208 protein-coding genes, 5 tRNA genes and 2 pseudogenes (1 of these 215 running past the window's edge) are annotated in these 230,152 nt (G+C 55.3%); 142 read left to right on the top strand and 73 right to left on the bottom strand.

From position 1 onward, the window contains the following. Window positions 1–671, bottom strand: the 5' portion of a protein-coding gene (locus tag AACY09_RS02140) for a LysR family transcriptional regulator (RefSeq protein WP_339485785.1). Its footprint begins 223 nt before the window's first position; only the first 671 of its 894 coding nucleotides appear in the window; its start codon is at window positions 669–671; the stop codon falls past the left edge of the window. Between the two features lie 133 nt (window positions 672–804). Between AACY09_RS02140 and leuC the strand changes: the two genes are divergently transcribed. The 19 genes from leuC to AACY09_RS02045 all read left to right on the top strand — a co-directional run bounded on the left by leuC (window position 805) and on the right by AACY09_RS02045 (window position 19,709). Further along, window positions 805–2,232, top strand: a complete 1,428-nt coding sequence (gene leuC / locus AACY09_RS02135; RefSeq protein ID WP_339485784.1) for a 3-isopropylmalate dehydratase large subunit — start codon at window positions 805–807, stop codon at window positions 2,230–2,232. 10 nt (window positions 2,233–2,242) lie between these two features. Then, on the top strand, window positions 2,243–2,890 hold the full coding sequence (gene leuD, locus AACY09_RS02130) for a 3-isopropylmalate dehydratase small subunit (RefSeq protein WP_339485782.1): 648 nt from the start codon (window positions 2,243–2,245) through the stop codon (window positions 2,888–2,890). Between the two features lie 62 nt (window positions 2,891–2,952). Next, window positions 2,953–3,711 (top strand): class I SAM-dependent methyltransferase, encoded by a 759-nt coding sequence (locus AACY09_RS02125; protein WP_339485780.1) that lies wholly within the window; start codon window positions 2,953–2,955, stop codon window positions 3,709–3,711. A 102-nt stretch (window positions 3,712–3,813) separates the two neighbouring features. Next, window positions 3,814–4,896: a 3-isopropylmalate dehydrogenase gene (leuB, locus tag AACY09_RS02120; protein WP_339485779.1), complete on the top strand. Its 1,083-nt coding sequence runs from the start codon at window positions 3,814–3,816 to the stop codon at window positions 4,894–4,896. A gap of 52 nt (window positions 4,897–4,948) precedes the next feature. Then, window positions 4,949–6,061: an aspartate-semialdehyde dehydrogenase gene (gene asd / locus AACY09_RS02115; protein ID WP_339485777.1), complete on the top strand. Its 1,113-nt coding sequence runs from the start codon at window positions 4,949–4,951 to the stop codon at window positions 6,059–6,061. A 158-nt stretch (window positions 6,062–6,219) separates the two neighbouring features. Then, window positions 6,220–7,230, top strand: a complete 1,011-nt coding sequence (locus AACY09_RS02110) for an aspartate-semialdehyde dehydrogenase (protein WP_339485776.1) — start codon at window positions 6,220–6,222, stop codon at window positions 7,228–7,230. Window positions 7,231–7,384: 154 nt separating this feature from the next. Then, entirely contained in the window at window positions 7,385–10,258 is a 2,874-nt protein-coding gene (locus AACY09_RS02105; RefSeq protein WP_339485774.1) for a FimV/HubP family polar landmark protein, read from the top strand. 3 nt (window positions 10,259–10,261) lie between these two features. Continuing rightward, complete coding sequence (truA, locus tag AACY09_RS02100) at window positions 10,262–11,128, top strand: tRNA pseudouridine(38-40) synthase TruA (protein ID WP_339485773.1); 867 nt, start codon at window positions 10,262–10,264, stop codon at window positions 11,126–11,128. A gap of 132 nt (window positions 11,129–11,260) precedes the next feature. Beyond that, the gene (locus AACY09_RS02095) at window positions 11,261–11,881 is read left to right on the top strand and encodes a phosphoribosylanthranilate isomerase (protein ID WP_339485771.1); all 621 of its coding nucleotides are present in this window, start codon (window positions 11,261–11,263) and stop codon (window positions 11,879–11,881) included. Window positions 11,882–11,996: 115 nt separating this feature from the next. After that, a complete protein-coding gene (accD, locus tag AACY09_RS02090) occupies window positions 11,997–12,896 on the top strand; it encodes an acetyl-CoA carboxylase, carboxyltransferase subunit beta (protein ID WP_339485769.1) in 900 nt (299 codons plus the stop codon). Beyond that, complete coding sequence (gene folC, locus AACY09_RS02085) at window positions 12,893–14,200, top strand: bifunctional tetrahydrofolate synthase/dihydrofolate synthase (RefSeq protein ID WP_339485768.1); 1,308 nt, start codon at window positions 12,893–12,895, stop codon at window positions 14,198–14,200. Before accD ends, folC begins: the two co-directional genes overlap by 4 nt. Further along, complete coding sequence (locus AACY09_RS02080; protein ID WP_339485766.1) at window positions 14,184–14,828, top strand: SPOR domain-containing protein; 645 nt, start codon at window positions 14,184–14,186, stop codon at window positions 14,826–14,828. Before folC ends, AACY09_RS02080 begins: the two co-directional genes overlap by 17 nt. A 67-nt stretch (window positions 14,829–14,895) precedes the next feature. Then, window positions 14,896–15,441: a CvpA family protein gene (locus AACY09_RS02075; RefSeq protein WP_339485765.1), complete on the top strand. Its 546-nt coding sequence runs from the start codon at window positions 14,896–14,898 to the stop codon at window positions 15,439–15,441. 60 nt (window positions 15,442–15,501) lie between these two features. Next, window positions 15,502–17,007, top strand: coding sequence for an amidophosphoribosyltransferase (purF, locus tag AACY09_RS02070; protein ID WP_339485764.1), 1,506 nt, complete (start codon window positions 15,502–15,504; stop codon window positions 17,005–17,007). A gap of 48 nt (window positions 17,008–17,055) precedes the next feature. Continuing rightward, window positions 17,056–18,267, top strand: coding sequence for an O-succinylhomoserine sulfhydrylase (locus tag AACY09_RS02065; RefSeq protein WP_339485763.1), 1,212 nt, complete (start codon window positions 17,056–17,058; stop codon window positions 18,265–18,267). Then, on the top strand, window positions 18,264–19,055 hold the full coding sequence (locus tag AACY09_RS02060; RefSeq protein WP_339485762.1) for an SDR family oxidoreductase: 792 nt from the start codon (window positions 18,264–18,266) through the stop codon (window positions 19,053–19,055). The genes AACY09_RS02065 and AACY09_RS02060 overlap by 4 nt, the downstream gene beginning before the upstream one ends. A 288-nt stretch (window positions 19,056–19,343) precedes the next feature. Beyond that, window positions 19,344–19,419: transfer RNA gene (locus tag AACY09_RS02055), tRNA-Val, on the top strand. A 34-nt stretch (window positions 19,420–19,453) separates the two neighbouring features. Continuing rightward, a tRNA-Asp gene (locus tag AACY09_RS02050) sits at window positions 19,454–19,530 on the top strand. Window positions 19,531–19,632: 102 nt separating this feature from the next. Beyond that, a tRNA-Asp gene (locus tag AACY09_RS02045) sits at window positions 19,633–19,709 on the top strand. A gap of 263 nt (window positions 19,710–19,972) precedes the next feature. On the opposite strand, the gene AACY09_RS02040 is transcribed toward AACY09_RS02045, so the two are convergent. Together AACY09_RS02040 and AACY09_RS02035 are read right to left on the bottom strand one after the other, a co-directional pair. Beyond that, complete coding sequence (locus tag AACY09_RS02040) at window positions 19,973–21,016, bottom strand: AraC family transcriptional regulator (protein WP_339485761.1); 1,044 nt, start codon at window positions 21,014–21,016, stop codon at window positions 19,973–19,975. Next, on the bottom strand, window positions 21,007–22,140 hold the full coding sequence (locus tag AACY09_RS02035; RefSeq protein WP_339485760.1) for a carbon-nitrogen hydrolase family protein: 1,134 nt from the start codon (window positions 22,138–22,140) through the stop codon (window positions 21,007–21,009). The genes AACY09_RS02040 and AACY09_RS02035 overlap by 10 nt, the downstream gene beginning before the upstream one ends. 267 nt (window positions 22,141–22,407) lie before the next feature. Here AACY09_RS02035 and AACY09_RS02030 point away from each other — a divergent pair, with 267 nt between their 5' ends. The 5 genes from AACY09_RS02030 (at window position 22,408) to AACY09_RS02010 (ending at window position 28,810) form a co-directional block, all read left to right on the top strand. After that, window positions 22,408–24,441, top strand: a complete 2,034-nt coding sequence (locus AACY09_RS02030) for an NADPH-dependent 2,4-dienoyl-CoA reductase (RefSeq protein WP_339485759.1) — start codon at window positions 22,408–22,410, stop codon at window positions 24,439–24,441. A gap of 27 nt (window positions 24,442–24,468) precedes the next feature. Continuing rightward, on the top strand, window positions 24,469–24,882 hold the full coding sequence (locus AACY09_RS02025; RefSeq protein WP_339485758.1) for a nuclear transport factor 2 family protein: 414 nt from the start codon (window positions 24,469–24,471) through the stop codon (window positions 24,880–24,882). Between the two features lie 347 nt (window positions 24,883–25,229). Next, a complete protein-coding gene (locus AACY09_RS02020; RefSeq protein ID WP_339485757.1) occupies window positions 25,230–26,600 on the top strand; it encodes a chromosome partitioning protein ParA in 1,371 nt (456 codons plus the stop codon). A 6-nt stretch (window positions 26,601–26,606) separates the two neighbouring features. Continuing rightward, complete coding sequence (locus AACY09_RS02015) at window positions 26,607–27,530, top strand: 1-aminocyclopropane-1-carboxylate deaminase/D-cysteine desulfhydrase (RefSeq protein WP_445323758.1); 924 nt, start codon at window positions 26,607–26,609, stop codon at window positions 27,528–27,530. A gap of 80 nt (window positions 27,531–27,610) precedes the next feature. After that, window positions 27,611–28,810: a lytic murein transglycosylase gene (locus AACY09_RS02010; RefSeq protein WP_339485755.1), complete on the top strand. Its 1,200-nt coding sequence runs from the start codon at window positions 27,611–27,613 to the stop codon at window positions 28,808–28,810. 131 nt (window positions 28,811–28,941) lie between these two features. On the opposite strand, the gene AACY09_RS02005 is transcribed toward AACY09_RS02010, so the two are convergent. Next, a complete protein-coding gene (locus AACY09_RS02005) occupies window positions 28,942–29,901 on the bottom strand; it encodes a DUF1853 family protein (RefSeq protein WP_339485754.1) in 960 nt (319 codons plus the stop codon). 208 nt (window positions 29,902–30,109) lie between these two features. On the opposite strand from AACY09_RS02005, the gene AACY09_RS02000 reads away from it, so the two are divergent. The 10 genes from AACY09_RS02000 (at window position 30,110) to AACY09_RS01955 (ending at window position 44,449) form a co-directional block, all read left to right on the top strand. Continuing rightward, entirely contained in the window at window positions 30,110–31,000 is an 891-nt protein-coding gene (locus AACY09_RS02000; protein WP_339485753.1) for an NAD(+) kinase, read from the top strand. Continuing rightward, complete coding sequence (locus tag AACY09_RS01995) at window positions 31,001–31,975, top strand: metallophosphoesterase (RefSeq protein WP_339485752.1); 975 nt, start codon at window positions 31,001–31,003, stop codon at window positions 31,973–31,975. After that, complete coding sequence (locus AACY09_RS01990; RefSeq protein WP_339485751.1) at window positions 31,972–32,838, top strand: rhomboid family intramembrane serine protease; 867 nt, start codon at window positions 31,972–31,974, stop codon at window positions 32,836–32,838. The genes AACY09_RS01995 and AACY09_RS01990 overlap by 4 nt, the downstream gene beginning before the upstream one ends. Window positions 32,839–32,926: 88 nt before the next feature. After that, window positions 32,927–33,190 (top strand): YeaC family protein, encoded by a 264-nt coding sequence (locus AACY09_RS01985; protein WP_339485750.1) that lies wholly within the window; start codon window positions 32,927–32,929, stop codon window positions 33,188–33,190. A 20-nt stretch (window positions 33,191–33,210) separates the two neighbouring features. Next, entirely contained in the window at window positions 33,211–34,041 is an 831-nt protein-coding gene (locus AACY09_RS01980) for a DUF2797 domain-containing protein (RefSeq protein WP_339485749.1), read from the top strand. A 96-nt stretch (window positions 34,042–34,137) separates the two neighbouring features. Next, the gene (pepN, locus tag AACY09_RS01975; protein ID WP_339485748.1) at window positions 34,138–36,798 is read left to right on the top strand and encodes an aminopeptidase N; all 2,661 of its coding nucleotides are present in this window, start codon (window positions 34,138–34,140) and stop codon (window positions 36,796–36,798) included. A 533-nt stretch (window positions 36,799–37,331) separates the two neighbouring features. Further along, window positions 37,332–39,293: a DUF1302 domain-containing protein gene (locus tag AACY09_RS01970; RefSeq protein ID WP_339485747.1), complete on the top strand. Its 1,962-nt coding sequence runs from the start codon at window positions 37,332–37,334 to the stop codon at window positions 39,291–39,293. 110 nt (window positions 39,294–39,403) lie between these two features. Then, entirely contained in the window at window positions 39,404–40,774 is a 1,371-nt protein-coding gene (locus tag AACY09_RS01965) for a DUF1329 domain-containing protein (RefSeq protein ID WP_339485746.1), read from the top strand. A 207-nt stretch (window positions 40,775–40,981) separates the two neighbouring features. Continuing rightward, complete coding sequence (locus tag AACY09_RS01960) at window positions 40,982–42,070, top strand: WD40/YVTN/BNR-like repeat-containing protein (protein ID WP_445323757.1); 1,089 nt, start codon at window positions 40,982–40,984, stop codon at window positions 42,068–42,070. Window positions 42,071–42,088: 18 nt separating this feature from the next. Next, complete coding sequence (locus AACY09_RS01955) at window positions 42,089–44,449, top strand: efflux RND transporter permease subunit (RefSeq protein WP_339485745.1); 2,361 nt, start codon at window positions 42,089–42,091, stop codon at window positions 44,447–44,449. Window positions 44,450–44,699: 250 nt separating this feature from the next. Here the strand turns inward: AACY09_RS01955 and AACY09_RS01950 are convergent, their stop codons facing one another. From AACY09_RS01950 to AACY09_RS01920, 7 genes are all read right to left on the bottom strand, one after another. Further along, on the bottom strand, window positions 44,700–45,233 hold the full coding sequence (locus tag AACY09_RS01950) for a DUF2780 domain-containing protein (RefSeq protein ID WP_339485744.1): 534 nt from the start codon (window positions 45,231–45,233) through the stop codon (window positions 44,700–44,702). Between the two features lie 119 nt (window positions 45,234–45,352). Beyond that, window positions 45,353–46,996 (bottom strand): BatD family protein, encoded by a 1,644-nt coding sequence (locus tag AACY09_RS01945; RefSeq protein WP_339485743.1) that lies wholly within the window; start codon window positions 46,994–46,996, stop codon window positions 45,353–45,355. Then, window positions 46,993–48,810 carry a VWA domain-containing protein gene (locus AACY09_RS01940; RefSeq protein WP_339485742.1) on the bottom strand — a complete coding sequence of 606 codons (1,818 nt, stop codon included), beginning with the start codon at window positions 48,808–48,810 and terminating at the stop codon, window positions 46,993–46,995. The genes AACY09_RS01945 and AACY09_RS01940 overlap by 4 nt, the downstream gene beginning before the upstream one ends. Then, entirely contained in the window at window positions 48,807–49,835 is a 1,029-nt protein-coding gene (locus tag AACY09_RS01935; protein WP_339485741.1) for a vWA domain-containing protein, read from the bottom strand. Before AACY09_RS01935 ends, AACY09_RS01940 begins: the two co-directional genes overlap by 4 nt. Next, complete coding sequence (locus AACY09_RS01930; protein WP_339485740.1) at window positions 49,828–50,322, bottom strand: DUF4381 domain-containing protein; 495 nt, start codon at window positions 50,320–50,322, stop codon at window positions 49,828–49,830. Before AACY09_RS01930 ends, AACY09_RS01935 begins: the two co-directional genes overlap by 8 nt. Then, window positions 50,319–51,260 carry a DUF58 domain-containing protein gene (locus AACY09_RS01925; RefSeq protein ID WP_339485739.1) on the bottom strand — a complete coding sequence of 314 codons (942 nt, stop codon included), beginning with the start codon at window positions 51,258–51,260 and terminating at the stop codon, window positions 50,319–50,321. Before AACY09_RS01925 ends, AACY09_RS01930 begins: the two co-directional genes overlap by 4 nt. 4 nt (window positions 51,261–51,264) lie before the next feature. Next, complete coding sequence (locus AACY09_RS01920) at window positions 51,265–52,251, bottom strand: AAA family ATPase (protein WP_339485738.1); 987 nt, start codon at window positions 52,249–52,251, stop codon at window positions 51,265–51,267. 738 nt (window positions 52,252–52,989) lie between these two features. On the opposite strand from AACY09_RS01920, the gene AACY09_RS01915 reads away from it, so the two are divergent. Continuing rightward, window positions 52,990–57,840: an NAD-glutamate dehydrogenase gene (locus tag AACY09_RS01915; protein ID WP_339485737.1), complete on the top strand. Its 4,851-nt coding sequence runs from the start codon at window positions 52,990–52,992 to the stop codon at window positions 57,838–57,840. Window positions 57,841–57,903: 63 nt separating this feature from the next. Here AACY09_RS01915 and AACY09_RS01910 read toward each other — a convergent pair whose 3' ends face one another. Continuing rightward, the gene (locus tag AACY09_RS01910; protein ID WP_339487052.1) at window positions 57,904–58,194 is read right to left on the bottom strand and encodes a hypothetical protein; all 291 of its coding nucleotides are present in this window, start codon (window positions 58,192–58,194) and stop codon (window positions 57,904–57,906) included. A 40-nt stretch (window positions 58,195–58,234) separates the two neighbouring features. After that, window positions 58,235–59,113 carry a DUF6685 family protein gene (locus AACY09_RS01905; protein WP_339485736.1) on the bottom strand — a complete coding sequence of 293 codons (879 nt, stop codon included), beginning with the start codon at window positions 59,111–59,113 and terminating at the stop codon, window positions 58,235–58,237. A 148-nt stretch (window positions 59,114–59,261) separates the two neighbouring features. On the opposite strand from AACY09_RS01905, the gene AACY09_RS01900 reads away from it, so the two are divergent. Both AACY09_RS01900 and AACY09_RS01895 read left to right on the top strand, forming a co-directional pair. Continuing rightward, on the top strand, window positions 59,262–59,483 hold the full coding sequence (locus AACY09_RS01900; protein ID WP_339485735.1) for a DUF2835 domain-containing protein: 222 nt from the start codon (window positions 59,262–59,264) through the stop codon (window positions 59,481–59,483). A 135-nt stretch (window positions 59,484–59,618) separates the two neighbouring features. Continuing rightward, entirely contained in the window at window positions 59,619–60,641 is a 1,023-nt protein-coding gene (locus AACY09_RS01895) for a quinone-dependent dihydroorotate dehydrogenase (RefSeq protein ID WP_339485734.1), read from the top strand. A gap of 96 nt (window positions 60,642–60,737) precedes the next feature. Here the strand turns inward: AACY09_RS01895 and rmf are convergent, their stop codons facing one another. Continuing rightward, window positions 60,738–60,953 carry a ribosome modulation factor gene (gene rmf / locus AACY09_RS01890; RefSeq protein WP_339485733.1) on the bottom strand — a complete coding sequence of 72 codons (216 nt, stop codon included), beginning with the start codon at window positions 60,951–60,953 and terminating at the stop codon, window positions 60,738–60,740. Between the two features lie 428 nt (window positions 60,954–61,381). Between rmf and rlmKL the strand changes: the two genes are divergently transcribed. After that, window positions 61,382–63,637 (top strand): bifunctional 23S rRNA (guanine(2069)-N(7))-methyltransferase RlmK/23S rRNA (guanine(2445)-N(2))-methyltransferase RlmL, encoded by a 2,256-nt coding sequence (rlmKL, locus tag AACY09_RS01885; protein WP_339485732.1) that lies wholly within the window; start codon window positions 61,382–61,384, stop codon window positions 63,635–63,637. An 80-nt stretch (window positions 63,638–63,717) separates the two neighbouring features. On the opposite strand, the gene dacB is transcribed toward rlmKL, so the two are convergent. Beyond that, window positions 63,718–65,160, bottom strand: coding sequence for a D-alanyl-D-alanine carboxypeptidase/D-alanyl-D-alanine endopeptidase (gene dacB, locus AACY09_RS01880; RefSeq protein ID WP_339485731.1), 1,443 nt, complete (start codon window positions 65,158–65,160; stop codon window positions 63,718–63,720). Between the two features lie 233 nt (window positions 65,161–65,393). Here dacB and AACY09_RS01875 point away from each other — a divergent pair, with 233 nt between their 5' ends. Then, entirely contained in the window at window positions 65,394–65,735 is a 342-nt protein-coding gene (locus AACY09_RS01875) for a YggL family protein (protein ID WP_339485729.1), read from the top strand. A 95-nt stretch (window positions 65,736–65,830) separates the two neighbouring features. Here AACY09_RS01875 and AACY09_RS01870 read toward each other — a convergent pair whose 3' ends face one another. The 7 genes from AACY09_RS01870 to AACY09_RS01840 form a co-directional block, all read right to left on the bottom strand. Further along, the gene (locus AACY09_RS01870; RefSeq protein WP_339485728.1) at window positions 65,831–68,788 is read right to left on the bottom strand and encodes an HD domain-containing phosphohydrolase; all 2,958 of its coding nucleotides are present in this window, start codon (window positions 68,786–68,788) and stop codon (window positions 65,831–65,833) included. A gap of 96 nt (window positions 68,789–68,884) precedes the next feature. Continuing rightward, entirely contained in the window at window positions 68,885–69,937 is a 1,053-nt protein-coding gene (locus AACY09_RS01865; protein ID WP_339485726.1) for an FUSC family protein, read from the bottom strand. A gap of 3 nt (window positions 69,938–69,940) precedes the next feature. Then, window positions 69,941–71,272, bottom strand: a complete 1,332-nt coding sequence (locus tag AACY09_RS01860; protein ID WP_339485725.1) for a deoxyguanosinetriphosphate triphosphohydrolase — start codon at window positions 71,270–71,272, stop codon at window positions 69,941–69,943. Window positions 71,273–71,371: 99 nt separating this feature from the next. Next, window positions 71,372–72,532, bottom strand: a complete 1,161-nt coding sequence (locus AACY09_RS01855; protein ID WP_339485724.1) for an EAL domain-containing protein — start codon at window positions 72,530–72,532, stop codon at window positions 71,372–71,374. Between the two features lie 149 nt (window positions 72,533–72,681). Next, window positions 72,682–73,011, bottom strand: coding sequence for a hypothetical protein (locus AACY09_RS01850; protein WP_339485723.1), 330 nt, complete (start codon window positions 73,009–73,011; stop codon window positions 72,682–72,684). Beyond that, window positions 73,008–73,382, bottom strand: coding sequence for a phage holin family protein (locus AACY09_RS01845; RefSeq protein ID WP_339485722.1), 375 nt, complete (start codon window positions 73,380–73,382; stop codon window positions 73,008–73,010). The genes AACY09_RS01850 and AACY09_RS01845 overlap by 4 nt, the downstream gene beginning before the upstream one ends. A gap of 16 nt (window positions 73,383–73,398) precedes the next feature. Further along, on the bottom strand, window positions 73,399–73,716 hold the full coding sequence (locus AACY09_RS01840; protein WP_339485721.1) for a DUF883 family protein: 318 nt from the start codon (window positions 73,714–73,716) through the stop codon (window positions 73,399–73,401). A 370-nt stretch (window positions 73,717–74,086) separates the two neighbouring features. Between AACY09_RS01840 and AACY09_RS01835 the strand changes: the two genes are divergently transcribed. After that, entirely contained in the window at window positions 74,087–75,295 is a 1,209-nt protein-coding gene (locus tag AACY09_RS01835; protein WP_339485720.1) for an ammonium transporter, read from the top strand. A gap of 60 nt (window positions 75,296–75,355) precedes the next feature. Here the strand turns inward: AACY09_RS01835 and AACY09_RS01830 are convergent, their stop codons facing one another. Next, entirely contained in the window at window positions 75,356–76,624 is a 1,269-nt protein-coding gene (locus tag AACY09_RS01830) for an OprD family porin (RefSeq protein WP_339485719.1), read from the bottom strand. 342 nt (window positions 76,625–76,966) lie between these two features. Here AACY09_RS01830 and AACY09_RS01825 point away from each other — a divergent pair, with 342 nt between their 5' ends. Next, window positions 76,967–77,203, top strand: coding sequence for a glutaredoxin family protein (locus AACY09_RS01825; RefSeq protein ID WP_339485717.1), 237 nt, complete (start codon window positions 76,967–76,969; stop codon window positions 77,201–77,203). 40 nt (window positions 77,204–77,243) lie between these two features. Then, window positions 77,244–78,128 carry a chemotaxis protein CheV gene (locus tag AACY09_RS01820; protein ID WP_339485715.1) on the top strand — a complete coding sequence of 295 codons (885 nt, stop codon included), beginning with the start codon at window positions 77,244–77,246 and terminating at the stop codon, window positions 78,126–78,128. 48 nt (window positions 78,129–78,176) lie between these two features. On the opposite strand, the gene AACY09_RS01815 is transcribed toward AACY09_RS01820, so the two are convergent. Together AACY09_RS01815 and mobA are read right to left on the bottom strand one after the other, a co-directional pair. Next, entirely contained in the window at window positions 78,177–78,398 is a 222-nt protein-coding gene (locus AACY09_RS01815) for a YgdI/YgdR family lipoprotein (RefSeq protein WP_339485713.1), read from the bottom strand. Window positions 78,399–78,465: 67 nt separating this feature from the next. Continuing rightward, window positions 78,466–79,068, bottom strand: a complete 603-nt coding sequence (gene mobA, locus AACY09_RS01810) for a molybdenum cofactor guanylyltransferase MobA (protein ID WP_339485711.1) — start codon at window positions 79,066–79,068, stop codon at window positions 78,466–78,468. Window positions 79,069–79,136: 68 nt separating this feature from the next. Between mobA and moaB the strand changes: the two genes are divergently transcribed. Together moaB and AACY09_RS01800 are read left to right on the top strand one after the other, a co-directional pair. Then, entirely contained in the window at window positions 79,137–79,676 is a 540-nt protein-coding gene (moaB, locus tag AACY09_RS01805; protein ID WP_339485710.1) for a molybdenum cofactor biosynthesis protein B, read from the top strand. Continuing rightward, entirely contained in the window at window positions 79,673–80,887 is a 1,215-nt protein-coding gene (locus AACY09_RS01800; protein ID WP_339485708.1) for a molybdopterin molybdotransferase MoeA, read from the top strand. Before moaB ends, AACY09_RS01800 begins: the two co-directional genes overlap by 4 nt. Before the next feature lie 33 nt (window positions 80,888–80,920). Here AACY09_RS01800 and gliR read toward each other — a convergent pair whose 3' ends face one another. Both gliR and AACY09_RS01790 read right to left on the bottom strand, forming a co-directional pair. Further along, window positions 80,921–81,946 (bottom strand): AraC family transcriptional regulator GliR, encoded by a 1,026-nt coding sequence (gene gliR, locus AACY09_RS01795; RefSeq protein WP_339485707.1) that lies wholly within the window; start codon window positions 81,944–81,946, stop codon window positions 80,921–80,923. A gap of 127 nt (window positions 81,947–82,073) precedes the next feature. Then, window positions 82,074–82,772, bottom strand: coding sequence for a pirin family protein (locus tag AACY09_RS01790; RefSeq protein ID WP_339485706.1), 699 nt, complete (start codon window positions 82,770–82,772; stop codon window positions 82,074–82,076). Between the two features lie 283 nt (window positions 82,773–83,055). Between AACY09_RS01790 and yegS the strand changes: the two genes are divergently transcribed. Together yegS and AACY09_RS01780 are read left to right on the top strand one after the other, a co-directional pair. Then, on the top strand, window positions 83,056–83,952 hold the full coding sequence (gene yegS, locus AACY09_RS01785) for a lipid kinase YegS (protein ID WP_339485705.1): 897 nt from the start codon (window positions 83,056–83,058) through the stop codon (window positions 83,950–83,952). 94 nt (window positions 83,953–84,046) lie between these two features. After that, window positions 84,047–84,973, top strand: a complete 927-nt coding sequence (locus AACY09_RS01780; protein ID WP_339485704.1) for a chemotaxis protein CheV — start codon at window positions 84,047–84,049, stop codon at window positions 84,971–84,973. Between the two features lie 29 nt (window positions 84,974–85,002). On the opposite strand, the gene AACY09_RS01775 is transcribed toward AACY09_RS01780, so the two are convergent. Further along, the gene (locus tag AACY09_RS01775; protein WP_339487051.1) at window positions 85,003–85,422 is read right to left on the bottom strand and encodes a DUF1499 domain-containing protein; all 420 of its coding nucleotides are present in this window, start codon (window positions 85,420–85,422) and stop codon (window positions 85,003–85,005) included. A gap of 64 nt (window positions 85,423–85,486) precedes the next feature. Between AACY09_RS01775 and AACY09_RS01770 the strand changes: the two genes are divergently transcribed. Further along, window positions 85,487–86,293, top strand: a complete 807-nt coding sequence (locus AACY09_RS01770) for an MOSC domain-containing protein (protein ID WP_339485703.1) — start codon at window positions 85,487–85,489, stop codon at window positions 86,291–86,293. Window positions 86,294–86,397: 104 nt separating this feature from the next. Here the strand turns inward: AACY09_RS01770 and AACY09_RS01765 are convergent, their stop codons facing one another. Continuing rightward, window positions 86,398–88,326 carry a transglycosylase SLT domain-containing protein gene (locus tag AACY09_RS01765; RefSeq protein WP_339485702.1) on the bottom strand — a complete coding sequence of 643 codons (1,929 nt, stop codon included), beginning with the start codon at window positions 88,324–88,326 and terminating at the stop codon, window positions 86,398–86,400. Between the two features lie 309 nt (window positions 88,327–88,635). Between AACY09_RS01765 and AACY09_RS01760 the strand changes: the two genes are divergently transcribed. Continuing rightward, window positions 88,636–90,558 (top strand): ATP-binding cassette domain-containing protein, encoded by a 1,923-nt coding sequence (locus AACY09_RS01760; RefSeq protein WP_339485700.1) that lies wholly within the window; start codon window positions 88,636–88,638, stop codon window positions 90,556–90,558. Between the two features lie 108 nt (window positions 90,559–90,666). Further along, window positions 90,667–91,353 carry a DUF6901 family protein gene (locus tag AACY09_RS01755; protein ID WP_339485699.1) on the top strand — a complete coding sequence of 229 codons (687 nt, stop codon included), beginning with the start codon at window positions 90,667–90,669 and terminating at the stop codon, window positions 91,351–91,353. 60 nt (window positions 91,354–91,413) lie between these two features. On the opposite strand, the gene AACY09_RS01750 is transcribed toward AACY09_RS01755, so the two are convergent. Continuing rightward, complete coding sequence (locus AACY09_RS01750; protein WP_339485698.1) at window positions 91,414–91,854, bottom strand: universal stress protein; 441 nt, start codon at window positions 91,852–91,854, stop codon at window positions 91,414–91,416. 88 nt (window positions 91,855–91,942) lie between these two features. Here AACY09_RS01750 and AACY09_RS01745 point away from each other — a divergent pair, with 88 nt between their 5' ends. Continuing rightward, window positions 91,943–92,380, top strand: coding sequence for a hypothetical protein (locus AACY09_RS01745; protein WP_339485696.1), 438 nt, complete (start codon window positions 91,943–91,945; stop codon window positions 92,378–92,380). Window positions 92,381–92,582: 202 nt separating this feature from the next. Here the strand turns inward: AACY09_RS01745 and AACY09_RS01740 are convergent, their stop codons facing one another. After that, on the bottom strand, window positions 92,583–93,404 hold the full coding sequence (locus tag AACY09_RS01740; protein WP_339485694.1) for a hypothetical protein: 822 nt from the start codon (window positions 93,402–93,404) through the stop codon (window positions 92,583–92,585). Window positions 93,405–93,870: 466 nt separating this feature from the next. Here AACY09_RS01740 and fadB point away from each other — a divergent pair, with 466 nt between their 5' ends. The 6 genes from fadB (at window position 93,871) to AACY09_RS01710 (ending at window position 101,226) form a co-directional block, all read left to right on the top strand. Further along, window positions 93,871–96,018, top strand: a complete 2,148-nt coding sequence (gene fadB, locus AACY09_RS01735; protein WP_339485693.1) for a fatty acid oxidation complex subunit alpha FadB — start codon at window positions 93,871–93,873, stop codon at window positions 96,016–96,018. A gap of 29 nt (window positions 96,019–96,047) precedes the next feature. Continuing rightward, on the top strand, window positions 96,048–97,223 hold the full coding sequence (fadA, locus tag AACY09_RS01730; RefSeq protein ID WP_339485692.1) for an acetyl-CoA C-acyltransferase FadA: 1,176 nt from the start codon (window positions 96,048–96,050) through the stop codon (window positions 97,221–97,223). 80 nt (window positions 97,224–97,303) lie between these two features. Beyond that, on the top strand, window positions 97,304–97,540 hold the full coding sequence (locus AACY09_RS01725; RefSeq protein ID WP_339485691.1) for a DUF1653 domain-containing protein: 237 nt from the start codon (window positions 97,304–97,306) through the stop codon (window positions 97,538–97,540). Between the two features lie 115 nt (window positions 97,541–97,655). Further along, window positions 97,656–100,268: a type I DNA topoisomerase gene (gene topA / locus AACY09_RS01720; protein ID WP_339485689.1), complete on the top strand. Its 2,613-nt coding sequence runs from the start codon at window positions 97,656–97,658 to the stop codon at window positions 100,266–100,268. A gap of 128 nt (window positions 100,269–100,396) precedes the next feature. Further along, window positions 100,397–100,915 carry a DUF6586 family protein gene (locus AACY09_RS01715; RefSeq protein WP_339485688.1) on the top strand — a complete coding sequence of 173 codons (519 nt, stop codon included), beginning with the start codon at window positions 100,397–100,399 and terminating at the stop codon, window positions 100,913–100,915. A 77-nt stretch (window positions 100,916–100,992) separates the two neighbouring features. Continuing rightward, window positions 100,993–101,226 carry a hypothetical protein gene (locus AACY09_RS01710; protein ID WP_087517423.1) on the top strand — a complete coding sequence of 78 codons (234 nt, stop codon included), beginning with the start codon at window positions 100,993–100,995 and terminating at the stop codon, window positions 101,224–101,226. Between the two features lie 140 nt (window positions 101,227–101,366). On the opposite strand, the gene sulA is transcribed toward AACY09_RS01710, so the two are convergent. Beyond that, window positions 101,367–101,840 (bottom strand): SOS-induced cell division inhibitor SulA, encoded by a 474-nt coding sequence (gene sulA, locus AACY09_RS01705; protein ID WP_339485687.1) that lies wholly within the window; start codon window positions 101,838–101,840, stop codon window positions 101,367–101,369. Window positions 101,841–101,850: 10 nt separating this feature from the next. Then, window positions 101,851–102,459, bottom strand: coding sequence for a transcriptional repressor LexA (lexA, locus tag AACY09_RS01700; protein ID WP_339485686.1), 609 nt, complete (start codon window positions 102,457–102,459; stop codon window positions 101,851–101,853). Between the two features lie 247 nt (window positions 102,460–102,706). Between lexA and AACY09_RS01695 the strand changes: the two genes are divergently transcribed. Genes AACY09_RS01695 through AACY09_RS01680 form a run of 4 tightly spaced genes read left to right on the top strand, consistent with a single transcriptional unit; the run spans window position 102,707 to window position 105,754 of the window. Next, window positions 102,707–103,414, top strand: coding sequence for a TetR/AcrR family transcriptional regulator (locus tag AACY09_RS01695; RefSeq protein ID WP_339485685.1), 708 nt, complete (start codon window positions 102,707–102,709; stop codon window positions 103,412–103,414). Window positions 103,415–103,461: 47 nt separating this feature from the next. Then, window positions 103,462–103,986, top strand: a complete 525-nt coding sequence (locus AACY09_RS01690) for a L,D-transpeptidase (protein ID WP_339485684.1) — start codon at window positions 103,462–103,464, stop codon at window positions 103,984–103,986. 36 nt (window positions 103,987–104,022) lie between these two features. Next, window positions 104,023–105,006, top strand: a complete 984-nt coding sequence (gene nagZ, locus AACY09_RS01685; RefSeq protein WP_339487050.1) for a beta-N-acetylhexosaminidase — start codon at window positions 104,023–104,025, stop codon at window positions 105,004–105,006. A 10-nt stretch (window positions 105,007–105,016) separates the two neighbouring features. Further along, a complete protein-coding gene (locus AACY09_RS01680; protein ID WP_339485683.1) occupies window positions 105,017–105,754 on the top strand; it encodes an S-methyl-5'-thioinosine phosphorylase in 738 nt (245 codons plus the stop codon). Between the two features lie 162 nt (window positions 105,755–105,916). On the opposite strand, the gene AACY09_RS01675 is transcribed toward AACY09_RS01680, so the two are convergent. Together AACY09_RS01675 and mfd are read right to left on the bottom strand one after the other, a co-directional pair. Then, window positions 105,917–106,444 (bottom strand): CsiV family protein, encoded by a 528-nt coding sequence (locus AACY09_RS01675; protein ID WP_339487049.1) that lies wholly within the window; start codon window positions 106,442–106,444, stop codon window positions 105,917–105,919. Between the two features lie 17 nt (window positions 106,445–106,461). Further along, the gene (mfd, locus tag AACY09_RS01670; protein WP_339485681.1) at window positions 106,462–109,899 is read right to left on the bottom strand and encodes a transcription-repair coupling factor; all 3,438 of its coding nucleotides are present in this window, start codon (window positions 109,897–109,899) and stop codon (window positions 106,462–106,464) included. A 132-nt stretch (window positions 109,900–110,031) separates the two neighbouring features. Here mfd and AACY09_RS01665 point away from each other — a divergent pair, with 132 nt between their 5' ends. The 10 genes from AACY09_RS01665 to sthA all read left to right on the top strand — a co-directional run bounded on the left by AACY09_RS01665 (window position 110,032) and on the right by sthA (window position 120,516). Continuing rightward, window positions 110,032–111,498 (top strand): glyceraldehyde-3-phosphate dehydrogenase, encoded by a 1,467-nt coding sequence (locus AACY09_RS01665; RefSeq protein ID WP_339485680.1) that lies wholly within the window; start codon window positions 110,032–110,034, stop codon window positions 111,496–111,498. Between the two features lie 424 nt (window positions 111,499–111,922). Further along, complete coding sequence (locus AACY09_RS01660; protein WP_339485679.1) at window positions 111,923–113,260, top strand: Na(+)-translocating NADH-quinone reductase subunit A; 1,338 nt, start codon at window positions 111,923–111,925, stop codon at window positions 113,258–113,260. Between the two features lie 2 nt (window positions 113,261–113,262). Then, complete coding sequence (locus AACY09_RS01655; protein WP_339485678.1) at window positions 113,263–114,474, top strand: NADH:ubiquinone reductase (Na(+)-transporting) subunit B; 1,212 nt, start codon at window positions 113,263–113,265, stop codon at window positions 114,472–114,474. Next, complete coding sequence (locus AACY09_RS01650; protein ID WP_339485677.1) at window positions 114,467–115,255, top strand: Na(+)-translocating NADH-quinone reductase subunit C; 789 nt, start codon at window positions 114,467–114,469, stop codon at window positions 115,253–115,255. The genes AACY09_RS01655 and AACY09_RS01650 overlap by 8 nt, the downstream gene beginning before the upstream one ends. After that, window positions 115,252–115,926 carry an NADH:ubiquinone reductase (Na(+)-transporting) subunit D gene (locus tag AACY09_RS01645; protein WP_339485676.1) on the top strand — a complete coding sequence of 225 codons (675 nt, stop codon included), beginning with the start codon at window positions 115,252–115,254 and terminating at the stop codon, window positions 115,924–115,926. The genes AACY09_RS01650 and AACY09_RS01645 overlap by 4 nt, the downstream gene beginning before the upstream one ends. Then, window positions 115,926–116,534 carry an NADH:ubiquinone reductase (Na(+)-transporting) subunit E gene (nqrE, locus tag AACY09_RS01640; RefSeq protein WP_339485674.1) on the top strand — a complete coding sequence of 203 codons (609 nt, stop codon included), beginning with the start codon at window positions 115,926–115,928 and terminating at the stop codon, window positions 116,532–116,534. The genes AACY09_RS01645 and nqrE overlap by 1 nt, the downstream gene beginning before the upstream one ends. Before the next feature lie 15 nt (window positions 116,535–116,549). After that, on the top strand, window positions 116,550–117,773 hold the full coding sequence (gene nqrF, locus AACY09_RS01635) for an NADH:ubiquinone reductase (Na(+)-transporting) subunit F (protein ID WP_339485672.1): 1,224 nt from the start codon (window positions 116,550–116,552) through the stop codon (window positions 117,771–117,773). Window positions 117,774–117,775: 2 nt separating this feature from the next. Beyond that, window positions 117,776–118,801, top strand: coding sequence for an FAD:protein FMN transferase (locus tag AACY09_RS01630; protein ID WP_339485671.1), 1,026 nt, complete (start codon window positions 117,776–117,778; stop codon window positions 118,799–118,801). Further along, complete coding sequence (gene nqrM, locus AACY09_RS01625; RefSeq protein ID WP_339485670.1) at window positions 118,798–119,025, top strand: (Na+)-NQR maturation NqrM; 228 nt, start codon at window positions 118,798–118,800, stop codon at window positions 119,023–119,025. Before AACY09_RS01630 ends, nqrM begins: the two co-directional genes overlap by 4 nt. Window positions 119,026–119,121: 96 nt before the next feature. Next, window positions 119,122–120,516, top strand: a complete 1,395-nt coding sequence (gene sthA, locus AACY09_RS01620) for a Si-specific NAD(P)(+) transhydrogenase (RefSeq protein WP_339485669.1) — start codon at window positions 119,122–119,124, stop codon at window positions 120,514–120,516. Between the two features lie 145 nt (window positions 120,517–120,661). On the opposite strand, the gene AACY09_RS01615 is transcribed toward sthA, so the two are convergent. Further along, entirely contained in the window at window positions 120,662–122,257 is a 1,596-nt protein-coding gene (locus tag AACY09_RS01615; protein ID WP_339485667.1) for a GMC family oxidoreductase, read from the bottom strand. Between the two features lie 129 nt (window positions 122,258–122,386). On the opposite strand from AACY09_RS01615, the gene AACY09_RS01610 reads away from it, so the two are divergent. Continuing rightward, window positions 122,387–123,394 carry an AraC family transcriptional regulator gene (locus AACY09_RS01610; RefSeq protein WP_339485666.1) on the top strand — a complete coding sequence of 336 codons (1,008 nt, stop codon included), beginning with the start codon at window positions 122,387–122,389 and terminating at the stop codon, window positions 123,392–123,394. A 28-nt stretch (window positions 123,395–123,422) separates the two neighbouring features. Here the strand turns inward: AACY09_RS01610 and AACY09_RS01605 are convergent, their stop codons facing one another. Then, entirely contained in the window at window positions 123,423–124,088 is a 666-nt protein-coding gene (locus AACY09_RS01605) for a DUF3313 domain-containing protein (protein WP_339485665.1), read from the bottom strand. Window positions 124,089–124,507: 419 nt separating this feature from the next. Here AACY09_RS01605 and AACY09_RS01600 point away from each other — a divergent pair, with 419 nt between their 5' ends. The 19 genes and pseudogenes from AACY09_RS01600 (at window position 124,508) to argR (ending at window position 144,973) form a co-directional block, all read left to right on the top strand. Then, window positions 124,508–125,458, top strand: coding sequence for a GlxA family transcriptional regulator (locus AACY09_RS01600; protein ID WP_339487048.1), 951 nt, complete (start codon window positions 124,508–124,510; stop codon window positions 125,456–125,458). Window positions 125,459–125,618: 160 nt separating this feature from the next. After that, the gene (locus tag AACY09_RS01595; RefSeq protein ID WP_339485664.1) at window positions 125,619–127,109 is read left to right on the top strand and encodes an ATP-binding protein; all 1,491 of its coding nucleotides are present in this window, start codon (window positions 125,619–125,621) and stop codon (window positions 127,107–127,109) included. 335 nt (window positions 127,110–127,444) lie between these two features. Continuing rightward, window positions 127,445–128,269 (top strand): alpha/beta fold hydrolase, encoded by an 825-nt coding sequence (locus AACY09_RS01590; protein ID WP_339485663.1) that lies wholly within the window; start codon window positions 127,445–127,447, stop codon window positions 128,267–128,269. 48 nt (window positions 128,270–128,317) lie between these two features. Next, on the top strand, window positions 128,318–128,728 hold the full coding sequence (locus tag AACY09_RS01585) for a DoxX family protein (protein ID WP_339485662.1): 411 nt from the start codon (window positions 128,318–128,320) through the stop codon (window positions 128,726–128,728). Window positions 128,729–128,753: 25 nt separating this feature from the next. After that, window positions 128,754–129,293: an antibiotic biosynthesis monooxygenase gene (locus AACY09_RS01580; protein ID WP_339485660.1), complete on the top strand. Its 540-nt coding sequence runs from the start codon at window positions 128,754–128,756 to the stop codon at window positions 129,291–129,293. A gap of 76 nt (window positions 129,294–129,369) precedes the next feature. Then, window positions 129,370–131,208, top strand: coding sequence for an amidohydrolase (locus tag AACY09_RS01575; protein WP_339485658.1), 1,839 nt, complete (start codon window positions 129,370–129,372; stop codon window positions 131,206–131,208). After that, window positions 131,198–132,799, top strand: coding sequence for an MFS transporter (locus tag AACY09_RS01570; protein ID WP_339485657.1), 1,602 nt, complete (start codon window positions 131,198–131,200; stop codon window positions 132,797–132,799). Before AACY09_RS01575 ends, AACY09_RS01570 begins: the two co-directional genes overlap by 11 nt. A gap of 84 nt (window positions 132,800–132,883) precedes the next feature. Continuing rightward, the gene (ycaC, locus tag AACY09_RS01565) at window positions 132,884–133,510 is read left to right on the top strand and encodes an isochorismate family cysteine hydrolase YcaC (RefSeq protein ID WP_339485656.1); all 627 of its coding nucleotides are present in this window, start codon (window positions 132,884–132,886) and stop codon (window positions 133,508–133,510) included. Between the two features lie 61 nt (window positions 133,511–133,571). Next, complete coding sequence (locus AACY09_RS01560; protein ID WP_339485655.1) at window positions 133,572–134,483, top strand: LysR family transcriptional regulator; 912 nt, start codon at window positions 133,572–133,574, stop codon at window positions 134,481–134,483. A gap of 104 nt (window positions 134,484–134,587) precedes the next feature. Then, entirely contained in the window at window positions 134,588–135,469 is an 882-nt protein-coding gene (locus AACY09_RS01555) for a DMT family transporter (RefSeq protein WP_339485654.1), read from the top strand. A 129-nt stretch (window positions 135,470–135,598) separates the two neighbouring features. Then, window positions 135,599–136,369: pseudogene (locus AACY09_RS21975) on the top strand (PAS domain-containing protein); the annotation flags it as partial. Next, complete coding sequence (locus tag AACY09_RS21970) at window positions 136,370–136,915, top strand: methyl-accepting chemotaxis protein (RefSeq protein WP_445323781.1); 546 nt, start codon at window positions 136,370–136,372, stop codon at window positions 136,913–136,915. 260 nt (window positions 136,916–137,175) lie between these two features. Further along, the gene (gene acs / locus AACY09_RS01545) at window positions 137,176–139,137 is read left to right on the top strand and encodes an acetate--CoA ligase (RefSeq protein WP_339485652.1); all 1,962 of its coding nucleotides are present in this window, start codon (window positions 137,176–137,178) and stop codon (window positions 139,135–139,137) included. Between the two features lie 526 nt (window positions 139,138–139,663). Beyond that, complete coding sequence (locus tag AACY09_RS01540) at window positions 139,664–140,443, top strand: ABC transporter substrate-binding protein (protein WP_339485651.1); 780 nt, start codon at window positions 139,664–139,666, stop codon at window positions 140,441–140,443. Between the two features lie 151 nt (window positions 140,444–140,594). Continuing rightward, window positions 140,595–141,284 carry an ABC transporter permease gene (locus AACY09_RS01535; RefSeq protein WP_339485650.1) on the top strand — a complete coding sequence of 230 codons (690 nt, stop codon included), beginning with the start codon at window positions 140,595–140,597 and terminating at the stop codon, window positions 141,282–141,284. Window positions 141,285–141,300: 16 nt separating this feature from the next. Further along, window positions 141,301–141,999: an ABC transporter permease gene (locus AACY09_RS01530; RefSeq protein WP_339485649.1), complete on the top strand. Its 699-nt coding sequence runs from the start codon at window positions 141,301–141,303 to the stop codon at window positions 141,997–141,999. Window positions 142,000–142,009: 10 nt separating this feature from the next. Then, window positions 142,010–143,122, top strand: a complete 1,113-nt coding sequence (locus tag AACY09_RS01525) for a succinylglutamate desuccinylase/aspartoacylase family protein (RefSeq protein WP_339485648.1) — start codon at window positions 142,010–142,012, stop codon at window positions 143,120–143,122. A 26-nt stretch (window positions 143,123–143,148) separates the two neighbouring features. Then, the gene (locus AACY09_RS01520) at window positions 143,149–143,913 is read left to right on the top strand and encodes an ABC transporter ATP-binding protein (RefSeq protein WP_339485647.1); all 765 of its coding nucleotides are present in this window, start codon (window positions 143,149–143,151) and stop codon (window positions 143,911–143,913) included. A 70-nt stretch (window positions 143,914–143,983) separates the two neighbouring features. Further along, window positions 143,984–144,973 (top strand): transcriptional regulator ArgR, encoded by a 990-nt coding sequence (gene argR, locus AACY09_RS01515; RefSeq protein WP_339485646.1) that lies wholly within the window; start codon window positions 143,984–143,986, stop codon window positions 144,971–144,973. Between the two features lie 38 nt (window positions 144,974–145,011). Here the strand turns inward: argR and AACY09_RS01510 are convergent, their stop codons facing one another. Beyond that, window positions 145,012–145,551 carry a DUF1523 family protein gene (locus AACY09_RS01510; protein WP_339485645.1) on the bottom strand — a complete coding sequence of 180 codons (540 nt, stop codon included), beginning with the start codon at window positions 145,549–145,551 and terminating at the stop codon, window positions 145,012–145,014. A gap of 626 nt (window positions 145,552–146,177) precedes the next feature. Between AACY09_RS01510 and AACY09_RS01505 the strand changes: the two genes are divergently transcribed. The 13 genes from AACY09_RS01505 to AACY09_RS01445 all read left to right on the top strand — a co-directional run bounded on the left by AACY09_RS01505 (window position 146,178) and on the right by AACY09_RS01445 (window position 157,724). Next, on the top strand, window positions 146,178–147,191 hold the full coding sequence (locus AACY09_RS01505; RefSeq protein ID WP_339485644.1) for an ATP-grasp domain-containing protein: 1,014 nt from the start codon (window positions 146,178–146,180) through the stop codon (window positions 147,189–147,191). Window positions 147,192–147,263: 72 nt separating this feature from the next. Then, the gene (locus AACY09_RS01500) at window positions 147,264–148,403 is read left to right on the top strand and encodes a trypsin-like peptidase domain-containing protein (RefSeq protein WP_339485643.1); all 1,140 of its coding nucleotides are present in this window, start codon (window positions 147,264–147,266) and stop codon (window positions 148,401–148,403) included. Window positions 148,404–148,474: 71 nt separating this feature from the next. Beyond that, complete coding sequence (locus AACY09_RS01495; RefSeq protein WP_339485642.1) at window positions 148,475–149,602, top strand: phosphoribosyltransferase domain-containing protein; 1,128 nt, start codon at window positions 148,475–148,477, stop codon at window positions 149,600–149,602. Next, window positions 149,592–150,344: a trehalose phosphatase gene (locus AACY09_RS01490; RefSeq protein ID WP_339485640.1), complete on the top strand. Its 753-nt coding sequence runs from the start codon at window positions 149,592–149,594 to the stop codon at window positions 150,342–150,344. The genes AACY09_RS01495 and AACY09_RS01490 overlap by 11 nt, the downstream gene beginning before the upstream one ends. Next, complete coding sequence (locus AACY09_RS01485; RefSeq protein ID WP_339485639.1) at window positions 150,341–151,435, top strand: cysteine protease StiP domain-containing protein; 1,095 nt, start codon at window positions 150,341–150,343, stop codon at window positions 151,433–151,435. The genes AACY09_RS01490 and AACY09_RS01485 overlap by 4 nt, the downstream gene beginning before the upstream one ends. Then, window positions 151,435–152,385: an HpcH/HpaI aldolase/citrate lyase family protein gene (locus AACY09_RS01480; protein ID WP_339485638.1), complete on the top strand. Its 951-nt coding sequence runs from the start codon at window positions 151,435–151,437 to the stop codon at window positions 152,383–152,385. Before AACY09_RS01485 ends, AACY09_RS01480 begins: the two co-directional genes overlap by 1 nt. Continuing rightward, window positions 152,385–153,119 carry an HAD family hydrolase gene (locus AACY09_RS01475; RefSeq protein WP_339485637.1) on the top strand — a complete coding sequence of 245 codons (735 nt, stop codon included), beginning with the start codon at window positions 152,385–152,387 and terminating at the stop codon, window positions 153,117–153,119. The genes AACY09_RS01480 and AACY09_RS01475 overlap by 1 nt, the downstream gene beginning before the upstream one ends. A gap of 2 nt (window positions 153,120–153,121) precedes the next feature. Further along, entirely contained in the window at window positions 153,122–153,706 is a 585-nt protein-coding gene (locus tag AACY09_RS01470; RefSeq protein WP_339485636.1) for a TerD family protein, read from the top strand. Next, complete coding sequence (locus tag AACY09_RS01465) at window positions 153,706–154,908, top strand: TerD family protein (protein WP_339485635.1); 1,203 nt, start codon at window positions 153,706–153,708, stop codon at window positions 154,906–154,908. The genes AACY09_RS01470 and AACY09_RS01465 overlap by 1 nt, the downstream gene beginning before the upstream one ends. 46 nt (window positions 154,909–154,954) lie before the next feature. Continuing rightward, window positions 154,955–155,404, top strand: coding sequence for a tellurite resistance TerB family protein (locus AACY09_RS01460; protein ID WP_339485634.1), 450 nt, complete (start codon window positions 154,955–154,957; stop codon window positions 155,402–155,404). Between the two features lie 45 nt (window positions 155,405–155,449). Then, complete coding sequence (locus AACY09_RS01455) at window positions 155,450–156,448, top strand: TerC/Alx family metal homeostasis membrane protein (protein ID WP_339487047.1); 999 nt, start codon at window positions 155,450–155,452, stop codon at window positions 156,446–156,448. 37 nt (window positions 156,449–156,485) lie between these two features. Beyond that, window positions 156,486–157,061, top strand: coding sequence for a TerD family protein (locus AACY09_RS01450; protein WP_339485633.1), 576 nt, complete (start codon window positions 156,486–156,488; stop codon window positions 157,059–157,061). An 84-nt stretch (window positions 157,062–157,145) separates the two neighbouring features. After that, window positions 157,146–157,724 carry a TerD family protein gene (locus AACY09_RS01445; protein WP_339485632.1) on the top strand — a complete coding sequence of 193 codons (579 nt, stop codon included), beginning with the start codon at window positions 157,146–157,148 and terminating at the stop codon, window positions 157,722–157,724. A 113-nt stretch (window positions 157,725–157,837) separates the two neighbouring features. On the opposite strand, the gene AACY09_RS01440 is transcribed toward AACY09_RS01445, so the two are convergent. The 7 genes from AACY09_RS01440 to gcl all read right to left on the bottom strand — a co-directional run bounded on the left by AACY09_RS01440 (window position 157,838) and on the right by gcl (window position 166,422). After that, the gene (locus tag AACY09_RS01440) at window positions 157,838–158,695 is read right to left on the bottom strand and encodes an ion transporter (RefSeq protein WP_339485631.1); all 858 of its coding nucleotides are present in this window, start codon (window positions 158,693–158,695) and stop codon (window positions 157,838–157,840) included. A gap of 130 nt (window positions 158,696–158,825) precedes the next feature. Beyond that, window positions 158,826–159,746: an urea transporter gene (locus tag AACY09_RS01435; RefSeq protein WP_339485630.1), complete on the bottom strand. Its 921-nt coding sequence runs from the start codon at window positions 159,744–159,746 to the stop codon at window positions 158,826–158,828. Between the two features lie 156 nt (window positions 159,747–159,902). After that, window positions 159,903–161,318: a pyruvate kinase gene (pyk, locus tag AACY09_RS01430; RefSeq protein ID WP_339485629.1), complete on the bottom strand. Its 1,416-nt coding sequence runs from the start codon at window positions 161,316–161,318 to the stop codon at window positions 159,903–159,905. Continuing rightward, entirely contained in the window at window positions 161,318–162,589 is a 1,272-nt protein-coding gene (locus AACY09_RS01425) for a glycerate kinase type-2 family protein (protein ID WP_339485628.1), read from the bottom strand. The genes pyk and AACY09_RS01425 overlap by 1 nt, the downstream gene beginning before the upstream one ends. A gap of 322 nt (window positions 162,590–162,911) precedes the next feature. Further along, complete coding sequence (locus AACY09_RS01420; protein WP_339485627.1) at window positions 162,912–163,802, bottom strand: 2-hydroxy-3-oxopropionate reductase; 891 nt, start codon at window positions 163,800–163,802, stop codon at window positions 162,912–162,914. An 11-nt stretch (window positions 163,803–163,813) separates the two neighbouring features. Continuing rightward, window positions 163,814–164,596, bottom strand: a complete 783-nt coding sequence (gene hyi, locus AACY09_RS01415) for a hydroxypyruvate isomerase (protein ID WP_339485626.1) — start codon at window positions 164,594–164,596, stop codon at window positions 163,814–163,816. Between the two features lie 50 nt (window positions 164,597–164,646). Then, window positions 164,647–166,422 carry a glyoxylate carboligase gene (gene gcl / locus AACY09_RS01410; protein ID WP_339485625.1) on the bottom strand — a complete coding sequence of 592 codons (1,776 nt, stop codon included), beginning with the start codon at window positions 166,420–166,422 and terminating at the stop codon, window positions 164,647–164,649. 321 nt (window positions 166,423–166,743) lie between these two features. Between gcl and AACY09_RS01405 the strand changes: the two genes are divergently transcribed. Then, the gene (locus tag AACY09_RS01405; protein ID WP_339485624.1) at window positions 166,744–167,184 is read left to right on the top strand and encodes a GlcG/HbpS family heme-binding protein; all 441 of its coding nucleotides are present in this window, start codon (window positions 166,744–166,746) and stop codon (window positions 167,182–167,184) included. Between the two features lie 86 nt (window positions 167,185–167,270). Here AACY09_RS01405 and AACY09_RS01400 read toward each other — a convergent pair whose 3' ends face one another. Continuing rightward, window positions 167,271–168,227 carry a LysR family transcriptional regulator gene (locus AACY09_RS01400; RefSeq protein ID WP_339487046.1) on the bottom strand — a complete coding sequence of 319 codons (957 nt, stop codon included), beginning with the start codon at window positions 168,225–168,227 and terminating at the stop codon, window positions 167,271–167,273. 167 nt (window positions 168,228–168,394) lie between these two features. Here AACY09_RS01400 and AACY09_RS01395 point away from each other — a divergent pair, with 167 nt between their 5' ends. Continuing rightward, on the top strand, window positions 168,395–169,150 hold the full coding sequence (locus AACY09_RS01395) for a sulfite exporter TauE/SafE family protein (RefSeq protein ID WP_339485623.1): 756 nt from the start codon (window positions 168,395–168,397) through the stop codon (window positions 169,148–169,150). Here AACY09_RS01395 and AACY09_RS01390 read toward each other — a convergent pair. After that, a complete protein-coding gene (locus tag AACY09_RS01390; protein WP_339485622.1) occupies window positions 169,140–169,994 on the bottom strand; it encodes a LysR substrate-binding domain-containing protein in 855 nt (284 codons plus the stop codon). The genes AACY09_RS01395 and AACY09_RS01390 overlap by 11 nt on opposite strands. A 96-nt stretch (window positions 169,995–170,090) precedes the next feature. Between AACY09_RS01390 and AACY09_RS01385 the strand changes: the two genes are divergently transcribed. From AACY09_RS01385 to queF, 4 genes are all read left to right on the top strand, one after another. Continuing rightward, window positions 170,091–170,333 carry a DUF1127 domain-containing protein gene (locus tag AACY09_RS01385; RefSeq protein WP_339485621.1) on the top strand — a complete coding sequence of 81 codons (243 nt, stop codon included), beginning with the start codon at window positions 170,091–170,093 and terminating at the stop codon, window positions 170,331–170,333. A 105-nt stretch (window positions 170,334–170,438) separates the two neighbouring features. Beyond that, complete coding sequence (locus AACY09_RS01380; RefSeq protein ID WP_339485619.1) at window positions 170,439–171,683, top strand: winged helix-turn-helix domain-containing protein; 1,245 nt, start codon at window positions 170,439–170,441, stop codon at window positions 171,681–171,683. A gap of 66 nt (window positions 171,684–171,749) precedes the next feature. After that, complete coding sequence (pyrF, locus tag AACY09_RS01375) at window positions 171,750–172,448, top strand: orotidine-5'-phosphate decarboxylase (protein ID WP_339485618.1); 699 nt, start codon at window positions 171,750–171,752, stop codon at window positions 172,446–172,448. A gap of 28 nt (window positions 172,449–172,476) precedes the next feature. After that, a complete protein-coding gene (gene queF, locus AACY09_RS01370) occupies window positions 172,477–173,307 on the top strand; it encodes an NADPH-dependent 7-cyano-7-deazaguanine reductase QueF (protein ID WP_339485617.1) in 831 nt (276 codons plus the stop codon). 222 nt (window positions 173,308–173,529) lie between these two features. On the opposite strand, the gene AACY09_RS01365 is transcribed toward queF, so the two are convergent. The 4 genes from AACY09_RS01365 to AACY09_RS01350 form a co-directional block, all read right to left on the bottom strand. After that, on the bottom strand, window positions 173,530–173,796 hold the full coding sequence (locus tag AACY09_RS01365; protein ID WP_339485616.1) for a DUF4404 family protein: 267 nt from the start codon (window positions 173,794–173,796) through the stop codon (window positions 173,530–173,532). Between the two features lie 160 nt (window positions 173,797–173,956). After that, window positions 173,957–174,511: a phosphonate degradation HD-domain oxygenase gene (locus AACY09_RS01360; protein WP_445323756.1), complete on the bottom strand. Its 555-nt coding sequence runs from the start codon at window positions 174,509–174,511 to the stop codon at window positions 173,957–173,959. After that, entirely contained in the window at window positions 174,508–175,125 is a 618-nt protein-coding gene (locus AACY09_RS01355) for an HAD family phosphatase (protein WP_339485615.1), read from the bottom strand. Before AACY09_RS01355 ends, AACY09_RS01360 begins: the two co-directional genes overlap by 4 nt. A 104-nt stretch (window positions 175,126–175,229) precedes the next feature. Beyond that, complete coding sequence (locus AACY09_RS01350; protein ID WP_339485613.1) at window positions 175,230–175,646, bottom strand: acyl-CoA thioesterase; 417 nt, start codon at window positions 175,644–175,646, stop codon at window positions 175,230–175,232. A 104-nt stretch (window positions 175,647–175,750) separates the two neighbouring features. On the opposite strand from AACY09_RS01350, the gene AACY09_RS01345 reads away from it, so the two are divergent. Next, window positions 175,751–176,455 carry an MlaA family lipoprotein gene (locus tag AACY09_RS01345; RefSeq protein WP_339485612.1) on the top strand — a complete coding sequence of 235 codons (705 nt, stop codon included), beginning with the start codon at window positions 175,751–175,753 and terminating at the stop codon, window positions 176,453–176,455. A gap of 80 nt (window positions 176,456–176,535) precedes the next feature. Here AACY09_RS01345 and AACY09_RS01340 read toward each other — a convergent pair whose 3' ends face one another. Beyond that, window positions 176,536–176,835, bottom strand: a complete 300-nt coding sequence (locus AACY09_RS01340; protein WP_339485610.1) for a PilZ domain-containing protein — start codon at window positions 176,833–176,835, stop codon at window positions 176,536–176,538. A gap of 212 nt (window positions 176,836–177,047) precedes the next feature. On the opposite strand from AACY09_RS01340, the gene rssB reads away from it, so the two are divergent. Both rssB and rssC read left to right on the top strand, forming a co-directional pair. Then, window positions 177,048–178,211 (top strand): two-component system response regulator RssB, encoded by a 1,164-nt coding sequence (gene rssB, locus AACY09_RS01335; protein ID WP_339485608.1) that lies wholly within the window; start codon window positions 177,048–177,050, stop codon window positions 178,209–178,211. A gap of 8 nt (window positions 178,212–178,219) precedes the next feature. Continuing rightward, the gene (gene rssC, locus AACY09_RS01330) at window positions 178,220–178,702 is read left to right on the top strand and encodes an anti-sigma factor antagonist RssC (RefSeq protein ID WP_339487044.1); all 483 of its coding nucleotides are present in this window, start codon (window positions 178,220–178,222) and stop codon (window positions 178,700–178,702) included. A gap of 97 nt (window positions 178,703–178,799) precedes the next feature. Here the strand turns inward: rssC and tal are convergent, their stop codons facing one another. The 4 genes from tal to AACY09_RS01305 form a co-directional block, all read right to left on the bottom strand. Beyond that, window positions 178,800–179,720 carry a transaldolase gene (tal, locus tag AACY09_RS01325; RefSeq protein ID WP_339485607.1) on the bottom strand — a complete coding sequence of 307 codons (921 nt, stop codon included), beginning with the start codon at window positions 179,718–179,720 and terminating at the stop codon, window positions 178,800–178,802. Window positions 179,721–179,774: 54 nt separating this feature from the next. Further along, window positions 179,775–180,788 carry a tRNA dihydrouridine(20/20a) synthase DusA gene (dusA, locus tag AACY09_RS01320; RefSeq protein ID WP_339485605.1) on the bottom strand — a complete coding sequence of 338 codons (1,014 nt, stop codon included), beginning with the start codon at window positions 180,786–180,788 and terminating at the stop codon, window positions 179,775–179,777. Window positions 180,789–181,305: 517 nt separating this feature from the next. Next, complete coding sequence (locus tag AACY09_RS01315; RefSeq protein WP_339485604.1) at window positions 181,306–183,690, bottom strand: arylsulfatase; 2,385 nt, start codon at window positions 183,688–183,690, stop codon at window positions 181,306–181,308. 585 nt (window positions 183,691–184,275) lie between these two features. After that, a complete protein-coding gene (locus tag AACY09_RS01305; protein ID WP_339485602.1) occupies window positions 184,276–185,904 on the bottom strand; it encodes a twin-arginine translocation signal domain-containing protein in 1,629 nt (542 codons plus the stop codon). 189 nt (window positions 185,905–186,093) lie between these two features. Here AACY09_RS01305 and AACY09_RS01300 point away from each other — a divergent pair, with 189 nt between their 5' ends. Then, window positions 186,094–186,561, top strand: coding sequence for a PACE efflux transporter (locus AACY09_RS01300; RefSeq protein ID WP_339485600.1), 468 nt, complete (start codon window positions 186,094–186,096; stop codon window positions 186,559–186,561). A gap of 81 nt (window positions 186,562–186,642) precedes the next feature. Here AACY09_RS01300 and AACY09_RS01295 read toward each other — a convergent pair whose 3' ends face one another. The 3 genes from AACY09_RS01295 to AACY09_RS01285 form a co-directional block, all read right to left on the bottom strand. Beyond that, window positions 186,643–187,941, bottom strand: a complete 1,299-nt coding sequence (locus AACY09_RS01295) for a sensor histidine kinase (protein WP_339485598.1) — start codon at window positions 187,939–187,941, stop codon at window positions 186,643–186,645. Between the two features lie 212 nt (window positions 187,942–188,153). Continuing rightward, on the bottom strand, window positions 188,154–188,405 hold the full coding sequence (locus tag AACY09_RS01290; RefSeq protein WP_339485597.1) for a CsbD family protein: 252 nt from the start codon (window positions 188,403–188,405) through the stop codon (window positions 188,154–188,156). 146 nt (window positions 188,406–188,551) lie between these two features. Then, window positions 188,552–190,048, bottom strand: coding sequence for a helix-turn-helix transcriptional regulator (locus AACY09_RS01285; protein ID WP_339485596.1), 1,497 nt, complete (start codon window positions 190,046–190,048; stop codon window positions 188,552–188,554). A 195-nt stretch (window positions 190,049–190,243) separates the two neighbouring features. Between AACY09_RS01285 and AACY09_RS01280 the strand changes: the two genes are divergently transcribed. After that, window positions 190,244–191,212 carry a hypothetical protein gene (locus AACY09_RS01280; protein WP_339485595.1) on the top strand — a complete coding sequence of 323 codons (969 nt, stop codon included), beginning with the start codon at window positions 190,244–190,246 and terminating at the stop codon, window positions 191,210–191,212. Between the two features lie 53 nt (window positions 191,213–191,265). Here AACY09_RS01280 and AACY09_RS01275 read toward each other — a convergent pair whose 3' ends face one another. Further along, a complete protein-coding gene (locus AACY09_RS01275) occupies window positions 191,266–191,871 on the bottom strand; it encodes a TetR/AcrR family transcriptional regulator (protein WP_339485594.1) in 606 nt (201 codons plus the stop codon). A gap of 113 nt (window positions 191,872–191,984) precedes the next feature. On the opposite strand from AACY09_RS01275, the gene AACY09_RS01270 reads away from it, so the two are divergent. Together AACY09_RS01270 and AACY09_RS01265 are read left to right on the top strand one after the other, a co-directional pair. Then, window positions 191,985–192,989, top strand: coding sequence for an NAD(P)-dependent oxidoreductase (locus AACY09_RS01270; protein WP_339485593.1), 1,005 nt, complete (start codon window positions 191,985–191,987; stop codon window positions 192,987–192,989). A 395-nt stretch (window positions 192,990–193,384) separates the two neighbouring features. After that, window positions 193,385–195,574, top strand: a complete 2,190-nt coding sequence (locus AACY09_RS01265; protein WP_339485592.1) for a putative bifunctional diguanylate cyclase/phosphodiesterase — start codon at window positions 193,385–193,387, stop codon at window positions 195,572–195,574. Between the two features lie 95 nt (window positions 195,575–195,669). Here the strand turns inward: AACY09_RS01265 and AACY09_RS01260 are convergent, their stop codons facing one another. Continuing rightward, window positions 195,670–196,356, bottom strand: coding sequence for a tRNA (adenine(22)-N(1))-methyltransferase (locus tag AACY09_RS01260; protein WP_339485591.1), 687 nt, complete (start codon window positions 196,354–196,356; stop codon window positions 195,670–195,672). A 228-nt stretch (window positions 196,357–196,584) separates the two neighbouring features. On the opposite strand from AACY09_RS01260, the gene AACY09_RS01255 reads away from it, so the two are divergent. Next, the gene (locus AACY09_RS01255) at window positions 196,585–197,019 is read left to right on the top strand and encodes a LexA family protein (protein ID WP_339485590.1); all 435 of its coding nucleotides are present in this window, start codon (window positions 196,585–196,587) and stop codon (window positions 197,017–197,019) included. Beyond that, window positions 197,012–198,283 carry a translesion error-prone DNA polymerase V subunit UmuC gene (gene umuC / locus AACY09_RS01250; RefSeq protein WP_339485589.1) on the top strand — a complete coding sequence of 424 codons (1,272 nt, stop codon included), beginning with the start codon at window positions 197,012–197,014 and terminating at the stop codon, window positions 198,281–198,283. Before AACY09_RS01255 ends, umuC begins: the two co-directional genes overlap by 8 nt. A 145-nt stretch (window positions 198,284–198,428) precedes the next feature. On the opposite strand, the gene AACY09_RS01245 is transcribed toward umuC, so the two are convergent. After that, entirely contained in the window at window positions 198,429–199,463 is a 1,035-nt protein-coding gene (locus AACY09_RS01245) for an MBL fold metallo-hydrolase (RefSeq protein WP_339485588.1), read from the bottom strand. A gap of 137 nt (window positions 199,464–199,600) precedes the next feature. Between AACY09_RS01245 and AACY09_RS01240 the strand changes: the two genes are divergently transcribed. After that, window positions 199,601–200,212, top strand: a complete 612-nt coding sequence (locus AACY09_RS01240) for a TetR/AcrR family transcriptional regulator (RefSeq protein WP_339485587.1) — start codon at window positions 199,601–199,603, stop codon at window positions 200,210–200,212. Between the two features lie 74 nt (window positions 200,213–200,286). On the opposite strand, the gene AACY09_RS01235 is transcribed toward AACY09_RS01240, so the two are convergent. After that, a complete protein-coding gene (locus AACY09_RS01235; RefSeq protein WP_339485586.1) occupies window positions 200,287–200,862 on the bottom strand; it encodes a winged helix-turn-helix transcriptional regulator in 576 nt (191 codons plus the stop codon). A gap of 45 nt (window positions 200,863–200,907) precedes the next feature. On the opposite strand from AACY09_RS01235, the gene AACY09_RS01230 reads away from it, so the two are divergent. Next, window positions 200,908–201,276: a hypothetical protein gene (locus tag AACY09_RS01230; RefSeq protein ID WP_339485585.1), complete on the top strand. Its 369-nt coding sequence runs from the start codon at window positions 200,908–200,910 to the stop codon at window positions 201,274–201,276. A gap of 116 nt (window positions 201,277–201,392) precedes the next feature. Here the strand turns inward: AACY09_RS01230 and AACY09_RS01225 are convergent, their stop codons facing one another. The 3 genes from AACY09_RS01225 to AACY09_RS01215 all read right to left on the bottom strand — a co-directional run bounded on the left by AACY09_RS01225 (window position 201,393) and on the right by AACY09_RS01215 (window position 204,113). After that, window positions 201,393–202,361, bottom strand: a complete 969-nt coding sequence (locus AACY09_RS01225) for a TAXI family TRAP transporter solute-binding subunit (RefSeq protein ID WP_339485584.1) — start codon at window positions 202,359–202,361, stop codon at window positions 201,393–201,395. 113 nt (window positions 202,362–202,474) lie between these two features. After that, entirely contained in the window at window positions 202,475–202,831 is a 357-nt protein-coding gene (locus tag AACY09_RS01220) for a RidA family protein (RefSeq protein WP_339485583.1), read from the bottom strand. A 28-nt stretch (window positions 202,832–202,859) separates the two neighbouring features. Then, window positions 202,860–204,113, bottom strand: coding sequence for a D-amino acid dehydrogenase (locus AACY09_RS01215; protein ID WP_339485582.1), 1,254 nt, complete (start codon window positions 204,111–204,113; stop codon window positions 202,860–202,862). Window positions 204,114–204,234: 121 nt separating this feature from the next. On the opposite strand from AACY09_RS01215, the gene AACY09_RS01210 reads away from it, so the two are divergent. The 3 genes from AACY09_RS01210 to AACY09_RS01200 all read left to right on the top strand — a co-directional run bounded on the left by AACY09_RS01210 (window position 204,235) and on the right by AACY09_RS01200 (window position 206,676). After that, window positions 204,235–205,146, top strand: coding sequence for a LysR family transcriptional regulator (locus tag AACY09_RS01210; protein WP_339485581.1), 912 nt, complete (start codon window positions 204,235–204,237; stop codon window positions 205,144–205,146). Between the two features lie 172 nt (window positions 205,147–205,318). Next, on the top strand, window positions 205,319–205,720 hold the full coding sequence (locus AACY09_RS01205) for a PA2779 family protein (RefSeq protein ID WP_339485580.1): 402 nt from the start codon (window positions 205,319–205,321) through the stop codon (window positions 205,718–205,720). After that, entirely contained in the window at window positions 205,705–206,676 is a 972-nt protein-coding gene (locus AACY09_RS01200) for a PA2778 family cysteine peptidase (RefSeq protein ID WP_445323755.1), read from the top strand. The genes AACY09_RS01205 and AACY09_RS01200 overlap by 16 nt, the downstream gene beginning before the upstream one ends. A gap of 66 nt (window positions 206,677–206,742) precedes the next feature. Here the strand turns inward: AACY09_RS01200 and AACY09_RS01195 are convergent, their stop codons facing one another. Beyond that, on the bottom strand, window positions 206,743–208,026 hold the full coding sequence (locus AACY09_RS01195; protein WP_339485578.1) for an NAD(P)/FAD-dependent oxidoreductase: 1,284 nt from the start codon (window positions 208,024–208,026) through the stop codon (window positions 206,743–206,745). A 184-nt stretch (window positions 208,027–208,210) separates the two neighbouring features. On the opposite strand from AACY09_RS01195, the gene AACY09_RS01190 reads away from it, so the two are divergent. The 3 genes from AACY09_RS01190 (at window position 208,211) to AACY09_RS01180 (ending at window position 209,405) form a co-directional block, all read left to right on the top strand. After that, window positions 208,211–208,287 (top strand) — tRNA-Val (locus AACY09_RS01190). A 450-nt stretch (window positions 208,288–208,737) separates the two neighbouring features. Continuing rightward, window positions 208,738–209,043 carry a type II toxin-antitoxin system RelE/ParE family toxin gene (locus AACY09_RS01185; protein ID WP_339485577.1) on the top strand — a complete coding sequence of 102 codons (306 nt, stop codon included), beginning with the start codon at window positions 208,738–208,740 and terminating at the stop codon, window positions 209,041–209,043. Further along, window positions 209,040–209,405: an addiction module antidote protein gene (locus AACY09_RS01180; protein ID WP_339485575.1), complete on the top strand. Its 366-nt coding sequence runs from the start codon at window positions 209,040–209,042 to the stop codon at window positions 209,403–209,405. The genes AACY09_RS01185 and AACY09_RS01180 overlap by 4 nt, the downstream gene beginning before the upstream one ends. Window positions 209,406–209,465: 60 nt before the next feature. Here the strand turns inward: AACY09_RS01180 and AACY09_RS01175 are convergent, their stop codons facing one another. Further along, window positions 209,466–209,639, bottom strand: coding sequence for a type II toxin-antitoxin system HicB family antitoxin (locus AACY09_RS01175; protein ID WP_339485573.1), 174 nt, complete (start codon window positions 209,637–209,639; stop codon window positions 209,466–209,468). A 461-nt stretch (window positions 209,640–210,100) separates the two neighbouring features. Between AACY09_RS01175 and thrS the strand changes: the two genes are divergently transcribed. The 9 genes from thrS (at window position 210,101) to AACY09_RS01130 (ending at window position 217,854) form a co-directional block, all read left to right on the top strand. Then, on the top strand, window positions 210,101–212,023 hold the full coding sequence (thrS, locus tag AACY09_RS01170; RefSeq protein WP_339485572.1) for a threonine--tRNA ligase: 1,923 nt from the start codon (window positions 210,101–210,103) through the stop codon (window positions 212,021–212,023). Beyond that, window positions 212,023–212,574 (top strand): translation initiation factor IF-3, encoded by a 552-nt coding sequence (gene infC / locus AACY09_RS01165; protein ID WP_177408727.1) that lies wholly within the window; start codon window positions 212,023–212,025, stop codon window positions 212,572–212,574. The genes thrS and infC overlap by 1 nt, the downstream gene beginning before the upstream one ends. 60 nt (window positions 212,575–212,634) lie before the next feature. Beyond that, window positions 212,635–212,829 carry a 50S ribosomal protein L35 gene (gene rpmI, locus AACY09_RS01160; RefSeq protein WP_087517320.1) on the top strand — a complete coding sequence of 65 codons (195 nt, stop codon included), beginning with the start codon at window positions 212,635–212,637 and terminating at the stop codon, window positions 212,827–212,829. 25 nt (window positions 212,830–212,854) lie between these two features. After that, a complete protein-coding gene (rplT, locus tag AACY09_RS01155; protein ID WP_010489095.1) occupies window positions 212,855–213,211 on the top strand; it encodes a 50S ribosomal protein L20 in 357 nt (118 codons plus the stop codon). Window positions 213,212–213,445: 234 nt separating this feature from the next. Next, window positions 213,446–214,462: a phenylalanine--tRNA ligase subunit alpha gene (gene pheS / locus AACY09_RS01150; protein ID WP_339485571.1), complete on the top strand. Its 1,017-nt coding sequence runs from the start codon at window positions 213,446–213,448 to the stop codon at window positions 214,460–214,462. A gap of 202 nt (window positions 214,463–214,664) precedes the next feature. Then, window positions 214,665–217,043, top strand: a complete 2,379-nt coding sequence (gene pheT, locus AACY09_RS01145) for a phenylalanine--tRNA ligase subunit beta (protein WP_339485570.1) — start codon at window positions 214,665–214,667, stop codon at window positions 217,041–217,043. Between the two features lie 3 nt (window positions 217,044–217,046). Then, window positions 217,047–217,349 carry an integration host factor subunit alpha gene (gene ihfA, locus AACY09_RS01140; protein ID WP_339485569.1) on the top strand — a complete coding sequence of 101 codons (303 nt, stop codon included), beginning with the start codon at window positions 217,047–217,049 and terminating at the stop codon, window positions 217,347–217,349. Next, the gene (locus AACY09_RS01135; protein WP_087517316.1) at window positions 217,330–217,686 is read left to right on the top strand and encodes a MerR family transcriptional regulator; all 357 of its coding nucleotides are present in this window, start codon (window positions 217,330–217,332) and stop codon (window positions 217,684–217,686) included. Before ihfA ends, AACY09_RS01135 begins: the two co-directional genes overlap by 20 nt. A gap of 91 nt (window positions 217,687–217,777) precedes the next feature. Then, window positions 217,778–217,854: transfer RNA gene (locus AACY09_RS01130), tRNA-Pro, on the top strand. 76 nt (window positions 217,855–217,930) lie between these two features. Here the strand turns inward: AACY09_RS01130 and AACY09_RS01125 are convergent. Next, window positions 217,931–218,085 (bottom strand): annotated as a pseudogene (locus tag AACY09_RS01125) (integrase); the annotation flags it as partial. A gap of 222 nt (window positions 218,086–218,307) precedes the next feature. Here AACY09_RS01125 and AACY09_RS01120 point away from each other — a divergent pair. The 5 genes from AACY09_RS01120 to AACY09_RS01100 all read left to right on the top strand — a co-directional run bounded on the left by AACY09_RS01120 (window position 218,308) and on the right by AACY09_RS01100 (window position 224,592). Continuing rightward, window positions 218,308–219,309, top strand: a complete 1,002-nt coding sequence (locus AACY09_RS01120) for an NAD(P)-dependent oxidoreductase (RefSeq protein WP_339485568.1) — start codon at window positions 218,308–218,310, stop codon at window positions 219,307–219,309. A gap of 392 nt (window positions 219,310–219,701) precedes the next feature. Next, window positions 219,702–221,045: a PQQ-dependent sugar dehydrogenase gene (locus AACY09_RS01115; protein ID WP_339485566.1), complete on the top strand. Its 1,344-nt coding sequence runs from the start codon at window positions 219,702–219,704 to the stop codon at window positions 221,043–221,045. A gap of 375 nt (window positions 221,046–221,420) precedes the next feature. Then, window positions 221,421–222,290, top strand: coding sequence for an AraC family transcriptional regulator (locus AACY09_RS01110; RefSeq protein WP_339485565.1), 870 nt, complete (start codon window positions 221,421–221,423; stop codon window positions 222,288–222,290). 191 nt (window positions 222,291–222,481) lie between these two features. Beyond that, window positions 222,482–223,738 (top strand): condensation domain-containing protein, encoded by a 1,257-nt coding sequence (locus AACY09_RS01105; protein WP_339485564.1) that lies wholly within the window; start codon window positions 222,482–222,484, stop codon window positions 223,736–223,738. Window positions 223,739–223,782: 44 nt separating this feature from the next. Then, entirely contained in the window at window positions 223,783–224,592 is an 810-nt protein-coding gene (locus tag AACY09_RS01100) for an FkbM family methyltransferase (RefSeq protein ID WP_339485563.1), read from the top strand. A 109-nt stretch (window positions 224,593–224,701) separates the two neighbouring features. On the opposite strand, the gene AACY09_RS01095 is transcribed toward AACY09_RS01100, so the two are convergent. Further along, window positions 224,702–225,745, bottom strand: coding sequence for a HAMP domain-containing sensor histidine kinase (locus AACY09_RS01095; protein ID WP_339485562.1), 1,044 nt, complete (start codon window positions 225,743–225,745; stop codon window positions 224,702–224,704). Between the two features lie 517 nt (window positions 225,746–226,262). On the opposite strand from AACY09_RS01095, the gene AACY09_RS01090 reads away from it, so the two are divergent. Beyond that, window positions 226,263–226,526, top strand: a complete 264-nt coding sequence (locus AACY09_RS01090; RefSeq protein ID WP_339485561.1) for a DUF2790 domain-containing protein — start codon at window positions 226,263–226,265, stop codon at window positions 226,524–226,526. Window positions 226,527–226,574: 48 nt separating this feature from the next. Beyond that, a complete protein-coding gene (locus tag AACY09_RS01085; RefSeq protein WP_339485560.1) occupies window positions 226,575–226,850 on the top strand; it encodes a hypothetical protein in 276 nt (91 codons plus the stop codon). 202 nt (window positions 226,851–227,052) lie between these two features. On the opposite strand, the gene poxB is transcribed toward AACY09_RS01085, so the two are convergent. From poxB to AACY09_RS01070, 3 genes are all read right to left on the bottom strand, one after another. Beyond that, window positions 227,053–228,792, bottom strand: a complete 1,740-nt coding sequence (poxB, locus tag AACY09_RS01080; RefSeq protein ID WP_339487043.1) for a ubiquinone-dependent pyruvate dehydrogenase — start codon at window positions 228,790–228,792, stop codon at window positions 227,053–227,055. 62 nt (window positions 228,793–228,854) lie between these two features. Next, entirely contained in the window at window positions 228,855–229,238 is a 384-nt protein-coding gene (locus tag AACY09_RS01075; RefSeq protein ID WP_339485559.1) for a Rid family detoxifying hydrolase, read from the bottom strand. Between the two features lie 30 nt (window positions 229,239–229,268). Next, the gene (locus tag AACY09_RS01070; RefSeq protein ID WP_339485558.1) at window positions 229,269–229,925 is read right to left on the bottom strand and encodes a cytochrome P460 family protein; all 657 of its coding nucleotides are present in this window, start codon (window positions 229,923–229,925) and stop codon (window positions 229,269–229,271) included. Window positions 229,926–230,152: the final 227 nt, after the last annotated feature.

Genomic DNA, 230,152 nt, shown 5'->3' with positions numbered 1-230,152 from the left:
TAGTTGGTGCTCATGGCGATGTTTGGGGTTAAGCCCTGCGCCTCGAATAGGCGCTGAACAATGTGATGGGTAAAGGTGTTGCCGCCCGGGAATACAGCGGGCTGGTGGGCGATATCGGCGAGGCTGACGCCGGGGTAGTGGGCCAGTGGGTGCTCGGGGGCGACCACGAAATCCAGCGGGTCATCCCAAACGGCCATCGCGCTCACCGGCTCGCGGGTTTCGGGTGCGAGGGTGATAACGGCCAACTCGGCGCGGCCATGCAGGACTTCTTCATAGGCCACTTCAGAGTCGAGAAACTGAATGTCCAAGGCCACTTGAGGATGGCTGCGGGTGAAGGCGCGTAATAAAGGTGGCAAGCGGTGCAGGCCGATATGATGGCTGGTGGCCAAGGTCAGCCTGCCGCTGATTTCACCGCTTAAATTGGTCAGGGCGCGGCGGGTGTCATCCAGCACATTGAGAATCTGGTAGGCACGGGGCAGCAGTGCGCGTCCCGCTTCAGTCAGGCTGACTTCGCGACCCAGGCGATCAAACAGACGCACATTCAATTGTTGTTCAAGGCTGGCGATGCGTTTGCTCACCGCCGGTTGAGTCAGGTGCAGGCGTTCGGCGGCGTCAGAGAAGCTTCCCACCTCGGCAATCGCAATAAAGGCGTTCAGGGTTGCCAGATCCATGTTCGTATTCCTAATAGTTATCTAATAGATGAAAAATATGAATTTGAGTAATTTAAAGCAAACCCATAAAATTGCCACATAAGCTAAAGGGATACTCCTTGAGCACAGAAAAATGTTGATGAGGAAAACGCTGATGGCCGGCAAAACGCTTTACGACAAACTCTGGGAAATGCACGAGGTCAAGCGCCGTGACGATGGTTCGTCGCTGATCTATATCGACCGGCATATCCTCCACGAAGTGACCTCGCCGCAGGCATTCGAGGGTTTGCGTCTGGCCCAGCGTAAGCCGTGGCGTATCGACGCTAACATCGCCACCCCGGACCATAACGTACCGACCACCAAGGCCGAACGCCAAGGCGGTTTGGAAGCGATCAGCGATGAAGTGTCACGTATTCAGGTGCAAACCCTGGACGAGAACTGCGACGCTTTCGGCATCCTTGAATTCAAGATGAACGATATCCGCCAAGGTATCGTGCATGTGGTTGGCCCGGAGCAGGGCGCAACCTTGCCAGGCATGACCGTTGTTTGTGGCGACTCGCACACCTCGACGCACGGTGCCTTCGGCGCCTTGGCACACGGCATCGGCACCTCCGAGGTCGAGCATGTGCTCGCCACACAGTGCCTGGTCGCGAAAAAAATGAAGAACATGCAGGTCCGTGTTGAAGGCAAGTTGCCATTTGGTGTGACCGCCAAAGACATCGTCCTGGCGGTAATCGGCAAGATCGGCACCGCTGGCGGTAATGGTCACGCCCTTGAATTTGCCGGCAGTGCGATCCGTGATTTGTCCCTCGAAGGGCGCATGACCATCTGCAACATGTCGATCGAGGCCGGTGCGCGCGTGGGTATGGTCGCGGTCGATGAGAAGACCATCGAATACGTGGCTGACCGTCCATTCTCGCCAAAGGGTGAGCAATGGAATCAAGCTGTGGCGCAGTGGCGCGGTCTGGTGTCCGATGCCGATGCTCACTTCGATACCGTGATTGAGTTGCGCGCTGAAGATATCAAGCCGCAAGTCAGTTGGGGTACTTCACCTGAAATGGTCCTGGCAGTTGATCAAAAGGTCCCGGATCCAGCGGCTGAGGCAGATTTGGTTAAGCGCGACTCCATTACCCGCGCCTTGAAATACATGGGCTTGAAGGCTAATCAGGCGATTACCGATATCCAGCTCGATCGCGTGTTTATTGGCTCGTGCACCAACTCACGGATTGAAGATTTGCGCGCTGCGGCTGAAGTGGCCAAAGGTCGCAAAGTTGCTGCAACTATCAAGCAAGCCATGGTTGTGCCGGGTTCAGGCCTGGTTAAGCAGCAGGCCGAAAAAGAAGGTTTGGATAAGATTTTCATTGAAGCCGGGTTTGAGTGGCGTGAGCCTGGCTGCTCGATGTGTCTGGCGATGAACCCCGACAAGCTCGGCAGCGGTGAACATTGCGCCTCAACGTCAAACCGTAACTTCGAAGGCCGTCAGGGCGCGGGGGGCCGTACTCACCTGGTGAGCCCGGCAATGGCTGCAGCGGCAGCTGTGACTGGCACTTTTATTGATGTTCGTGAATTGATTCAGGCCTGAGGAGACCACTATGCGAGCTTTTACCCAACACACCGGTCTCGTTGCGCCGTTGGATCGTGCCAACGTCGACACTGATCAGATCATCCCGAAGCAGTTCTTGAAATCAATCAAGCGCACCGGCTTTGGTCCGAACCTGTTTGATGAATGGCGCTATCTGGATGTCGGGCAGCCGAACCAGGACAGCAGCAAGCGTCCTGTGAATCAGGAGTTTGTGCTCAATTTTCCACGCTATCAGGGTGCGAGTGTACTACTGGCGCGTGAAAACTTTGGCTGCGGCTCAAGCCGTGAGCACGCACCTTGGGCGCTGGAAGAGTACGGGTTTCGCACCATCTTGGCCTCAAGCTTTGCTGACATCTTTTACAACAACAGCTTCAAGAACGGCTTGCTGCCGATCATTCTGGCTGAAAGCGAAATGGATGAACTGTTTGAACAAGCCGAAGCGACTGAAGGCTACCAACTGACAGTTGATCTTGATGCGCAGCGAGTGACCCGTCCAGACGGCAAGCAGTACAGCTTCGAAGTGGATGCATTCCGCAAGCACTGCCTGCTCAATGGTTTGGACGATATCGGCTTGACCTTGCAGGACAGCGATGCAATCAGCACCTTTGAGGTGGCTTACCAGGCCAAGCAGCCGTGGTTGTTTGGCGCAATCAAATGATGCGCTGCGGATGAAGGGCGACTGAGTCGGCCTTCTCGGCGTTCCAAACGCAGGAGGGCGTCATGAGTGATCACAACCAAGTAGTTGAGCGCCAATTTGGCGAACAGGCCAATGCTTATCTGAGCAGCGCGGTGCACGCCCAAGGGGCGGAGTTCGCGCTACTGCGTGAGCGTGTTGCGGCCGTGCCGGGCGCGCGGGTGCTCGACTTGGGTTGCGGTGCCGGTCATGTCAGCTTTCAGGTGGCGCCGCTTGCCGGTGAGGTGGTGGCGTATGACTTGTCGCAGCAGATGCTGGATGTGGTAGCTTCAGCCGCCGCGCAAAGAGGTCTGACAAATGTACAGACTGAGTGCGGCAAGGCGGAACGCTTGCCTTTTGCCGATGAGCAGTTTGATTTTGTCTTCAGCCGCTATTCGGCGCACCACTGGCACGATGTGGGCCAAGCCTTGCGTGAAGTGCGCCGAGTCCTGAAGCCGGGCGGGGTGGCAGCGTTTATCGATGTTGCTGCGCCAGAGTTACCATTGCTCGACAGCCACTTGCAGGCGGTTGAGTTGCTGCGTGATACCAGCCATGTGCGCGATTATTCGCCATCGCAATGGTCGCGGCTGGTCGGTGAGGCCGGTTTGGTACAAACCCAATGCAGCCGTCAGCGGCTGCGTTTGGAGTTCACCAGCTGGGTCGAGCGCATGCGCACCCCAGAGGTGTTTCGCCAGGCGATACGGGCTTTGCAACTGGCGGTGGGTGAAGAGGTTCGCGGGTATTTTGAGGTTGCTGACGATGGCTCATTCAGCACCGATGTATTGGTGCTTTGGGTTGAGCGCTAAGGAAGCCATGAAAAACGACTGCGCGACCCTTTTCCAAGGCCCCCTGAATAGATTCGCTTTAAAAAATTTGCCGGCGCACTCAGCGCCGTTTGAGAGGAAAGCATGAGCAAACAGATTCTGGTTCTTCCTGGTGACGGTATCGGCCCGGAAATTATGGCCGAGGCAGTCAAGGTGCTGGAACTGGCAAATGACAAGTTCCAGCTGGGTCTTGAGCTTAGCCACGATGTAATCGGCGGCGCTGCCATCGACAAACACGGCGTGCCCCTGGCCGATGCAACTCTGGAGCGCGCGCGCAATGCCGATGCTGTGTTGCTTGGCGCCGTTGGTGGTCCTAAATGGGACAAGATCGAGCGTGACATTCGTCCTGAGCGCGGCTTGCTGAAGATTCGCGCCCAGCTGGGTCTGTTTGCTAACCTGCGTCCGGCTATTTTGTATCCGCAACTGGCCGATGCGTCATCGCTTAAACCCGAAGTGGTTGCCGGTCTGGATATCCTTATCGTGCGTGAGCTGACTGGCGGTATCTACTTTGGCGCGCCACGGGGCACACGCGAGCTGGAAAATGGCGAGCGCCAGGCCTATGACACGCTGCCCTACAGCGAGAGTGAAATCCGCCGTATCGCCCGTGTTGGTTTTGATATGGCTCGGGTACGCGACAAAAAGCTGTGCTCGGTAGACAAAGCCAACGTGCTCGCGTCTAGCCAGCTGTGGCGCGAGGTGGTTGAGGAAGTCGCTAAAGACTACCCCGACATCGAGCTGTCGCACATGTATGTGGATAACGCTGCAATGCAGTTGGTGCGTGCGCCCAAGCAGTTCGACGTTATGGTGACCGACAATATGTTCGGCGACATTCTGTCGGATGAGGCTTCGATGCTCACCGGTTCTATCGGTATGCTGCCGTCGGCTTCGCTGGATGCCAACAACAAGGGCATGTACGAGCCGTGCCACGGCTCTGCACCGGATATCGCCGGTCAAGGCATTGCCAACCCGTTGGCGACCATCTTGTCGGTATCGATGATGCTGCGTTACAGCTTCAGTCAGGCTGATGCGGCCACGGCCATCGAGAAAGCCGTGAGCAATGTGCTTGACCAAGGCTTGCGTACCGGCGACATCCATTCAGCGGGCACCACTAAAGTGGGGACAGCAGCAATGGGTGATGCGGTCGTCGAGGCGTTGCGTAGTCTGTAATCTTTCGCGCGGCTGAAGCGCTTCAGTCGCGATCTATATAGGTGTAGTGGTTATGAAACGTGTAGGTCTTATCGGCTGGCGTGGCATGGTTGGTTCCGTGCTGATGCAGCGCATGCTTGAAGAACAGGATTTCGATTTGATCGAGCCGGTCTTCTTCACCACCTCCAATGTCGGTGGCCAAGGCCCGGCAGTGGGCAAAGATATTGCCCCACTGAAGGACGCCTACAATATCGATGAGCTGAAAGGGTTGGATGTCATTCTGACCTGTCAGGGTGGCGACTACACCAATGATGTATTCCCGAAGCTGCGCGAAGCGGGCTGGCAGGGTTACTGGATCGACGCTGCATCCTCCCTGCGGATGGCCGATGACGCAGTGATTGTGCTGGATCCGGTTAACCGCAAGGTGATCGATCAGCAACTTGACGCTGGCACCAAGAATTACATTGGCGGCAACTGCACAGTCAGTTTGATGCTGATGGGCTTGGGCGGTCTGTTCGAAGCTGGTTTGGTTGAGTGGGCGAGCGCCATGACTTATCAGGCGGCGAGCGGAGCGGGCGCGCAGAACATGCGTGAATTGATCAAGCAGATGGGCACCATTAACAGCTCTGTGGCTGAGCAACTGGCTGATCCGGCAAGCGCGATCCTTGATATCGACCGTCGTGTGGCTGAGAGCATGCGCGGCGAAGGCTTCCCCGTGGATAACTTCGGCGTGCCATTGGCGGGTAGCCTGATTCCTTATATCGACAAGGAACTGCCTAACGGCCAGAGCCGCGAAGAGTGGAAGGCGCAGGCTGAAACCAACAAGATTCTGGGTCGCTTCAAGAGCGCCATTCCGGTAGACGGTATCTGCGTGCGTATTGGTGCGATGCGGTGCCATAGCCAGGCGCTGACCATAAAGCTGAACAAAGATGTGCCAATCTCGGACATCGAAGGTTTGATCAGCCAGCACAACCCTTGGGTCAAGCTGGTGCCGAACCATCGTGAGCAAAGTATCACTGACCTAAGTCCAACTGCCGTGACGGGTACTTTGAGTGTGCCAGTGGGGCGTCTGCGTAAACTCAATATGGGTTCGCAGTATCTGGGTGCATTCACAGTGGGCGACCAACTGTTGTGGGGCGCGGCTGAGCCGCTGCGACGCATGCTGCGGATTCTGTTGGAGCGTTAGTCGTCTGCGCGTTTTGCGCAAGGCGAATGAGGTGGCAAAAAGCGAGTTCAGGCAGTTACCGTATCAACGGTGGCTGCCGGCTCGCTTTTTTGCATTTGCCGCATTGATCCTGGCCGTTTCGCGCTACAGTGTGAGTCCACATTGCCAAGAGTTCCTGTATGACCGCTAGCTATGATGTCGCAGTAATTGGAGCCACCGGTAGCGTGGGCGAGGCACTGGTGCAGGTATTGGAGGAGCGCAGGTTTCCGCTCGGGACCTTGCACGCCTTGGCGGGTGCTGAATCGGTTGGGCAAACCGTCAGCTATAAAGGGCGGAATGTGCGCGTGCGCGAGATGCAAACATTCGACTTCAGCAGCGTACAGTTGGTGTTTTTTGCTGCGGGGCAGGAGGCCACCGCTGCCTACATCGATCAAGCCCGTGCCGCCGGCTGTATGATTATTGATCTGGCGGGCGGTTTACCCTCAGACCAGGCGCCGCGGGTAGTCCCTGAAGTCAATTCACAGGTGTTGGAAAACCTCAGTGCACCTTATGTGCTGACCAGTCCGTCATCTATCAGCGTGGCATTGGGCTGCGTGCTGGCGGCGTTGGCGAAAACCATTGCTGTGGAGCGGATTAATCTGACGGCCTGTCTGGCGGTTTCAAGCCGAGGCCGAGAGGGCGTTCGTGAATTGGCCCGCCAAACCGCTGAATTGCTCAACGGTCGAGCGTTCGAGCCGCAGCTGTTTGGCCGGCAAATGGCTTTCAATATGCTGGCTGAGGTGGAGGCGTCTGATGGGCAAGGCCATGGTGCGCTGGAGAAACGTGTAGCCAATGAGCTAAAGGAATTGCTCGCGCAGCCGACGCTTAAGGCATCAATAAACTGCATACAGGCACCGGTTTTTTTCGGCGATAGCCTCAGCGTTTCACTGCAAACCACTAAAACGCTTGATATTGCTAAAGTTTGTGATGTTTTACAGCATGCTCCGGCGCTGGAATGTGTAGAGTTCGAGGATTATCCGACGGTTGTCGGTGATGCGGTTGGCCAAGATCTGATTTACGTCGGTCGCGTTCGCGCAGGTATTGATGACCCTGCAGAACTCAATTTGTGGATTGCGTCTGATAATGTGAGGAAAGGCGCAGCCATAAATGCTGTGCAGTTAGCTGAGTTATTGATAAAACACTATCTGTAAAAGATACTTAGCCGGTGATTTAAAGAATTTTTCGAGCTTGGCACTACGGGTTCAGGGTGTATCTGATTGGGGAATCGCTTTTAGCGAATACAGGCAGACACACACTGGGCCGTTTTCTACGCCGAGATAAAAGAAAAAAACAAGGGATTAAAATATGCTTCGGGTTCGCAAACTGGTGCTGGCAATGGCAGCTGCTTCGGCGCTGTCCTCCGGTATGGCGCACGCGCTGGGACTGGGTGAAGTCACTCTCAAGTCCTCGTTGAATCAACCGCTGGAGGCAGAAATTGAGTTGGTTGAAGCCAGAGATCTGGCCCCCAACGAAGTATTGCCGAGCCTGGCGACCCCGGAAGAATTCAATAAGGCAGGGGTTGAACGTCAGTTCTTTCTGACTGACCTTAAATTTACCCCGGTGATCAAGCCGAACGGTAAAAGCGTCATTCGCATCACGTCTACCAAGGCGGTGCGTGAACCCTACCTGAACTTCCTGGTTGAAGTGCTCTGGCCGAATGGCCGTTTGTTGCGTGAATACACGGTATTGCTTGATCCGCCACTGTATTCGCCCCAGGCCGCTGCTGCACCACGTGCCGCTGTGACGGCGCCGATTGCGCGCACCACCGTTGCGCCAAGCCCGCGTCCGGCTGCGCGCCCAGCTGCTCCAGCGCCGCGCCCTGCAACCAATGCGTCAGCCCCGACCACTGCGCCAAGCACGCCGGGCGGTAACCAGTACCGCACGCAAAAAGATGACAACCTGTGGGAAGTTGCTCAGCGCTCGCGCCAGAACGGCAGCATCCAGCAGGCAATGCTGGCCATTCAGGATCTCAATCCGGATGCCTTTATTGATGGCAACATCAATCGCATGAAGCGTGGTGAAGTGCTGCGTCTGCCTGATCAAGCCGACATCAATAAGCGTTCTCAAGCCGAGGCTGTTGCTCAGGTGAATGAGCAAAACGCTGCATGGCGCGAAGGGCGCAGTGCGCCAGCGGGTGCGCGTCAGTTGGATGCAACCAAGCGTGAAGTTGCCGGTGCTGCGCCTGCGCAGGCCAAGAAAGAAGACAAGCTCAAGCTGGTCTCAGCCGAAGCGGGTAAGGCAACTGCAGGCAGTGATAAAGGTCAGGCCGATAGCGAAGCGATCAGCAACAAGCTGGCTGTAACGCAAGAAAGTCTCGACTCGACACGCCGTGCCAATGACGAGCTGTCCGGGCGGATGACTGACCTGCAAGGCCAAGTCGATAAGTTGCAGCGCCTGATCAAGCTCAAGGATGATCAGCTTGCCAAGTTGCAGGCAGACCTTGCGCGCCAAGGTGCTGCTGGGGCTACCACTCCAGAGGCGACTGCAGATTCAGCGCCTGCCACAGAAGTGCCTGCCACACAGCCGGCAGCTCCGGCTGCAGATGCTGCACCTACCGCCGATGCGTCTGTAGATGGATCATCTGCCACCGGTGCACCTGCTGGCGCAGTGCCTGGCGAAGAAGCTCCAGCCACAACTGAAGCGCCTGACTTCAACTACAGCGAAGAGCCTGCGGTAACGCCTGAAGCCCCTGCTCCAGCTGAAACCGTTGCTCCAGCACCTGCTCCTGCGTCGGAGTCAGAGCCAGCTAAACCGGCGGCTCCAGCTGCTCAGCCAGCCCCAGCCCCAACGTCGATGGTCGACGATCTGTTAGCCAATCCAATGCTGCTGGGGATTGTCGCGGCAGGTGGCCTGCTGGCGCTGTTGGTGCTGCTGATGATCATTTCGCGACGTAAAGCGCAGAAAGAAGCTGAGTCAGCCGATGACAGCTTCGACCCCGAGGATGATTCGGGCGCTGCGTCTGCACTCCCGGATGACAGCTTTGCCGGTCTCGAAGATGATTTGGACCTGGATAACGATGGCGCTGACTTCGCAAACGAGCAGCGTACAACGCCGCAAACCGCAGATGTGCTGGGCGAAGCGGATATTTACATTGCTTACGGGCGCTTTAATCAAGCGGCCGAATTGCTGCAGAACGCCATCAACGACGAGCCAGAGCGTAGCGATCTGCAGCTCAAGTTGATGGAAGTCTATGCCGAGATGGGGGATCGCGAGGGTTACGCGCGCCAGCAAGACGAACTCCGCGAGATGGGTGGGGCCGCTCAAGAAGTTGCCCAGCTCAATGCTAAATACCCGGCGATGGCAGGACTGGTCGGTGGTGTTGCCTTGGCGGGGGCCGCTGAGAATGAGCTCGACAGCTTCAGCCTTGATGACCTGACCATGGATGATATCGATGCAGCTGCAGAGCCGGTTAATCCGCCTGTTGCTGCTGAAAGCGATGACTCTTTTGACCTGAGCCAGGATGACCTTGAGTCTGAACTGGACAGCCAGTTGCAGTCCACACCAAGCGCAGATCTCGACAGTTTTGATCTGGATGCCGAGCTTGAACAGGCGGCTAATGCCCCTGTCGCAGATAAAGACGATGATCTGGGTTTTGAGCTGAGCCTTGATGATGAAGTGGCTAAAAGCGATGAGCTTGCCGATTTCAACTTTGATCTGGACAGCACACCGGCGAGCGAATCACCGAGCACCACCCCGGCTGATGATGACTTCCTGCTGAGCTTGGATGACGACCTGTCATTTGCCGCTGATCCTGCGCCTGAAACGCCTGCGAAAGCAGAGTCGGATGACAGCTTTGATTTGTCTGAAGATTTTGATCTGTCGTTGAGTGATGAGCCGGATGTTGCTTCACAGGAAAAACCTGATAACTTTGCCGCCAAGTTGGATGAAGTTTCGGCTGAGCTTGATCAACTGAGTGACAGCCTTGAGCAGCAAAAAACCGCTGATGAGCTGGATATGCCTGAGTTCACCGAGGCATCATCGGTTGCTGCATTTGAAGACGAAGATGATTTCGACTTCCTGTCTGGAACTGATGAGACTGCGACCAAGCTGGATCTGGCTCGGGCTTACATTGATATGGGTGACTCCGAGGGTGCACGCGACATCCTTGATGAAGTAGTTGCTGAAGGTAATGACGATCAACAGAAAGAAGCCAAAGAGTTGATCGATAAACTGGTTTGATAAATGTCTGATGCTCCATCTACAACGGCGGCCGAAAGGGCCGCCGTTGGCGTTTTCAAAATAGCCCTTGGGGTTGAATACAAAGGCTCCCGTTATCGTGGCTTCCAACGCCAGAAGGCGGGTGTGCCCACCGTTCAGGAGTCGCTTGAAAAGGCTATTTCGAAAGTAGCGGGCGGTGTGCCAATCACCCTCAGTTGTGCCGGGCGTACCGATGCATTGGTGCATGCGAGTGCGCAGGTGGTGCATTTCACCACTGCAGTCGAGCGCAGCATGCATGCCTGGGTGATGGGCACCAATATGAATTTACCCGGCGATATCAGTATTACGTGGGCGAAGAGCATGCCGGCGCACTTTGATGCGCGCTTTTGTGCGCAAGCCCGGCGCTACCGCTATGTGATCTATAACGACCAGATTCGCCCTGCGCACATGGCTGAAGAGGTCACGTGGAATCACCGTCCGTTGGATGTTGAGCGAATGCGGGCTGCGGCCGAACATTTTGTCGGCACTCACGACTTCAGTGCATTTCGTGCGCGCCAGTGTCAGGCCAAGTCACCGATCAAGACCGTGCATCATTTGCAACTGCTTGAGCATGGGCGTTTTATAGTGCTGGATATTCGCGCTAATGCCTTTTTGCATCACATGGTGCGTAATATCGCGGGTGTGCTGATGACTATTGGCGCCGGTGAGCGTCCGGTGGAATGGGCCAAAGAGGTCTTGGATACGGGCGTTCGGCGTACCGGCGGGGTTACTGCGCACCCGTATGGTCTGTATCTGGTTCAGGTCGATTACCCGACGGAGTTCGATCTGCCGACCCGTTATCTGGGCCCGCACTTTTTATCCGGCCTGCCAGATGTCATGGCTGAAAACTAAGCGGCGCGACAAGGGTCGCGGCCATTATCGCTGCTTGGGTCAAGGCTGTTTATGATGCACGGGGAGCAGGCGGCGCGTTAAGCTGTCCAATTGGATTATTCTTGAGCATGTTTGGATAAAGGAAATCAGTCGTTGTCAGTCGTTCGAAGCAAAATTTGCGGAATTACCCGACTTGAAGATGCTCGCGCTGCGATAGCGGCGGGGGCCGATGCGATTGGTTTTGTGTTTTACCCGAAAAGCCCCCGGGCCGTGACCATCGAGCAGGCGCAGGCGATTTTGGCCAGCTTGCCGCCCTTTGTCACCACTGTTGGCCTGTTTGTCGATATGCCCCGTGAAGCATTGGTGCAACTGCTTGAACAGGTGCCGCTGGACCTGCTGCAGTTTCATGGCGACGAGACGCCTGAGCAATGCGAGGGGTTTGGTCGGCCTTATATCAAAGCGTTGCGGGTTAAGCCGGGTGTTGATGTCGCTCATCAGATTGCAGCCTTTGCCTCGGCCAGCGGCATCTTGCTTGATACCTTTGTTGCAGGTGTTCCCGGCGGAACAGGGGAGGCCTTTGACTGGTCATTGGTGCCCCAAGGCCTGGAAATGCCGATTATTCTGGCAGGCGGGCTTACGCCTGATAATGTGCAGGCGGCAATTATGCAGGTTAAGCCCTACGCCGTTGATGTCAGTGGCGGGGTAGAGGCGAGTAAGGGTCTCAAGGATTCGAGTAAGGTCCAGGCCTTTATTAAAGCGGTGCGTAACAGTTGATGTGACGGTTTATCGAGCTTGGCCGTCCATAAACCTATTGCACCTGTGCAGACGCTATTTGTTTGAATATGCAGCGCACTGACATATTCAGAACCACAGCTTGGGAGAAAAGAGCATGAGTAACTGGTTGGTAGATAAGCTGATTCCGTCGATCATGCGTTCTGAGGCTGCCAAGAGCTCAGTACCAGAAGGCCTGTGGCATAAATGCCCGTCATGCGATGCGGTTCTTTATAAGCCAGAGCTCGAGAAGACGCTGGATGTATGCATCAAGTGCAACCACCATATGCGCATCGATGCACGTACCCGTCTGGATATCTTTCTGGATAAAGAAGGCCGTGAAGAAATCGGTGCTGATCTTGAGCCGGTTGATCGCCTGAAGTTCCGCGACAGCAAAAAGTACAAAGACCGTATCGTGGGTGCGCAGAAGCAAACCGGCGAAAAAGATGCACTGGTTGCCATTAGCGGTACGCTCGAAGGTATGCCAATTGCGACTTGTGCCTTTGAGTTTTCCTTTATGGGCGGTTCAATGGGTGCTGTTGTGGGTGAGCGCTTCGTTCGCGCAGCCAATGTGGCTTTGGAAAAACGCTGCCCCTTGGTGTGTTTCTCTGCCTCCGGCGGCGCGCGCATGCAGGAAGCGTTGATCTCGTTGATGCAGATGGCTAAAACCTCGGCGGTGCTGGCGCGCATGCGTGAAGAGGGTCTGCCGTTTATCTCTGTGCTTACCGACCCGGTTTACGGTGGTGTATCCGCGAGTCTGGCAATGCTGGGCGATGTGATTGTTGCTGAACCTAAAGCGTTGATCGGTTTTGCGGGGCCGCGGGTGATCGAGCAAACCGTGCGCGAAAAACTGCCGGAAGGCTTCCAGCGCAGCGAGTTCTTGATTGAGCACGGCGCCATCGACATGATCATTTCGCGCAGCGAATTGCGTCCTCGTCTGGCCCGCCTGCTTGCGCAAATGCAGCACCTGCCTACGCCATCTCGCACCACCGCACCGGTTGAGACGGCCTCTGCATGAGCCAACGCTCTTTAGCTGATTGGTTGGCGTATCTGGAGCAGTTGCATCCAAGCGCCATAGATATGGGCTTAGAGCGCTCTCGCCAAGTCGCACAGCGCATGGGGCTGGTCCAGCTGGCCCCGTTGACCATCACTGTCACAGGCACCAATGGCAAAGGCTCGACCTGCGCCTTTATTGCTGCCCTGCTTGAGCAGCAAGGCTTGAGGGTTGGGGTTTACAGCTCTCCGCATCTGCTGCGTTATAACGAGCGGGTGCAAATCGCCGGTAAAGAAGCCAGTGATGAACTGCTTTGTGAGGCATTTGCCGCCGTTGAGGCGGCGCGCGGCGATATTTCCCTGACCTACTTCGAAATGGGCACGCTTGCCGCATTTTGGCTGTTCAAGCGCCAGCAACTCGATGCTGTGGTGCTTGAAGTCGGCCTGGGTGGGCGTCTGGATGCGGTTAATCTGCTTGATGCCGATATCGCCCTGGTTACCAGCATTGGGGTTGATCACAGCGATTGGCTGGGCGACACCCGCGAGTCTGTGTCCTTCGAAAAAGCGGGTATCTATCGCGCTGGCAAGCCTGCCTTGTGCGGGGATGCAAATCCTCCGCAGCCATTGCTAGACCATGTTGCTGAACTTGAAGCGCCGTTTTTTCTGCGCGGACGTGACTACGACCTGCGCATAAATGAGCGGGATTGGGCATGGCGTGGGGTCGATGGCCAAGGCGCTGCCTTGGAACTTATCGACCTGCCATTACTCGATTTACCCATGGAAAATGCCGCGTTGGCACTGCAAGCCTATGCATTGACAGGACTTGCATGGCAACCTAGACAGATTGAGCGTGCATTGTCGGGCACTCGCGTAACGGGGCGACTTGATCGTCGTGTGATCCATTGGCAAGGAAAGCCCCTGACGTTATTGCTCGATGTTGGGCATAATCCCCATGCAGCAGAGTATTTGGCGCGACGTTTGGCAGCGAAACCGGTCGTGGGTAAGCGTTCTGCGGTCTTTGCTTTGCTGGCCGATAAAGACCTTGCTGGTGTGGTATCGCCATTACTGGCCCATATTGCGCACTGGGCTGTGGCACCATTGCCGACAAGTCGCACGCGACCTGCAGCAGAACTTGCCGAGTACCTAGTGGCAAATGCGGCACCGGTAGCGGTTTTTGATGATGTGCGTTGTGCATTGGAGGCACAATGCGCTAAAGCCTCGGCGGGAGATGAAATTCTTTTGTTCGGGTCGTTTTATTGTGTGGCCGAGGCCTTGGAATGGCTGGCGGGCCATGCCATTGGAGTAGGTCAGGATGGCTTTGCTGGATAAAAACTTGCTGCAACGTATTGTTGGCGCCTTGGTGTTGTTGGCCTTGGCGATTATTTTTATCCCTATGCTGTTATCCCGGCAGGATGAAACCCAGCGGGTTGTGGTTGATGCGCCAAGCATGCCGCAAGCCCCGGTGATGCCTGAAATCGAAATGCAACCGGTTGCCGTGCCGAAGCCGCAGGTTATCGAAGAGCCGTCTGAACAAGCCGATCAAGGCCCTGATCCTATCGCCGATATTATCGAGCAAAATAGTGATGAGCCGGTCAATCCGGTGCCCGCGACGCCATCCCCAGAGGCGCGTGAGCAGGCCAAAGTCGAGGCTGCGACCCGTGCTGAGCAATCGGTGGCAGAAGCTGAGAAGCCTGTGAGTCGCCTGGATGCCAATAGCCTGCCGGTGAGCTGGTCGGTGCAGTTGGCCAGTTTGTCCAATCGCGCTAGCGCAGAAACCTTGCAAAAGACCCTGCGAGCTCAGGGCTATAACGCCTATATCCGTACCTTTGAAGGCATGAATCGAGTCTTTGTTGGTCCTCTGGTTGAGCGTGCCGAAGCGGATCGCCTGCGTGATCAGTTGAACCGCAAGCAGAAACTGAACGGATTTGTTGTTCGTTTTAAACCAGAAAGCAGTTGATCGACTGCTTACTCAGAGCGCTCTGCTCTGTTAAAATACAGCGCCATTTCTGTCGGTAGCCTGAATCGTGGTATTTACCTGGGTCGATTGGGCCATTATCGCCGTTATCGGCGTATCAAGTTTGATCAGTTTGAGCCGCGGCTTCGTCAAAGAAGCCTTGTCGTTGCTTACCTGGATCATTGCGGGTGCTGTTGCCTGGATGTTTGGTGGCGCACTCTCTCATCATCTCGAAGGCTTTATTCAAACACCGTCGGCTCGAGTCATCGCCGCGTGTGCGTTGCTGTTCATTGCCACGCTGATGGTCGGTGCGCTGGTTAATTATCTGCTTGGGGAATTGATCCGCGTGACCGGGTTGTCCGGTACCGATCGTTTCCTCGGCATGGTCTTTGGCGCGGCGCGGGGCGGTTTGCTGGTGGTGCTGCTGGTCGGCTTGGTTAGCTTGGCGCCAGTACAGGAAGATCCGTGGTGGCAGCAGTCGACGCTGGTGCCGCATTTTTTATTGGTGGCTGACTGGTCGAAAAACCTGATTTTAGGGATGTCCAGTGAGTGGCTTGCAAGTGGCATCAGTGCTCCGGCTGAGCTGCCGTTTAAACAGGTTCTCACACAGCCCTAATCGGGGCAGTATTGAGTACATTGCGATTTAGTCTGTTTCTCAAAGTAGGGGTTGCGCCACATGTGCGGCATTGTCGGTATCGTCGGTAAATCGAACGTCAATCAGGCGCTGTATGACGGTTTGACCGTTCTCCAGCACCGCGGCCAGGATGCTGCCGGTATTGTGACCAGTCACGATGGTCGCCTGTTCCTGCGCAAGGACAACGGTCTGGTGCGTGATGTGTTCCAACAGCGCCATATGCAGCGTCTGGTTGGTCACATGGGCATTGGCCATGTGCGCTATCCAACGGCTGGCAGCTCAAGCTCGGCTGAAGCACAACCGTTCTACGTCAACTCGCCGTATGGCATCACCTTGGCGCACAACGGTAACCTGACTAACGTTGAACAACTGGCCAAGGAGATTTACGAATCTGACCTGCGCCACGTCAACACCAACTCGGACTCTGAAGTGCTGCTCAACGTGTTCGCGCACGAACTGGCGCAGCGTGGCAAGTTGCAGCCGACTGAAGAAGATGTGTTTGCCGCAGTCAGCCAGGTACACGAGCGTTGCGTTGGTGGTTACGCGGTGGTGGCAATGATCACCGGTTACGGCATCGTCGGTTTCCGCGACCCGCACGGCATTCGCCCGATTGTCTTTGGGCAGCGCCACACCGATGAAGGTGTTGAGTACATGATCGCGTCGGAAAGCGTCTCCCTGGATGTGCTGGGTTTCACCCTGATCCGCGATCTGGCGCCAGGCGAAGCGGTCTACATCACTGAAGACGGCAAGCTGTTTACCCGTCAGTGTGCGACCAACCCACAGTACGCACCCTGCATCTTCGAACACGTCTACCTGGCGCGTCCTGACTCGATCATGGACGGCGTTTCGGTCTATAAAGCCCGTCTGCGCATGGGTGAGAAGCTGGCCGAGAAAATCGTCCGCGAGCGTCCTGATCACGATATCGATGTGGTTATTCCGATCCCCGATACCAGTCGCACCGCTGCGTTGGAATTGGCCAACCATCTGGGTGTGAAGTTCCGCGAAGGCTTTGTCAAGAACCGCTATATCGGTCGTACCTTCATCATGCCGGGGCAAGCGGCGCGCAAGAAATCAGTGCGCCAGAAACTCAACGCCATCGAGCTTGAGTTCCGCGGCAAGAACGTGATGCTGGTTGATGATTCGATTGTGCGGGGCACCACCTGCAAGCAGATCATTCAAATGGCGCGTGAGGCGGGGGCGAAGAATGTTTACTTCTGTTCTGCCGCGCCTGCCGTGCGTTATCCGAATGTCTACGGCATCGACATGCCAAGCGCTCACGAGTTGATCGCACACAATCGCAGCACCGAACAGGTGGCCGAGTTGATTGGTGCCGACTGGTTGATCTATCAAGACCTTGAGGACTTGATCGATGCGGTGGGTGGCGGCAAGATCAAGATCGATAAGTTTGACTGCGCGGTGTTCAATGGTGAGTACGTCACCGGCGATGTCGATGAGTTCTACTTGAACAAGATCGAGCAAGCGCGTAACGACTCGAATAAGGTCGCATCGCAAGCGGTCAGTGCGATTATTGGCCTTTACAACGATTGATACCTTGGGGCCGCTTATGCGGCCCCATTGCTTTGAAGAGGGAATGAGATGTCTCAAGATTGGGATGCCGGCCGCCTGGATAGCGACTTGGAAGGTGTTGGCCTTGAAACCCTGGCCGTTCGTGCCGGTCAACACCGTTCGCCGGAGGCAGAGCACAGCGAGGCGTTGTACCTGACCTCCAGCTATGTGTTCCGCACTGCGGCGGATGCCGCGGCGCGTTTTGCTGGTGAAGTGCCGGGCAATGTCTATTCGCGTTACACCAACCCCACTGTGCGAGCGTTCGAAGAGCGTATTGCGGCCATGGAAGGGGCTGAACAAGCCGTCGCAACCTCGACCGGGATGTCAGCCATTCTGTCGATCGTCATGAGCCTGTGCTCGGGCGGTGACCATGTGCTGGTTTCACGCAGTGTCTTCGGCTCAACCATCAGCTTGTTCGAGAAGTACCTCAAGCGTTTTGGGGTTGAAGTCGACTATGTGCCCCTGTCTGATCTGAATGCTTGGTCTGGGGCCTTCAAGCCGAACACTAAATTGCTGTTTGTTGAGTCGCCGTCCAATCCCTTGGCTGAGTTGGTTGATATCGCCGCATTGGCTGAAATCGCCCACAGCAAAGGCGCATTGCTCGCAGTCGATAACTGTTTCTGCACCCCGGCGCTGCAGCAGCCGCTGAAGCTGGGTGCCGACATAATCATGCATTCTGCGACCAAGTACATTGATGGCCAAGGGCGCAGCATGGGCGGTGTGGTTGCCGGTCGTAGCGAACTGATGAAAGAGGTTGTCGGCTTCTTGCGCACAGCGGGCCCAACCCTGAGTCCATTCAATGCCTGGATCTTCCTTAAAGGTCTGGAAACACTCAGTGTGCGTATGCAGGCGCATTGTGCCCGTGCTCAGCAACTGGCGCAGTGGCTGGAACAGCAGCCTGGCATTGAGCGGGTGTATTACGCGGGTTTGCCGAGCCACCCTCAGCATGAGTTGGCCAAGCGGCAACAGAGTGCCTTCGGGGCGGTGGTGAGCTTTGAGGTTGCGGGTGGTAAAGAGGCTGCATGGCGCTTTATTGATGCCACGCGGGTGATTTCGATCACCACTAATTTGGGTGATACCAAAACCACTATCGCCCACCCGGCAACCACCTCCCATGGTCGCTTGTCGCCACAAGAGCGTGCCAATGCAGGGATCGGCGACAACCTGATTCGTGTGGCGGTCGGTCTTGAAGATGTGTCGGATCTGCAAGCGGATCTGGCCCGTGGTCTGGCAGCGCTTTGAGCGATCACGCCGAAGCCGACTGGCAGCTTGATGTCGGCGCTCCGACCACTGGCAAGGTAGCGCTGGTGACCGGGGCCGCACGCGGCATTGGCTTGGGGATCAGCGCTTGGTTGATCGCTGAAGGTTGGCAGGTGGTGCTGGCCGATGTTGACCGAGCACGTGGCGCCAAGGTCGCAAAGGCCTTGGGCGAAAATGCCTGGTTCGTGGCCATGGATGTCGCCGATGAAGAACAAGTGACACTGGGTGTTGCCCAAGTGCTGGGTCAGTTTGGCCGGCTTGATGCGCTGGTTTGCAATGCGGCAATCTCTGAGCCACACAGTCTTGATCTTGAGAGCCTCAGTCTGTCGCGTTGGAACAAAACCCTGGCAATCAATTTGACTGGCCCCATGCTGCTCGCCAAGCACTGTGTGCCGTATTTGCGCGCACACCGTGGTGCCATCGTCAACCTGACCTCGACCCGCGCCCATCAGTCCGAGGCCTGCACCGAAGCGTATGCCGCGAGCAAAGGCGGTCTATTGGCCCTGACGCACTCGCTGGCGATTAGTCTTGGGCCTGATGTGCGGGTTAATGCCGTGAGTCCTGGCTGGATCGATACCCGCGACCTCAGTGAGCAGCGCGCCGAGCCATTATCGGCGACCGACCATGGTCAGCATCCAGTGGGGCGTGTGGGCACAGTGCAAGACGTTGCGGCGATGGTGGCGTGGTTGCTGTCGAGTCGTGCCGGCTTTGTCACTGGGCAGGAATTTACCGTCGACGGCGGCATGACTAAAAAGATGATCTACCAATAGACCATTGGCCAGCCTGTGCCCGTCAGGGTGGATGACGATTTTTTCCTCCGTCACTTGCAATGCGGACAGTGCAATCGTTAAGCAATGCTTTGCTCGACTCGCTTCGCGGCTATGCGGTTTTTATCCGACTGTGGAGGGCGATTCTGTATCGGCTTGATCAGCAAATGATCAGCCGCTAATCAGCTGCTTTCGGAATTCGATTTATTTGCCCTGTTTTGAGAAAAACTTTAAGCAGGGTATTGACTTAGGTGCGCCCCCCGCGTAAATTTCGCGTCCTCGCAAAGGCAAGGGTGATTAGCTCAGCTGGGAGAGCATCTGCCTTACAAGCAGAGGGTCGGCGGTTCGATCCCGTCATCACCCACCACTTTGTGAGTTTGAACCTAGGTTCAGAAAAATGCGCAGCGGTAGTTCAGTTGGTTAGAATACCGGCCTGTCACGCCGGGGGTCGCGGGTTCGAGTCCCGTCCGCTGCGCCATATTTTCCATGACGAGTTTACTCGGCATGAGGTAAGCACAAGCCAACTTGGTTGTACTGCCAGATGAAGTAACGTGTTTTAGGGTGCAAGCCCAACGAACATGCAGCGGTAGTTCAGTTGGTTAGAATACCGGCCTGTCACGCCGGGGGTCGCGGGTTCGAGTCCCGTCCGCTGCGCCAAATACGAAACCCTCAGATAGCAATATCTGAGGGTTTTTTATTGCCCGCAATTTGCTGTCATTCAAGTGTCATCCTGGCTTTTTAAACTGCGCCTACGCGGTCTCGCGTCGATGAGTAAAGACAAAGGTGATGCTATGGACGACTATCAAGACGAGTTGCTTGAAGCCCACGCCGGTGAGTTGGATGTGCCGGAACTGACTGAAGACGCCACAGAGTTGTAGGTCGGTCTTCAAGCGGCGCTGCAAGTGGCCGCAAAATGCTCGTTAGAGCGACAGGCGCTGTGTTCGGCGAAACTCGCCAGGGGTTTGCCGGTTCCAGCGCTTAAAGGCGCGCTGAAAGGCCTCGGCAGACGCAAAGCCGAGCAAGTAGGCAATCTCCCCGAATGCCAATTCAGTGTCGCGAATATAAGCCACTGCCAGCTCATGGCGGGTCTCATTGAGAATGGCGCGAAACTGAGTACCTTCCTCGGCCAGTTTGCGGCGCAGGGTCCAAGTGGGCATCTGTAGGCGTGTGGCCACCTCCTGTAAGTCGGGCTCGCGACCGTGGAGTAATGGCCCTAGTAATTGAATGATGCGCTCCCGCAGGCTGCGCGTGCGGGTCAATTGCTCCAGTTCGCGCTCACACAGCTCCAATAAGTGCAGCCAAGTGCTTGAGCAGTGTTGCGGATTGCGCAGGTTCAGCACGGCTTGGCCCAGACGTAATTGATTATGCTCGGCTGCAAAGTCAACGGTGCACGCCAGCGCAGGCTCATACTCATCGCTGTAACTGGGCGCAGGGAACTCAATGTGCGCGCGCTCAGGGATGATCAACTGCTGTGCAACCTGTCCCAGTTGCTGGGTCCAGCCTGCGAGGACTGAGTCGATAACAAAGCGGTTGTAGGCGTTGTATGGACTGATCGAGTAAAAACGCAGCCAAGCCCCTTGGTTGTCTTCTGCAAAGTTGGCCTGGCCACGATAATTCGAGGCGTACAGCGGTTCGAAGCGAATCAGGCTGCGTGCAGCTTCCCGCACTGTCGGCGCCTGGGCTGCGGTGACGCCGGCAAGCCCAAGCTGGCTCAGGCGGCTGAGTTTGCCCATGGTCAGACCTAAGCCCGGTTGACGACTTTGTTCAATAGCGGCGTGACCCAGGCGCATATACCGCGGAATCGACAGGCGTGCGCGAGGGGTCGCCAGGCGAGCGGGATCAAGGCCATAGCGCTCAAGCAGGTCCAGCGGGTTTTGCCCATAGCTGCGCAAGGCCTCGGCCAAGCTGTCGACAAAGCCAACAGATAGGTCGCCGAGGCGGATGCGCGGGCTTTTTACAGCCATAGATTAACGAGGTGAGCGCCGCGCTTGTCGCCTGCAATTGCGTGGTTGTGGCCGTCGCTGACTACGCTGCGGCCATCAATGCCCATGCGCCAAAGTTGACCGCGCATAAACACCATGGCGCCAGCATGGGCGCCACTGTCCTGCAAGTGGTTGGGTATTGCCAGCTGCTGCCAGGCTTCACCTTCACTGACACTGTCGTCGGCCAAGGTCTGACTCTCGGGCTTGGCGGCGTGCTTGTAGCCTTTCCACGGTTTGTTCCATTGGGTTTTGCCTTTGACGAAACCGGGCACTGCCAGCAGCTCGGTACCCAGTTTGGCCAGTGCTGCGTAACTGGTGGGATACCAACTGTCGGTGCCGATTAATACGGCGAGTCGCCCGGCAGGGGTGTCGAAGGTGTGCAATTGTTCAAGCGGGGCGGCGGCGATGATGCTGCGCTCGCGACTGGACGGGTAGACCTTGCGCTGTGGCTGGCCGATGGTTTTACCGTCGGCGCCATAGACCACGCTGATGTTGTACAGCGGGCCATCGCCGATGCGCAGGGCGCCATCTTCGTTGCGCGGTTCTGGCAGAACGATGGAGCCCGCCACCAGGGTGATGCCAAAATCTTTGGCCAGACCGCTGAACAGCGTCTGGTAATCAGCCGCCATTTGCTCGGCCTTCAGGCGAAACAAGGCATCGCTGAAGTCTTTATTGCTCGGGGTGCCGAGCAGGGCTTGTGGTACGCCAAGCGGATGACTGGCAGCCAGCCATTTGATCGCTTCTTGCAGGCTGTCACTTTTATAGAATTCCGGTTTCTCGCCCGCCGCGACCAGCCAGGTGCCAATGTGCTCGGGGAGGATGGCAATGGTTTTGGCATTTATGAGGCCTTCACTGCGCGCTTTCTCAAGGTAGGCTGCAAGTTTAAGGTGCAGGGCCTCGCGGCTCTGATAATCACTGGCAAACAACAGCGGCTGAATGCCCAGCAGGTTACCGCGTTCAGCCGGCTGACCCTGGTTAACACTGATTTCACTGCTGAGGTCGGTCAGGATGATGCCGACATCCGGGCGTTGTTGCGCCCAGTAGACATAGCCACCGGCGCTGCCAAGGACAAGGATAAAGATGCTGATGGTAATAAATAGGCGCATGGTCGTTCAGCGTTGAGGGTTCGCTGCTCAGGGTAGGTGAGCCTATGGCTGTTGCCAAGAGGGCGCTGCACATTTGGATCAATAAGTTGTTAGTTAGGGTCATTGAGCTGTGCGCTTGGGCTATTTATCGTGGTCTGCATACCGATTGCGATTCAAATGCAGACGGCTAACGGCGCGCATCTACAGGTTGTTGTGCGCTGTTGGGCCGTCCACAACCTTGTAAATCGCGACATACCGTGAATGTTAATGCTTGATGTGGAGACCTCCATGACCGCTCAGTACCCGAATCTGCTAGCCCCGTTGGACCTTGGCTTTACCACCCTGAAGAATCGTACGCTGATGGGCTCGATGCACACCGGTTTGGAAGAAAAACCGGGTGGCTTTGAGCGTATGGCCGCTTATTTCGCAGAGCGTGCCCGGGGCGGCGTTGGCTTGATGGTAACGGGCGGCATTGGCCCAAATGCTGAGGGCGGGGTTTACTCTGGCGCCGCTAAGCTGACCACCGTCGAAGAGGCTGAGCAGCACAAGATCGTGACTCGGGCCGTGCATGAGGCGGACGGTAAGATCTGTATGCAGATTCTCCACGCCGGTCGTTATGCATACAGTCCTAAATCTGTTGCTCCGAGTGCCATTCAGGCGCCGATCAACCCGTTCAAGCCGACCGAGTTGGATGAAGAGGGCATCGAAAAGCAGATTCAGGACTTCGTAACCTGCTCAAGCCTGGCGCAACAGGCCGAGTATGACGGTGTTGAGATCATGGGTTCGGAAGGTTATTTCATTAACCAGTTTCTCGCCGCGCACACCAATCAGCGTACCGACCGTTGGGGTGGCAGCTACGAGAACCGCATGCGCTTAGCGGTAGAAATCGTCAGTCGCGTACGTCAGGCCGTGGGCCCTAACTTCATTATTATTTACCGCCTCTCGATGCTCGATCTGGTTGAGGGCGGCAGCACATGGGATGAAATTGTGCAGTTGGCCAAGGCCATCGAAAAGGCCGGCGCGACCCTGATCAACACCGGGATCGGCTGGCACGAAGCGCGGATTCCAACCATTGCAACCAAGGTTCCGCGTGCGGCGTTCACCAAAGTCACGGCCAAGCTGCGCGGTTCGGTGTCGATTCCATTGATCACCACCAACCGAATCAACACCCCTGAAATAGCTGAGCAAGTGTTGGCTGAGGGTGATGCCGACATGGTGTCGATGGCGCGTCCATTCCTGGCCGACCCGGATTTTGTAAATAAGGCAGCGCAAGGTCGCGCGGACGAGATCAATACCTGCATTGGCTGTAATCAGGCCTGTCTGGACCACACCTTTGGTGGCAAGTTGACCACCTGCTTGGTGAATCCTCGTGCTTGCCATGAAACCGAATTGAATTACATCGCCACCACTGCGGTTAAGAAGATCGCTGTGGTCGGCGCCGGTCCTGCGGGTCTGGCGGCGGCAACCGTTGCTGCCGAGCGGGGTCATCAGGTCACCTTGTTTGATAGCGCTGCAGAGATTGGCGGCCAATTCAACGTTGCCAAGCGGGTTCCGGGTAAAGAGGAGTTCTTCGAAACCCTGCGTTACTTCAAGCGCAAGCTGGAAACCACCGGGGTTAATCTGCAGCTCAACACCCGGGTCAATGTCGATGAGTTGGTGGCGGGTGGTTTCGATGAAGTGATTCTGGCAACCGGCATTGCGCCGCGCACGCCGGAGATTCCGGGGATTGATAACCCTAAAGTGATCAATTATCTCGACGCTATCTTGCAGCGCAAAGCCGTGGGCGAGAACGTCGCGGTGATTGGCGCAGGCGGTATTGGCTTTGACGTTTCGGAGTTCATCACCCACGCCGGTACGGCCACCAGCCTGGACCGTGATGCATTCTGGAAAGAGTGGGGCATTGATGGTCAGCTGGAAGCGCGTGGCGGTGTAGCCGGTATTGAGGCGCAGCCCCACGCCCCTGCGCGTCAGGTGTTTCTGTTGCAGCGCAAAAAGACCAAGGTCGGCGACGGTTTGGGCAAGACCACCGGTTGGATTCACCGTGCAGGCTTGAAAAACAAGCAGGTGCAGATGCTTAACAATGTGCAGTACCTGAAGGTTGACGATGCAGGTCTGCATATCAGCATTGCCGACGCTGAGGCGCAGGTGTTGCCAGTCGATACCATCATCGTTTGTGCCGGTCAGGATCCACTGCGTGAGCTGCAAGACGGCTTGCTGGCGGCGGGTCAGAGTGTGCATTTGATTGGCGGGGCGGATGTCGCCGTTGAGTTGGATGCCAAGCGGGCCATTAATCAGGGGTCGCGATTGGCGGCTGAGATTTAATCCATCAATCCACAGTGAGGTGCAGTGATGACGCTGTTAGCTGTTAAGCCAGATATTGTCCCGGCCATGGAGCAATGGCATGCAATGATTGCCAGTAAAGACCTCAGTGGTTTGCCTGGACTGCTGCACCCTGATGCTGTCTTTCGCTCGCCCATGGCCTTCAAGCCCTATGCGGGGGCGGGAATGGTTGCGTTGATCCTCAACACGGTAATCCAGGTGTTCGAGGATTTTACCTATCACCGCGAACTGGTCTCGCCAGACGGGCTCAATGTGGTGCTGGAGTTCAGTGCCAAAGTGGCAGATCGCGAGCTGAAGGGAATCGACATGGTGCGCTTTAACGAGCAGGGCCAGATTGTTGAGTTTGAGGTCATGATTCGACCCATGAGTGGCCTGCAAGCGCTGGGCGATGAAATGGGCAAGCGCCTGCGCGGCGCGGTCTAGTCGGCAGCACTGTTTAAGTCAGGTCGCGGCTTGGTTGCAGCAAGTCGCGGCGTTGCGACTGACATAAAATGTCTCATGCTGACAGTTTGTACCAATCCCATCACACTTTTGCTGTGCAGTTGGGTCGTCTTGCCACTGGGGCAAGGCGACTGCCAACCCAGTCACAATGCTGCACTTCGCTTTTCCCCTAGACTTGCTCAAACGGTCGTCATGCGCCTGACTGCTGGTGCGCGTCTATTAATGACCTGTAATTTCAGGCGTTATCGTCGCGCCAGAGCGCCTGACTGCTATGCGTTACAGGTGCCTGGGCGTAATGGACACCGTCAATCCAGTTTTGAGGGAATCGGATGAGCATGCAGAACAAGCCGCAGATGGTTGATGCCGTAATGTTCTTCAGTGAGCACGGTGGCGTCTGCAAGCAAATGTTCTTCACTGAGTTTGAAGCCCTGCTTGATGGCATGGTCAATATGCCTGAGTTCGCGGATCAGCAAGTACGCGCGGCCTACGTGATGATCAATCCACGATTGATGATCCGCTCAGTGGTGTTTTTCTACCTCGACTTCGATGAAAAGGGCGCGCCAGATAACGGCTGGAATATTCCGCTGCAGCATTTGGCAGAGAAGTCGGGACGCGGCCCTGACATGGGGGCAGGTCCAATTCGCCTGGCCTGTCGCAGCCAGTGCCCGGTTTCATGGCACCAAATGCATCTATGGGATCCTAACTTGGCGCCGGGTCAGAATGACTTGGTCATATTGCGCGACACTGTAAAAGCCAATCATCTGGGGTTGCTGATTGAAGATGAAAGTGGGCAGTCGGTGGCGCCTGAACGTTTGCACATGGTTTCAGATGATAAGTGGTACTCGGCTGATCCCGCGGCTGAAGATGCGGAAAAAGTCGCCGAAAAACTCAACCAAGAGCAACGCCTGAAAGCCGCGCAGTTGATCAAGCAGCAGCGCTTGCGCATTGGCAGCTTGAGTCTTCAACACGAAGAAGAATTGGCCAAGCTAAAACTGGCCAGCGCACAACAGAGCCAGCTTCTCGAGGCGAAGATCGAGCTTGTTCAGAAGTCTCTGGTTCAGCAGCAGGCACTGAATGCGGACCTGAAGAAACAGTTGGCAGAGCAGGCCGCCAGTTTTCAGTCGTCGCGAGAAAAGATGACTGAGCAGCTGCGCACCTTGCAAACTAATGGGCGCAGCGAGATTGACCTTATACGCAGTCAGTTTGACGATGAAATGCAGGCGAAAATTGCCTCGGCCGTGGTTGAGTACAAAGAACAGATTGCCATTCGTGATGTTGAGTTGGCATATCGTCAAGAACTCGACGGCAAGCTGCAACAAGAGGTTGAGCGCCTGAGCAGTGAGCGCGAGCAATTGGCCGGGCAAAGTGGTGACCAGATTCTTGAGCGTTTATCTAACCTGGGTATGGTTTTTGTGGTCTATCATCCTGGGGCAGGGCATTTGACCATCGCCCTGCAAGATATTGCCCGCTATCAGGAAAACCCCCTTGCCTATGCCGCATCCAAATGCTTTGTCTCTGAGGAGCAGTACGCTCAGTGGTTGGCCCACTACCAGCAACCCATCTGTGAAGCGTTATTGGCCAATGGCCAGCGCTGTGCGATCCGTATTGATCGCGTCGATGCACCGAGCCGTTTCAAACTTAATGATTCCAATTGCTGTGCTCGGCACAAGGATGCTGCCCGCTTACGCACCGTGGGTTGATTGGCGGTGAACTTCACCGACTGGACGCCAACCGCGCCTTTGCAATTGTTAAACCTGTATTGGTTAACCAATTCGGGGGTTGAGGTGGCGATCCTGCGCCTCGACCTGATTGATCAGCAGGTCAGCGGCAATAAGTGGTTTAAGTTAGCCCCACACATCAAGGCCGCAGTCGAGCAAGGTGCGCAAGGTCTTATCAGTTTGGGCGGTGCTCATTCTAATCATCTGCATGCCCTGGCCGCTGCGGGCCATCGCTTCGGCTTTCAAACCGTTGGTTTGATGCGTGGCAACCCGCAGGTGACCCCGACCACCCGTGAGCTTGAGCGGTTTGGCATGCATTTGCACTGGCTGGGATACGGTGGCTACCGGGCCCGCAACCTGCCGGGTTTCTGGTCATCATGGCGGCTGCAGTACCCAGAGCTGCAGCCAGTGCCTGAAGGGGGCGGTGGCTTGTTGGGCGCTCGGGGTTGCCAGTCGTTGGTGGAGATGGTTCGCGGTCAACTTAAGCAGCTCGACTGGCCGGACTACCACGCTTGGTGGTTGGCGGTGGGCACTGGCACAACCCTGGCCGGTTTGGTTTTAGGTGAGGCCGGTGATCACCCGGTCTACGGTGCCTTAGCCGTTCCACCACGGCATGGCGCAGAGCAGCAAATCACCAGCCTGCTGAGTGAAGCGCAGCAGGGCGATGAGGGCTATCGACTGCTGGATGCAGCGCGGGGTGGTTTTGCCAAAATGGATACGCCGCTACTGGATTTTATGCAGGCCTGTGAAACCGAGGCAGACATGCAGTTTGAACCGCTATACACGGCCAAGGCGTTGCTGGCCTTGCGCGATCAAATCCAGCAGGGCGCATTTCCACCTGGGACCCGGCTCATATTCGTCCATACAGGTGGTCTGCAAGGTCGTGCTTCGGCTCTGGCTAAAAGCGGTTGATGGAACTGCTGCGACTATCGCGTCTCTGATCGTTACACTGTCTGCAATTGTGGGGCGGTTCAAGTATCAGGGATTATGCGATGAATAAAATTATCACCGGTATCGGCGCCGTGTTGCTCAGTGCAGGCGTCTTGGCAACTCAGGCGCAGGCGGCATCATTTCAGCAGTGCCTTGGCGGCTTGCGTGAGAAAGCTGCAGCCAAGGGTGTCTCTGGCGCCACCTTCGAACGCTACACTCAGGCCTTGGAGCCTGATATGAGCGTGCTTGAGTTGCTCGATTCTCAGCCAGAATTCAGCACGCCGATCTGGGACTATCTGGCGGCGTTGGTCGATCAGCAACGTGTTGACGACGGCCGCAAAATGCTCAAGGAGCACGCCGACACCCTGGCCAAAGTATCGCGTACCTATGGTGTTGATCCGGCCACTGTGGTGGCGGTCTGGGGTGTCGAGAGTGATTACGGCAAAACCTTTGGCAAACGCCCGTTGCTGACTTCCCTAGGCACCTTGTCGTGTTACGGCCGGCGCCAAGGTTTTTTCCAGGGTGAATTTTTTGCCACCCTGAAATTGCTGCAATCCGGCGATATCCAGGCGCAGGAGCTGAATGGCTCGTGGGCGGGGGCCTTTGGTCATACCCAGTTTATGCCGTCGACCTATCAGCGGATTGCTGTGGATGGCGATGGTGACGGTCGTCGTGATCTGGTGGCGAGTATCCCCGATGCACTGGCTTCAACCGCAAACTACCTCAAGCGCTCCGGCTGGCGCACCGGTCAACCTTGGGGCTATGAGGTCAAGCTGCCCGCTGGATTCAAGACCTCGGACACCGGGCGCAAAAGCAAGCGTCCACTGAAAGACTGGGTTGCACGGGGCGTGGTTAAGGTCGATGGTTCGGCAATCACCCCAAGCGACACGCCCGCCGGTATTTTGTTGCCCGCTGGCGCGAAAGGCCCGGCGTTTATCGTGATGCGCAATTTCGATGCGATCTACTCATACAACGCGGCGGAGAGCTATGCGCTGGCCATTGCGCATTTGTCTGATCGCCTGCGTGGCGGTGGCGAAATCGTCGCGCCTTGGCCGACAGATGACCCGGGACTTAGCCGCATCGAGCGCAAACAACTGCAAGAGCTGTTGCTTGCTCGCGGTTATGACATTGGCGAGGCGGATGGTTTGATCGGCACCAATACCCGCAAAGCCATTGTTGAAGAACAGAAGCGTCTGGGCTTGCAGCCTTATGATGGCCGTGCAGGCAAGAAAATCCTCAAGGCAATGCGCGCCGGTGGTTGACGTTCCGGAGGGTGGTCGATGCTCTTTTCGGCCACCATTTTTACGGCCATAAACCTCTGTGAAGCTTCCACTGCTCGGTGGCCAAGCTGCGCGTTGACATACCCTACGAATTTGCGGGGTAAAGGAGCCGCTTATCGATAAGGCCTGAGGGTTTCTGGCCAGGAGTCACTGACCAGAAACACCCGCTGCTGTTCGAGCCAATATCCATCGGGACCTTGTTCTAGGCGGACCAATAATTGCGCATTGGTGTTGGCTTCTAGCGTGGCAAACCAGATGTGCAGTTGCTCATTGGGCCAGTGATTGGCTTGGCTGATTCGCGCAGGTGCGAGCCAGTCATGGCGTGGCAATATCTGCCAACTGGCTCCCGGGTAATCGGCCAATAGTTTAGGCCAGTCGTGCTGATGCACCCAGTTGCCGCGCAAGTGCTCAGGGTGCGCGCCCGCAGGCGGCAAGCACCCCATTGGCCATGGGTAAAATAAATAGCCGGCAACCCACATTGAGGCCTGTATCGCCTGACTGTCTATCCCTGCCTGTGCAAGGGTGCTCAGAGCCTGTTCAGTCTTCGACAGCGGCAGTTGATGGTCGGTGATATGGCTGAGTTTTAAATCCAGCCGGTCACGGCTACCCGGGCCGAGCCAATGTTGGTTGGCGGTTCCACTTGAGGATTGTTCGCCCAGGTAAAGCTTGATAGCCAGTTCAAGGTGATGCAGGCCTTCATCATCGTGCAGAATTAAATCCAGCTCACCCAGGGTATGGCCTTCACGGCGGATCGGCAGGTTGGCGGCAAGAATCTCTACGTCGGGGGCTGCATTCAGTGCGAATTGCCATAGCCGCTCGTAATAAAGGCCCAGCCGGCGCACCGAGCGTTTGGCCAGCCACTGGGTCAGGCTGGAGCAGTCGCTGTCCAGTTGCAAAAGCCAATCGGCCAGCAATTGCGGTTCACGGCTCCATCGACTTGCAGCCAAGGGGGGCCGTTGGCGCGTGGGCGTCTCGCTCAGAAGCGGTGGGGCAATGAGTACCCATGCCAAATCGCGCACAGCTGGTTGAAGCAAGCGGGCGGGGAGGTCATTGATTGCGCGAAACGGATTCATGCCACGAGCATAGCGCTATTTACCGGCTAGCAGGCAAGGGCCGTAACCTGTTAACCGCTTGTAATTGGCGCAAATGCACCCATATACAGAATTTGGTCCTGGGGTTTGACTGTCACTCGGTTAACGCTGTTTGGCGGCTCAAGTTTGCTGCGCTTGCAGGCTTTCGACCATAATCAAACTCTCTGACGATTCAGCCTGCGGGAGCACCATGGAGCAATTTCGGAATATCGGCATCATTGGTCGCCTCGGCAGTACTCAGGTGCTCGACACTATTCGGCGGCTGAAAAAATTTCTGCTCGACCGCCATGCCCACGTAATTCTCGAAGACGCCATTGCTGAAGTCTTGCCCGGTCACGGCCTGCAGACCTCTTCGCGGAAAAATCTTGGGGAAATCTGCGACTTGGTCATTGTTGTCGGCGGTGATGGCAGCTTGCTGGGCGCTGCGCGGGCCTTGGCCCGTCACAAGATTCCGGTGCTTGGGGTCAACCGTGGCAGCTTGGGCTTTCTAACGGATATCCGCCCGGATGAGCTTGAAGTCAAAGTCGCTGAAGTGCTGGACGGTAACTACTTGACTGAAAATCGGTTTTTGCTCGAAACCGAAGTAAGGCGCAATGCCGAGGCCATAGGTCAGGGTGATGCGCTCAATGATGTGGTGCTGCATCCGGGTAAGTCGACGCGGATGATTGAGTTCGAGCTGTTTATCGACGGCCAGTTTGTCTGCAGTCAGAAAGCGGATGGCTTGATTGTCTCGACGCCGACCGGTTCCACCGCATATGCACTCTCTGCTGGGGGGCCGATTATGCATCCCAAGCTGGATGCCATCGTTATTGTGCCGATGTACCCCCACACCTTGTCCAGCCGGCCAATAGTGGTTGATGGCAACAGTGAGCTGAAAATTGTCGTGTCCAAAGACCTGCAAATTTATCCGCAGGTGTCGTGTGACGGACAAAATCACTTCACCTGTGCGCCTGGCGATACGGTGACTATTCGCAAAAAGCCGCAAAAGCTGTGTCTGATTCACCCGCTCGATCACAATTATTACGAGGTCTGCCGTACCAAGTTAGGCTGGGGCAGCCGTCTTGGTGGTGGAGGCGAGTAAATGCGCCTGGACCCTGAGCGAAGTTACGACCTGATCGGTGATATCCACGGCTGTGCCCGCACGCTTGCACGGTTGTTGGAAAAGTTGGGTTATCACCAGAAGCGTGGCGTCTGGCAGCACCCTACGCGCATGGCGATTTTTCTCGGCGATATTGTTGACCGTGGCCCGCGAATACGCGAAGCGGTGAATCTTGTGCGCGCCATGGTCGATGCCGATGCTGCCGTGTGCATCATGGGTAATCATGAGTTTAATGCGCTCGCCTGGACTACGCCGGCGAAGCCGGGCAGTGGTCGCCAGTTTGTCCGCGAACACAATGCCCGGCACGGGCGGATGATCCAGGAAACCCTGGAACAGTACGCTGCGTACCCAGACGAGTGGCGTGAAACACTTGAATGGTTCTACCAGCTACCGCTATTTATTGACGCGGGGCGCTTTCGTGCAGTTCACGCCTGTTGGGATGACGACTTAATTATCCCTTTGCGCGCACAGTTCCCGGATGGGCGGATCACCCCGGCGTTTGTCAAGGCGGCTGCAGAGCACGGCAGTTTTGCCAATACCGCGTTCAATCGCTTGCTGCGCGGTACAGATATGCGCTTGCCCCACGGTATTACGCTGACCAGTGATGACGGGTTCACGCGCTCGTTTTTCCGTACCAAATTCTGGGAAGAAAACCCGCAAACCTACGGTGATATTGTTTTTCAGCCGGATGCCTTGCCTGAATTGGCGGCGCAAACCCCGTTGTCTGAAATGCAAAAAAACGAGCTGCTCAGGTATGGCGCTGATCAGCCGCTATTGTTTGTCGGTCATTACTGGCGTAGCGGTAAACCTGCACCTATTCGGGCTAATTTGGCTTGCCTGGACTACAGCGCTGTGATGTATGGCCGCTTGGTCGCTTATCGCCTTGATCAGGAGCATCGCTTGGATTCGAATAAATTTGTCTGGGTTGAAGTTGAAAACCCCGAGGCGCCGAAATGAGTCCTGTAGCGGTTTTACGCTTGCCAACCCACACCAATCTCAGTGGCTTTATTGCGTTGTTGCAGCGCTTGAAGGTGCCGCACCGGGTTAGCGAAGAAGCCGGTCAACAAGTCCTTTGGGTGCCCGGTGAGTCCTTGGCCGAGCAGGTGCGCGAGCTTTATAGCCGCTATCCCCATGGGAATGACGAGGTCGTGCTGGAAACTGCAGCTGTGCAAACCCAGACACGGCCGGGGTTTCTTCAGCAGATTAAAAACAACCCATTCACCAGCGCTGTTTTGCTGCTGACCTTTATTGTCGCGGCAATCACCTTGCTCGGAGACAATTTCTCGGCGATTCGCTGGCTCAGCTTTGTCGATTTCAAGATACAGGGCGACTACATCTACTTCAGTTCTGCCGAGCAAACCCTGCAGGGAGGCCAATGGTGGCGGTTAATCACGCCCATGCTGATTCACTTTGGTTTTTTGCATCTGGCGATGAACAGCCTGTGGTATTGGGAGCTTGGCAGGCGCATCGAGTCCTATCAGGGCGCGATTGCCTTGCTCGGCTTAACACTGGTCTTCAGTCTGGCCTCTAACGTCGCCCAATACAGTTTCGCCGGGCCGTCACTGTTTGGCGGCTTGTCCGGCGTGCTTTACGGTTTGCTTGGCCATTGCTGGATCTATCAGCGGCTGGCGCCTAACCCGGCCTACCGTTTGCCGCCTGGCGTACTGGTTATGATGCTGGTCTGGTTGTTGGTGTGCATGACTGGTGTATTTGAATTGCTGCAATTTGGCTCAATCGCCAATGCCGCGCATGTGGGCGGTTTGGTTGCAGGTTGCCTGACTGGGTTGTGTGGTGGTTTGTGGCAGCGCGCCCGCCGCTAAGGAGCGTCTGAAAATTACCGCGCGCGCACCTTTTTCAGAGGCGCTCTGACAGCCTGTTAATATAGTGAATTATTTTTGGAGGCGGGTTATGTCGTCTTTTTTGCAAACGATTGAAAATATCACCCCCGAAATCTACCAAAGCCTGAAATTGGCCGTAGAGATCGGTAAGTGGCCAGATGGCCGCAAGCTGACTCAAGAGCAAAAAGAGTTGAGCTTGCAGGCGTTGATTGCCTGGGAAATTAAAAATCTACCGGAAGACCAGCGCATCGGTTACATGGGGCCACAAGAGTGCGCCTCCAAGTCTGAGCCGGTGCCGAACTTGCTGTTTAAGTCTTCCGATACAGTGCACTGATTTGAGAATGGCGGTTGTTGATGAATGAGTTGGGGCGCGGTGCGCTGAGCAAAATGTCGGCGCGGTTGGAAAGCCCGGTGGAGTATTCGTTTCGTCTGGATGATCAGCAGGTCGCGGTTAATCCGCTGATCGGCAAGACCCTGCGCCTGGAGTTTCTCGGGGCGATCCATTGCAGTCATTGCGGGCGTAAAACCAAAACCAGTTTCAGCCAAGGCTATTGTTATCCGTGCATGCAGAAGCTCGCCCAGTGCGATATCTGCATCATGAGCCCGGAGCGTTGCCACTATGATGCCGGTACTTGCCGTGACCCGAGCTGGGGCGAGCAGTTCTGCATGACCGATCATGTGGTGTATCTGGCCAATTCGTCAGGGGTTAAGGTGGGGATTACTCGCGCCACTCAAGTGCCAACCCGCTGGATTGATCAGGGGGCAACTCAGGCTTTACCGATCATGCGGGTTGCCACGCGTCAGCAGTCAGGTTTTGTCGAAGACCTATTGCGCAGCCAGGTTGCTGATAAAACCAACTGGCGCGCGCTGCTCAAGGGCGATGCGGTGCCGGTTGATCTCGATGCGATTCGCGCTGAAATCTTTGCTGCCTGCGCGCAAGGCATGCAGCAATTGCAACAACGCTTTGGTATTCAGGCCATTCAGCCATTGGGTGATGCGCAGGTGCAGCAAATTGCTTATCCGATTGAGGCATATCCGCCCAAAATTACCAGTTTCAATCTGGATAAAAATCCAGTTGCAGAAGGTACTCTGACCGGCATCAAGGGCCAGTATCTGCTGTTTGATACCGGTGTAATCAATATCCGCAAGTACACGGCTTATCAGTTGGCGATAAGCAGTAGCTGAGTCTGAAGTCGATTCAAACCGTGCCGGGCTGGCTGAATTCTCGCCGGTCTGGGCACACTTAATTCTTTGCAAGCGGCTCAATCAAGAGAGGCGACCATGCGCACCGAACAACCGAAGATGATCTACCTGAAAGACTACAAGGCGCCGGATTATTTAATCGATGAAACGCACCTGACCTTCGAGCTGTTTGAAGACCACAGCCTGGTCCATGCGCAATTGATCATGCGCCGAAATCCGGCGTTAAGCGCTGACCTGCCAGCCCTGGAACTGGATGGCCAAGACCTGGAGCTGGTCTCGGTTGCACTCAATGATCGCCCGCTATCAGCCGCCGATTATCAATTGACCGATGTGTCGCTGACCCTGCAGCCAGACAGCGCCAGTTTTGTCATCGACACCACGGTGAAAATTCACCCTGAAAGCAATACCGCATTGGAAGGCCTGTACAAATCCAGTGGCATGTTCTGCACCCAATGCGAGGCGGAGGGTTTCCGCAAGATCACATATTACCTCGACCGCCCTGATGTGATGAGTAAATTCACCACCACCCTGAGCGCACAGCAGCATGATTATCCCGTGCTGCTTTCCAACGGCAATCCAATTGCCAGCGGCAGCGAGGAAGACGGTCGTCACTGGGCAACCTGGGAAGATCCATTTATGAAGCCGGCGTATCTGTTTGCGTTGGTTGCCGGTGACCTGTGGTGCATCGAAGACACCTTCACCACCATGAGCCAGCGTGAAGTGGCGCTGCGCATCTATGTCGAACCCGAGAATGTCGACAAATGCCAGCACGCCATGGATAGCCTGAAGAAATCCATGCGCTGGGACGAAGAGACCTATGGTCGTGAGTATGACCTGGACATCTTTATGATTGTCGCGGTTAACGACTTCAATATGGGTGCCATGGAAAACAAGGGCCTGAACATCTTCAACTCCAGTGCCGTGCTAGCGCGCGCAGAAACCGCAACCGATGCTGCGCACCAACGGGTTGAAGCGATTGTTGCACACGAATATTTCCACAACTGGTCGGGCAACCGGGTGACGTGCCGCGATTGGTTCCAGTTGTCGTTGAAAGAAGGCTTCACCGTATTCCGCGATTCACAGTTCAGTGCCGATATGAACTCGGCCACGGTCAAGCGTATTGAAGATGTGGCCTATCTACGCACTCATCAGTTTGCCGAAGATGCGGGGCCGCTGGCGCATTCGGTGCGACCGGACAGCTTTATTGAAATTTCCAACTTCTACACCTTGACGGTTTACGAAAAGGGTTCGGAAGTGGTGCGCATGATTCGCACCCTGCTCGGCGCCGAAAATTTCCGCAAAGGCAGTGACCTCTACTTTGAACGTCACGATGGTCAAGCCGTAACCTGTGATGACTTTATCAAGGCCATGGAAGATGCCAGTGGTGTTGATCTCACTCAGTTCAAACGCTGGTACAGCCAGGCAGGCACGCCACGTTTGGCGGTTAGCGAGTCGTATGATGCCGCCAATCAGCGCTATAGCCTGACCTTTAGGCAAAGTTGCCCGGCAACCCCAGGGCAGACTGAAAAGCTGCCATTCGTGATTCCAGTTGAACTGGGCCTGCTCGGTGCTGAAGGCCAGCCATTGGCATTGCAGCTTGAAGGCGAGCAGGGCGCAGGGGACTCAAACAGCCGGGTCTTCTCGATTGATCAAGCCGAGCAGACGCTGAGCTTAATCAATGTTGCTGAGCAGCCATTGCCTTCGCTGCTGCGCGGGTTTTCCGCGCCGGTCAAGCTGAGCTTTCCTTATAGCCGTGATCAACTGATGTTTTTGATGCAGCACGACAGTGATGGTTTCAATCGCTGGGAGGCCGGTCAACAATTGTCGGTACAGGTGCTCCAAGAGCTGATCGGCCAACATCAGCGCGGTGAAGCGCTAGTGATGGATCAGCGCCTAGTCAGCGCCCTGCGCACCGTGCTCGAAGATAACCAGTTGGATCAAGCTATGGTTGCAGAAATGCTTTCGCTGCCGGGCGAGGCCTACCTGACCGAGATTAGTGAAGTCGCCGATGTCGAGGCGATTCATGAGGCCCGTGAATTCGCCCGCAAGCAGCTTGCCGAAGCGCTGCACGATGCCCTTTGGACACGCTATCAAGCCAATCGCGAGATTTCACGCGGTAGTGAATACAGTGCCGAAGCCGAGCACTTTGCCCGCCGCAGCCTGCAGAATATTGCGTTGTCTTATCTGATGCTCAATGCCACAGCAGAAGTTGTCGCGGCCTGTATGGATCAGTTTGAAAACAGCGACAACATGACGGAGCAATTGACCGCGCTGGCTGTGCTGGTCAACTCTCCATTCAACGATGAACGTAGCAAGGTATTGGCAAGCTTTGCTGAGCACTTCAAAGACAATGCCTTGGTCATGGATCAGTGGTTCAGCGTGCAGGCGGCCAGTGGTTTGCCGGGCGGTCTGGAGCGGGTGAAAGCGCTGATGGAGCATCCGGCGTTCACCTTGAAAAACCCGAACAAGATTCGCGCCTTGATCGGTGCATTTGCCGGGCAGAATCTGATCAACTTTCACCAGGCAGATGGCAGCGGTTATCGCTTCCTGGCTGATCAGGTCATCACCCTCAATGCGCTTAATCCGCAAATAGCCTCGCGTTTGTTGGCACCCCTGACGCGCTGGCGCAAATATGCCCCTGCACGTCAGGCGCAAATGAAGGCTGAGCTTGAGCGTATTGTCGCCTCGGGCCAACTCTCGAGTGACGTGTATGAGGTGGTCAGCAAGAGCCTTGCATAACGTCTGTAAAACGCCGATCTAGAGCAATTCTAATTGGCTGTCCAAGGGCATGACACCCGCTCGCTTAGAAGTGTTACCGGCGCAAGCTGGTAACACTTTTTTGTTACTCTAAGGAATGAAAACTCAATCCCTTAGACTTAAAGGCTCAAACAGCCCTGAGCCTGAGCTTTATAACTCCCTCCTGATTTTTTAAAGAAATACGTCTATTCCGGGGCTTCAATGACTCTGCGAGCCAAATTGTAGGACAGAACTAAAGTTTGGCGACTGCAATTTGACGGTTCATTAAATGGCTATAGAGTCACAAATCGAAACGCGAGCAAAAGTGCTTTTAAATAATACGACTGTTTGAATTGGCATCATGGTTGCACTGGCAATAAATATTTAGCTTCGCAATGGAACTTTTTCAGCGTTGCGGGCATGAAAAGTTGGGGCGTTGGGTTTTTCCGGTTTAGTAAAAGGCCGTCAACCGTACGGCTATTCCGCGCTCGGCACCGGGCGCAATAAAAACAATGATCTGCCAGGAGTTATTTTCGATGGATATCAAGTCTCGCCATCCACGGGTGTGCTTTGCGCCAGTAAAGGCTGGTTTTGCCTTTGCTGGGATTTTACCGCTGCTCGTGGCTGCTCAAGCGCAGGCCGTTGAATTCAGCTTTGCCGATAACGAAATCAATGGTTCCATCGACACCACTGTGTCCTATGGTCAGTTGTGGCGTGTTCAGGGGCAGGATAAAAACAACGACGATATCAACGGCAACGATGGTAACCGTAACTTCGACACCGGCCTGGTTTCGGAAGTGTACAAGGCGACTTCGGACCTCGGCGCTACCTACAAAAACTATGGTTTGTTCGTCCGTGGCACAGCGTTCTATGACACGCAGATCATGGATAAGCGCAATGATTTCTATGATGCCAGTGGTCCTGCGCAGCCTAGCCAGAACTTTCCGCGTGACGACAGCTTTACCTATGAAACCCGGCACAAAGCCGGTCGTGATGCACAAATTCTCGATGCTTATGTGTATGGCGATTGGGATGTAGCCGATATGCCGGTAACCGCGCGTCTGGGTAAGCAGGTGTTCAACTGGGGTGAAGGCTTGTTTTATCGCGGTGGTATCAACACCACCAACCCGGTCGATGCGGCCAAGTTCCGCTTGCCAGGTGCCGAGCTGAAAGAAGTGCTGGTGCCGGTCGAGGCGCTTAACTTCAGCGTTGGCCTGACGGACAACCTGTCGCTGGAGTCGTTCTACCAGTTCAACTGGAAAGAAACCGCGATCGATCCCGCGGGCACTTTTTACTCCGAGACAGACCTGTTCGCCGATGGCGGCAATACCGCTTACAGCACTCAGTCAGCCCTGGCACCGGTGCGCGGTCTCTATCAGCAGCTAAGCGCGGGCAATTTCGCCGGCCTGCAGGGTAACGACTATTTCGACGAGAATGGCGTAATTAAAGTGGCCAACATTGGCTCTGACATCAATGCCAAGAACGACGGGCAGTTTGGTGCCGCGCTGCGTTACATCGCAGAAGACCTGAACAGCACTGAATTTGGTTTCTACTTCGTTAACTATCACTCCAAAGAGCCGCTGATCAATGCTGACCTGAACAGCACCTACGCGGGTCTGGATATCGACCAACTGGCTGGCCTCGGTGGTTTCGCCAGCTACGACGACCTGCAAGCGGCTGCTGCCACGGGTAATGCCGGGGCCGGGCAAATTCTTGGTTTGGTCAATGGCGCCGCGGCGGTCGATGTGGCCAATCAGGTGAATGCACGTCGTGAGTTTGTTGAAGACATCCGCATGTACGGCTTGAGCTTTAACACCACGGTTGGCCTGGCTTCGGTGTTCGGTGAACTGTCTTACCGACCAAACCTGCCAATCGGCATTTCCACCACTAACGACCTGCTCGGTGATTTGCTGCTGCAAGCAGCGCCATTGGCCGGTGGCGACAAGATTAATATCGCCGGCCAGCAAGTCGGCCTCGAGGATGAGATCCACAACTACGAGCGGGTTGAAGCCTTCAACACCTCGTTGGGGACCATCTACAACTTTGGTCCTTCACTGGGTTTTGACTCACTCTTTGGTGTGGCCGAACTGGCCTCCGAGCACTTGCGCGGCAGTGACCTGCAATACACGGCGCGTGACGGCTCAACCCGCTATTACTCGGGTCGCGGTAACAGCGCTTATATCGATGACAATGACCGTAATGATCAGGTCAACAAGAACGCCTACGGTTATACCCTGGTTCTTTCCGGTACCTGGAACGATGTCTACGCCGGGGTCAACCTGTCGCCATATGCAGTCTACCGGGATGATTTCGAAGGTAACTCATACCAGACCGGCAACTTCATTGAAGGTCGCAAGGCCTACACCCTGGGCGTCAAAGCCAACTACTTGAACAGTCTCGAAGCGGAGCTGGCGTACACCGAGTTCTATGGTGCAGGCGGTAACAACTCTTCACGTGACCGCGACAACATTGGCCTCAACGTCAAGTACTCGTTCTGATACTTGAGCCTGTTACCGCCAGTGCACAGTGAGCGCACGGTAACAGGCCGCTACATAACCGAACTGAGCGCCAAAGAGCGTTCAGTCAAGACTTACCATGGAGAGATATGATGCTGAAGAAGCACACATTGATCGGTGCAGCCATTGCACTGGTGCTGTTCACCGGTAGCACATTGGCAGCCGTTTCCGCTGAGGATGCTGCCAAGCTGGGCACCACGCTGACCCCATTCGGCGCTGAAAAAGCGGGCAACGCTGCGGGAACAATTCCCGCCTGGACCGGTGGTATCACCAAGGCACCGGCCGACTATAAAACCCCGGGCCAACACCACCCAGATCCATTTGCAGCCGACAAGCCGCTGTTTACTATTACCAAGGCTAATCTGGATCAGTACAAAGCCAACCTGACCCCGGGTCAGATAGCCCTGTTTAACGCCTACCCCGATACCTACCAGATGCCGGTTTACCAGACACGGCGCTCGGGCTCTGCGCCGCAGTGGGTGTATGACAACACACGCAAGAATGCGACCACGGCCAAGCTGCTCGATGGTGGCAACGGTTTCTCTGATGCCTTTGGCGGTATCCCGTTTCCAATTCCGCAAAATGGAGTTGAGGCGCTGTGGAACCACATCGCCCGCTATCGCGGCACCTACATCGTGCGTCGTGCTTCGGAAGTTGCAGTGCAGCGCAACGGTAGCTACTCACTGGTGACTTCGCAGCAAGAGGCGCTATTCAAGTACTACGACCCTAAAGGCTCGTTCGCGGACCTGAACAACATCATGTTCTATTACCTGTCATTCACCAAAAGCCCTGCGCGTTTGGCGGGTGGTGCGGTACTGGTTCACGAAACTCTCGATCAGGTTAAGGAACAGCGTCAAGCATGGGGTTACAACGCCGGTCAGCGCCGTGTGCGCCGGGCGCCAAACCTGGCGTATGACACGCCAATCGCTGCGGCTGATGGTTTGCGTACCGCCGATGACACCGATATGTTCAACGGTGCCCCTGATCGCTACGAGTGGAAGTTGCTGGGTAAAAAGGAAATCTATATTCCTTACAACAACTACAAAATCACCAGCCCAGAGGTGAAATACGATGACCTGCTCAAAGTAGGCCACCTCAACCCGGTATACACACGCAACGAGTTGCACCGTGTCTGGGTTGTCGAAGGCACGCTCAAGAGCAGCGCGCGACACATCTACTCCAAGCGTACCTTGTACCTTGATGAAGACAGCTGGCAAGCCGCTGTGGTTGATCAATACGACGGTCGCGGCGAGTTGTGGCGCGTATCGATTGCTTACCTGAAAAACTTCTACGAGCTGCCAACTACCTGGTCGGCACTGGATGTATTCCACGACCTGCAGGCGCGTCGTTACTACGTGCAGAACCTGGACAACGAAGAGTCGAGCACGATCGACTTCAGTCAGCCAATTCCAGACGACGGTTATTTCAAGCCAGCCGCCTTGCGCCGTCGCGGCACGCGTTGATAATGCTGTAGTGAAACGCAAAAGCCGCTACCTTGTAGCGGCTTTTGTCTATTGGCGAAACGAATGAAGCGTCAATCACGCGGGTTTGCTTTAACAAAACATAACGTCATGCTGATTGTCAGCGCCTGCTAAAGCTAAGTAGCATAGGCCAACTGCTATAGGTCACTGCTATAGGCAGGAACTATAAAAATAAAAGGGGGAAGGTTTATGAGTGAGCCCGTCATGCGGCGCACCTTGTCCGGTGGTTTTGCGAGGTCTAGTCGCACACCGGTGTCGCGCATTAATTCGCCGCTGGGCAAAGCGCTCTCGCTGTGCAGTCTGCTATCTGTCCTAGCCTTGGCGATTGCGCCACTGACTGTCCAAGCTGTTGAGCCCGCCAGCCTCTCTTCAATTGAATCACCTCGGGCAAAAAGCTCGCTGTTGCTCGATATCACCGTAGCCGGTAAGCGGCTGGTTACTGTCGGCGACCGCGGCCACATTCTTTATTCCGATGACAAGGGTTCAACCTGGACGCAGGCCAAAGTGCCTACGCGCCAGCTGCTCACGGCTGTTTATTTTGTCGATGACAAGCATGGCTGGGCTGTGGGCCACGATGCGCAAATCCTGGCAACCACCGACGGCGGACAGACCTGGGTTAAGCAATTCGACGACCTGACACGCGAAGCACCCTTGCTGGATATCTGGTTTAAGGACGCGCAAACAGGCTTTGCAGTTGGTGCCTATGGCGCCTTGTTGAGCACCACCGATGGTGGCGCTCACTGGGAAGACGTTAGCGACAGAATGGACAACGAGGATGGTTATCACCTCAACGCAATCATTGCGGTTAAAGACTCTGGCTTGTTTGTAGTGGGTGAGCAGGGCGCGATGTTCCGTTCGCTCGACTGGGGGCAGACCTGGGAGACGCTCGAAAGCCCGTATGATGGCTCGTTGTTCGGCGCTGTGGCGACTAAAGAGCCCGCGACGCTGCTGGTTTACGGGCTGCGCGGTCACTTATTCCGCTCCGCTGATTTTGGCGCCACTTGGCAACAAATCGAGATCAACACCCCCAACAACGGCCCTTTGGAGTTCGGTTTGGCTGACGGCGAGTTATTGGCCGACGGTTCGATTGTAGTGGTTGGACACGGCGGAACAGTGCTGAAAAGTACCGATGATGGCCGCAGTTTTAGTCTGGTAAATCGCGCTGACCGGGTTTCATTGAGCAGCGCAGCAACTACGGATAACGGCAAGCTGATTCTGGTCGGGCAGGGCGGTGTTCACGTCGCTTCGCCAACAGGCGCCGATCTGGGCCAACAATAATAAGCCGGGAGTGTTTGCATGAGTAAGCATCAACAAAAACCTGCGTCTTTTCTCGAGCGGTTAATTTTTAATAATCGCCCAGCCGTTATCGTGCTGTGCGTTTTGATCAGTGCCTTTTTGTTTTACCAGGCTGCGCAGGTTCGTCCGCAAACCAGCTTTGAGAAAATGATTCCACTGGGTCACCCTTATATCCAGAAGATGCTTGAGCATCGCAATGATCTTGCCAACCTCGGCAACACCGTGCGTATCTCGGTTGAAGCAGTTGATGGCGACATCTTCAGCAAAGAATATATGGAGACACTGCGCCAGATTAACGATGAGGTGTTCTACATCTCGGGCGTTGATCGTTCTGGTCTCAAGTCGCTGTGGAGTCCAAGCGTTCGCTGGACCGAAGTGACGGAGCAGGGCTTTAGCGGCGGTGAAGTGATTCCGCAAACCTACGACGGCTCGCCCGCCAGTCTCGAAGACTTGCGCGATAACGTGCTTAAGTCCGGGCAGATTGGTCGTCTGGTCGGGAATAACTTCAAGTCCAGCATCATTGATGTTCCGTTGCTGGAGTCGTACCCAGACCCGCAAGATCAAGGCAAACAACTGCCGCTGGATTACCAGAAGTTCTCCCACGAACTGGAAGAAAAGATTCGCGACAAGTACCAGGCGCAAAACCCCAATGTGAAAATTCACATTATTGGTTTCGCCAAGAAAGTCGGCGATTTGATTGATGGCTTGCTGGGTGTAGCCCTGTTCTTCGCGGTCGCGATCGGCATCACCTTCGTCTTGCTGCTGTGGTTCACCCGTTGCTTTAAAAGCGCTTTGGCTGTGGTCTGTACCACGCTGATCGCGGTGATCTGGCAACTTGGCTTGCTGAAAACCCTGGGTTTTGGGCTCGATCCCTACTCAATGCTGGTGCCGTTCTTGGTGTTCGCCATCGGTATTTCCCACGGCGTGCAGAAGATCAACGGCATTGCCATTGCTTCGGGTGAGGCAACTGATTCGCTGTCCGCTGCGCGTATGGCATTCCGTCAGTTGTTTATTCCGGGCCTGGTCGCGCTGTTGTCTGACGCCGTCGGTTTTGTCACCTTGCTGCTGATTGATATTGGAGTTATCCGCGAGTTGGCCATCGGCGCATCCATGGGTGTGGCGGTGATCATTCTGACGAATCTGATCCTGCTGCCAGTGATGATCTCGTATATCGGTATCAGCAAGAAGGCCGTGCAGATCAGCCGCGAGGATGCGGTGCGTGATCATCCGTTCTGGCGCTTGGTCTCCAACTTCGCTCATCCAGTGGTTGCACCTATTTCAGTGGTAGTTGCCATAGTTGCTCTGGCGGGTGGTGTTTGGTACGGCCAGAACCTGAAGATTGGTGACCTTGACCAAGGCGCGCCTGAGCTGCGACCTGACTCACGCTATAACCTGGATAACGACTTTGTCATCCGCAATTACTCAACCAGCTCCGATGTTCTGGTGATTATGGTCAAGACAGCGCCCGAAGGCTGTTCGACCTATCAGACGCTTTCGGCGATGGATCAGTTGTCCTGGACCATGGAGAACACTCCGGGCGTGCAGTCGGCCATTTCCATGGTCACTGTCTCGCGTCAGGTGATCAAGGGTATGAACGAAGGGAGCCTCAAGTGGGAAACCCTGTCACGTAACCAGGACGTGCTGAATAACTCGATCGCCCGCGCCGATGGCCTGTACAACGCCGACTGCTCTGTGGCGCCGTTGTTGGTGTTCCTCAATGACCACAAGGCCGAAACCCTCAATCGTGTGGTGGGTGTAGCTGAAGGCTTCATCAAGGACAACAACAAGGATGGCCTCGAGTTTATCCTGGCGGCGGGTAACGCTGGCATTGAAGCGGCAACCAACGAGGTGATTGATCAATCCGAAACCACCATGCTGCTGGCGGTTTATGCAGCCGTTGGCTTGATGTGCCTGATCACTTTCCGCTCGCTTGCTGCGACGCTGTGCGTGATGCTGCCACTGGTACTGACTTCGGTGTTGGGTAACGCCTTGATGGCCTATATGGGCATTGGGGTCAAAGTGGCTACCTTGCCGGTAATCGCCTTGGGCGTGGGTATTGGTGTGGACTATGGTATCTATATTTACAGTCGATTGGAGACATACCTGCGTCAAGGGTTGTCACTGCAGGAGGCGTACTTCGAGACGCTGAAGTCGACGGGTAAAGCCGTGCTGTTCACTGGCGTGTGTCTGGCCATTGGTGTCGCGACCTGGATCTTCTCGGCGATCAAGTTCCAGGCGGATATGGGGTTGATGCTGACCTTTATGTTCCTCTGGAATATGTTCGGCGCGATTTGGTTGCTGCCCGCTTTGGCTCGCTTCCTGATCAATCCAGAGAAGCTGCGCAACAAGGCGAACGCCTAACGCTTAACGCACGCTGGCGAATACCCAGCGTTGCAAGCACAAAAAACGCGACCCTAGGGTCGCGTTTTTTTATTGTTGTTGCGTACAGATTGGTTGCCAATCAATAGCCCGCGTAGGGTGTGTCAACGCGAAGCTTGGCCACCAGGGTGGTGCAGATTTGGAGGGTTGTGCTGGCGAAAATGGTGGCTGAATAAAGCGTCAACCACAAAAGCGTCGACTACAGAAGCGTCACCCCCCAGAGAAAAAGACGCTATACGCCCCAAAGGCTGGTCAGCGAACTCATCAATGGCTGGCTGAGGCCTTGCTTGCCCAGGTAGTCGAGCAGGGTTGGCGCGAACTTGTTGAGGGTTTCTGCGTTCATGCCCAGGTTGCTGAAGGCATTGGTGACATCACCCATGTCCTTGGTGTTGTTCAACAGCGAACTGATGCTGGTCGAGTCCGAGCCTGAACCTTTGCCCAATAAGGTGCTGGCCTGGTCGAGCAGGGCGCTGTTCTGGGTCAGTTGTTCAAGGCCCGGAACCGACTTGGTCAGCTCCGAATACTGGCTCGGGTCCAGATTGTTTTTTGCCAGGCCGAGCAGGGCAGCAGTACCACCAGTGGCTTGCGGCTGAGTGACTCCAAGCTGGCTGGACAGAGCGCTGAGCATTTGTCCGGTCTCGCCAGTGGCTTGAGAGTTTCCGGCGGCGCCAGAAACGCTGTTAACCGCATCGCCAAAGTTGAAGGCGAACGCTGGAGCGGCCGCAAGCGTCAGGCTAAGCAGTAATAACTTGGAAGGTTTCAACATGGGGATCGTTCCTCTAATGATTGACATGCCATGGTTTGGACTGCAGGCAGGCCAAGGTATCTATTGCTACGAGTAGACTCGCTTAGCCCTTGCAGGTTCCTCGCGGAAGAAGGGCTATTTCAGCGTGGATAAAGTGCAGGTAAGGCAGTGTTTTCTGCGTTTATTGCCACCTCGTCCGGTGCCAGAGCGGGTAAGGAGCGTACCGCTTGCCACAGGGCTTCGCCTTGCCATTGTTGGGCCGTCTCGCTGTAGAGTGCGCCATTGAGGTTATGCAGCTCCGCAGAAAGTGGCTCATAACGGGCGGCCATGTCGGCCAGGGTTTCCGGCTGCTGGCGCGCCCAGGCATCGAGCGCGGCGCGGCTGGCTTGGGTGTCATTGGCGTTGCAGGCGCGCTTGATGTCATCGAGCAAGGTGCGCGGGCTTGGCCCATTTGGGCTAACCCGTGTGATTGCAGGTTGGCGGCGTGCATGCCACCACAACGCCCAGCCAATAAATGTGGTCAGGCTCAGTAGAAAGCAAGCCAGTTGCCAAGGCCAAACAGGCTGCCCGGTTGTCGCCGAAGCCGGCAAAGCCGCTTCCGGCACAGGGTCGACGCTGATCTCGCTATTGGCCGCAATATCCAAAGTGCGTGCTGGCACGCTGGTGCGTTCGAGTTGGTCTTTTTCGGTGTTCCACCACACCACTTCAACCGGCGGCAGCTCAACCTTGCCCGTCTGCTTGGCGACTAAGGCTTCGCGCTCCTCGCGGCTGCCTATAACGCCATGATCGTTGGTTTCGTTACTCAGTTGTGGTTGATCGGGGTAGCGCTTCAACCCCGCGGACTGCGTTTGTGGCAGCGCGGGGAGCTGTGCGCTGGATAAACCTTCGGCTTTAACCAGCAAGGTACGGGTCAGGGAGTCACCGACTTTGGCCTTTTCTGGTTCAGGTGACCAAGACTCTGCCAGGCTCAATGCGCTGGCCGGCAACCAAGGCGCATCGCTGGGGTAACTGGCTGGTTTGGCTTTGACCGTGAGGGGGATAACCGATGACTTAACCCGTGCGACCTTGCCCGGGCGCGGCCCAAACGGATTGAACTCATTCGGATTGGACTGGCCAACCGTGGTCGCAGAAAAGGTCTGTGCCGGAATATTCAGGGTACCGCTTTTTTGCGGGAAAATAGCGTAGCGCAGTTCAATCACACCGTGACGCACACCATTGATTTGCTTCTCGTAGGTGCGCGGCTTACCCAGTTGTTCAACCCGGGCATCGGGGATGTCCAGCGCCGTTAAGCTGCTGTCATCGTAGAGCGAGACGGAGTGGTAGATACGCAGGGTGAGTATGGCCTGAGCTTGTACATAGACACTGTCTTTATCAAGGCTGGCGTCGATAAATACCGGTGCCATTTTACCCTTTTGGGTGGTCGCAGAGGCCTCCTGTACGTGCAGGGTGATTGGTTCGGTGGTTTTATCATCAAGGGTAATGGGCGGGATAACCACATAGCCGCTGTGTTTTGGTGAAATGGTCACAATCCAGCGGGTGGTGGCATGGGATGCGCCATCAATACTGGTCAGGCGGTTAACCTGACGCGTGCCGTACACATCAAATAACTCGTTAAGCGGGCTCAGATCGGGCTTGCCAAACAATGTGGTGTCATCTGACTCCAGCGACAGCTCAACCATTTCTCCGCTATCAATCTGGCTGCGATCTACGCTAGCCGTAAAGCTCTCGGCCTGGGCATTAAAAGCCAGCAGGCAGAGGAGAAAAGTGCAAAACAGGCGTTTCATCGTTTAGTTTCCTGACGCTGTTGCTGTTCGTACCAAAATTTGCGGCGCAGTAATTCACCGGGGTCATCGGGGATCTGTCGCAACCATTGTTCCATCGCTTGGCGGCGCTCGGCATCCATTGGGCTGCTAGCTTCGTCAGTTGCTTTGCCTTGAGCCTGTTTGTCGGATGCTGGGTCAGCGCTTTTTGCCGCGGATGAGTCCTGCTTTTCCTGCTTGCCGGCTTTTTCGGACTTGGCTTTGTCAGCCGCTTGTTGCTTGGCTTTATCGGCTTCAGCGTCCTTGGGTTTTGAGTTTTGTTGCGTCGAATCCTTGGCTTGCTGACTGGAATCTTGTTGCTGGCCAGGCTGTTGGTTCTGGTTCTGGTTCTGGTTCTGGTTCTGTTGATTTTGCTTCTGGTCTTGATTCTGATCTTGGTTTTCTGGGTTATCTTGCTGCTGCTGTTTTTGCTCGAGCATTTGTTCGATCAGCGCTTTGTTTTTCGCTGCCTGGGGCATCTCAGGTTGCAACTCAAGGGCCTGATTGTAGGCTTCGACCGCTGCTTCTAATTCATTACTGCGGGCCAGCGCATTGCCACGGTTGTAATGCGCAGCAGCGGTGTCGCTGGTGGCAAAACGCTCGGCAGCCGCGGGGTAATTGCCTGCCTGATAAAGCGCTTGAGCCTGCCATTGCGGATCAGTGAAGTGCTTTGCCGCCTCTTCTGGCTGTTTCTGTTGCAGCAGTTGCTGGCCTTGTTGGTCTGGGCGCAGCCATAGATCATCAAATGAAAACGCATAGCTCGGCTGGGGTATGAACATCAGCAACAAGGGCAGGCACATTAGCCAGCCACGGCGTCCGGCAAAAGCGGCGAGCAGCAGCAGGGGTAACAGCAGCCAGTGACCTTGGTCGGCCCAGACCTGTAAGCGCGTATGCTGGCCGTTGTCACGCATCTGCTCAGGATCGTCAAGCAAGCCAAGGCGATCAATGTCTTTATCACTGATGCTGCTCAGTTGGTAGCTGGCACCGACTTTATGGGCAAATTGACTGAGGCCTTGAGTGTCTAGGCGCGGTATCTGAATAGCCCCTTGAGCGTCTTTGAGAAAGCTACCGTCTTCCTGAGTGATCGGCGCACCTTGGCGGGTACCAACGCCGAGGATGTTCAAGTGGCTGTTGGAGCCGCGCAGGGCGCTGCTGATGCCGTCCTGTTCCTGGCTGCTTAAACCACTGGTAATCAGCAATAGCCGGCCGTGGCCCTGACCGCCTTGCTTGAGCAAGTCGAGGGCTTTGCCTACCGCCAAGTCGGCGCGGTGACCTGGCTCAGGCATGATCGATGGTTTGAGGGCCTCAAGCAGGTTGCGCGAAGTGGCCAGATCGTCCGACAGTGGCACCACAGTGTGCGCGCTGCCAGCATAAACCACGATAGCGGTCTGCGCGTCGCGGCGCGCTTCGAGCAGGTCGATAATTTTGCGCTTGGCGTGTTCAAGCCGATCGGGTGATAGGTCGGCGGCGAGCATCTGCGGCGACAGCTCCAGCATGACCACCAGCGGGTCAGCCGGTTTCAGGGTGTTCTGTTCAACCTGCTGCCAACTCGGGGCGACCAGCGCAATCAAGGCTAATAACCACGCGCATGCGAGTAGCACCCATGGCAACCTGCTGCGACGGCCATCGCCGCCACTGAGTAATGCGGCATGGAAAGCGGGTGGCAGGATTTTTTGCCAGCTACCGGCGCGTTTCTCTCGGTTCCAAAGGAGCCAGAGCAATGCGCATAGCAAGGGGGCCAGTAACAACCAGTAGGGCCTTAGCCAGTGGGGCCAACCCTGCTGCAGTAGCTCCATCATAGTGGCCTCCGCCCTAGACTCTGTAGCACGCGAGTGCTGCTTTGCCGTAGTTGTGGCCAGACCTCGCGAAGCACCAGCAGCAGACTAATCAGCATCGCCAAACCCAGGGGCCAGACATACAGTGCTTTGGCTGGGCGAGCCAAGGTAGGCTTCTGTTCCACGGGCTCCAGCTTGTCGAGGGTGGCCTCGATGCTTTGCAATTCATCCGCGTCGCGGGCGCGGAAATACTCACCCCCTGTCAGCTCGGCAATGTGTTGCAGGGTCGGCTCATCCAGGTCCAGTCCGGGGTTGAAGCCCAGCATGCTCAAGACGCCACTCTGTGGGTCAGCGCCAATGCCGATGGGGTAAATGGTCACGCCTTCCTCGGCGGCGAGTCGCGCCGCCTGCACAGGTTCAATTTCTCCGCCGGTGTTGGCGCCGTCGGTAACTAGAACCAATACACGGCTATTGGCTGGACGTTCGCGCAGGCGTTTTACTGCCAGGCCAATGGCATCACCGATGGCGGTGTTTTTACCGGCAATGCCGATGACCGCTTCATCAAGCCAGGTGTGTACGGTATGCCGATCAAAGGTTAAGGGTGCTTGCAAATAGGCTTGGCTGCCGAACAGGATCAAGCCGACGCGATCGCCCACACGACCGTCGATAAACTCACCCATCAAATGTTTGACCAGTGTCAGGCGGCTTACATCATTGCCGTCCATCTGCATGTCGGCGTACTCCATGGAACCGGAGATATCCACGGCGACCAGCAGATCGCGGCCACTGGCGGGTAATGGCAGAGGCTCACCAACCCATTCCGGGCGCGCCGCAGCGCTCAGCAGGCAAATCCATAACAGGGCGAAGGGCGCTTGTTGGCGCCATTTAGACAAGTTAGCCCGCGCCTTGCGGCCGCTAAGGCCTTCAAGTTCGCTCAGGTAACTGATGTTCAGCGCTGCTTCACCGCTGTCTGCAGCTGGTAAAAGTGCGCGCAGTACCCATGGCAGAGGTGCCAGCAGGAAAATCCAGGCCCAGGTGAACTCAAACATGCTTACGAATCCAGATATCAACGGCGTTGCTAAGGCCTTCAATAGCTTTGTCGTCGAGTAAGCAGTTGGGCTTGTAGTTGCCCTCGACCAGAATCATCCAGCGGGTTAAACCGGCAGCCGGGCAGCGGTTATCGAGAAACGCCAGCCACTCACGTCCACTGAGTACATGGCTGTTGCTGTCAGGGTAGCGGTGGCGACACAGGCGCTTGAGCAAGGCATTGAGTTGCTGTAGCCAAGGCCCTGCAGGTACGCCGTAATAGGGTTTTTGCAGATGAGCGAGCTCAGCTAGCGCTGCGGCACGGGCAGGGTCCAAGGATGCATCTGTGCCGGTTTTTTTGACTTTAGGCACCCGTCGTTTATATGCCCGTATCGCCCAGACAACGGCTGCCAGAACGAGCAGTAACAGCAGCCACCAGCCCGGTGCAGGCGGCCACCAGCTAATGGCTGGTGGTGCAATCAAGGGTTCGAGTTGATCCAGCGGATTCATGACTGCTTCCTGCCGCGCTGGCCGTGAAGATGGTCGCGGAGTTGGTCAATCATTTCGCGCTCGGTATTAAGGGGCAGTAAAGGCACGCCCAGTTTCTGTGAAAGCCGCAGCCAGCGTGCAGTCCGGGATTCACTTTGCGTCTGGTAAGCCTTGCGCATTTCGGCATTATGACTATCGAGCTCTAACTGGGCTCCGCGTTGGGCGAAGCGCAAGCGGCCGGCGTCTGGCAACTGTTGATCCAGAGGGTCAGAGATCGGCAGCAAGAGAATTTCGCAGTGGCGGGCGAGCAGGCTGAGTTGCTGTTCGCTGGCGTCATTCAAGGTGCGCTCGTCGCAAATCACCACGACCAGACTGCCCGGGCGCAGGACTTCACGGGCGCGGCGCAAGGCCAGGCCAAAGGCATCACGATTGCTTTGTATATCACCGGGCAACGCTTGATTGGCTCGGGCCAGACGACTGAGTAATTGCAGCAGGCTTTGTTTGCTGCGCCGCGGTTTGATTTCATGATGCTCGTTGTTACCAAACACCAGACCGCCAACTCGGTCGTTGTGGCCCAGCGCTGCCCAGCCGATCAAGCTGGCCACCTGTGCGGCCAGTACTGATTTGAAGATGAGTTTGGAGCTGAAAAACAAGCGCTGGCTTTGTTCGACCAGAATGTAGATTGGCCGCTCGCGCTCTTCATGGAACATTTTGGTGTGTGGTTCTTGGGTGCGAGCCGTCACCCGCCAGTCAATGGTGCGCACATCATCACCGGCCTGATAAACCCGAACCTGATCGAAATCGACACCGCGCCCACGCAGTTTTGAGTGGTGCAAGCCAATCAGCGGGCTGCGCCTGGAGGCCGACGAGAACAGCTGCACTTCATGCACACGGTGGCGTATTTCGATCAATTCGGCGAGGTCAACGCGAATGCCAGGTTGGCTGGAGAGTTCGTGCATGGGGTCAGGCGACTGCCACTACATCGAGAATGCGCTGGATCACGCGATCCTGATCAATGCCACTCGCTTCGGCCTCAAACGACAAAATGATGCGGTGGCGCAATACATCAAACAGCACTGCTTGCACATCCTCTGGGCTGACAAAGTCGCGACCGGCAAGCCAGGCGTGCGCACGGGCGCAGCGATCAAGCGAGATGGTGCCGCGCGGACTGGCGCCGTAAGCAATCCATTCGGCCAGCTCTGCGTCGAATTTGCCCGGTGTGCGTGAAGCCATTACCAACTGCACCAGGTATTCCTCTACCGCCTCAGCCATATACAGGCCGAGAATTTCAGTACGGGCGGCAAAGATCGCCTGCTGGCTGACGCGGTGCTCAGGCTTGGCCTCACCGTTCAGGGCTTCGCCGCGGGCCTGCTGGAGAATCTTGCGTTCAACGGCGGCATCTGGAAAACCAATTTTCACGTGCATCAAAAAGCGATCGAGCTGAGCTTCAGGCAGCGGGTATGTGCCTTCTTGCTCGATCGGATTCTGCGTCGCCATCACCAGGAACAGCGGTGACAGGTCATAGGTGCTGCGGCCAACGCTTACCTGGCGCTCAGCCATTGCTTCAAGCAATGCTGACTGGACCTTGGCAGGCGCCCGGTTGATTTCGTCTGCCAATACCAGGTTGTGGAAAATCGGTCCTTGCTGAAAGACAAAGCTGCCAGTTTCGGGGCGATAGATTTCGGTGCCGGTGATATCAGCAGGGAGTAGGTCCGGGGTGAATTGAATACGATGGAATTCAGCTTCGATGCCTTCAGCCAGCTCTTTGATGGCTTTGGTCTTGGCCAGGCCCGGCGCGCCCTCAACCAGCATGTGGCCATCGGCGAGGAGTGCGATCAGTAGCCGCTCGACAAGTTTTTCCTGGCCGAGGATCTGGCTTGAAAGGAAGTGTCGCAGTTCATTCAGTGCAGCCCGGTGATTCGGGCCATTCGAGGTTTCTGAGTTTTCCAAAATACCAATCCTGTACCAATTAAGGTGTTAAAGCTGAGGTGTTACAGCTTGCTCAACCCACTACACGTAAAACGTTTTGGTATGAATCATGACCCTTTGCATGCGCGCCAACAGCGACATGATCGCATAAGAATACTCAGTGACAGCGGCTGATTTTGAGCGATTCAAGCCGTTACTGGAAGTAAGTCTTGCCCCTCGCCTGAATATGGCGTCGCCGGGAGAAAAAACCAAGCCAGGGGCCACATAATAACGACGCCGCAGCTTGCCGCGCTGGCTGGCGCAAAGCGGGTGCCAAAGTTTTACTCCCTAGTTCAGTCTGGGTGTAGTGACATTTCGCCGCATTTGTTCCCCTGGCGTGCCTGGCTGCACATATGCAGTGACAAAGTTAGGCTTCGCCCACGCCGATACTAAACTTAGCACCCAGAGTGTGAAATCGATGTAAATCACTGGCAGATGAAGGCTTATAAGCATCGCGGATGCCCGTTGTATGGGAAACGGCGCAGGCTTAGTGAAAGAAAATGTCGCAGCCTAGCAAGCGCTTGACGGCACTCCATCGGTAAGCTGCTCTGGTAAATGTGACCCGCTAGTCTCGAAAGGCGCCAGATATAAAGGGGTGCCACCGTAATGCAACAGGCACTTCGTAGACTAACGTTACTTCTTTAGGGCACTCGAGCTAGGGCACTAAACCTTTTTGACACTGCCTTAGTCATTCTACAAGTCAAACGGAGCATACAAGCCATGGCGTTCTTTACGGCGGCCAGCAAAGCCGACTTTCAGCATCAACTGCAAGCGGCGTTGGCTCAGCACGTTGGTGAACAGGGGCTATCACAAATGGCCTTGTTCGCTGAGCAATTTTTCGGAATTATCGCACTTGATGAGCTGATCCAGCGTCGATTGTCTGACCTGGTTGGCTGCACATTGTCGTCCTGGCGATTGCTTGAACGTTTTGACCCTAGCGAGCCACAGGTTCGCGTATTTAACCCCGATTACGAAAAGCACGGCTGGCAGTCGACCCATACTGCGGTAGAAATTCTGCACGCTGATATTCCGTTTCTGGTTGATTCGGTACGCATGGAGTTCAACCGCCGCGGTTACAACATCCATACCTTGCAGAACAGCGTGCTCAATGTTCGCCGCAACAAGAAGGGCGAACTGCTGGAAATTCTGCCGAAGGGCTCGACCGGTTCGGATGTGACCCGAGAAGCCCTGATGTTCCTGGAGATTGACCGCTGCGCCAATAATGCAGAAATGCAGGCGCTGGCCAAATCGTTGCACGAAGTATTTGCCGAAGTCCGCGCCAGTGTTGACGACTTCTTGCCGATGAAAGCCAAGGCTGAAGAGCTGTTGGGGTGGTTGAGCAAAACCAAGCTTAAGGTCGAGCCAACCGAGCTTGAAGAAATCAAAGTCTTTATGCGCTGGCTGCTCGACAACAATTTCACCTTCCTCGGCTATGAGGAATTCACCGTTGCCGATGTGTCGGGCGGTGGTCAGATTGTTTATGACGAGAAGTCGCTCCTGGGCTTGTCCAAAGGACTGCGTACCGGCCTGAAAAGCCAGGAACTGCACATTGAAGAAGAGGCCGTGAGTTACCTGCGCGAGCCCAAGCTTTTGTCCTTCGCCAAGGCTGCAGTGCCAAGCCGTGTGCACCGGCCGGCCTATCCGGATTTTGTCTCTATTCGTGAGCTGGACAGCAAGGGCAATGTGGTAAAAGAGTATCGCTTTATGGGCCTGTACACCTCGGCGGTGTACTCCGAGAGCGTGTGGGAAATTCCCTATATTCGCCGCAAAATTACCGAGATTGAGCAGCGCTCAGGCTTCGACAGCAAAGCTCACTTGGGCAAAGAGCTGGCGCAGGTCCTGGAAGTCTTGCCTCGTGATGATCTGTTCCAGACGCCGGTTGACGAACTGTTCAGCACCGCGATGTCGATTGTGCAGATTCAAGAGCGCAACAAGATTCGCGTGTTCTTGCGCCGTGATCCCTATGGCCGTTTTTGCTACTGCCTGGCCTATGTACCGCGTGATGTTTACTCGACTGAAACACGGCTGAAGATTCAGCACGTGTTGATGGAGCGCCTTAACGCCACTGACTGCGAATTCTGGACCTTTTTCTCAGAGTCCGTATTGGCGCGCGTGCAGTTTATTTTGCGGGTTGATCCGAAGAACAAATCGACCATTGACCCGGTTCGTCTTGAGCAAGAAGTAATCCAAGCCTGCCGTTCGTGGAAAGACGATTACGCCAGCTTGATGATTGAGACCCTCGGAGAGGCGCAAGGCACCAACGTGCTGGCTGAATTCCCCAAAGGGTTCCCGGCCGGATATCGCGAACGCTTTGCACCGCATTCTGCCGTCGTCGATATGCAGCATCTGCTTAGCCTGAGCGCTGAGCGGCCATTGGTTATGAGCTTCTACCAGCCTTTGGCGCAGGGCGACAATCTGTTGCACTGCAAGCTCTACCACGCGGACACGCCGCTGCCTTTGTCTGATGTACTGCCGGTTTTGGAAAATCTTGGCCTGCGAGTGCTCGGTGAGTTCCCGTATCGCTTGTTCCAGCACGACGGCAAGGAGTACTGGATTCATGACTTTGCCTTTACCTATGCCGAAGGTCTTGCCGTTGATATCCAGCAACTCAACGACACCCTGCAAGATGCATTCGTTAACATCGTCAGTGGCAATGCCGAGAATGACGCCTTCAACCGTCTGGTGCTAACGGCAGCGATGCCATGGCGCGAAGTAGCGTTGCTGCGAGCCTATGCCCGCTACCAAAAGCAGATTCGCCTTGGCTTCTCGCTCAGCTATGTAGCGGCCACACTGGTGAATCACGCGGATATCGCTAAAGAACTGGTGCGCCTGTTCAGGACGCGTTTTTACCTTGCCCGCAAGCTCACCGCTGAAGACCTTGAAGACAAGCAGCAGAAGCTGGAGCAAGCGATCCTGGGTGCGTTGGACAATGTTGCGGTGCTTAACGAAGACCGTATCCTGCGCCGCTACCTTGATTTGATCAAAGCAACAATGCGGACCAACTTCTACCAGGCTGATGCCAACGGCCAGAACAAGTCCTACTTTAGCTTCAAGCTCAACCCGCGGGCTGTTCCTGAGTTTCCAAAGCCCGTGCCAATGTTTGAAGTATTCGTCTACTCGCCACGGGTTGAAGGCGTGCACCTGCGCGGCGGCAAAGTCGCCCGGGGTGGCTTGCGCTGGTCGGATCGCGAAGAAGACTACCGCACCGAAGTGCTGGGCCTGGTAAAGGCGCAGCAGGTAAAAAATGCGGTTATCGTTCCGGTGGGCGCCAAAGGGGGCTTCGTTCCACGTCGCCTGCCGATCAATGGCACCCGCGATGAGATTCAGGCCGAAGGCATCGCCTGCTACCGTATCTTTATCAGCGGTTTGTTGGATATCACCGACAATCTTGCTGATGGCGCTGTTGTGCCGCCAGCCAACGTTGTTCGCCATGATGAAGATGATCCTTACTTGGTGGTTGCCGCGGACAAAGGCACAGCGACCTTCTCTGACATCGCCAACGGTATTGCGGCCGAGTACGACTTCTGGCTGGGCGACGCCTTTGCCTCGGGCGGCTCCGCCGGTTATGACCACAAAGGTATGGGCATCACTGCCAAAGGCGCGTGGGTATCAGTGCAGCGTCACTTCAGTGAGCGCGGCATCGATGTTCAGACCGATCCCACGACGGTAATCGGTATCGGTGATATGGCGGGTGACGTATTCGGTAACGGTATGTTGCTCTCGGATAAATTGCAGGTGGTGGCGGCATTCAACCACTTGCACATCTTTATCGACCCGAACCCGGATGCTGCAAAAAGCTTCCTGGAGCGTCGACGCATGTTCGACCTGCCACGTTCAAGCTGGACCGATTACGACACCTCGCTGATTTCTCCAGGAGGTGGCATCTTCCTGCGCAGTGCCAAGAGCATTGCCATTAGCCCGGAGATGCAAGAGCGTTTCGACATCAGTGCCGACAAGCTGGCCCCGACTGAGCTGCTCAATGCGCTGCTCAAGGCACCGGTCGATTTGATCTGGAACGGTGGGATCGGCACTTACGTTAAATCGAGCAAGGAGAGCCACGCTGACGTTGGCGATAAAGCCAATGACGTATTGCGGGTTGATGGTCGTGACCTGCGTGCCTTGGTCGTGGGCGAGGGCGGTAACCTCGGTATGACCCAGTTGGGGCGTGTCGAATACGGCCTGCATGGCGGCTCAAGTAATACTGACTTCATTGATAACGCTGGTGGTGTGGATTGCTCCGACCATGAAGTGAATATCAAGATCTTGCTCAATGAAACCGTGACAGCAGGCGACATGACGGGCAAGCAACGCAACAAGTTGCTGGCCGAAATGACCGACGCTGTAGGTGCGCTGGTGCTGGGCAATAACTACAAGCAGACACAGGCATTGTCTGTGGCTGTGCGCCGTGCTCGCGAGAACGTCGGCGAGTACAAGCGCCTGATGCTGGTGCTTGAAGCGGCAGGCAAGCTCGATCGCGCACTGGAGTTCTTACCCTCCGATGATGAACTCAATGAGCGCACGGCCAACGGTCTGGGGCTGACGCGTCCTGAGTTATCGGTATTGATCTCATACAGCAAGATTGACTTGAATGAGTCATTGCTACTGTCACGCGTGCCTGATGATGAGTACCTGGCCCGTGAAATGGAAAGTGCTTTCCCGGCGTTGTTGGCCGACAAGTTTGGTGAGTCGATGCGTCGTCATCGGCTTAAGCGGGAAATTGTCAGCACCCAGATTGCCAATGACTTGGTCAATCACATGGGCATCACCTTTGTTCAGCGCATGAAAGACTCCACCGGCATGAGCTCGGCCAATGTGGCTGGCGCCTACGTGATAGTGCGTGACGTCTTCCACCTGCCGCGCTGGTGGAAACAGATCGAGGCACTGGATCACAAAGTGCCGGCTGAACTGCAGTTGCAGATGATGGATGAGCTGATGCGTCTGGGGCGTCGTGCAACGCGCTGGTTCTTGCGCAGCCGTCGCAATGACCAAGATGCAGCACGGGATGTTGCCCACTTTGCTCCACGTGTAGAAGCCTTGGCGCTGAGTCTGGATGACTTGCTCGAAGGCCCAGCACGGGAACAGTGGCTGGCGCGCTTCCAGGCTTATGTCGAGGCCGGCGTTCCAGAAGTGTTGGCGCGAGTGGTTGCAGGCACTAGCCAGCTCTACACCTTGTTGCCGATCATCGAGGCTTCGGATGTGACCGGGCAAGACCCGGCGCGGGTTGCCGAAGCGTATTTCGCGATTGGGGATAGCTTGGAGCTTTCCTGGTATTTGCAGCAGATCAACGGCTTGCCGGTTGAAAACAACTGGCAAGGACTGGCCCGCGAAGCCTTCCGTGATGATCTCGATTGGCAGCAGCGTGCGATCACCGTCTCGGTACTGCAAATGACCGACGCGCCAGCTGATATCGAGGCACGCGTGCAGGTCTGGATAGAAGAGCATCGGCGCATGGTCGAGCGCTGGAAGTTCATGTTGGCCGAACTGCGTGCTGCGACAACCACCGATTACGCCATGTATGCAGTGGCTAACCGCGAGTTGATGGACCTGGCGCAAACCAGTAACTCCAACTAAGGCTTGCAGCCGTGATTAAAAACCCCGCCTAGTGCGGGGTTTTTTATTAGCTGGCGCTTGAATCTACGGCGTTGCCGCGGCTTGGCAGACGCCGTTAGCGCCTTTTTTTCCGGTATAGCTGATATCAACGCTGCCATCAGGATTCTGCGATATGGAAATCGTAACGCCCGCGCCTTTAGCTTCTGAGTAGTTGTCAATGAATGTTTTTAGCGCAGCTTCTTTGCCATTGATGTAAACCGGGCCGCCTGGATCGGCATGCACTGCAATTGCGCCGGGGCAGCTGGCGTTGAACCCGGGAGTTGCAGCGTGCGCCGTCGCCGAGAAGATCAACGCGGCAAACATGGCTAAGGGCATTCTCATGAGCATACCTGCATTATGGGGGTAGAGAGCGAGCTTATGCGGCTGAGCTTAGTGTGCCCAGGTACGCGGCGACGTTGGGTGCGCCGGCGATCAGCAGGCCTTCGCCGAGGGCTGTGGCCTCAGGGGACTGCTTGGGCAGCAGGAGAATCTCGGTCGCTCCAGAGTGGCCACTGAAGGCGAGCCGCGAATAAGGAACTTCGAGCAACAGCGCCATGAAGCCTGCATCACTCCACGCGGCAGCTGGCATTGCCAACGCATGGTAGTGCTGGTCGAGTTCGCTGACACCTTCACGGCTGAGCCGATAGCGGGATATCTCCGCCGGCAGGCTGACTTCCAGTTCACGGCGTCTGGCATACACAATTGCGCTGGCAAAGGCATCGCCATGGGTGTCGTCGGCCCAGAATATGCGGTCACCCTGCCAACTGGCTTGCTGCAGTTTGACCGCCTCGCCAGCGAGAAAGCGGGGCAAGGCCAGGCTGATGGTTTTAACGAAGTCTTTGTAGCTGATGATCCGCGCCTGACGGCAGTAATCCGTGGCGGCCAACTGCTCGAAACTGCTTAGCAGCGCGTGCTTTGGCGGGCAGATGGCAAGGCCATCAACCCGGCGCAAGTCAAATGCGCTCAGGGATTGCTGTTCAGCCTTAACCACCTTGAGCAGCATTGATCGGGCATGGGCTTTGTCTTCCTGCACGGGGCCGGACAGGGCGCTTCGTGGTAGATCAAGCAGATAGTGCCAAGGAATACCCTGCGCCCAGCTAATGCTGTTCTCACGCTTGGGAATATCATTAAACGGAAGCTTTAACCCACTGGCGCGCTCAAGAATTTGGCGCTGACCACGGCCGATCAAGCCCAATCGCTGAGCGAGGGCTGTGAAACGCGAGCTGATCGTGCTGTTTGGGTCGTGCGGGCTCATAGCCAATTACATACTCTGTGTGCGCCAGAGCCAGTGTGGCAGACTGGCAAGCATGCTGCACAGGGGTTGCAGCCGAAAATTTTGGCTTTTATCTGCTGCCTGGGTGCGCTTAGTGGTGCAGGTGTCAAAACCATCAGAAGGAGCCTCCGTGCCTAGTCTGTTATTGGATATCACGCTGTCCAGCCAATCACTGCAGCTGTATTACCAAGGTGATGCAAGTCGTCTTGTATTGACCAGCCGCGAGGGGCAGCGGGTAAACCTGCCGATTCATCATTTACGCCCGTTTGTGACGCATCAGGGAGTCAATGGGGTATTTGAAATCGAATTCAATGAACTCGGCAAGTTGCTCAGTTTACGTCGTTTGGGCTGATACACCCAGTTTTGCAGAGGCTGCTTGCAGTTTTCATCGCGCGTCCATGGCAATAGGTTTTTGGGTCGCTAGCTGTGCTTGGGGCCTGTATAATCACCGCCTTTCAAACTCTGACCTATCGAGCTGAGCCTGCCCATGTATAACTTGGCCCGCGAGCTGCTGTTTAAGCTTTCCGCTGAAACCTCCCACGAACTGTCCATTGACCTGATCGGCTCAGGTGGCCGCTTGGGCCTCAATGGCCTGCTGACCAAGGCGCCAACCAGCCTGCCGGTCAATGTGATGGGGCTGCAGTTTGCTAACCCGGTAGGGCTCGCCGCGGGTCTGGATAAAAATGGCGATGCCATTGATGGTTTCGCTCAGCTTGGCTTTGGTTTTGTCGAGATCGGAACAGTAACGCCGCGTGCGCAGCCGGGTAACCCGAAGCCGCGCCTGTTTCGTCTGCCTGAGGCTGAGGGCATTATCAATCGCATGGGGTTCAACAATCACGGCGTGGATCACTTGCTGGCCCGCGTGCAAGCGGCCAAGTCCCGAGGGGTCTTGGGCATTAATATTGGCAAGAACTTTGATACCCCGGTTGAGCGCGCTGTTGATGACTATCTGATCTGCCTGGACAAGGTCTATCGCCACGCCAGTTACGTCACGGTCAATGTCAGCTCACCCAACACCCCTGGGCTGCGCAGTCTACAATTTGGTGATTCGCTCAAGCAGTTGCTTGAAGCGCTGCGTCAGCGTCAGGAAGAATTGACCCAAGTCCATGGCAAGCGTGTACCGCTGGCAATTAAAATTGCGCCAGACATGACTGACGAAGAAACCACGGGTGTGGCCAGGGCATTGGTTGAAACCGGAATGGACGCAGTCATCGCGACTAACACCACGCTCTCGCGCGAAGGCGTTAAAGGGCTTGAACATGCTGATGAGATGGGCGGCTTGTCGGGCGCGCCGGTGCGCGAGCAAAGCACGCATATCGTCAAGGTGTTAGCCAGCGAGTTGGCTGGGCGTCTTCCTATTATCGCGGTGGGTGGCATCACGGAAGGCAAGCATGCAGCTGAGAAAATCGCTGCGGGTGCCAGCTTGGTACAGATTTACTCCGGTTTTATTTATAAAGGCCCGGCGCTGATTCGTGAAGCGGTGGATGCAATTGCAGGGTTGGCGAAATAAAGCTGAGGCATTTAAAAGGGCTCCTTGAAGGAGCCCCTTGGGCTAAGCCCGCCGCCCGAGTAGGGCGTGCTTGATTGAGTCGGTTATGTCCTGGAATTAACCAACCGCATGAAGTTCGTTGAGGCGGTGGATACCGGCAGTACCTGTGAAACCGTCCCAGTTATCTCCGCGACCCTCTCGCCAGCCGTTTAACCAAGCTTGGCGAACTGATGCAAGGGTGAATGGACAGAGCTCCCGTGATTTACCATGAATACCGTATTGATAGCCGCGTAAAAAAGCTTTTTCTAAAGGATCACGCTTAAGTCTTCTCATAGGGTGTTGCCCTCACTTGTTGACTGTTATGTCCTGAAGATCTCATGGTGAGATCAGGCAGAAATGGTCTGCCGATGGAGTCCGCTGCCGGCGTCGCGAGCCTCCTGTGTTGTCGCCATTGCGGCGATAACCTAGGTAGATTTCTAACCAATGCGTGAAGCCCTGTGAATGATCGTTTTGTCATAAGGGCGTAACAGTTTTGATGCTATGGCCATAAGGCTCATTGGCTATCGCATTTGCGTGCTGACTCAGCATAGGCCGGACGGGGCTTTGATGATGCTTTACTGGTAATTTGCCATCGCGAACTAATCGCGATTGCACTTGTTATTTATTCCGACGAAGGGTCGCGCTGAGACCTTTTGTCACTTATTTTGGTTGTGCATCTTTCAGGTGCCTGCCACTTACGGCGTTAGCCACTGGAAATTCTCATGTCGGATCGTTACGAACTCTTCCTTACGTGCCCAAAAGGTCTTGAAGGGTTGCTCCTTGAAGAGGCCGCTACACTGGGTCTCGAAGAGGCGCGTGAACACACTTCCGCGGTGCGCGGTTTTGCCCATATGGAGACGGCATACCGCCTGTGTCTGTGGTCTCGGTTGGCCAACCGGGTGCTGCTGGTACTCAAGCGTTTTCCAGTGAAAGATGCCGAAAGCATGTATGAAGGCGTGCTGGAAGTGGACTGGTACGAGCACATGGAGCCCAACGGCAGCTTGGCCGTCGAGTTCAGTGGCAACGGTTCGGGAATTGATAACACCCACTTCGGCGCGCTGAAGGTCAAGGATGCGATCGTCGATAAGTTGCGCCAGAAGGATGGTACGCGGCCATCGGTGGATAAGCTCAATCCGGATTTGCGAATCCACCTGCGTCTTGATCGCGGTGAGGCAATTCTCTCCCTTGATCTGTCGGGTCATAGCTTGCACCAGCGCGGCTATCGCCTGCAGCAAGGTGCGGCACCACTCAAGGAAAACCTTGCCGCTGCGGTATTGATTCGCGCTGGCTGGCCACGCATTGCCGCTGAAGGCGGTGCATTGGCTGACCCCATGTGCGGGGTGGGCACTTTCTTGGTTGAAGCGGCCATGATGGCGGCTGACGTGGCACCGAACCTGACGCGTGAACAGTGGGGTTTCAGCCAGTGGCTGGGCCATGTTCCGGCAATCTGGAAGAAGTTGCAGGCTGAGGCACAGGAGCGTGCAGACATCGGCATGGCCAAGCCACCACTGTGGATTCGCGGCTACGAAGCGGACCCGCGCCTGATTCAGCCGGCCAAGAACAACATCGACCGTGCTGGCATGAGCCATTGGATCAAGGTTTATCAAGGCGAAGTGGCGACATTTGAGCCGCGTCCGGATCAGAATCAAAAAGGTTTGGTTATCTGCAACCCTCCCTACGGTGAGCGTCTGGGTGATGAAGCCAGCCTGTTGTACCTCTATCAGAACCTGGGTGAGCGTTTGCGCCAAGCCTGTATGGGCTGGGAAGCCGCGGTATTCACCGGCGCGCCAGATCTTGGCAAGCGCATGGGGATCCGCAGCCACAAGCAATATGCTTTCTGGAACGGCGCCTTGCCCTGCAAGTTGCTGTTGATCAAGGTTCAGCCTGAGCAGTTCGTGACCGGCGAGCGCCGCACGCCTGAGCAGCGTGAACGTGAGCGTGAGCAGAATGAGTTGGACGCCAGCGCCGCTCCGGTGGTCGCGGCCAAGTCAGCCAAGTCGGCAGCGCCTGCACCGGCGCCCGTTGAGCAAGCCCGTTTAAGCGAAGGCGGGCAGATGTTTGCCAATCGCCTGCAAAAGAACCTCAAGCAGCTGAGCAAGTGGGCGCGCAAGGAGGGCATCCAATGCTACCGTTTGTATGACGCTGACATGCCTGAGTACGCGCTGGCCATCGATCTCTACGGTGACTGGGTGCACGTGCAGGAATATGCTGCACCGCGCTCAATCGATCCTGAGAAGGCTCAGGCGCGACTGTTTGATGCGCTGGCCGCGATCCCGCAGGCGTTGAACGTCGACAAGAGCAAAGTGGTGATCAAGCGCCGCGAGCGTCAGAGCGGCGCCAAGCAGTATCAGCGCCAAAGTGCTCAAGGTCAGTTTATGGAAGTGAGCGAGGGCGACGTCAAGTTGTTGGTAAACCTCACGGATTACCTCGACACCGGCCTGTTCCTCGATCACCGGCCACTGCGTTTGCGTATTCAGCGTGAGGCGGCAGGTAAGCGTTTCCTGAACCTGTATTGCTACACCGCAACGGCTTCAGTGCATGCGGCCAAAGGGGGGGCGCGCAGCACCACTAGCGTTGACTTGTCGAAGACCTACCTGGATTGGGCGCGGCGTAATCTGTCGCTCAACGGCTTCTCCGACAAGAACAAACTGGAGCAGGGCGATGTGATGGCCTGGCTGGAAGAGGACCGTAATGAATACGAACTGATCTTCATTGATCCGCCGACGTTCTCCAACTCCAAGCGGATGGAGGGCATCTTTGATATTCAGCGTGACCACGTGGCCTTGCTCGATTTGGCCATGGCGCGTCTGGCCAGCGGCGGCGTGCTGTATTTTTCCAACAACTTCCGCAAGTTCATCCTCGATGAAACGCTGAGTGCGCGCTACAACGTCGAAGAAATCACGGCTTCGACCCTGGATCCGGATTTTGCCCGCAACAGCAAGATCCACCGTGCCTGGCGCATCACTGCACGCGGTTAAGCGCTTAGCTGCCTAAGTCGATAAAACCAAAAAGGCCACGCTAAGCGTGGCCTTTTTGTTGTCGACGGTTGGGGTTCTGCCTAGCGCCCCGGTTGCTTTTGCAGCTCAAGCAATACGCGGTCGAGCACGGATGAGGCGCCCCAGGGCTTTGGATCATTGATGATCGCCACCACTGCCCAGGTTTTACCCTTGTTGTCGCGGCTGAAACCGGCAATCGCACGCACGTTGTTCAAGGTGCCTGTCTTGATGTGCGCCTGCCCGGCCATAGGCGTGTTACGCAAGCGTTTGCGCATGGTCCCGTCAGTGCCCGCCAGTGGCATCGAGCTGATGAACTCTGCGGCGTAAGGGCTATTCCAGGCGGCTTGCAAGATGGTCGCCATTTCCCGGGCGCTAACGCGTTCAGCCCGTGACAAGCCAGAACCATTCTCCATCACCAACTGCGAGGCGGTAATGCCTTTGCGGGCGAGCCAGGCGCGGATTACCCGTTGAGCGGCTTTGGCATCGTCAGGGTCCGCACTGGTGCGGAACTTGGCGCCAATACTCAGGAACAACTGGCGAGCCATGGTGTTGTTACTGTACTTGTTGATGTCGCGAATAATCTCCGCAAGATCAGGTGAATAGGCTCGGCTGAGCAAGCGGGCCTTGCTCGGCACCGGTCCTTGACGGTCGGTGCCATCAATGCTGCCACCCAGTTCCTTCCACAAGGCCCGCACTGTGCCAGCGGCATAATTGGGTTGGTCAAGTAGCGAGATATAGCTTTGAGTGGTGCAGCCGTCTGCCAGCTTGCCGGTCGCGGATACGGTAAACCCGGTGGCCGTTGGGGTCGGTGTAAAGTGAATGCCATCACGCCAGGATGGGCACTTGCCGGATTTAAGCGCGGTGACGCGGTTGTCTACACGCACATTGGCAATGGGCGGCTCAGTGGTGATCTGCACGCGGCCACTCTCTGAGTGGGCGATAAAGCGCAGTGCCTTGAAGTTGATGAGCAGGGCGTCAGGGGCCACCAAGTACGGCTTGTAGCTGTTGCCGGAGTCATCATTGAACTGCGGCAGTTGCGGCTGAATAAAATAGCTTCGATCAAGCACCAGGTCGCCGGTGATGCGCGTAACGCCGTTGGCCTTAAGGTCACGCAGAAGTAGCCATAGCTTCTCCATGTTCATCTTCGGGTCGCCGCCGCCTTTAAAATATAAGTTGCCCTTGAGAACGCCATTGCTCAAGGTGCCGTCGGTGTAAAAGCTCGTCGCCCATTGGTAATTGGGGCCGAGTAATTCAAGCGCAGCAAAGGTGGTGATCAGCTTCATGGTGGAGGCTGGATTGACCGAAACATCGGCATTGTAATAGGTGGTATTGCCTGGGCCGTTTAGCGGAATCGTGACTAAAGAAAGAGATTTTGTGCTGACTTTGTTGGTTTTGAGTGCCTGTTCAACCTTGGTCGGAATCGTGGCGTTGACGGCAGCATAAAGCGGTAAAGAAAGGGGTAGTAACAAACTGACAATGGCTAACTGGCGCAGTTGTTTAATCATGATTTACGCCCCCTGGGCGTAGCTTGAAGAGGTGGCTTGAACGCGACGGTGCATGTTTCATGCGTGACACATTATGCCGCATGCCCGGGTTTATGCGAAATATGTGATGGGTTAAGCAACTGAATTGATTGTTTTAGGGTAAGGAACTAATACTAGCTGCGCTGCAGAGTTTCGGGCATAAATGCACTGAAACTGCTAAAGTGCGCGGCGATATCACTTTTGAGGATTGTTTCATGGCTACTAATCGTTCACGCCGCCTGCGCAAAAAACTCTGCGTAGATGAATTTCAGGAGCTGGGTTTTGAGCTGAACCTGAACTTAAAAGACGATTTGACCGAAGACGTCATTGACGCTTTCCTCGATCAGTTTTTGAACCAGGCAATGGAAGCCAATGGTCTTGGTTATGTTGGTGGCGATGACTACGGTCTGGTCTGCCTTGACGAGCGTGGCTCGGTCAGCGAAGAGCAGCGCGCCAAGGTTGAAGCCTGGTTGAAAGGCCGCGATGAACTGACTGACTTCACTGTCAGCCCGTTGCTCGACGTTTGGTACCCGGAAACCCCAATCAACAAGGCTTAATGCCATTTTATTGGCCGCGCGCAATGTGTGGCCAGTTGTTGATTGCGGCAGGCATCGGCTAGACGGCTCCCAAGCCATCTAGCCGGAGCACCTCACTAACTTGTAATTCCGGCTTTAATCAGTAGTTGTACTTCATCCACTTCATCGATTTGCTCCGGTTGCATAAAGCGCCCGGCGTAGCGTCGGTATACTTTGCTGTGGATAAACAGACCAAACAGGTCTGGGTCAATGTGCGCGCCTTTGCACATTCCGGCCATGATGCCCATCGCTTCAGACAGTGTTTTGCCTTTCTTGTACGGGCGGTCGACTGCGGTCAGTGCTTCAAAAATATCGGCAATCGCCATCATTCTTGCCGGCAGGCTCATTTCTTCGCGTCGTAAACGTTTTGGATAGCCGCTGCCGTCCATTTTTTCGTGATGGCCACCGGCGATTTCCGCGACGTTTTTCAAGTGCGAAGGGAAGGGCAAGTGATCAAGCATGAGGATGGTTTGAACGATATGGTGGTTGATGATGTAGCGTTCTTCGGCGGTCAAGGTGCCCCGGGTAATACTCAGGTTGTGCAGCTCACCTCGGTTGAATTTGTAGGACGGCACCTCCAGTTTGAAGCCCCAGCGATTGTCTGGTGCAATCAACTCATTGGCCGGACGCTCAATCAAGTGCTGGGGTTGATCTGCAAGCAAGCTTTCCAATGCCGGCAACTCGGCCGCGGGGTGGGCTTGCATGCGCTTGGCTTCTTCCCATGACAGGCCGATACGGTTATCCAGGGTACGCAACCATTGACGGCTCCCAATGCGCTGCAAGCGCTCAATGTCGGCCTCTGCCATGGCTTCGCCGCCTAGGTTGGTGCGAGCAACAAAGGCGAACTCATCATCGAGTTCAGCGAGCAATTGTTCGCGCTTGGCTATTAGCGCTTCATCGTCGCCGCCCTGTGCGCGTGCTTGCCAGTAAGCTACCCAGGCATCGCGTTTAAGCACCTCGAAGCGTGTGCGGATTTCATGGATACGGTCGTACAAGGTTTCCAGTTTGGTGGCCTTATCAACCACGTATTCGGGGGTCGTGACCTTGCCGCAGTCATGCAGCCAGGCGGCAATGTGCAGGGCTTCCCATTCATCTTCAGTGGGTTGGTAATCGCGAAAGGCGGGAGCTTGGCTTTTGGCCGCGGCCTTAGCCAGCATCAGGGTGATCTCTGGTACACGCTGGCAGTGCCCGCCGGTGTACGGGCTCTTGGCGTCGATCGCCCCGGCGATCAGTTGAATAAAGGAATCGAGTAACTGCTTTTGTCGGTTCAACAAGCGCTGGCTTTCAATGCACAGCGCCGCGACGCCCGACACGGCTTCGACGAACGCCACTCGGGCGGGGCTTTGGAACGGCACATCGGCTTCGGTGCCTGTGTCTCTGTGCAGCAACACCAGAACACCGACAGTGTCGCCCTGGCGGTTGTGCAGGCCTGTAGCAACGATGTGCGCGCGCGGTGAGTTCATTGCATGCAGCAGGTTTTGGTAATCTCCGGCCTGATCGAAGCCGATTGAGGCAATGCTGCTACTGCCGCCTTTGACTGGCTGTTTGAGCCATGCGGGCATCTCTGCATCGTCGATGGCATAGCTATTGACCTGCAGATCTTCAAGGGTCACGGCTGGGCCATCCAGGTACAGGCCTTTGGCCTCGAGGCGTTTTCCGTCGGCGTCGCTGAGGTAGATCAGGCCCGCGTGGGCCTGGCTGATGCCGGCGGTTTCTTCAAGCACCCGTTCGAGGAGCGCGTCAAAACGAGTTTCAGCAGAAAGGCTCGCGGTAATCTCAAGGAAGCTGAAAATGGTTTCCTTCATCCGGGTCATGGCCACTGCAAGTAGCTCGATCTCAAGTACTGGCGAGCCGCTGCTGGCCGGATGCTTGAAGTCGAAACGGCGGATGGCTTCTGCGTCACTGACCAATCCACGCAGGGGTTTGACCAACAGACGCGACAGTGCCCAGCCGAGCGGAATGCACAGTAATAAAATGCCGAGGGTGATGACTGCGCTGATCCAGCGCATCCGATAGGCATCTGCGAGCAACTCGTCTTCGGGTGCCAGAATGGCCAGGCGCAGCCCCTTGGGTCCTCCCATATTCAGTTTCATCTGCGAAACCAACCAGCCTCGGTCATTGAGGTCGACGGTGCCTTGGAGAGCGCCCGCTGGATCTTTTTGGGTGAGGCTTGCCAGCGCTGGGCTGAGGTCTGCAACTTGGGTAAGGTGGACCTTGCCACTACCGGAAATTAGCTTCGTCGAGTCAGGGTAGGCGATCGCGGAACCGTCAGGACTGTATAAAACAACCTCGGTTGACGGGGTGATTTTGTGCTTGGCGAGGGTCTTCGACAGGTCGTCCAGGGTGATGTCTGCGCCCAGTACGCTGCGCTGCATGCTGAAGCGGGAAACGGTTGTGCCGACATCACCTGTGGAAAAAAACACATAAGGCGCGGTGGTATAGAGCCCGTTGCTGTTCATCGCCTCAAGGAACCAGGGGCGGGTTCGAGCGTCGTAGGACTCGTCAGGGATATCGCGAGCGCCGAGAAAATTCAGCTTGGCGTCAAAGTACAGGTGCTCGGCGTGGGTCGCTTCGCCTTTGTTGCGTTCAATGCTCCAAACCTGAAATGCAGCATTGTCCGGACTGTTGAATATTTTCTTAAGCGCTTCATTGCGCAACGGGCGCACCATAAAGAAGTCGCCGTCGGTATACCCCAAATACAATGAGGCCAGCTTGGGGTGATCGTTCAGGGCTTGGGCAAATACCGGTAGCATTGACAGGCGCTTGTCACGCGTCTCGCCCATGTTGCGCTCATCAAGTGCAAGCAGATTGAGCAGGTTATCGATAGGGACGTAGGTTTCTTTGAGGTCACGATCAACTTGGTCGCTAATGCGCTCGAATACTTGGATGCTGCTTGAAAGAATTATGCGGCTGGTCTGTTGATAGTTGAAAATGCCGAGCACAACGCCCGTGCTAAGCAGCAATAAGGTAAATAAAAGACTGATATGAACGTGAAGCGGAAATCGTCGATTCCCGGTTATCTCACTGATTGTCATGCAGACTTGCTCCCTAAACTGCAGTGATGGCAGATTGAAAGCATAGTGAACAATGGGCTATGTGCTAATAGATTTTGTAGTTAATTATCAACGGCTTCACAAATGTGCAGACGCTTTGTTTCTTAGCTTGCCGACGCCTTGGTTCAAGCTGTAAATCAAGATGGCTACAGCCAAGGAAATGGCTACTCCAAACAGGCTATTGAACAGCCGTTGCGGGGCAAGTTGCCAATCGAGTGAAAGGCTTTCTACGAGCACCATAAAGCAGACCAGGAGTTGCAGCACATAGAACCCATAATGATGGGCCTGGAACGTGCGGCAGAAAACAATCAGCGACAGTGTCGCGGCGACCATTATCACCGGGTCCTGTAGGCTGTAGCCGACTGCAATCATGATTGCAGCGAGGCTCAGGCTGACCAAGTGTGGCACCAACAAACGCTTCAGGCTGCTCGACAACTCAAGGGGCAAGGTGCCGATCACTATCATGGTTAACCAGTAGCCGTGCGGCAGATTTTCCAAGCTGACCAGCCAGCCAGCGAGGCCAAATGCAAGGGTGCAGCGCAGCGCATGTTGGCGCCAGCGTTGTTCGGGCAGGCGCTTGGCGTAACGTTTTAGAACTTTGAAAATACTCACCAGGCGTGGTACCTGCGGCCACATCCGTAATCCATGTACGCCACGCAGACCAAACGCCAGGAGGGTGACCCACAGCCCGCCCAAGATAAACAACATGGCGATTGCATAAGGGTTACTGAGGTGACTGCCAGCCGTTTCACCTTGGCCCAGACACATACACACGGCCAAGCCCGCTCCCAGCTTTCCAGCTTCGGCACCAAAGCGCTGGAGCCACGCCAAGATAAAACCAAATGCGGCAAAGATCGCAAAGCTCAGGCCCGGATAAGCCGCCGCCCAAAACCCCCAGCCTGCGCAGAGTGCGCCAAGGAAAATAATCAACAGCATGCGCAACATGCCCAAACGATGCAGAGGGTTGATTTGCGCAGCCTGAAAAGCGCCAGCGGAGGCCCACAAAAAACCGGGATGAGCGCTAAACAACCCCAATAACAGAGGCAACGCACAGCCAATTCCCGCGATTATCGCAGGCCCTATGGTGGGTGGCCCTGTTAGCCTCAGGGCTGATCTGTGTTTATTTGCCATGGGTTACACCGGACTTGATCGCCCCGTCATCTCACGTGCCATTTCAGTAGCATAGCTGTCTGTCATGCCGCCGATAAAGTCGATCATGCGTAAAAACGATAGGTAAAGGGGACCATGTGGGTCAGGTGCGTTGTTGCCAAGCAAATCGAGGATTCGGCGATGCTTGAATGAAGGCGTGCGTCCGCCATGTTGTTCCAAGGCTGCACCGCAAAAGGCATTCAGCAGGATTTCCAAGGTGGTGTAAGCGCCGATTTCATGCAGTGTCTTACGTTTGTCCTGAAAGATCTTCTCGCGCGCCATGTTTTTTGCGCTCTGAACGCAACGCTTTGCCGGACCGTGCATATGTTCGACCAGATCACCCTGCAATGTGCCTGCCAGTAGGGCGTCGTGTTGCTCAACAAAGGCATGGGCTGCGGCGTTGGTCAGGTGTTCGATGGCTTTGCCGCGCAAGATTGCCAGCTTTCGCCGGCGTGAATCCTTTGGACCTAGTTGGCGATATGTCTGGGGCAAGTCATCGCCGACCAGGTCGAGTAACACCGCTTCGACCTCGCTGTACTCAAGCAGCTCCATTTCCAGGCCATCTTCAAGGTCGATCAAGCCATAGCAGATGTCATCGGCCGCTTCCATCAGGTACACCAATGGATGGCGCGCCCAGCGTTGTTCGTCGAGTTGGGGCAGGCCGAGCTTGCCGGCGATCTGCTCAAGCAGCGGGAGCTCGCTTTGGTAGCAACCGAACTTGTGCTTCTTGTAGCCTTGGGCTTCGGCGTGGCGCGCTGTCCACGGATACTTCAGGTAAGTGCCCAGAGTGGCGTAGGTCAGGCGGGTGCCGCCGTCGAACTGGTGGTATTCGAGTTGGGTGAGTACGCGGAAGCCTTGGGCATTGCCTTCAAAGCTAAGAAAGTCATTGCGTTCGACCTCGTTCATTGGGTCGAGCCAGCCGCGCCCTGCTGCTTGTTGGAACCAATGACGAATGGCGTCTTCACCTGAGTGGCCAAAGGGCGGATTGCCAATGTCGTGAGCCAGGCAGGCGGATTGCACCACCATGCCTAAATCACTGGGCTCGCACCAGTCGGGGAGCCTGTCGCGGATCATCTCCGCCACCCTCATTCCCAGCGAACGGCCAACACAGCTGACTTCCAGTGAATGGGTCAGACGTGTGTGAATATGGTCATTGCTCGATACTGGATGAACTTGGGTTTTGCGACCTAGGCGGCGGAACGCGCCTGAGAAAATAATCCGATCGTGATCTTTATGGAACGGGCTGCGGCCAAGCTCTTCAGCGCTGTGGGAGGGTTTGCCCAGTCGTTCGCGGTTTAACAGTGTCTGCCAGTCCAAGGCTGCTCCTCGCCGTTACGTGGCTAATAACCCTAGCTTCAGGGTTAGGGCGTCTGCCTGCAAGGGGTTAAGCAGAGAAAGTCATCAATGGCTGTAGATTTAAAAGCCTGCGGCATCGATGTCGACCAGTATGAGTACGTTGTTGTCTATAAACTTGCCTGCCGTTAAGCAGTATTGGTTGCTGGTCGCGTCGCGGTAGGTTGATGAAACAATCAGACGTCGTTCATCCCAGCCTTCGGCCAACAGTTGATAGAAATAAGGGCGCCATGACCAGTTGTGGCCAATATAACGGTTATCGGTATGCCAACCGGCGCCTCGCCATTCATGATTGGGTGAACGTTGAGTGCCTTGGTTGTCGCAAATAAACACGCGTAATAGCCATGGGTAGGCATCCGGAATCGGCAACTGCCCAGCACTCGCACCCTTGTTCGCCCATTCGTTGAGTTCTGCCATTAACAGCGAAAGTTGTTCGCGCAGGCGCATGAGTTGAGCGCGCTCAAGGAGTTTTTGTTTGACGTAGTGATTACGCAGCAGCGCAAAACGTTCGACAAATGCGTCGGTGGCGAAGAACGCTTCTTCGGGTTTGGCAAATAGAAAGCCTTGGACATAGCGAGCTCCACACTCCAGAGCGAAGTTCAGTTCGGCCTCGGTCTCCACCCCTTCAGCGATAATCCAGCACCCGGTGCGCTCTGCCATTTGCGCCAACGCTTTAACAATTTGTTCGCTTGGGCCGCCGCGCGCCGCCGCCTTGAACAAGCGCATATCCAGCTTGAGAATATCGGGTTGCAATGCCAGCACCCGATCAAGTTGTGAGTAACCGGCGCCAAAATCATCAATCGCCACTCTTGCTCCCGCTTCCCGGTAAGCGGCCACCACCGCTGGCAGGCGTTGACTGGCGCCGCCTTGTTCGGTGATTTCAAACACCACACGTTCTGCCGCAATACCGCTCAGTTGCAATTGCTTCAGGCTGGGCAGGGGTTGATCCACACGCAAACGGCTTACCCAGCGCGGCGAAATATTAAGGCTCAAGAACCAGTCTGCAGGCGCTTGGTGAAAACGCTGCAGGGCCTGCTGGCGAATGGTGCGATCAAGTCTGCGCAATCCGGGTAAAGGGGTTTTGGGATTGCTGAAGAGGGGGCCGGCCGAGTGCAATTGACCTTTGCTGTCACGCAGTCGTGCAAGTGCCTCAACACCTGCGATCTGTCCGGTGGCAGTATCGATAAAGGGTTGAAACACAACCGTTGGCTGACCGTCGAGCACGCAAGCATCCTTAGTTAAGAGTCTTGACATCAATGCCGCAAACGCTTGGCTGATAACGCGGCTCGCAGGAGTTAAAGCAAGAACGTGGCCAAGATATCTGTCCCAAACAATAAAGCTTGGTCGCAGGTTGTCAGAACTTGATGTGGTGCCTAAGGCTTGCTCATAGGGGGTTGAGCAGGGGGTGGGTTTCGGCGTAGCAACGGCAGAGCGATCAGTGCAATTTTGACCCAGCGGTGCCAACTGGTTTTTTTCAGGCCCAGGCCCGCAAGCAGCAACGCGCCGCCTGTTAACCACATTGATGTGCCGCCTGCGCTTATCTGGCTACCAAAGCTCTTGGCTTTACGCAGTGGCTCCAGCATAACCAGAGTTTCGTGACGTATTTCCTGGCGATGCATTTCCAGGCGCATGCGGAGCATGGCTTTGCGCAGTTCACGCCGTGACGGGTTTACCGGCAGTTGGGGTAGTTCGGACTGGCTCATGGCAACAGTTGCTCACGATCACGGACAAGCTCATCAAGACTTGCACTAAAAGGAATCGGCGCATTGCGCAGGTAATTGATCAAGGTCACCAAGCTGACAATGAGCGCCAACGAATAAAATACACACAGGCCGATGATGACGGGAATGCGGTAATCATCCCAAAAGCAGATTAACAGGGCTGCTGATAAGCCGATTACCAACAGCAAGCCAAAAACCAAGCTCAAGCTTGTCAGCAGCAGCAGATGAACTGCATGAGATTGCTGCTCCTTGAGTTCCTCGGCGAACAAGGCAACGTGGCCATGCAAGAGCCCCATAAGGGCTCCGGCAAGTCTGCGAGGTGAGGGGGTATTTCCCTGGATTTTGGCTTCCATGTTGTGTTGGCGTCCGTTAGCGTTTGGTGATCAACATACCCAACAGCATACCAACACCTGCGGCAATGCTAATAGATTGCCATGGGTGGGTTTGAACATACCCTTCTGTCGCATCGACGGCTGCCTTGCCGCGCTCAATTACAGCTTCTTCAGCTGAAACCAAAGTCGAGCGTGCACGGTTGAGGCTGTTACGAATCTGATCACGCAGTTCTTCACCTTGGTCACCGGCAAGGCCGGCAGATTGCTGAAGCAGTGACTCGGTATCACGCACCAATGCCTGGAATTCGCTAAGCAGTTCATCTTGATTCGATGCGGTGGTTTTTTTACGTGCCATTTCAACTCTCCTTGATGTTTAGAACGTCTATGTACTTCGAGTGGCGTTTGTTAGAAGGGTTCAATCTGATATCACCGCACTGCGCTGCAATTTGTTTGGTATAGCCTTTGCATTCAAGTGGTGCAAGTTGTGGGTCTGATGCGCTCAATTGGGGCTCTTAAGGGCTCCGGTCTGGTGCCTTGGTGCATGGCTATCCTATTAATAAATAAAGACTAAGTTCGTTTTAGCTAAATTCGGGCAGCACTTTAATAGCGCGTTTTACCGGGCGGTTGTAGAGGGTCTGTAAGCTCGGGTGCTTCTTGTTGGTGCGAGCCTTAATAAAAAGATCCGAATTGGTGCTCTTGGTCTGTAGCTGGAGTTTTAATTGCCGATGGAAAACATCAACAGTGCAGTGGAAACACTGATTCATGGCTCCAACACCCTGTTTATCTTGCTGGGTGCCGTGATGGTTTTAGCGATGCATGCCGGATTTGCCTTTCTTGAAGTGGGCACGGTACGCCAGAAAAACCAGGTTAACGCCTTGTCGAAAATTCTCTCTGATTTTGCGATGTCGGCATTAGCCTATTTCTTTATAGGCTATTGGGTCGCCTACGGTGTGACATTTTTTCAGCCTGCGGTGGTCCTGACCGAAGGCAATGGCTATGCGTTGGTCAAGTTCTTTTTTCTCTTAACCTTTGCTGCAGCCATTCCGGCGATTATTTCCGGCGGTATTGCAGAGCGCGCAAAATTCGGCCCTCAACTCTGTGCAACTGTGTTGATTGTGGCTTTTATTTATCCCTTCTTTGAGGGCTTGGTCTGGAATGGCAATTTCGGCTTTCAAGCTTGGCTTGAGGCGCAATTTGGCGCTTCTTTTCATGACTTTGCGGGTTCGGTAGTTGTGCACGCCATGGGCGGCTGGCTGGCGTTTGGTGCTGTGATTCTGTTAGGTCGTCGTGACGGTCGCTACCGTGACGGTCGAGTTGTTGCATTCGCGCCATCGAACATTCCATTTCTGGCACTTGGCTCCTGGATTCTGATTATCGGCTGGTTTGGTTTTAACGTGATGAGCGCACAAACCCTGGGCAGCGTCAGTGGCTTGGTGGCGGTTAACACGTTGATGGCCTTGGTCGGCGGTACAGTGGCCGCATTGTTTATTGGCCGCAATGACCCCGGCTTTTTGCACAACGGCCCTCTGGCTGGGCTCGTTGCGGTTTGCGCGGGTTCCGACTTGATGCATCCCTTGGGGGCGCTGGCAACAGGTGCTGTTGCGGGTGCGTTATTTGTTTGGGCGTTCACCGCCGCGCAGGCCAACTGGAAGATTGATGATGTGTTAGGCGTCTGGCCTTTGCATGGCTTATGTGGCGTTTGGGGTGGAATTGCCTGCGGGATATTTGGTCAGCAAGCGTTAGGCGGTCTTGGCGGTGTGAGCCTGATCAGCCAGTTGATCGGTACCGGACTGGGTGTTGTTGTGGCGCTGATTGGCGGCTTTGTGGTTTACGCAGGCTTGAAAGCCACCATGGGCATTCGTTTGAGTCAGGAACAGGAATATTACGGTGCCGACCTGTCGGTGCATAAGATCGGAGCAGTGAGTCCGGACTGATCATTACAAGCACTAAAAAACCCGGGTTCTGACGCCGGGTTTTTTAGTGCTTGGTGGGACTTATTGCAAGGCTAAGGTGTAGCTGATGATCAGACGGTTTTCATCAAGGTCGTTGGCGAAGTTGTTACGCACTGTCGCGTTGCGCCACTTGATACCCAAGTCCTTCAGCGGACCGTCCTGGAAAACGTAAGCAATGTCAGTGTTGCGTTCCCATTCCGTGCCATCCTCATTGGTGGCTGCACTTAGCTGGTCGATGTTGTCACCGCTGAGGTAGCGGGTCATGAAGGTTAAGCCGGGAACACCCATGCCGGCAAAGTTGTAGTCGAAGCGGGCTTGCCAAGACTTTTCGTCTTTGTTGGCAAAATCGCCGATTTGTACATAGTTGACCAAGAATGGATCAGTACCATTGATGTAGGCGTAGCCAGTGTCACCACTCATTGACTGATAACCCAAGCCGAAGCTGCTGGAGCCTAGGGCGTAGGTGAACATGGCGCCAAATGCGTTGTTGTCGACGTTGCTGTTGCCATCATCAGTGGAACGCGCATAGCGCAGGTCAGTCTTCAGGCTTTGTTTATCGCCAATCGGTAATACGTGGACTAAGTTGACGATATGCTGCTTATAGATCTCTTCCAGCTCACCGTAGTTGTAGCCTGTGGTGAGGTTGTCGGTCCATTTGTAGGAAACCCCGGCGAAATTGAAATCGTCAGCCTGGCTGCCGCCCAGATTAATGTTGCGCTTGCCGCCGCCCGTGACGCTCAAGTCTTCGAAGTTGGATGAATCGCGCTGGTTCTGCTCTTTAATCACACCTCCGTCAATGTTCAGGCCGGTAATCTCTTGCGAGTTGACATGCCCACCCAGGAAGGTTTGTGGCAGCAGGCGCGAATCGTTAGCCGCAATGGTTGGCAGCTTTGGGGTCAAGCCGCCGATTTTGGCAATTGTCTTGGATATTCTGACTTTGGCGGTGGCAGTGGCTTCGGAATAATCGTCTGGTGCTTCATTGCCAAAGCTACCGGGTAATAAGCCGCTGCCAGTCCGGTCAGCCGATGAATCAAGCTTTAAGCCCAGTCCACCATAGGCATCAAGGCCAAAACCCACAGTCCCCTCGGTAAAGCCTGATTCGGCTTTAACAATAAAACCCTGAGCCCATTCTTCACGCTTTGATTGCTGGGCTGATGTGGTGTCACGCAAGTCACGGTTGAAGTAGAAGTTACGGGTTTCAATGGTGGCTTTACTGTCTTTGAAAAACTCAGCATGGGCTACCGTCGGCAGTACACAGCAAGCGCCTAGTGTGGCAATAGCCACAGCACGGGCAAGGGGAGTTTGAATCATTATTGTTGTCTCCTCGTGTGGGTGTGGATAGATCCATCGCAAGATCTACTACAGCGCTGTGAAATAAAGCATGGTCGTTGCCACTTTGCTTTTAGACTTTAGTCTGCGCCACCAATGCCAGTGATAGCGGGGCTGTCCAGCAGGTCATTTGCGGGCTTTTTGCAGTTCGTCGGCTGACGCAAAGCTGATCTGGGCATCGTCGTTAAAGTTTTCCAGTGCTCTGCCGTCAACATTGGCGAGAGCGCCATGTATAGCTTCGTTACTGAAGCGAGATTGGGCGGCAATCAGCTTGAGATGGGGTGCTAGACTGCAGGCCTGAAAACCGAAACAGGAGATGGGCAAATGCCACCCGAATGCCAGCTCTTTGGCACCTTAGGCTGTCATCTTTGTGACGTGGCCGAGGCCCTGCTGATGCCGTTTGTTGAACATGGTTTGCTCGTTGAGTTAGTCGATATTGCCGAAGACGAGACCTGGGTGGAGCGCTACGGTTTGCGGATTCCGGTGCTGCGCCGCAGCGACACAGGGGCTGAGTTAGATTGGCCGTTTGAGGCTGAGCAGGTTGTTGCTTTTCTGAGCTGAAAAATGGGTTCAGTACTTTTTGACCAAGGGGAGGAGTGCGGTGAGTGCAGTTTTAGGAGATTCCTTGTCGCTGCTGTTGTTTCGTCTGCACAGTGGTCGTCTATTGGGCATTAACCTGCTCAAGGTTAATGAAATTATTGCCTGTCCCGCGCTGACTAAGTTGCCTAACCGGCATCCGCATGTGCGCGGCATCGCCAGTTTGCGTGGCGCCGCCTTGACTGTGATTGACTTGGCCAAGGCCATAGGTGAGCGCGGTAACAACGATACCCAGGAAGGCTGCTTGATCGTCACTGAGTTAAGCCGCTCGCGCCAAGGGCTCCATGTTCAATCGGTTGAGCGCATCGTGCAGTGTTCCACGCGCGATGTTAAGCCGCCGCCATCCGGCTCAGGCAGTCGCGCCTTTATCACCGGGGTGACGCAGATCGATGGGGCGATTGTGCAGGTGCTGGATATCGAGAAAGTGCTGCATGACATCGCACCGATTGAGGTCGAGGAACTCGATGAGTCGGCGATCTCCAGTGCGGACTTGAATTTGCTGGAAGGGCGTCGGGTGCTGGTGGTCGATGATTCCCACGTGGCGCTGCATCAGACAGTCAATACCTTGCGCAAACTGGGCCTCGATTGCAATGCGGTGCGCAGCGCTGCCAGTGCCTTCGCTGTTTTGCAGGAACATCAGCAAGCCGGCATGCCGATTGAAGTGTTGGTTTCAGATATTGAAATGCCAGAAATGGATGGCTACAGCTTGGTGCGTGAGATTCGCAAAACGGCGGACATCAGTCACACCTATGTGCTGCTTCATACGTCGCTGGACAGCACCATGAACACCGAAAAAGCACGTTCAGTCGGGGCTAATGACATGTTGACCAAATTCTCAACTGTGGATTTGAGCAAGGCGTTGGTCAGGGCGTTTCAAGCGCTTAAATAGGAAGGGCAAACCCCGCACCCGAGCGCAATGCTCGGGCGGGGTTCATTGTTACAGCTCTTTAACGGTGCGAACTTCGTCTTTGTTGACGCGTGCGCGCTTGCCATCAAGTTGCTCAAATTCGTAGAAGCCTGTGTCATCATCAAAGTCAGGCTCGTCAACAGTCTGAATTTCACGACCGTCGTTGAGGGTGATGACCGTCGGTGAAGCGCAGCCTGCCAGCGTTGCAAGGCCCAGAGTCAGAAATAATGCTGCGATTGTCCGTTGGCTCATGGTGTATCTCCTCATGGGTTGAAATTACGTGCCCAACTTAAGATTGGCTATTGACGTCAAAGTTCCATCAATTCCCGCGATCATGCACCTTTATTGAGGGTTCAAGAAGCTCAGGGGTATTCAGGTTGGCCAGCCGTGGGTCCTGCTCATGGCAGTCAAGCGTGCGCGGTGTAAGGCTACGCAACCAGCGTTGAGGGCTGCGTTCACCGGCCTGCCAAGCACGCTCCAGAGGTTCACTGAATTCACGGGGAATTACACTGAATAAAGGCTGCAGATACTCACCTTGGCGCACCACTGCAGGCACATCTCCGGCCAGTTCAAGCAAGTCGTGCAGCAGGGTTTTTTCCAGCATTGGCGCATCGCAGGGCAGTATCAGTAGTTGCCCGTGGCGGGCCACTTTCAACCCAGCTCGAATGCCGGCTAAAGGCCCTTGAAACGCGTTGTCCTCATCGGCAACCAGTTGATCGGCATAGGCGGCGTAATCGGCATTGTTGCGGTTGCACGAAATGATCAAATCATCGGTTAGCGGGCGCACCAGATCGTGCAACCAGGCAATCATTGGTTTGCCTCTCCACAGCAACAGTCCTTTGTCACGACCGCCCATGCGTTGGCCGCGACCTCCTGCCAGCAGCAGGATCGAGCACAGTTTGATCGGGGCTTTAGTCGACATCACACAATCTCTCAAAGTGAGCCTGTGATATAACATCGGGCAATTATATGAACAACCGGAACTCTGTTATGGGCCACAAACTCGACACCGCCTTTGCTCCGTTGAATATTGCCGTTTTGACTGTTAGCGACACACGTAACCTCGACACAGATACTTCGGGTCAGACCTTGGTTGATCGTCTTGAAGCGGCGGGTCACAACCTGGCGGCGCGGGTGCTGCTCAAGGACGATCTGTACAAAATCCGGGCACAAGTTGCGACCTGGATCGCTGAAGATGTGGTGCAAGTAGTGCTGATAACCGGTGGCACCGGTTTCACCGGCCGCGACAGCACACCAGAAGCCGTAAGCTGTTTGCTGGACAAGCAGGTCGACGGTTTTGGTGAGCTGTTCCGGCAGATCTCAGTGCCTGATATCGGCACCTCAACCATCCAGTCTCGCGCTTTGGCCGGTTTGGCAAATGGCACCCTCGTCTGTTGCTTGCCGGGTTCAACCAACGCGTGCCGCACCGCTTGGGATGGCATACTCGCAGAGCAACTGGATGCTAGTCATCGGCCCTGCAATTTTGCTCCGCATCTCAAGCAAGTCGCCGCGTGCGAGAGCCGTGGATGAGTGGCTGTGATCAACCCGGATTGTTGCCGGTAGAAGCCGCCTTAGAGCGTTTATTGGCGCTGGCGGATGCAACACCGGTTGAGCAGGCTGAGTCGGTCACGCTGGCTGAAGCGGACGGCCGGGTGCTGGCTGAAGCGCTGATATCAACCCTGGATTTACCGCCTTGGGCCAACAGCGCAATGGATGGCTATGCCTTGCGTTTGGCCGACTGGCAGGGCGAACCGCTGACAGTCAGCCAGCGCATTCTCGCGGGCACCTTCCCGTCAGCGCTTGAGCCGGGCACCTGTGCCCGTATCTTCACTGGCGCACCCTTGCCTGCTGGCGCCGATGTGGTTGAGATGCAAGAGAATGTGCAGGTTGGGGATGATCAACGCATTCATTTCAGCCAAGCCATGCGTTTTGGGCAAAATATTCGCGCCCAAGGCCAGGAAACCAGGGTAGGCGATTGCGTATTACCAGCCGGTACACGGTTGGGGTCGATTGAGTTGGGCTTGGCCGCCTCTCTGGGTGTGGCCAGTGTACGGGTCTACAAGCGTGCTCGGGTTGCAGTGCTGTCGACCGGCGATGAGCTGATCGAGCCTGGGCAGGCCCTTGGCCCGGGACAGATCTATAACAGCAATCGACGCTTGCTCTGCAACTGGTTGCAGCGCTTGGGTTGCGAAGTGATTGATGCGGGGATTCTGGCCGATGATCTGCAACTGACCCGTGATGCACTGGCAGCGCTTAACCATGTTGATTTGATTCTCTCAACCGGCGGTGTGTCGGTCGGTGAGGCTGACTTTCTCGGCGCAGTGCTGCGTGAAGAGGGAGAGCTCGCCTTGTGGAAACTGGCAATCAAGCCCGGCAAGCCATTGACCTTTGGCGCCTTCCGGGGCGTCCCGGTATTGGGTTTGCCAGGTAACCCGGCGTCGACGCTGGTGACATTTGGTTTGCTGGCGCGGCCGTATTTGCTGCGACGCATGGGCGTTATGCGGGTTGAACCACTGGGCTTTCCGATGCCCGCCGGATTCGTTTGGAGCCACGCGGGCAATCGCCGAGAATACGTGCGTGCGCGAATTGAAAGCGGCCGCGTGGTGATGCACCCGAATCAAAGCTCGGGCGTGCTGCGCAGTGCGGCCTGGGCTGAAGGCTTGGCGGAAGTGCTTGAGGGTAAAACCCTGGCCGAAGGCGATAGCCTGCGGTTTATCCCCATGAGTGAACTGCTGAATTAAACCCACGACTTTCGCTTAACGCTTTTGCCGGAGTTAACCGTTTGGGCGATGCAGATTTCTGTACTCGCCCGGCGTTTGCCCGGTCCATATCTTGAAACTGCGGTGAAACGAACGTGACTCACTGAAACCCAGGTAGCTGGCGATGTCTTGCACCGGCAAGTCACTGCGCACGAGGTAATGCTCAGCCAGTTCCTGGCGTAATTCATCGAGTATCAACTGGTAGCTGGTGCCTGCTTGCTGCAGGTGACGCTGCAAGGTGCGTTCGGTCATCTGGAAGCGTTCCGCAACCCGCTCTTTGCGCGGCAGACCATCTTTGAGCAATAAGCGCAGCGCGCTTTTCACGCGCGCAGGCAGTGGTTGGTCATCATCAAACTTGGCCATTAACCCCAAGGCATGTTCCTCTAAGGTTCGCAGCAAATTTGCGTCTGCTTGGCGCAGTTCAATCGCCAGCAAGTGATTAGGGATCACCAAGGCATTACAGGGTTGATCAAATAACACTGGGCAGCCAAACGCATTTTCATAGGCCTGTAGTTGCACGCCATCGGGTTGTGCATGTTCAAACCACACGGCTGCGGGCGAGTGTGGGGTGTCGGCGATCCAGCGTGCATAAAGCAACCAGGATGCGAGAACATTTTCAACCATGTGCCGGCGTATCAGCGGTTGCTCATGTCGGCAACTCCAGATCAATCGCGTTTGCTCAGCGCTGCTTTCAACCCGGCTGACGCCCATGTCGCCCACCAGCTTTTCGTAGGGCACTATTCGGCTAATCGCCTCGCCCAAGGTCGCACAGTTAAGGGTGATATAGCCCAGTACGCTCCAGGAACCGGGCTGCACGTAGCGCGCACTGTGCAGGCCGAACAACGGGTCATCGCTGTGACTCAGTAGATAACTGAGCAAGCGTTCATGGCTGGTGCTTGGGATGCGTTGGGCGTTGTCACTCAAGTCTGCGTGCGAAAGGCCTGCCGCTTGCAGGGCGTGGTCTGTATCGAGGCCTAAAAACGCTGCATGGCGCAGGTATTTGAGTAGGGCGGGAGCCGCAGTAAAACCTAGACTGTTCATGTTGTTCTTAGAGGATGATTAGCCACGTCTATTGTACGATTAAAAAGCTGGCCAGCGCTTGGCGTGCAAAAAAATGCCCCCAGCCATGGCTAGGTTGGGGGCGTTTATAGCGCAGCAAAACCTGTGCTTATGCGACGTCAACCAAGACGATTTCCGTGTCTTCGCTCGCTGTTACGCGCAGGACCTCTACATCACGAATTGCGACGCCATCTCGGGTTTTGGCTGCGACGCCGTTAACCTCGAATGCACCCGTGGAGGCAACCAAGTAGGCTTTACGATCAGCACCGAGTATATATTCAGTGGTCTGACCGGCTTTCAGGGTCGCGGCGGCAACCCGTGCATTTGCCCGGATCGACAGCGCGTCTTGATCGTCGTTGATGCCACTTGCCAAGGTCACAAAGCTGCCGGCGCGATCACCTTTAGGGAACGGTTTTGCACCCCAGGACGGCGGTGAGTCAAACTGGTTCGGGGTAATCCAAATCTGGAATATTTTGGTGGTGGTGTCTTCCAGGTTGTATTCGCTGTGTGCAATGCCGGTCCCCGCACTCATCACCTGCACATCACCTGCTTCAGTGCGGCCATGGTTGCCCAGATTATCCTTGTGAGTTATCGCACCTTGGCGAACATAAGTAATGATCTCCATGTCGCGGTGTGGGTGGGGTGGAAAGCCTGAGTTTGCGGCGATTTCATCATCGTTCCATACCCGCAGGTCGCCCCATGCCATGCGCTGCGGATCATAATACTCGGCGAATGAAAAATGGTGGCGTGCGTTCAACCAACCGTGCTCGGCGCCGCCGAGGTCTGCAAAAGCGCGAACTTCAATCATTTCGATGTCCTCAGTTAGTGATACGCAACTCGTTTATTGCTAGTTGCTATCAAGTGGTAATGAGGCTAGTTTCTATCAATTAAACTGGTGTTAAAAGCGCTGTTTATGGATAAAACAAATCGATTTATTTAATGTGTTTGCCTGTCCGCCTGCGCTTTAATTTAGCTGCAGTGTTCAATGGCTTCGACGAAAAGCGACAAAAGCAATCAGCTGTGGTCTGTTAACCAGGGCGTCGCTGTTTCCGTACAGATCACTCAACATCAGAATATCCAAGGAGCAATCAATGGGTGAGCGCAGAGCGCTATTGATATTGCATGGCAAGCAGTCAATGAATCAGGAGTTACGCACCGCTATCTATGCCAAGCGCGAGCAAGGCTGGGAGATTGCGGTGAGAGTCACCTGGGAAGCCGGTGATGCTCAACGTATCGTCGCTGAAGCGCTTGCTGATGGCTACCCGACACTGATTGCGGGTGGCGGAGATGGCACCTTGCGCGCGGTAGCGGAGGCTATTGCGCTCGCAGACAGCGATGCCAGCCTGGTTCTGTTAGGGCTGGGCACTGCCAACGATTTCGCCACCGCGGCCGGAGTGCCGCTGGATCTGCATGAAGCCCTTGGTTTGCTCGACCTCGAACCGACGCCAATCGACTTGGGTGAGGTTAATGGGCAGTTATTCTTAAACATGGCCACAGGCGGCTTTGGGACGAGTGTCACGACCAATACTTCAGAGGACTTAAAGAAAATACTCGGTGGTGCGGCCTATTTTCTAACTGGATTGAGCCGGTTTGCCGAAGTACACACCTCCTTCGGACGTTTCAAAGGCCCGGGTTTCGAATGGGAGGGTGAATTTTTGGCCTTGGGTATCGGCAACGGCTCGCAAGCTGGCGGCGGCCATGCCCTGTGTCCGCGAGCGCGGATTAACGATGGTTTGCTCGATGTCTGCATCGTGCCTGCTGCGCCGGACATGGTGGGTACACTGGGGACTATGTTATCGGGCTCAATGAATGGGGTTGAAAGCGTGTCGCAAATGGCCCGTGTTGCGTGGCTGGAGGTCGAGGCCCCCGAAGGGCTTGATCTCAACCTCGATGGCGAGCCGATGAGCGCCACCACGCTGAGTTTCAAGGCGCGGGAGAAAGCCTTGCGTGTCCATTTACCAGAATATTCGCCGTTGCTGCGCGACTAACAGGCGCTAATTTTTGTGGTGACTCCAGTTATGTAAATTTCGGCCGATATACCGGGTGTAGTCGGTGTAGATGCCTAAATAACAGGAGCTCGCAGTGGCCGGAATTCTCGATTCGGTAGACCAACGCACACAGTTGGTGGGTGAAAATCGTCTGGAAATTCTGATGTTCCGTTTGAACGGGCGTCAGCTGTTTGCGATCAACGTTTTCAAAGTGCAGGAAGTCCTGCATATGCCCAAGTTAACCCTGATGCCCAATCGGCACAGGTGTGTTTGTGGAGTGATCAATCTTCGCGGTAAAACATTGCCGGTGATCGACCTGTCGCAAGCCATTGGCATGCGTCCGATTGTGCCAACAGAGCAGAGCACCATCATCGTCACTGAGTACAACCGTTCAATTCAGGCGTTTTTGGTGGGGGGCGTCGAGCGCATCATCAACCTCAACTGGGAAGCTGTACTGCCTCCACCGGGCGGGGCTGGGCGTCAGCACTACTTGACCGCCATTACCAAGGTTGAAGAGCAGTTGGTTGAAATCATCGACGTTGAGATGGTTTTGGCTGAGATCGTGCCCTACAACGCCAAGATTTCTGATGAGCGTCTGAGTGATCCACTGCTGCACAAAGCAAAAGGCCGCGAAGTGCTGCTGGTTGATGACTCCAGCGTGGCACTGTCTCAGTTGCGCGAAACTCTGGGGCAGCTTGGTGTGAAGATGCACGTTGCCAGCGATGGGTTGAAGGCCTTGAACATGCTCAAAGGCTGGGCAGATGCAGGCGCCGTGCTCACTGAAAAGTTACTGATGGTGTTTACTGACGCTGAAATGCCTGAGATGGACGGGTATCGACTGACCACTGAGATTCGCCAGGACCCGCGTTTGGCTGAGTTGTACGTGGTGCTGCACACCTCGCTGTCAGGAAGCTTCAATGATGCGATGGTGAAGAAGGTGGGCTGCGACAATTTTTTATCGAAATTCCAGCCAGACAAATTAGTCGATGTGGTACGCCAGCGCCTTGAATTAGAGGCTTGACCAAGACCATGAGGCGTTAGCGGGGCTACTCATTTCTGCTCGGCTAACGCGTTGCGAATTGTCTCAATACGCTCACGATTTACCCCCATGTCCGAGTAGCCGAGGCGCGATGCCGAACGCACTTCGATTCGCTGGTTGCCGACCAAAAACTCAACGTCATCGACAAAGCGCATCACCGCGCTGGTGAATTCAAACCGCAGGTAATTACCCTCGGCTTTGGTGAGCTTGGCGCGCGGCTGTTCGGCAATGACCCGCAGTAGCAGCGCCTGTGTTTCGGCCGGGTCGCCATTGAGCGCCAGCGGGGCGATTTTATGTTCGCTGTCCGTCGCTTGGCTGTTCACACAGTTTGGTGAGCTGGGGCAGGGCTCAAAGCGCCCCGCATGAACACCAAGGGTCGCGGGTGGGCTGGCGCTGCAAGCACAAAGGGCCAAGACGAACGCCGAACCCATTAGAGGCTTGTGGGCGTTGGCACATGCTCGTATAACAGCGTTTTGAGTTTTGGAGTGCTGGCTCATGTTTCGTCTCTCTGGTTTGTACCGTTATCCACTGAAGTCTGGCGCCGCCGAACCGCTGCAAAATACCCAGCTTGACTCGTTGGGCGTGCAAGGTGATCGTCGTTGGATGGTAGTCGATGCGCAGAGCGGGCGCTTCATTACTCAGCGACTTCTTAGCCAGATGAATCAGATAACCGCGCGCTGGCGCAGTTCAGCTGAATTGCTTTTGAGTGCCCCCGGTATGGCTGACTTAGCGGTTGCAGTGCCGCCAGCCAGCGAAAATTTACGCGGTGTGCATATCTGGCATGACAGTTTGCGCGTGCCCGATGCAGGTGATGACGCCGCGCAGTGGTTGAGCCAGTTTTTACAGCGTGATTGTCGGCTGGTGTATGTCGCCCCTGAAGGCGCTCGGCAAATTGATCCGGTGTACGCGCAGATCGGTCAGAAAGTCGCCTTTCCCGATGGTTTTCCGCTGTTATTGATTGGTCAGGCCTCGCTGGATGATTTATCCAGGCGGGTGGGGCGTGAGTTGGAAATGCTGCGTTTTCGTCCCAACCTCGTGGTTGAAGGCAGTGATGCCTACGCCGAAGACAGCTGGAAGCGAATCGCTATTGGTGGCATCGAGTTCAAAGTGGCCAAGGGCTGCTCACGCTGCATCATGACCACGCTTGATCCGGTCACCGGCGAGCGCAGCGCAGATCGCGAACCTCTGGCCACGCTGAAAACCTATCGGCAAATAGAGGGCGACGTCTTCTTCGGGCAGAACCTGATTGCATTATCGTCCGGAACTCTTGATCTGGGCATGCCGGTGGAAGTGCTCGAGTAGGATTGTTTTGTGGGCGCCTGCGGTTATCACGCGGACACCCTGCGGCGGGCAGCGTTTTTCTGTTCGGCATTTGCGGTGATGCCACCCACCGCAACCGTTAAAGCTTATTGGTCGTCAAAGTAGCGCTCATGCCAGGCAATCAGTGGCTGCGGAGCGTTAAGTTTTTCACCATAGATAACCGCATACGACAGTACGTTTTGCACGTATTGGCGGGTTTCGTCGTAAGGAATGTTTTCAACCCAGACGTCGTACGGCAGGTGATCGGCGCCGCGCAACCATTGGCGAACGCGCCCTGGTCCCGCGTTATACGCCGCAGTCGCCAGCACGCGGTTGCCATTGAACTGTGCGTAAATCTGGCTCAGATAGGCCGCGCCGAGCTGAATGTTAACGGATGGAATTAACACATTGTTCGGGTTGCTTAGCGCAATGTCATAGCGCCGCGCAGTTTCCTTGGCGGTGGCAGGCATCAACTGCATCAGGCCCATTGCACCTGCCGGGGACTTCGCATCCGCCATAAAGGCACTTTCCTGACGGGTGATTGCAAATACCCAGCTGGAATGGATACCGCGCTTCTTGGCTTCACTGTTGAGTGATGCGCGATGGGTAACCGGGAAGCGTACATCCAAGTCGTCCCAGTACTTGGCCAAACTAATTGTGCGAATCGCTGGGAAGTACCACTGCAGTTCATAGCCAAGGCGGGCCTGAGCGACTAGCTCGTCGCGGTTGAACTGGCGGCTGACGTGGTACCACTCGCGGCGGCCATCAACGATTTGACCGCGATCGTGGAACTCCAGTGCTCGCCGGATACCTGGGGTATTGCGCACTTTTTTTACCACATTGGGGTCGAGTGCCAATGGCTTGTTATTGAATTTGTAGGGAACCTTGACTTGGTCTGCGGCCATAAAGCCATAGAAGTCGCGCTCCGTCGCCAGGCTGCGGTAGAGCTTGCCTGGTTCTGTACTGTTTGGCTTGGCCAGCTGCAGGCTACGAGCCGTCCAGTAACGCCAGCGGCTGGTGTGTGCCAACTCGGCGGGCATTTGCTGGGTCAACTTGTACGCTTCGTCCCAGCGACCCAAACGCATCAGCAGGCGGGCACGCCATTCGCTGACGGTGTCGTTCTGCAGCTTCGGGTCGTACTTGGCCATGACGGCCAGGGCGCGCGGGTCAAAATTCTTGGCCAGGGACAAGCCGACTTCGCGGGCGATTGAGAGCTTCTCTGCATCGGAAAAATGCATACGTTGCGCATAGCTGTCGAGCAAGCTCAGGGTTTTCTCTGGGTCTTGTCGAGCCAGGCGACGCAGGCCCAGGCCGACGATGTCTGCCATAGGCTCATCGACTGGCGCGAAGCGGGCAGGGTTGCTCAGCAATTGGGGCTTTTGCGCGACCTCAATCAGTAACTTGCCTTCTTCGCTGAGTGTCGGTGAATCCTTGGTCAGGTAGCTGGTGAGGCTGTAGTTGCGCACTTCGGCTGCCAGCTTGGCGCGCTGCCAGCGTTTGCTTTCGGTTAGTTGGCCGGCGGCTGCCCATTCATCGAATAAGCGATCGCAGGCTTCAGGTTGGGATTTACCCACCAGCCAGAGTTTTTCTGCGGTCGCGTAGCCTTCAGCGACTTTGCCGTGGCCCATTTGATAGCGACCATTCAAGCAGTCGAGCTCGGTGAAATTGAGCGCCGGATCGTAATATTTTGCAAAGGTTGCCCAGTCACCGCGTTCAGCCAGCCAGCGTAACCAGCGCAATTTCATCCAGCTGGCTTGGGGCAGATCGCCGTGATCAGCAAGAAAAGCTTCGATTTCAGCATTGCTCGCCGATTTTAATCGCGCAGTGAGCTCGGTATAAGCCAGATACGGCTCAAGCGGGTAATCACTCAGGGCGCTTGCATAGCGCTGGTACGGGCCACTGTCGCCTTTATCGAGGGCGCGTTTGGCTTCATCGTAGTATTGGCGTTGCTGGCTCAAGCTCGCGGCCTGTGCGGTGGACAGAGCTGTGGCCGAGATGATCAAGCAAGAAAACAGTTTTAACAGTCGGCGGGACATGACACTTCCGGGTGTGAGGTCTGATTGAGCGCTGTGCTTCTATGCGCTTGATGGCCCTAGCTTAGCTGTTTGCTTGGGGTGGGCGAAAGGCGGCTGGTCGCTTGTACCCGCTAATAATGAAAAATGCCCGCAATACTAGGGCGCAACTCGGTTAGAATGCGCGCCCAGTTTTTTATCGGCGCATTAAGGCTCCGTTAATCAAATTTCGCGATGTGAGCACTGTATTTGAAGCGCTTGGCCGAGGTTACGCCGTAACCTGCGGTTGCTCTGATACTGCAAGCCCTCGCTGTATCAATGTTGAGGCGTACCATGACCCTGCTTAAGTTCACCGATGTTTCCCTGGCGTACGGCGCCATGCCGCTGCTGGACAAGGTGTCTTGGCAGATTGCCCGAGGCGAGCGCGTTTGCATTATTGGCCGCAATGGCACTGGCAAATCAAGCATGCTGAAGTTGGTCAAGGGCGACCAGAAACCGGATGAGGGTGCCGTGTGGCGTGCGCCCGGTCTGAAAATTGGCGAGTTGCCACAAGAATTGCCGTTGGCCGATGGTCGCACAGTGTTTGATGTTGTGGCTGAAGGTCTGGATGGTGTTGGCGCATTGCTCGCTGAATACCACCACCTGAGTCAGAATATTCACAGCGATGCCGACCTCGATAAGCTGATGCATGTTCAGCAAGACCTCGAGGCGCGCGACGGCTGGCGTTTGCAGCAATTGGTCGACAGCACCCTGAGCCGTTTGCAGCTGCCGGCTGACAAGACTCTGGCGGAGCTTTCCGGTGGCTGGCGTCGCCGGGTATTGTTGGCCCAGGCATTGGTTTCAGAGCCTGATATGCTGCTGCTCGATGAGCCTACCAACCATTTGGATATCGGTGCGATTGCCTGGCTGGAAGAGGCGCTCATAGGGTTTCAAGGGGCGGTTCTGTTTATTACCCACGACCGTTCATTCTTGCAGAATCTGGCCACCCGGATCCTGGAGCTGGACCGTGGCGGTCTGATTGACTGGAATGGCGATTACGCCAGTTTTCTGGTGCATAAAGAAGCCACGCTGGCCGCTGAAGAGACGGCCAACGCACTGTTCGACAAGCGCCTTGCGCAAGAAGAAGTCTGGATTCGCCAGGGCATCAAAGCCCGTCGTACCCGTAACGAGGGGCGTGTGCGTGCCTTGAAGGCATTGCGCGTTGAACGCAGTGAGCGCCGTGAACGCACGGGCAAAGCCAACATCCAGCTGGAAACAGCCGAGAAGTCGGGTAAGCAGGTGATGGTGCTGGAGAACGTCAGCTTTGCCCATCCTGACGGTCCGATGCTGGTCAAGGACTTCTCGATGGTGCTTCAGCGTGGCGACCGTATAGGTTTGCTTGGGGCTAACGGTACCGGCAAAACCACCTTGCTCAAGCTGATGCTTGGCGGCCTGCAACCGACTAGCGGTAGTGTTGACGAAGGCACGCGCATTGACGTGGCGTACTTCGACCAACTGCGTCATCAGTTGGATCTGGAAAAAACCGTGATCGATAACGTGGCTGAAGGTCGCGACTTTATCGAGATCGACGGTCAGAGCCGTCACGTCCTCAGCTACTTGGGCGACTTCCTGTTTAGTCCGCAGCGTGCGCGTACGCCGGTTAAAGCATTGTCCGGCGGTGAGCGTGCGCGTTTGCTGCTGGCCAAGCTGTTCAGCAAGCCGGCTAACTTGCTGGTACTCGATGAACCGACCAACGACCTCGATGTTGAAACCCTTGAGTTGCTTGAGGAAGTTCTGCTGACCTTCCCGGGCACCGTGTTGATGGTCAGCCACGACCGGGCATTTCTCGACAACGTGGTGACCAGCACCCTCGTATTTGAAGGCGAAGGCCGTGTGCGTGAATACGTTGGCGGTTATCAGGACTGGATACGCCAAGGCGGTTCGGCACGTTTGCTGGGTGTGGGAGAAACTAAAGCCGGCAAGGCTGAGTTGGCTTCAGCGGTGGTTGCCGCGCCGGAGCCTGTTGTGACGCCAGTTGCGGAGCACAATGCTCCGGCCAAGAAAAAGCTCAGCTACAAATTGCAGCGTGAGCTGGAAGCATTACCCGCGCAGATTGATGCGGTCGAGCAAAAGATGGCGGCGGTGCAGGCACAAATCAGCGATGCGGGCTTCTATCAGCAGGCGCCGGAAAAGACCGCTGAGGTCTTGGCGAAGTTGCCGCAGCTGCAAGAGGAACTGGATCACTTGCTGGAGCGTTGGGCCGAGCTCGAAGCCTAGTTTTCCGGTAATCTCAACGGCCTAAATTTAAGGCCCCAACCCTCAGTCTAGAGGCGTGGGGCCTTATGCAGTTTGAGTCTGTGGCGTTTGCCCCTGCTGGAGAATTTAATGTCTATCGAGTACCGCATTACTCTCGACGACAGTCATCAGTTTAATTACCGCATCGAATTGGACCGTGAATACGATCCATTAGAAGCCAGTAGCGCCCCGGTTTGGACGCGGCTGAGTCACCAGCAATGCAGCAACTGCCCGCTGAGCAAAGACAGTTTCAGTCATTGCCCGGCTGCGGTGGATTTGCACCGGGTCATTGAGGACTTCCAAGGGTTGCCCGCTTTTACCAAGGCCATGGTCTGGGTGCGCACGCCTGAGCGTGAATACACCAAGCATGCCGGTCTTGAAGAGGGGCTGCGTGCACTGCTCGGAGTGATCATGGCAACCAGTGCCTGTCCCGTGCTGGGCAAGCTCAAACCCATGGCGCAGAACCATTTACCTTTTGCCAGTAATCAGGAATTCATCCTGCGCGCGTTTTCGCTGTATTTGTCGCGGCAATATTTCAACGCACGTGAAGGGCGCCATGCCGATTGGGAGTTGAAAGGGCTGGTGCGTATGTTCCAGCAATTGCAGCTGGTTAATCAGGCGTTCTGGCAGCGTATTCACGACACCTGTAAGGGTGACTCTAATTTGAAGGCGTTTTTAACCTTCTTTTCGATGTCTTCAAGCATGACCTACTCGCTGGAAACCCAACTGCAGAAAATCCGGCCAATGGTGATGAGCGCAGGAGACAGCCCTGAGTGATGGGCTTGCGTGAGGCTGCCTACGTCTGCCGGCTAGGCGGCAGACGAAGACAGGATCAATTTATTCGGGCTTTTTCAGGCGAACTGCCAGTACATCGCATGGCGCGCCATGAAGGACGTCATTGGCGGTAGAACCCAGAAGCAGGGCTAGGCCGTGGCGGCCATGGCTGCCAACGATGATCAAGTCACAGCCTTGCTCTTCGGCCAGGCGGTGGATCTCTTGGCGCGGTTGGCCGTAAGTCAGGTGGCGTTGGTCAGTGGCCAGTTCGTTGTATTTTACAGCGAAGGCGTCGAGGCGTTCACGGGCTTGGTCAAATTGCTGTTGTTGCAGCATCGACAAATCCATGGGTACGTCGCCGCCAAAGGCCATGGCCATCGGTTCGACCACATGTACAACCGAGAGCTTGGCTTGGTTGTTGCGTGCCAGGATTTGCGCACGGCTCATGACCGGGTCGCATTCTTCGGTTAGGTCTACGGCGACCAAGATATGTTGGTAGGACATGAGAGACTCCTTAAATGGACAGTCGATGAAGCTAAGTATGAACGTTAATGAGCGCTTGCGGCAGGCTTTTACAGTAGAGAAATAACCTATGACCACTTGGATCGTGTTGGCATTGCTGTTTTGTGTGCTCAGCCCCTTGGCAATGTTGATGCCTTCGCGGCGGTTGCGTGGGCGTATGGACGTGCGCATGCAGGCCCGGCAGTACGGCCTGGCCATGAACATATCGCGACAGGAATGGCCTCATTGGTTGCATCGCGGGCAGCCTGCTGCATGCCCGCAGTATCATTTGGCGCGCCGTCGTGGGTATCAGGACAGTTGGTGCTTTTGGCAGGCAGAGCCGGGGCAATGGCTTAATCAGTGGCAAGAGCCCTGTGTGGATACCGAGCTTGCGCAGCGGCTGGCGAGCTTGCCTGCCGATGTTTACAAGGCCGAGCTGAGCCCGCAGATGGTGGCGGTGTGCTGGGGCGAAGGGGCCAAGGCGCAGGAGTTGGAGGCAATTCGCGATTTTCTTAAGGGCTACTTTTAGCGGGGCTGCCATCAGCGGGGCTGCCATTAGCGGGGCTGCCATCAGTGGGGCTGCCATCAGCAGGGCAACTCTTTGCGGGATTGCCATCAGCGGGGCTGCCAATAGCCGGTAAAGAAAAACCCGATGCAAGCACCGGGCTGGAAGGTTGGCCAGGCAGGCCGGTAAATTCGTGGTGTGCATCTCGCCGTGGCTACTTAGCGGCTTAGGTCGATGCAGCTGCATACTGTGAGGATAGCTGTTCTAGCTCTTCAATGATGCTATCTGAGTACTTGCTAACCAAGAAGGGTACACTGTTTTCGTTGTAGTTCTTCAAAGATTTTTCAATGTAGCGCCATTTTGTACTGACATTGCTCAGGGTTTCGCTGGTCTGAGGGGTGTTTTCAGGCGCCACGCTGAGCACTTGCAGGGTGCTGGCGAAGTCGTTCACCAGATCTTCCATGCTGCGACTGTCGCCGCCGCCCATAAAGGTTGCACCTACCGACGCACTGCGCGATGAGTAATCGACCGCAATGGCTTGCATCAGCAAACTTTGCTTGCGCGTCTGCTGAATCAGTGGCGGCACACTGTACCCTGTTTCCTGCTCGATCTTGGTGTAAAGCTCTTGGCTTAACGCCATGATTTTTTGGTTGTGTTCGGCCAAGTCCGCCACCGGCTGCAAGTCGGTGTAGCCTTGAGACTTGAGCGTGGCAACCAGTATTTTCATATTCTTCTGATAAACATCCCAGAGACCAAGCAACTGGCTGCTGAGGGCCTTTGAACTGTCGCCGTTCAAGTCTTGCAGGGTTGCCAGCGCCTGATCGGCTGCACTGAGCGATTCAGTGATCATGCGCGCATAGCGCTGATCGCCTTCCATGTTGTTGTACATGTAGAAGCTGCTCAGGCTTTTCTGGGTGTCTAGGCGCATCTGGTGCAGCTTCAGCAGGCTATCTGCTGGGGCTTGGGCGGCCTGGCTGAGCGCGCTGATCAGGAGCATAGAGAGAACTAAAAAAGTACGTAGAGAAATGGCAAGCATTCGGCTTGTCATACAGCGCTCCATAGACCCTTTTGGAGGGTTCGTTGTTGTTTTGTTAGCAAGTTGTGGCGAGTCTGTGCTGGCCATCTGTCTGTAAATGTACCGGGCTGCGGCCGGATTTACTAGCGTGTTATAGCGCTAGTTTAGTTGCCTGCTATCGATGAATTACAGGCTAAAAGATTAGCTGATAATCCCCCGTAGCCGGCATTGAACCTAGCCTCCAGAGGGTTTTGTAACGTTTTTGCATCGCTTGGGGCATCGATCGACAATTGACAAGTTAAGTCTTTTCCCTGAATGTGTGCCGACCCAAATCAAACGGGCGTATGAATTGAGCGTTTGTTTGTAATAAACGACGCCTTTACTGCTCGAATATCGCGTCAGTGGGTGTGCCAGGTGTTTCCCGCTACTCTTGCCGGCTCAGCCGCAGAGCAGGGCTCTGACGTGTACTGTTTAGCTTCCATATCGTGGAGATCAGTTGATGATTTACGAAGGTAAAGCCATCACGGTTAAAGCTCTTGAAAGTGGCATCGTCGAATTGAATTTCGACCTCAAGGGTGAATCCGTCAACAAGTTCAACCGTCTTACCCTGAACGAATTGCGTCAGTCCGTAGATGCAATCAAGGCCGATGGTTCGATCAAAGGCGTGATTGTTACCAGCGGTAAAGACGTATTTATCGTCGGTGCCGATATCACCGAATTCGTTGAGAATTTCAAACTGCCCGACGAAGAGTTGGTCGCGGGCAATCTCGAAGCCAACAAGATTTTCAGCGACTTTGAAGACTTGGCTGTGCCAACTGTGGCCGTTATCAACGGCATCGCACTGGGCGGTGGCTTTGAAATGTGCTTGGCTGCGGATTACCGCGTGATGGCCAGCAACGCTAAAGTTGGCCTGCCAGAAGTTAAACTGGGTATCTACCCAGGCTTCGGTGGCACTGTGCGTCTGCCGCGCCTGATCGGTACCGACAATGCTGTCGAGTGGATTGCCGCCGGTAAGGAAAATCGCGCTGACGATGCTCTGAAAATGGGCGCTGTTGACGTTGTTGTTGACGCTGACAAGTTGCAAGCTGCTGCGTTGGACCTGATCAAGCGCGCCATCAGTGGCGAACTGGATTACAAGGCCAAGCGTCAGCCTAAGCTGGAAAAGCTCAAGCTCAACGCCATTGAGCAGATGATGTGCTTTGAAACCGCCAAAGGTTTCGTTGCAGGTCAAGCTGGCCCGAACTACCCGGCGCCGGTTGAAGCGATCAAAAGCATTCAGAAAGCCGCCAACTTCGGTCGCGATAAAGCGTTGGAAGTTGAAGCTGCAGGTTTTGTAAAACTGGCTAAAACGCCAGTGGCTGCAAGCCTGATTGGTCTGTTCCTGAACGACCAGGAACTGAAGAAGAAAGCCAAGCAGTACGACGAAGTCGCTAAAGACGTGAAGCTGGCTGCCGTATTGGGCGCTGGTATCATGGGCGGCGGCATTGCCTATCAGTCGGCTGTCAAAGGCACGCCGATCATGATGAAGGATATCCGCGAAGAGGGTATCCAAATGGGCTTGAACGAGGCGTCCAAGCTGCTCGGCAAGCGCGTCGAAAAAGGTCGTTTGACCCCAGCCAAAATGGCTGAGGCACTCAACGCCATTCGCCCAACCATGTCTTATGGCGACTTCGGTCACGTTGATATCGTGGTTGAAGCTGTGGTTGAAAATCCGAAAGTCAAACAAGCGGTATTGGCTGAAGTTGAAGGGGTGGTTCGTGATGATGCGATCCTGACTTCCAACACTTCGACCATCTCCATCAGCTTGCTGGCTAAAGCGTTGAAGCGCCCTGAAAACTTCTGCGGTATGCACTTCTTCAACCCGGTACACATGATGCCGCTGGTTGAAGTGATTCGCGGTGAAAAGTCGGGTGAAGTCGCCATTGCGACAACCGTGGCTTACGCCAAGAAGATGGGTAAAACCCCGGTCGTGGTAAACGATTGCCCAGGCTTCCTGGTCAACCGCGTGCTGTTCCCGTACTTCGGTGGTTTCTCCAAGCTGCTTGAGTTTGGTGTTGATTTCACCCGTATCGACAAAGTCATGGAGAAGTTCGGCTGGCCAATGGGCCCGGCGTACTTGTCTGACGTTGTTGGTATCGACACGGGCCACCACGGCCGTGACGTTATGGCTGAAGGCTTCCCGGATCGCATGGCAGTTGAAGGTCGTACTGCGGTCGATGTGATGTACGACGCTGATCGCCTGGGCCAGAAAAATGGCAAGGGCTTCTATGCCTACGAGACTGACAAGCGCGGCAAGCCGAAGAAGGTTGTTGACCCTAAAGCTTACGAATTGCTTAAAGAAATCGTCCGTGAAGAGCGTGAGTTGACTGACGAAGACATCGTCAACTTCATGATGATTCCGCTGTGCATGGAAACTGTTCGCTGCCTCGAAGATGGCATCGTTGAAACCGCTGCAGAGGCCGATATGGGCCTGATCTACGGTATTGGCTTCCCGCCGTTCCGTGGGGGTGCACTGCGTTACATCGATAGCATTGGTGTAGCGGAATTTGTAGCCCTGGCCGATAAGTACGCCGAACTGGGCGCGTTGTACCAGCCAACTGAAAAGCTGCGTGAAATGGCCAAGAACGGCCAGAAGTTTTTCGGTTAATCGCGCAACGATTTAGCGAGGGTAAAATAATGAGCTTGAACCCAAGAGATGCAGTGATTGTCGATTTCGGTCGCACCCCGATGGGGCGCTCGAAAGGCGGCATGCACCGTAACACCCGTGCCGAGACCATGTCGGCCAACCTGATTCGCGGCGTCCTGGATCGTAACTCGAAGATCGATCCGGCTGAAGTCGAAGACGTAATCTGGGGTTGTGTAAACCAGACATTGGAGCAGGGCTGGAACATCGCACGCATGGCGTCGCTGATGACTCAGATCCCGCACACCAGTGCTGGTCAGACAGTTAGCCGTCTGTGCGGCTCTTCCATGAGCGCTCTGCACACTGCTGTGCAGGCGATTCAAACCGGTAACGGCGATGTATTCGTGGTCGGTGGTGTTGAGCACATGGGCCACGTCGGCATGATGCATGGCGTCGATCCAAACCCGCACCTGTCGCTGTACGCAGCGAAAGCGTCGGGCATGATGGGTCTGACCGCTGAAATGCTCGGCAAGATGCATGGCATCAGCCGTGAGCAGCAGGATGCATTTGGCGAGCGTTCGCACCGTTTGGCGCAAAAAGCGACCGTTGAAGGCAACTTCAAGGATGAAATCATCCCGATGGAAGGCTACGACGAGAACGGCTTCCTCAAGGTGTTTGACTACGACGAAACCATTCGTCCGGAAACAACCCTTGAGAGCTTGGCGGCGTTGCGTCCAGCATTTAATCCGAAGGGCGGCACCGTGACTGCAGGTACGTCCTCGCAGATCACTGACGGTGCTTCGTGCATGATCGTGATGTCCGCTCAGCGTGCTCAGGATCTGGGCATCCAGCCGATGGCTGTGGTGCGTGCGATGGCGGTTGCCGGGGTTGATCCGGCGATCATGGGTTACGGTCCTGTGCCTTCGACTCAGAAAGCCTTGAAACGTGCCGGTCTGACCATGGCTGACATCAATTTTATGGAGCTCAATGAAGCCTTCGCAGCGCAAGCATTGCCTGTGCTGAAGGACCTCAAAGTGCTCGATAAAATGGATCAAATGGTTAACCTGCACGGCGGTGCGATTGCTTTGGGTCACCCGTTCGGTTGTTCCGGTGCCCGTATCTCCGGTACCCTGCTTAACGTAATGAAGCAAAACAACGGCACCCTGGGTGTTGCTACTATGTGCGTGGGCCTCGGTCAGGGCATCACCACCGTCTTCGAACGCGTTTAACCGTTTAAAGATGTGAAACCGGGGCCATGTGCCCCGGTTTTTGTTTGCTTGCGATAAATTTTTTTTTAAGGATGTGAGCGATGCAGATAAAGCCCGGTCTTTACCGTCATTACAAAGGCCCTGAATACCGTGTTTTTGGGGTCGCTCAACATTCCGAAACTGAGCAGCAGGTCGTTGTTTATCAAGCGCTGTACGGTGAATATGGGCTTTGGGTGCGTCCGCTCGAGATGTTTTGTGAGCGTGTCGATGTTGACGGCGAAAGCGTTCCGCGCTTTGCTCTGATCGAAGCCGAAACACCACTTTTTGGCAAACCTTGAAGCACTCCGCAGGCCACCTAAACTTGACCTTGCCTTGAGCGCCACTATATATAGCGGTGCCAGACAAGGCGTCTCCTGCCTTTTCTTTTCTTCACATTCAGGAATTTTCTGATCCATGGGTAAATCGCTGGTCATCGTGGAATCCCCGGCCAAGGCCAAGACCATCAACAAGTACTTGGGCAACGAGTACGTGGTGAAGTCGAGCATCGGCCACATCCGTGACCTGCCTACTAGTGGTTCGGCAAGCGCGGCCAAAGAACCGGCCAAGCGCGGAAAAGCTGCTGCAGGCGAGGCACCGGCTCTGTCGCCCAAAGAAAAAGCCAAGCGTCAATTGGTTGCACGCATGGGTGTTGATCCTGAGCATGGCTGGAAAGCCAAGTACGAGATCCTTCCAGGCAAAGAGAAAGTGGTGGATGAACTGCGCCGCTTGGCCAAAGACGCCGACACCATCTATCTCGCAACCGACTTGGATCGCGAGGGGGAAGCCATTGCCTGGCACCTGCGCGAATCCATTGGTGGTGATGACAGCCGATATAAGCGTGTGGTGTTCAACGAGATCACCAAGAAAGCCATTCAAGAGGCATTCTCCAAGCCGGGCGAGCTCGATATTAATCGGGTTAATGCTCAGCAAGCGCGCCGTTTCCTTGACCGTGTAGTGGGTTACATGGTCTCGCCGCTGCTGTGGTCGAAGATTGCCCGTGGGCTGTCTGCCGGCCGTGTGCAATCGGTAGCGGTCAAGCTGGTGGTGGAGCGTGAGAAAGAGATTCGTGCCTTCGTACCGGAAGAGTATTGGGAAGTGCACGCCGATCTGGCCACCGGTAAAAAAGACACCGTGCGCTTTGAAGTAGCCCGTGAAAACGGTGCAGCCTTCAAGCCGCTCAACGAAACGCAGGCCATGGCTGCGCTGGAGACGCTTAAGGCGTCCAGCTATAGCATCGCCAAGCGTGAAGACAAACCGACCAGCAGCAAGCCTTCTGCGCCTTTTATCACCTCGACGCTGCAACAGGCTGCAAGTAATCGCCTGGGCTTTGGCGTGAAAAAGACCATGATGATGGCCCAGCGTCTGTATGAAGCGGGCTATATCACTTATATGCGTACCGACTCGACAAACCTGTCGGCCGACGCGGTGACCATGGTGCGCAGCTTTATCGAAGACGAGTTCGGCAAGAAATACCTGCCGGAAACGCCAAATATGTACAGCAGCAAGGAAGGCGCGCAGGAGGCTCACGAAGCGATTCGTCCGTCTGACGTCAACACCAAGCCGACTCAGCTCAGCGGTATGGAACGTGACGCTGAGCGTCTGTACGAGCTGATTTGGCGTCAGTTTGTGGCTTGCCAGATGCCGCCTGCCCAATATTTGTCGACCACAGTGACGGTTGAGGCTGCACAGTTTGAATTGCGTGCCAAGGGCCGCATCCTCAAGTTTGATGGTTACACCCGTGCATTGCCTCAGGTGAGCAAGCCGGGCGACGACGCTGTGTTGCCGGAAATGAAGCAGGGCGAAGTGCTCAAGCTGATCAAGCTCGATCCAAGTCAGCACTTCACGAAGCCGCCGGCGCGGTACTCTGAGGCCAGCTTGGTAAAAGAGATGGAGAAGCGTGGTATTGGTCGTCCGTCGACCTATGCAGCCATCATCTCGACCATTCAGGACCGTGGTTACGTTGCTCTGCACAACCGTCGTTTCTATTCGGAAAAGATGGGCGACATCGTCACTGAGCGACTGTCTGAAAGTTTCTCCAACCTCATGGACTATGGCTTCACCGCCGGCATGGAAGAGAACCTCGATGATGTTGCGCAGGGTGAGCGCGAGTGGAAGAACGTGCTTGATGAGTTCTACGGTGACTTCAAGAAAAAACTTGAAGTCGCAGCTGACGGCGATACCGGCATGCGTGCCAACACGCCAACGCCGACTGACATTGCCTGTCGTGAGTGTGGTCGTCCGATGATGATTCGCACCGCGTCGACAGGTGTGTTCCTGGGTTGCTCGGGTTACAGCCTGCCGCCGAAAGAGCGCTGCAAATCGACCATCAATCTGGTGCCGGGCGATGAAATCGCTGCGGACGACGAGGGTGAGTCGGAATCCCTTGTGCTGCTTGGCAAGCACCGCTGCAAAATTTGCGACACGGCAATGGACGCCTACTTGCTCGACGAAACCCGCAAATTGCATATCTGCGGCAATAATCCGGACTGCACAGGTTACGAAATTGAAACCGGGCAATACCGGATCAAGGGCTATGAAGGTCCGAGTCTTGAGTGCGATAAGTGCGGCAGCGAGATGCAACTGAAAACCGGCCGATTCGGCAAGTTCTTCGGTTGCACCAATAGCGAGTGTAAAAACACCCGTAAATTGCTGCGCAGCGGTGAGCCAGCGCCACCGAAGATGGACGCGGTGAAAATGCCGGAGCTGAAGTGCGAGAAGGTCAACGACACCTATGTGCTGCGTGATGGTGCGTCTGGTCTGTTCCTGGCCGCCAGTCAGTTCCCGAAAAACCGTGAAACCCGTGCGCCGCTGGTAATCGAGATTCTGCCGCACAAAGACGAGATCGATCCGAAGTACGAGTTCCTGTTCAGCGCGCCGCAGAAAGATCCAGAAGGCCGTCCGGCAGTTATTCGATACAGCCGCAAGACCAAAGAGCAATATGTACAGACTGAGGTTGAAGGTAAGCCTACAGGCTGGAAGGCATTCTTTGACGGCGGTAAGTGGAAAGTCGAAGACAAGAAGCGTTAATTGGAGTGGTCGCGCAGGCCTGCGGTGTGCGCGACTCGATCTCTGATTATCTGGCTTAGTGCTGGCTTGGCTTGCGCGCATCCGGTTGCTCAAATTTTGAGCGTTGATCTGTCGAGGAGTGGTTAGCCATGGCTAACGAGTTGTACACCCGCACCAATCAAAAAATCTTTTACGCTGGCTTGTCGCTCGAGTCCTGGCGCAAGGCGGAAACGGCTCAGGCGATGAACGTTCAGGGGCTGATTCAGGCCGAGCGTGAAGCGGCATTGTTTCATTTGTACGGCGCAGTGCTTGGCCTGTGCCATGAGATTGCTGGTTACTACCGCTTGCCGAACAGCCAGTCGCCTCAGGTTGAAATCCTGCTTGATGGCGTGCTGCTCGACGCGGCGCCTAGCCCGGAGCTTTCTGAGTTGGTTGAGTTGGCGGCGAACGCCGAAACCTGGCTTGCGCAGTTATTGGCAGCCTACAAGGCGCTGTACAAGCCGCCGCAGATGCAGCAAAAGGCCAAAGTTGACCCGACAACACCTTTGATTGTGGCTGTCAGTATTGATCAAGCGCCTGAGGTGTTGGAGCGCGAAACGCTTGAAGGCTGGCGTAAACAGATAACCGCTCTGGCGCGGCGTTTTCGTGAGTCGCTCAGCGAGTGGTAGGCCATTATTGATCAGCGGGCTAGGGCGAGGCTCTGGTCGGCTGTTACAATGGGCGGCTAACGTGGAGACTCAAACCTATGCCTACTTCGTTTTTAGAAATCGTTGAACTACCTGATGGCCGTATCGCCTTGCGCCGCGCAGACGATGAGGAGGCGCTTGTAGTGCTGGATTTCTCCTCTGATGCGAAGTCTTTCCTGCAAGGGCAGCATGTTGAAGTGGCCAAGGCCATGCTCAATGTCGGCGTGCAGATGGCTGGACGTCTGGCCGAGAATGACTTTCAGCATGAAGGCGAAGAACGGGTGCTTCATTAAGCATTGTGAATAGGCCGGTTGGCCAGGCAACACCAAGCGTTTCACTCTATTGAGCCAATACCCAAAGCATCGATGCCGCCAATTGCCGATGACAAAGCATCATCCTGCGATCCGGGGCGGTTCGATCCTGCCCAGCTGTTTTAGCCGAGGCTGATATTCAGGCTCTGCGCATCACCTTCGCGTGCCGCCTTTTCCAGGGTCTGGCGCGCGGCCTGCTGAAGTGGGTGCAACCAACTTACGACAGTGTGGCTGCGGCCCAGCTTCAAGGCATCTTCAGCCAATTGCAATGCGCTTTGTTCGCCGCGCGGCTGCAACAGCAGAATACGTTCACGGTTAAGCCCGGCGTCGCGCAGCCAGCTTTGGGTTAAATTGCTCGGTGGGGCAATCAGTGTGAGCCAGCGCTCGCTGTCATTTTCGCTGAGCTCGCGAAGGATTGGGGCGAGTAGGGTTAGGCAGTGTCTCGCAGCGCCTCTGAGCGACAATTCGCTAAATGCCTGAGGCTGATCCTGCCAGGCATCGTTGAGTGCTTCTTGCGGCAGTGCAGGGGCGCTGACAGCCATAAAAGCCTCGAACAGTGGAAGTTGTGTCTGATTGAGCGGTTGAGACAGCTGCATAAATACTTCCTTAGCGGCGGATAACGCCGACACTTAATCCTTCAATCACAAAGTCCTGTTCTTCGAGGTTGACTTCAATAGGGGAAAACTCAGGGTTTTCGGCGATCAACCAGACTTTGTTGCCTTCACGCTTGAAGCGTTTGACTGTGACTTCATCATCGATTCGTGCCACCACGATTTGGCCATTGCGGACCTCGCGCGTGGTGTGCACGGCCAGTAAGTCGCCATCGAGGATGCCAATGTCTTTCATGCTCATGCCGCGTACCCGCAGCAGATAATCTGCCTTGGGGTGGAAGAAGGCGGGGTTTATTCGGCAGGAATCTTCGATGTGTTGTTGTGCCAGAATCGGTTCACCCGCTGCTACGCGGCCGATGACTGGCAGGCCATCTTCTTCCGTATTGGGCTCGAAGCCTGGGATGCGAATGCCGCGCGATGCGCCGGGTGTCATCTCGATCGCACCTTTGCGGGCGAGGGCCTTAAGATGCTCTTCAGCAGCGTTAGGCGATTTGAAGCCCAGCTTCTGAGCAATTTCCGCGCGAGTAGGCGGGAAGCCATTGTCTTCAAGGCATTGCTTAATAAAGGCGAGAATCTCAGCTTGGCGTGGCGTCAGCTTTATCATTGGATCGACTCTGTTTTTATATACAGTGACTGGGATTATATACAGTGAATCGAGCTTGGCAATCCTCGTTTTGCATTTGCCTGCATTTAAGCCTGCTATTTTCTTTCTTTCGCCCTGTTACTCGGTTAGCGTGGTGAGCGTCTTTGAGTCAGTAGTTGAAGCTGATGCAAAAGACGGCGTTGCAATGCTTGACAATGCATGGAGCTGAAACGTATGTTTCAAACAAGTGTTTGTCAGGTGATAGCTAATGGCTCAGTCCGAAACTGTTGAACGCATTCTGGATGCTGCAGAGCAACTGTTTGCCGAAAAAGGTTTTGCGGAAACATCGTTACGTTTGATTACCAGTAAGGCTGGGGTCAATCTGGCGGCCGTGAACTATCACTTCGGCTCGAAGAAAGCCTTGATTCAAGCGGTGTTCTCGCGCTTTCTGGGCCCATTCTGCGCCAGCCTTGAACGTGAACTGGACCGCCGCCAGGCCAAGCCGGACACGCCTATCTCCCTTGAGGAGCTGCTCGAGCTTCTGGTTGAGCATGCGCTTGCGGTCAAGCCGCGCAGCGGCAACGATCTGTCTATCTTCATGCGCTTGCTGGGTTTGGCGTTCAGTCAAAGCCAGGGGCATTTGCGCAAATACCTTGAAGAGGTCTATGGCAAGGTATTTCGCCGTTACATGATGCTGGTTCACGAAGCCGCACCCCGTATTCCGCCGCTCGAACTGTTCTGGCGCGTGCACTTCATGTTGGGCGCTGCGGCGTTCAGCATGTCGGGTATCAAGGCGTTGCGCGCCATGTCAGAGACCGATTTCGGGGTCAATACTTCGATTGAGCAAGTGATGCGCCTGATGGTGCCATTTTTGGCGGCGGGCATGCGCTCTGAATCAGGTCTAAGTGATCCTGCTTTGGCTGCTGCAAAATTGCGTCCACGGCTCAAAACTCCGCCACTCACTGCCAAGGTTTAATGCGCAATGGGTGGGCGTCTTGGGGCTGATCCGCTAAGCTAGCGGCCATGGTTATTCTCGATTTATTGCATATCTCCATTGCCGATCAGCGCCTTTATGGCTTCGCTGGTGATCGTCTGTTGCTGCGTATGCCGGTATCCACTGCGCTCAACGGTGTTGGCGAGCTAAATGGTTCTGGGTGTACGCCCCGGGGCAGGCATATCGTGCGCGCCAAGATTGGCGCTCAGTTGCCGCAGGGTGCGGTACTGCGCGGGCGACGCTGGACGGGTGAAGTCTGGTCGGCGCAACTGGCTGAAGGCTTTCCGGGGCGTGATTGGATTTTGACCCGGATTCTTTGGCTCAGTGGCTGTGAAATTGGCCGCAATCGCTTGGGCAATGTCGATACGTTCCGCCGCTACATCTACCTGCATGGCACCCCAGACACCGAGCCAATGGGCGTGGCGCTTTCCCACGGCTGCATTCGCTTGCGTAACACTGATTTGCTGCAACTGTTCCCGCAAGTGCCGGTCAATTGCGCCGTGGTTATCGATGAAGCCGCGTGTCCTGACTGGGCCGCGATCCCTCTTGATTAAGGATTTTCTGTGAGTTCACCTCTTCAAGGCTCGTTGATGCTCGACATCGACGGTACCTGGCTTACGGCCGAAGACCGGCACATCCTGCGTCAGCCGCAAGTGGGCGGTTTGATTTTGTTTGCGCGCAACATTGAAGATCCACGCCAAGTGCGTGAATTGAGCGCCGCTATTCGTCAGGTTCGCCCTGATTTGCTATTGGCTGTCGATCAAGAGGGCGGTCGCGTGCAGCGCCTGCGCCAGGGTTTTGTGCGCTTGCCGGCGATGCGTGCGATTGCTGACAACCCCAATGCTGAGCAACTGGCTGAATATTGCGGTTGGGTCATGGCCATTGAGGTGCTGGCTGTTGGTTTGGACCTGAGCTTTGCGCCAGTGCTGGACCTGGATCATCAGCGCAGCGCTGTGGTCGGCAGTCGTGCCTTTGAAGGGGATGCCCAGCGTGCGACACAGCTGGCCAGTGCCTTTATTCGTGGTATGAATCAAGCTGGCATGGCTGCAACCGGGAAGCATTTCCCCGGGCATGGTTGGGCTGAAGCCGACTCACACGTTGCGATTCCAGTGGATGAGCGCAGCCTCGAGCAGATTCGTGCGCAAGATATGCAACCCTTCGCTCAGTTGGGTAACCAGTTGGCAGCAGTGATGCCCGCCCACGTGATTTATTCACAAGTGGATGACCAGCCTGCCGGTTTTTCACGGCGCTGGCTGCAAGACATTTTGCGCGGTGAGTTGGGCTTTAAAGGCGTGATCTTCAGTGATGACCTGTCGATGGCAGGCGCCCATGTGGTGGGCGATGCCGCCTGCCGGATTGAGGCCGCCTTGAGCGCGGGCTGCGACATGGGGCTGGTGTGTAATGACCGAGCTGCGGCCGAGTTGGCATTGAGTGCCGCGCAGCGCCTCAACGTAGTGGCCCCGGCGGGTTTGGCACCTATGCGCCGCCAGGCATTCCCCGGTATCGAATACCGCCGGAGTCCGCGCTGGCTCGAAGCAACTCGCGCGCTGCGCGCAGCACAACTCATTGAATAAGGATAACGCGATGACGGTTTACGCGATTATTGGCGGCACCGGCCTGACCCAATTGGAAGGCCTGACAATTACTGCTGCGCTGAACATCGACACGCCATTTGGTGCGCCTTCGGCGGCGGTGTTGCGCGGTGAATATGCTGGGCGAGAGGTGTTGTTTTTGGCCCGTCACGGCCACCCGCACCGAATCCCGCCGCATCAGGTCAACTATCGAGCGAATTTATGGGCGCTGAAGGAAGCGGGCGCTCAGGCGATTCTCGCCGTCAATGCGGTCGGCGGCATTCACATGGCCATGGGCACCGGGCATTTCTGCGTGCCGCATCAGGTGATCGATTACACCAGTGGTCGTGAGCACACCTATTTTGCTGGCGAACTCGACCATGTCACCCATATCGATTTCAGTCACCCCTATGATGAAGTCCTGCGCGGCAAATTCTGCGCGGCGCTGATGGCTGAGCATTGCGCATTCAGCAGTCATGGTGTGTACGGTGCGACCCAGGGCCCACGTCTGGAGACCGTGGCAGAGATCGCGCGCATGGAGCGCGATGGCTGCGATATTGTCGGCATGACCGGTATGCCCGAGGCCGTGCTGGCCCGTGAGCTCGACCTGCCATACGCCTGTTTATCATTGGTGGTTAACCCAGCAGCAGGCAAGAGTAATGAGCTGATCACCATGGCCCAAATCGAGCAGGCCCTGGTCGATGGCATGGACAAGGTCAAAGCCGTTCTGGCGCGGGTGTTGAGCGCCTAATTCACGGTAATGTCGGATGACGGTGGAGTCGTCGGGTTTTTGTAGGGTGTGGCAACGCGAAGCTTGCCCACCGTGATTGGCGCAAAACCATGAATATTTGAGGTCGCAATGGTGGCCGAAAAGAGGGTCGACCTCCTCATGCAGAGCCTTCGGACGGTGGTTCTATTCCGGGCGGACCCGAATCAGCATACCCAGGTTGCTATGGTCGATATAGTTGAGCTTGCGCGTTTGCAGGCTGCTCGATTGTTGCAGGTGCTCACTGCGCGCCACTAAGCCGCCTGACTCGAACTGGTTAATCCACAGATCCACCTTGGCTTCCAGCGAGCGCGCCTGGTTAAGGCTCAGGGTGCCTTCAATCGGTGCGTGGCCGAGGCGTACAGCGCCGCTACTGAATGCCACAGTCTCATCGCTGGCCTGGGTCCAGGCCTTGTGCAGCAGAACTTGATAGTCACCGCCGTCATTAAGCTTCTCCGCTTCACTGTCAAGGGTGGTTGCCCGCTCCTGGTCAGCATCAATCAGGCGTGCGCTTTGGCTCCAATCATCGGGGGCGCGCTTGCCGGACATGAGGATTTCTCCCGGCTGGCGGAACACAATCACTTCTATCTGATAGGTGTCAGCGGCCACTGCCGTTTGGCTTAAAGCGCTAATTGCCAGCAGGGGCAGCAAAGCAAGGCTGCGAAGTACGCGCATTTTCACGTATTGGTCCTTCAAGATGAGGGTGTAAGGCGCTCAAACAGCGCTTCCAGTGTATTAAATCGTTCTTCAGGCCGTTCCATGGGGACTTGGAATCTGAACAGCGTAGCGCCTTCGAATTTATAGCGTTTGGGTTGGCCTTGAATCAGTTTGATCAGGGTCAGTGGGTCAACACAGGTGTCGGCCGCAAACTCGATACGCCCACCTTGCGGGCCAGCATCAAGCTTTTTGATGCCCAGTGCCTCGGCTTTAAGCTTGAGCAGGGTGATGCGCACCAGGTTCTTGGTTGGCTCAGGGAGCAGTCCGAAACGGTCGATCATCTCCACTTGCAGCTCTTTCAGGCCGTCTTCATCGACGGCCGATGCAATGCGCTTGTACAGGATCAAGCGGGCGTGGACATCGGGTAGATAATCGTCGGGAATCAGTGCGGCCACGCGCAGGTTGATTTCCGGGCCGCCACCCAAGGGTTGATCGAGGTTCGGCTGTTCGCCTTTGCGGATGGCCTTGACCGCGCGTTCGAGCATTTCCATGTACAGGGTGAAGCCGACCGCCTGGATTTGCCCGCTCTGGCCATCGCCTAGCAGTTCGCCTGCGCCGCGAATTTCAAGGTCATGGGTGGCCAAGACAAAGCCGGCGCCGAGGTCCTGCGCGTTGGCGATCGCTTCGAGGCGCTTCTGCGCATCATCGGTGAGTTGCTTGCGCGGCGGCGTCAGCAGGTAGGCGTAGGCTTGGTGGTGGCTACGACCGACCCGGCCACGCAGTTGATGTAGCTGGGCCAAGCCAAACTTGTCGGCGCGCTCGATGATGATGGTATTGGCGCTTGGTACGTCAATCCCGGTCTCGATGATGGTCGAGGCGATCAACACATTGAAGCGCTTGTGATAGAAATCACCCATCACCTGTTCCAGCTCACGTTCGCGCATCTGTCCGTGGCCGATGCCAATGCGGGCTTCAGGCACCAGTTCGGCCAGGTCAGCGGCGCACTTCTCGATGGTTTTTACATCGTTGTGCAAGTAATACACCTGACCGCCGCGCAATAGCTCACGCAGCAGTGCCTCTTTGATCACGGTGTTTTGCTGTTCCATGACGAAGGTGCGTACCGACAAGCGCCGAGCTGGTGGTGTGGCAATGATCGACAAGTCGCGCATGCCGGCAACGGCCATATTCAGCGTACGCGGGATAGGCGTGGCAGTCAGGGTGAGGATATCCACCTCGCTGCGCAGGGCCTTGAGCTGTTCCTTCTGGCGCACGCCAAAGCGGTGTTCTTCGTCGATGATCACCAGACCAAGGTTGTTGAATTTAACGTCGTCTTGCAGCAGCTTGTGAGTGCCAATGACGATGTCGACCTTGCCTTCCGCCAGCTTTTGCATGGCCTCGCTGACTTCTTTGGCGCTTTTGAAGCGGCTCATCACTTCGACTTTTACCGGCCAGTCAGCAAAGCGGTCGCGGAAGCTGTTGTAATGCTGTTGGGCGAGCAGGGTGGTTGGCACCAGAATCGCCACTTGCTTGCCACCATGCACCGCTATAAACGCAGCGCGCATGGCCACTTCGGTTTTGCCAAAGCCCACGTCGCCGCATACCAGGCGATCCATCGGCTTGGGCGCGAGCATGTCATCGCGCACTGCATCAATCGCGGTCTGTTGATCCGGCGTTTCCTCAAATGGGAAGCCGGCGCTGAAGGTGGCGTAATCCATTTGCGGGTCGGCAAAGGCATAGCCTTCACGCGCGGCCCGGCGGGCGTAGATATCCAGCAGTTCAGCGGCCACGTCACGGACCTGCTCGGCGGCTTTGCGCTTGGCCTTCTGCCAGATCTCCGAACCCAGGCGGTGCAGCGGGGCGAGTGCATCGTCGCTGCCGGTGTAGCGGGCGATCAAATGCAGGTTGGCAACCGGCACATACAGCTTGGCTTCTTCGGCGTACTGCAATGACAGAAACTCAGCGTTCTGGCCGTCAATCTCCAAGGTAATCAAGCCTTGATAGCGGCCCACACCATGGTCGATATGCACCACCGGAGAACCTTCACGCAATTCGGTGAGGTTCTTGATGACGTTTTCACCCGCATCGCGGGTTTTTTCCCGGCGTCGGCGCTGCATCACCCGCTGGCCAAATAGCGGGCTTTCGGCGATCAGCGCCACATCTTCAAGCTGTAAGCCTTCATCGAGCGGGGCGATGGTGATGCCCAGGCGCTCTTTGCCGGCGATAAACTGCGTCCAGCCATCGACTTCCCTGGGTTTGAGCTTCAGGCGGGCGAGCAACTCAAGCAGCACTTCGCGGCGCCCGGCGGATTCGGCGCAGAACAGAATGCGCCCCTGATACTCCTCAATAAAGCCACGCAGTGCGGCCAGTGGTTCGCTGGCTTTGGCCTGAATCGCTAAATCAGGCAATGGCTGGGCGTTAAAGCGCAGGCGGCCAACGCCATCCTCGATGTCATCTTGGCTGACCACCACCCGCGGCCAGTTCTTCAGGCGGGCAAAGCAGTCTTCAACCGGCAAAAAGATGTCAGCAGGCGGCAGCAGGGGTCGCTCAGGGTCAACGCGGCGTTCTTCATAGCGGTTGCGCGCATCATTCCAGAACTGTTCAGCGGCTTTTTCGATGCCCGGCAAGGAAAACACCTGAGTATCTTGCGGCAGGTAGTCAAACAGGGTCGCGGTTTCTTCGAAAAACAGCGGAATGTAGTACTCAATACCGGCTGGCGTAATGCCCGTAGAGAGGTCCTGATAGATGGGGCAGCGGCGGAAATCAACGTCGAAGCGCTCGCGGAAACGCCCGCGGAAGTCAGTGACGGCCTTCTTTTCCAGCGGAAACTCGCGTGCAGGCAGCAGCTTGATTGATTCAACTTTGTCGATCGAGCGCTGGGTTTCCGGGTCAAAGGTGCGCAGGGTTTCGATTTCGTCATCGAACAAGTCAATTCGATAGGGCTGCTTGCTGCCCATCGGAAATAAATCAATCAGCGCGCCGCGCACCGCGAACTCGCCGTGTTCATACACAGTGTCTACGCAGCGATAGCCCGTGGCTTCAAGGCGGCTGCGCATCTCATTGACATCAAGGGTCTGGCCAACATCAAGCACCAGGCTGCTGCCGAGCAAAAAACGGGTCGGGGCCAGGCGATGTAGGGCGGTGGTAATTGGCACTACCAAAACGCCATGTTTTAACTCGGGCAGGCGATAAAGTGCGGAAATACGTTGTGAAATGATGTCTTGATGTGGCGAAAAAAGATCGTAGGGCAAGGTTTCCCAGTCAGGGAAATGCAATACGGGCAAATCCGGGGCAAAAAAACTCAGCTCCTGTTCGAGTCGTTCAGCGCTCTGGCTGTCGGCGGTCAGGAGTAAAGTAAAGCGATTTGCAGCGCTTGCAGCCTCAGCAATGGCTAGGCTTAGCGCTGCACCGGGGAGATTTCCCCAATGTTGTTTGCCGGCAGCAGCGGGCAGGGACGGTAGGCGCAGTACGGACACAGGCGGCTCACGGTCAGAACACAAGGTCGCAGATTGTAGCGGGCGAGAGTGCCTGCTGTCAGTTTCGACAGGCGACATTGCTCCCGAGCGCAGGGATCGGCATAATGTAGCCCCTTTTTTCAGCCCCTACATATGTGGAAGGTACTGCCTGTGAATCAGAAGCCCGACCAGTGTCTTGGTGAGTGGATCGATCGAGAAGCCCTTGCGGAAGCGATGATTCCGATGATCGGCCAGCTCTATCGCAATAACAACGTGGTCACGTCGATCTACGGTCGTAGCCTGATCAATCGCTCTGTTATTCAGATACTCAAAGCTCACCGTTATGCTCGCCACCGTCTTGATGGTGATGTTGAGCTATCGGTGCATGACACGTTCCAGGTTCTCAAGACCATGGGCGAGCTTAAGCTGGGTTCCGCATCGATCGATCTGGGTCGCATGATGGCCAAGTTCGGCAAAGAAGCTAACGGCCGTAGCCTTGAGCAATTTGTCCGTGAAGAGCTTGAAACCGTTACCGGTCAGCAAAACGTGGCGGGCCGTAAAGGTACCGACGTTGTGCTTTACGGCTTTGGCCGTATCGGCCGCCTGTTGGCGCGCATCCTGATTGAAAAGACCGGTGGTGGCGATGGCCTGCGTCTGCGCGCAATTGTTGTGCGCAAAGGTGCTGACAATGACTTGGTCAAACGTGCCAGCTTGCTGCGTCGTGACTCGGTGCATGGTCCGTTCAACGGCACCATCACCGTTGACGAAGCGAACAACACCCTGAGCGCTAACGGTAACCTGATCCAGGTTATCTACTCGAATGATCCAGCATCAATCGACTACACCGCGTACGGCATCGAAAACGCTCTGCTGGTGGATAACACCGGTAAGTGGCGCGACGCCGAAGGTCTGGGCCAGCACCTCAAGTGCCCGGGCATTGATCGTGTGGTTCTGACTGCGCCGGGTAAAGGCGAGTTGAAGAATATCGTTCACGGCATCAACCATTCGCAAATCAGCGCCGATGACAAAATCATCTCTGCGGCTTCTTGCACCACCAACGCCATCGTGCCGGTGCTCAAGGCAGTTGATGACAAGTACGGCATCCTCAACGGTCACGTTGAAACTGTCCACTCGTACACCAATGACCAGAACCTGATCGATAACTTCCATAAAGGCAGTCGTCGTGGTCGTTCGGCAGCGCTGAACATGGTGATCACCGAAACCGGCGCCGCGACTGCTGCAGCCAAGGCTTTGCCAGTGCTGAAGGGCAAGCTGACCGGTAACGCGATTCGAGTGCCGACGCCGAACGTGTCGATGGCGATTCTCAACCTCAACCTTGAGAAGTCCACCACTCGCGAAGAGATCAACGAGTACCTGCGCTACATGGCGCTGCACTCGGACCTGCATAAGCAGATTGACTACGTTAATTCCGAAGAAGTGGTTTCAACTGACTTCGTTGGCTCGCGCCACGCGGGTGTGGTTGATGCTGAAGCGACCATCAGCAACGATAATCGCGTTGTACTGTACGTTTGGTACGACAACGAATTCGGTTACAGCTGCCAGGTCGTGCGTGTGATGGAAGACATGGTTGGGGTTAACCCGCCAGCCTTTCCTCGCTAGGACGCATTAGCGGTAGAACGAACGGGAGCCTAGGCTCCCGTTTTTTTATGCATTGATTTTGCTGGGTAAAATGTGTGCAGCAATGACTGCTTGGTCGCGAAAGTTGGCCGATTAAGGGATAATGGCCGGATTGTGATTAGATATGAGCGGGGCAGCGGTCCGTGTACAGGTGCTTTTAGTCGTATTCACGGCGTGTATGGATTAATCCAAACTATCGCCTTGTTGCCTCTTGTTACGTATCACCTAAAAAAAGCCGAGGCTTGGGTGGTCAGTGGCAGGGGCCGTCTTTATAATCAAACGGATTTTTTACCCACGACCGACGCCGTCCTTCATGCTGATTAACCGCAGTGTGTGCTTGCCTATTGGCTTTCAGGCGTCGTCCGTTTTCTAAAAAGATTTCTAATATCAGTGGTTAGGCAAACCTATGATCAAAATTAAGAATGGGCTCGATTTGCCCATAACTGGCGCGCCGGCGCAGCGTATTGAAGCCGCAAGGCCAGTACGCAGCGTCGCCGTCATAGGCTACGACTATCATGGTATGAAGCCTACGATGGACGTTCAGGTGGGGGATCGGGTCAAGCTAGGGCAAGTGTTGTTCGCTGACAAGAAAACCCCGGGTGTGGTCTATACCGCGCCTGGTGCTGGGGTGGTCAGTGCGATTCATCGTGGTGAGCGGCGAGTGCTGCAATCCGTGGTGATCGACCTTGAAGGCGATGAGCAAGTCACTTTTGCGCAGTACCCTGCCAGTGATCTGGCCGGTCTGAGTCACGAAAAAGTCCGCGAAAACCTGCAGCAGTCAGGTCTGTGGACTGCCTTGCGTACCCGTCCTTTCAGTAAGGTGCCTGCAGTTGATGCAGTGCCTAGCTCGATCTTCGTCACCGCAATTGATACCCACCCGCTGGCCGCTGATCCGGCGGTTGTGATCGCGGAACACGCCGCTGATTTTGAAAACGGTCTGCAAGTCCTCAGCACGCTGAGCAAGGTATTCCTGTGCAAAGCTGAAGGCGCCACGCTGCCTGGTGAGCAATTGGCCAAGGTTCAGAGCGAAGCCTTTGCCGGTCCACACCCTGCGGGTTTGGCTGGCACCCATATCCACTTCCTCGACCCGGTTACCGCGACTAAGAGCGTGTGGTCGATTGGTTATCAGGATGTGGTCGCAGTGGGCAAGCTGTTCACCAGCGGCCAACTCTGGACCGAGCGCGTTGTTGCGCTGGCCGGCCCTGTGGTCGAAAACCCACGTCTGCTGCGCACCCGTCTTGGCGCAAGCCTGGAAGAACTCACTGCCGGTGAGTTGCAGCCTGGCGAGAACCGTGTGGTCTCCGGTTCGCTGCTTGGTGGTCGTACTGCCCATGGCGCTTTTGCGTTCCTGGGTCGCTATCACCAGCAGGTATCCTGCCTCGCTGAAGGCAATGACCGGGAAATGCTGCACTACCTGCGTGCTGGCGTGAACAAGCACTCGGTGCTGAATATCTTCGTATCCAAATTGGCGGCGGCAAAGAAATTTGCATTTTCAACCACCACCAATGGCAGCCCGCGGGCGATGGTCCCAGTGGGTAATTACGAAGCTGTGATGCCGCTGGATATCCTGCCGACTCAATTGCTGCGCTACCTGATCGTCAGCGATACAGAGATGGCCCAGAAGCTGGGTTGCTTGGAACTCGACGAAGAAGATCTTGCGTTGTGCACTTATGTCTGTGCCGGCAAGTATGAATATGGCCCGATCCTGCGCGATAACCTCGCAAGCATCGAGAAGGAGGGTTAATCGTGGGTATCCGTGCATTCCTCGATAAAATCGAGCACAACTTTGAATCTGGCGGTAAGTACGAAAAGTGGTACGCCTTGTATGAGGCCGTTGACACCTTTTTCTACCGTCCGGGCAGCGTGACCAAAACCACTGCGCACGTGCGTGACGGTATTGACCTCAAGCGCATGATGATCACCGTCTGGATGTGTACCTTCCCGGCGATGTTCTTCGGTATGTGGAACACCGGCTACCAAGCCAACCTGATTTACAGTGCAAGCCCGGATCTGCTGGCTGCTCAAGAGGGCTGGCGCTTTGCGTTGATCAGCTCACTGGCAGGCTTTGATCCGACCAGCCTGTGGGATAACTTTATTCAGGGCGCGGCTTACTTCCTGCCGATCTACGCAACAGCCTTTATCGTGGGCGGTTTCTGGGAAGTGCTGTTTGCCTCGATCCGCAAGCACGAAGTCAACGAAGGTTTCTTCGTGACCTCGGTACTCTTTGCCTTGATCCTGCCGCCAAGCATTCCGCTGTGGCAAGTGGCGCTGGGTATTAGCTTCGGTGTGGTAATCGGTAAGGAAGTCTTCGGTGGTACCGGTAAGAACTTCCTCAACCCGGCGCTTGCGGGCCGCGCATTCCTGTTCTTTGCCTACCCGGCGCATATGTCCGGTGAAGCAGTGTGGACCGCAGTTGACGGCTTTGCTGGCGCGACTTCCCTCGGCCTGGCGGCTGCCGGAGGCGTGGAAAACGTTATTGGCAATGGGATCAGCTGGATGGACGCCTTTGTCGGCACCATCAACGGTTCCATTGGCGAAACCAGCACCCTGGCGCTGATGATCGGTGGCGGCATCTTGCTGATGACCAAAATCGCCTCGTGGCGCATCGTTGCAGGCGTCATGCTCGGCATGATCGGCCTGAGCATGCTGTTCAATGCGATCGGCTCTGAGACCAATCCATTGTTTGCCATGCCTTGGTACTGGCATCTGGTTGTGGGTGGTTTCGCTTTCGGCATGTTCTTTATGGCCACCGACCCGGTGTCGGCGTCCATGACCAACACCGGCAAGTGGATTTTCGGTGCCCTGATTGGCTTGATGGTGGTGTTGATCCGTGTGGTTAACCCGGCGTTCCCTGAAGGCATGATGCTGGCGATTCTGTTCGCCAACCTGTTTGCACCGCTGATCGACCACTTCGTCGTTCAAGCCAATATCAAGCGGAGGCTGGCACGCAATGTCTAGTCAAAAAGAATCCACCTCACGCACGTTGCTGGTGGCCCTGCTGGTTTGCTTGGTGTGCTCGGTATTTGTTGCCGGCGCCGCCATTGCGTTGAAGCCGACGCAACAAGACAACCGCCTGCTGGATAAGCAGCGCAGCATCTTGGCTATCGCCAGTCTGGGTAACCCGCAGATGAGCGGCAAAGAAGTTAAAGCGCTGTTTGACGAGCGGATTACGGCGAAGATTGTTGACCTGCAGACAGGCACCTTCAGCGACGCCAAAGACCCGCTCAAGTACGAGCCGCTGGTCGGTGCTAAAGATCCAAACGAGTCGAGCGTGATTGAGCCTGATCAGGACCTGGCCAAGCTCAAGCGCCGCGAGCGTTACACCATCGTCTATCTGGTTGAGACCGACGGCAAGTTGGATAAAGTGGTATTGCCGATTCGTGGCCAGGGCCTGTGGTCGACGCTTTATGGCTTTGTCGCGCTGCAAGCTGACCTCGACACGGTGAGCGGCTTCGGCTTCTACCAGCACGCTGAAACCCCGGGTTTGGGCGGCGAAGTGGATAACCCGAAGTGGAAGGCCCTGTGGCCAGGCAAAACCATTTACTCAGAAGATGGCAAAGTGGCTATCTCTGTAGTTAAAGGCGGTGTTGACCCGAAAAACCCGAAGGCCGTGCATCAGGTTGACGCACTCGCTGGGGCCACACTGACCAGTAATGGCGTTGATCACCTGTTGAAGTTCTGGATGGGTGAACAAGGTTTCGGTCCGTTTCTCACTAAATTGCACGCAGGGGAGGCTTGATCATGTCGCAGCCGACTATTAAAGAAGTCCTGCTCAATCCGATCTTCAACAACAACCCGATTGGTTTGCAGATTCTGGGTATCTGTTCCGCTTTGGCGGTCACCTCGAACCTGAAAACCGCATTGGTAATGTCGATCGCATTGACCTTGGTAACTGGGTTTTCCAACCTGTTTATCTCGATGATTCGCAGCCAGATCCCCAGCTCGATCCGTATGATCGTGCAAATGGTGATCATTGCCTCCCTGGTAATTGTGGTTGACCAGGTGCTGAAGGCCTATGCCTTCAGCCTGTCAAAACAGCTGTCGGTATTTATCGGCCTGATCATCACCAACTGTATCGTGATGGGTCGGGCTGAAGCCTTTGCCATGCAGAACCCGCCCGTGCTGTCGTTCTTCGACGGTATTGGTAACGGCCTTGGCTACAGCGCCATGCTGGTTGCTTTGGGCATCATTCGTGAGTTGTTCGGTGCCGGCAAACTGCTGGGCTTCGAGATCTTGCCAGTGGTCAACGACGGCGGTTGGTATCAGCCAAACGGCCTGTTGCTGCTGCCACCTTCGGCGTTCTTCCTGATAGGCCTGTTTATCTGGGCCATCCGCAGCTGGAAGCGCGACCAGATCGAGAAACCAAGCTTCAAAATGGCACCTCAGGTCTCGAATAAGGAGGCTTACTAATGGAACATTATCTGAGCCTTCTGGCTAAAGCGGTGTTCGTTGAGAACATGGCCTTGGCCTTCTTCCTGGGCATGTGCACCTTTATCGCGATCTCGAAAAAAGTCGAGACCGCGATTGGTCTGGGTATTGCTGTAATCGTGGTGCAGGTCATCACTGTTCCAGCCAACAACCTGATCTACACCTACCTGCTCAAAGACGGCGCATTGGCCTGGGCTGGCTTGCCTGACGTAGACCTGAGCTTCCTCGGCTTGCTCAGCTACATCGGTGTTATCGCGGCGATCGTACAGATCCTGGAAATGCTCTTGGATAAGTACGTGCCTGCGCTGTACAACGCACTGGGCGTGTTCTTGCCACTGATTACGGTTAACTGCGCAATCATGGGCGGTACGTTGTTCATGGTTCAGCGTGATTACAACCTGGGTGAGAGTACCGTTTACGGTTTCGGTTCGGGCTTGTCCTGGGCGCTGGCAATTGCCGCTCTGGCAGGGATTCGCGAGAAGCTCAAGTACAGTGACGTACCGGCGGGTTTGCAAGGGTTGGGTATCACCTTCATCACCATCGGTTTGATGTCTCTGGGCTTCATGTCCTTCTCTGGCGTGCAGTTGTAAGGACGGAATGAACAGATGAATTATGAAATTTTTCTCGCAATAGGCATGTTCACCGGCATCGTTCTGGCGCTGGTGGTGATCATCCTGATGGCGCGCGCCAAGCTGGTATCCAGCGGCGACGTGAGCATCGAAATCAACGGTGAAAAGACCATCGTAGTCCCGGCAGGTGGCAAATTGCTGCAAACCCTGGCGGCGAACAATGTGTTCTTGTCTTCTGCTTGCGGTGGCGGCGGTACCTGCGCCCAGTGCAAGTGTGTAATTACGTCTGGCGGCGGCGAAATGCTGTCCACCGAAGAGTCACATTTCACCCGTCGTGAAGCCAAAGAAGGCTGGCGTTTGTCGTGTCAGGCTGCGGTCAAGCAGGACATGAAGATCGAAGTGCCGGAAGAAGTTTTTGGCGTGAAGAAGTGGGAATGTACGGTTGAATCCAACCCTAACGTTGCCACCTTCATCAAGGAACTGACGCTCAAGCTGCCTGAAGGCGAGAACGTCGATTTCCGCGCAGGTGGCTACGTTCAGCTTGAGTGCCCACCGCACGAAGTGCATTACAAAGACTTCGATATTCAAGAGGAATATCGCGGCGATTGGGACAAGTTCAACCAATGGAAGTACGTGTCCAAGGTTGAAGAGACGGTAATCCGCGCTTACTCGATGGCGAACTATCCAGAAGAAGTCGGTCTGGTGAAGTTCAACATCCGTATCGCATCGCCGCCTCCAGGCAAGGATCATTTGCCGCCAGGTCAGATGTCTTCGTATGTGTTCAGCCTCAAACCAGGCGATAAGATCAGTGTATACGGGCCCTTTGGTGAGTTCTTCGCCAAGGACACCGATGCAGAAATGATCTTTATCGGTGGTGGTGCGGGCATGGCGCCAATGCGTTCGCATATCTTTGACCAGCTCAAGCGTTTGAAGTCGACCCGCAAGATCAGCTTCTGGTACGGCGCACGCTCCATGCGTGAGGCGTTCTATAACGAAGAGTACGATATGCTGCAGGCCGAAAACCCCAACTTCCAGTGGCATCTGGCATTGTCCGATCCACAGCCGGAAGACAACTGGACCGGTCTTAAAGGCTTCATTCACAACGTGTTGTACGAGAACTACCTCAAGGACCATCCGGCGCCTGAGGATTGCGAGTTCTACATGTGCGGCCCGCCAATGATGAACGCCGCAGTGATCAAGATGCTGGTTGACTTGGGTGTAGAGCAGGAAAATATCCTCCTCGACGACTTCGGCGGTTGATCATGAAACATGCTGTACTTCAGCCCGTTATTGCTGTCGCCTTGGCGGCAGCCCTAACGGGCTGCTGGTTTTCGGACCGGGTAGAAGAGTTTGGTGGCCCGACCATGGGCAGTACTTACACAGTTAAGTATGTCCATACCGACGCCACACCGGATGCTGCGCAGGTTAAAGCTGCAACCGAGGCAATTTTGGCAGAGGTCGATGAGCAGATGTCGACCTATCGCGATGACTCGCTGGTATCCAAGTTCAATGACGCCCCGGCTGGCACCTGCATGCAGCTGCCCGAAGGCATGCTTGAACTGGTCAAGGTTGGCGGTGAGCTGTCTGAGCAGAGTGATGGGGCGTTTGATATGACCCTTGAGCCCTTGCTCAATCTTTGGGGATTTGGGCCTAAGGCGCGCGCTGAAAAGGTCCCGAGCCCTGAACAGGTGACTGAGGCGCGCACACGCATTGGTCATCAGCACCTGCACATCGACGGGCAAAAGCTGTGTAAAGATGTCGGCATTCAGCTTGATTTCAACAGCATTGCTGCAGGTTATACGGTCGATAAGATTATTGATCGACTCAAGGCGCTGGGTATCACCAGCTATTTGGTCGAAGCAACCGGCGAGCTAAAGGCAGCTGGCAAAAAGCCCGACGGCCAGCCTTGGCGTATCGCCATTGAGGCACCGCGTGATGATGAGCGGGTCTCGCAAAGGGTTCTTGATCTCGACGGTTACGGCATTTCTACCTCGGGCGATTACCGTAACTATTTTGAAGAGAATGGCGTGCGCTACTCGCATACCATTGACCCGCAAACGGGGGCACCGATCACCCATAAACTGGCCTCGGTAACAGTGGCAGACCGTTCAACTCTAATGGCTGACGGTTTGTCGACCCTGCTTATGGTGCTTGGGCCAGAGCGCGGTATGGCTTACGCTAAGCAAGCAGGTATTGCTGCTTTTTTTGTGACCCGTGAAGGCACGGCCTTCATCACACAAAGCAGCCCTGCATTCGAGCAGCTTTTTGCTGCAGGAGAAGAGCAATGACTTTTGTAATCGTATTCTTGGTGATGTTGTTGGTGGTTTCGATGATGGCTGTTGGCGTCATCATGGGTCGTAAGCCCATTGCCGGGTCGTGCGGCGGTATCGCTAATTTGGGCATCGAGAAAGAATGCTCGATTTGTGGCGGTAGCCGCGAGAAGTGCGAAGAAGTAAATAGCGTCGATCCAGCCAAGCAAACCACGTTGGCCTACGACGCCAGCAAGCTTTAATAGCTTCATATGAAGTTGATTGCCGGGGCTGCGGTAGCAGCGCCGGCCCTGCCGTAAGTGCACACAATGCGCTGCGGTGTGATCTGAGGAGTGAACATGGCGGTCTACAACTACGATGTAGTGGTATTGGGTTCCGGCCCTGCGGGTGAAGGCGCAGCAATGAACGCGGTTAAAGCCGGTCGCAAGGTTGCCGTGATCGACAGTCGCCGTGAAGTGGGCGGTAACAGCACGCACTTGGGTACCGTGCCATCCAAGGCCTTGCGTCACTCGGTTCGTCAGATCATGCAGTTCAACACTAACCCGATGTTTCGCCAGATTGGTGAGCCGCGTTGGTTCTCGTTCCCGGACGTGCTGAAAAGCGCTGAGCGGGTGATTTCCAAGCAGGTTTCTTCACGTACGGGTTATTACGCGCGTAACCGTATTGACGTGTTCCATGGCACCGCAAGCTTTGCCGATGAGCATACGATTGAAGTGGTGTGCGCCAATGGTGCGGTAGAAAAGCTGGTCGCCAAAGATATCGTTATCGCCACAGGTTCTCGGCCGTACCGCCCTGACGGTGTGGATTTCCGCCACCCGCGGGTTTATGACAGCGACACCATTCTGACCTTGAGCCACACGCCACGGCGCTTGATCATTTACGGCGCCGGGGTCATTGGTTGTGAATATGCATCTATCTTCAGTGGTCTCGGCGTATTGGTCGACTTGATCGATAACCGCGATCAGCTGCTCAGTTTCCTTGACGCAGAAATCTCCGATGCCTTGAGTTATCACCTGCGTAACACCAACGTACTGATTCGTCATAACGAAGAGTATGAGCGCATCGAAGGCATTGATAACGGCGTTGTTCTTCACCTCAAGTCAGGTAAGAAAATCAAGGCAGATGCATTGCTGTGGTGTAACGGTCGTACCGGTAACACCGATAAGTTGGCCCTGGAAAATATTGGCCTCAAGGCCAATGGCCGCGGCCAGTTGGATGTCGATGAGCATTACCGTACATCAGTGCCGAACATTTACGCCGCCGGCGATGTAATCGGTTGGCCAAGCCTGGCCAGCGCGGCATTTGACCAAGGCCGTTCTGCCTCTGGCAGCATTGTAGAGAACGACAGCTGGCGTTTTGTGAATGATGTGCCAACTGGTATTTACACCATTCCCGAGATCAGCTCGATCGGTAAGAACGAGCGCGAGTTGACCCAGGATCAGATCCCATACGAAGTCGGTAAGGCGTTTTTTAAAGGCATGGCCCGTGCGCAGATTTCCAGCGAGCCGGTGGGTATGCTGAAAATCTTGTTCCACCGCGAAACCCTGGAGGTTTTAGGTGTGCACTGCTTTGGTTATCAGGCTTCAGAGATCGTCCACATTGGTCAGGCGATCATGAACCAGAAGGGCGAAGCCAATACATTGAAGTACTTCGTCAATACCACCTTCAACTACCCGACCATGGCTGAAGCCTATCGGGTTGCTGCGTTCGATGGCCTTAACCGGCTTTTTTGAGCGGCTCCGACCGGTGGCCTAAGCCGGTTGGGGATGACCCCTTCAGTAACTCAAAGGATTGGCAGTGGCCCAATCGGGAAAGTTACTGATTAGGCATAAATAGAAAACCGGCTAACTGCCGGTTTTCTATGGCTGCAGGCTTTGCTCAGGCCGTGGCTTGATCTTGCATGATCCACTCGGCAGCGCGTTCGGCAATCATGATGGTGCCAGCATTCGTGTTGCCGCCCACGAGTGTAGGCATCACGGATGCATCGACCACGCGAAGGTTGTCGATACCATGCACCTTTAAGTGACTGTCCACTACAGCATTTTCATCGCGACCCATTTTGCAGGTGCCAACCGGGTGATAGATGCTGTCTGCCCGGGCACGAATCACCTCGCTTAACTGCTCGTCTGTCAGCGCGTCCGCGCTGTAGATATCTTGCAGTTGATACTTTGCCATTGGGGCTTGCTTGATGATCTCCAGCGCCATTCGATAGCCTTTAAGCAGGGTTTGCAGGTCTTCTTCCTGGCCCAGCAGATTGGGGTCAATTTTGGGGGCTACAGCCGGGTCACTGGAAGTCAGGCCAACGCTGCCGACACTCTTCGGCCGTAGCACGCAAATGTGGCAGCTAAAGCCGTGCCCCCAATGCAGTTTGCGGTTGTGATCGTCAAGCAGGGCAATGACCGAGTGCAGCTGAATATCAGGGCGATCAAGATTAGGGTCGGTCTTCAGAAAGGCACCACCTTCGGCGCAGTTGCTGGCATATGACCCTGTTTTGTGTCGCAGATACTGCCAAAGTGTTGCGCCTATTTTCGCTGAGCCGCTGACAGACACACCCAGCAGTGATGTGTCCGGGCTGCGGTAGGAAATCACCACATCTGGATGGTCTTGCAAATGCTGGCCAACGCCAGGCAGTTCATGCAATACAGCAATGCCCTGCGGTGCCAGCTCTTCTGCAGGGCCTATACCGGACAGCATCAACAGGTGCGGGCTGCCGAAAGCCCCCGCACTTAACAACACCTCTTTGCGCGCCTTAAGTTGACGGCTTTTGCCTTTCTGGCGAATGGACACGCCAACGGCTTTTTTGCCGTCAAGAATGATCCGCTCAGCCAGCGCGCCGGTGATCACCTTGAGGTTGCTGCGCTGCTCACGAATCGGTTTCAGAAAGGCACTTGCAGTGCTCCAGCGCTTGCCTTTGTGAATGGTCACATCATAGGCGCCGACGCCTTCCTGTTCTTCGCCATTGAAGTCGGCGTTATGGCTGTGGCCGGCGCTGATACCTGCTTCAATAAAGTCTTTGGTTACGCCGTGGAGTTGAAGGCGCGAAACAAACAGTTCGCCTTCAGTGCCATGGTACTGATTGGTTCCGCCGTAATAGGACTCACTTTTGCGGAAGTAGGGCAGTACCTCTTCATAGCCCCATTCAGTGTTGCCCAAGGCTTTCCAGTCGTCGTAATCAGTGCGGTGACCGCGGATATAGATCATGCCGTTAATTGAGCTGCTGCCGCCCAGGGTTTTTCCTCTGGGTTGATAGCCTAACTTGTTGTTAAGCCCACGCTGTTCGGTGGTATTGAACGCCCAGTTAACATGGCGGGTCGGCAAAATGGCGGCTACACCAACAGGGGTGTGAATCAGCGGCGAGGTATCTTCTGGGCCAGCTTCGAGCAGACAGACTGAAATATGCGGGTCAGCACTTAAACGGTTGGCCAAGACGCAACCGGCGGAGCCTGCACCAATGATGATGTAGTCAAATTCCATGATAGGTCCCAATTGTATTTGTTGTGGGCGCACTGCAAGACAGGCAATGCAATCATTTACCCGCTAATTGTTGGCTGGCACAGTAAATAGTGATTGATCTTTGATGACTTTTATTTGATCTTAGGTGACATGACTGCACTCATCAGAACCACTTCATTTACCGGTTTTCGCGAGCTGGTCAGCCAGTTGGGCGGCGATCCCATCTCGCTGTTAGATCGATTTCGCGTGCCCATCAACCTGCTCGATGAAGAGGATGCCTCAGTGCCTTTGCGCACGTTGGTCGAGCTGCTTGAGTGTGCGGCTGAAGAGCTGGATTGCCCTGACTTCGGTCTGCGCATGGCTGAATATCAAGACATCCATATTCTTGGCCCTGTGGCGATTATTGCTCGAAGCTCCGCCACCGCTGGGCAGGCCTTGGCTGAATTGGTGCGTTTTATTGGCTATCACAGTCCCGGCATTGAGTTGGACCTAGATCTAACTGTCGCCGATGCGCCACGGTTGTCCGTGGATATTCGTCTGCCTGGGGTGCATCAGCAGAGACAGATGGTTGAACTGGCAATGGGGGTGGCACATAACATCATGAGGTTGTTGTTTGGGCCTACTTTCGCAGCTCAGGCCATACTGCTCAGCGGCATCAGTCCATTGCCGCAAGCCCGCTATCGCCGTTATTTCAAAACCTCGGTGTATGACGCACAACCGGCAAATGCGTTTGTGCTGACCCAGGAGCATCTTCGGCACCGAATTGAGCAGCAAGACCCCAGCCTGCATCGCACAATGATTCAGTACCTCAGCCAGATCGGTGTGCAAACAAACACAAGTCTGCTTGAGCAGGTCAATCGTTTGATCTTTCGACTGCTGCCAACCAACCGCTGCCGGCTGGTGGTTATTGCCGCTCAGCTAGGGATGCATACCCGACTGCTGCAGCGCCGCCTTGCCGAGGAAGGTTTTCGATTTGATGAACTGGTTGAGCAGGTCCGACGCAATCGCGCCGAGCATTACTTAAGCGAACGACATATGCCTATGTCGCAAGTGGCAGGCTTGCTGGGGTATAGCGAGCAAAGTGTTCTGAATCGTTCGTGCAAGCGGTGGTTTGGCGTGACCCCCGGGGAGTATCGTCGCCAGCTACTGGCTCATTGAGTAGTCGGCTGGCAACGATCGATCCTGATTATTTCAAGGTTAAATACGAGTTATGCATGTCCTCGGCGAGGTGGTCGATAACCGACTTGACGTCATCCGCGGTGATGGGTTGGGAGTCATTTTCCAGCACCTTGCCTTCGCCTTTACGCACAACCTCGGCGATTACCTTGTTACTGCGGCCATCTATCAGCATTGCTTCAGTTGCCAGGGTTACGTTTTGGTCACGTATGCCGGAAGCGCTACTCACTGCTGCGGCAACCAAGGCAACAGGAATTACTTCGTAGACGGCCAGATCCTTGTCGGATGCCGACACAGCAGTGATTGCAGGTTTGACGATAATCGAGCCAGCGAGTGGGGTATCAACCACGGGCAGCGACTTGCTCATCTCGCGTTTCAAGGCCTGATCATAGTAGCGCGTGATGCGATCCAAAGTGTCTTGAGAGACGCGAGCCGTAGGTTTAGGGCGTGGGTAGAACTGGCTTTTCTCTATGTAAATGCTGGTGTATTTGCTCAGGTCCAATGCCGGGTCTACCCAGCGCATGGTTGGCGCCCCAGAGGGTGACGTGCCCTCAGTTAGCTTGCTGTAATCCGGCAGGAATCCTGAGTATTCATCCGAGGATACGATTTTGCTAGAGCAGCCAGCCAAGGTGGCCGTGGTAATAGCGAAGCCGCAGATGAGTAGAAAACGCTTCATGCTTTACTCCATTAAAGGTCGCGTTGCGTAGGGTATAAAGGACAAGCACCAAAGTTGGCATATCCAAACGAGTGCGCGTCGTCATGGAGATTTGACTATAGCTAGGTATCCACCGCTGTATAGGCTGGCATTCGATTTAGGCCAACCCCCGACAGAATAGAGCCTTTGCATCTGTGTTGGGGCGCCGACCTCTCATGAATCACTGTAAAAACTACTGCGCTGAAAGGCGCTTAATAGAGGCTGAGTGCCTCAGTGTTTAGTGCTTATTGAGTATGTTGAGGGTTGGTTCGCAATTGCGTCTAGGGGTGGGCAGTACTAAAAATTAATAGCTGTTGATAAAACGCCATACTACGTTTGTATCGGCTCGGTAGCCGGTAGTAGTGCAGGTTCTGATTTTTCCATTGCAGTTGGTCAAGTTGATGAAAACGGTCGCAGTCGTACTTTTTCCCGATTTACTTTTGCTCGATATAGCCGGGCCGCTAGAGGTGTTCTCAATTGCCAATCGCTATCTCGAGCCGCACAACCACTATGAGATTTTAACCATTGCTTCTGAGAGCATGTCTGTTCGTGCGTCGAATGGAATAAAACTCACCGCAGATATCCATATTGATCAAGCAGCCGGGAATTACGACGTGCTGATTGTCCCTGGCGGGCCTGGTGCTTATAACCAGCAGTACCCAGCACTGCAGTGCTGGCTCCGTAAAGCCAGCAGTCAAGTTCGGTTGGTCGCCTCCATTTGTACGGGCGCATTTATTTTGGGCAAAGCAGGCCTGTTGGACGGGCGACGGGTCACCACGCATTGGAATTACACCGAAAGACTGGCGGAGCAGTTTCCACAAGCTAATGTTGAAACCGATCAGATATTTGTAAGGGATGACAATCTACTGACCTCTGGTGGAGTGACAACGGGCATTGATTTGGCCTTGTCGATCATTGCTGAAGACCACTGCAAAGCCATTGCCTTATCCGTGGCCAAGGTGCTGTTGGTGGTCATGCAGCGTCAGGGTGGGCAAATGCAATTCAGCCCTCTGGTTGCGGATGTGGCCAAGGATGACTCGCCTATTTTCAGGGTGCGAAATTACGTGCTTGAAAATGTCGCAGAGGAGTTCAGCGTGGAACGTATGGCCGGATTAGCTGCGATGAGTGCGCGTCACTTTGCCAGAACATTCACCCGTGAGCTGAATATGACGCCCATGGAGTTTGTTCAAAGTGCGCGAATTGATAGCGCCAGGCGTCTTCTTGAGACCAGTAATTTGCCTCTAAAAACAGTGGCCTTTCGCAGTGGGTTTGGCAGTGCAAGGCATATGCGTCATCTGTTTGTGGAAAAGCTTGGGCTCCCGCCTAGCCAATATCGACGACAGTTCAGTTAGCCCTGGCGCTAGGTGTCTGTAATGGGCACCTCATTGGCCGTATCTGTCCCCTTGTGCACGCTTCCTTGTCTTAAATCTTTGCCAGAATAAATAGACAGCCCTCGACAGGAGGAGCGCTGGTCACTTAGCAAGATGTCGGGTGGTAGAGCGCTTGCAGCACATGACTACATTCAGCAATCTCTGTTTGGACGAGATACGTCGTTTCGGCCCGTTTAGTTTCTATATACAACGCCGTGTTGTACTGGAAGGTGATCGGACGCTCAGGGTCGGCAGCAAAGCCCTCGAAATCTTACAGCTGTTAATTGAAAATGCAGGCGCAGTGGTTAGCAAAGACGCGATCATTGCTCGTGTCTGGCCAAGTACTGTGGTTGAAGATACTAATCTGCGTGTCCATATTGCCGCTTTGCGTCGGGCCCTAGGAGACGGCCTCAATGGTCAACGTTATATCGTCAATATTCCGCAGCGTGGCTACAGTTTTGTGGCCGATGTACAGACTACAGAAGTAGATAACACAACACCCTTGGCGCGAAAGCTTGAACCTGCGCAGGCCAAGCTGCCAGCACTGCTGACCCCGATCATGGGGCGTGAGGCAGCCATTGATCGGTTGGTCAGACAACTGCCTAGCAGGCGGTTGATGACCCTTGTTGCCGATGGCGGTATGGGGAAGACGGCAGTGGCTATACGCATAGCTGAGTTACTGTTTGAGTATTACCAAGACGGAGTGGTCTTTGTTGATCTGGCAACGGTCATCCATCCCTCGCTATTACATGCACAGCTTTGTTGCGCACTCGGCTTGGGTATTGAGAAGCAACAGCCGCTGGAGTGTTTACGTGAATATTTGCGCGAGCGTCACGTCCTGCTACTGCTGGATAACTGTGAACACCTGATTAATAGCTGTGCTTCCCTGGCAGAGGAACTGCTCAAAAGTGCTCCGCGCTTGTCGATTTTAGCAACCAGTCGCGAGCCATTGTTGGCTTCGGTAGAGACGGTCCTGCGCTTGCCTGCATTAACTTTTCCAGTCTGTTCGTCGCAACTGAGTGTTGCGGATGCCATGGCGTATACCGCGATACAACTCTTTGTTTATCGGCTAACAGCTCATCAGGAAAGCTTTACCTTGGCGACAGCGGATGTCTCGGTTGTGGTGGACATTTGTCGACAGCTCGAGGGCTCGCCCTTGGCTATCGAGCTGGCAGCGGCGTGCGTCAATGTCTTTGGCCTGAAAGGGGTTCGGGCGCAACTTGGTGGTAGTTTTATGTTAGCCATGCAAGGCACGCGTACGGCCTTGGCCCGGCAGCACTCGTTGCGGGCTTCGTTGGACTGGAGCTACGGGCTTTTGGCGCCGCTGGAACAGATGATATTGCTGCGTTTTGCGGTATTCAATGCTGCCGTCACCCTTGAACAGGCGATTAAAGTCATCAGTTGCAAGGTTGTTGGTGAGTCGGCCATTTTTAACGCAGTTGTGCAGTTGGCTGCCAAATCATTGCTGCAGGTTGAGATGGGTGATGATGTTGTGCACTACCGGTTACTCAGCTTTACCCGAATCTATGCATGGGAGAAGTTCAAGCAAAGTGATGACTTCCCAGCCGTACAGTTGCAGTACACCCAGTACCTAAAAATGCTCTGTTCGTGCGAGACGATGACCCTGGGTTAACTGCATCGGTCTGCCTGCCCTTGGCTTTTACACCTAAATGATTAAGCCCTTTCGCGACGCTGTCTCGCGTCGAACTGACTTGAGGGAGTCTGCGTGCGCCAGCTTCGCCCCCTTGATGACCCCACAAATGCAGCCCCGATCGGGTAAACCTCAGGCTAACGACAATTAACATCCCTTAACTCGCGTAATCCGAGGCGGGGGATGAACATGTAATCACGCAGGCAACCTACGGCCTGCACCCTTAGTCGGTGAGTCGTCAGCCATGTTCTGGGCCAGCACTGAACTAACCAAGCACCTGAAGTAAGCGTTCCCACTTATTTGCAGAGGGTTTTCAGATGAGCACCATTACTACGCGTGACGGCGTCGAGATCTATTACAAGGATTGGGGCAGTGGCCAGCCCATTGTATTCAGTCATGGTTGGCCGCTGACTGCTGACAGCTGGGAGTCGCAGATGCTGTTTCTGGCCGACAATGGTTACCGGGTTATAGCCCACGACCGTCGCGGTCATGGGCGTTCCAGCCAACCGTGGGAGGGTAATGATATGGATCATTACGCTGACGATCTGGCTGAGTTGATCGAGACGCTTGACCTCAAAGATGCCGTGCTGCTCGGGTTTTCAACCGGCGGTGGCGAAGTCGCCCGCTATGTCGGTCGTCACGGTACCGGGCGGGTGGCCAAATTGGGGCTTATTTCCGCTGTTCCACCCTTGATGCTGCAGACCCCGAACAATCCAGAGGGTGTGCCGGTTGGGGTGTTCGATGATATCCGCGCAGGCTCTATCGCTAATCGGGTGCAGCTATACAAGGACCTGGCAAGCGGACCGTTCTTCGGTTTCAACCGGCCAGGAGCCACTGTTTCTCAGGGCATGGTCGACTGGTTCTGGATGCAGGGCATGCTCGGTGGTCACAAGAGCACCTATGACTGCATTGCCGCGTTCTCGGCCACAGATTTTACCGAGGACTTGAAGAAGTTCGATGTGCCGACCCTGGTGATCCATGGCGATGATGATCAAGTTGTACCGATCGGTACCGGCGGTCAAGCCTCGGCCAAGTTGGTCGCCGATGCCAAATTGGTGGTGTATCCGGGTGCACCGCATGGCCTGACAGATACTCACAAGGACCAGTTAAACGCTGATTTGCTGGCATTCATTCAGTCCTGAGTGCCCCAGTAACTGCAACTCTTCAGCGTCCGGTCTTGAGGTTCAAACATGCGAAATACCGTGGATTGGGCGCTGCTTTTTATGCGGGTTAGCGTATCGCTGATGCTGATGCTGGTTCATGGCCTGCCGAAGCTGCTGCATTTCAATCAACAGGTGCAGGTTATCGAAGACCCACTTGGTTTGGGCGGAGCAATGACGGTGAGCCTGGCGATATTTGCTGAGGTGCTATGCCCGTTGCTGATCATTTTGGGCGTATTTACCCGCCTGGCCTGTTTGCCGGTGATCGTTTTGTTATCGGTTTCGTTGTTGCTGGTGCATCCGCAGTGGAGCTTGGAAGAAGGCCAATTCGCCTGGTTGCTATTGATTATATTCATTGCGCTGACGATTGCCGGTGGTGGGCGAATTGCGGCGGGTCGCAGTTTCTTTGCTTGGCAAAACAACTTGCGGTGGAGCCACTAGGCTCATGCTGATTTCGGGAGATGCAATGGAAGAGCTCGATATCGTTACTCTGATTGTGCGTCACCGGGTTAGAGCGGCGCAGCGGCCAGCCTACGAAAAATGGTTGCGCCGAACCACGCAGATTGCCAGCACTTACCCAGGGCATTTGGGGGTCAATGTGATGCGTGATGCTGAACAGTTTGTTTGCGTGCTGCGTTTCGCTGGCACCGCTGAGCTGCAGCATTGGCTGGATTCGAGTGAGCGCCGCCACTTGATCGAGGAAGTTGCTCCTCTGTTGGACGAAGGTGATCAGACCCAGGTCGAGACTAATCGAGAGTTTTGGTTTACCCCGACGAATGCTCAACCTGCGCTGCGTTGGAAGCAGGCCTGCATCACCTTTCTGGTGATCTTGCCCCTTAGCTTGCTGGTTCCGCTGCTGTGGCAACCCCTGTTCGCCAAGTTACCCATCTTGGGCGGTTATTTCGTCAGTAATGTGTTGATCACCCTGAGCATCGTTCTATTGGTGGTTTATTTATTTATGCCACGGGTGACGGCTTTGTTTGCCCATTGGTTGAGCTCCCATTGAGCTGTACAGGCAAGCAGTAACCTAATCAAGCGCCATAGTTACTGGCGTTTCACTCAACAACTTGAAGGGGAGTGCGATGAGCGCTGATCTGATTCTGTTCAATGGTCGTTTGCATACTGTGGATCGTGAAAATCCGCAGGCCACTGCGGTCGCCATCAAAGACGGGCGCTTTATTGTAGTTGGCAGTGATGCCGACGCTATGGCCATGCGCAGCACTGAGACACAGGTTGTTGATCTCCAGCGCCGCACAGTGGTGCCAGGCCTTAATGACTCCCACCTGCACCTGATTCGCGGTGGTCTTAATTACAATCTGGAGCTGCGGTGGGAAGGTGTGCCGTCATTGGCGGATGCTTTGCGTATGCTCAAGGCGCAAGCGGATATTACCCCCGCCCCACAGTGGGTGCGGGTTGTGGGCGGCTGGAATGAGTTCCAGTTTGCCGAGAAGCGTATGCCGACCCTTGATGAACTCAATCAAGCAGCGCCAGACACGCCAGTATTTGTCCTGCATTTGTACGACCGTGCTTTGCTAAACCGCGCTGCCTTGCGCGTGGTGGGTTACGACCGCAACACCCCGAATCCGCCGGGTGGCGAGATCCAGCGTGATGCCAATGGTGAGCCCACCGGTATGTTGGTGGCCAAGCCCAACGCGATGATTCTCTACGCAACGCTGGCCAAGGGGCCAAAGCTGCCGCTGGAGTATCAAGTCAACTCAACGCGCCAGTTTATGCGAGAGCTAAACCGTCTAGGCGTGACCAGTGCAATTGATGCTGGCGGCGGTTTCCAAAATTATCCCGATGATTATGCGGTAATCGAAGAGTTGGCCAAAGCCAGTCAGCTCACCGTGCGCATTGCATACAACCTGTTTACCCAGCGACCCAAGGAAGAACTGACAGACTTCAAGAATTGGACAGGTTCGGTGAAGTTGCACCAAGGTGATGATTTCCTGCGGCACAATGGTGCGGGAGAAATGCTGGTGTTCTCTGCCGCTGATTTCGAGGATTTCGTCGAGCCGCGTCCTGATCTTCCGGCCAGCATGGAGGATGAATTGGAGCCCGTTGTACGCCACTTGGTCGAACAGCGCTGGCCGTTCCGCTTGCATGCCACCTATGACGAATCGATTTCGCGCATGCTTGATGTTTTCGAGAAGGTCAATCGCGACATCCCCTTCAATGGCTTGCCCTGGTTTTTCGATCACGCCGAAACCATCACCCCGCAAAACATTGAACGGGTACGTGCGCTGGGCGGCGGTATTGCAATTCAGGACCGCATGGCGTTTCAGGGCGAGTATTTTGTTGATCGCTACGGTAAGCAGGCGGCAGAACAAACACCGCCTATTCAGCGCATGCTTGCTGAGGGCGTTCCTGTCGGAGCAGGCACCGATGCAACAAGGGTATCGAGTTATAACCCCTGGACCTCCATGTATTGGTTGGTCAGCGGCAAAACCGTGGGTGGCTTGGCCTTGTATCCTCAAGGTTTGTCGCGTGAGACGGCATTGGAGCTATTCACCCACGGCAGTGCTTGGTTCTCATCGGAACAGGGCAAGAAAGGCCAGATCAAAGTGGGCCAACTGGCTGATCTGATTGCCCTGTCTGCAGATTTTTTCTCAGTTGATGATGAGGCCATCAAATGGATTGAGTCGGTCTTGACGGTTGTCGGCGGTAAAGTGGTGTATGGCAGCGAGGCGTTCGATAAGTTATCGCCGCCGTCAGTGCCTGTTATGCCGGATTGGTCTCCAGTGGTTAACGTACCCGGACATTGGCGGGCGAATGCCCCAATGGCAAAACAGGTGCACCAATGTGTGGGTGCTTGTTCAGTGCATGCCCACAGCCATGAGCGGGCGCGCTTATCCAAGGTCCCTGTGAGTGATTTTCAGGGTTTCTGGGGTGCGTTCGGGTGTTCCTGTTTTGCCTTCTGACGCCGTGGTGAAGTCATCAGCCTGGAGCCCATTGGGTTACAAAACCTTCCGCTGGCTGTGGGTGGCCAGTATCGCTTCGAACATCGGCACTTGGATGCATGAGGTCGGCGCAGGTTGGTTGATGACATCGCTGTCATCCAGCCCAATGAATGTGGCCCTGGTTCAGGTGGCAGGCTCTGCACCGATGTTTTTCTTGGCGCTGCCAGCGGGTGCGATGGCCGATATCGTTGATCGACGGCGTTATTTGCTTAGCGTTCAGTTGTGGATGGCATGCGTGGCCATGGTACTCGCGTTGCTGACCCTTACTGGCCAGATGAATGTGACTCTGCTCTTGCTACTGACGCTTGGCATGGGTGTCGGCACCGCATTAATGATGCCTGCGTGGTCGGCCCTGACTCCAGAGTTGGTGGATAAAACCGACCTACCTGCGGCTATTGCGCTTTCTAGCGTCGGGGTAAACGTTGCACGTGCAATCGGCCCAGCCATTGCTGGTGTTTTGGTTAGCTTAAGTGGCCCTTGGGCAACCTTCGCACTTAATGCTCTATCGTTTTTTGCGGTAATTACCGTGTTATGGCTGTGGCAGCGCGAGGTTACACCTGCGGTTTTGCCTGCTGAGCGGCTGTGGGGTGCCATTCGTGCCGGTTGGCGTTACAGCCGTGCGTCAAAACCATTGCAGGCGGTGATGGTAAGAGCTGTAGCTTTCTTTCTCGGTGCCAGCGGTGGCATGTCGTTATTGCCACTGATTGTCCGTCAGGAATTGCAAGGCAGCGCTGCTGACTTTGGATTGCTCCTTGGCAGTGTCGGCGTCGGTGCAGTGATGGGGGCAATGTTCTTACCAAAGATACGGGAAAAGATTAACGCCGATGGCCTGGTTGCGGGTGCGAGTCTGCTCTATGCGCTGGTGATTGTTGGCTTGGCTTTTGTACGTGATTTCCGCGTGTTGATTCCGGTGATGTTTGTCAGCGGTGCTGCTTGGATCGCCGTGCTCTCAAGTCTGCAAGTGGCCGCGCAAACAGCTGTACCCAGCTGGGTTCGGGCACGGGCCTTGTCGGTTTATATTTTGGTTTTTTTCGGCAGCATGGCTTGTGGTGGTCTGTTGTGGGGTTTTGTCGCCAGCCACAGTTCGATCACCTACGCCCTGTGCTTTGCGGCGACGGCCTTGCTCTTGGGTATCGTTGCGACCTTGTATTTCAAGTTACCGGTAACCGATGCCGAGGATTTAGCGCCGTCGTTGCACTGGCCGGTACCCCTACTGCTGGACGAACAAAGCCCTGATCGCGGTCCGGTCATGGTCACTATTGAATATCAAATTGCCCCCGAAAATTGGCCTGCGTTTCAGCAGGCGATGAATGATGTGCGGCGCATGCGTCGGCGCAACGGTGCGTTCTCCTGGGGGCTGGTTCAGGACACCGAGAACATGCAGTGCTGGCTTGAGGTGTTTTTTGATGAGTCCTGGCTTGAGCATCTGCGCCACCACAATCGAGTGACGCGCGCTGAACAACGAATTGAAGCAAACGTCCGGCGTCTGCAAGTCGGTGGTGTGCCGGTGAACATACGCCACCTGTTGGCCGGGCAGGGGCACTCTAAATGATTTTCAGGTACTGGCGAGACAGATTCGTGCGGGAACACTCGCCAGTCATTACACCCGCAACCAGCAATCCACGGAGTGTCACTCATGAGTACAGTAATGCCTTATTCGCGCCTCAATAAAGACGACGCAGTCGTACTGTTAGTCGACCACCAAACCGGCTTGATCTCACTGGTTCAGGATTTCTCGCCTAATGAGTTCAAGAACAACGTATTGGCCCTGGCTGATCTGGCCAAGTTCTTTGAGCTACCAACCATTCTGACCACCAGCTTCGAGCAAGGGCCAAACGGTCCTATGGTCCCTGAGCTAAAAGCCATGTTCCCGGATGCGCCATACATCCCGCGCCCAGGGCAGATCAATGCTTGGGATAACGAAGATTTCGTTAAGGCGATCAAAGCGACCGGGCGCAAGCAGTTGATCATCGCCGGTGTGGTCACCGATGTTTGTGTCGCCTTCCCAACGCTGTCGGCACTGGCTGAAGGGTTTGAGGTATTTGTGGTTACGGATGCATCCGGCACCTTCAACGAAACCGTGCAGCAAGCCGCTTGGAACCGCATGAGTGCAGCGGGCGCGCAGATGATGAACTGGTTCGCCGTAGCCTGTGAGTTGCATCGCGATTGGCGTAATGACATTGAGGGTTTGGGCAATCTGCTTTCAGAGCGCATCCCTAATTACCGTAACTTGATGAACAGCTACTCAGCGCTGAGCAAATAAGGTTCAGGCGTCAATCTGCGGGTTGGCGCCACCTTTCTTGAATATCGGCAGGGGTTAGGTAATGAATCGCAATGACATGCGCAAGGTCGACTTGCATCTACTGATCATATTTGAAGTCTTGATGCTCGAGCGCAACCTGACCCGCGCTGCTGAGAAATTGTTTCTGGGACAGCCAGCGATTAGTCATGCCTTGTCGCGACTGCGCGATTTTTTCAACGATCAGCTACTGATTCGTACCGGTCGCACCATGGAGCCAACCAAGCGTGCGCTGGAAATATTCGAGCAACTGCGTCCGGCGTTGGACGCAATGTCAAATGCATTGAGTTATGCGCAGGAGTTCAACCCTGCGACCAGTAAGCTGACCCTGCGCATTGGTCTTTCAGATGATGTCGAGTGTGGATTGTTGCCGCCCTTGCTCAATAACTTGCGAGAAGAAGCGCCGAATCTGGTGATCGTCATTCGTCGCACCAACTTTCTGCTAATGCCCAGCCAACTTGAGTCAGGAGAAATCTCAGTGGGTGTTGGATATGTCATGGATTTACCTGCCAATGCAAAATGCAGAACCTTGAGATTGATCGATACCATGGTACTGCGTGCGGATGACCGGCCAGGGTTGCTGACGCTGGATGAATACTGCTGTCGCCCGCATGCACTGGTATCGTTTTCAGGCGACCTCAATGGCAATATTGATCGCGACTTCGAGCGCATTGGCCGCACGCGAAATGTGGTATTGGCTGTCCCGCAATTTAACGGCTTGCGCTCACTGCTGGCTGGCTCGGAGTTACTGGCCACGGTGCCTGATTATGCCGCTGCGGAGCTGGTATCTGGCGGCGGCCTGCGAGCAGAGCCTGCGCCTTTTGATATATCTCAATCAAAGCTGTCGATGGTTTGGAGCAGCGCTCAAGACAATGACTGTGCCGAACGTTGGCTTCGAGCCAAAATCGTTGAATTTATGGGTAACGACAGTCATTAGATCTAATTGGCCTTATGCGCTTGGTCAGTCCGTTGCGCTGGACTATAGTTAGCAGCCTATTCATCTTTTGTGGGCGTTGACCTGCATTTTTCAACGAGACGTGCATGAGTACCCGCAGAGCCACACTGTCGACCCCCAGTAATCCTGTTAAAGGGATTCTGCTGATCCTGCTGGCAACATTTTTGTTCTCCAGTCACGATGCGCTGTCCAAATACCTGTCTGGTTTTTACCCGATAGTCATGGTGGTGTGGGCCCGGTATGTGGTGCATACCCTGCTTATGGCCGGAATATTCCTGCCCCAGTCTGGTTTACGGGTACTGCGCACCAAGCGGCCAGGGCTTCAGGCGCTGCGGGCGAGTTGCTTGCTCGGGACGAGCCTGTTTTTTACCAGCAGCTTGCTGTTTATTCCCTTGGCTGAGGCCACGGCGGTTAACTTTCTCGCGCCGCTACTGGTTACGGCGCTTTCCGTGCCCTTGCTCGGCGAGTCGGTGACTCGACGTCAGTGGGCAGCGGTATTGGTGGGCTTTGGCGGGGTGCTGATCATTGTGCACCCGGGCGGTGAAATGTTTACCCCGGCGATCATCTTGCCGTTCTGCTCGGCCATGTGCTTTTGCTTCTATCAAATACTGACTCGCAAAGTGAGCGAATTTGACACGCCTGCAACCAGCAACTTTTTTGCGGGCTTGTTCAATTCGTTGCTGGTCAGTGCCTTGGTGCCTTTTTTCTGGCAGGTGCCGAGCATTACCCACGGCCTGCTAATGCTCGCGCTGGGAACCTGTGGCATGTCGGCTCACCTGTTTTTGACCCAGGCATTTCGCAGTGCGCCACCGGCGTTGCTGGCCCCCTTTGGTTATTGCCAGATTGTGTTTGCTGGCCTGCTCGGTTTTCTGGTGTTTTCCCATGTCCCCGACCTCAGTACCTTGGTCGGTATTGTGATTATTTGCCTGAGCGGTTTGGCCGCGGCATGGCAACAAGGGCGACGCTAGGGCCCCGGCCAGAGGCTTAAATTGCCTGTAACAATGCTGGCTACGAATATTTTTAAGCGGTGCTTAAGAAAAAAACGGCGATGCCGACTACCTAGTCATGCATCGTCCACTTAAGTGAGTAGCGCCAGAATGTTCAATACCAAGTTGAAGCAGGAATTGGCAGCGTTGCGCGAGGCCAATTCTCGGAACCAGCAAATAAAAGAGTCAATCTACCAAGACATGCTGGTGCTTGAGCTTGATGCCCAAGGCCGCATTCTGTTCGTCAACGAACTGTTTCTTCAAGAGATGTTATTTCGCCGCGAGGACTTGGTGGGCGGTAACTTCGAGCAGCTGATACCTGAGTTCTTTCGTGCGGATATCAACTACCAAAACCTGAAAAAAGCCATGAGCAAAGGCGAACATATCAGCGGTGCCTACCGCTTGCTCTGTGGCAACGGTGATGATGCCTGGCTGCGGGCGATCTGGCAGCCACTGCGCAACAGCAAGGGTGTGGTGGAAGGTTTTACCATGTGTGCCAATAACCTGACGCGCACCATTGAAACGGCTAAAGAACATGAGGGTTTAATCAATGCATTGCTGCGTTCCACAGCGGTCATCGAGTTCAATCTCAAGGGCGAAGTGCTGACCGCCAACCAGCGGTTTCTAGACGCCATGGGCTATCGCCTTGATCAGATCAAAGGCAAACACCACCGCAATTTCTGTGAACCAGAGGACTATAACTCGCTGGCCTATCAGGAGTTTTGGGAGCAGCTTAATCGTGGCAAGTTTATAGCCGACCGATTCAAACGGGTCGATGCCCATGGGCGTGTGGTGTGGCTCGAAGCGTCATACAACCCGGTGCATGATGCCCACGATGTGCTCTACAAAGTGGTCAAGTTCGCGACCGTCATCACCGATCAGGTGAACCGTGAGGGTGAAGTCGCCGAGGCGGCCAATATCGCTTACAGCACCTCACAGCAGACCGACGCCACGGCGAAAAAGGGCGCATCGGTGGTCAGTCAGACCGTTGAGGTGATGCACCGAATTGCCGAGCAAGTGCAAGAGGCCGCCGAAGGCATCGAGGCGCTGGATAACCAGTCGCAACTGATCAGCTCGATCATCAAGACCATCAGTGGCATTGCCGATCAAACCAACTTGCTGGCCCTTAACGCTGCCATCGAGGCCGCCCGTGCCGGCGAGCAGGGCAGGGGCTTCGCGGTGGTTGCCGACGAAGTGCGTCAACTGGCCGGGCGCACCAGTAAGGCGGCTGAAGAAATTGTCGGTGTGGTGCAGAAAAACCAGACCCTGGCCAAGACCGCCGTAAATAGCATGGCCAGCAGTCGACAGTTGGCTGAGCAGGGCCTTGATCTGGCCAATGAAGCGGGTGTGGTGATTGTCGATATTCAAGACGGTGCTCAGCATGTGGTGAGCGCCGTCGGCCAGTTCGCAAACCAACTGAAAACCTGAGAGCGGCTTGCCCCGGGCGCGGCGGATAAAGGATGAGCCAACTGCGCACTGGGTGTCGAACGCTTAGGCTTCTGGGCATCAGCGCGTGCATGGCTTGAGCCCAAGCCATGCCCGCTTGCTCCGTTGCACCTGTCTAAAGTTCAGCTCCGACCAAGGTATAACCCTGCTAAGACCATGGTCGAATGGCCTGCAATGGGTATGCTGGTCACACAATGGGAAATATAAAAATAACTAATCCCTTTGTATTCGAGGAGTTGTTAATGAGTGCTGTGAACCTATATCCCGTGAGCCCCGAGGCGGCTGCCAAGTCACTCACCGATGAGGCGACTTACAAAGCCATGTACCAGCAGTCCGTGGTCAATCCGGATGGTTTCTGGCGTGAGCAAGCGCAACGTCTTGACTGGATCAAGCCGTTCACCAAGGTCAAGCAGACCTCCTTTGATGACCATCATGTCGATATCAAATGGTTTGCCGACGGCACCCTCAATGTGTCCTACAACTGCCTTGATCGTCACCTCGAAGAGCGTGGCGATCAGGTTGCGATTATCTGGGAAGGCGATGACCCTTCCGAGCATCGCAACATCACTTACCGCGAACTGCATGAAGACGTCTGCAAGTTCGCCAACGCATTGCGCGGTCAGGATGTCCATCGCGGCGATGTTGTCACTATCTACATGCCGATGATTCCCGAAGCGGTGGTTGCCATGCTTGCCTGCACGCGCATTGGTGCCATTCACTCGGTTGTGTTCGGCGGCTTTTCGCCAGAAGCCTTGGCCGGTCGAATCATCGACTGCAACTCCAAAGTGGTCATCACGGCGGACGAAGGCCTGCGCGGTGGTAAGCGCATTGCCCTGAAGGCTAACGTGGATGACGCGCTGACCAACCCTGAAACTGCCAGTGTGCAGAAAATCATTGTCTGCAAGCGCACCGGCGGCAGCATCAAGTGGAACCAGCATCGCGACGTTTGGTATGAAGACCTGATGAAGGTCGCTGGCAGTCACTGCGCCCCCAAAGAAATGGGCGCGGAAGAAGCCCTGTTTATTCTCTACACCTCCGGTTCAACCGGTAAGCCAAAAGGTGTGCAGCACACCACTGGCGGTTACTTGCTCTATGCCGCGCTTACCCACGAGCGCGTGTTCGACTACAAGCCGGGTGATGTCTACTGGTGTACGGCGGACGTAGGCTGGGTGACAGGCCACAGTTACATTGTCTATGGCCCGCTGGCCAACGGTGCAACCACCTTGCTATTTGAAGGTGTGCCGAACTACCCGGACATTACCCGGGTGTCGAAGATCATCGACAAGCACAAGGTCAATATTCTCTACACCGCACCTACCGCGATTCGCGCAATGATGGCTGAAGGCGAGGCGGCCATTAAGGATGCTGATGGCTCCAGCCTGCGCCTGCTCGGCTCGGTGGGTGAGCCAATCAATCCTGAAGCCTGGAACTGGTACTACAAAACCATCGGCAAAGAGAAATGCCCGATTGTCGATACCTGGTGGCAAACCGAGACGGGCGGCATTCTGATCAGCCCATTGCCGGGTGCAACGGCGCTCAAGCCCGGTTCGGCGACGCGTCCGTTCTTTGGCGTCCAGCCAGCGCTGGTGGATAACCTGGGGAACCTGCTGGAAGGCGCGGTTGAAGGCAATCTGGTGATCATTGATTCATGGCCGGGTCAGGCGCGCACGCTGTATGGCGACCACGACCGCTTTGTCGATACCTACTTCAAGACCTTCCGCGGCATGTATTTCACCGGCGACGGTGCGCGCCGCGACGAAGACGGTTACTTCTGGATTACCGGGCGAGTCGATGACGTGCTCAACGTCTCCGGTCACCGCATGGGTACCGCTGAGATCGAAAGTGCCATGGTCGCGCACCCGAAAGTGGCCGAGGCGGCTGTGGTTGGCGTACCGCACGATATCAAAGGGCAGGGCATCTACGTATACGTGACCCTGACTGGTGGCGTGGAGAGTTCTGAGCAGTTGCGCCAGGAGCTGAAAAACTGGGTGCGTAAAGAGATCGGCCCCATCGCGTCTCCGGATGTTATCCATTGGGCGCCGGGGCTGCCGAAAACCCGTTCAGGCAAGATCATGCGTCGAATCCTGCGCAAGATCGCCACGGCTGAATACGATGGTTTGGGCGATATCTCGACCTTGGCCGACCCGGGCGTAGTGCAGCACCTGATCGATACGCACAAGGCAATGCAAAGTGCTTGCGCCTGATCTCATCTAAACATTTGCGGTAAATTAAACGCCCGGCTCTTTGAGTTGGGCGTCTTTTTTTGTGCGCTTGAATCGCCTTAAGTCCGTCGGGTGCCCGAGGCAGTCGAATCCAGTCGCGGTAACAGTACTGCGCCTGCTTGGGACGCACGGGAACACTTTGCCCTGTTTTAGTGCTGAAATACCTTGGCTTTTAAAATAAGATTAGGCGCTGAGGCCCGCAGGGAAAGGGGCTTTGAAACTTGGCTTCGATATTGCTTTAGTATTAGGTTGGATATCTATTCTTCTCAAGCATTTTTTGCTTGGATTGTCAATTGCCTGCCTAGGCCCCTCTGGTGCATTTGTAATTACTTGTCGCATTGAAGAAATATACAGTTTCAACCTCTCGCTAGAATGCCGCTCACTCAGCCAAAGCCATACATTGCCTGCGCACTGCGTAGTTTGATGGCGAGTTAACTATAATTCATACACCGCTGAATGCATTTACCCACTGCCATCCATTGCCATTCCCACTCGAAGGAGTCACAAAATGAAGAAGATTGCACTTCTCGGCGCACTGGCGCTATCCGTTCTGTCGCCGCTGGCCATGGCTGATGATGCAAAACCACTGCGTATCGGCATTGAAGCTGCCTACCCTCCATTTGCATTCAAAACTCCGGACGGTCAGATCACTGGTTTTGACTATGACATCGGCAACGCATTGTGCGAGCAGATGCAAGTCAAATGTAAGTGGATTGAGCAAGAGTTCGACGGTCTGATTCCAGCCCTGAAAGTTCGCAAGTTCGACGCCGTATTGTCGTCCATGACCATTACCGAAGACCGTCTGAAGTCAGTGGACTTCTCCAAGAAGTACTACCACACCCCGGCCAAGCTTGGCATGAAGGCGGGTACTGTGATCAATGATCCACTGGTTGATCTCAAGGGCAAGAAGGTCGGTGTCCAGCGCGCCTCGATCTACGATCGCTACGCAACCGACGTTTTGGCACCTGCTGGTGTCGAAGTGGTGCGTTACAGCTCGCAGAACGAAATCTTCCTTGATCTGACTGCAGGTCGCGTCGATGCAACCTTGGCTGATGCGGTCAATATCGATGATGGCTTCCTCAAAACAGACGCGGGCAAAGGCTTTGCCCTGGTGGGTCCGGATTTCAACGAGAAGAAGTACTTCGGTGAAGGTGCGGGTATCGCCGTGCGTAAAGGCGACACTGAGCTTGCAGACAAAATTAGTGCCGCGATTCAAGACATCCGTGCAAACGGTAAGTACAAGGAAGTGCAGGACAAGTACTTCGACTTTAACGTCTACGGCGAGTAATCGCTGCGACTGAAAGTGGCGCACACGGATCCAGTGCAGCTATCAATCCGTTGGTGAACGTAGGCCGTGCAGTGTTGTGCAGTGCACGGCAGGCGCCACTTTTCGATGTACGCTCAAGCGCCGCTCGGCGCCTGCATGAGGAAATTAGCGCATGCTCAATGGCTACGGCTCGACCATTCTTGATGGTGCTTGGCTAACCGTGATTTTGGCCCTGACCTCAATGGCAGTGGCGACAGTTCTCGGCTTGTTGGGCGCAGCTTTTCGGCTGTCACCCATTAAGTGGCTGGCAATACTGGGCGAAACCTACGCCACTGTGGTGCGTGGTATTCCTGACTTGGTACTGATCCTGCTGATTTTTTATGGCGGTCAGGACATGGTTAATCGCCTGGCGCCAATGCTGGGCTATGACGATTACATCGATATCAACCCCTTTGTTGCGGGGGTCTTTACCATGGGCTTTATCTTCGGCGCGTACCTGTCTGAAACCTTTCGTGGTGCCTTTATGGCGATCCCTAAAGGTCAGGCGGAGGCGGGCGCTGCTTATGGTATGGGCAATACCAAGGTGTTCTTTCGCATTTTGGTACCGCAGATGATTCGTTTCGCGATTCCCGGTTTCACCAACAATTGGTTGGTGCTGACCAAAGCCACGGCGCTGATTTCGGTCGTGGGTCTGCAAGACATGATGTTCAAGGCCAAGAGCGCGGCGGATGCCACGCGTGAGCCCTTTACCTTCTATCTTGCCGTCGCTGCGCTTTACCTGGTGCTGACCAGCGTGTCATTGCTAGCGCTGCGTTATCTCGAAAAACGTTACTCGGTCGGCACTAAAGCCGCTGATCTGTGAGTAAGGGAGCGCACCGATGATTTTCGACTACAACGTTATCTGGGACAGCCTGCCGCTGTATTTCGGCGGGGTGTTGACCACCCTGAAGCTACTGCTGATTTCGCTGCTGTTCGGCTTGATGCTGGCGATCCCGCTGGCGCTGATGCGGGTCTCCAAGTCGCTGTATATCAATTTCCCAGCCTGGCTCTACACCTATGTGATCCGTGGCACGCCGATGCTGGTGCAACTGTTCCTGATTTATTATGGGCTGGCCCAGTTTGAAGCGGTGCGCGAAAGCGCGCTGTGGCCGTATTTTTCGAATGCCGCCTTCTGTGCCTGCGTGGCATTTGCGATCAACACCAGCGCCTACACCGGTGAAATTCTTGCCGGCAGCCTCAAGGCAACGCCCCATGGCGAGATCGAAGCCGCCAAGGCCATGGGTATGTCGCGGGTCAAACTGTACCGGCGTATCTTGCTGCCATCGGCTATTCGTCGGGCACTGCCGCAATACAGTAACGAAGTGATCATGATGCTGCATACCACCAGCCTGGCCTCAATCGTCACCCTGATCGACATCACGGGTGCCGCCCGCACAGTCAGTTCGCAATATTATCTGCCCTTTGAAGCATTCATTACCGCAGGCGTCTTTTACCTGTGCCTGACCTTTATTCTGGTGCGCCTGTTCAAACTGGCCGAGCGCCGCTGGTTGGCCTATTTGGCCCCACGTAAGCACTGAGGAGAGATTGATGCAGCGTATTGATCATCTATTACCCTGGAGTACGCCGGGTACCGAGCGCCGGCTGTCAGTGTTCAGCTTTGGTAGCGGCGCGCGCAAGGTATACATTCAGGCCTCATTGCATGCCGATGAGTTGCCTGGCATGCGGGTTGCTGTTGAGCTCAAGCGCCGCTTGCTCGAACTTGAGCGCAATGGCCAGCTCAAGGCCGTGATCGAGTTGGTGCCGGTGGCCAACCCGATTGGTCTTGGGCAAATGGTTCAGGGTCAGCATCAGGGTCGGTATGAATTGTGCGGTGGGCATAACTTCAACCGCGACTTCGTTGACCTGGCGGACGCGATCGCGCCGCAGTTGGAAGGCAAGCTGGGTCGCGATCTGACGGCCAATACCCAAGTGATTCGCGCTGCAATGATAGCTGCGCTTGAGGCATTGGCGCCGCCGCAGTCGCAACTCGAAGCCATGCAGCGTCTGCTGTTGCAGCATGCTTGCGATGCAGATGTGGTGCTTGACCTGCACTGTGACTTTGAGGCCGCTGTCCATCTTTATGCGATCCCACAACACTGGGCGCAATTACGCTCGCTGGCTGCTCGGCTGCAAGCGGGTACGGTGCTGCTCGCCGAAGACTCGGGTGGCTCGTCCTTTGATGAGGCGTGCTCAGGTCCTTGGTTGCGTCTGGCTCAGCACTTCCCAGAAGCTGCAATTGAGCCGGTTTGTGTCGCTTCGACTGTTGAGCTGGGTGGAATGGAGCGCACTGAGCGTGTGCAAGCCTGCGCTGACGCTGAATCAATTCTAGCCTTTCTCGCTGAACAGGGCTTTATCACCGGTGACTGGCCTGCAGCCCCCGAGAAGTGCTGTGATGCAGTGCCGTTTGCCGGCACTGAAATGCTCTATCCGCCCCATTCGGGTGTGGTGAGCTTCCTGCAGCCAGCCGGTGCTTATGTTGAGGCGGGAACAGCGATATTTGAGGTGATTGATCCCTTGGATGACCAGCGTAGCGTGGTCTGTGCAGGCACATCAGGTGTGATCTTTGCGATTGAACGCATGCGTTTTGCCCAGCCGGGACGCTGGTTGGCCAAGGTGGCCGGACATCAATCTATACGTCAGGGCCGCTTGCTTAGCGACTGATTCCACTGCATTCGAGAGTCGACACCATGTACAAACTTGAAGTCCAAGACTTGCACAAACGCTACGGCACCCATGAAGTGCTGAAAGGCGTTTCGCTTGCGGCCAAAGCCGGTGATGTCATCAGCATCATTGGTTCCAGTGGTTCAGGTAAAAGCACCTTTTTGCGCTGCATCAACATGCTTGAGCAGCCGTATGGCGGCAAGATTCTGCTTAACAATGAAGAGCTCAAGCTGGTTGCGGCTAAAGATGGCGCGCTGAAAGCGGCGGACCCAAAACAGCTGCAGCGCATGCGTTCGCGACTGGCGATGGTGTTTCAGCATTTTAACCTGTGGTCGCACATGAGTGCCTTGGAAAACGTCATCGAAGCGCCTATTCATGTGCTTGGTATGTCGAAGAAAGAAGCGCTCGAGAAGGCTGAGCACTACCTGAATAAAGTCGGCGTGGCGCATCGCAAAGAGGCTTACCCGGCACATATGTCTGGCGGCGAACAGCAACGTGTCGCCATTGCTCGTGCGTTGGCGATGGAGCCTGAAGTAATGTTGTTTGACGAGCCCACGTCAGCCCTGGATCCGGAGTTGGTGGGTGAAGTGCTTAAGGTTATGCAGGACCTTGCCCAAGAGGGGCGTACCATGGTTGTGGTAACTCACGAAATGGGCTTTGCTCGTGAGGTGTCTAATCAGTTGGTGTTCCTGCACAAGGGTGTGGTCGAAGAGCGCGGTTGTCCACTTGAAGTGTTGGCAAATCCGCAATCTGATCGCCTTAAGCAGTTCCTCTCTGGTAGCCTAAAATAAGCACCTTAATTACGTGGGATCACCGGCGAACCTTGTCGGGTGAGCCCATAACAGAGCTAAACTGCCCCGAATGAATGCCCACCGAATTGGCTTCCTTATCTGGCCCTCGACCAAGCCGCTGACCTTGGCGATGGCTGAGGAAGCGTTGCGCGTTGCCCAGCGTGTCCACCCTGAAGTGGTCTACGAACTTAGTTTCCTCCAAGCTGAACCTCAGGCGGCTGCGACTACCGCTGGCTGGACGCTTCCGGGTGAACCTTGGACGGGCAAGCTTGAGGGCTTGCAGCGCCTGTTTTTACTGGCCGATGAGCCGCCAGTAAACATTGCACTTGGGCTGTCGAGTGCAGTCAAACAGTTGGTGCGCAGCGGTTGTGTGATTGGTGCAATTGCGGCAGGGGTTTATCCATTGGCGCAAATAGGTTTGCTCGACGGTTATCGCGCTTCTGTGCATTGGCGTTGGCAGGATGACTTTACCGAGCGCTTCCCCAAGGTGATTGCCACCAGTCATTTATTTGATTGGGATCGCGACCGCTTGACGGCCTGTGGTGGCATGGCGGTGATGGATTTGCTACTGGCCTTGTTGGCGCGTGATCACGGCGCCGAGCTTGCGGGTGCGGTCAGTGAGGAATTGGTTGTTGAGCGTATTCGTGAGGGCGGTGAGCGTCAGCGTATTCCGCTGCAGAACCGTCTGGGTTCGAGTCATCCGAAGCTGACCCAAGCGGTGCTGCTGATGGAAGCCAATATCGAAGAGCCGCTGACCACCGATGAAATCGCCCAGCACGTCTGCGTGTCGCGGCGTCAGTTGGAACGTATCTTCAAGCAATACCTCAATCGCGTACCGAGCCAGTATTACCTTGAGTTACGCCTGAACAAAGCCCGCCAACTGCTGATGCAAACCAGCAAGTCGATTATTCAGATTGGCTTGTCATGCGGCTTCTCGTCCGGCCCGCACTTCTCCAGCGCCTACCGTAATTTCTTCGGCGCCACGCCCCGTGAAGACCGCAATCAGCGCCGCAGCAACAGCCCTTTCGAGCTGACGTCGACGCCTATTGAGCGCGGTTAATTGGAGCAGGCTCAGGCCTGCCCCAATCGATCTATGCCTTAACCAACGACGACTTGATTGCGGCGTTTTTGCCGGCGTTTGATGCTGATGGTGACGAACAGAATCAACAGTACCAATGCACTAAAGAAGATCGTGTTGAACCAAGGAAAGGGCTGCGCGCGGCTGTTGGTGGCTTCGATGTGGGTAATGTTGGGGAATACCGAAAAAATCTGGATCCGCCAGCCGTAATAGCGAATAAGCGCCAGCTGCTGTGCGTCACGTGAATAACCCTGGGCTTTGGCCTGCTCGTCAGCGGAGTCAAACTTGAAGTACCAGGGAAAGCTCCAGCCCGTGTCTTCATTGCGATAGACCACGACTTTCTTGCTGTCCGGGTCTTCGGTGTTAATAAAGTAGACATCCCGGGTGGGGCCATCCGCAGGGTTCTCGGCGTTGATCACGCCGTCCGCATCGACGCGCTTGACTTCGACGCCCGTGACCAATACCACCTCATGCCGAGGCAGTATGTAAAAAAGCCCTAACGCGCTGGCGCCGATCACCAGAATCAGCGCACCCAGTACCAGCCCTTTTAACCACTTCATGTACAGACTCCCTTGGTAATTAACAGAATTCTGCCTCATTTCCCGATTAAGGTCAGGTCTTTGCTAGTGTAGATGCTCGAAATCCGGCTTGTGGCTGGCGCAATCGGCGTCGGTTTGGCAGCAAGGGCAGTGGGCGAATACCGACACGCTCACGCGCATGGATCTGAGCCTGGGCGCGGCAACTCGCCCCATTGGCAGCTATAACCTATTGCTGCATGGTGTTCTCACAGGTTTTGCTCAGGTCTCTTGCGCCGTTTGATTTGCCTGCCTAATGGCTGTAACAGGCAATTGATACAAGGTTTTGCTAGTCATTTTAGTCGCGAGGCAAACTGATATTATTGGCCGAGTGAATAAACCTAATGGACACCTATGCACGGACACTGGACATTGATTGCACTGATCCTGAACCCATTCGCGAACAGCTATGCGAAGAGGCTTTCAGAATGTTCAGTTTGTCCTCACAAAGCCTCGCCGTTGCAGCGCTTACCCTTCAATAGCGGCGTCATGGGTTACCTTTTTAATGCGTGCAGCGGTTGGAGCCTTACTGTCCCAGAGGTTGCCAGGCCACGACTGCACGATCAGCGCAGACCGGTTATTCTGGGCGCTGATGTCGTTGAGAACTCCAGATGATTTGGTTACTTGAAGGGCAATCCAGTCAACGTGACATCATCCTTGGGGCGCGAGACGCATTGCCCGCGGGTGTGAAGATTTTCGCCTCTCACCGCCAGTCCCGCCCAGAAATTACCGAGCTGGCTGATGTTAGCTTTATCGAGCCGGGGGATAATCAAGCGCGCATCGAGTGGTTGATTCAAACTGCTCAGGACAACAACATCAAGGTCTTGCTCGCCGGTCGCGAGGGCAGTCTTATTGAAAGCGCACGCCCACGGTTTGAAGCCGCTGGCCTGACCTTGGTCACTGGAGGGCTATCGCTTGAAGCCCTTAACCGGGTTGATGACAAAAGTCTGTTCACAGCTGAATCCGAGCGCGCAGGCTTGGACTGTGTGCCAGCAATTACGGTGAGCAATGCGCAGCAATTGACGGCAGCCTATGGCAGTTTGTCGGTCTTGGGTGAGGTCTGCATCAAGCCGGTCGTTGGGATTTATGGCGAGGGTTTCTGGCGGTTCAAGCAAGACGCAGATCCTTTCCGCTGCTTCGCCAAGACCGCTGTGCGCGAAGTCAATTTTGATACCTATCTTCAGGCCTACTCAGCAGCAGAAGATCGGGGGCCAATGTTGGTGATGCCCTATATGGCTGGCAGTGAGTGTTCGGTCGACATCGTGTGCGAGGCAGGGCATCCCGTGGCATTTGCAGGTCGGCGTAAGGCTGGCCTGTATCAACGTTTTGAACGTGAAGGCGCAGCGGTTGAGTTGGCGCTCAAGGCGGTGCAGCATTTTGGCTGCGACGGCATCGTCAACGTACAGACGCGCGACGACGCGAACGGTAAGCCGCATCTATTGGAAATCAACCCGCGCTACTCGGGTGGGATTGGTTACTGCCGGGCTGCTGGGGTCAACTTGCCAGGTATCTTCGCCGCCCGTCGATTGGGCTTCGAGGAGCCTGAAACTGTTTGGCGAGCGGACGTGCGAGTCAAGGCGGTCACTGTGGGCCTGCCAGTGCCAGTCCTATCAGTGCCAGCTTGATTTTAAATGAATATCCAACACTCGCCTTATTTGCGGATTGGACTCACCCATCTCAGGGAGTGCGCCTAGACAATGATTGAGCTAGCGCCTGGTGCAAACACTGAGCTATCGGCCGACCAAAGTAAGTGGACGCTGACCTGCGGTGATGTGAACGCTTTTGGTGAGTATGCGGCTGTCGCGCTATTGCCGGTGGATGAGAAACGTCACCCCAAAGGTCCGGCAGCACTGTTTCACAACGATCGCGAATGGATGGAGTGGAGTGGCGGGCCGGACAAGGTCGGCTGCAGTCTTAACTTGGCAGCGCTGCCACAGGGGGCCGATCGGCTGCTTGTAGTGGTTTATTGCTACGCGGCGGCGGGCCCAATTAGCACGCTGAAAAATCTGCACCTGCAGATAGATGAGCAGATCGAATGCAGGCTGGACCTTGGTGATAACGGTGAGTCCGCGCTCATCATTGGTGAGTACTACCTCCGTAATCAGCTATGGAAATTCCGTGCGCTGGCTGAAGGCTCTGCCTACGGTTTGGCGGCGCTGGGGCGACGCATTGGGTTGGATATTAATGATGCCCATCCGAAAGGTCGCACGATGCCCGCGCAGTCGGGTCAAAGCAATACGGGTGCTACGGGAACAGGCTTTGCCGTTTCCGCCAATCACATATTGACCTGTGCCCATGTGATTGAAGGCATGCAGGAAATTCATATCGCCTCGTTCGAGGGGCGTTATCGGGCCGAGCCAGTGGTTGTCGATCGCAGCAATGACTTTGCCCTGTTGAGGGTGCTGGAAAGCCCGGGCCTGAAGGCAGTTGCTTTCAAGGACGGCCCCGGCTGTGATTTGGGCGAGTCGGTTGTCGCGTTGGGCTTTCCCCTCGCAGGGTTGGCCGGGGGTGGCGTACATGTGACCCAAGGGGGCGTATCAGCCTTGTTTGGGTTGCACAACGATTCAAGTCTTCTGCAGTTTACCGCGCCTATTCAGCCGGGTTCGAGCGGAAGTCCATTATTTGACACAAGCGGCGCGGTGGTGGCGATGGTGACTTCCACCTGCCCAGATACGCAGAACATGAACTTCGCAGTTAAAGGCGCATTGGTCCTGTCCTTTCTTGAGGCTTGTCGTATCGAGGCAGATAAAACGCCCAGCACAAAAGTCCTGAACACTGCCGAGTTGGCGCGTGAAGCACAGCCGGCACTATGGCGAATCGAGGCCCGAAATCTTTAATTTCACAGTGACTGAAGCCCACGGAAGCGGCGCCAGGTTTTTTACCGCATGCAAAACTAGGTACATTGTTAATGGATCCTGACACCGCTCCACATACGCTTAGCGCGCAACTGTTGCGCGGCCTTCTCGAAGTCAAGGTTGAAGGCTCCGCAGGCGCACCTGAGGCACTTTTTGGCTTTGCCGAGCGCCACAATCCTAAGCGCGCATTTCTGTTCGTCTCCAAAGTGTTGGGGCGGCATATTCCTGTGCGTCCATCAGTGATGGATGCCAGCTTTGAACAACTGGCGGCAAAAATTCCGGTCGATCTGCCCGGCCCGGTACTGGTTATCGGCATGGCCGAGACAGCGGTCGGCCTTGGTGCGGGTGTTCATCGAGCATACAGCCGCACGCGCTCTGACACGCTTTATATGGTAAGTACCCGTCATCCCACGGGCACCGAGCTATTTACCCGGTTTGAAGAAGAACACAGCCACGCCAGCGCTCACCTGCTGCACATGCCAGTTGAAGCTGAAACACGTCAGATGCTGTTGCAGGCCCGCTCATTGGTCTTGGTCGATGATGAAGCGTCGACTGGCAAAACCTTTATCAATCTGCATCGGGCTTTGGTCGATGCCGGCCTGACTCAGCTTGAGCGTGTAGTGACCTGTGTACTTACCGATTGGTCAGGCAACGCTGTGCGCGACAGTATTGGACCATCGGTTCACCAGGTGTCTTTGTTACAAGGCTCCTATTGTTTCCATGAAGACCCTGATGCGCCGCTGCCGGTGATGCCAGCGGTTGGATCTGTGGCTGTTGGCGAGTGGCCGTTGTCACCCGGTAATGACTGGGGTCGCCTAGGGGTGCGCCATGTAGCCGATACGTTGGCGCCTGGCCTAATGGTTGAGCCGGCTGAGCGCGTGCTGGTGGTCGGTACCAGTGAGTTTGTCTGGCGTCCATTTCTGCTCGCCGAGCGTTTGGAGCGCGCAGGGGCTGATGTCCACTTCAGTTCGACCAGTCGTTCGCCTATCGCCGTGGGCCATGCTATCGGCCATGCGTTGTCGTTTTCTGATAATTACGGTCTTGGTATTCCAAATTTCCTCTACAACGTCAGTCCCGGTCAGTTCGATCGCGTGCTGATTTGTTCGGAAACCCCAGCGCAGGCCATCGCGCCAGAGCTACTGGAAGCCTTGAATGCGCAGGTGATCGTCGATGAGCAGTAATCGCCCGCTGGTGTTGATCGATCTTGACGACACCCTGTTTCAAACCGCGCGCAAGATGACCGAGGGTTCGCTTCGGCATACGGCAACGCTCGATATTCATGGTCAACCAAACGGCTATATGAGCCCGGTGCAGAAGTCTTTGGTCGAGTGGTTGCTGGCGACGGCTGATGTCGTGCCGGTAACGGCGCGCAGTATCGAAGCCTACAGCCGCGTGCAATTGCCCTTCAGTCACGGTGCTATTTGCGCCCACGGCGGGGTGATGCTGGATTCGGCGGGCGGGCTCGACCAGCCGTGGCAGGCGCATATGACAAAGGTGCTTGCTGACTACCAAAATCGTTTGCAGGACCTCAGTGCGGCCACGCTGGAAATCGGCAAGGGCCTTGGCATTTCGCTGCGCGGCTGGGTGGTTGATGAGCAGGGTTTACAGCATTACGTGGTTACCAAACATAACGAATCCAACGATCAGGTACTGGATACCGTGCTGGCTGAAGTTCAGGCCCGCGGCTTGTTGCAAGGCATGCACATCCACGGCAATAGCAACAATCTGGCGTTTCTGCCTGAGGGCTTGTCCAAGCAGCTAGCGGTCGAGGAATGGTTGCGCCGTGATCGGCAGCGCAATGGCGAGCGACCGGTGTTGGGCTTTGGCGACAGCATTACCGACCTTGGTTTTATGGGGCTGTGCGATATGTGGGCAACCCCGGCACGTAGCCAACTCGCCCAGCGGGTGGAGCGCAGTCTATGACCCTGTCGCTCGCCAATCTGAAAACTGTGGGTAGCGGCAGCTATGCGCCTGCCGATGTGCAATTTTTGTTGCAGCCAGTACAGATTGAAGTGACCGATGTCGCGGAAAAGGAGCGCTTGATTCAAACCAGGCAGAAGCATTACTCCGAGATGATCAGTCAGGAGCACGCGCCCACTGCCGTGCATAAAGCCTTGTTCGCGCGTGCGCTGCAGCAGAATGGTGGCCGGGTGGCCGCCGATGTTCAGGCGTTGGCCTTGGCATTGAACCAAGCCTGCAAAGAGCCGTCGATTGTACTGGTATCTTTTGTTCGTGCCGGGTTGCCGCTAGGTGTATTGCTGCGCCGAGCATTGGTTGAAATGGGCCGCGATTGTCACCATTACGGGATTAGTATCGTCCGTGATCGCGGCATTGATAACCTTGCCCTGGAGGCCATTATCCAGGCGCACGGGGCACAGAGCATCGTATTTGTCGATGGATGGACGGGCAAAGGTGCGATTTCGGGAGAAATTAAGCGTAGTCTCAAAGGTGACTCCCGTTTTCCTGTTGAACCCCGCTTGGTCGTACTCGCAGATCCTTGTGGGCGGGCTTGGCTATCGGCTTCGGCAGAGGACTGGATAATCCCGTCGGGGATTTTGGGCGCCACGGTATCGGGTTTGGTTTCGCGATCCATCTGGCCTGCTGATGGGGGCCTGCATGGCTGCATTGTGTACGATCATCTGAGCGAACACGACGTGACCCGCGACTTCATCGAGCAGATCGAGGTGCGACGCCGCGCCTTGGCTACAGTCGCCCCTGCCACGCCATGGACGGACGATCAACGAAGCGCGCTCCAAGCTGCGGCAATGTCCGTAGTCGAATCCTTGGCCTCACGGTTTGACATCCGCAATCTGAATCGGGTTAAGCCGGGGATTGCAGAGGCTACTCGCGCCGTGTTGCGGCGGGTACCCGAGCATGTGTTGGTTCGTGACCGCACTGACAGCGATATTCAGCTGCTGATGCACCTCACCGAAGCCGTTGGCGTTACGGTGGAAGAAGTCGGCAGCGCGCTGGGTCCTTACAGGGCGGTGACTGTCATTCGGAGTGTGAGCTGATGAATAAAATGTCGCCCTTTGCCCTCGGGGCCACGCTCTATATGCCAGCTACGCGTAGCGATTTGCTGGATATTGTTTTCGGCGCAAAATTGCCTGAATTGCGCTCGTTGGTCGTGTGTCTCGAAGATGCCGTAGCCGCTATCGATGTCAGCACCGCGCTGCATAACCTCGACACGTTACTGCGTGCAATTGCCGACCGTGGCGGACGTCCTGCTGGTGGGCCTTTGTTGTTCGTTCGCCCGCGCGATTCTGATATGGCGGGGGTGCTAAACGACTGGCCGTTAATGCGCCACGTCGACGGCTTTGTGGTGCCAAAGCTGACGCTGGATAATTTGCCCGCCTGGGACAAAGCCGTAACCAATCCTGATTTGCAGCTGATGCCGACGCTGGAGACGCCTGAGGTATTCAATCCAAATGCGATGATCGAATTAGGTCAGGCGCTTAAGGCCAGCCTGTTCCCCCGCGTGATCGCATTGCGCATTGGTGGTAACGATTTGATGGGCTGTCTGGGGCTGCGCCGTTCGGCGACCACCACGCTTTACAGCACGCCAATGTCCTATGTGATTCCAATGCTGGCCGGGGTGATGGGGGCTCAAGGTTTTGCCTTGACCGCGCCCGTCTTTGAACAGCTGGCTAAGCCCGACTTGCTGAAACAAGAGCTTGAACTGGATATCGCCCACGGTTTAGTCGGCAAGACAGCGATTCATCCCAGCCAGGTCAGTATTATTCAGGATTCGCTGCGGGTGAGTCTCGAAGACTTCAACAGTGCCAAGCTGATCGTCAGCGATTTGGCCCCGGCGGTATTCAAGCACAACGATGTAATGTGCGAACCCGCGACCCATTATAAGTGGGCGATGAGAACCCTTGAGCGCGCGCGCTGGCTCGGGGTCAAACAAACTGAAATCGGCAGCGGCGAAACGCCGGTGTTGCTGGCTGGAGCAGCTCGATAATGCATGAAATTTTAACGCCTGAAACCCAAGACAAGCAGAAGCTGTCGGTCTTTGATTTCGACGGCACTCTGACTCGGCGAGACAGTTTTGTCCCTTTCCTCAAGTTTGCTTTTGGCAAACGCGAATTCATTCGCCGGATCTTTACCCTTGCGCTGCCCAGTTTGCATTTCCTGTTCAGGCGTATGAACCGTGACGAGCTTAAGGCCCGATTAATCGCCAAGTTCTTGACCGGTGTGCAAGCGCAGTGGGTTGAGTTGCAAGCACTGAAATTCTGCGAGCGTTATTGGACCCAGTTGATGCGGCCTTCTGGGTTGCTCTCGGTGGCCTCCGAGATTGACGCGGGAGCTGAGGTGACCCTTTGCTCCGCATCGCCGGCCCTGGTGCTTGGACCTTTCGCCAAGCGTTTGGGAATCAAATTGATCGCCACCGAGCTGGAAGTCGTCGACGGTGTCCTGACCGGTTTTATCAGCGGCAACAACTGCCGCTGCGAGAACAAGGTGCTCAGGCTTGAAGCCGTTTATGGCCGCTTGGATCAGTACCGGTTGCGCGCCTGGGGTGACACCCGTGGTGACCTCGAGCTGCTTGCTGCTGCGCAAGATGCACACTGGCGCCATTTTCACTCTTCATGGCGCCGTGGGCGCATGCGCAAGGTAAAAGCACGGATTCAAAAAGCGAGCCTGTTAAAGCTCAATTCCGAACAACAAGCGAATACTGACGATAAACAAGGAGCGTAACCATGGCACTTACACTGAGCAAAAATCAGACGATCTCACTGGAAAAAACCGCCGGCACCGGCTTGAGCAAAGTCAGCCTGGGTCTTGGTTGGGATGCGGCGAAAAGTGGTTTCTTTGGCAAGCTATTGGGCAGCGGTGGCGAGATCGATCTTGATGCATCGTGCATCCTCCTCGACAGCGAGCTAAAACCAGTCGACCTGGTTTGGTTTCGTCAGCTCAAGTCCAACGACGGTTCGATCCAGCACTCGGGCGACAATCGCACCGGTGAAGGCGACGGCGATGACGAAAGCATCAATGTAGACCTGCAGCGCCTGCCTGAAGCGGTCAAGCACCTGGTGTTCACTGTCAACAGTTTTACCGGCCAGACCTTCGAGAAAGTTGAAAACGCTTATTGCCGCATCATCAACGCCAGCAATAAGTCGGAGCTTGCCCGTTTCAATCTGTCTGAGCGTGGCGGCCACACCGGCATCGTCATGGCTAGCCTGAGCCGTGAAAGTTCTGGTTGGGAATTCAAGGCAATCGGCGTCACCACAAATGGTCGCACCGTCGATGACTTGGTTTCTCTGGCTGTTCAGGCGGTGCGTTAATGGTCGCTCTCGTACCGGGTGGTAATGCACCGGTCGCCACCGGTCAAGTCAGCGTTGAAATCAACTATGCGCCGATCGCCGGGGCGGATATTGATGTCTCGGCGTTTCTCTTAAACGCTGCCGGTAAAGTGCGCGGCGATAGCGATATGTGCTTCTACGGCCAAACCAGTGTCCTGGGCGGCGTCGTGCAGATGACGGAGTCCTCTGCTGGCCGCGCTGTGTTCACTGTTGACCTGAGCCGGCTTGAACCTGTGGTTGAGAAAGTGGCATTGACCGCCACTATCTACGAGAACAAAGCCAGTTTTGATCGTGTCTCGCAACTCTCTGTGGCCATTTCTGGCGGCATCGATGCGCAACTGGATACCGCCGGTATGCAGGAAACTGCACTGATTCTCGGCGAGTTCTATCGGCGCCAGGGCGAGTGGAAGTTTCGTTGCGTGGCCCAAGGCTTTGCTGGCGGACTTGAGCCGTTGGCCAAACACTTTGGGGTTGAAGTGGCGGCGCCTGCACCATCAGCAACGCCAACGCCAACGCCAACGCCAACGCCAACGCCAACGCCGCCACCGGCTCCAACGCCTGCTCCGGCAACTAAGTCATCGGTCAGCCTGAGCAAGATCACCCTCGACAAGACTCGCAGCTCAATCAGTCTGGAAAAGACCGCGGCTGGCTTCGGCGAGATCAAGGTCAACCTGAACTGGAACCAGCGGCCGACGAAGAGCGGTGGTTTCTTCGCGCGGAGCAAATCCATTGACTTGGATGTCGGCTGTTTATACGAGCTGCAAAATGGCCAGAAAGGTGTGGTTCAAGCGCTTGGCAATGCCTTCGGCAGCCTCACACAAGAGCCTTATATCCAGTTGATGGGCGATGACCGTACCGGCTCCGTTGCCGGTGGCGAGTGGTTGCATATCAATGGTGCGAAGTGGAGTGAGGTGCGCAGGATTTTGTTTTTCGCCTTCATCTACCAAGGGGTTCCGAACTGGAAGGAAACAGATGGCGTTGTGACCATGCATATCCCCGGTCAGCCTGAAATTGAGGTCCGTCTCAATGAAGAGGGTGGCAGTGAAGGTGTATGCGCTATTGCTTTGCTGGAAAACGTAAGCGGTGCAGTAAAAGTCACCCGCAAAGTCGACTTCCACCGCGGCCATGCCGTGATGGATAAGGCTTATGGCTGGGGCATGCGCTGGACCGCAGGTTCAAAATAGAAATCATGGCGCTGTCAGTTGACGGCGCCTCTTGAGGAGAACTCACATGCTTGAGTGGCTAAAAACAAACGCAACAGCAGCGCGTGACAAGCTAACCACTGAGGTTGGCAAGTTTCGTAATCAGAAATTCATGGATGCCACCACTGCTGGCTGCGCACTGGTTGCTGCAGCAGACGGCGATATTTCCTCGGCCGAAAAATCGAAGATGGTTGGCTTTATCAGCAACTCGCCTGAGCTGAAAGTGTTCGATCTCAAGGACGTTATCAATTCGTTCAATGACCATTGCGCGAAATTTGAGTTTGACCAACAGATTGGCCGCGCTGAAGCGCTGAAAGTCATCGGTAAGCTCAAAGGCAATGATGGCGCTGCTCGATTGCTGGTCCGCGTGGTGTCTGCCGTAGGCGCGTCGGATGGCAACTTTGATGACGATGAAAAAGCGGTGTGCCGCATGATTTGTCTTGAGCTGGGCCTCAACTCAGCTGATTTTGATCTCTAAGGAACTTAACACGTGGATACACAAATTGGATTCCCACCGCTGACCATGGCGGTCTTCGTGGGGATCGCCGTCGGTGCGTTGCTCCTCGACATGATTACTCACCGTGGCGACAAGCCGATTTCGTTGGCTAAGGCCTCGATTTGGTCGCTGTTCTGGATCGCCATATCGCTGGCGTTTGCTGGCTTCCTGTACGTGCAACACGGTCCAGAAGTGGCCAGCTTGTTCGTGACTGGCTACGCCCTTGAGAAAGTGCTGAGCGTGGACAATCTGTTCGTGTTCATGGCGATCTTCGCCTGGTTCAAAGTGCCGGATGGCCTGCGCCACCGCGTACTGTATTGGGGCATCATCGGCGCAATCGTGTTCCGCGGAATCTTCGTTGCAATCGGTACCGGGCTGCTCGCATTTGGCCCATGGGTCGAGGTGGTCTTTGCGGTTATCGTTGCCTGGACGGCAATCATGATGTTGCGGGCCGGCGGTGATGAAGAGGAGGAAGAAGATTACTCCAAACACATGGCTTATCGCTTCGCCCAGAAGCTGTTCCCGGTTTGGCCAAAGCTGTACGGCCATAACTTCTTTGTCTCGCGCAAAAAGCTGGAACTGGAAATTCAGAAGCCGGAAAACGCTGGCATGTCGCTGGCGGCAAAGGGCACGATTTTCGCCACGCCACTGTTCCTGTGTCTGGTGGTGGCTGAAGTCTCCGATGTGCTGTTTGCCTTCGATTCGGTGCCTGCTGTGATTGCAGTGAGCCGTGAACCGTTGATCGTTTATTCGGCCATGTTGTTTGCAATCCTCGGTTTGCGCACCATGTACTTTGTACTGGAGGCATTAAAACGCTACCTGGTCCATCTGGAGAAGGCCGTCATCGCACTGCTGTTCTTTATCGCAGTCAAGCTCGGCTTAAATGCCACGGACCACATGTTCCATCACGGTTACACCATTGATGCCAACACCAGTTTGATGATCGTTATGATCGTCTTGGTCATTGGCGTCGTCGCAAGTTGGATCTTCCCCGGTAAGGAAGAAACCCAGCCTGAAAACAACTGAGCAACAGAATTAACCAACCATTAAGGAGCATTACCCCATGGCACTGACTCTGCAAAAAGGCGGCAACCTGTCACTCACCAAAACCGATGCCAGCTTGACCAAGCTGTTGATCGGTCTGGGTTGGGATCCACGCGCCACCGATGGTGCTGATTTCGATTTGGACGCGAGCGCCTTCCTGTTGGGTGCAAATGGCAAAGTCCGCAGCGACGCTGACTTTATTTTCTACAACCAGCTGAAAAGCCAAGACGGTTCGGTTGAGCACACCGGTGACAACCGTACCGGTGCTGGCGATGGCGACGACGAAGTGTTGAAAGTTGACCTCAATGCGGTCGCCGCTGATGTCGATAAAATTGCCTTTGTCGTGACCATTCACGATGCCGAAACGCGCAAGCAAAACTTCGGTCAAGTAGGCGGTTCATTTATCCGCGTGGTCAACGAAGTGAGCAGTGCTGAAGTAGTTCGCTACGACTTGGCCGAAGATGCCTCGACCGAAACCGCGATGGTTTTTGCTGAGCTGTATCGCAATAACGGCGAGTGGAAATTCCGCGCTGTTGGCCAAGGTTTTGCGGGTGGCCTGAAGGCCCTTGCTAACTCGTATGGCATGAACTTCTAAGACCATGGCTCGCTGGCGTGTAAATACGCCAGCGAGGCTCATGCTTATGAGTGCTGCCGAATTTTATGCACAAGGAATTTGAACATGGCTATTAGCTTGTCCAAAGGTGGCAACGTTTCGTTGTCCAAAGAAGCACCGGGTCTGACCGAAGTAGTGGTTGGCCTCGGCTGGGATCCACGGGTGACCGATGGTTCCAAGTTCGACCTCGACGCATCGGTTTTTATTGTGGGTGAAAATGGCAAAGTGCTCGACGACGCGAGCTTCATTTTCTACAACAACAAAAAGTCTGCCGATGGTTCGGTTGAGCACATGGGCGACAACCAGTCGGGCGAAGGCGAGGGTGATGATGAACAAGTCACCGTTAAGCTGAGCGGTCTGGCTGCTGTGGTTAAAAAGCTGGTGTTCGCCGTCACTATTCACGAAGCGGCTGAGCGCAAGCAAAGCTTTGGTCAGGTGGCTAACGCTTACATCCGCGTAGTGAACAAAGCCGACGGTAAAGAGCTGGCGCGTTACGACCTGAGCGAAGACGCCTCCACCGAGACGGCGATGATCTTCGGCGAAGTGTATCGTGCCGGCGAAGAATTCAAGTTCAAAGCAATTGGTCAGGGTTTTGCGGGTGGCCTCAAGCCATTGGCTGAAGCTCATGGCGTCAGCATTGCCTAAGCAGCATGGCTGAGCTGCAACAGCTCAGCCATTATTTGCAGGTTTCATCCGTTGAAACCTGCAATCCAAGGCCTGAAGTTTAAGTTCCCCCGGCCTTAATTCGCCTAGATCAATTACTCAGCCTCTTTAACCTGATCCCCATCGCGCGGGTACAACGGGTTTCCGCAGCGATTACAGAAAGCAGCATGGGGTTCATGGGTGTCTTTCTTGCAGCTCGGGCATTCCCGTTCCAGTTGCTCGCCGCCGTGCATGGCGCTGGCCAGTTCTGCAGTGAATATGCCGGTGGGCACGGCAATAATCGAGTAACCGGTAATCATCACCAGGGTCGATAGAAACTGGCCAATTACCGTCTTCGGTACAATGTCGCCAAAGCCAACGGTGGTGAGGGTAACCACGGCCCAATAGATGCCTTTGGGAATGCTGGTAAAGCCGTGTTCGGGGCCTTCAATGACATACATCAGCGTACCGAACACCGTCACCAGAATTGCGATGCAGGAGAAGAATACGATGATCTTCTGCTTGCTGCCGCGCAGTGCAGTCATCAAGAAGTTAGCTTGGCGTAAGTAGGGGCTCAGCTTGAGGACCCTGAATACCCGCATCATGCGGATGATACGGACGATAAGCAGGTACTGCGCGCTGGGGTAAAACAGCGTCAGCAAGCCGGGCAGAATCGCCAGCAAGTCGATCAGGCCATAGAAGCTGAAAATATAGCGCAGCGGTTTTGGCGAGCAGTAGATCCGCACCAGATATTCGACGGCAAACAGGGCGGTAAATATCCACTCCAAGCCAGACATCCAAGCCCGGTACTGGCTATGAATAACTTGAATACTGTCGAGCATGACCACGACAAGGCTGGCCAGAATGGCCACCAACAAAATATTGTCGAAGCGCTGTCCAGCCGGGGTATCGGTAAAGAAAATGATCCGATAAATCCGCTGGCGTAAAGTCTGTGGCTTATCCGTCTGTTGCAAAAGCGCTCCCTGGGTAACCCGCACTTGATTGATCACGAGGTAAAAAGTGGTTGTCAGCCTAGGGAGTTTAGCGTGCTTGATGCAACCCATGTTGCAGCAACTATTCTGGCAACACGTCGTGCGCAGTTGGCTACTGCTTGGTGTGGCGCGGGTCGGTGTAATCTGCGCCTTGCTTTATTAAGCGCTGGCTTGAGTTGATGAGCCAGCAGGCAAGAATAAAGGGCATGGTCAAAGCGGGCAGACCCAATGCGCTAAACCCCGGCTGCAAGGCCAAGGCAAGCATAATCGCTAGCAGGGGCAACCATCTTTGGCGATTGGCTTGGCTCACCGCAATGGCTGCCAGCACCGCGTTGTAGCCATACAGGCCCGCCAGCGCACTGTGTTGCTCCCAGCCTTGATACAGAGCAAAACCGAGGCCGCACGCTGAGCCTACTAATCCCCAAATGGCGGCGCGGGTATCGGCGACGAACAGTCCAAGCAACAAACACAGGCCCGACAATGGACGCTCAATAAACAGTACTTGACCCACGCCGCGAGCCATTGCCGCCAAACTATTGAGTAAATCAAGCGGCTGAGTGTGGCCGGTCACGTTCGGTTGTAAGTGCAGTTGTAAGGGAGCAGCAAGCCCGAGCAGCAGCCAGCTGAGCAAGACAAAAGGAAAGGTGAAGGCCGGTAGCCATTGACGGTTACGCATCCGCGCCATCCATGGTGCAAGCATCAGGCTGGACATTCCCGCGCTGGCAATAATCAGCAGAGGCAGACTCACTGACCATTGAAACTGCACGCTGATCAACATGCCCAGCAAAATTCCGTTATAGCCGTATAACCCTTGTTCAATGTCGGCGCTGGCATAGCCACGACGCTGCGCGGAGAGCATGCTGCTTAAGCCGCCGAGCAACGCACCCCCCAGCAACTCTGGCGCACCGACGGCGATGCCAAGCAAGGTCAGCAGACCGCAACCGGGATCATTTTGCAGAAATATCTGGCTGAAACCGCTTAATAACGCTCTGAAGCCGCGCAGGGCTGGGCTGGGGAATGGCTGGTTTTGCATGCCTGAAACCGCTTATATACGCACAGGGTTTAATGAAAAAACGCCCGCAGTATCGGCTGCGAGCGTCCGGGTATTCTTGGATTTAAGGTGGACATCCTTGTCCGGTGGAGCCTTAAGGTGTCCGTCCCTTGAAGCGCCATGAAGCAAACACAGGTGTTAGTGAAGGGTTTCAATTCGCAGGCTATTGGTGCTCCCCGGTTGGCCAAATGGCACGCCAGCGGTAATCACCACGGTATCGCCACGCTCCGCCATGCCTTGTGCCTGAGCGATTTCCAGAGCGGTGCTGGTGACTTCCTCAACCTTGTGCAAACGCTCGTTGACCACCGAATAGATGCCCCATGCAACGGTCAAGCGCCGCGCCGTATTCAGGCTTGGGGTGAGGCTCAGAATCGGTGACTTCGGCCGCTCACGAGAGGCACGCAAGCTTGATGCGCCTGACTCGGTGTAGTTGATCAGGGCTGCGACCGGCAAGATGGCATTGATGCGCCGAATGGCGCAGCTTATGGCATCTGATGGCGTGGCTTCGGCATTCGGCCGGCTGACATCCAGCTGCGCTTGAAAGTCTGGGCCGTTTTCCACTTGGCGGATAATTTTGCTCATCATGCTCACGGCTTCCAGCGGGTAATCGCCGGAGGCTGTCTCGGCGGAGAGCATCACCGCATCGGCACCTTCAGCGACCGCATTGGCCACATCGGTGACTTCAGCGCGGGTGGGCGCTGGGGAGAAACGCATGGATTCGAGCATCTGTGTGGCAACGACTACCGGGCGCCCTAGCTGGCGACAGGTGCGGATGATGTCTTTCTGAATGCGCGGCACATTCTCAGCCGGTACTTCAACGCCCAAATCACCACGGGCAACCATGATCGCATCGCACAGCTTGGCGATTTCTTCGAGGTGTTCAACCGCCGATGGTTTTTCGATCTTGGCCATCAGGAAGGCTTTGCCCTGAATCAGCTCGCGGGCCTCGATGATGTCTTCAGGGCGCTGCACGAACGACAGCGCGACCCAGTCAACGCCCAGCTCAAGACCAAAGCTCAGGTCGCGGCGATCTTTCTCGGTCAGCGGGCTGAGCTGCAGGACGGCTTCCGGTACGTTGACCCCTTTGCGGTCGCTCAGCTCGCCGCCGGCAATCACTTTGGTATCGACGGCGTCGGCGTGTTTGGCGGTTACCTGCAGGCGCAGGCGACCATCATCTAGCAGCAGGCTCATGCCCGGTTGCAAGGCTTCGATGATTTCAGGGTGGGGCAGGTTAACCCGCTGGGCTGTGCCGGGAGTTGCGTCCAGATCCAGGCGCAGGCTGTCACCGCGTTGCAGCATGACCTTGCCATCCGCGAAGCGGCCCACACGCAGCTTTGGACCTTGCAGATCCATCAGAATGCCGATCGGGTAATTCAGTTGCTTTTCGACTTCACGCACCCAGTTGAAACGCTCGGCGTGATCGGCATGTTCACCGTGGCTGAAGTTGAGACGGAACAGGTTGACCCCTGACTCGACCAGTTGACGAATATCGTCAATGCCTTTGATGGCCGGGCCCAGTGTGGCGAGGATTTTTACTTTCTTGTCAGGTGTCATTATGCATTGCTCTCAAGAATCAAAATGGCGCGAAAATCGTTGACGTTGGTACGGGTCGGGCCGGTCATGATCAATTCATCCAGCGCGGCGAAGTAGCCGTAACCATTGTTGTTATCCAGCTCGTCGCTGGCGCTGAGGTTTTGCAAACCCGCGCGGGCGTAGCTGAAGGGAGTCATGATGGCCCCGGCGTTATCTTCTGAGCCGTCAATGCCGTCGGTGTCGCCCGCGATGGCGTAGATTCCCTCCATGCCTTTGAGGCTATCGGTGAGGCTCAGGAGAAACTCCGCATTGCGCCCGCCACGGCCGTTGCCGCGCACTGTGACTGTGGTTTCGCCACCGGACAAAATCACACAGGGCGCCTTGAGCGGTTGGCCGTGCAGGCGAATTTGCTTGGCGATGCCGGCATGGACCTTGGCCACCTCTCGCGACTCACCTTCAAGGTCGCCGAGAATCAGCACGGGTAAACCGGCGGCTTCGGCCTTGGCGGCAGCCGCATCAAGCGATTGTTGCGGCGTGGCGATTAACTGGAAGTGGCTGCGGCTCAAGCAGGGGTCACCCGGTTTCACCGTCTCCGAACGCGGGTCTTCCAGCCACTGCCGCACATTGGCCGGTATCTCGATGTTGTAGCGCGCCAATATTGCCAGGGCTTGTGCTGAGGTACTGGGGTCGCCAACTGTTGGCCCGGAGGCGATCACTGTGGCTTCGTCACCGGGTACATCGGAGATCGCATAGGTGTTGACTGTGGCGGGCCAGCTGGCTTTGGCCAGGCGGCCGCCCTTGATGGCGGAGAGATGCTTGCGCACACAATTCATTTCGCCAATGGTCGCCCCGGATTTAAGCAAGGATTTGTTGATTGCCTGTTTGTCTTGCAGGCTGATTCCTTCAGCAGGCAGGGCGAGCAGGGAAGAGCCGCCACCTGATAACAGGAAAATCACCCGATCACTTTCAGTGAGGTTGCTGACCAGTTCCAGCACGCGCTTGGCGACTCGTTCGCCGGCGTCATCCGGGACCGGGTGTGCGGCTTCGACCACTTCGATTTTTTTACAGTCGGCGCCATGTTCGTAGCGCGTCACCACCAGTCCTGAAACCTCGCCTTGCCACTCACGCTCTATCACCTCAGCCATGGCGGCGGCAGCTTTGCCAGCACCGATGACAATCACCCGGCCGCTGCGGTCCGCGGGTAAATGGTCGGCCAATACGTGACGCGGATGTGCAGCCTCAATCGCGGTGTTAAAGAGGTCGCGCAGCAGGTTTTGCGGGTCAATGGACATGGCAGGCTCTCTTGTTTTTGGGGCAGATTGGCCGTCGCAGTAGCGGCGTGCGCATTGCGTTGCAGTGCCGTGAACCGGCAATGCAGCTCAGTCGATTACAGTCCGCAGGCGTCACACAAACGACTCTGGACTGGAATCGACCCTCCCGGTTTGCAGGCCGTGACACCGCGCGCCGGGGAGGTCGAAAGGGGTCAGGCGAATTGTCCAACCTACCTTGGACGCCTCACCTGATTTGTTGCTCTGTCGTAGGGTGGGTGACGCTTTTTTCACCCACCATTAAGCGTCGGTGGACAAGCTCTGCGTTGCCACACCCTACCAAGCCTTACTTGTCGCGGATCGAGAAGTTGGCCATGTGTTCCAGGCCTTTGATCAGCGCCGAGTGATCCCAATTGCTGCCACCGATTGCCGCGCAGGTGCTGAACACTTGCTGAGCGTTGGCGGTGTTTGGCAGATTCAGGCCCAGTTCGCGTGCGCCAGCCAGTGCCAAGTTGAGGTCTTTCTGGTGCAGGCTGATGCGGAAGCCCGGATCAAAAGTGCCTTTGATCATGCGATCGCCGTGAACTTCAAGAATCTTCGAACCGGCAAAGCCGCCCATCAGTGCTTCACGCACCTTGGCTGGATCTGCGCCGTTCTTGGCCGCGAACAGCAGGGCTTCAGCAACGGCCTGAATGTTCAGGGCAACAATGATCTGGTTGGCGACTTTGGCTGTCTGGCCGTCACCATTGCCGCCAACACGGGTAATGTTTTTACCCATCGATTGGAACAGTGGCAGGGCGCGTTCGAAGGCTTTTTCACAGCCGCCGACCATGATCGACAACGTGGCCGCTTTTGCGCCGACTTCACCACCGGAAACCGGAGCATCAAGGTAGGCTGCGCCTGTTGCTTTGATTTTTTCAGCGAAGGTTTTGGTCGCGCTTGGCGAGATCGAACTCATGTCGATCACCACCTTGTTCGGGCCAACGCCGTCGGCCACGCCGTCTTCGCGGAACAATACATCTTCAACGTGCGGGGTGTCCGGCACCATGATGATGATGAATTCAGACTCTTGCGCGACTTCCTTGGCATTGGCCAAGGCGATAGCGCCTGCGGCTACCAGGTCAGCTGGCGCTGGGTCGTGGTGAGTGGAAAGAAACAGTTGGTGACCTGCTTTTTGCAGGTTTTCAGCCATGGGCTTGCCCATGATGCCGGTACCGAGAAATCCGATTTTAGCCATGACAGTGCTCCTTAAATCGCGTTATGCGCTTTCATCCAGCCGAGGCCGGCAGCGGTGGTGGTGGCTGGCTTGTATTCACAGCCAATCCAACCCTGGTAGCCAATGCGGTCCAGGTGTTCGAACATGAAGCGGTAGTTGATCTCGCCAGTGCCCGGCTCATTGCGGCCCGGGTTGTCGGCTAGCTGCACGTGGTTGATCACCGCAAGATTGTCGCTCACGGTGCGGGCCAGATCGCCTTCCATGATTTGCATGTGATAGATGTCGTATTGCAGGTACAGGTTGCTGCTGGCGACTTTGTCGCGTATCGCCAAGGCTTGCGCCGTGGTGTTCAAGTAGAAACCCGGGATGTCGCGGGTGTTGATCATTTCCATGACCAGCTTGATACCGGCGTCAGCGAGTTTTTCAGCGGCAAACTTGAGGTTGTCGACAAAGGTTTGCTCGACGGTGGCACAGTCGTAACCCTGCGGACGGATACCGGCCAGGCAGTTGATCTGGCTGTTGCCTAATACCTTGGCGTAGGCAATCGCGGTGTCGACACCGGCGCGGAATTCTTCAACACGGTCCGGGTGGCAGGCGATACCACGTTCACCTTTAGCCCAGTCACCGGCAGGCAGGTTGAACAGCACCTGTTCCAGCTTGTTGTTGTCGAGTTCGAGCTTGATATCGCCAGCAGCGAAGTCATACGGGAACAGGTATTCCACACCGCTGAAACCGGCATCGGCGGCGGCAGTGAAACGGTCCATAAAGTCCACTTCGGTGAACAGCATCGACAAGTTGGCAGCAAAACGAGGCATAAATGGCTCCTCTGGTTTGGCTCCCTCCCCGTTAGGAGAGGGAGGTAAAATTAATCGAGCATGGAGATGGCGGTCGGCGCATCAGCACCGCGAGCAGCCAGCTCTTCAAACTCGTTAACTGCATTGATTTCAGTGCCCATGGAGATGTTGGTAACGCGCTCCAGAATCACTTCAACTACAACCGGTACGCGGTGCTCTTCCATCAACGCCTTGGCTTTGGCGAATGCAGCCTGCAAGTCATTTGGCTCGAACACGCGGATGGCTTTGCAGCCCAGCCCTTCAACCACTGCAACGTGATCTACGCCGTAACCGTTGAGCTCAGGAGCATTGATGTTCTCGAACGCCAATTGCACGCAGTAATCCATCTCAAAGCCGCGCTGCGCCTGACGAATCAAGCCCAGGTAGGAGTTGTTCACGACTACATGGATGTACGGCAGGTTGAATTGCGCGCCCACTGCCAGCTCTTCGATCATGAACTGGAAGTCATAGTCGCCAGACAACGCAACCACGTTGCGGCTTGGATCAGCCTTGGCCACACCCAGTGCAGCCGGAACGGTCCAGCCCAACGGGCCAGCTTGACCACAGTTGATCCAGTGACGCGGCTTGTAGACGTGCAAGAACTGCGCGCCGGCAATTTGCGACAGACCAATGGTGGTGACGTAGCAGGTGTCTTTGCCGAAAAACTCGTTCATCTCTTCGTACACGCGCTGCGGTTTTACCGGCACGTTTTCGAAGTGAGTCTTGCGCTGCATGGTGCGCTTGCGCTCGCGGCAGGCCTCAACCCAGCTGCTGCGATCTTTCAACTTGCCAGCGGCTTTCCACTCGCGGGCTACTTCAAGGAACGCATTCAGCGCTGCACCTGCATCCGACACGATGCCCAGGTCCGGGTTGAAGACGCGACCGATTTGGGTCGGCTCGATATCCACGTGGATGAACTTACGGCCTTCGGTGTACACCTCAACGGTGCCGGTGTGGCGGTTAGCCCAACGGTTACCGATACCGAATACCAAGTCCGATTCCAGCAGCGTGGCGTTGCCATAGCGATGCGAGGTTTGCAGACCGACCATGCCGACCATCAGTTTGTGGTCGTCCGGGATCGAACCCCAACCCATCAAGGTTGGTACTACAGGCACGCCAGTCAGTTCGGCAAACTCGACCAGCTTGTCCGCTGCGTCAGCATTGAAAATACCGCCACCTGCGACCAGCAATGGACGGTCTGACTCGTTGAGCATCGCCAAGGCTTTTTCAGCTTGCACGCGAGTAGCGGCAGGCTTGGCCAAAGGCATTGGCTCATAGGCATCGATATCAAATTCAATCTCGGCCATTTGCACGTCAAACGGCAGGTCGATCAGCACAGGGCCGGGACGACCGGAGCGCATTTCATAGAACGCCTTCTGGAATGCACGCGGCACCTGGCCGGGTTCCATCACAGTGGTTGCCCACTTGGTGACAGGCTTGACGATGCTGGTGATGTCAACGGCCTGGAAATCTTCTTTGTGCATGCGCGCACGCGGCGCTTGGCCGGTGATGCACAGGATTGGGATTGAGTCAGCGCTGGCGGAGTACAAGCCAGTCACCATGTCGGTGCCAGCTGGGCCGGAGGTGCCGATGCACACGCCGATGTTGCCGGCATTGGTGCGGGTATAACCCTCGGCCATGTGCGAAGCACCTTCAACGTGACGGGCCAGGACGTGGTCGATGCCGCCAACTTTGTTCAGTGCTGCGTACAGCGGGTTGATGGCGGCGCCGGGGATGCCAAACGCGGTGTCAACACCTTCGCGGCGCATCACCAGTACGGCGGCCTCGATTGCTCTCATTCTGGCCATATCTTGTGCCTCTTTTATTATGAAATTGTATACAAGTTGCTGTGACTGATTCTATTCATGACATGACTTTCTGGTCAACTATTTTTGATTCAATAGGACTTTTAAGCGGAATCTCTTTTAAAACAGGTGTTTTAAAGGGCGTTTTCCGTAGGGTTCGTTAGCTTGCTTATAAAATGTATACAAAAAATAAATAAATTGTATTTTGGTGTTGAGTTTTTTGTATCTGGTGCGATAGTTAAGTCGATTTTTGATTGCACTGCCGGTCAAACGGGTTGCAGTGCGTTTCTTCGACTTTTCGCTTTAAATAAGGATGGCCTTGCCATGCAGACCTTAACTCTGGATATCGCTACAACCATCAGCCAGCGGGCGCTTGCCATCGGCCGTGAGATTAAAACGGCGCCCTTGACGATTGCCGTGCTGGACTCGGGCGGGCACTTGATCAGCTTGCAGCGTGAGGATGGGGCTAGCCTGTTGCGCCCGCAGATAGCCGTGGGCAAAGCCTGGGGCGCGCTGGCGCTGGGCAAAGGATCGCGAGCCATTGCCGCGGATGCGCAGCAACGTCCGGCATTTATCGGTTCGGTGAATAATCTGGCGGATGGCAATCTTGTCCCGGCACCCGGCGGCGTGCTGATTCGCAGCAGCGGCGGCGAGATCATCGGGGCAATCGGGATTACCGGCGACACCTCGGATATCGACGAGCAATGCGCGGTCGGAGCTGTGGAGTCCGCCGGTCTACAGGCAGATGCTGGCGCTGCAGCCTAGCGCCGAGAGGTACCTCGATGCGTGTGCATCGAGGTTTTGGGTTCTGTACGAAAAGTCGTGGAGTGCAGGCACTTTTCGTGCAGAGCCTAGTGATGATTCAAGCCGCTTTGCAAGGCGCTGTCCCAGGGCGGCACTGGGCCAAAGCGCGACTTGAGGAACTCCAGCAGCAGGCGACTGCGCGAACCGGTTTCGCGGTCCAAGCGCAAGGCGTATATGCCGCTCGGTTCAGGGGCTGGCAGGCCGTCATCACAGAACAGCGGGACTAATTCGCCCCGCAGCAAATGCTCGCTGATCAACCATGTGGGTAAATGGGCGATGCCCAAGCCGGCGAGGGCGCTGAACAACAAGGTTTCAGCGTTGTTGGCAGTCATGCGCATGCGCTGTGGTTTGAAGATATTGAGCTTGCCGTCTTGCTCGAATCGCCATGCATAAGGGGGCGCCAAGCTGTCCCAATCAAGGCCATCGTGCTCGATAAGCTCACTGGGTTTGCGCGGAATACCGCGTTGGGCCAAGTAATCCGGGCTGGCGCATACTATCCGCACGAGCGGCGACAGCGCTGTGGCGACCAAGCGGGTGTCCTGCAACGGGCCTATCCGCAACACCACATCCACTTCACCCAAATGCGCACCATGCAGGTCAATAAAACTGTCGATCAACCGCAGTTGCACATCCAGGCCTGGATAGGCCAAGAGAAAGTCGGCAATTGCCGGGGCCAGATGGCGACGACCGAACGGCGAGGGTGCGTCAATGCGGATCAAGCCTTCCGGCTCGCTGCTCAGCGAAACCGCTTCGGCACGGGCCAGATTCAACTCATTGAGAATACGTTTGGCTCGCTCGGCAAATGCGATACCCGCCGGGGTTACCCGCACTGCATGAGTGGTGCGACTGAACAAGCTGCTGCCCAGCGATCGTTCCAATGCATCAATGCGCCGGGCCACTGCTGAAGGGGTTAACGGATGACGCCGTGCGGCGGCGGAGAAGCTGCCGGTTTCGAGCACGTCTAAAAACACGATTAGCTGATGGGTCAGGGCATCTGGATTCATATTGGCGTCTATTCCCGTTTTGTCACGCGCTGCACTGCAGCGGACAAGCTCGTCACGCCGAGCTTGTTTGTGCGATGTAAGCACAGCCATTGTGCGCTGCTATGCGTTTCCAGACTAGTAGCAAGGCTATAGCATGGACGGCGTCCATCAGCGGATTACAGTGATTTATGAGCCTGTTTGATTTTGTAATTAATGTCGTCTTGGGGGCCATGCTCGGCTCATTGGGCGGCTTGTTCGGTATCGGCGGTGGTTTGATCGCCATTCCTGCGTTGGGGATATTGTTCGGTCTCGACCAGCAACTGGCCCAAGGCACCGGGTTGGTCATGGTGGTGCCCAATGTGTTGTTGGCGTTATGGCGTTATCACCAGCGCAACCGCATCGATATTCGCCATGCTTTGACCTTGGCAATCAGCAGTTTTGCTTGCGCCTTGCTCGGCGCAGGCTGGGCGGTAAACATCGATGCAGACCGCATGCGTGTCGGCTTTATTGTGTTTTTATTTGCGCTGGCGGCGTACAACGTTTCACGTCTATTTTACCGTCCGGTTCCAGGCAGTACTGAGCTGCGCCACCCTTGGCCCTGGTTAGGCGCACTGGGTGGCGGCGCAGGCTTGCTCGGTGGTTTGCTTGGGGTCGGCGGTGCGGTGGTTGCCACCCCGGTATTGACCAGTGTGTTTGGCACCACGCAAGTCGTCGCCCAAGGCTTGTCTTTGGCGCTCGCGGCGCCGAGCACAGCTGTCACCTTGGTGACCTACGGGCTGCATGGGCACGTGAACTGGATGATGGGTTTGCCGCTGGCCATTGGCGGCCTGCTCAGTATCAGTTGGGGCGTCAAGCTGGCCCATGCGCTGCCCGAGCGCGTATTACGCGCCTTGTTTGCCGGGTTTTTGGTGCTCTGCGCGGTGCTGCTGGCGTTTAAAGTTTAAAACCTTCAATGATGTGCTCCGCCAGTGTTTCAGTCACTGGCGACTGTTGCTTGCTATTGCGCAACAACACGATGCTGGCCATCGGCATCGGCGGTAAGCCTTCAGCTTCCCCGAGGATGCGCATATTCGGGGTGATCAAACTCTGCAATTGCGCGGTGACTGCAAGCCCGGCACTGACCACCGCTAAAATTGCCGAGAGGCTTGGGCTGGTGTAGGCCATGCGATATTCGCGCTCAATTGAATCCAGCGCATTGCTGGCCCATGAGCGGCAAAAACACTCTGAGTTGAACATAGCCAGTGGCAGCGGGTTTTGTTCATGGGGGCTAAAGCCTTCCGCCTCTGCCCAGACAATGTGTTCTTGACGCAGTATCTGGCCGATCTCAGTGCCGGGCTCGCGCGTGACAATGGTCAGGTCCAAGTCTTGGCGCTGGAGCAATTGGAATGAGGGTTCGCAGTGCAATTCGACCTGAACCAGCGGGTAGGCCTGGGCAAAGCGCGACAGAATTCCCGGCATAAAACGCATTACGTAATCGTCGGGTGTACCGATGCGCACTGATCCGACCATATGCGGCTCGCGCAAGGTTGTCATCACTTCACCATGTAACTTCAGAATGCGCCGTGCATAACCCAGTAGCACCTGGCCCTCTGCGGTCAGGCTGAGTTGACGGCCGTCACGCTGAAACAACGGGCGCTGCATCACGTCATCTTCTAGACGCTTCATCTGCATGCTGACTGCTGATTGCGTGCGGTTAACCACCTCGGCCGCACGGGTAAAACCGCCGTAGTCGGCAATCGCGACAAAGGTACGCAGCAGTTCACTGTCGATGCTGGGGTAGTTGGCCATTGATCAATCTCAGAGATGTATTGCATAAGAAACATTCGTTGGATTGATCATAGGCCAAGTTGGAGACTGTCGCTATCCCTAAAGGAGGGCGACAAAATGAAAACTCAAAAAGGTTATGCAGTCGCAGGTGTCTGGTCAGCAAAGGGCCTCTCGGTTCGCGGGTATGCCCAGCTTGTTTGGGCGCAAATCAAGCGTTGGAATCAACTGGCCAAAGAGCGCCAGCAACTGGCGACTTTGGGTGATGCGGCGCTTAAAGATATTGGCTTGAGTCGTGCCGATGTCATGCAAGAAACCGAGCGTCCGTTCTGGGATGACCCGTTCAAGTCGTCGTCTAAATGAGTGTTTGCTGTGCTGAACAGGTGCAATGATTCATGCAGTTGTGCCTGTTCAGGCTTGACCTAATCCTCTAGGGTAAAGCGCTAGGCTTAGGTTGAGGAAAACAGCATGTGCGAAACCCAATCGCTAACGCTTAAGCAGGCACGCCGCGTGGCGTTGGCTGCCCAAGGTTTTAATGCACGACAACCTAAATCGGTTAAAGCGACTCATCTCCATGACGTTATCGAGCGTCTGGGCGTGGTGCAGATTGATTCGGTCAATGCAGTGGTGCGTTCGCACTATCTGCCGCTGTTCTCCCGCCTCGGCCATTATTCGCAATTGCTGCTTGAACAGGCCGCCTGGAGCGCTGGGCGCAAGCGCAAATTGTTTGAGTATTGGGGCCATGAAGCCTCGTTGTTACCCATGTCGATCTATCCGCTGCTGCGCTGGCGCATGCAGCGCGCAGAGCAGGGCGAAGGCATTTATCAGCAGTTGGCGAAATTCGGTCGTGAACAACAGCCGCTGATTCGTTCGATTTTGCAATCGGTCAAAGAGCGCGGTGCCTTGGGCGCTGGCAGCTTGGCGGCGGGGGACAAATCGACAGGGCCTTGGTGGGGCTGGAGCGATGAAAAGCATGCGCTGGAGTGGTTGTTTGCCGCGGGGCATGTCACGGTCGCCGGTCGCAATAGTTTCGAGCGCTTATACGACTTGCCGGAGCGAGTTTTACCCGCCGAGGTCCTTAACCATGTGGATATCGATGAAGCCTCTGCCCAGCGTCAGTTGCTAATGCATTCTGCTCGTGCACTCGGGGTTGCCAGTGAGCTTGATCTGCGCGACTACTTTCGTTTGGATGCGCGCGACAGCAAAGTGCGGATCAACGAATTGCTTGAGGCCGGCGAGCTCACGGAAATTGCGGTGCAAGGGTGGAGCAAACCGGCGTATCACCCGACTGACAGCCTGAAAATCCCGCGCAAAGTCACGGCCAGTGCCTTGCTGTCGCCATTTGACTCTCTGGTTTGGCAGCGACAGCGCACCGAGCGCTTGTTTGACTTCCGTTACCGCTTGGAAATCTACACCCCGCAGCAAAAGCGTGTGTATGGCTATTACGTGCTGCCGTTTCTGCACAATGAACAGTTGCTGGCCCGGCTTGATCTGCGCACCGTGCGGTCCACCCAGTGCTTGGTGTTGCATGCCCTGCACAGCGAACCGGGCGGGTTGGATGACAGTGCAATTGCGGCCATGGCTGAGCAGTTGCACAACATGGCGGCCTGGTTGGGGCTGTCCTATGTAGAGGTCAAATGCCAGCGACCTGAAGCAACACGGCTGCAAGCGCAATTGACGCTTATTGGCGGTCAGTCAGTCGGTGTCCGATGAATCAGGCGAAAACTGGCGCCCGCTTGGGCTACAATGCGCGGCGAAATTGACCACGAGAGCCCAACCATGTCCGACTGCCAGACTCCAATCATCGTTGCTTTGGATTTCCCGACCCGTGATGCCGCCTTGGCGCTGGCTGATCAGCTCGATCCTAAGCTGTGCCGGGTCAAGGTCGGCAAAGAGTTGTTCACCCGCTGCGGTCCTGACATCGTTGCGGCGCTGGGCAATAAAGGCTTTGAGGTGTTTCTCGACCTGAAATTCCACGACATTCCCAACACCACTGCCATGGCCGTTAAAGCGGCGGCCGAAATGGGGGTGTGGATGGTCAACGTGCATTGCTCGGGTGGCCTGCGCATGATGAGCGCGTGCCGCGAAACACTCGACAGTTTGAGCGGCGCCAAGCCATTGCTGATCGGTGTGACTGTGCTGACTAGCATGGAACAGCAGGACCTGGCAGGCCTCGGCCTTGATGTGGCCCCGCAAGAGCAAGTGCTGCGTCTGGCGGGTTTAGCGCAACAAGCGGGGATGGATGGTCTGGTCTGTTCGGCGCAAGAGGCACAAATCCTTAAGCAGCGCTTTGCTCAACTGCAATTGGTGACGCCTGGTATTCGCCCGGCGGGCAGTGCGCAGGATGATCAACGTCGCATTCTTACGCCAAGTCAGGCCATGGCGGCGGGCTCAGATTATTTGGTTATTGGCCGGCCAATCAGCCAGGCCGCTAATCCCGCGCAGGCGCTGATTGACGTTGTTGCCGAGCTGGCTTAATTCGCTGCATGTTTCTCAGGTAATCGATATGCATCCTGCTGCTGAAGATTCACCGCTGGGTAAATCCAGCGAATACATTGCCACTTATACGCCGTCGCTGCTGTTTCCCATCCCGCGCGCGCCCAAATGGGCTGAGCTGGGGTTGAGCGCAGAGACGCTGCCGTATCAAGGTGTGGATTTCTGGAATTGCTTTGAATTGTCTTGGTTGCTGCCTTCGGGCAAGCCGGTGGTGGCGATTGCTGAGTTTGCAATCCCTGCCGATTCGCCAAACATCATCGAATCAAAGTCATTCAAGCTGTACCTCAACTCGCTGAATCAAAGCGTATTTGCCAATGCCGATGCACTGGCTGAGGTGATGGTCAAAGACTTGTCTGCGGCGGCCGGCAAGCCGGTGTCAGTCAAGGTTCGCAGCCTTGATGATGTGGCTGCCGATGGCGTCGCGAAACTGCCGGGCCTGTGCATTGATGATGCCGACATCCGCATCAGCAACTATGAGCAGCCTCAACCGGAACTGCTACGTTGCGATGCGCAGCGTGTGGTGAGCGAAACCCTGTACAGCCATTTGCTCAAATCCAATTGCCCGGTAACCGGACAACCCGATTGGGGCACGGTGGTGATCGAATACCGTGGGCCAGCGTTGGATCAAGGCAGCTTGCTGGCTTATTTGGTCAGCTTCCGTCAGCACGCCGACTTCCACGAGCAGTGCGTTGAGCGGATCTTTCTCGACATTCAGCGTCTGCTCAAGCCTGAATCATTGACCGTGTATGCGCGTTACGTGCGTCGTGGTGGCCTGGATATAAATCCATACCGCAGCACAGCAGCGATTAATCCAGACAATCGCCGGTTGGTCCGCCAGTAAGTAATCGAGTCCGGGTGGCCAAGCCTCGCGTTGACCCCCTACGACGGCCGTCATTGCCGGTCGCAGATATATGCTGGTGCTTTGCGCTCGTGTAGCTCGTGTAGGGTGGATGACGCTTTTTTCATCCACCATTTCCACCGGCACATTCGAGTATGGGTCGAACCATGGTGGCCATGCTGCGCGTCACCGCACCCTATGAATGTCACACCTTCAAGACTGAGCTTAGATCCCCATATTGGCAAGGCTTTGCACAATATTGCGCAAGGTGCTGGCCAGCGTCGGGTGGCTGACTTCAAAGCGTTCAACGGCCAGGTTAACGCCATCCACCAAGGTTTCATCGGGTGCAGTTGCAGCTTCACGCGCCAACTGCAGTTCGATTTCTTGGGTCAGAGCATCTAGTTGAGCACGTTCTTCCATGCTTAGCGGCGTGTCTTGCGATAACTGCTCACGCAGTTCATCGAGTTGCTGCTGCAAACGGCTGGCAGGCATGTGGAGCTCCCTTTACGAATAGATAAAACATAGACCTTGCCTAGCGGCGAAAGATCCATAGCCATTAGATTCAGGATAATCCACCTGCGGCCGTTTGCGTTCAAGCTTTGTCACAATTTATAAGGGCAGCCCGGTGATAAGGGCCGCCAGGGCACGGCGTTTAGTTGGCTGCGAGTATCGCTTGCTCAAGGTGCGGATAAAAATACTCAAGGTTTGGGGTTTTCATTTGCGGGTCCTTGCCCAAATCATCCAGGCGCCGCAGGGTGAGCGCATCCTGTGCGTAAGGCGCCCGCAGAAACGCTTCTATCTCGCGATCATTAAAGGGTCCGCCTTGCAGTTGCAGGCTTTCGCGCGAAGCCTTGGAAAGGGCGGCGTGATACAGCGGGTCGACTGCGCACAAATAGCGTTTGGCGGCGACATGCAGGCGAATAGGTTGCCAGACAGAGTCGGCAAACAACGCTCGCAGTAGCTCGGCGCCGCGTTCTTCATGACGCAAGTCCTCGCTTTGGCCGCTTTCCGGGTCGTCGAGTAAGTGGCCAACATCGTGCAGCAGTGCGGCGACAATCAAGCTGTTGCTGCAACCCGAGCGCTCGGCAAAGGTCGCGCATTGCAATGCGTGCTGAGTCTGGCTGATCGTCTCGCCGTAGGGCAGGTCGCCACGACTGACAAATAACATGTTGAGTTGCTTTTTGAATTGGGTCAGGCACAGGCTCACGGCCTTTCTCCTTTAAGACGGCGAAGGTTTAGGTCACTCAAGCACGGGCCTAGTTCTGTCAGTTGATCGGTTACGGCATGCACGCCGAGGCGATACAAGGCCAGTGTCGCCTGCGCGCGCAGTTGCTCGCGCTCAAGGGCTTCCAGGTTTTGCCAGTCGCTCAGGGTTTTGCCACAAAGTTGTCCGCAGGCCGCCAGGCCAATGGTCCATAAGCCTGCATTGAGTCCTGCCTGGAGTAAGCGCGGTTCACTACTGATCAGCACGCAACCGTCAAGTTGACTGACATTCAGCGCCATCAAGGCTTGCCAGCAGGCATCAGGTGCTGGCCACGAACGGGCAGGGCGATTGCAGTTCTTTATCCACTCAGGCAGCTTGCTGCTCAGTTCGGTGCAGGCTTGCTTGGGCAATTCATCCAGCCAGGCGCAGGGCACATTGTGCTGCTTTAACTGATTGAGCAGTTCGAGCGCTCCCGGGGCGAGTTCGCTAAATTCGTTCCATCCATTGGGCGCAGTTGCACCGCGGCTGGGCTCTGCCTGAGCGCCAAAATCGACTAGGCAGCCGCTCAGGCCAAATAACACGGCTGTGAATTGCGGGTGAGTTGCAGGGGCGTTCATTCCGTCGTCCTTGAAATGGTCTAGTCCAGAGCATAAAGACCGAAGGTGACGGAGATATGAATCTTAGATGACAAACTCAGCGTCTTTGCCGCAGGCGCTTTTGTTCAGGTTGGCCATTCGAGCTGATTGCGCAGATGCTCCGGGAGCGACACCGATGTATTGCTCGCATGATCAACCCAGACCAGCTTGCAGTGACCCTCGCCATAGAGGGTGTCGGGGTCTTCAACCGTTGTAAGGCGATGCTCAAGCACCAGGCTGCTGCGGCCAATCGCGCCTTTGAACAGCTCGATTTTGACGGTGGCGGGATGGGTCACCGGTTTCAGGTAGGTGTGCAGCGTTTGTAAAACCACAGGTGCAATCGCGGCGCTATCGAGGCTGATCCCGGCGCATTTGAACCACGCCACTCGAGCTTCTTCCAGATATTGTAAGTACAGGGTGTTATTCACATGCCCGTAGCTGTCCATGTCGCCCCAGCGAACCGGGATCAACGCGGTGTGAAGTACTTGCTTGTTTTCAGCCATCTTCAAAGGTCGCTATGCTGCCACAGTAGGGTGATTAGCATTATACTGCGCGGCTTTACAGGTTGGCTCCGAGTGCGGCGCTTAATTTTCAAGGAGATGGATTAATGCGAGTAACCAGAAAAAGCTGGTTGGAGCAACTGAGCCTATGGGCAGCCTGCGCAAGCATGGCGCTGCTTTCAGTTGCCGCGCAGGCCGCGGAAGAGGATGACCCGTGGATTGGCTATAACCGTGTGATGTTTAACATCAACGACACGGTTGACACCTATACCCTCAAACCATTGGCCAAAGGCTATCAGGCGATTACGCCGCAGTTTTTGGAAGATGGCGTGCATAACTTCTTTAACAACATTGGTGAGGTCGGCAACCTGACCAACAACCTGTTGCAGGGCAAGGTTTATGACGCCGGCATTGATACCAGCCGTTTTATTTTCAATACCACCATCGGCCTGCTTGGCTTTGTCGATGTAGCCACGCGCATGGGCTTGTCGCGTAACGACGAAGACGTCGGCCAAACCTTGGCTGTGTGGGGCGTTCCGAGTGGCCCTTATGTGGTGCTGCCGCTGTTTGGACCGAGTACGGTGCGTGACGCTGCTGCCCGCGTGCCTGACGGTTTGCTGGCCACAGGCTTGTTTATCGACCATGTGCCGACGCGTAACGTTGTTTATGGCGTCAACCTCGTCGATACCCGCGCCAGCCTGTTCCCGGCTGAGCGTCTGATCGTTGGCGACCGCTATACCTTTGTTCGTAACGCTTATTTGCAGAACCGCGAGTTCAAGATCAACGACGGCGAAGTTGAAGACGATTTTTAAGGCCTAAAAGCCGCTCGATAAAAAGGCGCCTTCGTGGCGCCTTTTGCTTTTTAACTGTTTGAAAATATTTCGTCGGCGCGCTAGCGCATCGAGATTACGTTAACCCCAATGATTTGCCTGTCGTTTTCACCGCTGCTGACGCGTACCACTTCCGCTTCAGCCACAAGGCCTTTTAACTGGGGATGCTCGGATTCGATGTTTATTTTGACCTGATCGCCCACCTGCAGATCGCAAGCAGCCTCCAGCTGCATGCCCGAGGCAGAGAGGTCGCGGCACAGTGCTGGTATCGCTTGGCCGGCGTGGTGCAGGGTTGCAGGGGTCTCTACTTGCATACGAATGAACTCGCGTTTTTCACTGTAATCATGATTGGCTTGGCTCATACCGACTATCCTCTTGTTACTGGGACTTGTTCCTAAGGTTTATAGCCCCCCTATGTTTAGGGTGTAAAGAAGCTTCTTGCGATCCGGGGGTGCTTGAATCGAGGTACGGATGGGAGTACCGTCTGCGCCTTAATCCGAACCGAGTGCGCGCGTGCCGGTCTTGGCTTGACGTATAGGTCAACCAACCGCGACGCTGTTTGCCTGGATACCCCATGCAGAAAACCAGTGCCACCCTGCTTATCATTGATGACGACCAAGTCGTCCGCGCCAGTCTTGCAGCTTATTTAGAAGACAGCGGCTTTATTATCCTGCAGGCCGAGAATGGGCTGCAGGGCTTAGAAGTCTTTGAGCAGAAAAAGCCGGATTTGGTGGTGTGCGATTTGCGCATGCCTCAAGTCGATGGTTTGGAGCTGATCCGTCGCATTAACGCCTTGGGCTCCGAGACGCCAATTATTGTGGTCTCCGGCGCTGGCGTGATGACTGATGTGGTCGAAGCGCTACGCCTTGGCGCAGCCGATTACCTGATCAAACCGCTTGAAGACCTCGCCGTGCTCGAGCACTCGATCAACCGTGCGCTTGATCGCGTGCGCCTGCGTCTGGAAAACAAGCACTACGCTGAGCAGCTCGAAGCCAGTCTGCACTTGTTGCAAGAAGACCAGAATGCCGGTCGCCAGGTGCAGATGAATATGCTGCCGGAAACGCCGTGGGAGAGTAATGGTGTGCATTTTGCGCATCAGATAATCCCTTCACTGTATTTATCTGGCGACTTTGTTGATTATTTTCGCGTTGATGATCGGCGAATTGCCTTTTATCTGGCCGACGTATCCGGGCATGGCGCCTCATCGGCGTTCGTCACCGTGTTGCTCAAGTTTATGACCACCCGCTTGCTCTATGAGTCGAAGCGGGCAGGGCGCTTGCCAGAATTCAAACCCTCCGAGGTGCTTGGGCATATCAACCGTGGCTTGATCAACTGCAAGCTGGGCAAGCATGTGACCATGCTCGGTGGGGTCATTGATGAAGAAACTGACACCTTGATCTACAGCATTGGCGGCCATTTACCGCTGCCAGTGATGTTTAGCGACGGCAAGGCCAGCTACATCGAAGGTCGCGGTCTGCCGGTTGGCTTGTTCGAAGAGGCGGAGTACAGTGACCAAAGTATGCAGCTGCCGAAAAATTTCAGTCTGACGTTGTTGTCGGACGGTATTCTTGATTTGTTGCCAGGCGATACCTTGAAAGACAAAGAAACCGTGCTTCCGCAACTGGTTACCAAGGCGGGCGGGACCCTTGAAGGTCTGCGCGACGTGTTCGGGCTGGCCAACCTGGCAGAGATGCCGGATGATATTGCATTGCTGGTGTTAAGCAGGAATCTTGCATGAACCCTGGGATAGGCCCTGGTCGAATCCAATTCGCAGAGCAGGACGGTACATTCGTCCTCAAGTTCATAGGTGAAGTACGCTTGACCCTGTGTTCAGCGCTCGACCACACGATCGAAAAAATCTTCACATCAATGAATTTTTCCGCGATCGTTATCGACCTTACAGAAACGCGCAGTATCGACAGCACCACTTTGGGCTTGCTGGCGAAGCTGTCTATTTTGTCGCGGCAAAAAGTGGGTTTGCTGCCGACAGTCGTTACCACGCACCCAGACATCACCCGGCTTTTACAGTCGATGGGTTTTGATCAGGTGTTCAATATTGTCGATCGGCCGATTCCCTGTCCTGAAGCGTTGGATGACCTTCCTTCACAAGACCAGACCGAAGAGGTGGTTAAAGCCAAAGTGCTTGAGGCTCACCGGATTCTGATGGGTTTGAATGACTCCAATCGCGCAGCCTTCCATGATCTGGTCAATGCGCTAGAGCACAGCTAACAGACTTCGCACACAAAAAAACGGGGCTCAATGCCCCGTTTTTTGTGTGCGCTCCCTAGGGTCTGGCAGCGCGAAGCGTGCCCACCCCAAGTAATACTTATTGACTCAATAACAGCTCAAGCTTTTGTTGGTCCTTGGCAAACTGACGAATACCTTCTGCCAGCTTTTCAGTGGCCATTGGATCTTCGTTCATCGCCCAACGGAACTGCGCTTCGGTCAGGGTCTGCTTGGCTTCGCTGTTCGCACCGGGGTTCAACTTGCGCTCCAGGTTGCCTTGATCATCGGCCAGTTGCTGCAGCAGGTCCGGGCTGATGGTCAGGCGATCACAGCCGGCCAAATGCTCTATCTGGCCGAGGTTGCGAAAGCTCGCACCCATAACCACGGTGTTGTAGCCGTTGGCCTTGTAGTAGTTGTAGATGCGCGTAACCGATTGCACGCCGGGGTCCGCCATGCCAACAAAATCACAGCCTTCAGCTTTCTTGAACCAGTCGTAGATGCGTCCTACGAAAGGTGAGATCAAGAACGCGCCCGCATCGGCGCAGGCCTGAGCCTGGGCAAAGGAGAACAGCAAGGTCAGGTTGGTTTGCACGCCGGCTTTCTCAAGCTGTTCAGCGGCCTGAATGCCTTCCCAGGTGGAGGCGATTTTGATCAAGATGCGCTCGCGACTAATCCCGGCTTTGTCATAGAGTTCAACCAGCCGCTCAGCGCGGCGCAGTGTCGCCTCGGTATCAAAGGAGAGGCGTGCATCGACTTCGGTCGAAATACGCCCTGGAATAATCTTCAGAATCTCTTGGCCAACGGCAACGCCAAAACGGTCGCAGGCAAGGTTCAGGTCGCCATTACAGCCTTCAACCGAGCTTTTCAGCAGGTCCGCATAACGCGGCATCGACGCAGCCTTGAGCAGCAGCGATGGGTTGGTGGTTGCATCGACCGGCTTCAGGCGGGCAATAGCATCTAGATCGCCAGTATCAGCGACTACGGTAGTGAACTGCTTAAGTTGATCGAGCTTGCTAGTCATGACGAACCCTTGTCGTTGCAGATCCCCTGACATTACCCGAGGGTGAATCTGGGCTCAATGTCCTTGGAGCAATTGAGCGGCTTGATCGAACAATGCCAGCGGGTCACTGGCTTTATGAATATCCACTGAGAGCAATTGGCGAAAGCGCCGTGCGCCCTTAAAGCCTTGAGCCAAGCCAAGCATATGTCGCGTAACGTGGTGCATCGCTGCACGGTCTTCCAATAAGTGCCGGGCAATATAGTCACGCATACTCAACATGGCGTCCATGCGACTGATTACCGGCGCATCGCTGGCAAACAGCGCCTGATCAACCTGAGCCAAGAGGTAAGGGTTGTGGTACGCCTCACGACCGAGCATCACACCATCGAAGGTTTCAAGGTGGGCCTTGCAGTCTTCGAGGGTTTTGATGCCGCCATTGAGGATCAGTTCAAGATCGGGGAAGTCTTTCTTCAACTGCGCCGCTACGTCGTAACGCAAGGGCGGTACTTCGCGGTTCTCCTTCGGCGATAGACCCGAGAGAATCGCAATTCGTGCATGTACCGTGAAGCTCTTGCAGCCTGCGTCGCGAACGGTGCCGACAAAATCACACAGCTCGGCATAACTGTCGCGACCATCAATGCCGATGCGATGTTTCACCGTCACCGGAATATCAACCGCGTCGATCATGGCTTTGACGCAATCGGCCACCAACTGCGGATGCGCCATCAGGCAGGCACCAATCATATTGTTCTGCACCCGGTCACTGGGGCAGCCGACATTGAGATTCACTTCGTTGTAACCCACATCCTCAGCCAGCTTGGCACACGCCGCCAAGTCCGCTGCATTGCTGCCGCCCAACTGTAACGCCAGCGGATACTCGGCCACATCGTGACGCAAAAATCGCTGCGTATCACCATGCAGCAACGCACCGGTGGTGACCATCTCGGTATACAGCAAGGTATGCGCCGACAACTGCCGCAGAAAGTAGCGGCAATGGCGGTCCGTCCAGTCCATCATAGGTGCCACACTAAAGCGGCGGGACAGGTTAGGCGGCGTGGTTGTTGGCTTTGAGGCGGTATCTTGAGGCATTTTGCTCTGCGTGTAATCGGTAGGTTTCGGGGCGCTTTATAAGCGTAGAGTAGCGATATACCGCTTTCGATTTGTGCAATTAGCTTCGTGGTTTAGATCCACATCAAGCGCGATAGATTTCAAGTCTATCAAGAGCGTCAAGCGTTCGCCCGAAAACAACACGTCCAAGCGCGCAATAGGGGCAGTCCACGGTTCTCCATTCGAGGCAGTAATGGGTCGGGCCATGGTTTACGAGCTGAGTCAGGGACAGTTGAGAGGCTGAAGAGGGTTACGGTTTGGTTAATCCGTGGTCTGTCCCCTAATTCGTTGTCCCCTAATTCGCTGTGATTTGACCACTGTTGTCCGTTATATCGTTAAATGGATATCAGCGCACGGTGTGCGGTTTGGGTGGTTTTGACCAAAAGTAGACAGTGCGAAAAATGAGTTCGTACTGCGCAACTGCTTTCGAAAGAAACAAGGTCGCTTGATTTGCTCAAGCGACCTTGGAATGGTGTTTACAATTTCAGTGCACGCCAGATTAAGGCGCTAAATCAACCACCACTTCTTTGAGTTTACCCTCAAACTTGAATGGCGTTTGATAGTCCTCAGTTACCGGCGTTCCGGTATCGATGCCGATGTCTTGATTTTCAGACAACGAATACTTGAAGGGTGAGGTTTGTTCAATCTTGCCGGTGCCTACGCTCTGCCCGTCGACCGAAAGGGCTATGGTTCCGCTCTTGCCGGTTTCTTTACCGCCGCCATAGGTGAACTGCATGCGAAGCTCGTGATCGCCGGCTTCGACGGGTTTATCGCTAGTTACTGAGTAACGTGCAATATCTATGAAGTTATGTGCGGCCACCAAGTTGCCGTTCTGCATATAGAAGGCCCAGCCTCCGGTATTACCGCCTTGGGTGAAGATCATGCCGCTGGCACTGCTTTCAACTTTGACCTTGGCACTTACTGCGAAGGATTTGTTTTTCAGGTCAGGTGCTGAAGCCTCGGGCAAGCCAACGACAGGCACTGGATAAACAAATTTAGAGCGCCCGGCGGCAAGATTCGGCTTGCCGGTCAGCTCTGAGCTAAAGCGTTCCGCACCTCGCCAATCCAGTGGCAATGCTTTGTTGGCAGAAGCCTCTGCCCACCAAAGGGCAACCAATGTTTGCAGTTTTTCAGGGTACTTCTCGGCGAGGTCATTGGCCTGGCTGAAATCTTCATTGAGGTTATACAACTCCCACTTTGCAGTGATTGGGTCGAATTTCCCCCGAGTGGATTGCCAAGGTTCAAACGCCATGGAGCCCGCCCACCAGCCGTCTTTGTAAATGCCACGGTTAGCGAACATCTCGAAGTACTGGCTGGTACGGAATTCCTTGGCATCGGGATTATCCAGTGCACTCAGAAAGCTGCGTCCTTCAATAGGTGTCTGGACCGTTCCATTGACACTGCGTGGTTCAGCAATGCCAGCCGCAGCGAGAATGGTGGGTCCGATATCGATAACGTGAGTGAATTGCGAGCGAACGCCGCCAACATGCTTGAGCTTGGCTGGCCACTTCACCAGCATGGCATTGCGGGTACCGCCAAGGTGGCTGGCCACTTGCTTGGTCCACTGGAACGGTGTGTCCATGGCCAATGCCCAGCCTGCTGGGAAGTGGTTGAAATGCACCTGGGTGCCAATCTCATCGATCTTGCCCATCATCTGCTCGTAGGTCATCTGATGGCCATTGAAGAAGGCATTCTCGTTCAATGTGCCGTCAAACCCACCCTCGGCAGAAGCTCCGTTATCACCGATGACATAAATGATCATGGTGTTTTCGGCATCTGGCAAGGTCGCGACATAGTCCAGCACACGACCTACCTGCTGGTCGACGTGATAGCCGTATGCTGCAAAGACTTCCATCATGCGGGTATACAACCGCTTTTGATCGGCATTGAGCGTGTCCCAAGCTGGCATGCTGTCAGGACGTTTGGTTAGGACTGTGTTCTCAGGGACCAGTCCCATTTTTTTCTGCCGCTCAAGCGTCTGCTTACGGTACTCATCCCAGCCCATATCGAACTGGCCTTTGAACTTGTCGATAAGCTCTTTCGGTGCTTGGTGTGGGGCATGAGTCGCAGCGGGAGCGAAGTAAGTCATCCACGGACGATCTGGCTGGATGGCTTCAGCCTGTTGCAACCAGGAAATTGTGTGGTCGGCCAAATCCACGCTGAGAAAGTAATCGTCTGCTTCTGGAGTGCCAATTGCTGTTTGGTTCTCATACAGGTAAGGCCTTACCTGGTTTGTGTCGCCAGCCATGAAACCGTAAAAATAATCGAATCCTAGGCCGTTAGGCCAGTGATCGAATGGCCCCATAGGGCTTGTTTCATAAATCGGGGTGTTGTGGTTTTTTCCAATCCACGAAGTGATATAACCGTTCTGGCGCATCACCTCGGCGAATGTCGCGGTGTCCTTGGGAATGATCCCGGTATAACCGTCGTAACCCGTGGCAACTTCGGTGATATTCCCGGTGCCAGCGACATGGTGATTACGGCCAGTGAGCAGGGCGGCTCGGGTTGATGAGCACACGGCAGTGGTATGAAAGCGATTGAAGAACGTGCCTTCTTTTGCCAGTGTTTCCATATGGGGGGCTGGCACGCCGCCGCCGGATACCGAGAATTGACCAAAACCAACGTCGTCTAGCAACACCAATAGTACGTTAGGCGCGCCTTCAGGGGCTTTGCGAGGAGCAGGGAACTGCGCGGGGTCTGAGTCCAGATAGCTGGTTCCTACACTGCCTCTGAACTTCTGCTCAGCATAAGGCAGCACAGCCTGACCACTGCCCTTAACCGCTTCAGATTCGTTGGTCTCGGCACTAATTGCAGCACCGCTGAATGCCGTAATGGCCACCACGCTGAATGTCATCAGTGCATGGAAAGGGTTGTAGATTTTCATGGGGTTATCATCCTGATATGGCGAATCGAGGTTGTAAGGCAAGACCTCAATCTAACGTGCCAAGTTAAGCTTAGGGTTCGCGATTGAGCAAACATTCATTCGTCTAGAACGCTACTTTCAGCAATGCAGCAAGAGCATTGCGTTTTGGGCCTGATTGAATCAAAGCAACTAGCGGCGGTTGGTTGTGCACTGACCGTTGAGTGCAGTTTTATTTTATTGCCGAGGGGAGAGTGGTACGAAAGTGGTACGCGAGATTATTAGGTGCGCTCTATGCCCTTGCTCATAGGCATTACAGGATTAGACGTTCCAATTCATCAACGGGGCAACGGCAAAGCGGCGTGATTGAGCAGGGCGGGAGGGGCTGAAAGTTACGGCTGGGCCAATAAGCATGGCCGCTACGGCACCTCTCATACGGCAGTACAAACAGGTACATCGCCGTCGTGCTTGCAAACCATCGGTCAATACCTAAGAAAAAACGCACAGCGCTGCAGTGGCATGGCTACGTGAACGGGACGTTCATCGAGAGTTAACGTAGTCATGCCGACGAATGCAGTTACTGAAAAATAAATCTGTCCCCTTTTATATCTAGGCTTTACGCAGAACCTCGTAGACGAAGGCAGGCTTCATCGTGTCAATCTCTGCAGGGTCCTGTGGCGGGCGATACATGAACATTGTGAACGTCATTTTATCCGGTGTGATGTCGATGATGCTGAAGCCGTTCTTCTCGGTGATTTTTAATGCTTCTTCCATACCGATAAGTTGCGAGGGCCTGGACTCAATCGCGCGAAAAGATGAGGGGAATACTAAGTCACCGGTGCCGAGCGTACCGGTGAGAATCACATCGACTGGACGTGGCAGATCCAGCTCGCCACTTCGATGGATGCGCCCCGCAGCCGATGCATGGAAGTCGCCCTGGATGATGGCTGGCGCGCGCTTTTCCTGGGACGCGATGGCACCGATCAGGCGTTGGTGCTGGCCGAACCATCCGCGCTGCCATCCGGGCTTTTCTTTATACAACACCAGCTTACCGAGTTCCGGGGCAAGCAAGTCAGGGTACCAGTCGCCCAACTTGCCGGAAGAGTAGGCAAATGGCAGCGATGGCACATGCAGGAAGTGAGCCGTATCTTCGGTAACGGTACGCTTGATCAGCCAGTCTTCAACCCACTGCGGGATAACTTGTGCGTGGTCGCCCTTGTAGTTGACGTATCGTCTGCAATCGTACATCACCGCTTCGAGTAAAGAGCCGTAGCGCAGGGTTCCGAATGTCATGTTGGTGTCTGCTGGGAGATGCGCTCTGTCACCGCCCGGCAACCACACAGGACGATTGGCATCCGGCAGGTATTCCGGGTAGTAAAGATGCTGGGTTTGCTCGGCACCCAGCAGGCCATAGGTATCGGTTGGCAGGGTGACATTGATCGAGTCGTACTCGTCGTTCTCAAAGAGGTCATGGTCGTCAGTGGGGAAAAAAGCGGGTGTGGAACGCAGGGTCGTGCCATAGAGCCCAGCAATTTGGTAGTCGCACACCTTCATGAACGTCTCTGCATTTTTTGGATGCATCATTGGCACACTGATATCCAGCTCACCGAACTTGGCCCACATTTCCTTTTTCATATACTCCGGGGCAACCTTGGCGAACGTCGTCGTCAAGTCCCAGTAAATATGGTCGCCGTTGGCGATGACGATATCGGGTTGATGGGACATACCGCGCGCTAACAAGCGTCGGCGCACTGCCATATCAAGAAACGTCGTCTTGCCATGCAGTGGTGCGCTGTCAAAACCACCTCCACATGTGTACGACAGTATCCGCAGGTGGTCAGGCCGAGCATCCGGCGCTGGAAACGTTGCCAAGGGCCACGCATCGCACAGTGCTTTGCCCGCCGGGTCTGTGATCTGCAGCTCATAACCTGTGTCAGGTTTGAGGCCAGACACATCGAATCGCCAAAAGCGTCCTCTTGAATCGGTCTTGAAGCCTTGTACAGACTGACCGCTGACCTTCAGAAGCGGAGTGAACGGCAATTCGCTGTTAAATGATGCCTTGAGCAGGAACCGTTCATGGTTTGCTGCCGGGATCAGATGCTTGAGTTGTCCAGCGTTCCAGTTATCCACGGCTCCCCAGGTCAGTTTAGGAAACCCCAATGCACCAAAAGCACCCGCTGTTGCGCAAGCTTGAATAAAATGTCTACGCGTTACGCTAACAGGATCCTTTGGCCCCATTTTCGATGCTCCTTTGGTTTCTGATGCTAGCTAGCGTAGTTGAGCAATAGGGGACAGACCACGGTTTTCAATTCGAGACAGTAATAGGTCGGGCCATGGGGGCTTGCACCGGATTGGAGAGTGGGTGTCGAAACCGACCCCCGACAACTCGATTGCGATGGCTCAGTCCTAGTCAAACGGTGAGTTTGTATGCATAGTGCAATTCACTCTCTCGCTGTGCCAGAGCCGTCATTAATGCAAGGTCTCAAGCGCAAATTTGTATTCGTCACCCTTTTTGAAGTATTTGCCATCGCGCTCAACACGCTCATTCTTACCGTGTTAGGCCATGAAACGATGGACTCGGGCTGGCTTGCGGTGGCGTGTTCAACTATCGCAATGCTTTGGAACTTGTGCTGGAACGGTGCGTTCGAGTATTGGGAGGCGCGGCAGGCTGATCGAACCCGTACCTTCTATCGGCGCTCCCTGCATGCAACAGGTTTTGAAGCCGGTTTACTCGGCATGTTAGTACCGCTTTTCGCCTATTGGCTGGAAATTGGTTTGATGGATGCGCTTGCCCTGAATGTGGGGCTAGTTGTGGTTTTCCTGATCTACACCTTTATGTTTAATCTCACGTTCGACAAAGTCTTTGGCTTGCCTTTATCCGCGCAGCCGTCCTGAGCGATGCGGTTATTTGCTGCGCTGAAAAGGCTGTTGTCGAAGCGTGGTTCGTTGCCGATTGTTCTGAGCGCCGGCCTTATTTCAAGTCGGTTGCAGGCATCCAGCGGCCTTTAAATAAAGACGTATTGTCGTTCCAGCACCAAGGGTCGGTGCTACTTTGGCCGCACCCCCTGCGGTTTGTGCAAACTCTTGAACTTGGGCCAAGCCAAGCCCAGTGCCCATGCCCGGCGGCTTGGTGGTGAAAAATGGCTCAAATATTCTTGCGGCCAACTCCGGTGGGATCCCCGGGCCATTGTCAGTCACGCTGAGCTCCAGGTAGTCGCCGGGGCGCAGCACTTCATCCTGTTCGATAGACACAAGCCGAGTGCTGATGCAGATACTGCCTGTACCGCCCATTGCATCCCGGGCGTTGACCAGCAAATTGACTACCGCCGCATTCAATTGCGAGGCTTCACACAGCACTGCCACGTTCGGTGCATCAAGGTCGAACTTTAGGTCGACAGCCGGGGCGGTACGCAGCAAGACATCTCGCATGGCATTGATTCGTTCATCGACGTTGACGCTCAGCATATTGCGGCTGTCGTGACGAACGCCTGCCAGTAGTTCGGTGACAAGCTGACAGCCCTGATTAACAGCCTGCAGTCCTATATTGCTTAAGCGCTCGACGTCTTCAGGCCTTCGCGCACGTAGACCAATCATCTGCAAACTTGTGCTTAAAGCCTGCAAGAGATTCTTGAAGTCGTGCACGATGCTGGCCGTGAGCATGCCTAACGAAGATATACGCTGTGAATGCTCAAGCGCCTTTTCCGTTTGCCCACCCAGCGCCACAGCGTGAGCTAATTCTTGCTCTAGTTCATCCTCACGGAGTTCTCGTTGTGTGTTAAGTAGGCGCAACTGCAGGAGGGCGGATGTTTGTCGTGCCAATGCTAGCAGCGAGCTGTTCTGACTGTCGCTCAAGGTTCTGGGTTTGCTGTCAATAACGCATACGGTGCCCAAGGCCATCCCTCTGTCATCAATGATCGGTGCGCCCGCATAAAACCGAATATGAGGAGGGCCAAGGACCAAGGCGCTTTCACGAAAGCGTGAATCCAACAGGGTATCTTCAACCACCAGTACTTCGTGCGGTAGCAAGATGGCGTGGGCGCAGAAGGCTAGATCACGATGTGTTTCCCCTACGTTCAGGCCAACGCAGGCCTTGAACCACTGGCGCTCCCGATCGACCAGGGAAACCAGTGCGATGGGCGCATCACACACGGTCGCGGCGAGCAGGACGATGTCGTCGAAGCTTTGTTCTGGCGCGGTGTCCAGCACCGCCAGGTGTTCTAGCGACAGTGCTCTATCCTCCTCATTGGAAGGATAAGGTGCAGGCTGGTGGGCCATAGAGTACGGGACCATTTAGAGTCGGTTTGGCACGATGAGGCATGTGCAGGGTTGGCTGTTGCAAGACATGGCAAAAGACAGACCACGGTTGAGCTTGCATCGCTTCCTTGATGTGCAGTGTGGTTGCAGGTCTTTACTTCACAACGCCAGGGGTAAGGCGGGAGCAAATCAACACCCTGGTTTGCGCCCGGTTTTCCACGGATGCGCAAGCCTCAACGGCGACGCAGGAATAACCCCAATATCAGGCCGATGCCGGCAATGACCGCCACGGAGGCCAAGGGTTTGTTTTTTGCGAAATCACTCAGTGTATCCAGCGCGTCACCATAAGTTTGCTGGATTTGGCCTGCGGCTTGGCGGCCAATTCCTTTAACCTGAAGGTGCTCGTCTCCGGTCAGGTCGCCGAGTAGTCCCTGAGCCTTGCCTGCAACTTTCTCTACGGAGCCTTTAAGTTGTTCGCTTTTCATGGCGGTATTCCTCTTGGAGATCACATCATTACGGCATAAGGCTGCTGCACTAGCCCTGGGGCGCAATGCCATCTCGTCAAGAGTAAACAACGGTGTGCGCTGGATATAAGAGAAGTTTGCACTAGTTAAGCTAGTGCATTTGCACTCTATTTCTTGGGTTGGACACGCGCTTCACCGGCAAATAGACCTCGTTCTCTGGCCCAAACAATAGCTGCGCTGCGACTGTGCACGCCCAGTTTCGAATACACAGTTGCCACATGATTCCGCACTGTGTTGGATGCCAGTTTCAGGCGCGAGGCGATTGCCTTGTCTGCCAGTCCTTCGCAGATCAAGCCCAGCACATCACGCTCACGGGCAGTGAGGTCAGTGAAGTTTATGCTCGGTGGGTTAGGGTTATTGAAGCTCTTGGCATTGGCCAGTTTCTCGATCAACGTCTGGCTGAACCAGGATGCGTCCTGCATCACCTCTTCAATGGCCGCCACTAACTCTATTTCCGAGCGTTTGCGTTCGGTGATATTCATCATCACCAACAGGTAGCAGGGCTCCCCCTGAATGGTTACGGTGTCAGCGGACACAACGCAGTCGATAACCTCATCGCCTTTTTTACGCACTTTGAGGTCTTGGCTATCAAGATTTCCGGATTTCTCCAAGGTGGCAAGCAGCTTGGCACAGGCTTGGGGGCTGTCGATAAAATTGATGTCTTCAATGGCCTTGCCGATCAGCTCTTCGCTTGTATAGCCGGTAATGTTCATGAAGGCTTCATTAATTTCCAGAACCTGCCGGTTGCTGGCGCTGCAGACAAGGGTCGGTACAGGGGTCAGTCGGAACGACTTGGCGAAGCGCTCCTCACTCTGGCGCAGGGCAATCTCTGCTTTGCGTCGCGGCTCCAGATCCGTGAAGGAAAACAGCATGCAGTCTTCTTCGTTCATGTCCAGCGGCTGGCCAGCGACAATCACGAGCTTGCTGCCACCTTCAGGCAGTTTCAACTCGGCCTGCATCTGCGGAATGGTCTCGCCTTCGCCCAGTCTCTGAATGGCCAGATCCTTGCGCTCGGCTTGTTCCAGCACGTCCAGCTCATACACCGAGCGACCGATCACTTGGTCGCGGTTATAGCCGGTCATCTCGAGGAATCCTTGATTGACCTTGATATAACGGAGGTCGCTTAAACGGCAGATCACTGCGGGGGCCGGGTTGGCGTTGAAAGTCTTTTCAAAGCGTTGCTCGGCGTCGGCCCACTCGGTGGCATCGCTGAGGATTAGCACGAGTAGCTCCGGCTCCCCCTGCGAGTCCAGCAGTACCAGGCTGCTTACGCGATGGACCCAGCTATAGTCTGCATCAGCAGTGGGGGTGACCTCGACGATCACATCGCTGAACTCCTCACCAGCCGCGACGCGACAGAGCGGATAGCTTTCCAGCTGCAATGGGTGATTATTGCGGTAGCGCAATGCGAAGCGCTTGGCATACGCCTTGGCGTTAGCGCCGAGCGCCTTGACTTCGCTGACGCCGTGCATGGCGAGTGCGGCTTCATTGGCCCAGAGTATCGTCTGGTCGACCTCAGCCAAAATCACACCGTCGGAGAGCCCGGCGATGATCTGTTGCAGATGGGCGAAGTTGGTTTCTTTGACGAAGGCGTCCTGGCTCATAGTTTCTCCCGGTTAACAGCGCATAGGGCTACGACAACCTCACGTGAGGATAGTGCGAAGAAAGCACGATTGTGAAGTGCAAATGCACCAATTCAGTTAGTGCATTTAGGCCAAGACTGGATGTCCTTCCTTTCGCCACACTCACACCGATCAAGGCACATTGCCTTGCGCCTGTCACTTGTGAAGGATCTCACTATGACCACAGTTTATGAAACAAACCCATCGCTGTTTCGCGTGTCCTGGAGTTCTGTACTAGCCGGTAGTGCAATTGCTTTGGTGACTTACTTGGTGCTTAGCGTACTTGGAACGGCTATCGGTGCCACTGCTGTCGACCCGATGGACGCGGGTAATCCACTTAGTGGTTTCGGGACCGGTGCCGGTATCTGGCTGTTTGTCTCGACGCTGCTTGCAATTGCTCTCGGCGCATTCGTCGCCGGCCGAACTGCGCCGGATCGTGGTGGCTTGCACGGTGTGCTGACCTGGACTGTCACGACCTTGCTTTCAACTTGGTTGCTGGCAGGGTTGGCCGCCAGTGTGGTGGGCACGGCCGGAAATGTTGTCGGCAAGGGCTTGTCTGCTGCTGGCACGGGTATCGCCGCAGCGGCACCTGGTGTTGGTAACAGCCTCAAACAGCAGCTGAACGAGCAAGGCATCCAACTGGATTGGAACAGCCTGCAAGATGAACTGGATACCCTGCTGAAGCAAAGTGGCAAGCCTGAACTCGCCCCGGCCAAGGTTGAGCAAAAAACCGATCAAGCGGCCGCTGACGCCAAGCAATCGGCAACCGATGCTGCAGCCAATCCTGCCCTGGCGGATGACCAGTTGAAGCAGTGGTTTGAGCGGGTCAAAGCCTCCGGTGAGCCCGCACTGAATGCAGCGGATAAAGAAGCGCTGATCAACATTGTTGCTGCCCGCACCGGTAAGAGTAAGGACGAAGCCTCACAGATCGTCGACAACTATGCACAGGCTTATCAGCAAGCCATGCAGAAATTTGATGAACTGAAAAAACAAGCCGAGCAAAAGGCCCGTGGGGCAGGCGAAGTCGCTGCCAAGCAATTGTCGCGCGCTGCGTGGAGCACACTGGCAATGCTGCTGTTGGGTGCAGTGCTTAGCTTCTTTATAGGTCGTGTGGCATTGATTAAGCGTCGGGTGCCGATGGCTTGATAACAGGGGACGGCAAGGATGCCGCTCTACCTTCCTGCGCCAGTACGTCTGCTTTAGTCAGTTTTCTGTAATGCGCCCCGGATCAGCGAAGCGAAAGCATCGATGACGTCGGTCTGATCATATCGGTCTCGTACTAGCGCGCCGGCGAGTGCTTCCCCTGCGCCAACCAAACCGATGCAGCGTCGCTCCAGTTCGTCTGTTGGTAACTCCGCGTAAGGCGTGAGAACGTCCACGAACATCTGTACGCAATCATTCAGTAATGCCTGAAATACGGCTGCCTTCTCATCGCTGCCTGCCAGCGCCGCGCCAACTGCATAAAACTCGCCCGTGTTGTCCGCTGCGCACTCAATATAGGCGCTAGCCAAGATCAGGGCTGTCTCCTCCATACTCTGGATATTCCCAGCCATCGCGTCGCGAAAGGCATTTACCCGCTCGGTATCAATCCACTTGTAGAGCTCGATCAGCAGCGCTGAGCGTGTGGCGAAATGATCGTAGACCACCGGTTTTGAGACCCCTGCACGGACGGCCAAATGGCCCAAAGTCAGCCGGTCCGCGTTCTCCTCACGCACGATCAGTAATGCGGTCTGCAATAACTGGTGACGCCGTTCAGCCTTGGAAAGTCGGCGTGTCGGTGTGGGGTGCTCGCTGTCTTTTCGCACGTAGTCGCTTCCAGAAACAATTAACCTACCAATGGTAGGTTACGAGAATAAGGGTGAGTGTTAGTGTACCTACTAATGGTAGCTAATAGTTGAAAGAACGAGGAGAGCACACTATGTCACTCAATCCAATCCTGTTGATGGGCGGTTCTGGCGCCATCAGCCAGCACACCGCCCGAGCGCTGCGCGCTGTTTATCCTGAGGTGCCGCTTCTGATCGGTGGCCGCGATCTAGCCAAGGCCGAGCGGGCTGCAGATCAAATGGGTAACGCGCGAGGCGTGGTAATTGATGCCACCGCCCCTGACTTGGGCCTTGGTGATCGTCAGGTCAGCGGCGTCGTGGTCTTCTACATGGACCACGCGCTCGCGGCACTGAGTTATGCGCAAAAGCGCGGCGTGCCGCACCTGAGCATCTCCTCTGGTGTATTCGAGATTGCGCCGGAAATCGCATCCTATATACACAGGCCTGACGCAGCGCCGATCGTCCTTGGTTACGAGTGGATGGTAGGCGCAACAACAGTGTCGACGTTGAACATAGTCAAGGCATTCGGCCGGGTTGACGACATTAAAATCGGTGCCTTGGTCGATGAGCAGGATACCGGGGGCCCAACAGTCGCCACCGATTTTGAACACCTGAACCGAATGCTGCCTGCTGCACTGACACGGCGTGAGGGTATTTATGTGTGGCGAGAAGGCGAGGATTCCAGGACCCGCTTCCGTGCGGTGGACGGCACGGAAATCGACGCGAACGGGTTTTCATCCATTGATGTTGTTGGTCTGGCTGCAGCGACAGGTGCGCCGAATGTCCAATTCAATATGGCCATCGCGACCAGCTCGACCCGGCGCCAGAATTTGCCGATGTCGACTGAGATCATCATCGAAGTCGCGGGTGATGACTTGCACGGCAAGCCATTGCGCACGCGTCACGCCGTCGTCCACCCGCAAGGCGCTGCACCGTTGACCGGTTTGAGCGTTGCAATGATTCTTGAGCGACTGCTTGGCCTGGATGGGCAACCGCCAACCTCGCCAGGCCTCTACTTTCCGTACCAGTTGCTGGATGCCACTACCTACCTTGAGCGCCTTGAGCGAGAAGGAGGCGAGCTGCGCGAGTTGCAACAATGAGGAGTATTTGTAGAGGCTCGACAGATGATCGCCGATTTGACCTACGCTTATAGTTGCTGTGTTCACACGCACCTTTGGCTTTAAGCAATAAGCGCGAAACTAGAGGCCGGCTAGGACTCAATTCAGGCCAGCGTGCTTAAAGCTGAACCCTTATTGCTCCGTCTCAAACTGCTCATATTTAACTTTTATATAGCGAGGCCGATACGCTTTAAGCGACTGCCGGCAGCAGTGGCAAAATGGCTGCGACCCGCAGCCCGCTGCCACGAGTGCCGAGACGCTGCTTGGCGAAATGTCGCAATCTAAGCGGCGAGGGCGTATTGGTAAGGGGGTAGGTGCAGTACAACGATTTACAGCGTTACTGTCCTAGATCGAGAGCTTGCCTCAGGGAAAATTAGATGCGCAATTATCCGGTGCCCGATAATGATGACGAGCGGATCGAAGTTCTAGACGCTTTTGCACTGATGGACAGTTCACCCGAGCTTGAGTACGACCACCTTGTACAGATGGCTGCGCGGATTTTTGATGCGCCTATTGTATTGGTGTCCTTGGTCCATCGTGACCGGCAGTTTTTCAAGGCGCGTGTTGGGTTGGAAATCGCGGAAACCTGTCGGGCTGTGTCGTTCTGTACTCACGCCATTATGGGCACGGACGTTTTTTTCGTGGCCGACGCAACGCAGGACGAGCGTTTCAAGACCAACACCTTGGTCAGTGGTTATCCCAATATTCGCAGTTACGCAGGCGCGCCGCTTTTCACGGCCAGCGGGCATGCGCTTGGTACCTTGTGCTTGGTCGATGATAAACCCCGAAGCCTGTTTTCAGCGCGTGATCGCAGGGTTCTGCAAGATCTGGCTAAAATGGTTGTCGAACGCATGGAGTTGCGCCGCATAGAGCGTGGCAACCTAGAGAGCCGTCGCCGCTTTACCGACATCACGTCGACGTCGCCAGATGCAATAATTTGCGCAAGCAGTAAAAACACCATCACCGCCTGGAATACAGCCGCGGAGGCGATGTTTGGCTATCTCGCAGCAGAAGCCATCGGCCAATCACTCGATATTATTATTCCCCACAAGATGCGTGCTATGCACCACGGGGGGCTGACCCGTGTTGCCTCCGGTGGAGCGGGACGCATACTCGGAACATCGGTAAACCTGACGGCAGTGCACCGCGATGGCTATGAGTTCCCCATCGAGCTTTCCCTTTCTCACTGGATGGACGCTGGCGAGCCGCAGTTCGGCGGTATCATTCGCGATACCACCCAACGCGTGGAGGCCGTTAAGCAACTTAAGCATGCGGCTGAATATGATCACCTGACTGGGTTGGCCAACCGATCAAGTCTGAAGCAACAGATCCAGGCGGCTTGTGATGCGCAGTTGTCAGCTGCAGTCTTGTTGGTCGACTTGGACGGGTTCAAGGATGTCAACGATACCTTAGGTCACTACGCCGGTGACTTTGTTCTTAAGGTGACAGCAGATCGACTTCGCAGGTGCGTGCCCGAGCAGCATATGGTCGCTCGGTTGGGCGGTGATGAGTTTGTGGTTTTTATGACTGGGACTGCAAAGTCCCAGGAGGCGATTGAGCTAGGTTTGTCGCTCATTCGTGTTGTCGAGGCGCCAATCGAATTTGAAGACAGTCCCATTCATATCGGCGCCAGTGTCGGCATTTCGGTACGCTCAGGCGCCAGCTCAGACGTAGACCAGATGATAGGCAATGCTGATCTGGCCCTTTACCAGGCCAAGGCCGACGGCCGCAATCTGGTTCGCGTCTTTACCCCTGAGCTGCGTCAGAAAGCAACAAAGAAAGGAGCCATGAGCTCATCAATTCGCAGGGCTTGGGAAAACCAGGAATTCGAGCTTTATTATCAACCCCAAGTACGCCTGATCGATGGCAGCATTTCTGGCGCTGAAGCGCTTATCCGCTGGAACCATCCGAGCTTGGGCGTACTGGCGCCGGCGGCCTTTTTATCTGTGCTTGAGGTAGGCCTTCTTGCCGTACCGGCAGGGGAATGGATATTGCGCCAAGCCTGCCAGCAAGCAGCAGAATGGCGCCGTGCAGGCTGTGAAACGTTTAGGATCGGGGTCAACTTATTCGCGGCCCAGTTTCGCATCCCCGATTTTGCCGAGGTGGTTGAAAGTGCACTGAATGACTTCGGCTTACCGGGTGCTGCGCTAGAGTTGGAAATTACCGAAAACATCATACTGCGCAATGAACAACGCATCATGCAGCCGCTGCAGCACCTGCGCTCATTGGGGGTCGGCATTGCATTCGATGACTTTGGTACCGGGTTCGCTTCCCTGAGTCTGCTTAAAGATTACCCGGTAAGCCGGTTGAAAATTGATCGTTCATTCGTCAGCGGTGTAGAACGCAGCAAGAAAGACGAAGTGATAATCGAGGCCGTTTCCACTCTGGCCGCTGGTTTTAACCTCCAAGTCACCGCTGAGGGCATCGAAACCCGCGAGCAGGAACAATTGATGCGCCACTATGCCTGCGACGAGGGCCAAGGCTACCTGTATGGGCGGCCAATGACTGCCGCTGAATTCACCCAGCGTTATATTTTGTTGACTGAACGACGCGACGAACAGCGATGACGGTGACTGAGCTGGCTGGGTGTCCAGTTGGCCATACCTTGGCTGCACTTGAACAATCAGGGTGGGTGATTGTTTGTCGACGTTTTCAATTGGATCTAACCCAGCAGCTTTTCAATCCAACTGATGTGTTGAATGACTTCCTGCAACTTGTCCTCGGGTACGGCCTGCTGCGCTTGGCTAAAGCGGCTTAACGTCCGCCGCTTCTGGAGCAGCATGCGCTGCCACTTGGCTAGAAAAGCCGGGCAGCGTGCGGGCATCAGAAGTGGACCGAAGTACAACTCCTCGGCGCTGTACGTCACCGGTCCGCTGCGTTCGGCAGTGATGATTTCGTAGTCGAAGCGATTTTCCCGCAGCACGTCCTCGCTAAGGATGCGGTAGTCATTTTCCATCAACCATTGGCGCAGCGGTTGTTCGCCACGGTTGGGTTGCAGGATCAGTCGCTCATGGCCGCTTAAGTGCGGCTTGCCGTTTTCAAGGATGTCGCGGATGGTTTCACCGCCCATGCCGCAGATACTGATTGCAGTGATTCCATCTGCTGGCTGGATCGCCGCCAGCCCATTGGCCAGACGCACAGTGATCCATTGCTCGAGACCGTTGTCGCGCACGTTGCGTTCGGCTGAGCGCAACGGCGTCAATGCCAGCTCACCGGCAACCGCTGCTGCGATGGCGCCGCGTTGCACCAATGCGACCGGCAGATAGCCGTGATCCGAGCCGATATCAGCCAGGCGCGCGCCCGTTGGCACATGTGTAGCCACACGCTCCAGACGCTTGGATAATGTCATCTACCGCCCCCTTTCCAGTCGGACCGACCACCACCTTTGGCCGAATCGGGGTGCGACTCTATCGAGCAACGCCGTGCATTTCAAATGCCTGCGAGTAAAGAACGCCGCGAGGGGCATCAAGCTCGTTAATGAGCTGTTAATGCCATTAGTCTGCTGCTGTGTGAAATGTCGTTGTCGGCATTCAGATATCGATATACTGTACGAATACACAGTATATCGGGTTTTGTTATGACGCTTACGCGCATTGCGCCGCTTTCGCCATCAAGCGCGCAGCTTCCATATTTCTCCTTCAAGATTCCGGCGGGCTTTCCAAGCCCGGCCAGTGATCATCTTGAGCAAGAGATTTCCCTCGATGAGCTTTTGGGCTTGGGTGCGCCGCATATGTACTTGGCGCGAACCAGCGGCGACAGCATGAACGGGATTGGCATTTACAGCGGGGATCTGCTGATTGTTGATCGCTCGAAGGAAGCCCGGCCCGGTGATATCGTCATCGCGGCCGTAAACGCTGAGCCGATGGTTAAGCGTTTAGGTTCCTGTGGTAAGCAGATCGTCTTGTTCTCGGAAAACCCGGTGTATTCGCCGCGCTACATTTTAGAGGGCGATGAACTGCTCATCTGGGGGGTGGTGCGTTATTGCGTACGCAGCCTTGATCAACATGGCTGACCCCATATTCGCCTTGATCGATTGCAACAGCTTTTATGCAAGTTGCGAGCGGGTATTCAGGCCAGATTTGCTGCGCACACCCATAGTGGTGCTGTCGAACAACGATGGCTGTGTGATCGCGCGTTCAGCGGATGCCAAGCCCTTTATCAAGATGGGCGAGCCGTACTTTCAAATCAAAAACAAACTACGCCAGCACGGCATCGTCGCGTTCAGCAGTAACTACGCCTTGTATGGCGACATGAGCCAGCGGGTAATGACGGTTATCGAGTCGCTGGTTCCGGCGCTGGAGGTGTATTCCATTGATGAGGCTTTTGCTGATCTGAGCGGTATCGCTGATGGTCGAGTCGAAGCCCTGGGGCGGGAGATACGCGCGCAGGTGCTGCGCTCAACGGGCATCCCGACCGGGGTGGGTATTGCGGGCACCAAGACGCTGGCAAAGCTGGCTAATCACGCCGCCAAAAAATGGCAGCGTCAAACCGGTGGGGTGGTCGATATTCGTGATCCTGTTCGGCGTGACAAGCTGCTCAGGATTATAGATGTCAGTGAAGTTTGGGGTGTGGGTCGACGGCTGACGAAACACTTGAATGACATGAGTATTCGCACCGCTTGGGATTTGGCTCACGCCGATGCCTGGACGCTGCGTAAGCAGTTCAGTGTGGTGGTCGAGAAAACGGCGCGAGAGTTGCGCGGCACGCCCTGTCTTGAACTGGAGCAGGAGGTGCCGGCCAAGCAAGCGATTTGCTGCTCACGGATGTTCGGCAGGCGCTTGCATGATATTGAACCCATTCGTGAAGCCGTTGCGACCTATGCCGCGCGCGCCAGCGAAAAATTAAGGGCTCAAGGCTCACTGTGTAAAAAGGTTCGGGTGAGCATACGCACCGGCATGTTCAATCCTGATGAGCCGAAATTTGCCCGGGGCATCATCTGTGAACTGCCGTATCCAACCGACGACACGCGGCAAATAACCAAAGCTGTAGCCGCTGGACTGGGGCAGGCTTTCAAAGCAGGCTATGCCTACAGCAAGGCCGAAGTGTTGCTGCTCGACCTGCACCAGCGTGGTGAATTCACGGACGATATGTTTGCCCTCGCGCAACCCGCAGCTGCAGAAAAGGTGATGCAGGTGCTCGACTCGATCAACGCCAAGTGGGGCAAGGGTACGGTGCGCCCCGGCGGTGTACCGGCGGCGCCTGAATGGGCAATGCGTCGCGACCTGATGAGCCCAGGCTATACCACACGCATCGATCAACTCTGGACGGTTGGGTAGGTGACGTTGCGGGTGTCGTAACCACTTGAGCAAGTCCCCTCAGGCATTTAAGCGATCGGTTGATCGCGGTGGTGAGCGTTGATTAGCCGTCAGATCCACATTCAGTTCAGCGCAATACCAATACTGTGGCCTGTCTGCCTAGCGCTCATTCATCAAGGGCGCGCCACCAGCGGGTGCCGGTTTGCAAGCGCGTCATATCCACTTGCTCGCCCATGCGTGGCGTGGTTAGCGAAATATTGGCGGCTTCAGCCAAGGCACTGATCCGATCGAAAGGCTCGTACCAGGCGTGCAACGCAAGGTCGAAGGTGCCGTTATGCACGGGTAGCAGCCAGCGGCCACCCAGGTCGATATGGGCTTGTAATGTCTGCTCCGGAAGCATGTGCACTGCTGGCCATTGGCTGTTGTATGCGCCAGTTTCCATCAGGGTAAGGTCAAAGGGCCCGAAGCGCTGGCCAATGTCCTTGAAACCCTCGAAATATCCGGTGTCACCACTGAAAAAGATGCGCAAATCCTCGGCGATGATGACCCAGGATGCCCACAAGGTTTTATTGCCATCGAACAGACCTCGGCCGGAGAAATGTTGCGAGGGTGTTGCCACCAAATTTAGACCGCCGAGGGAGACACCCTCCCACCAATCCCGCTGATGAACCTTGGCCGCATCAACGCCCCAGTCGATCAGGGTATCGCCGACGCCAAGCGGGGTAACGAAGTAGTCGGTTTTGGCCGCAAGGGCGAGAATGCTGGCCTTGTCCAGGTGGTCGAAGTGGTTATGGGAGAGGATCACGCCGGTAATGGCCGGTAACTCGTCAATGGTAATTGGGGTGGCATGGAAACGCCGCGGCCCGGCCCATTGCACAGGCGAGGCGCGTTCAGAGAACACGGGATCAGTCAGCCAGTAACCGACTTGGATTTTCAGCAGCAAGGTCGAGTGGCCTAAGCGAAACAGGCTGCGGTCTGGCGCAGCTTCGAGCTGAGTGCGAGTCAGGTTCAAGACCGGCACGGGAGTAGAGGGGACGCTATCGGCAGATTTGCGAAAGATAAAATTCCAGAGAATACCCAGCGTCTTGATCACACCTGTTGGCGCAGTAGGGGCCTTGTTTTGAAAGCGGTCGCCAACTGACTGAGCGGAGTCAGGGTAGGTGACAGTGCGAGGTCTGGAGGCGAACAAGCAGGAGGTCATAGGGCTACCGGTCAAAGGGGAATGAGCGTGCGTCGATGCATAGGGCTGCACGACGAATTACACTGATCAGTGTAGTTTTTATTTTTGGAGAAGTAAACTTGGCAGTGTAAAATTATGGAATCCCCCTGGAGCGCCATATGACAGTCCCCAAACGCCTGACTGACCGGAAACACGAGGCCATTGTTCTGGCTGCGATAGACGAGTTTCGTCAGCACGGCTTCGGCGCCACCAGCATGGACCGGCTTGCCGCCTCGGCGGGTGTGTCTAAGCGAACGGTGTACAACCATTTTCCGAGTAAGGACGCTCTGTTCAGCGAGATCCTTACCGTGCTTTGGCGTCGCGCCGCCGAGGTTGATCTGCTTTATCAGCCAGACCGACCTCTGCGCGAGCAATTGTTGGAGCTGACGTGGCAGAAAATGCGCATGCTCAACGATGCCTGTTTCCTCGATTTGGCTCGGGTTCTGGTCTCCGAGACCGTTCTGTCACCGGAACGCGGTCGCGATATGATGATGCGTTTGGGTGACAAGGAAGAGGGGGTTACGGTCTGGCTCCGCGCAGCACTTGCTGATGGTCGTCTAAAACCAGTCGATCCAGTGTTCGCTGCTCAGCAACTCCAAGGGCTGGTCAAGGGGTGCGCTTTTTGGCCCCAGTTGACAATGGGCGAGCCAGCGCTGAGCGTGGCTGAGCAGAAGCAGGTGGTGGAGGCGACCGTGGATATGTTCTTGGCTTATTACGGCCTGCCGGAGTGAGTCAACCCACGGGCTTGTTAGAGTGCACTATGTGCCAGACAAGCAAGTGCACCAAAAGCTGGAGCTACATGTAGCTAGGCGTTTTTAGCGATCCTCTCTTTACGCTTTCTCGAGAGGTTGTCCAATCGGTCTCGAATCGCAGTGTCGCTGCCAGGGCCGGGCAGTAGCCCTAAGTCTCGCGGCTCAAGCGACTCGCCGTTGATGTCCGTCAAGTTGACTGGAGCGATCGCGGCCCCGGTTTTTATATTTATCAGCTCTACGGGCGGGCCGTCTGGTAACGGGTTCCATTTATCACCCCATTGCATCATGGCAATAATGATCACATGGAGTGAGCGCCCTTTATTGGTCAAGGAATATTCGGTTCCCGTGCCTACGCTGGTTTTTACCAATATATCGTGGTCCTGAAGCATTTTGAGTCGCTTAGACAGAATGCCCTTGGATATTTCCAGGTTGCGCTGAAACTCATCGAACTTAGTCGCGCCCCAGAATAACTCGCGAAGAATCAGTAGGTTCCACCAGTCACCCAGCACGTCGACTGAGCGCGCGATAGAACAATTGCAACCCGCGAAGCTAACTCTTTCCACTGTAAATGGCTCCTGGAGGTGTGGACGCTTAATGGCGGCCAGCAAAAAGCTGTTGACAGGTTTCATGATAGCACCTATTTTGAATTTCGACAGGTTCTATTATGAAACCATATGCAGCACTTTATCGAGGTAATCCCCGTGATCAAGCAATTTATGGCCGCTACGGCCCTTCTTGTAGTCGCTACAGCGAACGCTGAACCCAATGATGCCTGTGCCACTAATCAACTGGATGACAGCCAGGTGACGGCAGATATTGCAGTCGCGGTGGGTAAATGCCATTTAGCTAGCGCCGTTGACGGTTCCAATAGCGTTGCAGCTCTCGAATATGCCCACAGCTGGTTTCTTGAGGCGCAGAGATTGGGATCCAGTCAGGCACGTCAGGACTTGAAAGACGTCGAGCAGAGGCTCGAATTGGCGGGTCGTACAAATGCTAATCGCCCAGAAGTAGTGATGCGCAGTGATCAAGCGTTAAATGATTAACCAGCTGCCGGGTGCTCAGGCTCTTCGGGCTCACAGTTTGAGGACGATGACACTGGTGTGAATAAGGCCCAAGCGGCGGTCAGTGACAGTCGCTTGGGCCTTGTTTCGGGTGGATGCTACATCCAGCCTTGTTCTTTGTAGTAACGCACGGCGCCTTCATGCAGTGGGGCGGTAAGGCCGACTTTGATCATGTCTTCTGCCTTTAGATCTTTAAACGCGGGGTGCAGGCGTTTGAAGCGGTCCAGATTATCGAACACCGATTTGACCAGTTGATACACCAGTTCAGGATCGGTGGTGGACATGCTGGCTAGCACCGCTTTGCCCCCGATCGATGGAACGGGTTTGTCGACACCAGGGTAAATGCCGGCTGGAATGCTTTCCTTGGTGAAGTAGGGCGTTTTGCTCAGCAGCTTGTCGATTGCAGGCCCGGTGACCGGAATGAGCTGTGCATCGACATTGACCAAGGCTTCTTGGATTGCGCCGCTTGGGTGGCCCACTACATAGGTGATGGCATCCAGATTATTGTCACCAAGCGCTGCCGCCATTTCAGCAGGCTTGAGTTCTGCCGCGAGGGCAAAGCTGGCATTGGTCCAGCCTTCAGCAGCCATAACCTCGTCGACAGTGTCGCGGCTGCCTGAACCCGGTACGCCAATGTTTACCCGCTTGCCTTTGAGTTCTTCGACAGTGTTGATGCCACTGTCTTTACGGGCAACCACAGTCAAGATTTCGCTTTGCAAGGAAAAGAGCGCGCGCAGCTTGGTTTGCGGGCCTAATTTCTCGAAAGGTGCGAGGCCTTTTTGGGCCTTGTACTGGTGATCTGATTGGATAAACCCGAAATCATATTCACCCCCGTTCAATGCTACGATATTGCTCACGCTGCCTGCTGTTGAGGTGGCGTTGCACTTTATTGCGGGCTCAACCTCTGCTCGGTTGAGAAACCGGCAAATTGACTGGCCGCCGGTGTAGTAGACCCCCGTCTGACCACCTGTGCCGATAGTTACATAACGTTCTGCTGCAAGGGTTGGTGTGGCCATAAACAGGCCGGCTAACGCGCTGACAAGTAACCGGGATTTGTTATTTTTCATCGGTATGTCCTCTGGTTTTAAGTGTGTTGACAGTGTTGTTTAGTACTCGGTTTTCAAGGGTTAAGGGCGTCTGAATCCATATGTGCGGGGTAATCCCTCACTGAAGTGCGTGCTCAGTGTGTGCGTGCCGCAATGACCATTATCTCAACCAATACATCGCTTGATGCCAAGCGCGCCTCGACTGTTGCCCGCGCCGGTGCGCAACCTTCCGGTAGCCACTTAATCCACGCTTGGTTCATCGCCGCAAAATCCTGTTCGATGTCTTTTAACCATATTTGCGCGCTGAGCAACTGGCTGCGATTGGAGCCTGCGTCAGCCAATAAGCTGTCAATTTTGGCCAGCACCTCAAGGGTTTGTCCGGCCACATCCAGTGAGCGATCAGTGGGGACCTGACCCGATAGAAACACTAAGTCGCCAAAGGTTACAGCGCCAGATAGGCGATCACTGGTTTGCGTGCGTTGGATAGTCATAAATCTCCCGTTTAATGTGATTCAGTAGTTAGTGGTGTGAGAGCCCGTCCAGGCTGATTGGGGCTGGCGAGCCGTCAAGCAGTTGCGCCAGCACATCAGCGCTACCACAGGCCAGCGTGAAGCCCAGGCTGCCGTGACCAAGGTTCAGCCACAGATTTTTGATGTTGCTTGCGCCAAGCCAAGGCGTGCCTTCTGGCGTGGCAGGGCGTAATCCAGCCCACGCGGTTGCAGTCGCGAAATTGCCAGCGTGCGGAAAACTAAGGGCTGCCAAGTTGCGCAGTTGGCTGATGCGCTTGCTATCCAAACTGCTGTCCCAGCCACCGACATCGACCATGGCCGCAACGCGCAGCTGATCGTCTAAACGCGCGTACACCACTTTGTTGTCGTAGTCGGTGACATTGGTTTCAGGCACCGCCGGCTGCGCAGCGGGTGCGTCTTTATCAAGCTGCAAACTGAGGCTGTAGCCTTTGAGCGGGTACAACGGAACATCGATACCCAGCGGCTTGAGCAGCCTCAGGCTGTGGACGCCTGCCGCGATGACAAGGTGATCGACCTGGTGTTCATCACCTGTATTTAGTTGCAGGGCCTGCACGCTGCCGTTGCTGACACGCAAGCCTTTAACATCGTAATTCGCATGCAACTGAAATCTGGGATTACTGCGTAACCGTTCAAGCAGTTGCTGGCAGAAGTGATAGCAGTCACCGACCTCGTCTCCCGGTGCATAAACGCCTCCGCGTAGCTCATTGGCAATGCCTGCAAGCGCGGGTTCAATAGCCAGGCATTGCTCGGAGCTGAGCAGTCGGCGGTTAGCGTCTTCCGGGGTTTTACGGGCTTTTTCCCAACTGCTGTTCTCGCGGTAAACCACCAGTTTGCCGTTTGAGCGCCAAGCAAAGTCATCGAGCAGGTCCTGTTCGCGCCAGGTGTGCAGTACTTTTTGGCTGTGCAGCGCCAAGCGCAGCAAGTGCGCGGTATTGCGTTGATTGACTGAGCGTCTGCATGCCGCCAGAAACTGCAGGCACCAGCGCCACTGATGGAGATTCAATTGCGGTTTGAAGCGCAGCGGGGCATCACTGCGCAGCATCCAGCTCAGTGCTTCAAGTGGTACGCCGGCGTCGGCAAGCGGGGACACATAGCGATAACTCAGCTGACCGCCATTGGCGAAGCTGGTTTCCAACCCGACTTCGTCCCGCCGTTCAATAAGGTCGACTTCATGACCTTGGCGTATGAGGGCATAGGCCGTTGTTAAGCCAATGACACCTGCTCCAATCACCGCAACTCGCATGCACCCACCTCATAACCATTTGACCATCAGGTTAAGTAAATGCATGGCCCTGCAACCAATGAAAGATTGCAGGCAGGTCATAACCAAAGGCTATGCTGTTCACTCGTCTCAGGAGAACAGCATGCACTTGCGTCATATCGAAGTGTTTCAGGCCATTTTGCAAACTGGCAGCGTCACGGCGGCGGCCGACTTGTTGAATATTTCCCAGCCGGCTGCCAGCAAGGCACTTAAGCATGCCGAGCAGCAGTTGGGCTTTAATTTATTTAATCGTGTTCGCGGTAAATTGGAGCCCACGCCTGAAGCGAGAATTCTGCGTAACAAGACCGAAAGTTTGTCGGCTGATCTACAAAGCCTGCGGCGCTTGGCCAGCAATCTCAAACGCGGGGCTGAAGATACGCTGCGTTTGGTCTCTACTCCGGCGTTAGCTCAGCAGCTTTTGCCCTTGGCAATCAGCCAGTGGCGCAAGAAGCATGGAAATGTCACTTGTGAGCTGGCGACCCAACATTCTGCCGAGATGATTCAACGTGTGTTACTGCGTGAGGCGGATATTGGCCTGACCTTGCAGTTGGTCGAGCACCCCGGCTTGCAATGCGAGCTGCTGGCGCAGGGTTTTATGCAGTTGATTGCCCCGGCAGGCAGTTGGACCGAAGAGCAGTGCCGCGAGCCAATTTACTTGCAGGATCTGGCCGGCGCTACGCTGATTGGATTAGACACCCGCGATGCCTTGGGCGGCTTGATCGGCGAGCATTTACGGGCGCTGCAACCCGCTGCGCAAATCAGTACCCGGGTGCAAACCTATCAACTGGCAGGGGCCTTGGTTACGGCGGGGCAGGGTATGGCCTTGGTTGATCCGTTAACGGCCAGAGTGGCTGCCATGGGCGGCGCTCAAATACGTGTTTTAGAGCCGAACTTGATGGTCGGGCTGTATCTCTTGCGCCGTGTAGGCGAGGAGTCCTCAAGGGCTCAGCAATCGCTGCTTGAGCAGCTCAGTGAGGTCGCGAGCCAGCTTATGAATGAGAAAACGGCCCGCTAGGGTCATTTCAGTGGCGCTGCTTGCTGATAGCGGCGCATGGGTGATTGTTATGCAGATCAAGTCCAGCGCGCGTTTCATATTGCAAATAACCCAGGGCTACAAAGACGTATTGCCGATGAACCCTTTGCCCCTGCTTGGGTCATAAGGTGAAATAAATCAAGAGGTAAGCGTCATGAGCAAAAGCCCCGTATTTCGTCGACTGGCAGCAATGTTAGCGGTTTTTCATGTGTTGATGATCGCCCAGGTGCCGCTGGCAAATGCGTCGATGATTGGTACTTCAGAGGTGCTCGCGGACCAACAACACCAGGTCGATCGCCAGCAGTTGTTGAGTATGTTGGACGAGCAGGGCGTGCAAGACAAATTGCACAACCTTGGGGTTGATCGCAGCACGGTTGAGCAGCGTATCAACACCCTGACCAATGCCGAGCTTGCCCAGTTCAATCAGCAATTGGATCAAGCGCCTGCAGGCAGCGGTGTGATCGGTATTATCGTGTTGTTCTTTGTGATCTTCATCGTTACCGATATGCTCTGCGCTACCGACATCTTCAGTTTTGTGAAATGCATAAATCGATAAGTAGCCGCTTTTTCCTTCCGTTAGTACTCACAGTTCTGCTGTCAGCGTGTGCGCAGTCTCCGGTGTTATCGCCAGAGACTGCGCAGTTGCCTGAGCGGGTTGAACTGATTGATGTGCCGTTTTTCCCACAGACCCAGTACCAGTGCGGCCCGGCCGCGTTGTCGACCATGCTGACACAGCGGGGCGTGGCGACGAGTCCTGGGGTGCTTAAAGATCAGGTCTATATCCCCGGGCGTGAAGGCAGCTTGCAGATCGAAATGGTCGCCGCTGCGCGTGCGCATGACATGCTGGTCTATCCGTTGCAGCCCAAGCTTGAGGCCGTACTGACCGAAGTCGCCGCGGGCAACCCGGTGCTGGTGCTGCAGAATCAAGCCTTTGACTGGTATCCGCAGTGGCATTTTGCGGTGGTTGTCGGTTTTGACACGCGAGCGAAAACGCTGATCTTGCGTTCGGGCACCACGCGCCGCTGGGTCACTGACTTCGCTGGTTTCGATGAAAGCTGGGCACGTGCCAAGCGTTGGGCGGTGGTGACGATGCCGCCGAACAAGTTGCCGGCAAAAGCTGAGCTGCAAACTTGGCTTAAAGCGGCGAGCGACCTCGAAGAAACTGGCCGCAAGCATGCCGCGCAAAGTGCCTACCGCACCGCGACGCGACAGTGGCCGAATGAGTCGTTGGCTTGGTTTGCCATGGCCAACAGTCGACATGCCAGTGGCGACGCAGCAGGCGCCGAGGCTGATTTGCGCAAGAGTGTGCAGAACAAACCCGACTTTGCCGCCGGCTGGTTCAATTTGTCGCAAGTCTTGGCAGAACGTGGTTGTGAGCAGCAGGCTGCTCAGGCGCAAGCATGTGCAAAACAGCTAGCGCCCAAGGATGAGCGTTTTGGTTCACCGTTGCAGGTCGCCGTGCACGCGAGCGGGCAGTGTTCAGTGCTGCCGGCTTGCTCTGTCACGCAGTAGTGCGTTGCACCATAAAAAAACGGCGCCAAAGGGCGCCGTTTTTAATGGTGTCGAACGTGCCAGCGCTTAGAAGCCGAACTTGTCACGCAGGCTGTAATACCAAGCGCCCATTGCGGTGAACGGTACGCGCATCAAGCGTCCGCCTGGGAACGGGTAATGCGGCAGTCCGGCAAAGGCATCAAAGCGCTCCGCTTGACCGCGTAGTGCCTCACCCAGCACACGACCGGCGAGGTGGGTGTAGGTAACGCCGTGACCGCTGCAACCTTGCGAGTAGTAGATGTTGTCGCCAATGCGACCGACTTGGGGCAAGCGCGAGAGGGTCAGCAGGAAATTACCAGTCCAGGCGTAGTCGATCTTCACGTCTTTAAGCTGCGGGAAGGTTTTGATCATGTTCGGGCGGATGATCGACTCGATATTCGCCGGATCACGCGCGCCGTAAACCACGCCGCCGCCAAATACCAGACGCTTGTCGCCTGTCAGGCGATAGTAGTCGAGCAGATAGTTGCAGTCTTCCACGCAGTAGTCTTGCGGCAGAATGCTTTTGGCCATCTCGTCTGACAGTGGCTCAGTGGTAATCACCTGGGTGCCACATGGCATCGATTTAGCGCTCAACTCCGGCATCAAGTCGCCTAAGTAGGCGTTACCAGCAACCACCACAAACTTAGCCTTAACTCGGCCTTTTGGTGTGTGTACCACCGGGTTGGCACCGCGCTCAATGCGGGTGGCGGGGGATTGCTCATAAATCACGCCGCCCAATGACTCAACTGCTGCCGCTTCACCCAATGCCAGGTTCAGCGGGTGGATGTGGCCGCCACTCATGTCGAGCATGCCGCCCACATAGTTGTCTGTGGCAACCACTTCGCGGATGCGCTTGGCATCCATCAGTTCAAGCTGAGTGTGGCCATAGCGCTCCCACAGCTTCTTTTGTGATTCAAGGTGGGCCATGTGTTTGCTGGTATTGGCTGCGAAGACGCCGCCATCTTTAAGGTCGCACTGAATATTGTACTTGGCCACACGCTCACGAATGATGCGCCCGCCCTCGAATGCCATCTGGCCGAGCAGTTGGGCTTGCTTGGGGCCGACGGTGCGCTCGATGACGTCGATGTCGCGGCTATAGCTATTGACGATCTGACCGCCGTTGCGCCCCGATGCGCCAAAGCCCACCTTGGCGGCTTCAACGATGCACACCTTGAAACCGTTTTCGAGCAGTGAGATTGCAGTTGATAGCCCTGTGTAGCCAGCGCCGACGATGCACACATCGGTTTCGACATCGCCATTGAGTTCAGGGCGGGCAGGGACGGGGTTCGCGGATGCCGCGTAATAGGATTGTGGATATTCCGTGTGCGCCATTTTGCAACCTCTGTTGTTTATTTTTTACGAATAACCAGATGCTACCCGAGTTGAAAATGCCCCGCTAGTGGTCTTTAACAAATCTTGAAGCGCCCTGAAGTGGCTAAAAAATGCTTTTATTCAGTCGCTTAGCGAAAAAACTATTGACAGTTTTGCGCTCGGACGTAGAATGCGCACCCATTGCAGGCACGTAGCTCAGTTGGTTAGAGCACCACCTTGACATGGTGGGGGTCGTTGGTTCGAATCCAATCGTGCCTACCAAACAAACCCGCTCTGCACGGGGCTTAGAAGGCGATCTGAAAAGATCGCCTTTTTTGTTTGGAAAAACTTTGGAAATATTTTGGAAAAACGAAGTGGCTTCTCATAGCTTCAGATCCGCCCCAACTCGCAAGTATTCCACTCCTTTCTGATCGTGCCCCGCTTGATAATGCTCGGTCATTTTCACGTCCGCATGACCCATCAAAGCCTGAATGTACTCCTGCGGGTGGCCTTGTTTTTCGTAAAGCCAAGCACCTAAAGCCCTGATTTCACGATAAGTGGGGCGCTCCCGCTTGTCTTTGATGCTGTCATACGCCCCGATTCGTCCCGCGCTTTGCTCTGGCCCATGAGATGCCGAAGCCTGTGCTTATCCCCGCGGCAAAGTGTTGGTCTTGCTCTTTTGGGTTGCTCGCTGTGAGTGACATAGTGTAGCTAGTTGGCTACACTTGATTCATGTTGACGATTAACACTACGTCAGATTTTGATGGCTGGCTTCTGAGCCTGAAGAATTGTCAGGGACGAGCAGCAATAGCTGCTCGCATACAGCGAGCAGAGGAAGGAAATTTTGGTGACACCGAGCCCGTCGGGCATGGCGTCAGTGAAATGCGTGTTTTTGTAGGTCCCGGCTATCGGATCTACTACGTGCGCTCAGCGATCACTAGTTACCTCATGCTTTACGGGAGCGATAAAGCTGATCAACGGCGTGGTATTAGGCGGGCTAAAGAAATTCTCGATGCTCTGAGAGGTAAGCGACCATGAGCGGTACTTGTAGTCATGATGATATGCCAATACTCGAGCTAGACCTGAGCAAGACGACTCGGTTCGATGCATCTCGTTTTCTGGATTCACCAGAAACCATAAGTGCATTTCTTGCTGAGTCGATGAAGGCTAACGATCCTCAGGTCACAATGAGAGCACTTGCTGAGGTGGTGAAAGCGCTTGGTGTCAACAAGGTGGCGGAGGATGCAGGCGTCAATCGGGAGTCTTTGTATAAGGCTTTTAAAGGAGGGGCAAATACACGTCTCACCACCTTAATGCGTCTGATGCAAGCTGTCGGTGTTGAGTTGACTGTTGTACCCGTTAAACCGGTGACGCCATCGAATCTTGAGAAACACGCCTAATCTGGCCTGACCAAATCATGCGTTATCCATACGCGTGCGCCCCTCGGCTTGGAGCATCGACTAGCCATTGTCGAGGTGGTCGCTCACCGCCTCTTCGACGACTGCGCGCAACTCCTCAGCAGATTCGCCATGAAACCCCACTACATCACCCATAGCGGCGATGTGGCCAACGAATACGTCGTCTGCGCTGTACTTTGTATGCGCTACGTAATTTTTGTAGGTCATCACGTCCATGTTTAACTCCTGCTGGTTCAAAGTAGGCTCGCGCATCGCAAACTGGGTACGGCATGGCGTACCTGTCTGGTGTGACACCTCTGCAGGGCAGTGAATCTAAAAACTGGCCTAAGTTGTTGATTTATATGTGCTATAGTGCTGCCTTGATTGAAATCAGATAACTGAATTTTTCCTTCTATTTCAATTGCTTAGGTTTGCTTTGCGGTTTTTGTCCGGCTGTTTTGCGGGTCGTTGCTCTGAGTATGCCTATAAAAGAATTGTTATAAATGGTCGCCTAGGCGGCCGTTTTTTGTGCTGCGTTTTTGCGTTGTTTTCATAATTTAAACCTCCAGTGACTGCGGTTCGGTCAGGTCGGCTTTATGCTGCTGCCATAGTAAGGCAGGTATTCCGCCGAATCGCTTACTGGCTCATCCCAACCCACGTGGCCTTTGGTAGAGGTCACCACTAGGAGAGGAGGCGCCATGCCCATCATTACTCTTCCCGACGGCAGTCAACGTCCATTCGATCACCCGGTATCCGTACTTGAGGTGGCGCAATCTATTGGTGCGGGTCTGGCGAAGGCCACCGTTGCCGGTAAGGTAGACGGCAAGTTGGTTGATGCGTGTGATCTGATTGATCACGATGCAACCCTGCAGATCATCACGCCGAAAGATCAGGAAGGCGTCGAGATTATCCGCCACTCTTGCGCGCATTTGATTGGCCATGCGGTCAAGCAGTTGTTCCCAGAAGCCAAGATGGTGATCGGTCCGGTCATCGATGACGGTTTTTACTACGATATTGCCTCGCCGCGTCCTTTCACGCCGGAAGATGTTGTAGCGATTGAAAAGCGCATGCAGCAGCTGATCGAAAAAGATTACGACGTGATCAAAAAGGTCACGCCGCGCGCTGAAGTCATCGACTTGTTTAAGTCCCGTGGTGAAGACTACAAGCTGCGTCTGGTTGAAGAAATGCCAGATGAGCAGGCGATGGGTCTGTACTTCCATGAAGAATACGTCGACATGTGCCGTGGCCCGCACGTGCCGAACACACGCTTCCTTAAAGCCTTTAAGCTGACCAAGTTGTCCGGCGCTTATTGGCGTGGCGATGCTAAGAACGAGCAGTTGCAGCGCGTTTACGGCACCGCTTGGGCCGATAAAAAGCAGCTGGCTGCTTATATTCAGCGTATTGAAGAAGCTGAAAAGCGTGATCACCGCCGCATCGGTAAGCAGCTTGATCTGTTCCACCTGCAAGAAGAAGCGCCAGGCATGGTGTTTTGGCATGCCAATGGCTGGACCCTGTATCAGGTGATCGAGCAGTACATGCGCCAAGTGCAGCGTGAGCACGGCTACCAAGAGATCAAAACGCCGCAGGTTGTTGACCGTATTCTGTGGGAGAAGTCCGGGCACTGGACCAACTACGCCGAGAATATGTTCACTACCATGTCGGAGAGCCGCGACTACGCGATCAAGCCGATGAACTGCCCGTGCCACGTGCAGGTGTTCAATCAGGGCTTGAAGTCCTACCGCGACCTACCGCTGCGTCTGGCTGAGTTTGGTGCCTGCCACCGTAACGAGCCGTCGGGTGCGCTGCATGGCATCATGCGGGTGCGTGGCTTTACCCAAGACGACGCACACATTTTCTGCACCGAAGAACAGGTTAAGCAGGAAGCCGCCGACTTCATCAAGCTGACCCTGCAGGTTTATGCCGACTTCGGTTTTACCGATGTCGCCATGAAGCTGTCGACGCGCCCTGCTAAGCGTGTAGGCGCTGAAGAGTTGTGGGATCGCGCTGAGGCCGCATTGGCTGATGCCTTGAATGAATCCGGTCTTGAGTGGGAATACCTGCCAGGCGAGGGTGCTTTCTACGGTCCGAAGATCGAGTTCACCCTTAAAGACTGCCTCGGTCGTAGCTGGCAGTGCGGTACTTTGCAGTACGATCCGAACTTGCCTGAGCGTTTGGATGCGAGCTATATCGCTGAAGACAACAGTCGTCGTCGTCCAGTGATGTTGCACCGTGCAATTTTGGGCTCGTTTGAGCGTTTCGTCGGAATGCTGATCGAGCAATATGCCGGTGCATTTCCAGCGTGGCTTGCTCCAGTTCAGGCTGTGGTGATGAATATCACCGATAAACAGGCCGATTTTGCCCTTGAAGTGGAAAAAACTCTCAATCAAAGCGGCTTTCGTGCCAAGTCTGACTTGAGAAATGAAAAAATAGGCTTTAAAATCCGCGAGCATACTTTGCTCAAGGTTCCCTATCTCTTGGTTATTGGAGATCGGGAAGTTGAAACGCAAACTGTCGCTGTGCGTACCCGTGAAGGTGCTGATCTGGGCTCAATGCCCCTATCCCAATTCGCTGATTTCGTTACGCAAGCGGTTTCCCGGCGTGGTCGCCAAGATTTGGAGTAATCACTATTAAGCGTGAAATGAGACAAGATAAACGAGCTGCACCGAAAGCGCCGATCAATGAGAATATCTCGGCACGCGAGGTTCGGTTAATTGGCGCTGAAGGCGAGCAGATTGGCATCGTCTCTATTGATGAAGCGCTTCGCATAGCTGAAGAAGCTAAGCTGGATCTGGTTGAGATTTCTGCTGACGCTTTGCCCCCCGTATGTCGCATCATGGACTACGGCAAGCACCTGTTCGAAAAGAAGAAGCAGGTAGCAGCGGCGAAGAAGAACCAGAAACAAGTACAGATCAAAGAAATCAAGTTTCGTCCAGGGACGGAGGAAGGGGATTACCAGGTAAAACTACGCAACCTGGTACGTTTCCTTAGTGAGGGGGACAGGGCCAAGGTTTCATTACGATTCCGTGGTCGTGAGATGGCGCATCAGGAGTTGGGCATGGAGTTGTTGAAGCGAGTTGAAGGTGACTTGCTTGAATACGGCACCGTTGAACAACACCCGAAGATGGAAGGACGCCAGCTTATTATGGTCATCGCCCCCAAAAAGAAGAAGTAATCAACAGGGCACGGCAGGCCTTGCGATTATATTTATTAACTGAATGCGGAGTATCCGAACATGCCAAAAATGAAAACCAAGAGCGGTGCAGCGAAGCGCTTTCTGAAGACAGCTTCAGGCTTCAAGCACAAGCACGCTTTCAAGAGCCACATCCTGACCAAAATGTCCACTAAGCGTAAGCGTCATCTGCGCGGTAGCACCATGGTGCATCCGTCTGACGTGGCAAAAGTGGCGCGCATGCTGCGCGTTCGATAATTCGGTTAGGTAGAGGAAATAACTCATGGCTCGTGTAAAGCGCGGCGTAATTGCTCGTAAGCGTCACAAAAAAATTCTGAAACTGGCTAAAGGCTACTACGGCGCACGCTCACGCGTATTCCGTGTTGCCAAGCAGGCTGTGATCAAGGCAGGCCAATACGCCTACCGCGACCGCCGTCAGCGGAAGCGTCAGTTCCGTGCCCTTTGGATCGCTCGTATCAACGCTGGCGCACGTGTAAACGGTCTGTCATACAGCCGTTTCATTGCTGGCCTGAAGAAAGCGTCCATCGAGATCGACCGTAAGGTATTGGCTGATCTGGCAGTGAACGAAAAAGCGGCGTTTGCTGCGATTGTCGAGAAAGCGAAAGCCGAACTGGCTTAAGTCCCCGACAATCACCGGGTTCGCCCGGTGCAAGAACGGGATCAAGGTCGTTTCGAGCGAAGATCAGGCAAGGCGGAAGAGGGCGAGGACGCGGAGTTTACAGCTGTAAATGAGCCGTCCGAGCCGGATTCCAACACCGCATGATCAAGCGCAGTAGCCCTTGAACTTGTTCGAAACGTCACCGATAGGGGAAGAGCTTGAGCTCTTCCCCTATTTCGTATCTGGAGTCTGTAAATGGAAAATCTGGATGTGCTGGTCTCGCAAGCGCTTGAGGCCGTGCGCAACACCGATGATGTGAATGCCCTGGAACAACTGCGGGTTCACTATTTGGGCAAAAAGGGCGAGTTGACTCAGGTGATGAAAACCTTGGGCAACCTGTCTGCAGAAGAGCGTCCGCAAGCCGGTGCTCTGATCAATGCGGCCAAAGAGCGTGTTCAGGAAGCCCTGAGCAGTCGCAAAGAAATTCTCGAAAACGCAGCGCTGAGTGAAAAACTCGCAGCGGAGCGTATAGACGTAACCTTGCCTGGCCGTGGCCAGACCTCGGGCGGTTTGCACCCGGTTACACGCACCTTGGAGCGGGTAGAGCAGTTCTTCACTCGGATAGGCTACGGCATTGCTGAAGGCCCTGAGGTCGAGAACGACTATCACAACTTTGAGGCGCTCAACATTCCCGGCCACCACCCGGCGCGGGCAATGCACGACACCTTCTATTTCAACGCGAACATGTTGCTGCGCACTCACACCTCGCCGGTACAGGTGCGCACCATGGAGTCACAACAGCCGCCGATCCGTATCGTTTGCCCGGGCCGTGTGTATCGCTGTGATTCTGATATCACCCATTCACCGATGTTCCATCAGGTTGAAGGGCTCCTGGTCGATGAAGGCATTAGCTTTGCCGACCTTAAAGGCACCATTGAAGAATTCCTCCGGGTGTTCTTCGAGAAACCACTGGGTGTGCGTTTCCGCCCATCATTCTTCCCATTCACCGAGCCATCGGCTGAAGTCGATATGCAGTGCGTAATGTGCAGCGGTAAAGGTTGTCGCGTGTGCAAACAGACTGGCTGGCTGGAAGTGATGGGCTGCGGCATGGTTCACCCGAATGTGCTGCGCATGAGCGGCATCGATCCGGAAAAATACTCCGGCTTTGCGTTCGGCATGGGCGTTGAGCGTCTGGCTATGCTGCGTTACGGCGTTAATGACTTGCGCCTGTTCTTCGATAACGACCTGCGATTCCTAGCGCAATTCCGCTAGATGTTCCGCTGTATGGGCCTCTGAAAAAGGTAGCGAGCGCCGGGAGTACAAGGCGAAAAGATGTGAAGATGCGACCGGGGTCGCGCTCGACTTTAGTTTTCCTAAATGAGCATTCTGAGCAGCTTTTCAACGCAGTAATACCTAGCGCAGTAGTTTTTCAGTGGGTCATCAAGGTGTTAATCGAATTTAAGAGGAAGGCAGGATGAAATTCAGTGAACAGTGGCTGCGCAGCTGGGTTAACCCGCAGGTCAGCCGTGATGATTTAGTCGCTCGCCTGTCGATGGCGGGTTTGGAAGTCGATAGCGTTAGCGCTGCAGCAGGCGAGTTCAGCGGTATTGTTGTCGGTGAAGTATTGAGCACCGAGCAGCACCCCGATGCGGACAAGCTGCGCGTGTGTCAGGTCAGCAATGGCGCTGAGACCTTTCAGATCGTCTGTGGCGCACCGAATGTGCGTCCAGGCCTGAAGATTCCGTTCGCCATGATTGGTGCGGTTTTGCCGGGCGACTTCAATATCAAGAAAGCCAAACTGCGCGGCGTTGAGTCGAACGGCATGCTGTGTTCGGCCGCCGAGTTGCAGATCAGCGAAGAAAACGACGGCCTGCTTGAACTGCCTGTTGATGCGCCAGTTGGGCAGGATATTCGTGAATACCTGAACCTTAACGATGCCAGCATCGAAGTCGACCTCACGCCTAACCGTGGTGACTGCCTGTCGCTCGCCGGCTTGGCCCGTGAAGTGGGTGCGTTGTATGCCGCGCCAGTCACTCGTCCTGAGGTCGCAGCAGTTAGTGCGGTGAATGATCAGGTGCGTCCGGTTGACGTATTGGCGCCGAATGCTTGCCCGCGTTATTTGGGCCGTGTACTGCTCAATGTTGATCTGTCCAAGCCTACGCCGCTGTGGATGGTTGAGCGCTTGCGTCGTTCGGATATCCGCAGCATCGACGCCGTTGTCGATATCACCAACTATGTGATGATCGAACTCGGTCAGCCAATGCACGCTTTTGATCTCGATCAGATCAATGGCGGCATTTGTGTGCGCATGGCAGAAGAGGGCGAAAAGCTGGTCCTGCTTGATGGTCAGGAAGTGACCTTGCGCAGTGATACGCTGGTTATCGCTGACCATCAGCGCGCCTTGGCTATCGCTGGCGTGATGGGCGGTGAGCACAGTGGTGTGGCTGAAGGCACCCGTGACCTGTTCCTTGAAGCGGCTTTCTTCGACACCATCGCGATTGCAGGTAAAGCCCGTTCGTATGGCTTGCATACCGACTCATCACACCGCTTTGAGCGCGGCGTTGACTCGCAGCTGGCGCGCGAGGCGATGGAGCGCGCGACTGCACTGCTGCTCGAAATCGTTGGTGGCGAGCCGGGCCCAATCATTGAAGTGGCCAGCCAAGCTGATCTGCCCAACGTTGCACCGGTTATCCTGCGTGCCGAGCGTATCGAGCAGATGCTCGGCCTGAAAATGGACGACGCTGAAGTGGTCGCACTGTTGTCTGGTCTGGGCCTCGGCGTTAGCGCCGAGGGTGCAGGGCAGTGGCAAGTTGCTGTGCCGAGTCATCGTTTCGACATCAGCCTTGAAGTTGATTTGATCGAAGAACTGGCCCGCCTGTATGGCTATAACCGCTTGCCGGTACGTTATCCGCAAGCGCGTCTGGCCCCACAAACCAAGGCCGAGGCGGCTGTCGAATTGCCAGCGTTGCGCCGTTTGCTGGTTGCCCGTGGCTATCAAGAGGCTATTACCTACAGCTTCATTGATCCAAAAATGTTCGAACTCTTCACGCCAGGTGTTGAGCCTCTGATGTTGGCGAACCCGATTTCTGCTGATATGGCCGCAATGCGTTCATCTCTGTGGCCGGGTTTGATAAAAGCTGTTGAGCACAACCTCAATCGCCAGCAAGCGCGTGTGCGTTTGTTCGAAAGCGGTCTACGCTTTGTTGGACAGCTGGAAGGGCTTAAACAAGAAGCGATGTTGGCGGGTGTTATTACCGGTCGCCGCCTTCCAGAAGGCTGGGCTCACGGCCGTGATGATGTTGATTTCTATGACATCAAAGCCGATGTAGAAGCCCTGCTGGCAAGTGCTGGCGCCGCCGATGCATTTAGCTTTGTTCCAGGTGAGCATCCAGCGCTGCACCCAGGTCAAACCGCACGCATTGAGCGTGATGGCAACTTGGTCGGTTATATGGGGGCTATTCATCCCGAGCTGGCGAAGAAGCTGGGGCTTGATCAAAGCGTGTTTATGTTTGAGCTGGTCTTGAGTGAAATGACTCAAGGGCGTATGCCTGCATTTGCCGAACTGTCGCGCTTCCCAGAGGTGCGTCGCGACTTTGCTTTGGTGGTTGATCGTGAAGTTCCGGCCGCTGCGTTGCTTGACGGTATCCGTGAAAAAGCAGGGGAATGGCTAACAGACCTCAAGCTATTTGACGTGTATCACGGTAAAGGCATTGATCCGCATAGAAAAAGTCTTGCCGTTGGCTTGACCTGGCAGCATCCATCGCGCACTCTTAATGACGATGAGGTGAGTACCACGACACAGAATATCCTCACCTCCCTAGAACAAAGGTTCAACGCCACGTTAAGGAAGTAGCGTATGGGGGCTCTGACGAAAGCTGAAATGGCCGAACGTCTGTATGATGAGCTAGGCCTGAATAAACGGGAAGCCAAGGAGTTGGTTGAACTGTTTTTCGAAGAAATCCGGCAAGCGCTGGAACTCAACGAACAGGTCAAGCTTTCAGGTTTCGGTAACTTTGACCTGCGCGATAAGCGTCAGCGTCCCGGTCGTAATCCCAAAACGGGGGAGGAGATTCCTATCACGGCTCGCCGTGTAGTGACTTTCCGTCCCGGCCAGAAACTTAAAGCCAGGGTTGAGGCTTATGTTGGAACCAAGTCATAACGACGAATTACCTGTCATACCAGGCAAACGGTATTTCACGATCGGCGAGGTTAGCGAACTCTGTGCAGTCAAGCCGCATGTATTGCGGTATTGGGAGCAGGAGTTTCCACAACTCAATCCGGTGAAAAGACGCGGCAATCGCCGCTATTATCAGCGCCAAGACGTGCTGATGATCCGGCAGATTCGTGCCTTGCTGTATGACCAAGGGTTTACCATTGGCGGCGCACGACAGCGTTTATCCGGTGACGAAGCGAAAGACGATACCACTCAGTATAAGCAGCTTATTAAGCAGACTATTACCGAGCTGGAAGACGTACTTCACGTACTTCGTCACTAGAGAATCTACGGCAAAAGGTTCCATAATTCAGGAGCTTATTGTATGATTCTCGAAGGTTTCGAGGTTAGGCACCAGCCTAATTTCACCTAGTCGGGGCGTAGCGCAGCCTGGTAGCGCACTTGCATGGGGTGCAAGGGGTCGAGTGTTCGAATCACTCCGTCCCGACCATATTACATAAAGGAATCAAGCACTTAGCGGCTTGGTTCCTTTTTTCGTTTTGGGCTGGCGCAAAATGCGCGCAAAACTATCCAGTGATTTCACTGATATTTAGGTCAGGGACTGCATCGGACCAAACGATTTCCGCGTGGTCTTTCTGGTAGTTTTTGGTCATCCCTCGGTTGCGTGACCCGCGATCTTCTGCCCGTCCTTTCCGGCTTTCCTGTAAAGGTGTAGTTGTAGTGGTCAACTAATTTCGAACACAGTTTTAGGTTTTTTTTCGGCTGTTGCCCGGGCCTGTTGGTCGCTAGGTTTTACACTCCCAGCCTGACATCGATGGGAATGCTATTGATCGAAATGTCATAGGTTACGGTCCAACGTGCGATCAAGCGATCTGCTGTTGCAGCCAACGCTGATGTCCCGAAACTCCGTGGCCAAGCCGCCTGACGATAAGAGTATTTAAATATGACCGATATTTTTCTGACTCACGCTCCTGAGGTGCGCGCCAATTATTATCCCGAGCACACGCTAGAGCAGTTACAGGCGCTGGACACCGTCAGGCTGAATGACTCCCCCACATTGCTATCGCTGGATGAACTCGTCGAGCGCGCAGATGGCTGCCGGATTATCGTTGCTGGCCGCGAAGCAGCTGCGCCCGCTGAGTTGTTCGAGCGCCTTCCTCAACTGGCGGCAATCTGTCGAGTTGCAGTGGATATCCGCAATATCGATGTCAATGCCGCCAACAAGCATGGTGTGCTGGTAACCCGCGCGACACCTGGGTTTGATACTTCGGTTAGCGAATGGGTAATCGGCGTGATGATCGACTTGGCGCGAGGCATTAGCTGCGCTGCGGCAGATTACTGGCAAGGCAAGGCGCCGAAAATTGTCATGGGGCGCGAGCTCCGTGGTGCGACGCTTGGGATTGTCGGCTATGGCTTTATTGGCAGGCGACTTGCTGAAATCGCGCGCTTGCTTCAGATGCGCGTCTTGGTCAGCGACCCAATGGTTGCAATCGATGAACCGGGTGTTGAGCAAGTCTCCTTCGACCACCTGGTTCAAACTGCCGACTACGTCGTGTGCCTGGCACCGGCCGTTGAGCAAACGCAGAACCTGTTCAGGCGCGAGGTTTTTCAGGCGATGCGGCGCGACGCATTCTTTATCAACGCTTCTCGAGGTGAGTTGGTTGACGAGCGCGATTTGCTCGAAGCCTTGGACCATAAACTCATCGCCGGTTGTGCGCTGGATGTCGGCCGTGCGCTCGATCAAATGCCAAGCAGCGGATTAGCGTCGCATCCGCGGGTGATCGCAACGCCCCATATTGGTGGGCTGACCCCTGAGGCGAGTCAGCATCAGGCGATGGATACTGTGCGCCAAGTTAAAGCACTGCTCGCGGGCCAAGTGCCGGCCGGCGCAGTGAACCTGCAACACGCGACGCGTGCCTGCAGCATTTTCGGACTCCAACAATAAGCAGCAGGTCAGCCGAATATGACTGGCTCAAGCCGAGCAACCGATTGCAACGTCCACAAAGAGTAAAGTTCTGCTCTGAACCACGGCATTTGTTTCGTGGCTTTCTTATCAGATTGGACAAATTTGACGTGCTGCTCCAGCAAGCGACCCAATGCGGGCTTTTGGGCGCTGGCAATTATCTGGGTCCAATGCTGAAACGCCTGATTGATCCAGCAGGAGTACGACTTCGCGGAACCCGTCCAGGTTGCGCATCATTTGATGGCGGTAGATGCTAGGCTTGCGTCTCGGTCGGCCAACCCAGCAACGGCTTATTTTCTACGCGGGCTGGTGGCTGCACGCCCGCATATGGCGGCTTTTCGTTTCTAATAAACGGCCAGTACGAGGTTATAACAATGAATGTGACAACCCGATCGGGTTTGCTAATCACCGCAACATTGTTACTTGCCGCCTGTGGCGAGACCGCAAAACTGTCATTCCAGGCGGGTGTCGGTCCCAACCCGCAGTTGCCTGAACCCACCACTTCGTTAATCCCAACGCTCAAGGTATCTAAAGCCGTGGGCTGGAAGGGGACCGATACACCGAAAGCGCTGCCGGGCTTCAAAGTCAGCGCGCTAGCCGAGAATCTCGAGCACCCACGCTGGCTCTACACGCTGCCCAACGGCGATGTTCTCGTCGCCGAGAGCAATCATCCGCCAATGCCGGAGGACGCTAACGATGGCGGCTCCGGGCCGCTTGCGTGGGTAAAGAAACAAGCGATGAGCATCGTCTTCAAGCGTATTGGGGCTGATGTGCCGAGCGCCAACCGTATCACTATCCTGCGGGATGCCGATGGTGATGGCCGTGCGGAAGTGCACAAGGTCTTTATGACCGGGTTGATGTCGCCATTCGGTATGGCGCTAGTCGGCAACGATTTGTACATCGCCAACGCTGATGCAGTGGTCAAAGTGCCCTACACCGAGGGCACGCTGGAAATCACTGCCAAGCCAGTGGAAGTGACCGACTTGCCTGCGGGGATCAACCACCATTGGACCAAAAACATTCTATCCAACCGCGATGGCACCAAGTTGTACGTGACCGTTGGCTCAAACAGTAATGTTGGCGAAAACGGATTAGAGGTAGAAGAAGGACGCGCGGCGATCTGGGAGCTGGATGTCAAAAGTGGCCAGAAGCGCCTGTTTGCGAGCGGCCTGCGTAATCCTAATGGCTTGGCTTGGAAGCCTGGCACTGACGAGCTCTGGACGGTGGTTAACGAGCGTGACGAGATCGGGAGTGATCTGGTTCCCGACTACCTGACTTCGGTTAAAGACGGCGCTTTCTATGGTTGGCCGTGGAGTTATTACGGGCAACATGTGGACACGCGGGTTGATCCACCGCGCCCCGATAGGGTGGCCAAGGCAATCGCCCCTGACTTCGCGCTAGGTACGCACGTCGCACCCTTGGGGCTGACGTTTTCTGACGCCAGAGGTATGCCCGGCAACTTTACTGACGGCGTTTTCATCGGTGAGCACGGGTCATGGAACCGCAACCCGCAGGCGGGCTATAAAGTCGTGTTTATTTCATTCAAAGATGGCAAACCTGCAGGGCGCCCGGTGGATTTCTTGACCGGTTTCCTGAATTCGGAGGGGGAGGCACAAGGGCGTCCGGTAGGCGTGACTCTCGATAAGGGCGGCGCATTGCTGGTGGCCGATGATGTTGGGAATAAGGTCTGGCGTGTAGCAGTTGAAGGTAAAGATTGAACCTGATAATCGGCTCGTGCTCATCTTTTCCTGGGGGGTTGAGTAGAGGGCCAATGAAACCGCACACCTAATTAGGCGTTTACCAAAGCTCGGGCGATTCAGGTTAAAAAACCATCCCCTCGAAAGGCCTTTGTATCCCTTCGTATGAGAACCGCCCGTTGATACGAAAACATTCATTTTCGGGGTTCATGCACACATCTCCGATACATCTGATCGCTTAACTGAGCCCAACGGTTGACGTCCGCTATCACTCCTGAAGTTCATAAGGCCGCCAGGCACATATGCAGGTGAATCGATACTGAGGCCATTGCTATTCGCATCGGCTACATCAGTTGGCGCGTTCTGACAGGTGTTGTTTATTTGTGAAGGGCAGACATGCAAGACTCGAACATCGATGTTTTGATCCGCGGCTCTTCAATGAGCGGGAAATCCAGTCTCGAGTTGGGATGGGAGGGGCTGGCTCTGGAAAGGCGAATTGCCGGACCGCACTTTCGTGTCGAGGAGACGCTTGATCAGCACTATGGCCTTTTGTGGTGCGGACAGCCTACCGTGGCGGATCGCGCATATCGAAACAATCGTTTTTCCCGAGTAATCAAACAACCTGGCACTCTTTCATTGGGTGCTGCGGGCATCTTGCCGGCGGTTCATGCCCGCTCGGCCTATGACGTGATAGCGTTTGTGATCGACCCGCAGGTCGCTGAGCAGGTTATGCAGGAGTCGGAGTGTGCCAATCGCGTTAGCCTTCACGAACACCTGGGGATCGCCGACAAATCCCTTGCTTATCTGGTTCAGCTAGCCGCTCAGGAAGCGCTCGAGAGCGGGGCATCCGGGCGATTGTATGGTGAGTCAATTGCCTTGGCGATCATTACGCGTTTTGTCCTGTTAGCCAGCCAAAAGGGCATTCCTGCGCCCAAGCAAACAGCGCTGCCCAGCCATCTGTTGCACCGTGTGCTAGACAAAATTGCTAGTGAATACAGCGAGGATCTGAGCTTAGCCGAAATGGCTATCGAGAGCGGGTACAGTCGGGCGCACTTCATCCGCATGTTTCGTGCTGCTACTGGCCGAACGCCGCATGCCTACTTGCTGGAAGTACGGCTGGACCGCGCTCGCCATGAACTACTGCACTGTCGTTCAACGCTGGCCGAGATCGCCAACGCCAATGGTTTTTCCAGCCATTCGCACCTGACCCGGGCCTTTCAAGCCCGCTTTGGCGTTTCGCCGAGTGAGTTCCGTCGAATCAAATAGCACTTCGCAATCAACCTGAGACTTTTATGAAAGCGCGCTCAAACCACGGCGTTAGGATTGATGTGGAGGCAGGACAGCCCTAAAAAGCTGGTTTTACTGGGGGCAGTTTACGCGTGTGCTTTGCTGTGTAACACATGCGGTCAGACAATTGTTCCGCCTCGTCTTCCCTTCGTTTAGTCGAGACCAGGAATATGAGCAGACCCTTTTCAAGTGAGCTTCCAGTTCGATACCTCGGGCCTTTCGAGCGCTTTTTCTGGTCCAGCGATCAGCAAAGCGCCAAGCATTTTACGCTTGTAGCGCAGATCGCCGGACACACCCGTGTTACCGATTGGCGCCAGGCGTTGGATGCTGTCCAGGGTCGTCATCCTCTGCTTCAGGTCGGTATTGCCGTCGATATTGAGCGCCAGCCTTATTTCAAAAAAAAGGTTAACGCGCAGATACCGCTCAAGGTGATCAACATGGCACCGGATCATTGGCCGGATCTGGTCTCTAACGAACTGTCTACGCCTTTCTGCGCATCCTCCGAGTTACTGCTCAGGGCCACGTTGCTTCATACCGAGCAACGCTTGGCTCTGATTCTCAGTGCACACCATGCCATTGCTGACGGCTTGTCCTTAGCATTTATAGTGCGCGATTTGATGCAGGCCATGACCGGCGTGAAAATGCGCGAGTATCCGCTGCCCCTAGCTCAGGAGGAGTTAGTGGGCACTGCGCAGTCGTCACCAACGTACCAAGGTATTCCCCAAAGACCTGCTCGTGCGCAATTGCTCGACCGAAGCGCCAAAATACCCTTGGTACAGAGTCTTCGCATGGACGCCCGCGCTAGCGATATCCTTAGATTGCGTGCGCGCCAAGCAGGCGCCACCTTGCACGGCGCGCTGATAGTCGCCTTGATCAAAGCTGGTGATCAAGGGGGAGCCGCATGGGCCAAACGCCCCGTACGGATCAAATCTCCGGTCAACGTCAGGGGATTGCTGGGACGCACGGATGAATGCGCGCTCTCAATTGTGTCAGCCGAGAGCCTGATCGAGGATCGTGAGCACATCACCTTTTGGGCATTGGCGAGATGTCTATCAACTGAAGTAGGCGCGGCCCGGTCCGTTGAAACAGTGACAAAATTTGCCGCAGGATTAGGGGCACTGTTTGATGATCAATCAGACCCAGGTGCTGCCACTGAATTTCTATTAAGCGCTGGTTCGATCGACATGATGGTCTCCAACCTGGGGGAGTTGTCATTCGCGTCGCAGGTGGATGGCTTGCACTTGGAGTCGATGTGGGGCCCATCTACTTTCATGGGCATGGAGGGCGAGCAAAATATCGGGGCACTTACCGTCAATGGCGCCTTGCATTTAGTGTGCTCAAGCTATACGCCCGTAGATGACTTACTCGGCCGGGCAAGGTTGATTCTCATGGCCGCATGTGAAGTCAACGCCTACGCCTGCAGTTGACGGTCCTGAGCTTCGTGCCAATTTACAACAGAAAGGTACTTACTATGCGCTACAGCAACCGTTTGGGAGCGTACTGCAGTGCTAAACAGCGCGAGATCAATCAGCGCGGATTATTGAGTTTTCCGGTAGACAGCGCGCTGGATACAGAGCGACAAGCACTGTTGGCCGAGGAGATTGCCGCGCTGCCAGGGCTTGAGCTGTATGTAGGTCCGACAACCGGCCTCGTCTTGCCCGTGGATCCGTCGTTCCCGGCCAACATGCTGTATTACTTTCTTGTGGGCGATTACGAGGAACACGACATGCAGCTGATCCGGCGCTACATCAAGCCCGGAAGTCGAGTACTGGAGCTTGGTGGTGGCGTTGGTTTAACCGGAAGCCTTCTGGGTCGAATGAGCGGTAATGTTGTCAGCGTCTGCGAGCCTAATAGCGTGTTGTTGCCTTGGATCGAACGCACGTTTACTGCTAATGGGGAGCGATTGAATCTGATTAATGCCGCCGTGGTTGCAGACGATGAAGTCAGCGACTGGGTTACCTTGCATGTGGGCAAGGATTATTGGTGGAGTAGCTTGTACCGCGGGCACGGTGCAGCGCCAAAACAAGTCAGGGCACGACGACTCGGCGAGCTGATTGCTGAAACCGGTGCTGATACCTTGTGTGTCGATATCGAGGGTTATGAGATGGCGTTATTCGCGCAGACCTCGAATCTGGCGGCAATCAACATGTTGCTGATAGAAGTGCATACACCCTCAATCGGGACGACGGCGTCTGCCAAGGTGATCTCGAACCTAATGCGGTCCGGGTTCTCATTGGTGGATTTCGCTGGGCACACTTTCGTGTTCATGAGAACGTCCTAGCGTATCGCTGAAGTTACTGGCTTAAGATTAGTGTGTTTCCGCTCTCATGCAGTACCAGAACACCCAGTGTGGGTGTTTCGGCGCCACCTCCATTGCTCGAGTCGGCTTTTCAAGAGCGACAGCAGAGCCGAACCTCTACACATAGCCCACCCCCCTTGCGATTGCACAGGGCGATGGATCCGCCCATCGTGGCCATTAGTTGTTGTGCAATAGCCAAACCCAACCCGTTACCGCGGATGCTCTTGTTTTCACCTTCATCGGCTCTAAAGAAGGGTTTAAGCACATCATTTAATACCTGCTCTGCGATACCCGGTCCGCGATCCTGTACCTTGATCGAGAGTAATGTGTCTTCAACGCCTAGCGTGACGGCCGCGGCGCCTGCATATTTCAAGGCATTATCTATCAGGTTGACCACGACTCTGCGCAGTGCGATGGGTTTTGCATCAATCAAGGTGTTGCTTTTGCCTGCGAGGTACACACGCTGAGCAGTGTCTTGGTAGTCAAAAATAATACTTGCGATAAAGGCATCAACGTCGATGGCGCAACTGACTTCCTCAATGAGATGAACGCTGCGCGCATAGTCGATTCCCTCGCGGACCAAGTGCTCGACCTCAGATAAATCTTTGCACAGCTTTGTACGGTAAACCGAGTCGTCCATGCACTCTGCTCTGAGCCTCATGCGCGTAATAGGTGCCTGCAAATCGTGGGAGATAGAGCCGAGTATCTGGACCCGGTGCTGCATATACTCTGCGACGCGATTCTGCATTGCATTGAACGCGGCAGTGACCTCGACCACCTCGACAGGTCCTTCTTCCACCCTGTAGCTAGGGTTTGCAGGGTCTAGTGCATGCAACGCCTGGGCAATACTGCGCAGCGGCTGAGTGCTTATCCGGCTGGTTAGCCACGCGCATACCGTTATCAGCGCAATGCTGAGCATCAGGCCAAGGACCAGGGACAGGCTGGAGCCGTTCAGCTCGAGTCGATTCAGATTTTCATGCGCCGTCCATAAAAGGCAGTGGGCAACGACCAGCGCCAAGGTGAACAGGCTCAGTACTCGAAAGCTCAATGACCGGATGCCACCTAACACGCATGACTTATCCCCGTCTGACGCCTTTCTGTGGGTCAGTAGTGTGGTGTGTTCTACACGGTTCATGGTGCTGCTCCTGTTCACCGTCACTGCAACCCGCTGCCTGTTGTAAGTCTGAGTTGTGCACTATCAGCGGTGCTTGTGGTTTGGCGATGCCTCGGTGTTTCGAGTGTTCGAACGTCGATATGCCGATGCCCGCATACGATGGTTGCGCACCCGTTCATATCAGCAGATCGCAGGGGGCTAAACCATTGCACATTGGTGTTGATCAGCGCGCTGCCATCAGTTGTTTGAGTTGCTCGCCAGCGCTTGAGTTGTGCCTAAAAACAGCCCTCTGCGATGCCGCCGTGTCTGGCTGGATGCTTGAGGTTTTGAGTGAAGAGTGGCGCTGGTAGCCATCTTTGCCGTGGCGTTTGGTCATTAGTGTAACGCTCTGTATCAGCGGGGCTGAGGATACCTAGAGAGGTCATTGCCCATGTGCCCAGACGCATCCCAGATACCTCGCAGGCATTAAATGGGTATCACTGAGACAACAGCAGTTATCTCGGACAACTACTCACCCATTGATCCAGAGGAAACAGCCATGAACCTTAAATCCATCACTGCAGCCTGCCTTTTCACTACTTTCAGCTTGGGTATGCTCCCAGCCATGGCCCAAGCTGACCAACACGGGCAAAGCTATACCTACAACACTCACCTCGACGTCGCCAAAGTGGTGTCTTTGACTGAGGCCCCAAGCCTGACCTGCGGTGTGGTTAATGCCCACATGACTTACCTGGACTCGAAGGGAAAAAGTCAGGTACTCGACTACAGCAAACTCGCCGAAGTCTGCAGTCAAGGAGGTTGATTCAGCCGCAACCTCCGAGCAAATTTAAAACTCAAAAAGGACAACATTATGAAAAATGCAAAGCGTGTATTGGCTGCGATCGTCTTTTCTATCATTGGGGTGAGCGCGCATGCCAATGCAGCCGGTGTGACTCAGCGCTGCGATACCGCGAAGTGTTTCCTACAGGCTGCGCCAGTAGTAAAGGATGCGCTGCAGACGTTGACCGAGAATGGCTCTAGCCGAACGCCGCAGGGCCGCAATTTGGAAATGATTGTAGAGAATGGCTACAGTCATACCCCGCAGAGTAACTGGCTGCAGGGGAAGGCCCCGGCATATCAGGTCTGAATGTTGAAGCGGGCGGGGCGGCTAAGGTTTCTGGCTGCCTCCGTTAGCACGTGAAGCAAATACCTGTAGGGCGCCACAGCACTACTTCAGAGTGCGCGGGCTCTTGGCCTATGCGTCGCAAAGTCCTGTTAATAGCGTTAGCGTGTTGTTGGTAAGCAGCGTGTGGAGCAACGGGTTTTCAGTTGCGCCTGGACACCCGTGCTTAGCGCCACACATTACCCACCGCCAAATCCAGAATCTCATCAGCGCGTCCGTTCATCACAGCGCGCAGCATATACAGTGAAAACCCTTTGGCCATCTGCGCAGTAATGGCCGGCGGCATCGCCAGTTCAGTACGGCTGACTACGGCATCAATCAGTACCGGACCGTTGTGGGCGAGTGCGTCGGCGATGCCGTCGTGGATTTGCTCTGGACGTTCCAGGCGGATGCCGTGGATACCAATGGTACGCGCCATGGCGGCGAAATCGGGGTTGCTCAGGTCGGTTCCGACGCTGAGGATGCCTGAGGATTTCTGCTCCAGTTCAACGAAGCCAAGAGCGCCGTTGTTGAACACCACCACCTTCACTGGCAATTTGAGCTGGGCTAAGGTCAAAAAATCACCCATAAGCATGGTGAACCCGCCGTCGCCCGACAGCGAAATGACTTGTCGATTGCGATAGGTTGCCTGGGCACCGATGGCCTGGGCCATAGCGTTGGCCATGGAGCCGTGCACGAACGAACCCAGCAATCGGCGCTGGCCGTTCATTGCCAGATGACGTGCAGCCCACACCGTAGGCAGACCCACGTCGCAACTGAAGACTGCATCGTCGCTTGCCATTTCGCTGAGCACATCGACAATCTGCTGTGGATGGACGCGTCGGCTGTGCGGGGTAATTGCGGCCTGTTCCGCCAGCGAGCGCTTGCTTGTGGCATGGTGGTCACGTGCACGATCCAAGTGGGTGCTGTCGAGGTTACGATCAAGTTGTGGCAGCAGAGTCTCGAGTGTAGCGCGCACGTCGCCTACCAAACCGAGTTCGAGGTGGGCGCGACGGCCGAGGTTCTCCACTCGGATATCGATCTGGGCGATACGTACGTGTTTGCCGTTGGGGTAGAACTGGCGGTAGGGAAAGTCGGTGCCCAACATCAGCAGTACATCGCAATCAAGCATCGCGTAGTAGCCGGAAGAAACGCCGATCAACCCTGTCATTCCCACACTAAAAGCATTGTCGTACGCAACGTATTCCTTGCCGCGCAGGGTATGCACCACCGGGGCCTGCAGACGCTCGGCCAGTGCGATAATTTGCGGGTTCGCGCCGGCACAGCCAGCACCGCATAGCAGGGTGATACGCCGACCACTATTGAGCAACCCAGCCAGTTGCTGCACTAACTGAGAGGTTGGTGTGACCCGTGGCATGGCCGGCAGCAGGCTGCCCATATTTGGCAGCGGCGCATCCTCAGCCCTCTGCATGGCGACGTCGCCCGGCATGACCACCACCGACACCCCACGCTTGCCGATCGCTTCGCGGATGGCGATTTCGAGCGTGCGCGGCATTTGCGCGCTGCTGGAGATCAACTCGCAGTAGTGGCTGCATTCACTGAAATAGGAGTGCGGATGGGTTTCCTGAAAATAGCCCGAGCCGATTTCGGCTGATGGAATCTGCGCGGCAATGGCCAGCACCGGTACGCGTGAGCGATGTGCGTCGAAGAGGCCGTTGACCAGATGCAGGTTGCCCGGGCCACAACTGCCTGCACACACAGCCAACGAGCCCGTAAGGTGTGCTTCTGCGCCGGCAGCGAAAGCCGCGACCTCTTCATGACGCACATGTATCCACTCGATATCACCACGGCGCTGTACCACGTCAGTAAGCCCGTTGAGGCTATCTCCGACCACGCCGTAGATGCGTTTGACGCCGGCGGCAACGAGTGTTTCCACGAATTGTTCGGCAACTGTCTTGGGCACGATGTAGTTCCTCAATGATAGATGTCGGGCATAAATTCATGTGGTAAGTAGTCGCAACCAGAGATTCAATCCATCACCACAACGGCCTCGGCTTCGATGCAGAAGTTCTGCGGCAGGCTGGCAATGCCTACGGCGGCGCGGGCCGGATAAGGTGTGCTGAAATATTCGGCCATGATCTGGTTGACCTTCGGCGCATCGGCCAGGTCAGTGAGGTAAATATTGAGTTTGGCTACATGAGCCAGATCGCTACCGCTGGCTTCGGCCACTGCGCGTAGATTGGCGAATACTTGATGGATCTGTTCATCCACACTGGTGTTACTGGGTTTCTGGGTCTGCGGGTTAATTGGCAGCTGGCCGGACAGGTACAGGGTTTTGCCGCACTTGATGGCTTGGCTGTAGGGGCCGATGGCGGCGGGGGCGTGCTCGGTATGGATGGCTTGGAAAGGCATGTTGTTGCTCCATTAGCTCAGGATAAGGGGTTATTTCGATAGGATGGGATAGCCCTGCACATAGATCAGGTCGCTCGATCGCGCAGGCTGGTGACAGCCCAGGCATTCGTTGTGGTCCTTGGTGGTGGTCACGCTGGGGGTGTTCGCGTCAAACCATGACCAGCCCCATCCATCACCCCATAGCTTCGATTGGGGATACGAGTGCTTGCTGTCCTTGACCATCACAAACCAGCCTTTGAGAGAGGTGGCGTGGCTGACGGTTCCGGTAGTCATGCCAGCCGTACTGGTGTCGTATACCTCCTTGATCAGCACTGTGCCGTCGGGGAAATTCCCCAGTTTTTTGTAGGCTGCCGCGGCTCCGGCTGAGGAGTAAACCGTGTGCATTTGTTTGGCGCCTTGGCCTTTGTCAGCCGCCACTGCCCAGGTACCGAGAAACTGGTATGTATTGCGGTAGTTGGCCGGCACGTGGAGGTTGCCCGCGGCGTCACTGACAGTGGTGTAAGGAGTGTCAGATTCGGCGGCAGTAGCCAAGCCCGTGTTTAAAAGGCAGGCGGAGAGGACGATTGCTCTGCACAGTGAATACTGGTTTTTCCGGTCTTTTCGGGGCACGGGCTGAGCGTTGACTGAGCCCAGGTAACTGCACCAATGGGCAGTGTCGGTGGCCTTTAGGTAAATCTCGACAATCATCATGAAATCCTCGGTTAATCAGGCAACAGCGCGCTTGAATCGAGGCTATGCGCTGGAGGTTTTGATCAAAACATGACGAGTAGGGTGGTTCGATTGCACGAAAGTGTCGGGCAATACCAAAGCATCATGCCGAGCGCAGTGGCTACCGTTTATTTAAGAAATGGGAAGGTGGAGCGGATTTGAATAGCTCATTCGCGCTTTGGGGCAGTGGAGCGCTCAGTGCCGTA

It is taken from the genome of Pseudomonas sp. EL_65y_Pfl2_R95 (assembly GCF_963971045.1).
GTDB lineage: Bacteria > Pseudomonadota > Gammaproteobacteria > Pseudomonadales > Pseudomonadaceae > Aquipseudomonas.
Note: the sequence above shows the minus strand (reverse complement) of the source record. Positions and strands in the feature narration are given on the sequence as shown.

Bases quoted from the DNA above. Each gene is read 5' to 3' on its own strand.
- leuC (WP_339485784.1), top strand. From the start codon at position 805: ATGGCCGGCAAAACGCTTTACGACAAACTCTGGGAAATGCACGAGGTC.
- leuD (WP_339485782.1), top strand. From the start codon at position 2,243: ATGCGAGCTTTTACCCAACACACCGGTCTCGTTGCGCCGTTGGATCGT.
- AACY09_RS02125 (WP_339485780.1), top strand. From the start codon at position 2,953: ATGAGTGATCACAACCAAGTAGTTGAGCGCCAATTTGGCGAACAGGCC.
- leuB (WP_339485779.1), top strand. From the start codon at position 3,814: ATGAGCAAACAGATTCTGGTTCTTCCTGGTGACGGTATCGGCCCGGAA.
- asd (WP_339485777.1), top strand. From the start codon at position 4,949: ATGAAACGTGTAGGTCTTATCGGCTGGCGTGGCATGGTTGGTTCCGTG.
- AACY09_RS02110 (WP_339485776.1), top strand. From the start codon at position 6,220: ATGACCGCTAGCTATGATGTCGCAGTAATTGGAGCCACCGGTAGCGTG.
- AACY09_RS02105 (WP_339485774.1), top strand. From the start codon at position 7,385: ATGCTTCGGGTTCGCAAACTGGTGCTGGCAATGGCAGCTGCTTCGGCG.
- truA (WP_339485773.1), top strand. From the start codon at position 10,262: ATGTCTGATGCTCCATCTACAACGGCGGCCGAAAGGGCCGCCGTTGGC.
- accD (WP_339485769.1), top strand. From the start codon at position 11,997: ATGAGTAACTGGTTGGTAGATAAGCTGATTCCGTCGATCATGCGTTCT.
- folC (WP_339485768.1), top strand. From the start codon at position 12,893: ATGAGCCAACGCTCTTTAGCTGATTGGTTGGCGTATCTGGAGCAGTTG.
- AACY09_RS02080 (WP_339485766.1), top strand. From the start codon at position 14,184: ATGGCTTTGCTGGATAAAAACTTGCTGCAACGTATTGTTGGCGCCTTG.
- purF (WP_339485764.1), top strand. From the start codon at position 15,502: ATGTGCGGCATTGTCGGTATCGTCGGTAAATCGAACGTCAATCAGGCG.
- AACY09_RS02065 (WP_339485763.1), top strand. From the start codon at position 17,056: ATGTCTCAAGATTGGGATGCCGGCCGCCTGGATAGCGACTTGGAAGGT.
- AACY09_RS02040 (WP_339485761.1), bottom strand. From the start codon at position 21,016: ATGGCTGTAAAAAGCCCGCGCATCCGCCTCGGCGACCTATCTGTTGGC.
- AACY09_RS02035 (WP_339485760.1), bottom strand. From the start codon at position 22,140: ATGCGCCTATTTATTACCATCAGCATCTTTATCCTTGTCCTTGGCAGC.
- AACY09_RS02030 (WP_339485759.1), top strand. From the start codon at position 22,408: ATGACCGCTCAGTACCCGAATCTGCTAGCCCCGTTGGACCTTGGCTTT.
- AACY09_RS02025 (WP_339485758.1), top strand. From the start codon at position 24,469: ATGACGCTGTTAGCTGTTAAGCCAGATATTGTCCCGGCCATGGAGCAA.
- AACY09_RS02020 (WP_339485757.1), top strand. From the start codon at position 25,230: ATGAGCATGCAGAACAAGCCGCAGATGGTTGATGCCGTAATGTTCTTC.
- AACY09_RS02010 (WP_339485755.1), top strand. From the start codon at position 27,611: ATGAATAAAATTATCACCGGTATCGGCGCCGTGTTGCTCAGTGCAGGC.
- AACY09_RS02005 (WP_339485754.1), bottom strand. From the start codon at position 29,901: ATGAATCCGTTTCGCGCAATCAATGACCTCCCCGCCCGCTTGCTTCAA.
- AACY09_RS02000 (WP_339485753.1), top strand. From the start codon at position 30,110: ATGGAGCAATTTCGGAATATCGGCATCATTGGTCGCCTCGGCAGTACT.
- AACY09_RS01995 (WP_339485752.1), top strand. From the start codon at position 31,001: ATGCGCCTGGACCCTGAGCGAAGTTACGACCTGATCGGTGATATCCAC.
- AACY09_RS01990 (WP_339485751.1), top strand. From the start codon at position 31,972: ATGAGTCCTGTAGCGGTTTTACGCTTGCCAACCCACACCAATCTCAGT.
- AACY09_RS01985 (WP_339485750.1), top strand. From the start codon at position 32,927: ATGTCGTCTTTTTTGCAAACGATTGAAAATATCACCCCCGAAATCTAC.
- AACY09_RS01980 (WP_339485749.1), top strand. From the start codon at position 33,211: ATGAATGAGTTGGGGCGCGGTGCGCTGAGCAAAATGTCGGCGCGGTTG.
- pepN (WP_339485748.1), top strand. From the start codon at position 34,138: ATGCGCACCGAACAACCGAAGATGATCTACCTGAAAGACTACAAGGCG.
- AACY09_RS01970 (WP_339485747.1), top strand. From the start codon at position 37,332: ATGGATATCAAGTCTCGCCATCCACGGGTGTGCTTTGCGCCAGTAAAG.
- AACY09_RS01965 (WP_339485746.1), top strand. From the start codon at position 39,404: ATGCTGAAGAAGCACACATTGATCGGTGCAGCCATTGCACTGGTGCTG.
- AACY09_RS01960 (WP_445323757.1), top strand. From the start codon at position 40,982: ATGAGTGAGCCCGTCATGCGGCGCACCTTGTCCGGTGGTTTTGCGAGG.
- AACY09_RS01955 (WP_339485745.1), top strand. From the start codon at position 42,089: ATGAGTAAGCATCAACAAAAACCTGCGTCTTTTCTCGAGCGGTTAATT.
- AACY09_RS01950 (WP_339485744.1), bottom strand. From the start codon at position 45,233: ATGTTGAAACCTTCCAAGTTATTACTGCTTAGCCTGACGCTTGCGGCC.
- AACY09_RS01945 (WP_339485743.1), bottom strand. From the start codon at position 46,996: ATGAAACGCCTGTTTTGCACTTTTCTCCTCTGCCTGCTGGCTTTTAAT.
- AACY09_RS01940 (WP_339485742.1), bottom strand. From the start codon at position 48,810: ATGATGGAGCTACTGCAGCAGGGTTGGCCCCACTGGCTAAGGCCCTAC.
- AACY09_RS01935 (WP_339485741.1), bottom strand. From the start codon at position 49,835: ATGTTTGAGTTCACCTGGGCCTGGATTTTCCTGCTGGCACCTCTGCCA.
- AACY09_RS01930 (WP_339485740.1), bottom strand. From the start codon at position 50,322: ATGAATCCGCTGGATCAACTCGAACCCTTGATTGCACCACCAGCCATT.
- AACY09_RS01925 (WP_339485739.1), bottom strand. From the start codon at position 51,260: ATGCACGAACTCTCCAGCCAACCTGGCATTCGCGTTGACCTCGCCGAA.
- AACY09_RS01915 (WP_339485737.1), top strand. From the start codon at position 52,990: ATGGCGTTCTTTACGGCGGCCAGCAAAGCCGACTTTCAGCATCAACTG.
- AACY09_RS01910 (WP_339487052.1), bottom strand. From the start codon at position 58,194: ATGCCCTTAGCCATGTTTGCCGCGTTGATCTTCTCGGCGACGGCGCAC.
- AACY09_RS01905 (WP_339485736.1), bottom strand. From the start codon at position 59,113: ATGAGCCCGCACGACCCAAACAGCACGATCAGCTCGCGTTTCACAGCC.
- AACY09_RS01895 (WP_339485734.1), top strand. From the start codon at position 59,619: ATGTATAACTTGGCCCGCGAGCTGCTGTTTAAGCTTTCCGCTGAAACC.
- rmf (WP_339485733.1), bottom strand. From the start codon at position 60,953: ATGAGAAGACTTAAGCGTGATCCTTTAGAAAAAGCTTTTTTACGCGGC.
- rlmKL (WP_339485732.1), top strand. From the start codon at position 61,382: ATGTCGGATCGTTACGAACTCTTCCTTACGTGCCCAAAAGGTCTTGAA.
- dacB (WP_339485731.1), bottom strand. From the start codon at position 65,160: ATGATTAAACAACTGCGCCAGTTAGCCATTGTCAGTTTGTTACTACCC.
- AACY09_RS01875 (WP_339485729.1), top strand. From the start codon at position 65,394: ATGGCTACTAATCGTTCACGCCGCCTGCGCAAAAAACTCTGCGTAGAT.
- AACY09_RS01870 (WP_339485728.1), bottom strand. From the start codon at position 68,788: ATGACAATCAGTGAGATAACCGGGAATCGACGATTTCCGCTTCACGTT.
- AACY09_RS01865 (WP_339485726.1), bottom strand. From the start codon at position 69,937: ATGGCAAATAAACACAGATCAGCCCTGAGGCTAACAGGGCCACCCACC.
- AACY09_RS01850 (WP_339485723.1), bottom strand. From the start codon at position 73,011: ATGAGCCAGTCCGAACTACCCCAACTGCCGGTAAACCCGTCACGGCGT.
- AACY09_RS01845 (WP_339485722.1), bottom strand. From the start codon at position 73,382: ATGGAAGCCAAAATCCAGGGAAATACCCCCTCACCTCGCAGACTTGCC.
- AACY09_RS01840 (WP_339485721.1), bottom strand. From the start codon at position 73,716: ATGGCACGTAAAAAAACCACCGCATCGAATCAAGATGAACTGCTTAGC.
- AACY09_RS01835 (WP_339485720.1), top strand. From the start codon at position 74,087: ATGGAAAACATCAACAGTGCAGTGGAAACACTGATTCATGGCTCCAAC.
- AACY09_RS01830 (WP_339485719.1), bottom strand. From the start codon at position 76,624: ATGATTCAAACTCCCCTTGCCCGTGCTGTGGCTATTGCCACACTAGGC.
- AACY09_RS01825 (WP_339485717.1), top strand. From the start codon at position 76,967: ATGCCACCCGAATGCCAGCTCTTTGGCACCTTAGGCTGTCATCTTTGT.
- AACY09_RS01815 (WP_339485713.1), bottom strand. From the start codon at position 78,398: ATGAGCCAACGGACAATCGCAGCATTATTTCTGACTCTGGGCCTTGCA.
- mobA (WP_339485711.1), bottom strand. From the start codon at position 79,068: ATGTCGACTAAAGCCCCGATCAAACTGTGCTCGATCCTGCTGCTGGCA.
- moaB (WP_339485710.1), top strand. From the start codon at position 79,137: ATGGGCCACAAACTCGACACCGCCTTTGCTCCGTTGAATATTGCCGTT.
- AACY09_RS01800 (WP_339485708.1), top strand. From the start codon at position 79,673: ATGAGTGGCTGTGATCAACCCGGATTGTTGCCGGTAGAAGCCGCCTTA.
- gliR (WP_339485707.1), bottom strand. From the start codon at position 81,946: ATGAACAGTCTAGGTTTTACTGCGGCTCCCGCCCTACTCAAATACCTG.
- AACY09_RS01790 (WP_339485706.1), bottom strand. From the start codon at position 82,772: ATGATTGAAGTTCGCGCTTTTGCAGACCTCGGCGGCGCCGAGCACGGT.
- yegS (WP_339485705.1), top strand. From the start codon at position 83,056: ATGGGTGAGCGCAGAGCGCTATTGATATTGCATGGCAAGCAGTCAATG.
- AACY09_RS01775 (WP_339487051.1), bottom strand. From the start codon at position 85,422: ATGGGTTCGGCGTTCGTCTTGGCCCTTTGTGCTTGCAGCGCCAGCCCA.
- AACY09_RS01770 (WP_339485703.1), top strand. From the start codon at position 85,487: ATGTTTCGTCTCTCTGGTTTGTACCGTTATCCACTGAAGTCTGGCGCC.
- AACY09_RS01765 (WP_339485702.1), bottom strand. From the start codon at position 88,326: ATGTCCCGCCGACTGTTAAAACTGTTTTCTTGCTTGATCATCTCGGCC.
- AACY09_RS01760 (WP_339485700.1), top strand. From the start codon at position 88,636: ATGACCCTGCTTAAGTTCACCGATGTTTCCCTGGCGTACGGCGCCATG.
- AACY09_RS01755 (WP_339485699.1), top strand. From the start codon at position 90,667: ATGTCTATCGAGTACCGCATTACTCTCGACGACAGTCATCAGTTTAAT.
- AACY09_RS01750 (WP_339485698.1), bottom strand. From the start codon at position 91,854: ATGTCCTACCAACATATCTTGGTCGCCGTAGACCTAACCGAAGAATGC.
- AACY09_RS01745 (WP_339485696.1), top strand. From the start codon at position 91,943: ATGACCACTTGGATCGTGTTGGCATTGCTGTTTTGTGTGCTCAGCCCC.
- AACY09_RS01740 (WP_339485694.1), bottom strand. From the start codon at position 93,404: ATGACAAGCCGAATGCTTGCCATTTCTCTACGTACTTTTTTAGTTCTC.
- fadB (WP_339485693.1), top strand. From the start codon at position 93,871: ATGATTTACGAAGGTAAAGCCATCACGGTTAAAGCTCTTGAAAGTGGC.
- fadA (WP_339485692.1), top strand. From the start codon at position 96,048: ATGAGCTTGAACCCAAGAGATGCAGTGATTGTCGATTTCGGTCGCACC.
- AACY09_RS01725 (WP_339485691.1), top strand. From the start codon at position 97,304: ATGCAGATAAAGCCCGGTCTTTACCGTCATTACAAAGGCCCTGAATAC.
- topA (WP_339485689.1), top strand. From the start codon at position 97,656: ATGGGTAAATCGCTGGTCATCGTGGAATCCCCGGCCAAGGCCAAGACC.
- AACY09_RS01715 (WP_339485688.1), top strand. From the start codon at position 100,397: ATGGCTAACGAGTTGTACACCCGCACCAATCAAAAAATCTTTTACGCT.
- AACY09_RS01710 (WP_087517423.1), top strand. From the start codon at position 100,993: ATGCCTACTTCGTTTTTAGAAATCGTTGAACTACCTGATGGCCGTATC.
- sulA (WP_339485687.1), bottom strand. From the start codon at position 101,840: ATGCAGCTGTCTCAACCGCTCAATCAGACACAACTTCCACTGTTCGAG.
- lexA (WP_339485686.1), bottom strand. From the start codon at position 102,459: ATGATAAAGCTGACGCCACGCCAAGCTGAGATTCTCGCCTTTATTAAG.
- AACY09_RS01695 (WP_339485685.1), top strand. From the start codon at position 102,707: ATGGCTCAGTCCGAAACTGTTGAACGCATTCTGGATGCTGCAGAGCAA.
- AACY09_RS01690 (WP_339485684.1), top strand. From the start codon at position 103,462: ATGGTTATTCTCGATTTATTGCATATCTCCATTGCCGATCAGCGCCTT.
- nagZ (WP_339487050.1), top strand. From the start codon at position 104,023: ATGCTCGACATCGACGGTACCTGGCTTACGGCCGAAGACCGGCACATC.
- AACY09_RS01680 (WP_339485683.1), top strand. From the start codon at position 105,017: ATGACGGTTTACGCGATTATTGGCGGCACCGGCCTGACCCAATTGGAA.
- AACY09_RS01675 (WP_339487049.1), bottom strand. From the start codon at position 106,444: ATGCGCGTACTTCGCAGCCTTGCTTTGCTGCCCCTGCTGGCAATTAGC.
- AACY09_RS01665 (WP_339485680.1), top strand. From the start codon at position 110,032: ATGTGGAAGGTACTGCCTGTGAATCAGAAGCCCGACCAGTGTCTTGGT.
- AACY09_RS01660 (WP_339485679.1), top strand. From the start codon at position 111,923: ATGATCAAAATTAAGAATGGGCTCGATTTGCCCATAACTGGCGCGCCG.
- AACY09_RS01650 (WP_339485677.1), top strand. From the start codon at position 114,467: ATGTCTAGTCAAAAAGAATCCACCTCACGCACGTTGCTGGTGGCCCTG.
- nqrE (WP_339485674.1), top strand. From the start codon at position 115,926: ATGGAACATTATCTGAGCCTTCTGGCTAAAGCGGTGTTCGTTGAGAAC.
- nqrF (WP_339485672.1), top strand. From the start codon at position 116,550: ATGAATTATGAAATTTTTCTCGCAATAGGCATGTTCACCGGCATCGTT.
- AACY09_RS01630 (WP_339485671.1), top strand. From the start codon at position 117,776: ATGAAACATGCTGTACTTCAGCCCGTTATTGCTGTCGCCTTGGCGGCA.
- nqrM (WP_339485670.1), top strand. From the start codon at position 118,798: ATGACTTTTGTAATCGTATTCTTGGTGATGTTGTTGGTGGTTTCGATG.
- sthA (WP_339485669.1), top strand. From the start codon at position 119,122: ATGGCGGTCTACAACTACGATGTAGTGGTATTGGGTTCCGGCCCTGCG.
- AACY09_RS01615 (WP_339485667.1), bottom strand. From the start codon at position 122,257: ATGGAATTTGACTACATCATCATTGGTGCAGGCTCCGCCGGTTGCGTC.
- AACY09_RS01610 (WP_339485666.1), top strand. From the start codon at position 122,387: ATGACTGCACTCATCAGAACCACTTCATTTACCGGTTTTCGCGAGCTG.
- AACY09_RS01605 (WP_339485665.1), bottom strand. From the start codon at position 124,088: ATGAAGCGTTTTCTACTCATCTGCGGCTTCGCTATTACCACGGCCACC.
- AACY09_RS01600 (WP_339487048.1), top strand. From the start codon at position 124,508: ATGAAAACGGTCGCAGTCGTACTTTTTCCCGATTTACTTTTGCTCGAT.
- AACY09_RS01595 (WP_339485664.1), top strand. From the start codon at position 125,619: ATGACTACATTCAGCAATCTCTGTTTGGACGAGATACGTCGTTTCGGC.
- AACY09_RS01590 (WP_339485663.1), top strand. From the start codon at position 127,445: ATGAGCACCATTACTACGCGTGACGGCGTCGAGATCTATTACAAGGAT.
- AACY09_RS01585 (WP_339485662.1), top strand. From the start codon at position 128,318: ATGCGAAATACCGTGGATTGGGCGCTGCTTTTTATGCGGGTTAGCGTA.
- AACY09_RS01580 (WP_339485660.1), top strand. From the start codon at position 128,754: ATGGAAGAGCTCGATATCGTTACTCTGATTGTGCGTCACCGGGTTAGA.
- AACY09_RS01575 (WP_339485658.1), top strand. From the start codon at position 129,370: ATGAGCGCTGATCTGATTCTGTTCAATGGTCGTTTGCATACTGTGGAT.
- ycaC (WP_339485656.1), top strand. From the start codon at position 132,884: ATGAGTACAGTAATGCCTTATTCGCGCCTCAATAAAGACGACGCAGTC.
- AACY09_RS01560 (WP_339485655.1), top strand. From the start codon at position 133,572: ATGAATCGCAATGACATGCGCAAGGTCGACTTGCATCTACTGATCATA.
- AACY09_RS01555 (WP_339485654.1), top strand. From the start codon at position 134,588: ATGAGTACCCGCAGAGCCACACTGTCGACCCCCAGTAATCCTGTTAAA.
- acs (WP_339485652.1), top strand. From the start codon at position 137,176: ATGAGTGCTGTGAACCTATATCCCGTGAGCCCCGAGGCGGCTGCCAAG.
- AACY09_RS01540 (WP_339485651.1), top strand. From the start codon at position 139,664: ATGAAGAAGATTGCACTTCTCGGCGCACTGGCGCTATCCGTTCTGTCG.
- AACY09_RS01535 (WP_339485650.1), top strand. From the start codon at position 140,595: ATGCTCAATGGCTACGGCTCGACCATTCTTGATGGTGCTTGGCTAACC.
- AACY09_RS01530 (WP_339485649.1), top strand. From the start codon at position 141,301: ATGATTTTCGACTACAACGTTATCTGGGACAGCCTGCCGCTGTATTTC.
- AACY09_RS01525 (WP_339485648.1), top strand. From the start codon at position 142,010: ATGCAGCGTATTGATCATCTATTACCCTGGAGTACGCCGGGTACCGAG.
- AACY09_RS01520 (WP_339485647.1), top strand. From the start codon at position 143,149: ATGTACAAACTTGAAGTCCAAGACTTGCACAAACGCTACGGCACCCAT.
- argR (WP_339485646.1), top strand. From the start codon at position 143,984: ATGAATGCCCACCGAATTGGCTTCCTTATCTGGCCCTCGACCAAGCCG.
- AACY09_RS01510 (WP_339485645.1), bottom strand. From the start codon at position 145,551: ATGAAGTGGTTAAAAGGGCTGGTACTGGGTGCGCTGATTCTGGTGATC.
- AACY09_RS01505 (WP_339485644.1), top strand. From the start codon at position 146,178: ATGATTTGGTTACTTGAAGGGCAATCCAGTCAACGTGACATCATCCTT.
- AACY09_RS01500 (WP_339485643.1), top strand. From the start codon at position 147,264: ATGATTGAGCTAGCGCCTGGTGCAAACACTGAGCTATCGGCCGACCAA.
- AACY09_RS01495 (WP_339485642.1), top strand. From the start codon at position 148,475: ATGGATCCTGACACCGCTCCACATACGCTTAGCGCGCAACTGTTGCGC.
- AACY09_RS01490 (WP_339485640.1), top strand. From the start codon at position 149,592: ATGAGCAGTAATCGCCCGCTGGTGTTGATCGATCTTGACGACACCCTG.
- AACY09_RS01485 (WP_339485639.1), top strand. From the start codon at position 150,341: ATGACCCTGTCGCTCGCCAATCTGAAAACTGTGGGTAGCGGCAGCTAT.
- AACY09_RS01480 (WP_339485638.1), top strand. From the start codon at position 151,435: ATGAATAAAATGTCGCCCTTTGCCCTCGGGGCCACGCTCTATATGCCA.
- AACY09_RS01475 (WP_339485637.1), top strand. From the start codon at position 152,385: ATGCATGAAATTTTAACGCCTGAAACCCAAGACAAGCAGAAGCTGTCG.
- AACY09_RS01470 (WP_339485636.1), top strand. From the start codon at position 153,122: ATGGCACTTACACTGAGCAAAAATCAGACGATCTCACTGGAAAAAACC.
- AACY09_RS01465 (WP_339485635.1), top strand. From the start codon at position 153,706: ATGGTCGCTCTCGTACCGGGTGGTAATGCACCGGTCGCCACCGGTCAA.
- AACY09_RS01460 (WP_339485634.1), top strand. From the start codon at position 154,955: ATGCTTGAGTGGCTAAAAACAAACGCAACAGCAGCGCGTGACAAGCTA.
- AACY09_RS01455 (WP_339487047.1), top strand. From the start codon at position 155,450: ATGGCGGTCTTCGTGGGGATCGCCGTCGGTGCGTTGCTCCTCGACATG.
- AACY09_RS01450 (WP_339485633.1), top strand. From the start codon at position 156,486: ATGGCACTGACTCTGCAAAAAGGCGGCAACCTGTCACTCACCAAAACC.
- AACY09_RS01445 (WP_339485632.1), top strand. From the start codon at position 157,146: ATGGCTATTAGCTTGTCCAAAGGTGGCAACGTTTCGTTGTCCAAAGAA.
- AACY09_RS01435 (WP_339485630.1), bottom strand. From the start codon at position 159,746: ATGCAAAACCAGCCATTCCCCAGCCCAGCCCTGCGCGGCTTCAGAGCG.
- pyk (WP_339485629.1), bottom strand. From the start codon at position 161,318: ATGACACCTGACAAGAAAGTAAAAATCCTCGCCACACTGGGCCCGGCC.
- AACY09_RS01425 (WP_339485628.1), bottom strand. From the start codon at position 162,589: ATGTCCATTGACCCGCAAAACCTGCTGCGCGACCTCTTTAACACCGCG.
- AACY09_RS01420 (WP_339485627.1), bottom strand. From the start codon at position 163,802: ATGGCTAAAATCGGATTTCTCGGTACCGGCATCATGGGCAAGCCCATG.
- hyi (WP_339485626.1), bottom strand. From the start codon at position 164,596: ATGCCTCGTTTTGCTGCCAACTTGTCGATGCTGTTCACCGAAGTGGAC.
- gcl (WP_339485625.1), bottom strand. From the start codon at position 166,422: ATGGCCAGAATGAGAGCAATCGAGGCCGCCGTACTGGTGATGCGCCGC.
- AACY09_RS01405 (WP_339485624.1), top strand. From the start codon at position 166,744: ATGCAGACCTTAACTCTGGATATCGCTACAACCATCAGCCAGCGGGCG.
- AACY09_RS01400 (WP_339487046.1), bottom strand. From the start codon at position 168,227: ATGAATCCAGATGCCCTGACCCATCAGCTAATCGTGTTTTTAGACGTG.
- AACY09_RS01395 (WP_339485623.1), top strand. From the start codon at position 168,395: ATGAGCCTGTTTGATTTTGTAATTAATGTCGTCTTGGGGGCCATGCTC.
- AACY09_RS01390 (WP_339485622.1), bottom strand. From the start codon at position 169,994: ATGGCCAACTACCCCAGCATCGACAGTGAACTGCTGCGTACCTTTGTC.
- AACY09_RS01385 (WP_339485621.1), top strand. From the start codon at position 170,091: ATGAAAACTCAAAAAGGTTATGCAGTCGCAGGTGTCTGGTCAGCAAAG.
- AACY09_RS01380 (WP_339485619.1), top strand. From the start codon at position 170,439: ATGTGCGAAACCCAATCGCTAACGCTTAAGCAGGCACGCCGCGTGGCG.
- pyrF (WP_339485618.1), top strand. From the start codon at position 171,750: ATGTCCGACTGCCAGACTCCAATCATCGTTGCTTTGGATTTCCCGACC.
- queF (WP_339485617.1), top strand. From the start codon at position 172,477: ATGCATCCTGCTGCTGAAGATTCACCGCTGGGTAAATCCAGCGAATAC.
- AACY09_RS01365 (WP_339485616.1), bottom strand. From the start codon at position 173,796: ATGCCTGCCAGCCGTTTGCAGCAGCAACTCGATGAACTGCGTGAGCAG.
- AACY09_RS01355 (WP_339485615.1), bottom strand. From the start codon at position 175,125: ATGAACGCCCCTGCAACTCACCCGCAATTCACAGCCGTGTTATTTGGC.
- AACY09_RS01350 (WP_339485613.1), bottom strand. From the start codon at position 175,646: ATGGCTGAAAACAAGCAAGTACTTCACACCGCGTTGATCCCGGTTCGC.
- AACY09_RS01345 (WP_339485612.1), top strand. From the start codon at position 175,751: ATGCGAGTAACCAGAAAAAGCTGGTTGGAGCAACTGAGCCTATGGGCA.
- AACY09_RS01340 (WP_339485610.1), bottom strand. From the start codon at position 176,835: ATGAGCCAAGCCAATCATGATTACAGTGAAAAACGCGAGTTCATTCGT.
- rssB (WP_339485608.1), top strand. From the start codon at position 177,048: ATGCAGAAAACCAGTGCCACCCTGCTTATCATTGATGACGACCAAGTC.
- tal (WP_339485607.1), bottom strand. From the start codon at position 179,720: ATGACTAGCAAGCTCGATCAACTTAAGCAGTTCACTACCGTAGTCGCT.
- dusA (WP_339485605.1), bottom strand. From the start codon at position 180,788: ATGCCTCAAGATACCGCCTCAAAGCCAACAACCACGCCGCCTAACCTG.
- AACY09_RS01315 (WP_339485604.1), bottom strand. From the start codon at position 183,690: ATGAAAATCTACAACCCTTTCCATGCACTGATGACATTCAGCGTGGTG.
- AACY09_RS01305 (WP_339485602.1), bottom strand. From the start codon at position 185,904: ATGGGGCCAAAGGATCCTGTTAGCGTAACGCGTAGACATTTTATTCAA.
- AACY09_RS01300 (WP_339485600.1), top strand. From the start codon at position 186,094: ATGCATAGTGCAATTCACTCTCTCGCTGTGCCAGAGCCGTCATTAATG.
- AACY09_RS01295 (WP_339485598.1), bottom strand. From the start codon at position 187,941: ATGGCCCACCAGCCTGCACCTTATCCTTCCAATGAGGAGGATAGAGCA.
- AACY09_RS01290 (WP_339485597.1), bottom strand. From the start codon at position 188,405: ATGAAAAGCGAACAACTTAAAGGCTCCGTAGAGAAAGTTGCAGGCAAG.
- AACY09_RS01285 (WP_339485596.1), bottom strand. From the start codon at position 190,048: ATGAGCCAGGACGCCTTCGTCAAAGAAACCAACTTCGCCCATCTGCAA.
- AACY09_RS01280 (WP_339485595.1), top strand. From the start codon at position 190,244: ATGACCACAGTTTATGAAACAAACCCATCGCTGTTTCGCGTGTCCTGG.
- AACY09_RS01270 (WP_339485593.1), top strand. From the start codon at position 191,985: ATGTCACTCAATCCAATCCTGTTGATGGGCGGTTCTGGCGCCATCAGC.
- AACY09_RS01265 (WP_339485592.1), top strand. From the start codon at position 193,385: ATGCGCAATTATCCGGTGCCCGATAATGATGACGAGCGGATCGAAGTT.
- AACY09_RS01260 (WP_339485591.1), bottom strand. From the start codon at position 196,356: ATGACATTATCCAAGCGTCTGGAGCGTGTGGCTACACATGTGCCAACG.
- AACY09_RS01255 (WP_339485590.1), top strand. From the start codon at position 196,585: ATGACGCTTACGCGCATTGCGCCGCTTTCGCCATCAAGCGCGCAGCTT.
- umuC (WP_339485589.1), top strand. From the start codon at position 197,012: ATGGCTGACCCCATATTCGCCTTGATCGATTGCAACAGCTTTTATGCA.
- AACY09_RS01245 (WP_339485588.1), bottom strand. From the start codon at position 199,463: ATGACCTCCTGCTTGTTCGCCTCCAGACCTCGCACTGTCACCTACCCT.
- AACY09_RS01240 (WP_339485587.1), top strand. From the start codon at position 199,601: ATGACAGTCCCCAAACGCCTGACTGACCGGAAACACGAGGCCATTGTT.
- AACY09_RS01235 (WP_339485586.1), bottom strand. From the start codon at position 200,862: ATGAAACCTGTCAACAGCTTTTTGCTGGCCGCCATTAAGCGTCCACAC.
- AACY09_RS01230 (WP_339485585.1), top strand. From the start codon at position 200,908: ATGCAGCACTTTATCGAGGTAATCCCCGTGATCAAGCAATTTATGGCC.
- AACY09_RS01225 (WP_339485584.1), bottom strand. From the start codon at position 202,361: ATGAAAAATAACAAATCCCGGTTACTTGTCAGCGCGTTAGCCGGCCTG.
- AACY09_RS01220 (WP_339485583.1), bottom strand. From the start codon at position 202,831: ATGACTATCCAACGCACGCAAACCAGTGATCGCCTATCTGGCGCTGTA.
- AACY09_RS01215 (WP_339485582.1), bottom strand. From the start codon at position 204,113: ATGCGAGTTGCGGTGATTGGAGCAGGTGTCATTGGCTTAACAACGGCC.
- AACY09_RS01210 (WP_339485581.1), top strand. From the start codon at position 204,235: ATGCACTTGCGTCATATCGAAGTGTTTCAGGCCATTTTGCAAACTGGC.
- AACY09_RS01205 (WP_339485580.1), top strand. From the start codon at position 205,319: ATGAGCAAAAGCCCCGTATTTCGTCGACTGGCAGCAATGTTAGCGGTT.
- AACY09_RS01200 (WP_445323755.1), top strand. From the start codon at position 205,705: ATGCATAAATCGATAAGTAGCCGCTTTTTCCTTCCGTTAGTACTCACA.
- AACY09_RS01195 (WP_339485578.1), bottom strand. From the start codon at position 208,026: ATGGCGCACACGGAATATCCACAATCCTATTACGCGGCATCCGCGAAC.
- AACY09_RS01185 (WP_339485577.1), top strand. From the start codon at position 208,738: ATGTTGACGATTAACACTACGTCAGATTTTGATGGCTGGCTTCTGAGC.
- AACY09_RS01180 (WP_339485575.1), top strand. From the start codon at position 209,040: ATGAGCGGTACTTGTAGTCATGATGATATGCCAATACTCGAGCTAGAC.
- AACY09_RS01175 (WP_339485573.1), bottom strand. From the start codon at position 209,639: ATGGACGTGATGACCTACAAAAATTACGTAGCGCATACAAAGTACAGC.
- thrS (WP_339485572.1), top strand. From the start codon at position 210,101: ATGCCCATCATTACTCTTCCCGACGGCAGTCAACGTCCATTCGATCAC.
- rpmI (WP_087517320.1), top strand. From the start codon at position 212,635: ATGCCAAAAATGAAAACCAAGAGCGGTGCAGCGAAGCGCTTTCTGAAG.
- rplT (WP_010489095.1), top strand. From the start codon at position 212,855: ATGGCTCGTGTAAAGCGCGGCGTAATTGCTCGTAAGCGTCACAAAAAA.
- pheS (WP_339485571.1), top strand. From the start codon at position 213,446: ATGGAAAATCTGGATGTGCTGGTCTCGCAAGCGCTTGAGGCCGTGCGC.
- pheT (WP_339485570.1), top strand. From the start codon at position 214,665: ATGAAATTCAGTGAACAGTGGCTGCGCAGCTGGGTTAACCCGCAGGTC.
- ihfA (WP_339485569.1), top strand. From the start codon at position 217,047: ATGGGGGCTCTGACGAAAGCTGAAATGGCCGAACGTCTGTATGATGAG.
- AACY09_RS01135 (WP_087517316.1), top strand. From the start codon at position 217,330: ATGTTGGAACCAAGTCATAACGACGAATTACCTGTCATACCAGGCAAA.
- AACY09_RS01120 (WP_339485568.1), top strand. From the start codon at position 218,308: ATGACCGATATTTTTCTGACTCACGCTCCTGAGGTGCGCGCCAATTAT.
- AACY09_RS01115 (WP_339485566.1), top strand. From the start codon at position 219,702: ATGAATGTGACAACCCGATCGGGTTTGCTAATCACCGCAACATTGTTA.
- AACY09_RS01110 (WP_339485565.1), top strand. From the start codon at position 221,421: ATGCAAGACTCGAACATCGATGTTTTGATCCGCGGCTCTTCAATGAGC.
- AACY09_RS01105 (WP_339485564.1), top strand. From the start codon at position 222,482: ATGAGCAGACCCTTTTCAAGTGAGCTTCCAGTTCGATACCTCGGGCCT.
- AACY09_RS01100 (WP_339485563.1), top strand. From the start codon at position 223,783: ATGCGCTACAGCAACCGTTTGGGAGCGTACTGCAGTGCTAAACAGCGC.
- AACY09_RS01095 (WP_339485562.1), bottom strand. From the start codon at position 225,745: ATGAACCGTGTAGAACACACCACACTACTGACCCACAGAAAGGCGTCA.
- AACY09_RS01090 (WP_339485561.1), top strand. From the start codon at position 226,263: ATGAACCTTAAATCCATCACTGCAGCCTGCCTTTTCACTACTTTCAGC.
- AACY09_RS01085 (WP_339485560.1), top strand. From the start codon at position 226,575: ATGAAAAATGCAAAGCGTGTATTGGCTGCGATCGTCTTTTCTATCATT.
- AACY09_RS01075 (WP_339485559.1), bottom strand. From the start codon at position 229,238: ATGCCTTTCCAAGCCATCCATACCGAGCACGCCCCCGCCGCCATCGGC.
- AACY09_RS01070 (WP_339485558.1), bottom strand. From the start codon at position 229,925: ATGATTGTCGAGATTTACCTAAAGGCCACCGACACTGCCCATTGGTGC.